Origin of the sequence: Methylophilus sp. Q8 (assembly GCF_000800115.1) — a bacterium.
Lineage (GTDB): Bacteria > Pseudomonadota > Gammaproteobacteria > Burkholderiales > Methylophilaceae > Methylophilus.
Genome location: NZ_JUHE01000001.1, coordinates 1,320,633 through 1,551,318, shown reverse-complemented (window position 1 = coordinate 1,551,318; position 230,686 = coordinate 1,320,633). Strand labels below are relative to the sequence as shown.

Genomic DNA, 230,686 nt, shown 5'->3' with positions numbered 1-230,686 from the left:
CCCTTGCTGTGACGGTGAGTCACAATGGAGTAAATCATAATAGCCAGCACTGCCACAAAGATGACGGCAGTAATCAGCATAAATTTGTTGTGTACGTGTAAGGTATCCAAAGCCATCGGCGTGACCGGCTCTGGAAAATTCCAGGTGAAGTCAGCACGTGCACTTAAAGACAAGAACAATGCAAACGCACCAACCCCGAGTTTCTTCATCCCTTGCATCTAATCGCTCCAAAATCCAGTTATTTAGTTTTCAGAAGTACCCGCTTGAGATGAGACGCCACTTGTTCGCGTTGCGCGTTGTCCATGGTATCTCGACCAAACTCAACCTCTTGATGATGGGACCCAATCCACAGTGACGTTTTACCGTTCTCACCTTCCCTGAGCGTTATCCGGGTCCAATAGGATTGAAAGCGAACGTGTTTTATTTCTCCCAACACACTTTGCTCGATTTCAACCTGATCCTGAACGAAAGTAATTTTTTCGTAATCACTGCTGTGACGCAATACCACCACAAACGCCAGAACCACCAACACTAATTCCAAGCCAGCAAACGGCAACACCATCCAGGCACCTACATGCAAAAAAGCTAAAGCAATCAGCCCCGAAAACACCACCAGACTCAATAACAACTTGCATACACTTTCTGTAGAAGCGGATGCATTCGGCCTTGTGATGCATTGTGTTTCGCAAATAGATAACATGCTTGCCAACCCAAATTTAGCCTGTAGCAACTAAATTACGTTTAGTTACAAATTTGTTACATGTTGTAAATTAGCACAAGACCAACTTAGTGACAAGACAAAAAATCGGGATTACCCCTGTCATCAATGTAAATTTATGACGAGTTGGGGTTAAAGCGACGCGGTCAAAAAAGCGCACAAAATACTGGGCCAGACTAGTCCAGCTGGCATTCTGAATGGTGCCGGAGCAACAAAGAATCGATGAGGATGAGTAGCGAAAAAATGTTGTTGCGTATCACCCAAGCAGCTACTTTTTTGGGGGAGACTTTGCACGCCACCACCAGTCAAACATGTTTGAATCAAAAAAACATGACGACTGCATGCAAAAGTTTTTTGTGGTAGATTCTTAATCGTATCCCGACGTCATCGCGCGATCTTGCCGACACCAGATTAGCGACAGATAAGGCGCAGCAAGCCATTGGGACCGTTTTTTGTGTGAATGAATTAGCAATGCAAGTAGTTGTGGCAAGCCATCATCAATCGCTTTTCAGCTTTAAAGATCGGTCATGCAATCTGCAAGCACCGATTGATGGCAGCCATCATTTTTAAAGGGGCTAAACACATGAACATTAACCATATACCCGCCACAAAAGTCCGTGCTGACGACGGTATTTCCATCCGCCAAGTTGGTACCAACATCATTCTAGACTGGCTGCATGCAGGCGTAACCGACATCCACCTCGGTGGCCGCGCCAGTCTTTTTTACGGTATCATTTTTGCCGCCATCGGCGTGATCATACATACCGTTTTTGCTGACAATTACTGGCTACTGGCCGGGGTATCGACCGGCTTCTTTTTGCTAGGCCCATTCCTGGCCGTCGGGCTATATGACTTAAGCAGACGCATAGAATCCGGCGAACGACCTTCACTTCGCCCGACCCTCACCGCCTGGCTACCCAACCTGCTCAATATCACCCTGTTCACAGGGCTACTGATTTTTGTTTTTCTCAGCTGGGTGCGTCTTTCAATGAGTATATTCGCCCATTACTTTCATGATGCACTGCCCACTTTTGCGGATGTAGTTATCAACGTATTCACCTTCAAGCAACCCACCTTCCTGTTCGTTTACTTTTCTGCCGGTGCCGTGTTTGCCGCTTTTATTTTCAGCATCAGCGTCATCGCCATGCCCCTCATGCTAGACCGCAATGCCAGCGCCTGGACCGCAGCCATCACCAGCCTGCGCACCTGCGCACATAATCCGGTGCCCATGATACTGTGGGCTTTTTGTATCGTGGTGCTCGTGGGTTTTGGCCTGGCGACCAACTTTCTAGGCTTGATTCTCACCATGCCGGTGGTCGGACATGCCAGTTGGCACGTCTATCGTGACCTCATCGCTATTAAAAATTAATGCAGGCCTGGTAACAGGCAATCCCAAAGCAACCGCAGAGCCTTATTAAAAAAGCCTAGATGAAAATCTAGGCCTTTAAAATCCTTACCATTTTGAGCCTTTCCCACATTACCGGAGAGCTCTACAATTTCTTAAACCACCCCATCTAATTTATTGCGCAATCGCCTTAGCTTTCAAACGCGCCTGAGCCCTTGCGCATTTCTTAATCAAATCGATAGCTGCCGTGGCTTGCTCCCCTTCGGTTAACTCTCTTTTGATCACATCCGTCAGTAACAGATTTTTTAAGAAATCATCTTCAATCTTTGAAGTAGGGCTTAGCTTTTTGAGTTCCTTCTTGATGGTTAATAGCACAGCCTCTGTAGTCAGCAATGCGCCGATTGAATATTTGCTAGTCGCTTGTTGCTGTTGATAAAAGGCCGTCATGCTGGACTGAGTGAAACCTTCTCGGCTCAAGTTACCAAAGCACTCAATTAGCTGTGTATTTTTTGCGGTGGTTTGAAGTAGGTCGACTTCAAATATCAGTGACTTATCAATTGGCTTATCAAAGTGAATTTTGTAAAACTGCCAGGCGGCACCATTGGTTAATACTACCCATTCAATGCCATGATTTGCTCCGTAATCGATAGCTTGTTTAACATGGTTTTCTTTTAGATCGATGTTAATTGCTTTGACCTCAACCAAGAATCTGACGTCGTCGCCGACTTTAACAGCCAAATCAACATAGGTACCACGTATTGCGAACTCTGTTGTGATCTCAATGTATTTTTTATAACCAAGCAGCTCTGCAAGCATGTCCGCAAGAATCACGACTGTATCCGATTCGCTTATGTCTCGATTTTTGGCATCGGCCAGGATAGTTTGGTACCGCTTCAGGTTTAACGTCAAACGCTCAACGACTTTCTTTGGTAGTGCCATACATCTCCCCTTATCACAAACGATTATTAAAAGTTAGTCCTTATCTTTCACAGTGAATGCTTGAAGCGAATAGTAATAAAACCCGCAACGAGAGCAGGCTTATAACGAAATGATTTTAATGGCAGTGATATCCGCCGGTTTTTCTGTCGTGGTGGCAGCCGTTTTTATCGGTACCGCCAGAGTGAGCATAACAATTTACAGAAGAAAAAAGAATTACCGTAACGAGTACAAGATACTTCATTCACCACCCCTTTCAAGCACAATTAAAATATAGTTCTAATTAGAGAAATTGCTTGTTCAAGTAGCTTACTTTGCGAATGGAAGTTTATCAATAACGTTGCAGGGGGTCGAGTCTCTCCTTTCGCACCATTATCTAATATGCCTGATTTTGATTCAGGTACACGCACTTATTGGCACCATAGACTGGCTTGAACAACAGCTGCGGTCTTCACTATTTAGTTGAACTGGGCAACCCTAATTGAACGGGCACAAGAAATACTGATTTACAGGGTAGATTATCTATCAATGCTGGTTTGAACTGCCATGAACGAACGGCTGATATTACGAAATCATTAAACTTCTCATTCGACGAATTGATTATAAATGTATCAATTGGCGCACCACTTTCGTCAATCAGAATTGCAACATCTACTTCAGCCGGGAGATAGACCCTCAACTCGCTTGGATACTTGATTGTCTTCCCCTTAGTGAACTTTGGATGAGTCCATTGTTTTTTGGCATCCCCAATTGTGGGCAGATTAGGTGAATTTGGAAAAATAGCTTGAGAAACCTCAAAATAGTCTTGAAGCTCTTCTACAGTCGGTATTTCTATCAATCTATTTTGATACCACTCCTTGTATTCATTTGCAATTTCTCTAACTTTCTCAATATCTTGCCCAGCATTAGCAATATTAGTTGCGAAGAAAGTAATTATCCAAACAAGTAAGCATAATGATTTAATCATGGTATTGAGTGATGAAAATTATAGAAACATACGTGTTTAATCAGCTCGAAAGTCGCGAATAGACTCTAAAAACATTCTATCAACCATTAACCAACCTAGTCGATTCCAGTTCTCACAGCACTCTACATTGATGCTATCGTGGGGTATAGATAAAACTCCAACCAACGCTGGTGGCGCTCCGATTTACTTTGATTGTGTAAAAGATGTCATTTCATTAGCCACAGCCTCAAAAGTGTTTTGCGCTACTAGTCTGGCTTGAATTTTGGTTTCTTTTATACGGCGACTAAGATCGGCGTTACTAACCACCTGCACACGCGCATCATCACGCCTTTGCCTGGTTTTAGATAATGTTATTTCTGGATAGGTGGCAAGGAGATCGCCTTCTCTTTACCTTAAATTCGGCACTTAATCCGCCACCATTGCCCACCATTTAGGTGCATACAAGCCGCGCTCATCATAGAGCTTATATGGTTTATCGACCGATTTTCGACGGCTTGGGACTATTGCGGGCACAAAAAAGCCCGTAAGTCATTGATTTACGGGCTAAATTGGACTGCTGTGTACTATTACATGGTGCCGGGAGCCGGAATCGAACCGGCACGCCTTGCGGCGCTGGATTTTGAGTCCAGTGCGTCTACCAGTTCCGCCATCCCGGCATGGGATATAATGTTGGACATCTCAAAGACAGCTATTATAACCATAATTTTGATTTATGAAAACTCTAGATTTCGATTTTTATCTTCCCGCACACTTAATTGCGCAACATCCTCTACCCAACCGTTCAGAAAGTCGCCTGCTAGAAGTCAATGCCATACAACAGACTATCCAGGACAGTTATTTCCGCCAGATTGCCGACCATTTTGAGGCGGGCGATGTGCTCGTTCTCAATGACACAAAAGTCATCAAAGCCAGACTGTTTGGGCAAAAAGCCACTGGCGGCCAGATTGAGGTGATGATAGACCGTGTGTTGTCTGAGCAAGAGGCTTATGCGCAAATCAAGTCCTCACGCTCGCCCAAAGCGGGCAGTTTACTGCATTTGTCGGGCGATTATCAGGCAGAGGTATTAGGCAGGCAGGCCGATATGTTTCATATCCGCCTGCTGGGCAATGAGTCCTGGTATGACTTTCTGGAGCAATATGGCCAGTTGCCGTTGCCGCCTTACATTGAGCACAAGGCGGATGCCGCAGATGATACGCGTTACCAAACCGTGTTTGCCAGGCATGCGGGGGCGGTGGCTGCACCGACGGCTGGCCTGCATTTTGATGAGGCCTTATTACAGGCGCTAATCAACAAAGGCGTGCATGTGCGCTACGTGACGCTACATGTGGGCGCGGGTACTTTCCAGCCAGTGAAAGTGGACAATATTGCCGAGCATCATATGCATAGCGAGGTTTACCATTTGCCTGAGGAAACGATTAGCACGATTCTCAACGCGCGCGCCAGTGGCAAGCGCGTCACAGCGGTAGGCACAACCTCGCTGCGCACACTGGAGAGTGCGGCGCATGTGGGTAAGCTATTTGCGCATCATGGTGACACCAACATTTTCATTACGCCTGGTTTTGAGTTCAAGCTGGTGGATAGGCTGATTACCAACTTTCACCTGCCGAAAAGCACTTTGATGATGCTGGTCTCCGCATTTGGTGGCTATGATTTGATGCGCAAGGCTTATGCACATGCGATTGACCAGTCTTACCGTTTTTTCAGTTATGGCGATGCCATGCTGATTACGCGTGTACAGTCAGCAAAATCTTAAACTTGCACGTTAAAATAGAGTCTATTCATCACCCATAAAAACAGGATCACGGCGTTATGCAACCCATCACCACCACCTTGAGCAGCCTGGCACTATTTTGCCTAACACTCACCGCCCATGCTGAGATTTTGCCCGAGGCAGAAGTCGGCGTAAAAATCCCCCTGGTTAAAAAACCGACTACACGCCCGATGGCCGTGGCTTATTTGCCCAGCAATCAACACTACTACATTGCCGATGGTGGATTGGCGCCGATGGGCAGCGAATTTGAAGCGCCGATCTCAAAATCTGAGGTGCACGCTTTTACGGCGGATGGCAACTATGTCAACTCGGCCAAACCTGGCTATGACAATCGCTCGCTCTATTACAACCCGAATTCTGGCAAGCTGGAAACCATTACCTATAATATTTCCAGCGCGGTAGGCTTTTCACCTAACACGGGCATTTACAGCCTGGATGTGGGTGATAAAGGCGAGCTGTTAGGGACTTCGGGCGACGTCGCCCAGTTCAACCCGGCCTTTGGCGATGCAGGCACCATGCCCAGCTACGACTCAGTGAGCAAACACTATTATGCCAAACAGGATAGAGGCAACCTGGTATTTGTCGTCGATGCCAAACAACGCGAAAAACTGCAGGAAATCAAACTCGACTTTGCCAAAGCACAAGTGGCGCACGACGATGTCAGCGACCACTATATTGCCTTTACAGGCGTCGCTGGCAATGAGTTGGCGTTACTGGATGTCGACCACAAAGCCGTATTGATTTTTGACTTGAATGGTCAGTTTGTCGGTAAAAGTGCGCTGCCTGCCACCATGAAGCTACGTTCACAAAATCACTTCAACGGCCTGGGCTATACCAACGGCATGATGTTTATCTACCACGAGCCAGAAGGTGAGTTTGGTACCTACTATGGCTTTAAAATCGTCAAATAAATTTGAACGCCAATAATAAAAAACCGCGCCTAGGCGCGGTTTTTTATTATCTGTTTGATTCGGTTATTGACTGGCAACATTCAGCTTGGGTGTATCTAAAGCAGGCGCATAATGCCAGTGATTACGCCAGGCACCCACCACCAGGTTCGGGTAATCAGGCTTGCCCAGGCTACCGTTATAACGACCAAGCGCGCGGTAATAATCACCACGTTCAATGTCCAGATAATGGCGCAAAATAGTACAGCCGTAACGCAGGTTTAAACGCATATCAAACAGATTGTGTTCGTTGACTCCAATCGACTTCACCCAGAATGGCATCACCTGCATATATCCGCGAGCACCCACGCTGGAGACCGCATATTTTTTAAAGCCGCTTTCGACGTGAATCAGGCCCAATACCAATTGCGGATCCAGCCCTGCACGTGTGGCTTCGTAGTGCACAGACTTAAGGAAATCTTCACGGTATTGCGCATCAGGCATACGCTTGGCCAGGCGGGCAGACATATCCTGCAACCATTGCTGGGCTGACAGTTCGTTATCAAATAACAATCTTGGCGCAGCGAGGTCGCTGACAGACTTTTGCATCAGCGCCTTAACGCTATTGGCAAGCGGCTCCTCTTTCTGGTTGCCCGCAAAAGACGGCGCAGACCATGCACACAGGCCGGCCAGCAACAAGGCAAACAAAAAGAAGAATGCTTTTTTCATTGCGTCTATTGTAATCAAATTCATCCCGCCACAGGCGCTAAACAGAGGGATGAAATCCCTCTAATTACTGACCAAGTTTGTCACGCAAAAAGGTCACACAATCAGTCACTTGCAAGTTCTGTGCCTCAGCGTCAGTACGGCCCTTATATTCGACTTTACCTTCAGCCAAACCACGGTCACCAATCACCACGCGGTGCGGAATGCCCATGAGGTCACTTTCGGCGAACATGACGCCTGGGCGCTCACCACGGTCATCCAGCAGCACATCCACACCCGCTTGTTGCAACTGGGCGTAGAGGTCATATGCGGCTTGCTTGACTGCGTCACTCTTGTCGAGGCCAATCGGGCAAATGACCACGGCAAACGGCGCCATACTCAGCGGGAAAATAATGCCTTTGTCATCGTTGCCCTGCTCAATCGCTGCACCGACGATACGTGACACACCGATGCCATAACAGCCCATTTCCATCACTTGCGTCTGACCATTTTCGTCCAGGTAAGTCGCCTGCATGGCTTCGGAATATTTGGTACGCAACTGGAAAATATGGCCAACTTCGATGCCGCGACACAAATCCAAAGTACCTTTGCCATCCGGGCTGGCATCGCCGGTCACCACGTTGCGGATATCCGCAACGATGGCTGGCTCTGGCAAATCGCGGCCAAAATTCACACCCGCCAGGTGAAACTTAGGTTTATTGGCGCCACAAACGAAATCACTCATGAGTGCCACGGTTCTATCGGCCACTACGCGCACATTGGCATTAACGCCAACCGGGCCAATGAAGCCAGGTGGGCAACTCAAGTTGGCACGGATTTCTTCTTCAGTCGCCAGGCGGAAATCGTTCACGCCATCAATCTTGCCAAATTTCACTTCATTCAGCTGATGGTCGCCACGCAACAGGGCCAGCGTAAACACATCACCCACCATCAGCGCAACAGATTTAACGGTTTTGCTCACTGGCACATCCAGCAATTTGGCGACGTCTTCGCAGCTCGTTTGCTTGGGCGTATCAACCTCGCGCATGCTTTCGCTGGCGGCCGCACGGCTACCGGTAGCAACCGCCTCGGCCAACTCGACGTTGGCGGCGTAGTCAGACTGCTCGCAATACGCCAGCGCATCTTCACCGCTGTCTGCCAGCACGTGAAACTCTTGTGAACCATCACCACCAATGGCGCCAGAGTCGGCCTTCACGGCACGGAACTTTAAGCCCAGGCGCGTAAATACATTGCTGTAAGCCGTGTGCATGCTGTTGTAGGTATTCACCAGACAGTCTGCACTGGTATGGAAGGAGTAGGCATCTTTCATCAAAAACTCGCGCGCGCGCATCACACCAAAACGTGGGCGGATCTCGTCACGGAACTTGGTCTGGATCTGGTAGAAATTCAAAGGCAACTGCTTGTAGCTGCTGATTTCCTTACGCGCGATGTCAGTAATCACTTCCTCATGCGTCGGGCCAAAGCAGAAATCACGCTCATGACGATCCTGGATTTTCAGCATTTGTGGGCCAAACACCGCCCAGCGGCCGGTTTCCTCCCACAACTCTTTTGGCTGCACCGCTGGCATCAGCAACTCCAGCGCGCCAGCCTTGTTCATCTCATCACGCACGATGTTTTCTACCTTGCGCAGTACACGCAAACCCAGCGGCATCCAGCTATACAAACCGCTGCCCAGCTTTTTGATCAGCCCGGCACGCACCATGAGTTTGTGGCTGATCAGCTCGGCGTCGGAAGGGGCTTCTTTTTGGGTAGCAATGAAAAATTGTGAGGCGCGCATAAGAGTAAATTAAATTGAAATCTAAAGGCAGGATTTTAGCCTTAAACCATGGCTTAGTCAGTAACAAACCGTAAGCTACACCCGATATTCACAAGCAATCAAGCGCAGCTTAACCGTGCCCAGACTCAATAATTTACATTTATGCAAAACTAATATACATTCATGACTGATCACTTGCAGGCGTATACGCAATCCCTGTTGTGATCTGCAACATGCCTCAGAAGTCCTTGGATGTATTATTCAAACAATAGAAAGGCTTTGCTATGTTGTCACGTCCTCATCGCATGCATGCAATACTCGCTACCGCCACTTGCCTGGTTTCCTTATCCCTGAGTCCACACGCCAATGCAGCGCTGGTCGGCTATACATCTGATGGTGCCGACTTGTTTTATAGCAGCATTAGCGATGTTACATGGACAAAAGATGCCAATTTGCTTTCCACCATGATCACCAGTAATGGTTATAGCACAGTAGTGGATGCCATCATCGCCGCCAATACCGGGGTCAGTTTCGGCAGCACCCCCTACACCCTTTCAAGCACAGATTTCAGCAATGTCGGCGAAACCTCATGGTGGGGTGCGCAGGCTTTTGTACATTATCTGAATACCATCAGTTATGCCGGCAGTGATGCATGGCGACTACCGACGGTGACCGATATCGGTAATGATGGCTGCAACTGGAGCGAGGGCGGCACCGACTGCGGCTACAGATCTGCTACCAACGGCACTGCCGCTGGTGATGAATTTGCAGAGCTTTATTATAAAGAGCTCGGACTCGAGCCCTACGGCGGCCCTCGTAGCTCAAACTATGGCATAAGCGCCCCATTCAGCCAGGTGCAATCGTTTTACTGGACGGGTACTGAAGTAGTCAATTCCGTGGATGGCGCGTTTGAGTTTTTCGCTACTTATGGCTACCAGGAGGTGTATACCAAAGAACCTACCTTCTGGTTTGCCTGGGCGGTGACACCAGGCTCCATCATCCCGGTGGATGTGCCTAGCACAGTGCCTGAACCTTATAGTGCAGCTTTGTTACTGGCAGGCATCAGCTTGTTGCTGGCGCGGCCACGTCAATTCGGACTCACGCTTACTCGCCGTTAACTGGCTCAGCTTTATCATTACGCTCAAGGATGGGGCTGTCTTGAGGGATGTAGCCGGCTTTCCAGGTGGCCATTGGTACAATGGTCGCCGGATAGCCGTTATCGTAAAACCAGCTGTCTACGGCGTACTCCGCCTGACTGCTGTCTTCTTTAATCACAGCAGCGCTATGCGGCCAGCCGGTCAAAAAGAACTTGCGTGTACGTGTATCTAAAATCTGGTGAAATTGCATCAGGCCAGCCTGCTGCATCAACCGCATATAGGTAGTGCTATTGATGGCTTCGTCGTTGCAATCCTGCTGATGCAGGTAGTCGCTGTTATTGAACGTGCCGGCACGATCAGCGGCAGTGCCTGTCTTGGTGCCGACAATATCCTCCAGCACACCAATGGCTTGCGCGATGGCTGCGCGCTCAACTTCGGCTGTTTGCGGGGATGGGGTAAATAGCCTGGTGACGTTGTCCCATTCAGCTGGCGTCAGGCTAAGTACATCAGAACGTGTGCATCCTCCACCCTGGCAGACTTCAAAAGACCCTAGCGAGGGAGTGCTATGGTAAATACGGTTGATATCGTTAAGGTCTGCGTAAGCCGGTAGAGTAAAACTAAAGAATAAGCACGCGATTAGGTAACTCATTACGCGGAACAGCTTCTGGCGGAAAATGTGTTGCCAGCTGCTCGCCAATCGCTTGTATGCCATACACCACGCCTGCTTCAAACTGCCCACTTCTGAACATCCCTTCCATGTGCTGGCAAATGTGCTGCCAACCAGCCTCTCCTACATGCCGGTGTATGCCGCGGTCGGCCACAATTTCAACATCATGGTCAGCCAGCAGCAGGTAAATCAACACGCCATTGTTATGCTCGGTATCCCAAATATTGAAATGGCCGAATAAATTGATCGCACGTTGCCTTGGCGCCAATCTCCGCAGGATAGCATAGGTGGGTAAACCAGACTCGATCACCACCCGGATTTCACCCGCATGATGATGCTCGCTTTGTGCAATGGCCAATTCAATCTGCTTGAGTGAATGCTGCGGAAACAAGGCTTTAACATGCCTAGGATGACTCCAGGCATGTTTGAACCAGCGTTTGAACGGGTGTACAGGTTTCATACGACTCTCAATATTGATTACCAGTCACCGGAGGCACCACCGCCACCAAAGCCACCGCCGCCGCCACTGAAAATGTCCGGGCCACGGCTACCACCGGAGTAACCGCCAAAGCCACCAGGATACGCGCCATAGGATCCGCCACCACGCCCGCCCATGGCCAGCGTGAACACAAATGCTGCCAAACCGATCAGCCCCATAATCAAGGCTGTCGCGCCTAACCAACCCGCCAAGCCACCCAGCAAACCGCCGGTCACCAGGCTACCAGGAAAATCACCCAGCATGCCCTTGAAGATGGCGCCGCCGATAATCGCAGCAAACATCAGGATAGGCAGCATACTCATCCAGTCATCCGCATGTGCCTGGCGCGTTTGCTTGGTGGGCGCAGGTAACTGCTCGCCTTGAATCAGCTTGATCAAGGTATCCGTCGCCAGATTCAAGCCCTGGTAAAACTGGCCTTGTTTGAACGCAGGTGCAATTTGCTCGCTGATGATACGCTTGGCAATCGCATCTGGAATCGCGCCTTCGAGGCCATAACCAACCTCAATACGCATTTTCCTATCGTTTTTGGCGACGATAATAATCACGCCGTCATCCTGCTTTTCGCGGCCCACTTTCCAGGCATCGGCCAGGCGGATACCAAACTGCGAAATTTCTTCTGGCTGCGTGCTAGGCAATAACAGCACAGCCACTTGGGAACCAGACTGCTGTGAGAACTGGCTAAGCTTCTGACTCAGGGCGGCTTGCTCCTCAGCGGACAAGGTCTGTGTCAAATCCGTCACTGCGCTTTGCAGTGGCGGAATATCGACCAGACCATCGGCTGCCTGGCTGCTTGCGATACCAAACAGCACGCAGCAGACAAGCAGGAGGGATTTCCAGCAAGCGGTCATGTTAGCGATTACTTACCATCACCAAAGTCAATTTTAGGCGCCGTTGAAATCGCTTTTTCATTTTCAACCGTAAATGATGGCTTAGGCTGATAACCAAACATCATGGCGGTCAAATTATTAGGGAAACTACGTACAGACACGTTGTACTGCTTCACAGACTCAATATAACGGTTACGTGCGACTGTTACACGGTTCTCAGTGCCTTCAAGCTGGGCCTGCAAATCGCGGAAACTGGCATCCGCTTTCAGGTTAGGATAGTTTTCAGACACCACCATCAGACGCGACAAGGCACTGGTCAGCTGGCCTTGTGCCGCCTGGAATTTGGCAAACGCATCCGGGTCATTCAGCAACTCAGGCGTGACCTGCATACTACCCACTTTGGCACGTGCCTCGGTCACTTCAGTCAGCACTTTTTCTTCATGGCTGGCATAGCCTTTCACGGTGGACACCAGGTTAGGCACCAAATCTGCACGGCGCTGATACTGGTTCAATACCTCAGACCAGTTGGCCTTGGTTTCTTCATCCAGACTTTGAAACTGGTTATAACCACAGCCAGACAGGCTCAGGGTAGCTACCAGCAATAGCATATTTAATAATCGACGCATGTCAGACTCCAGTCAAAAAACATAAATTCATCATAAAACCACATCTACTTTATAGATGCGGGCTAAAAAACATTTCTTCAAGCAGCCACGGCTGCATGCCTGGCCAGCAACAAACACATATCCTGCCAGACTTCACGCTTTAACAAGGGATTTTCCAGCATGGCCTGTGGGTGATGAGTAATCACCACCAGCATGTCGCCATAAGTCAATATCTGACCACGAACAGCCGCTATTTCCGCATGATTTGTCGCTAAAAACTGATTTGCCTGCTCCAGACCAAACAATACACAAAAGCGGCTGTTCACTTGTGTCAACTGTAACGGCTGTTGGTAAAGCGATACCTCCTCAAGCGGCAGTTGCAAGGCACGCCAAATGTTTTGCAACAACTGCTGACTCGGCGCATCACTGGCGTGCGGGCAATAAAGCAGCCACGGCGTTTGCACCAACGGCTCAGCGGCCGCTTCCGGCAAATTGGGCTCGCTCAATTCAGGCGATGCATCCAGTGGCGCTTGAAGCCTCTCCGCGAGGGATGCTTCAATATTCAGCCCTTCTGTTTCATCTTCTACAACAGGCGCAGAGACTGGCGCGGCGGTGGCTTCTATAGCAGCTTCCAGCGTGACAACGGGTTCTGCAATAGTCACTGGCGACAAGTTTGCAGGCGCAGGCGAGCGTGCTCGCCAAACGGGCAGCAACTCCAATTCCCGCAACATGTCTTCACGGCTTAAACTCACCAGGCACTCCTGTTCATAATGCCAACCCCATTAATACAGCATCTTCGCGGCCAGTTTTGGTGGGATAGTAATTGCGGCGCACGCCCATCTCACAAAATCCCATAGATTCATACAAGGCAATCGCCTTGGTATTGCTGACGCGCACCTCAAGAAACATATTAGCCGCTTGATGACGCTGCGAAACATCGACCATATGCGCCAACAAAGTACGTCCAAGGCCCTGGCCCTGAAATGGCTTTGCAATGCTGAGATTGAGCAAATGCGCCTCGTCCAGCACCATCATCACCAAAGCATAGCCAACAATATCCTCGGCAATCTCCATCACCCAGGCACTATACCCGGCATTGAGTGAATCGTTGAAGTTTCCCAATGTCCATGGATGACTATAAATCGTCGGCTCAATCCGGCTAATCGCAGCCAGGTCGTCATAAGACATCGGGCGGAACGTGACGTGCTGTTGTGGCAAGGCGCTCATATCAGTTACAGCGTTTGCCCTTGCGCACGCTCAGCGGCCGTCAAGGCGACACGGTTACGTATATACAATGGTGCGGCTTCATGCGCAGCCTGGGTATGGCCCGCTGCAAACAATGGCTGTGCCAACGTCAGCATCGCGCTAGCTTTAGGCATCAATTCCGGACGCACACTCACCAGTTGGCCGCTATATTTTTCTGACAACACTTGCTCAAACACACGCCAGCCAGACCCTGCGCCCAGCCAGTCAGTACCTTCAACAGCAGGCACATCTTGCGGCTTGCATACCATAGGCGGCAAAACCTCTTGCCAGCCATCGGCTTGTCGCACAAATGCCGCATGATAAACCTCACCCATGCGCGCATCCAGGCATACCAGCACCTTTTCAGCCTGCGCCTCTTGCCAGGCAGTTTCTGCCACCGCCAGCACTGAGCTGATGCCGACCACTGGCAGGTGGGCACCAAATGCCAGTCCCTGCGTCACACCGACAGCCACACGCACGCCAGTAAAAGCACCAGGGCCAGTGCCATAGACAATGCCATCTAAAGCATTCAGCTGGATATTTGCCTGCGTCAACAAACGCTGAATTTCAGGCAGGATACGTTGCGATGCCGCAGGGCCGGTGACTTCATCAAACGTGCATAAGCCAGCCTCCGTTTGCAAGGCCAGTGACAGTGTTTCGGTGGAGGATTCGAGTGAGAGTAAATTCATCATAGCGGCAACCAAGGCGTTATTTTGCCACAAGCAAGGCCGCTCAGGCAGCGATTACTGCAGATAGTACTCCCTTGAGCTAAGGTTAAACCGCATGTTAAAATAAACAATAATCAATCTCATTATCAAGTTGATTACTAATTATAATTTTTACGAAGAGGACAACACATGTATCGTCATTTATTTACCAGCCTGGCGTTGATCGCCACCATGAGTTTTGCCGGGCAGGCAGCAGCGTTAACTACCCCATACACCGAAACCTTCACAGACGGTCTTTCCGGCTGGACGACCGGCAGCAACCCTAACCAGATCGTTGCCAGCGGTGGCGCGGATGGTGGTGCCTATCTCAGCACAACCGCCAGCCCGACGGCCAGCGCCTTTGGCTCGGTAGCCGTGTTATTCCGTTGCGAGAGCGCAGCTTGTAGCGATGGCGCCTTCCAAGGTGACTGGCGTGACGACCTGGTATTTAGCTGGTACTTCCGCCACGATGCCGATATCGCCCTGCAAGCCTATGCCCGTATTGCCGCCCCGTCCAACAACCCTGGCGCCAGCGCGATTGTTTCCACCTGGGTAGAGCCTAACACCTGGACGCGCATCGACCTGGTCATTGACCCATCCAACCCGGCATTCACCAGCTTCTCAGGCCAATCATTTGATGCGGTATTTGATGAGGTAGGTCGCGTTCAGCTTGGCATCAGCCTGCCAGCAGGCTTCAGTGGCAGCAACCTGCGTTTTGACCTGGACGGCGTGAGCATTTCTACGGTACCAGAACCGGAAACCTACGCGCTGATGGGCGCTGGTTTATTGTTGATGGGGGCTGCTAGCCGTCGCCAGCGCAAACAATAACTAGTGTGATCTGAAAAGGCGTTGCCTCCAGCGAATATGCTGAGGGGTGACGCTTTTTTTGTTGTTTGATGTGTGTATAAGGTTATTCTTTAGTCCAGCATTGCTGGGGACCTTCTGAAGTTTCTTTTCGCCTTGCTGGCGAGTTACTTTTTTTGCTTGCCCCAAAAAAGTAACAAAAAAGAGGGCACCCAGCCATCACGGCCTTCGGCTCCCTTGCGTTGCTCAACAAAATAAGCGGTCACGAAACTCGCCCTAGCAGCTTGTACACTGCACAAGCTGCCGCGGAGCTCAAACAGTCGCTCCCTTCTTCCTTATTTTGTCTCCGCTACTCAGCGTGATGGAATGGGATTGATCTCGCCAAACTCACATTGTAGAAATCTGAACGGTTCAAAAAACAGATTGGTTTGTTAAGAGCACTAATAGTTGCGCTCGCCTGGTGTTCGGGGTCCCCATCTGCCGCGCCGAGCAACGCAGGGTTGGCGGGAGTTGTCGGCAAGCAACTGTTTGAGCTCCAAAGGAGCGAGTTTTTGATTGCCGCCCGACAAGCCGAGTAGCACAGGAAATAAGCGGAAGTTGGGGTGTCTTGTTCTTTGCCTTCTTTCTTATGGACAAGCATAAGAAAGAATGGTCGCCGAGAGGCGAAATAGATCGATCATAGAATAGTCTTCGCTTTGGGCAAGCAAAGAAAAGTAACTCGCCGAAAAGGCGAAACAAAACACTAACCAAAACACAAACCTAAGAATGACCTTCTTAGCCCATCCACACCACGCTAGTAACTATGCCTATCCTCAGGAAAGCTCCCCGCCTTCACCGCCTCAACATAATCCACCACCGCCTGCTGCACACTCCCCGCCTGCTGCAGGAAGTTCTGTGCGAACCTTGGCGCTTTGTAGTCTTGTGGGGCTTTATCTGCCGGACCAGTATATATTCCCAATAAATCCTGCAATACCAGCACCTGGCCACTACAGCCAGCGCCTGCGCCTATGCCTATCGTTGGCACACCAATGTGCTGTGTGATATGCGCAGCCACCGCCGCAGGCACCATCTCGAATAGCACCATATCCACCCCGGCCCGCACCATGGCCTGGGCATCGGCCAGCATAATTTGCGCGCTTTCTTCAGTCTTGCCCTGAATTTTATAGCCACCCAGCTTTTCGACTGACTGCGGCGTAAAGCCCAGATGCGCACATACTGGCACGCCATTTTCGACCAGGTAACGTGCGGTCTCAACCATGTTGCCACCGCCTTCGATCTTGACGATATGCGCACCTGCCGCGACTAATGTCAGCGCATTAGTGAGTGCTGTGGTTTTATCATGCTCATAACTGCCTGCCGGCATGTCACTCATGATCACAGTGGCTGGCGCGCCTTTAGCCACCAGGCGGGTGTGGTAAATCATGTCCTGCATGGTGACGTCCAGCGTATTGGCAGCGCCTTGTACAACCATGCCCAGGGAGTCCCCCACCAGCAAGACATCCACACCAGCCAATGCCAGCAATTTGGCAAAGGTGGCGTCATAGCAAGTGAGCATGGCAATTTTTTCGCCCGCACCAGCTTTTGTGAGAAGGGTATTCAGCATCTGTTTCCGCCATCAATCTGCCAACACGGGCCGATAATGGTGGCCCATACCGCCAGGTTGAATTAAAAATTGGGGTTAAAGTATTCGCGGCTGCTCTTAATCTGGCCAATACGCTCGATCAGCAAGTTAAATGCTTCCGGGTCTTTAATAATATTGAGCTTTTCGTTATTCACAATCAGCAAAGGTGAGGCATCGTAGCCGTGAAAAAATTCACTATAAGCCTCGGCCAGGCGGGCAATATACTCACGCGGCATATCTTGCTCGTAGCTGATATTGCGCTCCTCGATGCGATCCATTAAGGCGTCCACCGGAGTTTGCAGATACACCACCAGATCTGGCTTGGGCGCTTTGAGTTGCAGGTGCTGGTAAATCTGGTGATACAGAGAATACTCTTCATCATCCAGGTTCAGGCGTGCAAACAGCGGGTCTTTTTCGAGAAAGAAATCAGACACCGTGGGCTGGCCAAACATATCGCGCTGTGCCATATCTTCAATCTGGCGCGAACGCTGAAACAGGAAGAATAACTGCGTTGGCAAAGCATAACGCTGTGCATCCTGATAAAAGCGGGTCAAAAACGGATTAGCCTCAGCCTTTTCAGACAGTAGCTCGACTGAAAACTGATCGGCCAGCATCCGGGCCAATGTGGTTTTGCCACTGCCTATCGGACCTTCAATAACGACATAAGGAAAGCGGGTAAACATGGTGATTGCTCGTTCAGCGGATTCAATTCGGATTCAGTTTGCGCACGTCATCGTGCTTGTGTTTTGCTGTCCATTCTACAACAGTCTTTCCTTGTGGCAGCATAAAGTCGGGCACAATTTCAGCCAGCGGCAAAATGACAAAGCCACGCTCATGCATGCGCGGATGCGGTAATTTCAACAGCTCGGTATCTAGCTGTATGCCCTCATAATCCAGCAAGTCGAGGTCCAAAATGCGAGGCGCATTGGGAAACGGGCGCTCACGGCCAAACGTCTGCTCAATATCCAGCAATAACTGCATCAACTGCGGCGCTGGCATCTCGGTCGCCACCTGCACCACCGCATTGATAAAGTCAGGCTGGTTATCGTAGCCCACCGGTGCCGTCGCATACAGGCTGGAGGCTTGCATCAAGGTCAATCCTGGCGTACTGGCCAACACCGTAATCGCTTTGCTGACCTGTGTTTCTGGCTGCTGCAAATTACTGCCCAGCGCAATCAACGCAATGGCCATTAAGCCAAGTCTCCGCCCACAGGCTTTTTCTTGCGTGGTTTGCGGCGGCGTTTTTTAGGGCCGCTTTCCGGTAATAACATCTCGGTACGTTCATCGGTACCAGCATCGGCAAAGCGCGTCCACCAGTCGCCCAGCTCCTGTGGTAATTCACCGGAAGCACAGCGTAATAGCAAGAAGTCATACCCCGCGCGGTATTTGGGGTTGGTCAACAAGGCATAAGGGCGCTTGCCAGAGCGCTGCTCAAAGCGCGGCTGCATCACCCAGATTTCTTTCATGGTCGCAGTATAACGATTGTGAATCGCCATTTTCTCGGCCTGCTTGTCGATCACTTCATTCATCGCCTCATGCAAGGCAGGAATCATATGCTCGCCACGCTTCTGGTTCTCTTGCCAGGCTTGCAGCACCTCGTGCCACAGCAAGGTAGCGAACAAAAAGCTAGGGTTAGAGGACTTGCCAGACAAAATGCGCTCATCGGTATTTTTAAGCGCCAGCATGACAAATTTTTCGCCAAGTGGCTGCTCGAGCACTACATCCAGCAAAGGCAACAAACCGTGGTGCAACTGCTGCGCACGTAAAGCGTTAATGCTCTCGATGGCGTGACCGGACAAGAACAGTTTTAACATCTCGTCAAATAAGCGGCTGGGTGGCACATCCTCCAGCAGATCAGCCAATTTGCGTATTGGTGCTTCTGTAGAACGTTCCAGCTTCAAGCCCAGCTTGGCCGACAAGCGCACCGCGCGCAACATGCGCACCGGGTCTTCCTGATAACGCGTGACAGGATCGCCAATCATGCGCAAGGTTTTGGCGCGCACATCAGCCACACCATGATGAAAATCCAGCACTTCCTGACGCTTGGGGTCGTAATACAAGGCATTGGCGGTGAAGTCACGGCGCACCGAATCTTCCTCAATACTGCCAAACACGTTGTCACGGATGATGCGGCCGCTATCGTTGGTTTCAGCGTCACCATCGCTTAAGTGATGACCACGGAAAGTAGAGACTTCTATCGTCTCATGCCCCCATAACACATGTACCAGCCGGAAACGACGACCGATAATGCGCGAGCGTCGAAACACCTTATGCACCTGCTCAGGCGTGGCATTGGTTGCCACGTCAAAGTCTTTAGGCGGGTGATTAAGCAGCAAATCGCGCACGGCACCACCGACGATATAGGCCTGGAAACCGGCCTTCTGCAGTTGGTCGCAGGTCTTCAGTGCGGCCTGGCTAATATGCTTCTGGTTGATCTTATGCTTGCCTACCTGGATGACTTGCGCCGCAGGCAGTTGAGTGTGGGTATTCGCGCTGGCACGACGACGGAATACTTTTTGCAGTAATTGTTTAATCATTCGTTTTTTTGCATTTCAAGCGCCGGCCAGGGCCACGCTATAGTTTATGTTGGTTATTCCACAATACGTCCGGCACACCTGCCTGCCGGTTAAGCGTGCGACAGAGGACAAACAGTAAATCAGACAATCGGTTCAGGTATTGCAAGGCCACAGCGGTGACCGGCGATTGCGCATGCAGTGCATGCAACACGCGCTCGGCACGCCGACAAACCGTACGTGCCAAATGACACACGGCGGCTGCACGGCTGCCACCCGGCAAAATAAATTCTTTTAACGGACTAAGCGCTTCGTTCCAGGCATCCAGCGTCAGTTCTAAAAACGTGACCCGACCCGCCTGTATAAAGTGATGCCCAGGCATACACAACTCACCACCCAGGTCGAACAAATCATGCTGAATCGCCAGCAAGCTGTCACGCACATCGTCCGCCAGGTCTTCTACCAGCAACATACCGAGCACGGCATTCAGCTCATCGACATCGCCCATGGCCTCCACGCGCAAGTCAGATTTTGCCACGCGCGAGCCATCGCCCAGCCCGGTTGTGCCGCTATCGCCAGTACGCGTGTAAATCTTGCTCAGCCGGTTGGCCATGCCTGACACCTGTCTAAAATCCGATATAATCCCCCCATTATAAATCATACCGTGCCATTTCGATGTGCCCAGCGATTGCAGTCAATGCCCCCATTGGGGTGATGGATTCCGGGGTCGGCGGCCTCAGCGTGCTAAAACACCTCACCCGCCAACTGCCACACGAGCATTTCATCTACTTTGCTGACAGCGCCCACGCGCCTTACGGCAACAAAACCGCCGCAGAAATTCAGCAACGCTGCACAATCGTCGCCGATATATTAATTGCCAAAGGCGCCAAAGCCCTAGTTGTCGCCTGCAACACCGCCACCGCAGCCGCCATTGGTAGCATGCGCCAACATTACACACTACCCATTATCGGCATGGAACCCGCCGTCAAACCTGCGGCGGCTGCCAGCAACAACGGCATCATCGGCGTACTCGCCACCACCGGCACTCTGCAAAGCGCACAATTTGCAGCCCTGCTCGAACATTACGGCCAAAACGTGCAAGTCATCACACAAGCCTGCGTTGGCCTGGTGGAATGCATAGAACAAGGCCAACTCGACACCCCACAGACGCTCGCACTACTGCAACAATACTGCAAACCACTCATGGCCGCAGGAGCGGATACCATTGTGTTGGGCTGCACGCACTACCCGTTTGTGCGTAAATATATTCAAGAGACCGTCGGGCCTGATGTCACCTTGATTGATACCGGCGCTGCCGTGGCGAAGCGTTTGCAACAGGTGTTAGAGCAAAGACAAATGCTTAATGCAGCAACGGAAGCTGGCGATTATGTGTTTTTAACGAGCGGGACGGAGGAAACTCAGCGAGTGATGCAGCAATTATGGGCGATCACCGCCTAGACTGCAGCGCTGAACCGATATGCGTTAGAAAGTAACTCTTTAGAGCGCTTAGCTTTGGCGGAGTGATTTGGCGATGCCTTTCGCCTTGTCGGCGAGTCACTTTCTGATGCTTGCCCCTCAGAAAGTAACCAAAGAAGAGGGCACCCAGCCATCACGGCCTACGGCTCCCTTGCGTTGCTCAACAAAATAAGACGGTCACGAAACTCAACCTTGCAGCTCACACAAAACGTGAGCTGCTGCGGGATTCGAACAGTCGCTCCCTCTACTCTTATTTTGTCTCCGCTACTCAGCGTGATGAATGGGATTTGTCTCGCCAAACTCACATTGGCGAAGTTTGGACGGTTCAAAAACCAAATTCGTTTATTAAAACTACCAACCATTGCGCTCACCTGGTGTTCGGGGACCCCATCTGCCGCGCCGAGCAACGCAGGGTTGGCGGGGGTAGTCGGCAAGCAACTGTTTGAGCTCCGTAGGAGCGAGTTTTTGATTGCCGCCCGACAAGCCGAGTAGCACAGGATACAAGCGGAAGCTGGGGTGCATTTCTTTTGGTTACTTGTTCTTTGTGCAAGCAAAGAAAAGTAACTCGCCTAAAGGCGAAACAAAACACTCATCAAAGCACAAACCTTAAGAGTGACCTTTTACAAAACATCCAATAAAGCCAGAACGCTGTTCCGCGCGACAATCAATCCAATAAGCACAGGCTATTCAACCATCCAAAGAATATTTTTCAAACTCGCCCAATTCACGTGCAAAACCCACAAACAAAAAACCCACGCAATGCGTGGGTTTTTCTACTTAATGGTGATGCACCTGCGTCCCCGGCTTCAACTTATATTTAGCCCCGCAATACGGACAAGACACTTGCCCCGTTTTCGCCACATCCAAAAACACCCTTGGATGTGCATCCCACAAAGGCGTATCTTTGGTTGGGCAATGCAATGGCAAGTCTTTGCCGTCTACTTCAAACTCTTTGACATCAGACATTCAAACTCTCCAGCAAACAGGCGCGTAATTGATTAAACCAATGTCAACCAATGTGCGTACTTGGCATTTTTGCCTTTCACCACATCGAAATACAGGCTTTGCAGTTTTTCGGTGATCGGGCCACGAGTGCCTTCGCCAATCGCACGGTTATCCAGTTCACGGATAGGTGTGACTTCAGCAGCGGTGCCGGTAAAGAAGGCTTCGTCAGCACTGTAAACTTCGTCACGCGTAATGCGTTTTTCGATCACTTCCAGGCCCAACTCTACTTTTGCCAGGTGGATGATGGTGTCGCGGGTGATGCCTTCCAGCGCGGAGGTCAGGTCTGGTGTATACAGCTTGCCGTTACGGATGATGAAAATGTTTTCACCGGAACCTTCAGCGACGAAACCGTCTACGTCCAGCAACAAGGCTTCCTGGTAACCGTCTTGTGCGGCTTCCTGGTGAGCCAGGATGCTGTTCATGTAGTTGCCGTTGGCCTTGGCCTTACACATGGTGATGTTGACGTGATGACGTGCAAATGAAGACGTCTTCACGCGGATACCTTTGGTGATGGCTTCTTCACCCATGTATGCACCCCAACTCCAGGCGCCGACGATGACGTGCGTGGACAGGGTTTTGGCGGAGATACCCATCGCTTCTGCACCGTAGAACGCCATTGGGCGCAGGTAGGCAGATTCAAGCTTGTTTTCACGCACAGCGGCTTTTTGCGCTTCAGAGATAGTCTCTTTATCAAACGGCATTTTCATGCCCAGGATATGCGCGCTGCGGAACAAGCGGTCGGTATGCTCTTTCAGGCGAAAAATAGCGGTGCCTTTGTCAGTTTTGTAGGCGCGCACGCCTTCAAACACGCCCATGCCATAGTGCAAAGTGTGGGTTAACACGTGGGTAGTGGCATCACGCCAGTTGACCATTTTGCCGTCGTACCAGATAACGCCGTCACGGTCTGCCATCGAACTCGGTATTGCCATTTAAACTCGCCCTTAATCCGTCAGTCATCAAAAACCAGTATTGTAAACTAATCTGCGCCCTTTTCGCCTATGCTAGAATCCATTTCAATGATGATTTACAAGGATTTTTTGCATGCAACTGCGTTTTAAGTGGGTTTACCTGGCCTTCGTACTGCTGGCCACACTATTGACCGCTTGCCAGCAAGGCGGTTCTGCCAGTTTTATCGGCACCGATTTGACCGGCACCCAGTTTGGCAAGCCGCTGTCACTGACCGACCATACCGGCAAGTTGCGCAGCATGAATGACTTTAAAGGCAAGGTGGTAGTGCTATTCTTTGGTTACACGCATTGTCCGGATGTATGCCCGACCACCATGTCTGACCTGAAAAAAACCATGCAATTACTGGGAGAAAAGTCCAACGACGTGCAGGTGCTGTTTGTCACAGTCGACCCGGCACGTGACACACAGGAAGTGCTGGCGCAGTTTGTGCCGGGCTTTGACCCGCGATTTATCGGCTTGCGCGGCACAGAAGCCGAAGTCGCCGCCAACCTGAGTGAATACAAAGTGTATGCCGCCAAAGTCAGCGAGCCGGGCAAATCCGGCTACACCATGGACCACAGCGCAGGCCTGTATGTCTTTGATAAAACCGGCGCACCGCGTATCTACCTCGGTTATGGCGAAAAACCGGAAAATATTGCCCATGATTTACAGTTGTTGCTGTAAGCCTTGAATGCTGTCAGGAACCCCTCCCTCCAACCACATCAAGAACGATTTTCATTTAGATTTTTATTTAAAATACCATTTAAAATCAAATAGTTACGTTAATATTTTTAATTGCATCATTTCTGTTTTCCTGTATGATGGCTGCATCAAAAATGCACACAGGAGCCGACAATGAAAGGCGATAAAAAAATTATAGACATTTTGAATGACCTGCTGGCGGGCGAATTATCCGCCACCGACCAATACCTCATTCACGGTGAAATGTATGCTGACATGGGCCTGAGCGTGATCTCGGAGCGCATTCTGCATGAGTCCTTACATGAACGTGAGCATGCTCGCGCACTAATCCAACGCATTCTGTTCCTCGAAGGCAAACCCAACCTGGCCAAGCGCGATGCGCTCAACATTGGCAAAGACGTGAAGTCCATGCTGGAGTCTGACCTGGCGCTGGAATATACCGTGGTCAAACACCTGAAAAAAGCCATTGAGGCTTGTGAGCAAGCACAGGACTTCGTCAGCCGCGAAATGCTGCTGGTGCAGCTGGATGACACCGAAATGGATCATGCTTACTGGCTCGAAAAACAACTGAGCCTGATCAAACTGGTCGGCATGGAAAACTACTGCCAAAGCCAAATGAATAACAGCCCGGCGGCAGGATAAGGAGTTCGCATGAAAGGCGATAAACAAATCATCGTCACCTTAAACAAGGTGCTTAAAAATCAACTGACCTCAATTAACCAGTACTTTTTACATGCGCGCATGTTTAAAAAATGGGGTTTGGAAAAACTCAACGATTACCAATACAAGCAATCCATCCGCGTGATGAAAGAAGCCGATGAAGTGATTGAGCGCATTTTGTTTCTGGATGGTCTGCCCAACTTGCAAAACCTGGGCAAGTTGCTGATTGGCGAAGACGTGGTGGAGTGCCTGCAAGGCGACCTCAGCTTCGAAAAAGAAGTGCAACACCCGCAACTGGTAGAAGCCATTGCTGAAGCAGAAAAACTGCAAGACTACGTGACGCGCGATTTGCTGACCGAGTTGCTGGAAGCCTGCGAAGAAGCCGTCGACTGGCTGGAAACCCAGCAACGCCTGATCACAGACGTGACCTTGCCAAATTACCTGCAATCGCAGATTGAGTCCGACTAACCCCCGGCCTGCATATAAGCTGTTGAATTAAGCCGCGAAAGCGGCTTTTTTCTTGGCTGTCAGGAACCAATTTAACCTTGACAAACTCTCAATAAATGATAATAATTATCATTAGTAATCCTAGAGAGGCAATATGTACGTTTGCGTGTGTAATGCAGTCACTGAGCGTCAAGTTCACCAGGCGGTGAGAAATGGTGCAAAAACCGTGAAGCATTTGAAAGAACAATTAGGCGTTGGAGCGGAATGCGGCAAATGTGCCAGCTGCGCGAAGGCCTGCCTGAAAGAAGCGCACGCAGAACAGCATCCTGGCCTGGTTAAAAAACTGATTCAGTTAACACCCGTACAATTGGGCGCTGCCTGATTCATCCAGTTTCAAAAAAAGGGGCTTCGGCCCCTTTTTATTTCACCAAACATGCTTTGCTGCTAGCCGCATTGCCTACTACAATCTGCGCTTGTCCATCATTCCCTCATAGGCATGGCAAACCCCTCAAACACCAAATTAGACTGGCGCACATTAGTTCTACTATTGCTACCGCCGCTGTTCTGGGCCGGTAACTTTATCGCCGGGCGCGCTGTCAGCGCCGATGTCCCGCCAGTGGCGTTATCACTGATCCGCTGGGGGCTTGCCACACTCTGCCTGCTACCGTTTGCACTCAAGCCTTTTTTACGTGATCGCACCCACTACCTGGCTTATCGCTGGCACGTGCTGGGCACAGCTGTTACTGGCGTTGCCACCTTTAACTTGCTGGTATATTGGGGCTTGCACACGACCAGCGCCACCAATGGCATTATCCTTAATTCATTTATTCCATTCCTGGTGGCAATTTTTGGCTTTCTGCTTTATCGGCAACATTTGCCGGGCAATCAATTATTCGGGCTACTGGTTTCACTCGCTGGTGTACTCACCGTCGTGTCTCACGGCGATTTGCAGGTACTACTCACACTGGCCTTTGCACCCGGCGACATAATTATCTTTTTAGCCATGATTTGCTGGGCACTATTCACTGTGTGGCTGAAACAGATTCCTGCCACGATAGACCGCAGCGGACTGATGCTCTGCCAGGTGCTCATCGCTTTAGCATTGCTGCTACCGCTCTATGTTTGGGAAAGCCAAACCACCACTGCCCATATCGAGCACGCGCAGACCATATGGACGCTGCTATATATCGGCATTTTCCCGTCAGTGATTGCCTTTCTAGCCTATGCAAAAGCGGTCAGTCTGGTGGGCTCGGTGCGTGCCAGTGTCTTTATTCATGCCATGCCGATTTTTGGCTCGCTGCTTTCCAGCCTGCTGTTAAAAGAGCCTTTTCATGGCTATCAACTGCTGGGCATGCTGACCATCTTTTGCGGTATCTGGCTAGCAAACAGGCAGGCAAACACATCCCCCACCAAACTTTAAACATTGAAAAAGGTCTGTTTTTATAGACCAGCTTTGACAGCCTATTTACCCATGAGGAGAAATGAAATGTCGATCACGCTTAATCCGGCTCTCGACCTGGTTTTGGAAAGAGAAGTCGATGTATCCCCAGCGGAAATCTGGCAGGCGTGGACAACGCCTGAGCACCTTAAAACCTGGTTCTGTCCACGCCCCTGGAAAACAGTAGACTGCGAAATCGACCTGCGGCCAGGCGGAGTCTTCCGCACCACGATGCAATCTCCGGAAGGGCAGAGTTTCCCTAACAGAGGCTGCTATCTGGAGGTCATCCCCAACCAGAAACTGACTTGGACTAATGCCCTTGAAGCCGACTTCAGGCCGGTAAAAATTCCCGAGCAAACGCCTGGACATGAGTGTGCTGAACTGATGATGACGGCCAGCATTGTATTGACGCCTACAGCTCGCGGGACGTTATATACAGCGTACGCCTTGCATGCAGATGCCACGTCTAAACAACGTCACGAAGCCATGGGATTTCAGGAGGGTTGGGGAATCGTACTCGACCAGCTAGTGGCCGAAATCAAAAAAGCCAGGTAAACGGCAATACACTCAGGCCATACGATGCAATATTGGCGACAGCGCTTTTAAATCCTTCTCGGCCTGCACATAGCGTGGGAACAGGCTGGCCTGTACGGCATAAAACCTGGCCGAATGGTTCATTTCTTTCAAATGTGCCATTTCGTGGCAAACGACATATTGAATGACATGGGGCGGCGCTTGAATCAAGCGCCAGTTCAAGCGGATTTGCTTGCGGCTATTGCAACTGCCCCAGCGCGACTTGGCATTGGAAAGACCAACGGCGCTGACTTTCTCGCCCATTTGCGCGGCGATAAGTTCCACCCTACGCGTAAAATCCGGTAGCGCTTGTTGCGCGTACCATTGCAATACTTTGCGCGCAACAAGCGCTGGCTGGTCGATCTGCGGCGACCTGACCAGCAATTGATTGCCTTGCAGTGTCACCGCTTTATTGGTGGCATGATGTTGTAGCGTCAACACGATATCCTGGCCCATAAATAACAGCGGTTCGCCATCCTGCCATTGCATGGGCGCGACCTGATTGGCTTCACGCAAGGCCAGCTTTTGCTGTATCCAGCCGGATTTTTCTAATAGGACTTGCTGCAGCTGCGTGGCTGAAATACGTTTTGGGGCGTGTACCACCAGGCCATTGGCGGTAATTTTAAGGCCGATGGTTCTGCGTGCGCGCAGGTCGAGCAGGTATTGGATGCTTTGCCCATTAGGCAATTGCAAGCGTTGCTCAATCACAGGTTCAGCATCTCGGCTTCAATCCAGTCTTCAACCTGTTTATTGACCGCATCTGGCTTGAGGCCTTTGGTATCAATCGGCTGGCCGATGACCACCTGGATCACACCTGGATATTTAAGGATGGAATTTTTGCGCCAGAAGCGCCCGGCATTATGTGCGACCGGCACTACGGTGGTTTCGCTATGCGATGCCAGCCAGGCGCCACCGATATGATATTTACCACGATGGCCAGGTGCTGTACGCGTACCTTCCGGGAAAATCACCACACTTAACCCTTGCCGCAAACGGTCTTTGCCATTGTTGACCAGTTTTTTCAATGCCTCGCGGCCAGCACTGCGGTCAATGGGGATCGCATCCAGTGCCCAGAATGCCCAGCCCAGAAAAGGGATCATCAGCAACTCTTTTTTCATCACCCAGATTTGCGGCGGAAAAATACACTGCAAGCCTATGGTCTCCCAGGCGGACTGATGTTTAGCCAGAATGATATGCGCGCTGGCAGGAATATGCTCATGCCCGGTGACGGCATAACGCAAATTGCACGTCACCTTGAGCCACCACAACACGCTATACGCCCAGCCACTGACCCAACGTGAGCGCGTCACTGCCGGTAGCGGCATCAGCAAAATCGCCAGTAATGAAAATGGAATCGTCAGTGCAAACAACCCCACATAAAACAGCAAGGCGCGCACATACAACACGGCTTTTTGCATTATTTGTCACCTGCAATAATGTCTTGAACAGCAGCCGCCAGATCGGCAACAACGATGGTACTCTCGGGGACGTCAGCCAGGTTATAGGTTTCTTCGCCCTTACCCGTGCGCACCAGGTAGGGCTGGCAACCGGCTTTGGCAAACGCCTGCAAGTCTCGCAACGCATCGCCCACGCCAGGCACCCTGGTCAGCTCGACATTAAAACGGCGGCTGATCTCCTCCAGCATACCGGTATTGGGCTTGCGGCAATCGCAATGATCGTCGGCGGCATGCGGGCAGTAAAACACGGCATCAATGCGGCCGCCCACTTGCGCCAGCGCTTTATGCATTTTGTCGTGAATGGCATTCAGCGTGGCCATATCGAAATAGCCACGCGCAATGCCGGATTGATTGGTCGCCACGGCTACGCGATAACCATGCTGATTGAGCCGCGCAATCGCTTCCAGGCTGCCAGAAATCGGAATCCACTCGTTGGGATTCTTGATAAAGGTCGCGCTGTCGCGGTTAATCACGCCGTCACGGTCAAGAATGACTAATTTCATGCATAAACTCCTGACGGCAAGAGGTTAACTGGCCAACTTGGACAAGTCAGCGACACGATTCATGGCCTGATGCAAGGTCGCTAGCAAGCCCAGACGATTGGCTTTTAATGCCGGATCATCTGCATTCACCATCACGGCATCAAAGAACGTATCAACGGGGGCCTTCAACACCGCCAGCGCTTGTAAAGAACCCGTGTAATCGCCAGTTTCAAACAGCTGATCCGCTTTAGGCTTGGTCGCTGCCAGCGCCTGATGCAAGGCTTGCTCAGCTGGCTCTTGCAACAATTCAGCCTTCACTTCGGCTTTCACGTCGCCTTCTACCTTCTTCAGGATATTAGACACACGCTTGTTGGCAGCCGCCAGCGCAGGCGCTTCGGCCAGGTTGGCAAACGCCTGTACTGCACTCAAACGACGAGGCACTTCAGCCAACTGATTCGGGGACAATGACAATACCGCATCGACTTCTTGCGCACTCGCGCCCTGGTCACGCAGGTTCACCGCCAAGCGGTCAAAACAGAAGGCTTTGATAGCTTCAGCCACTTCTTGGCTACCATTAAACACACTCAGGGTTTGTGCAATCAACTGGTCAAAGGCCAATGGCAAATCGGTTTCCATCAGCATGCGCAAAATCCCCAGTGCCTGCCTACGCAAGGCAAACGGATCCTTATCACCCGTCGGTTTTTCACCGATGCTGAACAGGCCAACCAGCGTTTCCAGTTTATCGGCCAAAGCCACGACCACACCGACCTGGCTACGCGGCAATTCGTCACCGGCAAAGCGTGGACGGTAATGGTCTTCAATCGCATAGGCCACATCATCGGCCAGGCCTTCATGCTGGGCGTAGTAACGGCCCATAATGCCCTGCAACTCGGGGAACTCACCGACCATATCGGTCAGCAAGTCAATCTTGGACAAGCGTGCGGCTTGCGCCACTTTGGCGACAAAACCGTCACCACCAATCTGCTGGGCAATGGCAGAAGCAATCGCCACCACGCGCTCATTACGCTCACCTTGTGAACCGAGCTTGTTGTGATAAACCACCTTACCCAGGCCTGGCAAACGGCTTTCCAGCGTCTTTTTACGGTCCTGGTCGAAGAAGAACTTGGCATCCGCCAGGCGCGGACGTACCACACGCTCATTACCGCCGATGACCTTGCTGGCATCGGCTGGATTGATGTTAGAGACGATTAAAAATTTATTCGTCAGTTTGCCACTCGCATCCAGCAACGGAAAGTATTTCTGGTTGGCCTTCATGGTCAGGATCAGGCACTCTTGCGGCACTGCCAGGAACTCTTCTTCAAACTGGCCCAGCAACACATTAGGACGTTCCACCAGCGCAGTGACTTCATCCAATAAGGCATCGTCCTCGATCGGCTTCAGGCCCTGTTTGTCAGCCGCAGCTTGTAGCTGCTTTACAATTTCGGCACGACGCGCATCAAAACTGGCAATCACCGCCCCTTCGTCCGCCAATTGCTGGGCATAGGTATCGGCAGAGGTGAGCGTGACCACAGGCTGCTTCGCCTCGAAGCGATGCCCTTGTGTAGTGTTGCCCGCAGATAATCCTAATACCGAGATCGCCACGACTTCGTTGCCATGCAAGGCTACCAGGCCATGTGCCGGACGCACAAAATTCACGCTCTGCCAGCCATCATTGATTTGATAGGTCATGACTTTAGGAATAGGCAATTTTGCCAACGCCTCATCAATGGCCTTTTGCAAACCCTCGGACAATGTTGCCCCAGCTTGCGTAGCATCCAGGAACAGGATATCGGCCTTGCCGTCGTGCTCTTTGCGCAGCTTGGCAACTGCGCTTTCATCCTCACCCAATGCCTGCAATTTCTTCAGCAAAGCAGGCGTCGCGTTGCCATTGGCATCCAGGCCCACGGTGGCGGGCATCAGTTTTTGCGCGACTTGCTTGTCTGCTGCTTTGGCAGACACATGGGTGATATGCGCCGCTAAACGACGCGGGGAGGCAAACGTTGTGACCGTACCATCCACCAGCAAACCAGAGGCCGTTAAGCTTTCAGCCAGCACGCCACTGAAAGATTCGCCCAGTTTTTTCAATACTTTTGGTGGCAGCTCTTCTACAAATAATTCAACTAACAGGTTGCGGGTACTCATGCGGCGGCTTTCTTGTTTTGTTCTGCTTGTTCGCTCTTAATCTTGGCGATGACTTCATCAGCCCAGGCTTTAGGCGCCATCGGGAAGCCCAGTCGGGCGCGGCTATCGAGGTAACTGGCGGCCACAGCGCGGGCCAGGTTACGGATACGGCCAATATAAGCCGCACGTTCGGTAACGGAAATGGCTCCACGCGCATCCAGCAGGTTAAAGGTATGCGCCGCTTTCAATACTTGCTCGTAAGCAGGCAAAGCGAGCTTTACTTCCATCAGGTGCTTGGCCTGTTTTTCATAAGCATTAAACGCGGTGAACAGAAAGTCAGCATCCGAGTGCTCAAAGTTATACGTCGACTGCTCAACCTCATTTTGGTGGAACACATCCCCATACTTCACACCAGGCGAGTATTCGAGGTCATAAACGTTTTCTACGCCTTGCAAATACATGGCCAAGCGCTCCAGGCCATAAGTGATCTCACCGGTAATCGGCTTACAGTTAATGCCGCCTACTTGCTGGAAGTAGGTAAACTGCGTCACTTCCATACCATTGAGCCAGACTTCCCAGCCCAGGCCCCAGGCGCCCAACGTCGGGTTTTCCCAGTCATCTTCGACAAAGCGGATATCGTTTTCCTGCAGGTTAAAACCGAGTGCTTCCAGTGAACCCAGATAGAGTTCGAGGATATTGGCCGGCGCAGGTTTCAACACCACCTGGTATTGGTAGTAATGTTGCAGGCGGTTCGGGTTCTCACCATAACGGCCATCTTTCGGGCGGCGGCTGGGCTGCACATAGGCAGCTTTCCAGGGCTCAGGCCCCAGTGCGCGTAAAAAAGTTGCCGTGTGGCTGGTGCCTGCGCCGACTTCCATATCGTAAGGTTGCAACAAAGTGCAGCCTTGTTTGTCCCAGTATTCCTGAAGCTTTAAAATAATTTGTTGAAAGGTCAGCACCATCGCGCCTGATCCGGTTGATTGTAAAACGAATATTTTACCTGATTCAGACAGGGTTAAGAAATCGCATTGCAGCGCCGTTGAAAGAGTTGGATGGTTTTTTTACGGTTTTTTGCGATTGTGGCATCACGCAAAGTTTGATAGATTAGACACATGAAATCCTACCGCACATGGGTATTGTTGCTGACGTTATGGTTTGCCTTACTGCAAACCATTGCGCCGCTGTTGCACGCCCATGCCGCAGGCGACACCGCTGCTGATGATGGGCCGCATATGCATATGGTAGATATTCCGGCCCTGCATGCCGAAGCTCAGGATGCCAAGCATCCGTTTCACTGGCATATGCATTCCAGCAAATCGCATGGCCAGATCATAGGCCTGGGCCAGGCGATCAGTGAAAGCAACACACTATTATCACTCATTGATGCCTACGCCAGCCTCTGGCTAGCGGCCCTGCTGCCTGCCCTGTTTTTGCTATCGTTATGCCTGCTGGTACCACGTCACCAATACCAGCGACAGCAAGTCGACTGGTCACGACTTCAATCCCCGCTTACCCGCCACAGCCCTCGCGGCCCACCTCACGCCTGAACTTAAGTCTGCTGCAGCGGTTGGCATCTGCCATCCGTTTGCCTGTTTTGTTCAGGAGAATCTATGTTTCATTTATATCAGGGAGTGCTTCACTCCCGGTTAATCGCATGCTGCGTATGGCTGATGATGGGCTATGCAACACCTGCCATAGCCGAAAGTATGGCCAATCTGGCCAGCGATCACGAGGATACCGTTTCAGCCAACCCGCGTTTAAGCCTGCATGAAGTATTGCAGCAGGTAGTCGCTATCCACCCGCAACAGTCTTTGCTGGCCGCCCACCAGCAAATGGTGCAGGCACGCCGAACCATGGCCAATAGCTGGTTGCCACAAGCCCCTTCTGTCGGCTTTTCACATCAAAACGATGCCCTCATGAGCAATCGTGACGAGCGTGAGTGGCAGGCGCAAATGCAGATCCCTATCTGGTTACCCGGCCAGCGCCAGGCGCGCAGCCAGGTCGCCAGCCTGGCTGACGACAGCCTGTCACAAGACCGCGCTGGCTTGCAGCAACTGGCCGCAGATCTGTTACGCAATGCTGTGTGGGATATCGCTTTGCGCCGCAATGACGTGAGCCTGGTGGAAAACCGCCGCGAGACCATGCGCAGCATTGCCGAAGACGTGCAAAAACGCTTTAAGGCCGGTGAAGTAGCCAGGCTGGACGTGATGCAGGCCGAACAGGAAACCTTGCAAGCCGAACGCCAGCGCGTAACCGCGCATGCCGAACTCATGCATGCGCAGTTCCGCTATCAGCAACTCACCGGGCTGAGTGAAATGCCTGCCAAACTGGAAGAACCGTTGTCTACGCGTGAAGACTATGCCGACTCGCCTTACTGGCAAGCCGCACAAGCCAGGCTCAAGCTGGCTGAAAGCCAGCGTGACTTAACAGCGATTGAACAACGGCAAAACCCGCAACTCACGCTCAGCACACGTACCATCCAGGGCGGCTTTGATTATGCCTATAACTCGAGCATGGGCGTGGCCATTAATATTCCGCTGCAAAGTGAAGTGCAGCGCGCACCACTGTTAGCCAATGCGGAGCAAAACATAGGCGACGCGCGCACCCAGCTGGAGACCTTGCGCCGCCAGCTAGAAAACAACCTGCACGAAGCCGAGCATAACCTGCATGTCAGCCGTCAGGAACTCACCCTGATTCAACAGCAACAAGCCATCGCCAGCGAAAATGCAGCCCTGGCACGCAAAGCCTATCGTTTAGGCGAACTCGATCTCAACCAATTATTACGCCTGCAATTACTGGCCTTTGAAGCTGACCGCAGCTTGAGCAGCCAGCAGCTACAAGTGCAATCGAATATTGCCAAATACAACCAGGCCGTAGGAGTCCTGCCATGAAAAGAATTCTGTTTTTAATTAGCGCGCTTTGCCTGTCGTTGAACACATCGGCAGCCACCCTGTTACTGCTCTCACCGGCACAACTGAAACAAATGCAAGTGCAGTGGGGACATTTGCAAGCGCAGCAAGAAGGTTTATCCGCCAATTACCCGGCAGAAGTGGTGTTGCCACCAACGCAAACCCGCGTGGTCACAGCGCCACAGGGTGGTCTGATCACCAAACTTACCGTCAGCGTAGGCGATACTGTCAAACAAGGACAGGTCATCGGCCAGCTGAGCAGTCCGGATTTAGTGGCCTTGCAAAGCAACTATTTGCAGAGCGACACCCAGGCCAGGTTGCACGAACAAGCCCTCAAACGCGATCAGGAATTGTTCAAGGATGGCATCATCGCCCAGCGCCGTATGCAGGAAACGCAAAGCGCCTATGAAACCAGCCAGGCATTGATGCATGAGCGCCAGCAAACCTTGAAACTGGCAGGCATGAGCGAGGCGCAGATCAAGCAACTGGCGCAAAAACGTAGCATGCAGAACGGTATGGCCATCGTCGCGCCGATCAGCGGGCAGATTATGGAACAGCAGCAGCAAGTCGGCGCGCGCGTAGACATGGCAATGCCGATCTTCACCATCAGCAACCCGAAACCTTTGTGGCTGATGATACAAGTGCCAATTGTGCAAGCGCAGCAACTGAGCCCCGGTGCCACGGTACGTTTACCCAAGCAAAACCTGACCGCGAAAGTCGACACTGTATTAAGGCAATTGAATAAAAATAACCAGACCACACAAGTACGAGCCTCTATCAGCCAGGGGGTAGAACAACTATCTGTTGGGCAAATAGTTGATGTTGCGTTGGTTGCACAAGCGACACAAGGCAGTTTTGCCGTGCCCAGAAGTGCTGTCGCCAGACAAGGTGAACGGGCGGTGGTTTTTGTGCAGCAAAGCAAAGGCATTGCGGTCACACCGGTCAAGGTTTTGCTAGAGCAGGATCAGCAATTAACGGTACAAGCGGATTTGCGCGGCAATGAAACCATCGCCGTACAAGGCGTGGCGGCACTCAAAGGCCATTGGCTGGGCATGGGTGGAGAATAAGCATGTTACATTGGCTAATTGAAACTTCACTCAAACAACGCGTGCTTATCTGCGTTTTCGCGATTGGTTTGTTGTTTGCTGGCTGGACCGCCTATCAAACTATCCCGATTGACGCTTTTCCAGACGTCTCGTCGACCCAGGTAAAAATCATCATCAAATCTCCGGGCATGACGCCGGAAGAAGTCGAGACGAGGATTACCGCACCGATTGAAGTCGAGATGCTGGGTATCCCCAAACAGACCAGTTTGCGCGCAGTGGCCAAATATGCGCTGACCGATATCACGATCGACTTTGAAGATGGCACCGACATCTACTGGGCACGGCAGCAAGTCACCGAGCGGCTGAATAACGCCTGGGCAAACCTGCCAGCCGAGATTTCCGGCGGCATCGCGCCCATGACCACGCCACTGGGCGAGATGTTCATGTTCACCATTGAATCAGACAAGCTCAGCTTGCAGGAAAAACGCTCCCTGCTGGACTGGGTCATCCGCCCGCGCCTGCGTACTGTGCCCGGTGTCGCCGATGTGAATGCGCTGGGTGGCTTGGTCCGTAGTTTTGAAATCGTGCCCGACAATGCCAAATTGCAGGCGCGTGGCATCGCGCTCAGTGAGTTGCAACAGGCCATTAGTGATAATAACCGCAACGACGGGGCAGGACGCCTTAAAGATGGTGAAGAATCCCTGCTGGTGCGCGCTGAAGGTGCTTTCAAGACCCTGGAGGATGTGCGCAATACCGTATTGCATGGCCGCCTGGGCAGCCCGGTACGCATTGCTGATGTCGCTGAAGTGCGCATCGGTGAGTTAACGCGTTATGGTGCGGTCAGCCGCAATGGCAAAGGTGAGGCGGTGGAAGGCCTGGTATTAGGCTTGCGTGGCGCCAACGCCCGGCAAGTGGTGGAAGGTGTGCGCGCCAAGCTGGCGGAAATGGCACCTGCCCTGCCCCAAGGTGTCAAAATCGAAGTATTTTACGACCGCGGCAACCTCGTCGAGCAGGCCGTGCACACCGTCAATAAAGCGCTGATGGAAGCAGTCGTGCTGGTGCTGGTATTACTGGTATTATTCCTGGGCAACCTGCGTGCCGCGCTCACCGTGGCCTGCGTGCTACCCTTATCCATGCTGGCGACGTTTTGGCTGATGCAGCGATACGGCCTATCGGCCAACCTGATGTCATTAGGCGGCCTGGCGATTGCCATCGGTATGCTGGTCGACTCGGCCGTAGTGGTGGTGGAAAATATCGTCGAGCATTTGGCTCACGCGCCAGCCACAAAAGAGCATAGCAAACTCGACATCATTCTCGCCGCCATGCGTGAAGTCAGCATCCCGGTCAGTGCAGGTATCGTGATTATCATCACCGTATTTGTCCCTCTGCTCACCTTGCAAGGGCTGGAAGGCAAACTGTTCGCGCCGGTTGCGCTGAGCATTATGTTTGCGCTGGGCTCATCGCTGCTGCTGTCACTGACCATCATCCCGGTACTGGCATCGTTCCTGATACAGGATCATGCCGCTGAAGACCCGTGGCTGATCCGCCATCTCAATCGCTGGTACGCCCGTACCCTGGCCACGGCCATGCAGCATAAACGCCCCGTACTCATAGTGGCAGTTATCCTGCTGGCATTGACGGTGGTGGTATATCCGCTCATCGGCAAAACCTTTATGCCCACCATGGACGAAGGTGACGTCATTATCGGCACAGAGAAACTGCCATCCATTGCGTTATCACAAAGCGTCGCCACCGACAGCCACTTACAGCAAACCCTGTTGCAACAAGTACCGGAAATCCAGGGCGTATACTCTCGGGCGGGCTCAGATGAGCTCGGACTGGACCCGATGGGTATCAACCAGAGCGATAACTTCCTGGTGCTCAAACCCCGCGATCAATGGCAGGTGCCTGACAAAGCAACATTGATTGAGAAGCTACGTCAGGTTATGCACGGCATCCCCGGCCTGGATTACAACTTCACGCAACCAATCGAAATGCGCGTCAATGAAATGATCCTCGGCGTGCGTGGCGACCTGGCGCTGAAGATCTTTGGCACCGACCTCAAAACACTGGACCAGAAAGCACAGGAGATCATCAAAGTGCTGGAATCTGTGCCCGGTAACCAGGATGTCTATACGCCACAGAACAGTGGTGTGCAATACCTGCAAATCAAGATAGACCGTGTGGCAGCAGGTAGATTGGGACTGAGCGTCGCCGACATCAACGCCCTGCTACAAAGCCAGCTCGAAGGCAAACTGCTGGGCATCGTGCTCGAAGGCAACCGCCGCACGCCGATACTGCTGCGTGGTAGCCAGGTGGTACGTGAATCCGCTTCAGACTTCAGCCAACTCATGCTCACGCTGCCACAAGGCGGCACCGTGCCACTTTCCAGCGTCGCAACAGTCGTGCGTGAAGAAGGTCCGGTCAAAATCGACCGTGAACGCGGCAACCGCATGGTCGTCGTCACCGCCAACGTCAAAGACCGCGACCTGGTGAGCTTTGTCGAAGAAGCCAAACAGAAAGTCACACAACAGGTCAAACTCCCCGAAGGCTACTGGCTGGTATGGGGCGGCCAGTTCGAGAACCAGCAACGGGCTGCGGCGCGCCTCAGCATCGTTATCCCGATCGCGATTGTGCTGATTGCCCTGCTGCTATTCATGACCTTTGGCTCATTCCCCAAAGCGCTGCTGGTACTCGCGAATATCCCGTTCGCCATGATAGGTGGTGTGTTTGCCTTGTGGTTATCGGGTGAATACCTCTCAGTGCCCGCCTCCGTTGGCTTTATTGCTTTGCTAGGCATTGCTGTGCTCAATGGTGTAGTGATGGTCAGCCATTTTCAGCAATTAGCCGAACAAGGCATGGATACCAGCAAGATTGCCTATGAAGGCGCCAAACGCCGATTGCGGCCAGTGCTGATGACCGCCAGCATTACCGCGTTTGGCCTGATTCCGCTATTGTTTGCCACGGGGCCGGGGGCGGAGATTCAACGGCCATTGGCGATTGTGGTGATTGGGGGATTGATTACAGCAACGTTCTTGACGTTGTTTGTATTGCCGATTTTGTATCAACACTTTTTTGGTAAAGAGAGTGGATTAAATGAGAAAGTAATTCTTTGGAGCTTTAGAATGGAGCGTTAAACAAACACCTTTTTCGCCTGTTGGCGAGTCACTTTCTGGTGCTTGTCCCCCAGAAAGTAACCAAAGAGGACGACACCCAGCCATCACGGCCTAAAGGCTCCCTTGCGTTGCTCAACAAAATAAGCCGGTCACGAAACTCAACCTGGCAGCTCACACAAAACGTGAGCCGCTGCGGGATTCGGACAGTCGCTCCCTCTACTCTTATTTTGTCTCCGCTACTCAGCGTGATGAATGGGATTTATCTCGCCAAACTCACAGCGTAACAATTTGAACGGTTGGATAGTCCAACCATCGTGGCGCTCACTGGTTTTCGGGTCCCCATCTGCCGCGCCGAGCAACGCAGGGTTGGCGGGGGTAGTCGGCAAGCAACTGTTTGAGCTCCGTAGGAGCGAGTTTTTGATTGCCGCCCGACAAGCCGAGTAGCACAGGATACAAGCGGAAGCTGGGGTGCATTTCTTTTGGTTACTTGTTCTTTGTGCAAGCAAAGAAAAGTAACTCGCCAATAAGGCGAAAAGAAACCTTCCCTACACGCACAAACCTAACAATTACCGTCTAAATCCAATCCACAACAAGCCACCCACACTCAACACCAGAAACGCCCAGTTGCCCCAAAAAACATAAGGCGTCTGCCCCCTATAGCTCTGCGCTTCACCGGTCAAAATTACTGCCTGATCATGTGCGGCATGCTGCAGTACCTTGCCATTTTTATCGATAATCGCCGTCGCCCCGGTATTGGTACTACGCAATACCATACGCCCGGTTTCCAGCGCACGCACCTGGCTAAATTGCATATGCTGGTCCGCCGCAAACGACTGTCCGTACCAGGCATCGTTGCTGATATTCACCAGCAACTCGGCTTGCGGCAGTTGCTGGGCAATCTCTTCACCAAACACGTCTTCGTAGCAAATATTGACGCCAACTTTTTGCCCGGCAATCAGCAATGGCTGCTTTGAAGTGCCGCGTGATAAATCACTCAGTGGCATATGCAACCAGTCACGGTAAATCCAGCCGAAGACGCTTTTGAGCGGAATAAATTCACCGAAGGGCACCAGGTGGCTTTTGGAATAGGCTTGCGTTGGTGACGTACCGAGGCTGATCGCGCTATTAAAATACTCGCCTTGCCTGGACTCGACCACGCCCACCAGCAAATCGCCTTGCTGGTCGAGCGCATGTTGTTTAAGTGCATCCAGATACACTGGCGCCAACTGTTCGAGCAACACCGGTAAAGCGGTTTCCGGCAAGACAATCAATTGCGCTTTGGCTTGCTGCACCATGTCGAAATATTGGCGCAAGGTCTGCTCAGCATGCTCGGGCGACCATTTGATAGTTTGGCTGATATTGCCTTGCAATAAAGCGACGCTGACTGGCTGACCCACAGCTTGGGTCCACGGCACCTGCGTGAGTGCGCTGCCACCGATGAGCAACGCGGCGAGGATAACCGCTGAGCGTAGACGTTGCTGAGTGGTGGCCAAGGCAAGTACACATGCGGCCAACAGCATCACCAATGCTGAGAGGCCATAGACACCCAGCACAGGTAGAAAACCTGCCAATGGACTGTCTGGTGCCTGACTATAGCCCAGCGTTAACCAGGGGAAACCGGTAAAAATCCAGCTGCGCACCCAGTCTGACAAGGCCCACAATAGCGGCGCAGCCCATAACAAATGGCCTAAGCGCTTGGCCAGATAGCCTGCAACTGCCGGGAACAAGGCCATAAACGCACACAGGCACAAGGTGCAGAATCCGGCAAACCACCAGGGCATGCCACCAAAGGTATGCAGGCTGATATAAATCCAGTAGATACCAAGCCCATATAGACCGAGACCAAAGGCCAGACCCAGTTTAAATACTTGTGCAGGTGTTGCGGCTTGCTGCCATAAACCCAGCAAAACGGCCAGGGTTAACCAGGGTAGCCAGAACAGTCCATAAGGTGCAAAACCAAGCACCGTGAGTGCACCGATCAAAAGTGCCAGCGCGGCACGTTGCCACAACGGGGCATGGCTTGCCCAGGCTTGAACAGAGCTCAATGCAAGCCTTTCACCGGCTGGATATCCGCCATGGACAGCCAGGCGGAGAAATCAGCCGACTGCATGACTTGCCATTCAATCATTCTGGCGATGGCAATCGGGTCATGCGGATCAATGACTTGCGTGGGACGCGCCGGATGACACATGAGCACGGGTGGCAGGTCTTTTTCAGAGATGAGCAGTTGTTTGAGCTGCCTGGCCCAATATAGCCAACGTGCCTGATAGGCCGCCGCATCGCCCTGAAAATCGTAGACGCCCAGCAATACAGGCGAAACGCGGAACCCGGCGGCCTTGGCAAGCTGTTTTAATTTTTCTGCGCCTAGCCAATGGATCATTCGAGCCTTGAGGCCACTACCTACCGGGGGGCTTGATATGCGCAACCATGGTCGTTTGGCTGGAGCCAAGTGGCCGTATCGATGTTGCAAAATGGTGATTAGTGCCTCGCGGATGACAGGCAGCTGATGCACGTGTAAATGGCCGTCAATATAATCTGGTGGCGTATGCAACGCATCTTCAAAAGCATCCAGCTGTTGCTTGATATTCGCCATCACCTTTTGTGTGCTGAGCAATCCAGTCAAGCTAAGCAACACCAGCACAGGGTGAGAGGCACGCATGGTGCGTGAAAACTGGGTGAAATCGAGGTGCAAGCCTAGATCAGCTTTGGTACGCAATTGCGGGGTGAGCTGCCGGGCACTGTCAGGCCAGCGTGGACTCAACGTCATGCAAGAAGTGGCTGTCAATATACCGCGCTCAATCAGCGTCAAAATGGCAGCATCAATCGCAGCCGATTGTGCATAGTCATCGGCACAAATAATCACCTTAGCCATGTAACACCTTAATCATGCTGAAAAGCCCAGAAGCGGCTCAGCAGCCAAGTACTGACTGCGATCAACACCATGACCACGCCAAGCGCAAACCAGAATGGCAACGGCGTGTAAGTCAGAGCCAGCCACAACAAGGCCTGGTTGCCAAAAAAACCGAGCAAAGCCACTGCCAGAAACTTGAAAAATGCGGCAAGATGACTTGCCTGTGTGCCACGAAACGACCAGCGGCGATGCCCGATATAACTCACAGGGAAGGCGCATAAAAAACCTAGCCAGTTGGCCTCGGCAGGCTGCCAGCCCCAGGCGTGCGTCAACAATGCCACGATGTAATGCACGCCTGCAGCCAACGCACCCACACTGACAAACCCTAATACCGAGGCACGCATCTTAACCTCAGGGCTGGTGACCGGACGCAGTCGGTGCAACGACTTCAGCCACAATGTAAGGCGGACGACCTTTGACTTCGTCATAGACACGGGCAAGGTATTCGCCCAGCACGCCAATAAATAACAACTGCACCCCGGCGAAAAACATCATGCTGGCCACCACGGTCGGCCAGCCAGGCACAGACTCATGGAAAAATAAGGCATCCACCACCACCACTGCACCATAGGCAAATGCCAGCAAGGCCAATGTGGCACCGGTTAAGCTAGCCAAGCGTAACGGCAAGACCGAGAAACTGGTGATGCCTGTCCAGGCCAACGCAATCAATTTGAGTTTTGAATAAGCACTCTCCCCGTGCAAGCGCGGCAAGGGTGTGTAAGGAATACCGATAGACTTATAACCCACCCAGGCGTAAATCCCTTTCATAAAGCGGTTACGCTCGGGCAAGGCACATAAGGCATCGACCACTTTACGGTTCATCAAGCGGAAATCCCCGGCATCACGCGGAATTTCTACATGAGTACTGGCGCTCATCATGCGGTAAAACAGGCGCGAACCCCATAGTTTGAAGGAGGATTCCTGCTCACGGTCCTGGCGCACGGCATACACCATATCGTAGCCTTCACGCCATTTTTCCAGCATGGTCAACATCAGTTCAGAAGCATGCTGGCCATCGGCATCCATGCAAATCACCACATCGCCTTTGGCATAGCTCAAGCCAGCGCTAATCGCGTTTTCTTTGCCAAAGTTACGCGAAAACCTGACCAGGGTCACATGGCAATCATCGACCAGCGATTGCACAACCTGTGCGGTTTGGTCACGGCTGCCATCATCGACCACCACCATATCCCAATGCGGTGACATCTGCTGTAGCACGCCGCGGATATTTTGCAGCGTATGTGCAATGTTTTTTTCTTCATTGTAAGCAGGCACCATCACCGTGATATGCGGTTGGGCGGTGAGGCGGTGAGAGTCAACTGTGGTCATGGCAATCAGATTAGCAGGTTCGATACGGTTATTGTAGCGGATTGCTACTAGTTTTTGGCCGGCGTGGCCAGGCGATCAGCGCCTTGTAAGTGGCGACGGTCTTTAATCACCGCCAGCCACATGCCCTGCCGCTGTACGCCGCCAATCAGCTTGCCCTTCATGACTTCGTGGCAATGCATATTGGTCGTGGATAAAAAGAAATCTGCTTCATCCCAACGACGGGTCACACTAAAGCGGCCATCGAGATAGGGTTCAATTTGTGGTGTATCGACACAGGCCGCCACCCAGTAAGGTTTGGTGCGCGCAGGCAAATGCATCTCGGTGAGCTGATCAGTCGCCACACGTAAGGCGCTGGACCAGTAATCGCCTTCCCACTTAAATTGCGCCTGGGTTTGATCACCAGCCAGGCGGTTGAGTCTGGCGTATTGGTATGGATGCAATTGCACAATATCGACCAAGGTCACCAGCATCAGGCCGCCAATCACGCCAGCCCAAATGGCCTGATAGGCGACTCTTGCGTGCAGATGACTGTGCGCCAATGCCTGCCATACGGCCACAATCGCCCAGGCGGAGAAGATCGCTAACAAAGGCAATAAAAAGGTAAAGTGGCGTACGCCGTTATACAAAGCAGGCCGGTCATCCATCACAAAGACGAGTGGGAACAAGATACCCACCAACAGGGTATACATGACCATACGCGTGCGCTGGTCAGCCAGCCGCAAGGCCTGGCGGCCAGCGAACCACAGCAAAGGCAGGCTAAAAATACCTAACAAAGCCGCCTCAGGTAATTTAACCGCCAGATACTGAAACAGATAACTGCGCGGCACTTCGCTGATGTTGTAGACCACGCCATTGGCAATGGTCTGCATATTAAAGTCAAAATGTGAGAAGGACTTGGCGGCTTCCAGCAAATTGTCCGGCTCAATCACACTCCACGGCCAGCACATGGCCATGAATACAAATGCCAGCACGGCGGCCGGCAGCAAAACAACCACCATGCGCAGCAAGCGTGACCATATCGGCGTGCGTTCATATTTGTGGTCGAGCAACACACGCACAAGCACAAGCAACACCAGATAGATCACGGCAAAAGCGCCGCCAACCCGCAAGCCTAATGCGCCGCCGACTGCGAACCCAAGCAAGACAATGGCTTTGCCACTGACATTTTCCATATCGCGCACCACCAGTGCTGTGGCATAGAGCGCCCACAACATGCAGGTGGCAAACGGTACATCTTTGGTATGGGTAAACATGGTGCCAGACCACGATACGGTGAGGAACAGCAGAGTCATGGCCAGCAACGCCAGGCGCTCGCCACCCAGCAAATGTGCGAATCTGGACACGCCGTAAAAACCCAGCAAACCAAACAAGGCCGAGAGCAAGTGACGTATATCCCAGATCATGATCGGAATATACGGGTCCAGCGCAGCGGCAATAATGTCAAACAAGCCGCCGTACAGGTAGAGATTTCGGTAGTGAAAAGCGTCCTGGTCTTTAAAACCGGACTGATACCAGTCGAGCAGCATCTGGCCGTAAGTATGCTGTACATACTCGTCGTTACTGATGCCGTGCTGGCGGAAAGTGAGGGCTACCCAAATAATTAATGCCAGCCAAAAGAAACGTATCAAGCAACGATACGTAGCAGCTGAGCAAGCTTGGGTAAAAAGGTGTTTCATGGGCTATTTAATCGTGAAAAATCAACACGCGCAAGCGTATCACGACACCCTGCCTGAGGATAGAGCGCGACCCCTGTCACGCTCAAATAAATCTTGGCCAGGCGAAAGCGGCTTAATTGCCAGGATCAGTATGCACGGAGAAGCGATAGCCGGAACCACGCACGGTCTGGATCATTTCCTCATGCTTGGAAGCTACCAGCGCATTGCGCAGGCGGCGAATATGCACATCGACCGTACGGTCTTCGACAAACACGCGGTCACCCCATACCTTATCCAACAGCTGTGTGCGGCTATGCACGCGCTCAGGATTGGTCATAAAGAAGTGCAGCAATTTAAACTCGGTCGGGCCCAGCGGGATATGCACATTATGGCCAGTCACGCGGTGTGTGGTCGGGTCCAGGTGCAAACCGGCGATTTCAATCGGATCATCAGTCATTTGCGGTGCGCGTCTGCGCAACACGGCTTTGATACGCGCATTCAACTCACGCGGGCTGAATGGCTTGGTCACATAATCATCTGCGCCTACTTCCAGGCCGCGTACTTTATCAAACTCGTCGCCACGTGCAGTCAGCATGATAATCGGTACTTCTTTAGTCAGGCTGTCAGATTTCAGGCGGCGGGCAAACTCAATGCCACTCATGCCAGGCAACATCCAGTCCAGCAAAATCAGGTCTGGCATGGTTTCACGTAACAACATTTGTGCATGTTCGACGCTGGTGGCACGGATAGCGTGATGCCCCGCCTGTTTGATATTTAACGCCAGCAATTCCTGAATCGCCGGTTCGTCTTCTACCACCAAAATATTCGCTGCTGCCATGACGCTCCCTTTAAGCAATATGAGATCAAAGTATTGATTGAATGCTCGCCAGTTTATGAATGAATTATGACATTTTAATGACAACATCACATAAATTTAATTTTGCTGTTATTGCCTTTTAGGCCAAATTGTAACAAGATGTAACGGCAGAAAATAAAGGGGTTTTTAATCTTGCTTAATCTTTCCAAAGAACACATCACCGCTGGCAGCCATTTCAATCGCTGGCTGGTACCACCGGCAGCACTGGCAGTACATCTCTCTATCGGCATGGCTTATGGCTTTAGCGTATTCTGGAAACCGCTGGGCAATGCGCTCACTGGGCCAGATGGCAAACCAGTGGCCGCCTGCGCCGCAGGGGCAAGCACCTTTGCCGATAAACTGGCAGGCACCGCCAAAGCGCTGACCGCTACTGACTGCAACTGGACCCAGTTTGACCTGGGCTGGATGTATACCTTGTTTTTCGTCCTGCTGGGCTGCTCTGCGGCCGTCTGGGGTGGCTGGCTAGAGCGTGCAGGTCCGCGCAAGGCAGGCCTAGTTGCCATGCTTTGCTGGTGTGGCGGCTTGCTGATCTCTGCCCTCGGTGTTTATCAACACCAGCTATGGATGATGTGGCTGGGCAGCGGTGTCATTGGTGGCATCGGCCTCGGGCTGGGCTATATTTCCCCCGTCTCCACCCTGATCAAATGGTTTCCTGATCGCCGCGGCATGGCCACAGGCCTGGCGATCATGGGCTTTGGCGGCGGCGCCATGATAGGCTCACCACTGGCAACTAAACTCATGAGCATATTCGCGACGCCCACCGCCCCCGGTGTGTGGCAAACCTTCGTCGTACTGGCCGTGATTTACGCCGTCTTTATGACTTGTGGCTCACTGGGCTATCGCGTACCGGCCGCCAACTGGAAGCCTGCTGGCTGGACACCGCCAGACACTCAACACAACCGCCTGGTTGCCACCCGTCATGTGCACCTGAAAAATGCGCACAAAACGCCGCAATTCTGGTTGCTGTGGCTGATTCTGTGTATGAATGTGTCTGCTGCCATCGGCATTATAGGTGCCGCAGCGCCCATGTTGCAGGAAACGTTTGGCGGGGTACTGATCGGCCAGCCTGCACTTGGGTTTGCCGACATCAAGGCAGATGAAGCGCTGACCGCTGCAGCCGCAGCGGTAGGCGCAGGTTTTGTCGGGCTGATTTCACTGTTTAACATTTTCGGCCGTATCGGCTGGGCCACCTCGTCAGACAAACTGGGGCGCCAAACGACCTATTTCATCTTTTTTGTACTCGGCATCATGATGTATGTCTGCGGCACTTATGCGGCCAATCATCACCAACTGGCCTTGTTCCTGCTGGTGTTCTGCATCATTGCCTCCATGTATGGCGGCGGCTTTGCTACCATTCCGGCCTACCTGGCTGACTTGTTCGGTACGCAGTTTGTAGGCGCTATCCACGGCCGCCTGCTTACTGCCTGGTCAACCGCAGGCATTCTGGGCCCGGTCATCGTCAACTACCTGCATGACGTGCGACTGGAGGCCAACGTCCCCTATGCCGATATTTATGCGCCGATATTTATGACGTTAGCGGCCTTACTCGGCGTCGGCTTTGTGGCCAACTTGCTGGTCAGACCGGTGGCTGACAAATACTTCATGTCAGACAGCGAATTGGCAGCAGAGCAAAGTGGTGGCAAAAACACCACCCAGCAGGCGGTGAACATCAAGCAGGATGACCAGAAAACACCTGCCATTCTGGTCAAACTGGCGTGGCTTGCTGTCCTGATTCCCATCAGTTATGGCATCTGGATGACGGTACAAAAAGCCTGGTCACTATTCGCATAATCCGTAACGTAGCCGTTTGGGTTAAAATAGCGGTTTATGTTTTAACCCACGGACGCACAAGTGAACAAAATTGCTCAAAACCTGGACGGTAACGGTAAAAAAATCGGTATCGTCCTCTCCCGTTTTAATGAAAACATTGGCGCAGGCTTGTTGCAAGCCTGCGAACAGGAACTGCTCAAACTGGGCGTCAACGCTGAAGACATCACCCTCGCCACCGTACCAGGTGCGCTGGAAACCCCGCTGGTGCTATTGCACATGGCCATGACTGAAAAGTACGATGCCTTGATCGCGCTGGGTGCCATTATCCGCGGTGAGACCTACCACTTTGAAGTAGTTTCCAATGAGTCTGCACGTGGCATTTCAGAAGTACAACGCGATACAGGCGTGCCAGTTGCCAATGCAATTCTCACCACAGAAAACGATGAGCAAGCTGAAGTACGCGTAGCGGTAAAAGGCGCAGAAGCCGCCCAAGCTGCCATTGAAATGGCGAACTTAGTGAGCGCACTATGAGTGAAGATAAAGCAGCGGTGAGCCAGGAAAAAGCTGCGCCAGCCAAAAGCAAAGGCAGCAAAAACCGCCGCAAATCACGCGAGCTGGCACTGAAAGCGCTCTACCGCAACCGCATGAATGCCGGTGATGTGAAGCAACTGCGCCTGGACAGCCTGGATGACCCGGATTACTTCAAGGCCGACGAGACGTACTTCAAGCAATTGCTCACTGGCGTGCTCGATCACACGACCGACATTGATGCCATGATCAGCCAGTTTATTGACCGCCAGCTGGAAGAACTGAGCCCGATCGAACATGCCATTTTGCGCATCTCCGGCTATGAGCTGATGTTTGATGTCAGCATTCCTTACCGCGTTGCGATCAATGAAGGTGTTGAGCTGGCTAAAGCTTATGGCGGTATTGATGGTCATAAATACATCAATGGCGTACTGGATAAAATTGCTGCGCAGGTCAGACCGCACGAATTTAAGCGCTAGACGCCTAACCGTAGTGACCAGACATAAAAAAGCCCTGCATACAGGGCTTTTTTATTGCGCAGCGTATGAGCACGGGCTGTTATTCAGAATAGACGTGGTAGCCATTGCGCCCGGCGCCTTTGGCTTCATACATGGCGATATCGGCCTGTTTCATCCACTCAGTCACCGTCACCTGCGTACCTGCAGCACACACAGCCACCCCAATACTGACGCCAATATGAATACTGCGTTCATTCACTTGCACTGGCAGTACAAAGCTATTCAGGATTTTTTGCGCCACATGCTCAGCATCATCACGCTGCGTGAGTTCTGGCAGCAACATCACGAACTCGTCCCCGCCCAGCCTGGACACCGTATCACCTTGCCGCAAACTGCCCTGCAGTCGCGTGGAGACCTCTTTTAAAATCACATCGCCTACATCATGGCCAAGCGTATCGTTAATCTGCTTGAAATGGTCAATATCCAGGAACAGTAATGCCGCAGCCTGCTTCGCATGCGGCAAGCGCGCATGCACCTGATGCAACCTGCTGAGCAACATCCGGCGATTGGGCAAGCCGGTCAGCGCATCAAAATAGGCCTCTTGTGTGACTTCATCATACTGATGCTTACGTGCCGTAATATCTTCGATCTGGGCAATAAAATATTGCGGCGCATCCTCATCATCGCGAAAAATAGACACCGACAATTGCACCCACACCACGGCTTGATCGAGGCGGATATAACGTTTCTCCATCTGATAGGCGTTTATTTTGCCATCTAGCAGTTGCTGCACATATTCCAGATCCTTAGCCAGATCATCAGCATGGGTGATTTCCTGGAATGTCGTCGCCACGAGGGCCTCGTTGGTATAGCCTACAATGTTGCACAATGCCTGGTTCACCTTGGTAAAGCGCCCCTCCAGTGACACGATGGCCATACCAATCGGCGCAAACTCCATAATCTCGCGAAAACTTTTTTCACTGGCACGCAGGGCAGACTCTGTCTTCTTACGGCTGCTGATATCATCAAATACCACCACAGCACCACTGACTTTACCGTCACGGATGATCGGCACCGAGGTTACATCCATATAAATGGGCTGGCCGCCACATCGCCAGAACACTTCATCTGAGGTCTTGATCGCTTGCCCACTGCGCATCACCTGGCACAGTACGCAATCCTGCTCAGCATGGGGCGACTCATCCGCCTTCTTATAATGTAACAGGGCATGTGCACTCTTACCCAACAACGCGCCCTGCTCCCAGCCCAGCAAACGCCGCGCCTCCGGATTGGTAAACGTGATCAGGCCATGCATATCTGTGACGTAAATGCCCTCCCCCAGGGTATCTGTAATCTCTTGGAACCTGACAGCACTTTCCTTGAGTGCCAGCGTTTTTTCATTCACTTGCGCCAGCACCCTGGCCGTGAAACCGGTGCCGATCAGCAGGATAGACCCCACCAGCCCGATACAAAAAATCCCGACTGCCAGCATGCTCCAGCTTTGCCAGCCCCGATGTTGGGCATAATAGCGATGAGACGGTGAAATATTGAGCCGATAATGCTTGGTGCCAAACTTGAAGTCACGGCTAAATACCACATCAGACTGCGCATCCGTCACAGCGGCATATACAACGGCCTGACTTTCCATCTCCACCAGTTGCACATTCAACAATGATGCTGTCCGCGCAAATAAGGCGCCAAAAAAGTCCTTATTCACCAGCACCGTTTGCACCACTCCATCGTAGCGATATCCATGCACGGGATACATCAACAGCAAGCCAGTTTCATGCCCCGAATACAGGTATAACTGGATAGGGGCAGTCACCACCGCAGTATTTTGCTTGAAGGCCTGCAAAATGGTCATTTTGCGATTATCGAGTGCAGCCAAATCAAAGCCGACCACCCGCTGCGTCTGCGCTGTGGTTGGTTCAATATAAGTCAGTGGAAAATAATAAGGCCGTATTTTTGCCGTGAGCCATTGCTCAGCCGGGCCTGGCTCACGGATATCAAAACCGGGGGACTCTGCCTGCATCCGGGCCACAAAGCTGGCACGTTCGGCCTGACGAATCTTGGGCACCCATTCAATGGCATAAATCATCGGGTATTTATCCAGCGTCACTTTGACAAAGCTACGGAAATCCGCCTGACTAATGTCTGACTGCTGATAGGTAAACAAGGCGCTGATTTGTGCCAGCACAGCCTCTTGCGATTCCAGCCGCACACGTAATTGCTCGGATAATTGGCTGGCCATGCCATCAAATTCGGTCAACGACTCCTTACGCTCCCATTTGCTGGCCGTGACAAAGGCTAATACCAGTAAAGCAAACAATATGAGCATAGGCACTGCCACGGTTTGCAAGCGCCTTCTCCACAATGGCCGCGGCTGGCCGAGGAAGACCAGCGTGAATGGCAGCATCACAATCAGGCCAAGGAAGTCTCCTACCCACCATGATACCCAGCTTGCCAATACACTGTGCTGGTCGAGTAACCCCAGCATAAACAGCCCCGTCACAGATAAGCTGGCGCTCACCAGGCAGATTAACGGCGCATACAACAAAAAACGCACGACATCACTGGGAGCATCCAGCGTGGTGGGATAAGTAATGATCCGGCGCAGCCATGTCCCGCCACACCAGGCCTGTACGGATGAAGCCACGGCAATCAACATTGCCACCGCTAGTCCGAGCTGACTCCAGTGATGGCTGGCCGTATAGCCGACCCATAAATTCAGTAGTAATGATCCGCAAAAAATGGCGGGTAAGGCACGCTGCCCGATCAGATAAGTCACCGCAATGGCGATACCGGCGGGCGGGAAAATAGCGGAGGCATAACCAGGAGGCACTGCCAGCATCAAGCCCAGCTTGCCGGTGATGATATAAATCAACACCAAGGCCAAGCTAAAAAGAATGCCTTTGCTGTGAGTAGAGGGTCGTGGAAACATCAATAACAATATTCAAACACGGTGCGTGCAAATGTGTCGCTGAATAAAAACATACGTGTATTCAGTCAGCAGCTTAACACTGCGGCGTACTCAAGCATGACAGAAATTAAGTAACAAAACGCCGCTTATTTGCCCCATACAGCTGTTTGCAAAAAAAGATCAGGCCAACAACGATAGGGTGTGGAGCTGTAAACCATGCGCGTCCCAGCGGGCACACACGGCATCATCATGCCAGTCACCCAATACGATACGCTCACAGACATGGCCATCAATCTGCACAGGGTGACGCCCCGGCCTATGTGTATGGCCATGCAACAAGATATCCGGGTAATCATACTGGCGCAGCAAAGCCAGCACAGCCGCTGCATTCACATCCATAATATCCATGGGTTGCGTGGTTTGGGCGTGCATCGCCTTGTTTTGTGTACTTTGCTGACGCGCCTGTTCGGCAAAGGCCAGTCGGGCGGCGAGCGGCTGTGACAGAAAAGCCTGCTGCCATTGCGGCGTGCGTACCTGACTACGGAACTGTTGATAAGCCACATCATCACTACACAAGGCATCACCATGGCTCAAAAGAATGCGTGTTTCGCCTAATGTCAGCAAGGTTGGATCAGACAACAATTGCAAGCCACTGGCTTGCGCAAAACCTTGGCCAATTAAGAAATCACGGTTGCCATGCATAAAGTATAACCTCACGCCCTGATCCGAGAGCGCGCGTAACGCTTGCACAATCGGTACAAACTCCGCGCCATGCTGCGGGTCAGCGAGAATATCATCGCCCACCCACACTTCAACAAAATCACCGAGGATATACAGCGCTTCAGCCGTCGTAACTTCCGTCCGCAGCCAATGCAAAAAAGCCTGCGTTACCGCAGGCCTTTGCGCACATAAGTGCAGATCAGAAATGATCCATGTGGTCATGCCTTAGGCAACCACAACGGCTTTTTCAATGATCACTGGTTCCACTGGCACATCCTGGTGGCCAGCGCGATTGGTCGTTGGTACGGCTTTGATCTTGTCGATCACGTCCATGCCTTCAACCACTTTACCGAAGACACAGTAACCCCAACCCTGGCTGGTCGGTGCAGTAAAGTTGAGGAAGTCGTTATCTTTCACGTTGATAAAGAATTGTGCAGACGCTGAGTCCGGCACCATGGTACGTGCCATGGCCAAGGTATATTTGTCGTTAGACAAGCCATTGTCAGCCTCGTTTTTGATGGTTGCGTCTGTCGCTTTTTGCTTCATGTTGGTGTCAAAACCGCCACCCTGGATCATGAAGTCGTTAATCACGCGATGAAAAATCACGCCATCATAAAACCCTTTTTCAACGTAGCTCAAAAAGTTAGCCACGGTAATCGGGGCTTTTTCTGCGTTGAGTTCAATCGTAATATCGCCAAAATTGGTAGTCAGTTTGACCAAAATATTCTCCGTTTATTGAGGATGATGATAGTTATTTGCTAACCGTTACTTGCTAGTCACTATCGTTGCACGTTTAATGATGACCGACCGAATCGGCACATCTGAAAAGCCACGTTGGTTGCCAGTAGGCAAATTGCTGATTTTAAACACCACGTCCATGCCAGACACCACTTTACCAAACACACAGTAACCGATTCTGTCTGGTTCTGGACTGCTGTAATCCAGAAACTGGTTGTCAGCGACATTGACAAAAAATTGCGCAGTGGCTGAGTTAGGATCTTGCGTACGCGCCATGGCGATGGTGCCGGTCTGATTGACCAGGCCATTACCCGCCTCATTGATAACCGGTGCGCGGGTTGGTTTTTCTGTCAGCTCGCGATCAAAGCCGCCGCCCTGAATCATGAAACGGCCAATCACACGGTGAAAAATGGTATTGGTATAAAAACCGTCTTTCACATATTGCAAAAAGTTTTCCACCGTTTTAGGCGCTTTGTCCGCATACACCTCAACCGCAAAATTACCCTGATTGGTTTCAAACAGTACTTGCGTTGCCGCATTCGCCACACCCACTGCGGCTAACAAGCAACACCCTAATACCCAAGACAACACACGCATCACGCTGATCCTTCGTACAAAATTTTCCATTCACCATTCTCCTGCACCCAGTATTGTCGTTTTTTCATGACATTACGTAATGCAGCGCTCACATATTCCTGCTCAAAGTCTACGACCACCATGTTGCGCTTGGAGTTCGGATAAGTGAACATGCTCACCTCAGACAGATTGACGCTCACCTTGGGCTTGGCCGCCTGAATCTGGCGCTTGTAACTCGTCCATCTGGACAAATCACCTTCAGAATAGAAGAAGTCGCTGGTGTAATGAGACAGGTAAGCATCGGTATTTTGCGAAGCCCAGTCTTTACGCCACTGTTCGATCGCAGATTTAAGATCTGCTTTGTGACGGTCCTGATGACGCACAGAATCTGGATTCACCCACTGAAAATTGACACCAATCACGACTGGCGTATTGCCCGCCTGTAACACTTCCTGCAGGGCTTTCATGTCAGGGTTGGACAACACCACACAACCATCACTGGCGCGTGGCGGACGGCTGTAAGTATCCCTGGGCGTGCCATGTATCCAGATACCGGAACCAGTCTTGCGCTCGTAACTGTCAATCTCATTCGGATAATTGAGCGGATACGCTGCATCGCCATACAAGTCCGGCAAGGGGCGATTGAGTTTACGCGAGGCAAAATAAACGCCTATTGGCGTCCGCTTGTCACCCTGGTCTTTTTTGCCGATACCGTTTTTACCGATAGTGACATAATAATCAGCGACATAGCGCAACACATCGCCCTGCCCCTTTTCATAGACATACAGACGTGAGCGCGCGGTATCGACAAACAGGATGTGGCTTTGCTTTTCTGACAACTCCACCAGCATATTGGGCTGGGTCAAGCCACGGTTACGGTCAAAATAATTGCGGATACGGATTTCAGCTTCTTCTTTGAAATCCTGAATGCGGGTGACATCTGCCGTATTAGCATCACCAAAATTATTTAAAATCCTGGCTTTGGCAGAAAGCAAATCGCCATGAATCAGATGGGCAAGGGCAAAGTTGGGAGAGATCGTCAGCAACTGGTCAACATAATCCAGCGCCTGTTGCAAACGGCCTTCTTTAATCGATTGCAGAGTTTGCACCAACATGCGTTCAACCGCATTGGTGTTTTTATTTTGGACGAACAAACGCGCAGTTAACGCTTCATGGTTAACCGCGGTTGCATTCCAAGGCAATAACGCAGCACTGACAAACGCAATATAGCAGTACTTTCTTAAACTCCTCATACCGATATTATACATTTGTTTAATTAAAATCTTGCGCGCCTAACCAGCCAAATTCGCCCCTTATTTAGCGATTTTAAAGGCGTGCCGTCGAACAGCGCACGCTTTAATTTAGCTTAGAACAACTTTAGAACTTACCGACGCGCTCTTGCTGAATTAACCAGCGACCGCCTTCTTTCACCAGATTCAGCGTTTTGTTCGAGTTTGCATCCAGGCCAGTGGCTTTATAGGCCTGACGGAAGGTCACCTTGGCTGCACTGTCACTCTCGACTTTGACTGCCAGATTACTCAGCTTGACTGAAATCTTGCTTGGGCGGCTGACGCGATCACGACGGGTAGACTCCCACTGCTTGCGTGATTCGCCTGCTGGTGTTTTAAAGTCTTTGGCGTAGCTATCCAGATACTTGTCTACATTTTGTGCTGCCCACGCATCCGCCCAGGCATTCACAGCATCCAGCACGATACGCTCCTGATGGTCAGTTGCCGGTTTCGCTTCTACCGGCTTGGATTCAACCACTGTTGGTTTTTTGGTCTCAGCGACGACAGGTGGTGTGACCGTTGACGGCGGCGATGGCTGCGCTGCAGAAGGCGGATTCACTACCGCAGTATTGACTGGCGGCGGGGTCACCGCAGGCGTAGTGGCTGCTGGCGCAGGCGGTACAGCCGTTGCAGTACGCGCCACAGTACGCTTGCCACCAAACAAATCAGTAATCATGGCCAGCTTGCTTTGCGCACGACTATTGGAGGTGTCTAGCTTCAACGCCTTGTCGTAAGCTTCTGAGGCCAGGCGCGCATAAATATCACCCAGATTCTCATGCGCAGTGGCGTAGCTAGGATGCGTTTTGATCGCAGATTCCAGCGCTTTTCTGGCTTTATCATACTGACCTTGATCCGCATACAGCACGGCCAGATTGTTATAAGGCTCAGGCAAGTTAGGGTATTTTTCAGTGAGTTCGGTAAATGACTTGATCGCCTCATCGCGCTTACCCAGCTCTACCAGAATCACGCCGCGCATAAACATGGCTTCAGCGTTTTTAGGGTTGGCAGACAGATAATTATTCACACGCTCCAAAGCGGCCGCCTGGTTGCCCTGCTCGGACAACTGGTTGATCTCACGTAGTTCCACATTGGTTTGGCCCGCAAAAGTAGAATGAGACAAGGCGACCTGGCTTAAAAGGACAGCCAACACCAGCAAAGATTTTTTTAATGTTGCGTTCATGAGTTTATTACCTGAGCAATCGTTGATTTTTAGCAGTATGTTATACTTGGATTGTACAAGAGACAGTGCGTATTTAGGTGATTATTACACGATGATTCAGCACCAATTTGTGTCCTGCGTGGTTTACCTGACAACAAACAATCAAGCAATGGCAACCCTCGCCGACGCAAAAACAAAAAGCACCACACGTGTTAACATAAATTAAACACTACAATATTTCTGCTAATTTTATCACGCATTAATCCTTTTTACATTTCGTTAGCATGTTAAAACTACACAACACCCTTTCCCGCAGCAAGCAAGTCTTCCAGCCCATCACAGAAAAAACCGTCAGCATGTACGTCTGCGGCATGACCGTATATGACTTTTGCCATCTGGGCCACGCACGCGTCATGGTGGTGTTTGACATGGTGGCACGCTGGTTTCGCACCAGCGGCTATAAAGTGACTTACGTACGCAATATCACCGATATTGACGACAAAATCATCAAACGTGCCAATGAAAACAACGAAAGCATCCAAAGCCTGACGCAGCGTTTTATTACCGCAATGGATGAAGACTCGGCCAAACTCGGCATTATCCGCCCCGACATTGAGCCACGCGCCACCGAGCACGTGCAAGGCATGCTGGACATGATTAGCCAGCTCATAGAAAAAGGCTTTGCCTACCAGGCCAGCAATGGCGATGTGTTTTACAAAGTGCGTAGTTTCAACGACTACGGCAAACTGTCCGGCAAATCACTGGAGGACCTGCGCGCAGGCGAACGCGTCGATGTCGACACCTTCAAGCAAGATCCGCTGGACTTCGTATTATGGAAATCGGTGAAGCCGGGCGAACCTTACTGGGAATCGCCCTGGGGGAATGGCCGCCCGGGCTGGCATATTGAATGCTCAGTCATGAGCGCGGCACACCTTGGTGCGCACTTTGACATCCATGGCGGCGGCCAGGACTTGCAGTTCCCGCACCACGAAAACGAAATCGCCCAATCCGAAGCCACCCATGGCTGCACCATGGCCAACTACTGGATGCACAACGGCTTTATCCGCGTTGATGACGAAAAAATGTCCAAATCCCTGGGCAACTTCTTCACCATCCGTGAAGTGCTGGAAAAATATGACCCGGAAGTCGTGCGCTTCTTCATTCTGCGCGCACATTACCGCAGCCCGCTCAACTACTCCGACAAACACCTGGACGACGCCAAAGCCTCTTTGACGCGCCTGTATACCGCATTGCGTGGCATAGACGCTGCTGACAGCGCCATCAACTGGGATCAGCCACAGGCCGCCAAATTCAAGGCCGCCATGGACGACGACTTCAATACCCCAGAAGCCATCGCCGTCTTATTTGAACTCGCCAACGATTTAAACAAAGACAAATCCGCCGCTACTGCCGCATTATTGAAACAATTGGCTGCGATTATCGGCCTGTTGCAACGTGACCCGGAAAGTTTTATGCAAGGCGAAAGCGACGGCACGCTCGACGTCGAAAGCCTGATCGCAGCGCGCATTGCTGCCAAAACAGCCAAAAATTACGCTGAAGCTGACCGTATCCGCAAAGAGCTGGCCGATGCAGGCATCGTATTGGAAGACTCTGCGCAAGGTACTACTTGGCGCCGTGCATAATTGAAAGGCCTCAATATGCGCTTTCCAAAACACATAGCGTTATTGCTCATCGCACTGACAACCACAATCAATGCTGAAGAAATAAGTTATCAGCATTCGATTGCGATGGACATTCCGGCGTTTTTAGAAAAAGTCGATACGTTACATGTCATGACGCATACAAGTAAATTCAGCATTTTTCCTGTATCGCGCCACAACGCGGCATATATTACGACACCCCAGGTCCCAGGCGCGGACCCCATCTCATCATTGGTTGGGGCGCTGATTGCAACCAGCATCATCAACAGTCAAAACTCAAAAGAAAATGACGCAACAGCCAGGTTTACTGCAGAGCTCAGCGCAATACTGCAAACAATAGACATTAGTCAGGAGTTTAGTTTAGCGTTAAAACGCACGTTATCGGAACGACTTACACTTGCGCAATTCGAGTTTGAAAGTGTAGAGTCTAGAAATACACTCAATCAGGCAGGATTACTTGTCAGAATCAAACAAAACTACATCCTAACCTTCGAAAACCGCATCTACTTTGATAGCAAGCTTCAATCGCTTTGCTTTGAAACCAGCCCCCGCTTATGGATGAAAGATAAAGTCAATCCGTTCTATTTATCCGAGATCAAATACATCTCTCATCAGGTCATCAGCCAGGACAAAAGCCTGTTAAAAACAAGTTGGACGCAAAACGATGGTGAGCGCCTGAAGCAATCCATCAGAGATGGCGTACAAGCATCTGTTGACATGTTCACCCAAGACTTTCTGGACAAGACTTGGAAAACCGGGCCGGAATCCATTGCCAGAGAAGTTTCTTTTATTGACACGCATTCCGGTAAAACAACCAAAAACAATTTATTTCCGTTGGTGGAAACATCCGACCGGATTGCTGGCCGGATGTTTGCACACGATGCTGCTCAACTCATTTCAATCCCTAAATCACAAATCATTAGTCAAGCAGCGCCTTAATTACTTCAAATTACCGCCAAAAAAGGCGTTACCAAGACTATCAATCCCTCGATCCACATTGGTACTCACAGCGGTAGTGACATTCTGAAAGCCGGGCGCTTGATCCCAAGGCTCAGAAATAGGCATGTTGCTCACATCATCCACGTACCACTTGAGTTCGTTTGTATTTAAATCAACTAAAGAACCCTTGTACTTGAAATCAGCCATTGGGGCACCGGTAGGCATAAATCCATAATAGTTTCTAATCGTACCAACCCGTTCGACGGCCAACAGCAACACATAATCAACATCATTCGATTTCAAGCTACGGAAGTCGTACTCCGCATATTGAACAGTCTCAGACTTACCGGAAAACTTCTGCATCTTTTGTAAATCGATCGTCTGATCAATCTTTTTAACCTGAAATCCTCTAGCCTGCAATTGCGCCACAAATTCGCTATCCATTGCTTGCACCTTGGATGTATCAAGCTTTTCCAGATGCGTCACCAGCGACTTTGCGTTACCACGATTAATAGCTATATCCAGCAAACCCATATTACCCGTCATAAATGCATCCGGTTTTGGTACTGTTGTTTTCGCCAGTCCAATCACCGGTTTACGGTTCTCCCAGAAATGATTATCCAAAGCAACGGGCTTTTGTACTGTCGCACACCCGACAAGCCCAAGCATCAATACTATCGAAACTACTCTTCTCATTTTTCTTCCATTTTTATTAAGATTAATCGACCGTCAAAACTTGCTTACCTGTTAAGTTTTAACAATTAAAGGTTACCACAGCACTAGCAGTAATTTAAAACCGTGCTACCTACATGTGTGCTTATCACCCCAACTGAAAACGTTTTCCGTCACAATTCTCTTGTAAAATATCAAGCTGCTTAAAAACTAAATCCATGTGAGAAATCGAATGCCCGTCAAACTGTCTGCCCCTGCTGCCGAAACGTTATTGCCCGTCAAAGGCGTACAACTGGGTTTTGCCCAGGCGCATATTCGCAAACCCAACCGCAAAGATGTGCTGGTCATCACCGTGCCTGAGGGCAGCAGTGTCTCTGGCGTGTTTACGCTTAACCGCTTTTGTGCGGCGCCCGTGACGGTCTGCAAACAGCATTTGCAGCATAACAAACGCATCCGCGCGCTGTTGGTGAATACCGGCTGTGCCAACGCAGGCACTGGCCAGCAAGGCCTGGACGATGCCCGCGCCAGCTGTATCGGCGTCGCACAAGCACTCAACATCAGCCCAGAACAGGTATTACCCTTCTCCACCGGCGTCATCCTGGAAACCCTGCCAATGGAAAGACTGCTGGCAGGCATCGCCCCGGCTGTCGACAACTTGCAAGAAAACAACTGGTTAAATGCTGCGGAAGCAATTATGACCACCGACATTGTGGCCAAAGGTACCTCACGTCAATTAATCATTGACGGCAAACCAGTCACAATTACCGGCATCAGCAAAGGTTCCGGCATGATCCACCCCAATATGGCCACCATGCTGGGGTATATCGCCACCGATGCCGCCATTAGCCAGGTCGCACTCGACAGCATCATCCAGCACGCTGTGAATAAATCATTTAACTGCATCACGGTCGATGGCGACACCAGCACCAACGACAGCCTGATCCTGATGGCCACCGGCCAGGCAGGCAACGCAGTCATCAGCGAGCAAAGCGCTGATTTTGTAGCCTTGCGTGATGCGCTGACCGAAGTCGCAACAGAACTGGCACAAGCCATTGTGCGCGACGGTGAAGGCGCCACCAAGTTTATGACTATCCAGGTTGAAGCGGGTAAAAATGAAGAAGAGTGCCGCAAAGTCGCTTACGCCATCGCCCACTCGCCGCTGATTAAAACCGCCTTTTTCGCCTCAGATCCAAATCTGGGCCGCATCTTGGCCGCAATTGGCTACGCGGGCATTGATGACCTGGACGTGAACACCATGCAGCTATATCTGGGTGATGTATTGGTCGCCGAAAAAGGCGGTCGTGCAGCGAGCTATGCTGAAGAACAAGGCGCAGCCGTGATGAAGGAAAGTGATATTCTGGTACGCGTGGTGTTGAATCGCGGCGATGCTGATGCCACGGTGTGGACCTGCGACTTTTCTTATGATTATGTGAAGATTAATGCGGATTACAGATCGTAATACGCAGGGATGAACATGTTTTGAGTTCATCAAATGTACGAAGAAGCCACCTTAACGCTTAGCCAGTTTTGGTGGCTTTTTTATTTCGCCTTGATGGCGAGTTACTTTTTTTGCTTGCCCCAAAAAAGTAACCAAAAAGAGGGCACCCAGCCATCACGGCCTTCGGCTTCCTTGCGTTGCTCGACAAAACAAGCGGTCACGAAACTCGCCCTAGCAGCTTGCACACGACGCAAGCTGCCGCGGAGCTCAAACAGTCGCTCCCTTCTCTCTTGTTTTGTCTCCGCTACTCAGCGTGATGGGATGGGATTTATCTCGCCAAACTCACATTGTAGAAATCTGAACGGTTCAAAAAAAACAGATTGGTTTGTTAAGGGCAATAATGGTGGGGCTCATTAGGTGTTCGGAGTCCCCATCTGCCGCGCCGAGCAACGCAGGATTGACGGGAGTTCTCGGCCATCGGCTGTTTGAGCTCCGCAACAAGCCACGTCTTGTGTGGCTTGTCAGGGCGAGTTTCGATGGACGCCCGGCAAACCGAGTAGCGCAAGGAACAAGCGGCAGCTGGGGTGCACTTTCTTTTGGTTACTTGTTCTTTGTGCAAGCAAAGAAAAGTAACTCGCCGAGAAGGCGAAAAGCAGCCTTACCAATAAACGTAGAAAGAATGACCTTATTATCAATCATCCCCAACAACCCTACCCCGCCCTTGCTTCACCACTCCACGTTGCATCTTCCCCGCTACCCGCCGTTTCTTCGATGCCAGCGTCGGCCGTGTCGCATAGCGCACCGCATGCACGTGGCTAGCCGCACGTACAACCTCATGCAACCGTGCAATTGCATCCCGTTTATTGGCCTCTTGCGTACGGTATTGCTGCGCTTTGATCACCAGCACACCTTCCGCCGTGATGCGTTGGTCTTTGCTATGCAACAACCGTGCTTTAATCACTTCACTCAGGCTAGAGCTGTGAATATCAAAGCGCAGATGGATGGCTGAAGAGACTTTATTGACGTTTTGACCACCCGCCCCTTGTGCACGTATGGCGCTGAGTGTGTACTCGTGGGCGGCGATCGTGATCATGCTTGCAGGGCGTTGTTGATGTAAGTAAAAAAGTCATCCACTTCTTGCTGCACGCGGGTGCGCCTGAAGGGTGGCAGGCTTTGCCAGATACGGCGCCCATAAGGTTTATCGACCAGGCGCGGATCGCAAATCATCAGCACACCGAAATCCTGCTCATCGCGAATCAGGCGCCCGGCACCTTGCTTGAGTGTGATCACGGCATAAGGCAATTGATAGTCCATAAAAGCATTTTTGCCTTCGGCGTTCATTTTTTCGATACGCGCCGAGAGTACCGGGTCATCCGGTGGTGCAAACGGCAATTTGTCGATGATGACGCATGACAGCGCTTCACCGCGCACATCGACGCCTTCCCAGAAGCTTTGCGAGCCGACCAGCACGGCGTTGCCGTGGGCGCGGAATCTATCCAGCAATTCGGTGCGGTTACTCTCGCCTTGCATAAGCAGCGGATAGTCCATGCCTTGCTCTTCAAATGCCTGTTTAAGCAGCGCATGCACTTCGCGCATGGCTTTGAGCGAGGTGCACAACACAAAGGCACGACCGCGGCTGGCTTGCAATACTGGCAAACTCATGGCCGCGACTGCCGCCGTGTACGCGCTGCTGTTGGGCTCAGGCATGCCGGAGGGCACGTAGAGCAAGGCCTGCTGGCCATAATCAAACGGGCTTTGCCAATGTTTGGTCTGTGCCGCCAGCAAGCCCATCTGGCCTTGGTAGTGGGTAAAGTCACTTTTCACCGCCAGCGTCGCGGAAGTAAAAATCCAGGCGCGCGGCTGCGCATTGAGTTGCTTGCCAAAACCATCGGCCACACTGAGTGGCGTCGCGTGTAATTGCACACTTTGGCTGAATACTTCGACCCAGCGTACCAGATTGGCATGATTACCTTTTAACCAGGCCTCAAGCAAGGCCAACAGCGCCTCGCCACGTTGCCAGCATTTTTCGAGCAAAGGATCTCGCCCTGCTTGTGTTTCGAGCACTGCGGTCAGGGTGCTCAACGTTTCCAGCAACCGTTGGTAAGCATCATCAAAGTTCTTTAATGATTGCGCTTTCTGCACCGGCATGCGCGCACCTTCAAACTGGAATACCAACCTGAAATCACGGCAGGCCTTCTCCAGTGGCGGCACAGCCTCACTCAGCGGCACGCAGTCTTTGGCCAGCGTCAGGTAAGCCATCTGGCTATCACGCGCCAGGTCCATCAATTGTGAGGTGGAAATATCTTCACCAAAAAACAGGCCGGCGACTTCCGGCAATTGGTGCGCTTCGTCAAACACCACGGTATTGGCGCTAGGCAATAACTCGGCGACGCCTTCATCACGCAACATGACATCGGCAAAAAACAGGTGGTGATTGACCACCACCACATCGGCGGCGAGAGCTTGCTTGCGCGCCTCCATCACAAAACATTGTTTGTAAAACTGGCAATCCTGACCCACGCAGTTATCACGTGTCGAGGTGACTTGTTGCCACACCGTGGCTTGCTCGGGCACTTCAACCAGTTCGGCTTTATCGCCACTTGTACTGTGCTCGGCAAAGCTTTGCAAGATGGGAATGTATTGCGCATCTTCGCGCGATTGGAAACGACCTTCCTGGCTGGCGCGTTGCAAGTGATAATGGCAGATATAGTTGGCGCGGCCTTTAAGCATGGCCACCGTCACTGGCACTTTAAGTGCTTCGCGCACCGCGGGCAGGTCGCGTTGATACAGTTGGTCTTGAAGGGTTTTGGTGCCGGTAGAAATAATCACCTTACCACCAGACAATAAGGCAGGTACCAAGTAAGCATACGTTTTACCGGTACCTGTTCCCGCTTCGGCCACTAATTGCTGTTGTTGTTCAATGGCTTCAGCAATCGCTTGTGCCATTTCCTGCTGTTGCGGACGGCTGCGGAAATCAGGCATGGCTTGCGCCAAACACCCATTCTCTAAAAACGCGGAACTGACCTGTTGCTGTAAAGACATACGCTAATTATCCCACGAGCCAGAATAAATCAGACAAGCATTTTTCAAGAAATACATCGATTAAAAGCAGCCACAACAGCAGCAAAAAGGCTAAAAAACTTGCGCATGCTGTTAAAGTATGGCAAGGTTTAGGCCGTAGTCACTTCTGTGTCACCAAAAATCCTCTTATCCAAGCCTTTGATTGTGATGAATAAATCATTTATTCGGCTGGCTGCTTTACTGGTCAGCATGCTGTTATGCCAATGCAAAAGTGTCGCCGCGCCCGGCGATGATAAGCGCTGGCAAAACGCTTACAGCTACTCGCAAGAGCAAGTGATGGAAAGCCAGTCCGGCATTGCGGGTTCCTGGTCAGAAAAAGTGGAAGAAATCATGATTCGCGCCCTGAGCCTGACTGGCGTTGACTATAAATATGGCGGCCGCAGCCCGGAAACCGGCTTTGATTGCAGTGGCTTCGTGCAATATGTATTTAAACACGCTGCCCAGATTTCCCTGCCGCCCTCGGCACGCACCATTAGCGAAATGGGCAATACCGTCAAACGCGAAGAATTACAGCCCGGCGACCTGGTATTTTTCAACACATTGAAATCGGCGTTTTCGCATGTCGGCATCTACGTCGGCAACAATCAGTTTATTCACGCCCCGAGAGCGGGCGCCAAAGTGCGTATCGAAAACATGGACGAACGCTACTGGAGCACACGCTATAACGGCGCCAAGCGCATGGAAGTAGAAGCGTCAAAATAACGCTTCTCTGCACAGCACGCGTTTACTCACTACCTTTACTCGCCAGTACCTTTCACTGGCGTATCACTATGCCCCAGCGAGCGCGCCGGATCGATGAGGTCGCGGATTAATTGCTTCAGTTCTTTGGCCTCGGGAAAACGTCCGGCTTCTTTGCGGGAAAAAATCACGGCGCCATCACAGCGCACTTCAAGAACACCGCCGGTCCCCGGCACCAGGCTCACGGACTTTAAATCCGTATCAAACGTCGTCAACAACTCCTGCGCCAGCCAGGCGGCGCGCAACAACCAACGGCACTGTGTACAAAACTCAATTTCTACGATAGGCTTTTGCATATTTCACCCTAAACATTTATTTGCGTGAAGAGTATAGTCAATTTTATTGAAATAGCGGAAAATGAACTTAACAGCGTTCTGTCCACTCTCTGCAAACAGGCTGTCATCAACAGATGCAACTTGACTCTTATTAAAGTAATATTCTTCGCTTAATTGATCACACAAGGCATGGTATGCGTTCCAAATTAGAAAAATTCAGCTTGCTGGGTGCAGGCGTGTTTGTAGGTATCCTGGTGAGTATCAACATTTCCGCCTGGGCAGACAGAACCTCCGTGTCGCAACTGCCTATCGATGAGTTGCGTGTATTTGCCGAAGTGTTCGCTAAAGTTAAATCTGACTACGTTGAACCGGTAGAAGACAAGAAACTGATCAACGAGGCATTGTCCGGCATGTTGCAAGGCCTGGACCCGCACTCTACGTTTATGGATGCCGATGCTTACAAAGAACTGCAGGCAGGCACACAAGGTGAGTTTGGCGGCCTGGGCATTGAAGTTGCCATGGAAGACGGCCTGGTCAAAGTAGTGACACCGATTGAAGATAGCCCTGCCTACAAAGCAGGCCTGAAGTCTGGTGACCTGATCATGAAACTGGATGACACCCAGGTGCGTGGCCTGACACTTAACGATGCAGTGAAACGCATGCGCGGCACACCGGATACCAAAATCGTGTTGACGGTGATTCGCAAAGGCGAAGACAAACCACTCACTTTCACCTTGACCCGCGCCATTATCAAATCACAAAGCGTGAAAAACAAATGGATTGAACAAGGCTATGGCTATGTCCGCATCACACAGTTTCAGGAACGCACCGGTGAAGACCTGGCCAAAGCGCTGAAAAGCTTGCAGACTGAAAACAAAACGCCACTGAAAGGCTTGGTACTCGACCTGCGTAACAATCCTGGTGGCTTGCTGGATGCAGCCGTTGGTGTATCGGCCGCATTTTTACCTAAAGATGACCTGGTGGTGTACACAGAAGGCCGTGTAGTCGATTCCAAAATGCGCCTGAATGCAACGCCGATGGATTATGCGCGTCGCGGCAAATCAGATTACCTGAAAGACTTGCCTGAAGAGTTCAAGTCTGTACCTATCGTGGTGCTGATTAACGCCGGTTCGGCTTCTGCGTCTGAAATTGTGGCCGGTGCCTTGCAAGACCATAAGCGCGCCACCATCATGGGTATCCAGAGCTTTGGTAAGGGTTCAGTACAAACCATTCTGCCGATGAATAACGGCAGCGCCATCAAACTGACGACAGCACGTTACTTTACCCCTAACGGCCGTTCGATTCAGGCCAAAGGTATTGTGCCGGATATCACGGTAGATGACGGTTCTGATCCAAGCCTGAGCTTGCATGAAGCCGACCTGAAACGCCACCTGTCTAACCCGACCGATGCCAAAGGCAATGTGGACAGCAAAGCAGCGGATGAAGCAAAATCTCGTGCAGCCGCTGAAAAGCTGAAAGAAGAGAAGCATGCTGAAACACGCGGCCCGATTGAACCAGCCAGCAAAGATGACTTCCAGTTCACGCAAGCCATGAACTTGTTAAAAGGCTTGCCAGTTCAGAAGTCGCAAGAACCTGCTAAAGTAAGCACAGCCAAACCATGATGCCTGTTCTGCTTACCAGCCAACAAGTTTGGTAAGCAGAAGCCACTCTAAGGAAGCGTACATGTTGACTTTACCACCATTGAGCCTACCTCCACTAAGCTTGGATAAAGCCATCAATGTGCTGGATATGAGCCTGCGCACGGTGTTTAGCCCGGCCATTGCCAGTCGACCTTATCCGGCAGCCGACATCGGCGCTGACTCGACACTCACGGAGAGTGAACGCAAACATGCGGCAGCACTGATGCGCATCAATCATGTCGGTGAAGTCTGTGCGCAAGCACTGTATAGCGGCCAGGCACTGGTGTCGCGTGACCCAGCCAATGTGGAAGCCTTGAAACAAGCCTCACGGGATGAAGTCGACCATTTGGCCTGGTGTGAACAGCGCATGCAGGAATTGGGTGGCCGCAAGAGCCTGTTGAATCCTCTGTGGTTTGGCGCCAGCTTTGGCCTGGGAATTACGGCAGGCCTGCTGGGCGACAAATGGAACCTGGGCTTTTTGGCAGAAACTGAACATCAGGTCTCAACACATTTGCAGAGCCATTTGCAGGAACTGCCCGCACAAGACCATGCTTCGCGCGCCATTGTCGCTCAGATGAAAGAAGACGAAGAGCACCACGCGCAAACAGCCGAACAATTGGGCGGTGCCGCCTTACCTGCCCCGGTCAAACTGGCGATGCGCTTGGCCTCAAAAGTGATGACCCGCACGGCGTATCACTTGTAAGATTTGTAGTAACCTAGAGTCAACCATGCAAAAATTTAGTGACAACCTCCTCACACTGGACAATGCCGATCACGTGAAACGCATTGAACTGTATGATGAAAACAACCAGCCAGTTGGTGTGCTTGAAAACAAGCCAGGCACCCAGGGCTCCATCAAAGTCTATCATCACCTGTTCAAGGTGTTTGGTGAGATCAATACCGATGCGGCGGTAGAAGGCCTGGCGCTTTACGCCGAGCACACCGAGGATGCCGAAGACCACCCGGGAAAACACCCGAATATTGATCGCCTGCTCAATGTACTGGATAAAGAGCAAACGCTTTCAATCAAGCTTGTGACCGAATAAGCCCGCACAAGCAGCCATAAAAAAGCCTCCAATGATTGGAGGCTTTTTTACTATCTGGCAAGGTCAATGTACCCGCGCACCAGACATCATGCACTTTGCAAATGGCGTGTAATAGGCGGGTGGTAAATAAACTCCAGCAAATGCCCCACACTGTCCAGGCAATAAAATCCGCGCGAACCATCGCGATGACTTTTTGGCGCCTCGGTAATCCGCACCCCATGGGCGACCATATGCGCATACCAGTCATCCACGGCCTGCGCATCTGTCAGCACAAAGCCGATATGATCCAGTCGCTGCAATGGGTCTGCTTTGTAATCTACGCGATGCAAGGCAAACACATCGCCATGATTGCTTAAATAAATATTGTCCGGATCAGGCTGCCACTCAATGTGCATACCGACAATCCGCGTATAAAAATCAATCGCAGACTCAAGCTCTTTGATAAACAAGGCCACATGGCGAATGCCTACCATGCCTTTAGGAATGCTCATGCGACTCCGTTACTCAAAACTTGGCGCTTTGATTTCATAACCGTGCGTAATCTCACACGCCTTTTGCAGCATGATGCTGGCAGAGCAATACTTCTCGGCAGATAGTTTCACTGCACGCTCCACCTGTGACTCATTCAAGCCTTCACCGGTCACCACAAAATGCACGTGAATTTTGGTGAACACCTTAGGCACCGTGTCGGCACGCTCCGCCTGAATTTCTGCTACGCAGTCGACAATCGGCTGACGGGACTTTTTCAATATAGTCACCACATCAAACGACGTACACGCGCCCATGCCGATCAGCAGCATTTCCATTGGGCGCATGCCAATATTGCGGCCGCCATTTTCAGGCGCGCCGTCTAATACCACGGCATGACCCGTTTCGGATTCACCGACAAAACTGACACCATCTATCCATTTCACTTGGACTTGCATTTAGACTCTCATTTCACAAGTATAAAAACGTACCCGACAACGGGAAAAATTTTCAGTTTCTAAGCCAGACTAGGCGCAAGTTCAAAAAAAGATCGCGCGGCATACATCACGTATGTAAGCGAGATTTGTTGAACTTGCAACAACGTATGGCGACGAAACTGGAGATTTTTTATTTCACGCCCAGCAGTTCAACATCAAATACTAGGGCCGAATTTGGTGGAATCACGCCACCTGCGCCACGTGCGCCATAGCCCATGTCCGAAGGAATAATCAGCGTACGCTTGCCGCCGACTTTCATGCCTTGCACACCGACATCCCAACCCTCGATGACCTGGCTGGCACCTAAAAAGAAATTGAATGGCGAATTACGGTCCAGGCTGCTGTCGAACTTTTGGCCTTTGTGGTCTTCTTTGCTGGCGTCATACAGCCAGCCGGTGTAATGCACGGTGACGTTAAAACCGACTTCAGCTTCGCGACCAGAACCGACCACCGTATCAATTTTTTGTAATTCAGTCACATTGGCAGACATTTGTGCAGATTCCTTCGTATTTGACGAGTTAGATTGCGCTTGGCAACCTGTCATGGCCAGCAGCAATACGCTGAGACCGATTAGTTTGATTGCAGATTTCACTTGTTTACTCCCAGAAAACGACCATTATTTTACGCGTTTTTAACCACAAATTATCAGACACAGGCTAACGGCCTTCAATCAATTGTTTAAGCAAGGCATCTTGTACCGCGCGTACTGCAGAAGCACGTGCGTGATTGGCAATCACCACCAGCACATAACGCTTACCCGCCATATCCTGCACATACCCCGCAATGCTGCTCACCCCTTCCAGCGAGCCGGTTTTGAGGTAAGCCATGCCTTTGCTACTCCCCTCTGCCAAGCGTTTTTTGGTGGTACCATCCAGACCCAGTATGGGCATAGATGCCATAAGTACCGGCATCACCGGGCGCTGGTAGGCTGTGACGAGTAAATGTGCCAAATGTTCCGCACTGATACGCTCATTGCGCGACAAGCCAGAACCATTTTCCAGCACCAGCTCGGGAAACGTCAAACCACTCTGGCGCAAAACCTGTTTCAGTGCCAGTGCCGCACCCGCCTCATCTGCCGGGGTAAATCCGGCCTCCAGCGCGATCGTCAACAGCAGTTGGCGCGCCATCACATTGTTGCTCCACTTATTGATATCGCGCACCACGCTATCCAGCGGTGGCGATGACCATGTGGTCACCAGCGTGGCGACGTCGGTGACCGGTGCCAGTAACACCTGCCCATTAAACTGCCCACCCAGCTGCGCCCACAATTTTTTAAAACTGAAAAACACGTATTGCGTGTCATTGAGTACACTGAGTTCCAGATAGCGCTCATCACACTGCTCGGGCAAAGTGCCGCTAAAGGCCACCGTGACGCCATCAGCCTGCGGCGTCACGCTATAGCGCAAATCGCCACGCCAATCATTGCACGCGCCTTTACGGATTTGCATGGTGTTGATTACACGGATTTGCGGTAACTCGAATTCTTGCGAGATTTGTACCACTGGCTTATTGGCCTGACTAGAGACCGCAAAACGGAAACTGGTATTGCGGCCATTCAGTAATAAGGCGCTCGGATTAGCGTTATAGGCACGCCATGGCTCATCATCGAGCACGGGCCGCTGGCTGACTTCAGGCGCATATACCGACAAATCCAGGATGAGATTGCCTTTGATCTGGCGGATGCCTTGCTGTTGCACCTGCTGCAATAAACGCCAGAACTCTGCGATATTCAGCGCCGGATCGCCAGCACCCTTGATGATTAAATCGCCATCCAAGACCCCCTGAGTCAGCGTACCAGTGCGATAAACGTCAGTTTTCCAACGGTAGGCAGGTGTCAGTGCTTCCAGCGCCGCATAGGTGGTCACCAATTTCATCACACTGGCCGGGTTCATGGCTTTGGTCGCATTGTGGCTAATCAGCGGCGCAGTACCATCCAGCGGTTGCACCACAATGGCCACGCTATCGGCGGGTAATTGTGCTTTGCTTAATGCCTCCTGCAAGTTGATTGGTAAGGCGGCCTGGGCCAAAGCCACCCAACAACTGCACACAACCAGTAACCAGCGCATTTACATGCTCTCCTCAACGGCAGCACGTGTCGTTTGTATCAGGTGGTGGATATCTTGTGCTGTCATGCAGTAAGGCGGCATCCAGTACACGGTGTTACCAATCGGCCGTAATAGCAAGCCATGTTTGAGCGCCGCGGCATAGCAGTCGCGCGCAAACTGTGGATTTTTTGTAGTGACTTCAAACGCCGTGATCATGCCACGCTGGCGCACATGATGCATGCTAAAACCATAGCCTTCAACGCCAGCCAGCAATGCCTGCGCTGTCACACGGTTATGCGCCAGCACATCAGATGCCTCAAATAATTGCAATGTCGCCAGTGCAGCACTGCACGCCAGCGGGTTACCCGTATAGCTATGGCTATGCAAAAAACCTTTTACCGTCTGGTCGTGATAAAAGGCCTGATAGACTTTATCAGTCGTCAGCACTACCGACAACGGCAAATAACCGCCGGTAATGCCTTTTGAGAGACAAATAAAATCCGCAATATCACTCACGCGCTCACCCGCTTGCTCACATGCAAACAAGGTGCCGGTGCGGCCAAAACCGACGGCGATTTCGTCGGCGATGATATGCACCTGGTAACAGCTGCAAATTTCACGCGCCCGCTGCAAATAGACCGGGTGATACATTGCCATGCCCGCAGCACCTTGTACCAGCGGCTCAATAATAAACGCGGCTAATTCGGCATGATGCTCAGCAACATAGGCTTCCAGCGCTTCAGCACAACGTAAAGCGTAAGCCTCGTCTGACTCGCTTGCTTCAGCCAAACGACTATCCGGACTCGGCATTTGCGCCGATTGCAGAATCAATGGCGCATAGGTATCTTTAAAAATCGCTACATCAGTGACACTAAGCGCTCCCAAGGTCTCGCCGTGGTAACTGTTTTGCAGGCTGATAAATTTGGTTTTTTGCGGCTGCCCGATATTGCGCCAGTAATGAAAACTCATCTTCAGTGCAATTTCGGTAGCACTGGCGCCGTCTGAGCCATAAAACGCGTGGCCCAAGCCGGTTAACGCGGCAAGTTTTTCTGACAACTCAACGACGGGCGCATGTGTAAACCCGGCCAGCATCACGTGCTCCAACTGATCAAGCTGCGCTTTGATCGCATCTTTAATCACCGGCTGATTATGCCCAAACAGATTCACCCACCAGCTACTCACCGCATCCAGATAAGCTTTGCCTTCGCTATCGAACAGCCATGCACTTTCGCCGCGGGCGATAGGCACCAGCGGGTAACGTTCGTGGTGTTTCATTTGCGTGCAAGGATGCCAGACGGCTTGCAGGGAGCGAGACAGAAGAAGTTGATTTGATAAAGGCTGGCTATTATTTTTCAAGAGCTTTGAGTTCCATGACTTGAGCGGCAGTAGGTAACACCATGTGCATGCGACTAATGATAATCATTTTCCCGCTGGTGTTTGATCGCAAGAATGAGTACTTTATGTTCCAGCCTGTCGTAATGGTAGCTGGCCACATATCCAGTCCTTCCGTGAGAAATCACTAGCTCTCTCAATGCAAGTCCGACTAAACGGCCGGCCAACGGGTGGTCTGCAAGCATTGCTATCGCACTTTTGATAATTTCAAATACGTCCAAGGCCGCTTCTGGATCTTTTTCAAACAGAAAAAGACTTAATCTGAGAAGGTCACTTTGTGACTCTAACGAGTATTCAAGTGCGGCTTTAGCAACCATTATTTCTTATCTCTTACCGGGATAAGCGCTGGCAGTGGTTCACCCTTGAGCTTTGCATAGATGTAAGCATGCACATCCTCTGCAGCGTAAGAAATACCAGTTTCTTTGTAATGTTTGAGCGAAGCTTCTGCACGCGCCAAAAATGCTTGATCTTCTTCGATGCGCTGAGCCTCCGTCGCGATCGCATCCACCATGAATGCATGCGCACTTTTGCCACTCGCTTCTGCAAGTTTCGCCACGCGCTCTTTAAGTTCTTCCGAAAGCTTTAAACTGGTTGTAGCCATTGCAGGGCCTTTCATATACAAAAGTGTTACCAAGGTAACACCTCAACCTTCACCTGTCAAACGCCGCTTTGTGATATAGTTCGCATCTTATTGATTTATATGCATAATCCATGCAAAAAACCCGCAAACATCTCGAACTGCTCGCCCCGGCCAAAAATGCCGATTACGGTATTGAAGCCATTAATCACGGCGCCGATGCGGTCTATATCGGCGGCCCGGCCTTTGGTGCGCGCGCCAAGGCGCCGAATACGGTGCAGGACATTGCGCGCCTGGTGCAGCATGCGCATAAATTCCATGCCGAAGTGTTTGTCGCACTGAATACCATCTTTCACGATAACGAGCTTGAAGGCGTGCGCCAGTTGGTGCACCAATTGTACGATAGCGGCGTCGACGCCCTGATCGTGCAGGATATGGGCTTGCTGGAACTGGATTTACCACCTATCCAACTACATGCCAGTACCCAAACCGATATCCGCACCGTTGAAAAAGCACAGTTTTTAGATCAGGTAGGTTTTAGCCAGATTGTGCTGGCGCGTGAGCTGGATATTGCCACGGTGAGAAAAATCGCAGACGCGACCACTGCCAATCTTGAATACTTTATCCACGGTGCACTTTGCGTCGCATTTAGTGGCCAGTGCTTTATCAGCCACGCGCATACCGGCCGCAGTGCAAACCGTGGTGAATGCTCGCAGGAATGCCGTTTGCCTTATACGCTGGAAGACCAGAAAGGCCGCATCATCGGCAAAGACAAACATTATTTGTCGATGAAAGATAACGACCAGAGTGCCAATCTGCGCGCCCTGATCGCAGCGGGCTTAAGCAGCTTCAAGATTGAAGGACGCTACAAAGACCTGCCTTATGTCAAAAATGCCACTGCGCATTACCGCCAGTTGCTGGACGAAATTCTGGAAGAGATGCCGCAATATGCTAAATCTTCCGCCGGTCACGCTACTTACACCTTCACGCCGCAGCCGGAAAAAACCTTTAACCGTAGTGCCACCGATTATTTTGCCAATGGCCGCCAGGCGGATATTGGTGCGTTTGATACTCCAAAATTCTCGGGAGAAACATTGGGTACAGTACGCAAAGTCGGTAAAGATTTTATCGATGTTGCCACCGATATTGCATTGCACAATGGCGACGGCGTCTGCTTTTTTGATGTGCATAAAGAGCTGGTCGGCTTGCGTGTGAACACAGTGCAGGCGCTGGACAAATACACGTACCGCCTGTTTCCAAACGAAATGCCAGCGGATATCCGCAACAATACACAACTGTATCGCAACCGCGACCATGCGTTTATGCGCCTGCTGGAAAAAGACTCAGCCACACGCAAAATCGCACTGGATGCCGTGTTTTATGAAACCAAAGATGGCTTTGCACTCACACTGAATGACGAACAAGGCTTTAGCGCCACGGCTCAATACGATGCCGAGAAACAGCTTGCTAACGACACGCAAAAAGCCGAAGCCTCGCTCAGGGAGAATCTAGCCAAACTAGGCAATACCGACTTTGTTGCCAGAGAAATCAGCCTGGAGCTCACTCAATTCTGGTTCTTGCCTGCCTCTGTGGTCAATCAATTACGCCGCGATGCTGTTGAACAACTGCTGGAAATAAGAACCATGGGCTATGAGCGCCCGCCACTACGCGCTGCAGCCGAACCATCAGCCATTTACCCGCAAGATAGCCTGAGCTACCTGGCCAACGTCTACAACCAGAAAGCACGCGACTTTTATCACAAGCACGGTGTCAAACTGATCGCCAGCGCTTATGAAGCCAATGAAGAACTGGACGAAGTGCCGGTCATGATCACCAAACACTGTTTGCGCTTTAGCCATGGCTTGTGCCCTAAAGAGGCTAAAGGCGTGATTGGCGTACAAGGCACTGTCACGGCGGAGCCAATGACGCTTATCAGCGGCAACGATCGCTATACGCTCAAATTTGACTGCAAACCATGCGAAATGCATGTGATGGGCAAAGTGCGCAAACATATCCTGCAGATTGCACCACCACAGCCGATTACCTTCTTCGAAAAACGCCCAGCCTAAATGCATCGCCTTGGTCATTTGCCAAGGCTATTGTTTTCAGGCAAGCTTTGAGCACCTTAACATTCTTACCGGCCATGACTGAATACGCCTACCTGCTCAAAGTCGCAATTGCCCTCATCGCCATTGTCAATCCGATTGGCAGCCTGCCGATCTTTATCAGCGCCACCAGCGGCTGGAGCAAGGCTGAACGGGCGCGCACCGCACGCACGGTAGCGATCACCGTCATGATTGTATTAGGTGTCTCCGCTTTTATTGGTGACCTGATTCTGGATTTCTTCGGCATCACCATTCCCTCGTTTCAAGTCGGCGGCGGCATCTTACTCCTGCTGATTTCGATCTCGATGATGCATGGCAAACAAAGCGGCACACGCCAAACCGCCGAAGAAGCACAAGACTTGAGCGAGCGTGAGGTAATTGCAATTGTGCCGCTCAGCATCCCGCTACTGGCCGGGCCAGGGGCTATTTCCAGCATGATTCTTACCGCGCAACAGCATCCCGGCTTTTGGGGGCACATCAGCCTGATGCTACCGATTGCCCTCATTGCACTATTTATCTGGGGATTACTGCAGCTCGCCGATGGTATTACACACTACCTCGGCACCATAGGTATCAATATTGTTACGCGCTTGATGGGGCTGATTCTGGCGGCAATGTCGGTGGAATTTATCGCGCATGGCTTGACCGGGTTGTTTCCGCAACTTGCCGGAGCCGCATAGAAAATCAGTCATACACAGCGAAATTAACCCTCCCCCAATCAATCACTTAGCGGTAAAATAGCGCTTTTAACGAAACCTGCGTATTTTGAATTCCACCGTTTCAACTCCATCGAAATCCTCCCAGCAATGGAAGCCTAACGTCACCGTGGCTGCCATCATTGAACAAGACGGCAAGTTTTTGCTGGTTGAAGAAACCACCGACCGTGGTAACCGCTTTAACCAACCTGCCGGGCACCTGGAAGAAAATGAGACGATTATCGCTGCGGCGATCCGTGAAACGCTGGAAGAAACCGCTTACGACTTCACGCCTGAAGCATTGGTGGGCATTTATCACTGGCAGCATCCGCTCAACGGTATTACCTATTTGCGCTTTGCCTTTACTGGCAAGCTGGGCGCGCATTACCCAGCGCAGGCATTGGACGATGGCATACTCCGCACGGTGTGGAAATCTGAAGCCGAGATCGCCGCCGAAGGCGAGCTGATGCGTAGTCCGCAAGTGTTATTGTGTGTGCAGGATTACCTGGCAGGTAAACGTTATTCTTTAGACATTTTGAAGCATTTGGGCCAAGCATTATGAGTAAGCCACATGTCATCGTCGGATTGTCCGGCGGCGTAGATTCCTCCGTCACGGCCTTGTTGTTGAAACAACAAGGCTACCAGGTCACCGGTTTGTTTATGAAAAACTGGGAAGACGATGATACTGACGAATACTGTTCTTCACGCCAGGATTTGATTGATGCCGTGTCTGCGGCTGACAAGATCGGTATCGACATCGAAACCGTGAATTTTAGTGCCGAGTATAAAGAGCGAGTATTCGCTAACTTTTTACAGGAATACCAGGCTGGCCGCACGCCTAACCCGGATATTCTGTGTAATGCCGAAATCAAATTCAAGGCATTTCTGGATCATGCCATGGGTATGGGGGCAGATTTGATCGCCACCGGCCACTATGCGCAAGTACGTGAAAACCCGATTCAACCTGGCAACTTTCAACTGCTCAAAGCCGATGACGGCAGTAAAGACCAAAGTTACTTTTTGTCGCGCCTGAATCAGGCACAGCTTTCAAAAACATTGTTCCCGCTGGGCAAACACCTTAAACGTGAAGTACGCGAAATTGCCCGTGAACATGGCCTGGCCAATGCAGAAAAAAAGGATTCCACCGGTATTTGCTTTATTGGCGAACGTCCGTTCCAGGAGTTTTTGCAACGCTATTTACCACGCCATCCTGGCATCATGCGCACGCCTGAAGGCAAAGTGGTTGGTGAACACGAAGGCTTGATGTATTACACCATCGGCCAGCGCCAGGGCCTTAAAATTGGCGGTAGCCGCGAGAGCAATGGCGAGCCATGGTTTGTTGCCGCCAAGCATATGGCGGATAACGAATTGATTGTCGTACAAGGTCATGATCACCCATTGCTACAAAGCGATGGCTTGAAAGCAGGCCAATTACACTGGATCAGCGGTGAAGAGCCTCAAACTAACTGGGTATATGCGGCCAAAACTCGTTATCGCCAACCTGATGCGCCTTGTGAAGTGGATGCGGTGAATGCTGAAGAAGCCACCATTCGCTTTGGCCAGCACCAGTGGGCAATCACCCCAGGCCAGAGCGTGGTAGTGTACGAAAGCAATGTCTGCCTGGGCGGCGGCATTATTACCGGTGCCATTTAACCCATTCGCAAGGCATGGTTATTGCTTCTGCTTGCATAATATAATCAAAATGAACGCCAAGTGACGAGGAATGACACCTAATGGCCTACGTATTAAAAAATAAAGAAGGTGCAATTATTGCGGCAAGCCCAGATACGCAAGTGGCCGCGGACTGGGTTGCAATTGATAATGCAGATACCGAATATCTGTGTTTTCTGGATGATGAGCTAAAAAAACATCACACCTTCCGTGAAAGTGATATCCAGCTGGCACGCGTGCTGGAAGACTTAATCAGCATATTGATTGACCGCAGCCTGATCAGCTTTACTGACTTCCCTAGCCCTGCGCAAAAACGCCTGAATGAACGGCAAACCCTGCGTCATAAAAACAACCTGCAATTGCTGGCTGACGACGACATACCACCGCTGTAATCCCTATGCGCGTACAGGAATTGTCTGATTAAGCAGAGAATCCCTGCAACAATACTGTACGCCCCGCCCTTCTGCCTGATATCTATACATGTAGCGCTTTGTTTACAAGCGCAGACAGCTTCACCATCTATAAAAGTGTCCACTCACTTATACCCTGCCTCAGCAATCGACAAAGCTTTTAATTCAGCATGATTGCTCACCCATGTCGCATAACCTCAATGCCTACTGCCACCCACAGTTGAAATTGACAATCATTCTCATTATCAATTAGCATATAGATTCCCAAAGGATTTATAAAATAATGAGGAGAGGTTCACATGACACGCATTCACGGCGTACTGATTTCACTGGCATGCATATTTGCCGCGAAAAGAAGCAGGGGGCAGCGATGAGCCCCTGGTTGAAACGTATACGAAACACATCGCTACTGACATGCCTGCTCTCAGGCACCGCGTGGGGTGGTTACTATCCTATGTACGCGAGTTGGCCACAGCCTAATGGCATAGGCTCAGACATCACGCTGACCTACAGCTTCAGCAATCTGTTCGACGGCGGCGTAATCAGCACCAATGGCCAATCGCTTTCAGTAGACATCATGCGCAGCGCATTTGAACAGGCGTTTGCTGACTATGCTGCAGTCTTGCCCATTCACTTTATTGAAGTTGCTGACGCCGGCGGCCCATTGCCGGAAACCGGGCAATACGACCCCACAGGCTTGGCAGATATCCGTATCGGTGTCGTCCCTTACATCAGCGATGCAAATGCCTACGCTTATTTTCCACAAAATACAGCGGTCAATGGACTGGCTGGCGATGTCGTCTTTAATGGCCAGCGTTTTGGCCTGGGCTGGACGCAAACAATTTTCTATTCAGTTGCCCAACATGAACTTGGGCACTCTTTAGGCATGGGCCATTATATCAATGCAGATGAGTCGCCTGACGACACAATAGCAAATGCTGCATATACGGGCCCCATTTTCCCATTAGATAGCATGATGATCACGGCACTCCAAAATGTATATGGCGCAGGGCTTGGTTCAGTCACACCACTGTCAGCGGTGCCTGAACCGAACACCTTGGCATTACTGATGGCCGGACTGTCACTGTTAATACTTGGCCGACGAGAAAGAAAGCCCACATGAAATCATTACACAAAGTACTCACGGCAGCAGGCTTGCTGCTCGCCCTGCCCGCACATGCCTTGACCATAGAGTTTGACTATACTTATGACACCAGAGGCTTTTTTACCGACCTGACGACAGGCACGCCGATGACTGAACGCAGGGCCTTACTAGAGCAAGCTGCGTCATTCTATAGTGGCTTTACAGACGCCCTGACCGCCATTACACCACAAGCCGGCGATAGCTGGTCGGTGCAAATCACGCATCCAAGCTTAGGCGGCCCATTGATCACACTGAGCAATATCGATATTGCTGCGGACACCTTGCGTATTTATGTCGGCGGCTCAAACTCTGCGCCCGGCGTTCTGGGCTTTGCCAACACAGGATTCAATCTGACAGCCAGTGGTTCTGATACCTTTATTGATGCAGTCACCACGCGTGGACAAGAAAATACAATTGGATCAACGGCAACAGATTATGGAGTTTGGGGCGGAATGATCTGGTTCAATGCTGCCAATGACTGGTATTTTGGCAGCGATACCAGCGGCCTGACCGCTGGCCACCCAGACTTCCTGACCACAGCAACACATGAACTTGGGCACATTCTGGGTTACGGCGAAGCAGACTCCTGGCTGGCACAAATTGATAGCGGCTACTTCACCGGAGCCGCCTCCGTGGCTGCTTACGGCAGCGCCGTGCCACTTGATCAATATGGCAGTCATTGGGCCAATGGCACCATGAGCTCCTATCAGGGCGTGGCACAGGAAACATTGATGGATCCAAGCACAACGCCAGGCACCCGTGAACTACCAACCCTATTAGATTATGCCGCCTTCAAAGATATTGGCTGGCAGGTCAATGTAACCACTGTGCCTGAACCTGATACTTACGCCCTGCTACTGACAGGGTTGGCTTTGATCGGTTTATCAGCGCGTCGCCGGGCAGTTTAAGTTCGCCATCCGTAAAAAAGCCCCAGAATTTTTCTGGGGCTTTTTCTTACCAGCTCATTTGCAAGATTAATACATGAGTTCAGCAAAGAACTTCACATTACGACCGGGGCCAAGAATACCAGAGCCTCCCATGGCATTGTCAAATCGATATTGATTGTTAGTCAAATTCTCACCAATCAGCCGCAAAGTCACATTCGGCGATGCTCGCCAGTTAACACCCGCATTCCATAATACATAACCGTTCTGTATACCATAGGTATAAGGGGACGAAGCGCTGCCGTCCCCTGACAAAATCACATCACGATCTGATATCTTACGGAAAGTCAGATTGGCATCAATACTGCTCGTAATTTCTTTACCGATATTGATATTCAATGCATTGCCAGGCACGGTATACAAAGGCACAGCCGTTAATCCATTGTTCAACTCACCCGAGATCTTTGAGTAAGATCCTCGCATAAACCACCCTTGGTATTGCAGGAAGCTCTCAAACTCTATGCCATTACGCCGCTCCCAGCCATCCTGCGTATATTTTCCTTGCGCGGTATCATAGCGCATTGAAGTAAATAAATTCGCAGTATAGATATGGTAAAAGTTAAGTTTGCTACTCAGAAAAACATTCGTCCCCCATAGCCTTGGGTTCTGATAACTGATACCTGCCTCAGTGGATTCGGAATTCTGCAAATTATATAAATCACCACAGATTGTTGACGGTGTTTGTGGAAACAGGCATCTGCTGCCAAAACCACCAGCAGTAAAATACTCATCTAACAAAGGCGGCCTGAAACCTTGCGCATAATTACTATAAATCGTCAATTTTTCAGGGCTATTACGGCGGAACAGGTCATAAGCGAGACCCAGACTAAAAGTCTCCGCAGTAAACTCTATTTTGTCTGACTGGCCAAATTGAGCCAGCCTCTTTTTCGTGAGTGCGCCAGTGACCTCCACCTCATAATCATCTCGCCGGTAACCGGGTTTAATATTGAGCTGCCCCCATTGTATATTTGGCTGCAGATAAAACGCCTTATAGGACCGATTACCTGATGGCGCAGTGAGGTTTTGCCCTCCGGGATAACTATTCACCTGGACAGATGAATTACTGTTCTCATAGAACCTTGACACTTCGCGCTCGCGACTATTGTATTGCCAGCCAGCCAGAAGGCTCAGCTCCACATTCTCAGTTTTGGCAATGATAGCGGTATTACTCAAGTCTATCGTTCTGGTTTTGTAATTGTAGTAATCATTCAGGTCACCCGGACAAATTGTTTTATTACTGGGATTAGGTGTAAAAATGATGCCATTACAGAAACTATTGCTGGGGTTAATGTTGGACCAGCCAGGTTTCAGAAGATCGTGTAAGTTTGTATAGCCCCCGGCAAACACTGCCTTCAGATTAAGCAAGGGATTGTCCGGCGTGTAATTTAAAGTTTCGGTCCAACTGAAATCATCAGTCGCGCGACGCACATATCCAAAAAACCCTGGTTGGCCGCCAGTGGCATCGTAAGGCTGCATACCAGTGTCAGTAAATTTCACCAGAGAGGTAATCATTTCCAGATCATCTGTAGGAAAGATTGAAACTTTAAGCAACTGCGAGATGGACTCAATGGCAGAATTGTCGAGCTTAGTTTTGTCTGCCAGGGTGATATTATTGGATTGACGGTTAGAGTAATTGTAAAGAATATCTATACGCTCATGAGGGCGTGCATAAAGCATGTATGAGCGCGAATATTCATCATTATTATTGCCATAGCCGAATTTGGCTTTAGCACCAACGGTTTGCCCCGGCCGCAAAAAGTCGGCAGCATTTTTTGTCTGCGCAATAATGGTGCCGCCCAGGGCACCAGAGCCACTGGAAATTTGAGGCCCACGTTGCACTTCAATACTTCTAAGCAGCTCTGGCTCAATAAAAGTCCCTCCCATTCGGTACTTCTCAAAAGCCTTCGGTGCGCCATCTACTTTAACCACAACATCTTCGTTATCCGCAAAGCCACGTATACTGAAAGTCATGCCGCTGGCACGTGGTCCGCCAGAGGTAGAAACGCCAGGCACGGATCGCACTGCCTCAAAAATATTACTGAACTGTGAGCGTTGTAATTGTTCCGAGGTAATTGTTGTGATGGATTGCGTTGAGTTAATCCCAGAATCCTCTTTTACTCTGACGTCTTTGACGGACACTTCAGGTAAGGTATCAACATCGTCCAACTCCGCTTTTTTATTCTGTTTAGGCGTGACTGCCTGTTGTTCGAGATTTTCTGAAGAGTTCTCAACTTTGTCAGACTCTTTATCTTTCACAGCATCTTCTGCTGCTAGCACCTGATGCTGCAGCGAAAATACCAACACTAAACAGACCAGACCGCATTGGCAAACAGCGTAAGTGTTTTTTATTATCAATCGCCAGTAATCGTTGAGACGTGTCATCATAAAGCGTTCACTACTTCATTCATAAGCGGTATATAAAAACAAAGGGGCTTTATCAGCCCCTTTGTTGTCATCGCACTAAGCTAAATTAGGCTTTTTTTGCAGAGCGGCGCGCAGCAAATGCCATCAGGCCCAAGCCCAACGCCATCATGCTGAATGCTTCTGGTTCTGGAACAGGTGTCACAGTTGGCACAGAAACAGTAGCCAATGCCAACTGATCCAAGCTCATGCTTGAGCTAGAAGCGTTGAATTTAAAGGTATACAAGGACGAAGCTGTGACATTGCTCCATTTCCAGTAGTACTCACCTTCATCCACAGTACCGAATGAACTGTTAGTGGTACCTAAAAGCTGAGTCACTGCCGTCGCAGAAGTACCGTTTAATGTTGCAGTCAATGAAGGCATCACACCAAATGCAGCCACACGCAGGTAAACATCAAAAACACCACTAGTGGCGCCAGTTAACGTTGCTGTGAAGGCAGTTGGAGATGAGAAGCTGTAAATATTCTGGCTGCCGGTAATAAAGCTTGTACCAGACGTTTCGGTCAGCGTGGCAGTGGCGCCAGTCAATGCAACGTCAGGTGTATTGTCTTGCTTGACGAAAGGATCTACATAAGAAAATACATTCCACTCTGCATATTGCGCAGTAGTGGCGCTACCCCAAGGGGTTGCTGAATCCCATTTTTCCGTCGTCGCAAAAGCAGAACTGCTGAATGCCATACCCAAAGCGATAATTAACGCTGAAACTTTCATAATTTAATTCTCCTCAACGAGCGCTTGTTCCCCTTCCTCTCGAAGGCCATCGCGCTACCTCTAAAATTAAGTCTCACGGACCCACACCGTTGAGTATTTCAATCTCCATGCTGATATTCGCATGGTTGTAAAACTGAAATGGAGAGAATAAATTCTGCTTATTTTTCTACGATGGCGTCAAAGTCGACCACAAAGCGGTACTGCTTGCCGCAATCGATAATCACTTCTTTTTGCCCACGTTTTAACAAGCGAATATCCACCTTGATGCTGCCAAAACCATCATGAGCAATCAGCTCATCCAGTAATTCGAGCAATCTTTTTTTAACCGGCGCATTGACAGCTTGCATAGAATTTATTCATCATTGTCTTGTTTATTTTTAAATGATAACAATTATCATTTAGTTTATCAATAATAAATTGCCAAAGTACACGCGTAAAGAATAGTTAATGGTAAAAATGGGAATTTCAGAGAAAAACAAAACCGGAACAATGGCTTAGGCGAATAGCGTCTCACCCTGTGACTATCGTCAGGAACAAGACCGTGAATGAGAGGAAAAACGAAGCAGAATACCCGCATTGATAGCAGGCACTCTGTCATGAAGCCAGGTTAGGGCTGTGGCATGGTTTGTTTGAAGCTAGGGCGTTTCACCAGCACGCCATAATGCTTGGCCAGGTTGGGAAACTTCTCTTGCCAGTATTTACCTTCCCACTGGACACTCTTAAAACGCAAATCCAGGTAACCCAGGGCGGTGCCCAGCGCAATATCGGCCAAGCTGAAGGTTTCGTTGACACACCACTTCTTTTTGAGCAAATCTTCATCCAGCGCGGTCAAACCAGCGGTCACCTTGGCAAACTGCTTTTCAATCCAGCCAGCAGACTGTTGTGCCTCTGGTTTGCGTTGTTCCAGCATCACAGCGACCGCCGCATCACAGATGCCATCCGCCAATGCTTCCCAGCGGCGTACTTTAATTTTGGCTGAATGATCTTGTGGAATCAGGTGCGCCACCGGCGTACGGTGATCCAGGTATTCAACAATGACGCGCGAGTCATACAAGGCATCGCCATCATCCAGCACCAGCACTGGCACTTTACCTAAGGGGTTATGCTGGCTCACCGGGCAATCCGGCGCCGATAACACCACCTCGGTTAAGGTCAAATCGACATGTTTTTCGATGGCCACAATACGCACTTTGCGCGCGTAAGGACTGTTTACCGTATATAAAAGCTGCATAGTGTGATGTGAGCCAGAAGATTGATACTTTTAACCGAAAAAAATACCCCATCACGAAAAGCTTATGCTTAAAAAACGCTGGTCTTATCGCATGTCTTGGGGCGCTTTTATTATAATAGCTTTTAGCATGGGCTTAGAATGTCACATGCATATTTTTTAACCTTGCTGGCAACCAGATGACCACATTCCCGCTTTACCAACACTTACCCGATTATCTCGACCAGACCATCATCGCTGAACAGGTACAAGCGACCCTGGCAGAAGACATCGGTAACGGCGACCTGACAGCCGCCCTGATCCCGGCTGGCACACAAGCCTCAGCGACCATCATTAGCCGCGAAGACGCCGTCATTTGTGGCTGTGCCTGGCTCGCACAGTGCTTTGATCAGTTGGACCCGGCAATACAACTGACCTGGCTGGTAAAGGATGGTGAGCGTGTGCAAGCCAATCAGCCGCTGGTCAATATTCAGGGGGATGCGCGCGCCATGCTGAGTGCAGAACGGCCAGCCCTTAATTTCCTGCAAACCTTATCGGCCGTGGCAACACATACCCGTCGCTATGTAGATGCCATTGCTGGTTTACCGGCACAGATTCTCGATACGCGAAAAACGCTGCCCGGCTTACGCCTGGCGCAAAAGTACGCCGTGCTCACCGGCGGTGGCGCCAACCAGCGACTGGCCTTGTACGATGGTATTTTAATCAAGGAAAACCATATCGCTGCCGCGGGCTCAATCACCGCCGTGTTACAAGCCGCGTTTGCATTACGGCAGACTGAGAATATCCAGATTGAGGTGGAAAACCTGGATGAACTGCAACAAGCGCTGGCTGCTGGTGCCACCAGCATTTTGCTGGATAACTTTACGCTGGAAGCGCTGCGTCAAGCCGTCGCAATGAACCAGAAACGCGCTTTGCTCGAGGCCTCGGGCAATGTGGATTTGACGACGGTGCGGGCGATTGCAGAAACAGGCGTGGACAGAATTTCGATTGGTGCGTTGACTAAAAATATACAGGCAGTGGACTTAAGTATGCGGATTCAGATGAAGCTATAGATCAGTTTAAAAGTAATTCTTTGAGCAAACGGCACAGGCCGTGATGCTTCAAGCAGAAACTCTTTCGCCTCTCGGCGAGTCACTTTCTGATGCTTGCCCCTCAGAAAGTAACCAAAGAGGAGGGCACCCAGCCATCACGGCCTTGCGGCTCCCTTGCGTTGCTCAACAAAATAAGACGGTCACGAAACTCGCCCTAGCAGCTTGCACACTGCGCAAGCTGCCGCGGTGCTCAAACAGTCGCTCCCTCTACTCTTATTTTGTCTCCGCTACTCAGCGTGATGGAATGGGATTTATCTCACCAAACTCACATCGCATAAATGCGGACGATTCAAAAACCAGATTCTTTTGTTAAACCTTCTAAACGATGGCGCTCATTTGGTGTTCGGGGTCCCCATCTGCCGCGCCGAGCAACGCAGGGTTGACGGGAGTTTTCGGCAAGCAACTGTTTGAGCTCCGTAGGAGCGAGTTTTTGATTGCCGCCCGGCAAACCGAGTAGCGCAAGGAAAAAGCGGAAGCTGGGGTGTCTTGTTCTTTGCCTTCTTTCTTATGGACAAGCATAAGAAAGAATGGTCGCCGAAAAGGCGAAATAGATAGTTCATCAAACAACCTTTGCTTTGGGCAAGCAAAGAAAAGTAACTCGCCAACAAGGCGAAAAGAGTCCTCACATAATCTGAAAAAAGAATACTTTTTCTCTGCATGATCACTTACCCCAAAGTGACCATTCCTGCCACTTTTCCATGGCATGATTTTTGCACCATAGGCTGGTACTCCTGCCCAAACATGACATGAATAGCCCAGCCCCATTTAATCTACCCAAAACCTTGGAAAGCCTGCGTCTGGGTGATTTGCTGCGCATGCTGGTTTCGGATGGCTGTATCGACAAGGCATGGGCAGAGAAACTGCATCAGGACCGCAAGCGGGACAGCTCCAAGATCCACCCGATTGTAATTGTGGCTGAACAAAAATGGCCAGACCAGCAGCAGCCGTCACAATTACTGACGGTGGAGAGCCTAAGCCGCTATGTGGCGGATAAGGCCGAAGTCCCTTACTACCATATTGACCCGCTGAAACTCGATTTCAGTGCCGCCGCGCAGATTGTGTCGCAAGCCTATGCCGAGCGTTTGCGCATCATGCCCATCACGGTCAAGGATGGCATCGCGACCATTGCCACCGCTGACCCGTTTCACCAGGAGTGGCTACACGACCTGGAGCGCCTGCTCAAATTGCGCATACAGGTGGTGATGGTGAATCCGCTGGACTTGCAGCGCTATTTGCCCGAGATATACCAACTCTCTGCCGCGATTCAATCTGCCAACGCGGCCAAGGCCGGGCAAATTGTCGGCGTACAAAACTTTGAACAATTGATCGAGCTGGGCAAGGACCGCCAGCTGGATGCCAATGAGCAACATGTAGTGAATATCGTCGACTGGTTGTTTAAATATGCGTTTGAGCAACGTGCCAGTGATATCCACCTCGAACCGCGCCGCAATATGGGCTTGATGCGCTTTCGTATTGATGGCGTATTGCATCAGGTGTACCAGTTGCCCAGCAATATCATGAACGCGATTACCAGCCGTATTAAACTGCTGGGCCGCATGGACATGGTGGAAAAACGCCGCCCGCAGGATGGGCGCGTCAAAACGGTCAGTGGGGATGGCAAGGAAATCGAATTACGTTTATCGACCATGCCCACTGCGTTTGGCGAGAAGCTGGTGATGCGGATTTTCAAACCGGATATTCTGGTACAAGACTTCCAGCTACTTGGCTTTTCTAAACGCCAGAGTGAACAATGGGCGCAATGGACGCGTCAACCGAATGGCATCATTCTGGTCACCGGGCCGACGGGTTCTGGTAAAACCACCACGCTCTACACCACGCTGAAACAACTGGCGACCGATGAAGTGAATGTGTGTACGGTGGAAGACCCGATTGAGATGATTGAACCTGCTTTCAACCAAATGCAGGTGACGCAAAATATTGGGTTGGGCTTTGCCGAAGGCATACGCACCCTGATGCGGCAGGACCCAGACATTATTATGGTGGGCGAGATTCGCGACCAGGAAACCGCGGATATGGCGATTCAGGCTGCACTGACTGGCCACCTGGTGTTATCCACCCTGCACACTAACGATGCCCCTTCTGCCGTGACCCGTTTACTGGACCTGGGCGTGCCGGCCTACCTGATTCACTCCAGCTTGCTTGGCATCATGGCACAACGCCTGGTGCGCTCGCTATGCCCGCATTGCAAAACCGAAACTGAGATTTCAGACGATGAATGGGCCAGCGTCACGCGCCCGTTTAAAGCCAAAAAACCGGCAAAAGTCATGAAGGCAGTGGGGTGTCAGGAGTGCCGGAAAACCGGCTACCGTGGCCGCACCGGCATTTATGAAATGTTGACCCTTACACCGGCCTTGCGCAAACTGATTACCCCGGAAACGGACTTGTTGCAGTTGCGGCAAGCAGCCACCCAGGCAGGCCTGCAACCATTGATGTTAAATGGGGCAGAAAAAGTGGCAGCGGGCCTGACCACGGTTGAAGAAGTGCTTAAAGTCGCCCCACCGATTGAAATGGACTAGCAGTCCTATCCCAAACAATCCACTACTATTGATAACGCAGGGCTTCAATCGGATTTAAGCGGGCCGCTTTTCTGGCCGGATAAAAGCCGAAAAACACACCAATACTGGCGGCGACGCTAAACGCAATCAATACTGATGCGCTTGAGATAATCACCTCGGCCTGCGTGAACACACTCACCAGCACCGCGCCCGTCACACCAATGACGATGCCGATCAGGCAACCAACGATGGAGATCATGATGGCCTCCAGCAAAAACTGCATCAGAATATCTGTTTCCCTCGCCCCAATAGCCATGCGGATACCAATTTCACGCGTACGCTCAGTCACGGACACCAACATAATATTCATAATGCCGATGCCACCGACCAGTAAAGATACTGAAGCAATCGCCCCTAACAGCAAAGACATGGTGCGCGCAGTTTCGGCCGCCGAATTAGCAATCGCCGTCAGGTTACGTACCGAGAAATCGCTGTCGGCACCTTCGCGAATATTGTGACGCTGGTTGAGCAAACCATTCAGCGCCTCTTCTACCATACTCATGACATTATCAGACTCGGCCTGCACCATGATCTGCCGCACCGTGCCGGGCAACTGGTTACCAAATAATTTTCGCTGCGCCGTCGTCAGCGGCACAATAATAGTGTCATCCTGGTCACGCCCGTCCAGCGTTTGACCTTTGCTATCAAGTACGCCAAGCACAACAAATGGGCGCTGGTTAATACGGATTGTTTTGCCGATGGGGTCAACATCCTCTTCTTCGCCAAACAGGTTTTGCACCACGGTTTTACCCAGTAAGGCAACGCGTGTGGCAGAGCGGGTGTCCGAAGCTGAAAACGGATAGCCAGCCGACAATCCCCAGCCACGGATGTCCATATACTCTGCCGTGGTGCCAATAATATCGGTATTCCAGTTATTGCTGGCATAGACGACTTGCCCTTTGCCCATGGTCACTGGCGCGACGCCGACCACGCCATACAGCTCACCAATCGCATTCGCATCGCGCACATTGAGCGAAGGCGCATTGCCGGTTGCGGTGCGGGCCCCGCCCATTCTTGGTGGGCCGGAAAGTACCACGAACAAATGGCTGCCCATGGCGCTGATAGAACGTTTGACCGAGGCCTCAGCCCCTTGCCCGATCGCCATCATCAGCACCACCGCACCCACACCGATCACCATCCCCAGCATGGTCAGAAACGTGCGTAAGCGATTAGCGCCCATGGCATGCCAGGCTTCCCCCAGCATGGCGCTAAACATACTCACTCCCGGCGACACTTGATGCACTACCGGTATCTTGTACTATCTTGCCATCCAGAAACCGCACCTGCCGCTTGGCATGTTCGGCAATATCGGTTTCGTGTGTGACCAGCACAATGGTGATACCTTCCTGGTTGAGGCTGTCAAAAATGGCCATGATTTCTTCACTGGTGGTACTGTCCAAGTTACCAGTGGGCTCATCAGCCAGAATCAAGCGTGGCTGATTCACCAAAGCACGGGCAATAGCGACCCGTTGCTGCTGCCCGCCAGAAATCTGGTTGGGATGGGAATGCATATGTTTGCTCAGCCCCACTTTTTCCAGCAATACCCTGGCACGTGCATGACGCTCTTCTTTACTCACACCGGCGTAAACCAGCGGCAAGGCCACGTTATCCAGCAAACTGGCGCGTGCCAGCAGGTTAAAGCCCTGAAACACAAAACCTATCGTTTGATTACGCACCTTTGGCACCTGATCCGCAGCCATGGTCGCCACCGCGTAGCCATCCAGCACATAGCTGCCTGCCGTAGGCATATCGAGACAACCCAGAATATTCATAAAGGTCGATTTTCCAGAGCCGGAAGGGCCCATGATGGCGACATAATCCCCAGCCAACACCTGCAAGTTGACGTCCTTTAATACCGGAAAATCCCCTGCCGCCGTTTGATAGGCTTTGTAGAGATGATGTACCTCAATCACAGACTTTTGCATGCGTTTAGAACATTCTCGGCCCACGCGGGCCATTATTATTCCCCTGCCCTTTATTGGCAGCGTTGTCACTTTGCAACTCGCTGACAATCACCTTATCACCCGCAGCCAGGCCCTCACCAGACACCGCGGTTGAGCGACCATCGGTAATGCCGGTATGCACGCGTATCATCACTGCTTGGCCAGCCCTCAATACATAAATTTTGCCCATGGCCCCACCCATTGCTGCGCTAGTAGATGGGCCTTGCCCTTCGCCTTTAGCGCCATGTTTGCGCCAGCCACGCTTGCCTTCACCGCCACCCGCCTCTGGTACTGACCGATCGGGCTGCGCAGAGGCACTCAGTTTGGGTTTATAGCGCAAGGCGGCATTTGGTACCAGCAAAGCATGCCGGGCTTTATCCACGATAATATTCACGTAGGCAGTCATGCCAGGCAGCAAGGTTAGATCCTGGTTATCAACCGACACCACCACGTTATAGGTCACCACATTCGAGGTATTGGTTGAATTCAAACGCAGTTGTTTCACCACGCCTTCAAAGCTGCGGTCAGGGAAAGCATCGACATTAAAATTCACTTTCTGCCCTTCTTTAATCTTACCGATATCCGCCTCGGCAAAACTGGTGTCAATCTGCATATTGGCCAAGTCTTGTGCAATTTGGATCAAGGTCGGCGTCTGGAAACTGGCAGCGACCGTTTGCCCTACATCGACCACCCGGTTGACAACAACACCAGATACCGGCGAGCGGATAATACTGAAATTGAGGTTGGTCACATCGCGTGCCAGCAAGCCGCGGGCAGTTTCCAGTTGTGCCCTGGCTGACTTCAATACCTGCACGGCGGTATCCAGCTCCTGCTTGGACACATACTCCTGCGCATATAACTGGCGCATACGTTTTTCATTGGCAATCGCCAGTTCCACCGCAGCCTCATTATTCCTGACGCTGCCTTTAGATTGCGCAATCTGCGCATTGAATAAAGTACTATCCAGCTCTAGCAGCACCTGGTCTTTTTTAACCACATCATTAAAATCAACATACATTTTTCTCACAATACCTGAGACCTGAGTACCAACGCTGATCAGGCTAACCGGGTTGAGCGTACCATTCGCCGATACCGTTTGCTCAACATGCCCTTGTGTCACTTCATCCAGGCGGTATAAATCTTCCGGCTTCGGTTGGTGGGTCTGCTTGTAATACCAATAGGCTACCGCGGCTATCGCGATTAACAGCAATACCACCAGTATGTTTTTGATGCGTTTCATAAATACGTGTCCGTTTTAGTGAGAGGTCGCGTGAGCGCCTGGCAGTGACTGAATCATGGCATGGTCAAGCTCGCCAATGGCTTGTGCCAGGGTGGCACGTGCGATATTGGCATTCAGTCCAGCCTGGATGTTTTGCTGACGTGCCAACGCCAGTGCGCTTTGCGCATTGAGTGTATCAATGATATTGCCGACACCGGCCTTATACCGCCCTAGCGCCACCCGATACGATTGCTCGGCACTTTCCAGCAGGGTTTTACTGGCTGTCATCGCTTGCAATGCGGTGCGCAAGTTTTGATAGGCACTCCACACATCCAGCGAAATCTGCAAACGTAAACGGTCACGCTGGGCAAGCCGCAGGTCAGCCGTCGCTTCGGCCGCGCGTATGCGGTAGGTGGGCGCGTAGCCGGCAAACAGTGGAATAGAAACGGTGACGCCCAATGTGGTTGCGCTATTGGCTGCATACTGTGAGCCATCTTGCAGATTATTGGAAACACCCATGCTGATGGTCGGTTTGCTGGCCGCTTGACTGGCAGCAATGCTGGCCTCGGCCGCGCGTACCTGTGCTTCACTGGCCATCAAATCCGGGCGGCGCTGCCCGGCCTGCTCAATCAATGCGCTGACATCGTCAAGAATGCTGGGCGGTGCGTCATTCATACTAGCGGCTAACTTCACTGGCCGGTTGGCAGGCGATCCCATCAGGTTCACCAATGCACCATAAGCGACGCGGAGTGTGCCTTCTATGGTAATGCGTTGCAACGTGAGCTGGGCATAGGCAGTTTGCGCCTGCAATTTATCGGCGGGCGTCGCCACACCAGCCTGGTAACGCGCATTGGCCGCTTTAAAACTTTCCTCTGCTGCACGCTCTGCCTGTTGGGCAGCTGTCAGTGCCGCAATATTGGCCTGTACCTGGTAGTAGGCAATAATGGTATTCAGCAACACGCTTTGTACCGTACTGCTCTGGGTAGCACTGGCAGCTAGCAGTAACTGGCGCGCATTCTCTACATTGGCTTTACGGTTGCCGAAGTCATACAAAAGATAGCTCGCCACCACACTGTTAGCGATATTCAGGTTGGGATTACCGCGCGTTGCAGATTCAGGGCTGAGCACGCCCATATTGCTGGAGACGGTATTGGTCACACTGGGTAAATAGGCCGATTTAGCCACACCCAATTGCGCTGCCTGCACACGGGCGCTGGCCCATACTTCGCTGGTCTGCGGGTTATGGCACAAACTGATGTCGACCACATCGGCCAGCGTCAGTGGCTGCTGCAGATCTACAGGGCTACAGTCAGCGGCATTGCCGCGATACTCACCCGGGATTTTTGGCAGCGTGTGTACTTGTGTGTCCAGCGGATCACCATCATCGTACCAAAGCGACTCCTGCGCATACACCATGCCCGGCAGCAACATTAAACATAAATATTTGCGCATGCGATCACTCGAAATCAACAAGACAGCGCCACAGAGTAAGATTCATAAATCATCACGGATATCAGCAGATGTGCCATCTTAAATGAAGCCGCTGCGCGACTAAAGAGAGCGATACATTTTGATACTTTTATACAAAGTAAAAACAGGCAGGATTTGGGGGGAGTATACGGAGATCATGCCAGCTGGCATCCGCATTCAGCGAGATTTGCGTTTAAGTGGCGCCGAACGCCCATGTATCATTTGTGATAACAAATGCTGGCCAGACAGCCGTGACACCACAACCACTGCCAGCACATGTATCACAATCAGACCAAGCAAACCCAGACTAAGCACAGCATGCAGATCTACCGGCCAGTCTTCGCCCCATAAGGCATCTGTACGGCTGAGCCAGCCAGTCAGGGCGAGCGCGGCAATCAGTAACCAGATCAGGTAGACTGACCATTGCCCCAAGGGATTGTGCCCTTGATGAGGGCTAAGATGTCCTTGCCGCATCTCGGCGATATGCGTGCGTATAGCACGCCAGCGCGGCAGATAAAAACGCGCGCTGCTGAGCCTGGTGCAACAGCCTAGCGCGATACGCACAGCCACAATGCCCAGCACCGTATAGCCGACTGAACGATGTATCCAGTCGGTTTCATACCAGGCATAGCTCATCAACCACAAAGCAATCACGCCAGCGGCCACCAGCCAGTGACTAAGCCGCAGCCACCAGGGCCACAAGATATCCGCGCGTGCTTGCATGAAAATATTAGTCTTTGAGGCCAATCGCTTTCACAATCGCCAGCGTTTTCATATCAAAATAAATCTCGACCTTTTTACCCTCTTTGCTACGGCCATAAATTTCATAACAGTTACCATCAATCTTGAATTTCTTAATGGTATAACCCTCGGCTTCCATCGCCTCTTTCAGCGTATCTTCAGAAGCCCACTCTTCTTTAGGGTAGGATTTGCAGTCTGCCGCGGCAAACGCGCTCGTGGCTGAGATAGAGAGTGTTGCAGCCAATACTATGCGGATGAATAATGTATTCACGTTACTTCCTTTCAATCATTAAAACAGGGCTACTTTGTGTAGCGCTTTTAAATTGGCAACCCCGGTCAATGCCATGGTCATTTCCAGTTCATCACGTAGTGTGCGGATGACTTTAGCGACACCCAGCGCCCCTTCTGCTGCCAACCCCCAGACATAAGGCCGCCCGATACAGACTGCATCTGCACCCAATGCCAGCGCTTTAAATACATCTTGCCCACTACGTATACCGCTATCGACAATCAGTTTGCATTGTCCGCCGACAGCATCCGCAATCGCAGGCAATACGTCCACCACGGTGGGCGTCGTATCCAGTACGCGCCCACCGTGGTTGGAAATAACTAGCCCCTCACAGCCAAGGCCTGCGGCCTGTATGGCGTCTTCGACATGCATCAGGCCCTTAAGTAAGAACGGCACGGGGCATTGCTCACGCAACCAGGCGACATCCTCCCAATCAGGGGCTTGCGACATCCAGCCATCAAACACCTGGCTTTGCCCAGGCCCAATCGCCTTAGGCGTCAAGGGTTGGCTCAAATTAACAGCAGCAATACCTTCGGGCAAATCCATCACCGCCTGCTTGACTGGCGCATCTACAGTAAACACCACGACGCTATATCCGGCAGCCAGGGCTTTTTGCAGCAAGGCCAATGTGCGCGGACGGCCACCCTGCCAATACAACTGAAACCATAATGGTTGCTGTGCCTGCGTAATAATCTCTTCAAGTGGCTGGCTAGCCAGGCTGCTCACCAGCATTTGCCCCTGCTGGGCATTACACGCCACCGCAGTGCCTACTTCGCCGTCAGCATGAAACAACTTTTGATAGGCCACCGGCGCCAGCATAATCGGGTGCTCCCAACGCTCACCAAACAGCTCGCAACGGGTATTAGGATGGTTTAAAGTCGCCAGCGGTCGCGGGTAAAGCTTGATCGACTGCCAGCCTTGCACATTCGCCAGGCTCTGCTGCCCGCTGCCTGCATCAGATTGTAAATAATGCCAGATATCAGCAGGCAATCCAGATTGCGCTTGTTGCGCGTAGTGTTGCAATAAGGGAAGTGCTTGCATGCGTGTTTATAAAGCCCACTGCCGTAAAAGATTGTGATAAATCCCAGTGAGCTGAACCACTTCAGCCGTTTCACCATGCTGCTGACGCAGCCTGACCAACGCCATATCCATATCAAACAACATGCGCCGGTGTGCGGCGTCACGCACCATGCTCTGGATAAACATAAAACTGGCCAAGCGCTCGCCACGCGTGACAGGCGTCACCGCGTGCACTGAGCTGGAAGGGTAAATCACAATAGACCCGGCCTTGAGCTTGATGCGCTGATCGCCAAACACATCCTGCACCACCAGTTCGCCGCCATCGTACTCATCCGGATCATTAAAAAACAAGGTGGCAGAGACATCTGCCCGCACGCGCGCACTGCCATCCGGCATGCTACGCATCGCACTATCCACATGAAAGCCATAGTGATTGTTTTGCCCCGCATAACGGTTCACAAACGGTGGCAGAATTTTGTCCGGCAAGGCCGCCGAAAAAAATAAAGGATCGCGATGCAATGCCTGCAACACGATCCCTCGAATGTTTGCCAGCAACGGATCCTGTTCGGCCAGTTGCTGGTTATTTTTGACCTGTGCTGCCTGCGCCCCGGCGGTATTGCGACCATCTATCCATTGCGCCTGTTTAAGCAGGCCTCGGATGGTAGTCAGTTCTTCTTTCAGCAATACATCCGGTAACGTCAGCAGCAAATCAACTCCTAGAATTTATACTCGGTTGTCAGGATTGCCTGACGGCGGTTACCTGGTACAGAGAAAGGCCCGTTATCGTAAATATCGCCATAATACACTTTGTTAAATACGTTTTTAACATTCAAGCGAACAGCCCACTTTTTCTCTTCGTAGGCAACCATCGCGTCCCAACGAGTATAGCCTGGCGCCACATTTGGACTAAATTTTCCGTTTACGAAATTCGTTCCTGCTCCGCCGCTTGGATTATAGCCGTAACGCTCACCTTTCGACTCAAAACCACCGCCAACTTTCCAATTACCTGCAAACGCATAAGTAGTCCACAGGTTGGCTGTCATCGGCGGCGTATTTCGAGCACGCTGACCTTTATATCCTGCAAAAGCCGGAGTAATCACACCTGTCGTTGCATTGACGTTCTCTGCCACTTCAAGAATTTTTGCATCCATAAAAGCCAGGCCCGCAAAAATATCCCAGTTCTCGGTCACTTTACCAGTCAACTCAAGCTCCAAACCGTCTGTACGTCTTCTCTTCGTCAGAATAGTTGACGTTGACTGCAAATCAGTGTTGCGCTCCCAGTCTTTTACTGTGTGGTACAAAGCAGTTCTAAATGCCAGATCACCATCTAAGAACAGCCATTTAGCACCTAACTCTGTTGTTCTACTACGCTCAGGTGGCTGAGGGGTAACAGTCAGTTGATACAAGTCCGCCGTAGGGCTGAACGAGTCACTCCAGCTCAAATAGTAGTGTACATCAGGTGTTTGATGCCAAGAAATACCACTACGATAGCTGTTCTCACCATAGCTCAATTTTGGTGAAGTAGCGCTACTGTAATCAGCGCGCATTTCATCCCGACGAATACCAAACAAGAAATTCCAATCAGGGATGAACTCGATCGAGTCTTGGGCATAAACAGCATAGTTATCTGCATTGAACTTGGTCGGATTGCCAGTCACATTACTTTGGGTATATAACGGATTAGCGGTAGTACCAATATTAGCCAGGTTCTGACGATATTGATCCTCTTTTAAATACTCAACGCCAGCAAGCAACTGATGCTCCATGCCAGACAATTTAAATTTTGTACTGAAATCAGATTGCAAATTCAGTGTATCGTAATCCAATTTGGCTGCTTGGTTACCACCCAAGAATAAGGTTCCATCGGTTGGCACCGCATTTGCTGCTGTTCCTTGCGGAGTTTTGGCCCAATAGGCACGCTTATAGCTGCCGCTTCTCAATTGCGTACGCAACTGGGTATCATCAGTAAATTTGTGCGTAAAAATACCTGTGGTGATATGAACATCACTGTCATCAAAGTTTTTTGATCCACCATAGAAAGTTTTGTCATCTTGCACGCCTGTTGCTACGGTTCGATCTACTGGTCGTTTATTTACAAAACCAATACCAAAATCTGGCACATCACGAGTTCTTGTGGTGACATGATTTAAGAAAAATTCGTTTTCAGTCCCAATCCCTGCACCGAAGCTGATGGCAATACCCGAGCGGTCAAACTCAGGATGATCCCCAGTTGCCGGGTTTGTTCGATAAGTCTCATCATGACGATCCATCACATTGACACGAATCGCCGCTGTTTCTGTTAACTTTTTATTAAAGTCGCCAGTAAACTGATGATAGTCATATTGCCCTACACTACCTGTAATTGTATTTTTGTCATTTAACTCAGCCATTTTGGTAACTTGATTGATCACGCCACCCGCCTGGCCGCGACCAAACAACATCGCTGCAGAACCACGTAATACGTCAACTTGCTCGAGGTTAAACGTCTCACGGTAATACTGAGCAGTATCACGCATGTTATCCAAATAGATATCACCAAAGGTATAAAAACCACGCAAATTAAAGTTATCGCCGCCTCGGCCACCTTCAGCCGCATTAAAGCTTAAACCCGACACATTACGTAATGCTTCGCGCAACGACCCGACTTGCTGATCATGCATCAACTCTTTAGTTACGGTAGTGACCGCTTGAGGAATATCATGCGGATCCTGATAAGTTTTACCTACGCGGGTTTTTGTCGCTTGATAGCCTTTGTTTGGCGTATCTTGCACACGTTGTGACTTAACCTTCACTTCGGTCATCGTTTGCGCAGCATCTGCCTTTTTTTCTTCGTCAGCCGCCATTGCAACTGCTGGTAGCGCCATCATCAGCGCTAATGTCATGGTTTTTTTGTTAAAGCCGGATGGCATAATCTTTCCCTAATTCACTCTTGTGTTATTTGGATTGCTGGCTACTGGAAACAACCGTCGTTGGCTTGCAAATTGGTTAATCGCTAATGATAACAATTCTCATTTTTGAAATCAATCAAAAGTAGCTTGCTAGTATATTGATATAAATGACAAAACCTGCAAATAAGCAGGTTTTTTTGCCAGCAGTCAACGAACCAGCCGCTTTAGCTTTTGCGGCGAAATGGAAGACTCACGGACAATCACCTGGGATACTTTCCTGGCTTTACGCTTTTTCCACCAGAGATAAACACCTGTCACAGAAAGCATTGCAACCACCAGCCCCATGACTGAAATAAGGATGCGGCCTGGCAAGCCGAGAATCCGGCCAGAATGCAGCGGAAACTGTGCTTGCACGATCACATCGCCAACACCACCCTGCCAAGGAATACGCTTGCCAACATAGTGTGCATCCAGCCCATCGTAATACAACCGCTTATGCCCAGCGCCTGCCACGCCATGATCGGCATCAGGGTGATAAAAATCCACATTAAATAATTGGTAAGCCGCGCTATATGAAATACGCCCAGCAGGCTCTTGCCAACCTTGCGCACGCGCGTCATTGATTGCTAGATCCAGCACCTTTTCATAATCCACCTTCGGCGGCAATTGTTGCGGCCCGGGTAAACGTGGACGCATATCCGAAGGCGTAGGTGTCAGCGTGAAAGCAGACTGCATGACGGGCATAAATACTTCTCGCCGCAAATTCAGCGCAAACGCCGAAAATGCCAGAATAATCAGCAACAGCCATGTCCATAAGCCAAATGCGCGATGCATATCAAAATAACGTTTATGCGTACTGCTGTTCCAGCGCATTTTCCAGGCTGGCCACCAGCGCTGCAAAAATGTTGCTTGATGGCTATGTCGCTGTGCTTTATTCAGCTTGGTTTTAGGCTTATTGGCAGACTTGGGCAAGGTCAGGTAAAAACCTACAAAACTATCCATCAGCCAAATGATCGCAACGCCACCTAACAACCAGATGCCCCAGCGGTCTATGCCCCACATTTCGGGCAGGTGCAGGCTGTAATGCAATTTATACAGAAAAGAGACCGCATTGGTGCGATCCACAGGCCATACTGCGCCCCATTCACGCTTGCCCAACTCTTCACCAGTCACGGGGTCGATAAACACCTGGTTAAACGTGACTGGCGCAAGGCCATTGGGAGGGTTCGGTAGCGGCCGCACACCAATCGCCAGCGTATGCCCCGGTTCCACCGCCAGCGGAATAGAACTGACCTGCACTTGTGGATAGCGCTCGGCCACCTGTTTTGCAAGTGCTAGTGTCGATTGATGCAACCCTTGTGACTCACTATGCATCCATGCGGGGTTCAGCCACTCGTCTAACTCGTGATCCCAGGAAATCACTGCGCCAGTCAGGCCGGCAAGCAATAAGAATAGGGCGCTTGCCAGGCCTAGCCAGCGATGCAACAACAAGAAATAAGCGCGCATACCATTAAAAATCATTGATCGAATTGTAGAGATACATCTATAGTTTTTTAAATGCATGAGGGTAAATCCGCCAATACCGACCCTCGACAACAATTAAAAACCAAGCACTTGAAAAAGTGCCTGGGTACAAAAATCACTTGAGTATTAAAATACGCTTGTCACCAACAATCATGCTTCCTAAGGCTCGCCACAGCTCAAACACCCACATCCGCCTGGAGGCTGACGTTAAAGCTAATATGTCCATGTAAGTGTCGCTAATGCACTCATCGGCGCAGCGTAATATGCCTGACCCGAATAGGCATATCTCAAGCTTGTTAAATACTTCTCATTGGTCACGTTATACAAGTTGAGTGCAGTATGCCAATGCTCGTCAATCTTATAATTCGCCGACAAATTGAGTGTGGCGTAGCTATCCTGTTTATAGCGGAATGTGCCGACAGGGTCGCCATTGCCATCAGAGAGGTCGATATCGACATGTGTATCACTCTGCCAATAGACGTTTGCGCCTAACTTCAGATTCTGAATAGATGGGACTTTATATACCGCAGCCACATGGGCCTGATTGCGAGGTGTAAATGGATTCACATTCTGATTATTGGCACCTTTGAGACTCATCAAACGTGTATAGCCAGCATTCACACTAAGCGAGTCAGACAACTCACCGGAGGCATCAAACTCAAAGCCTTTGCTAGTCGCCTGTATGCCTTTATAGGTGGTCACTCCCCCAAGCATACCAGCCGGTTGTGGCTGATTCTCCTGTTCTGTTTTAAACAATGCAAAAGTACTGTTGAGACGACCATTGAACCACTCACTCTTCACACCCGCCTCATAGTTCTTGCCTTCTAACGGCGCCAAAACCCCTCCGTTAACACTACGTTCAACCTGAGGTTTGTAAATACCGGCATAGCTGGCATAAACCGAGTGGTCATCATTCAGGTCATACACTGCCCCAGCATAAGGAGTAACTTTATTATTCGCCTTTGAGGCCTGTGGATCACCGAAACTGACACCTTCCAGGTTATAGCTGACCAAACTGGCGCCTGCAGTGACCTTTAATGCATCTGTCGGATTAAACTTGGCAGCCGCATATGAGTTAATGGTACGCATCGTAAAGTCCGCCGACTTGTTTTCAGCATCAAAGGTAGGTAGCGGAAAATCACCCGCATTTTCAAAGCTACTTAGCGACGTTCCAATCGGGCCAAACCTTGAGAAATCTCTCACAGCAGCCTTACTCCAGGTGGTGCCAAACACCATTTCATGCTTGCGACCTGCGAGGTCGAATGGGCCATTGGCATAAAAATCAGCTACATTATCCTCGGTCCGGGTGCGATACATTCCCGGGTAGCTTTTCAAGCCAAGCCCTGTCGCACGATCTTCGTTACCATAGATATAATGCAACCTGGAATCGGAATCGATTTGCCTGTGCGTTAATTGTCCTTTAGCTTTCCAGCCATTGGAGAAATTATGCGTTAGCTCAGCAAAAGTAATATTGGTATCAACATCCCAGTAACTCCAGCTTGGCGCAGTTGAGTCTGAGCGCTTGTAATGGCGCTTGCTGCCATCCACATACAGCAAAGGCAAGCTACCCCAGTTATTACCGCTGGAGTTATTTTGATGATAAGTGTGACCAACAGCCATACTAGTGTTATCTGACAAATCAGCCTCAATCACACCATAAATAACGTTTCTCTCGTTGCTGTATCTATCCAGGTATGAATTTTTTTCTTGATGCGCCATCACCAAACGCGCTCGCACACTGCCATCAGCATTGAGTGCTCCTGAAACATCGGCATCCAAGCGCCTGTTATCCCATGTGCCTAGTGAAGCATCCACCTTGGCTTTAAACTCTGTTGTCGGGCGTTTGCGAATAAAGTTAATCGTGGCAGACGGATTACCCATGGCCGTTAATAAACCATTCGCCCCGCGCAACACTTCAATACGGTCATACAAGGCCACATCGAGATCGCCGTATTGTGTGCCATAGGTGATCGGGATACTCAATCCATCCACTTGAAAATTAGTGATATTGAAGCCACGTGCCGTGTATTCGCTACGGTCGGTCTCAAACTGTTCAACGCGCACACCCGTCGCCAATGACAATGCATCATTGACGGTCAGTACACGAAAATCATCCATCAACTCTCGCGTAATCACCGAGATAGATTGAGGTGTATCCCGAATGCTTGTATTCAAGCGGGTCGCGCTTGAAGTGGAGTTAACCGTATATGATTTCGTTTTTTCTGAAGACTGATTTTTTTCGGCTTTGGAAGTCACTTTTACTTCAGGTAGAGACTCTACCTCTTCTTTGCGCCCAGATTCTTCTGCAAAACTTAAGTAAGGAATAGCAAGCAGAAGCGCTGCTACCAGGCTGCGGTGACGGAATGAATAGACTGTTTGCGGATGACGCACGAGATTCCCCTGTATTGAACTGCTGGCTACAGGAGTGAGGACTCGTTGGCTTGCACTAAAGCATTAAATGATAACAATTCTCATTAATTTAATCAAGCCAACGTCATTATTTATCGCACAATTTGCAACGATGCAGCAGCTACCTGCTTCAAACTGGGCGCCACAATCACCTCACCAGTCTCGGTCACGGCGCTGGCCAATCTGACCTCATACAAGGCCTCAAGCAATGGCAGAGTGACATGCGGCGTTTGATAGTCGCCCACCATGGCGCCATGTTTGATAAAGATCAGGCGCTCAAACCCTTGCAAGGCTTGGTTAATATCATGCAGGATGGCCAAAATGGCGTGACCGCGTTTGGAGGCGAAGGTATAAATCGCTTCCATCAAGCTAAACTGTAAACCCGGGTCCAATGCGGCCAACGGCTCATCCACCAGCAACAAGCCCTGTTCAACGTCCCACAACTGGGCAAACACCCTGGCCATTTGCACGCGCGCTTTTTCACCGCCGGATAAGGTATCAAAGCGGCGGCCAAGCAGATGTACCGCAGAAGCCTGTTCGGCCGCCTGCTGCACAATGCTGCTTAACTGCGGGTCATAAGTGCGTGCCACACGACCGAGGCCAATAACCAAATCAACCGGCAAGCCAAAGGCGACCTCATGCGACTGCGGCAAAATGGCCCGGCGACGGCTGAGCTCTGCCAGTGACCAGTCATGCAGGGACCGTTGTTCAAACTGTGCCTGCCCGCTGGCAGGCGTTAATTCACGCGCCAGCAGCTTGAGCAAGGTAGACTTACCCGCGCCACTGGGGCCTAAAATGGCAACTTGCTCTCCCGGCTGAATAGACAGGGTGAACGGGCCAAATTGACGTTTACCAAGCGCGACGGTGACCTGGTTAAATGACAGCAACGCGGTTGCAGACGTGTGCAAATGTGACATGCCTAACTCCCTCTACGCATTCTGGCCAACAGGATGAGGAAAAAAGGCGCGCCTAGCAATGCGGTAAAAATACCGACCGGGATTTCAGCCGGAATGGCCACGGTTCTGGCAGCAGTATCCGCCAGCAGCAGCAAAATGGCGCCGACCAACATGGCCAGTGGTGCCAGGCGGCGCTGATCTGGCCCAACCAGCAAACGCACTATGTGCGGCGCGACCAGGCCGATAAAACCAATCATGCCGCACCAGGCCACCGCGAATCCACACAAGACGGCCACCAGCATAATGACACGCACCCGTAACGCGCGCACATTAACGCCCACATGCGCGGCTGCGGCCTCACCCAGTGCCAATGCATTCATCGTATGCGTCAAGCGACGCAATGCCCAGAAAGCCAATATAAGCGCAAGCAGCAATGCCGTGGTTAATGCCCAGTTTGCACCAGCCAATGAGCCCAGTGTCCAGAAAGTCAAACTGCGCAATTGCTCGTCTGTGGCCAGATAGGTGCATAAGCCGATCACTGCCGCCGCCAGGGCGTTCAGTGCAATGCCGGTCAATAACAATCCGGCGATCGAATCTGCTGTTAGCCAGCGTGCCACGCTATCTAAAATAAAGCAGACGGCGACTGCGCCAGCAAAAGCCGTTGCCGGTAGCAACCAGTAACGCAAGGCAACCGGGACTTCAATGCCACTGCCCGCCAATAGCACAATGGTCAGTGCGGCAGCACAGGCGGCGCCGCTCGTCACGCCCAGCAAGCCCGGATCAGCCAGCGGATTACGAAACAAGCCTTGCGTGAGCGCGCCAGATAATGCCAAGGCCGCGCCTATCATCACGGCAAACAAGATGCGTGGTAGCCGTAAATGCCACAAGACATAAGCCCCGCCTGACAGCGGCTCATCGTCGCCTTGCAATATCGCCAACCAATCACTCCAGGTGATGGTGACTGCGCCCATGGTAGCAGCCGCCCATACGCCCAAGATCAATAGCAGCATGAGCAACCATGCCGGCCGGTGTGTGAGCTGTTGAGAGAAAAACAAACGTGATTTGACCATGCGGGATGGCGATGCAATTGAAAGTGTCATAGTGATTGGTCATGCCTGTTACAGGCACAACCTTCCTTGTGGAGAGCTAGCCTTGCATGGCTTTGGTGAGCACTTGATCCAATGCCGAAACGGCTTGCGGCAAGCGTGGGCCAAAGCCCAACATAAACATGGCTTCGAGTGCGACCACGCGACGTTTTTGACCGGCGGTTGTCTGAGCCAGACCGGGTAACTTCAAGACCCCATCCACGCCGCCGACCACACTCATGCCCTGCTCTGTCAGCAAGATGATATCCGGCTGGGCGGCAATGACCGCCTCTGGTGTCAATGGCTTAAAACCCTCGAAGCCTTCGATGGCATTACGCGCACCGACATAGGCAATCATGGCATCCGCACTGCTGCCTTTACCACCCACCATTACCTGCCCTGGGCTATGCGATAAGATAAACAACACGCGAGGAGCTGGTGTTTTGCGCGCGATGATAGGCGCACGTGCGCGCTGCCAATCCTGTTTTAACTGGTTTTCGAGCTGGCTGGCTTGCGCACCACGGTCAATCAATGCACCTACGCGCTGGATGCGTTCAACCACACCCTCGAATCTATCATTGGCAGACAACACGGTCACCGGCACGCCTGCCGTGCCAATCTGCCTTAACACGGTTGGTGGCCCGGCATCTTCACTGGCCAATACCAGCGTCGGACTCAAAGCCAAAATGCCTTCGCTGGATAATGCCCTGGCATAGCCCACACTAGGCAGCTTGGTCGCCGCCTGCGGATACAGCGAGGTCGTATCGACCCCTACCAGCTCTTTTTCGGCACCCAAGGCATAAATGATTTCAGTCAGCCCGCCACCCACACTGACAATGCGACGGGCGACTTTTTTGCCAGGCTCATTCGCGAATGCAAGCTGCGGCAAAGAAACTGCCGCCGCCACAGCGCCCAATTGGGCTAAAAAACGACGGCGAGGCAGCGGTTTGACAGTTTGTTCTAAGTCATCAAGAGTCAACATACAGATTAAGCCTTTGGTAAACGATCGATCAGTGCTGCCCAGGCGCCAGCCTCGGGCTTGCCAGCCACACGATCAGCAGCAAACAATGCAATTAAGGCGCCAGACTGGTCCAATAAAGTAAGCGCTGAGAACATGCCTTGCACACTAGACTGAACCACCACCCATGCAGACGCAATATGATCTTCGCGCAAATGCAAGTTGAAGCCAGGATCCAGTACATTCAGCCATGGCCCCATGACGACAACTTTATCTACGGCACCTTGATGCGCTTGCGTGACACCAGCATTACCCACCAGGATACATACTGAAACAGCCTCAGTCGCCGCATTTTCCAGCAATGTTCTGGCTGCATTGACGGGCACAGCTAGTACCGACTCAGCGCGCATTTGCTGCAAATAAGGCAGCGCGCCGCCCTGGCTTTGCGCCAGCAGCGTATGCAGGTCACGGGCATCATTCACCGCATCCCAGGCGGCCAGGAATGCAGGGAAATCTGCCTCCACTCCTGCGACTGGCAGTGACTGCACAGTGATTCCAGGCTGCTGATTCGCATCGGCATAGTGATCAACGAGCGCCAGATAAGCAGACAAATCGCTATGCGGCCGTAAAAACACTTTATGCACCGCAGTCCCTGTCGCATCATAAAACTGCAGGCTACGTTGCACGCCTTTTTCACCAGATTCCTCTACCACAAACCCATGCTGCCACTGCGCAAAATGGCAATGCAAATCAATATGCACGCCACGCACACTGGCGCCAGTCACCGCAGCGTAGCGGCCTTCTTTCTCATGCACACAGGAGGCATTCCGTGTGAGCGCCATCACCTCGCCCAAAGATTCCAGAGCCGTCAGCACCTCAGCCCAACGCGGTTGTAACCGTGTTGCCCGCATCAAAGTGGTAGCTTCCGCACCAATATGTGCGGCAATCAGCTCCCCTTCAGAAATATGCAAGTTTTCCGCAATCTCACGATGACGCGCGAGACCAGCCTTCCGTGCCAGTGCAAACTGTTCGCGAATAGCGGCTAAAGGGTCATTCGTTAACGGCAAATTCATGATCAGGCCAATTGATCCATCTTTTGCTGTGTGGCCTTGTCCGGAGACGCGTGGCCCTGATCATTGCGGTGCGTGACTTGCGTCAAGTCCTGGCCATTCAAATGATAGGCTTTGGCAAACCCGGACACATAGCTGCCATGCGCAGGCGTTAATTCAATCAGGTGAAAGTCAGTCAGCTTGCTGATCACATCCATAAACTTGCCAAATTTGTCAAAGAACAAGCCCATGACAAGGTCGAATTTGGCATCATCCCTGGCCACTTCTTGAGCAGCGCATTGAAATACCAGACGTTTTCTAGCGAACAAATGCGCCGCTTCTTTTTCTGCTTCAATAAACATCATGGAGCAACGGCCGGTGTCGCGCAGGTTGGCACAATGCGTCGCCAATTCACTCACGTAGACATAGAATTTATGCTCATGCGCCACATAGGCAGCATAACTGGCCTCTGGCAAACCTTGTGCGTTGGTAGTGGCCAGCTGGATTGATTGAAACTGGCCCTGAAATGCCGCGGCTTCCGCGCCTATGGCTTGCAACTTTTCGGTATCGCTCATCTACTTCTTCTCCTTAGATTCATGAAACAAGGCATTGTTTATTTTTGCTTGCACAATGCTTGCTGAAAATACGCTTCTTCAAAATGCGCTGATTTGGGCTATGGTCGCCATCTCATCCATGAATGAGTGACATATCAATTAATGATATTCTATATGATAATCATTCTTATTCACAACAAAGAATTAATGAATCATGCATGCAGCGCAAACGAGGGTAAGAAAAAAAGAAAAGATGCTCACTATCAGCGCTAGCGACCTGATGTGAAATATGAAGCACTAGCAGGCGGGCGCCTGATCATTAAAACGAATGCAGAATGGCCACCCGGAAGCGAGCACAGGTCGCTCACCAAGAGGTGGTTAGCGACGTGAAAACAGCGGGTATATCCAGTAGAAAAACACCGCAACCAGCACAGGAATCGCGATAGCAGCATTGGCCAGGTATTCGCGCGCATCATCGACGACCAGGGCGAAGATCAAGCCAGCCATTGAGACCACAGCGATCAGCAACGGCCAGAAAAAGATTTGCGAAAGTTGTTTATTCGGCATAAATAGATGTGTCACCATTATTCACCTCACTTGTAGGTTAAGCGTATTTGAAATGCCTAACCCACAGCAGTCCTGCGTTTAATAGGCCTCACTTAGCGTAATTCTCGAACGGATATCCGGCACATATTGATGCCGCTTTTTCCACCACAGCATCAAACCGGTCCACAACACAATAATCGTGATCACATCCAGCACGGCCCATAACCATTTCAAGGTCATGCCGCCGTAATCGCCAAAATGCAGCGGCTGCGACACCAGCAAGGCCACCAGGTACCACGGCAAGTCGCGACTATCGGTCAAGGTTGCCGTACGCGCATCCACCAGCACAGGCTTAAACAAACGCTTGGTAATAGGGGAATCGCCACGCATGAAAATACCGTAATGATGCGGGCTGGCATAGGCCGTACCGGGGAAGGCAATAAAGCCCAATTGCATGTCTGGTTCAGTTTGTTGTGCCACTTGTACAGACGCCTGCAATGAGGCAAAGCGATCAGGTGGCGGCAAGTTTTTATAAGGCGCGATCATTTGCGACATCTGGTCAAACTGCCAGTACTTAATCAGCAAGTCTGACCAGGCATTAATCACGCCGGTGGCAGCGACCACCAAGGCCCAACTGAGAATGACTATCCCGAGGAAATTATGTACATCCAGCCGCTTGAGCTTTTTGCCACGCTGGCGGCGAATCTCACCAAATGCCAGCTTGCGCATAAATGGCGCATACAGCACGACGCCAGAGATAATCGCCACCAATAGCAAAAAGCCCATCAAACCTAGAAACAGCATGCCGGGCAGGCCAGCGAACAAGTCGACATGCAACTTGAACATGACGTACATAAAGCCCTCTTCCACTGGCGGTTCGCCAAGCACTTGCGCGGTACGTGCATCCAGCACCACCTGCTTGAAACCACTTTCGGCTGTCGCAGTTTTGGCCATGCTGATGACCCATTGCAGCGGCTCATCCTCTTCACGGTACATATACAAAGGCACCATGCCTGGCTGCTTGGTCTTGGCCGCCGCGAGCAAGGCATCCATACTGGCCAGCGGCCCCTGATGCGCAATCTGTGGCGTTTCGATATGATTGCCCAGCCAGTCACCAATCTCGTGGTGGAAGATCAGTGGCAGGCCGGTCAGGCACAGCAATAACATAAACACCGTGCAGACCAGGCTGGACCATTTATGCACCCACGCCCAGGTACGGATAGAGGACTGCGTCGACATAGAAATACTCAGTTTGCTGGCTTATGGTTGCGGCTGGCTAACAAAACCCACTTTTTTCATGCCAGCCGTTTGCGCCTTTGCCAGCACCTCAGCCAACACTTGATAGCGTGTGTTTTTATCAGCGCGAATCTGCAATTCCGGCTGTTGTTGCTTGGCCGCTTCATCTGTCATACGTGCAGATAAATCAGCCACTGACACTTCGCTGTCATTCCAGAAAATTTTACCATCCACATCGACTGCCAGGTCAATCACTTCTGGTTTTTCTTCCAGCGGTTGCGAGGTCGCTTGCGGCAAATCAATCTTGACCGCATGCGTCAGCAATGGCGCAGTAATAATAAAGATCACCAACAGCACCAGCATCACATCCACCAACGGCGTGGTATTGATTTCACTCATGGGTTGAGTGTGTTCACCGGCGCTAAATGGATTTTGCCCCATCATACATTGCCACCTTTGTTCGCTACTTTGGCATGCAGTTCAGTCACATTTGCTGGTTTGCCGCCTGCCTTAATCACCAATGGCGCGCCGGTCGTCAGCAAAGTATGCAAGTCTTGCGCAAAACTCTCCAGCTCGGCCATGATGCCGCGATTAGCCTTGATAAACGCGTTATAAGCCAGCACAGCAGGAATCGCCACCGCCAGACCAATCGCCGTCATGATCAACGCTTCACCCACCGGACCGGCCACTTTATCAATGGTGGCAACGCCAGATTGACCGATCGCTGTTAAAGCGTGGTAAATGCCCCACACCGTACCAAACAAACCGACAAACGGTGCCACGCTGCCAACCGAAGCCAACACTGACAGGCCACTCTCTAATGCCGCTTGTTCTTGCGACAGAGTGCGACGCAATTGGCGCGCAATAAATTCATCCTGGCTACAAGCCGCGCCTAATGACTGGCTGGCATATTGCTGGTGATGCTGGGTAGATTCGGCTGCCGTCACTGCCAGGCGAAACGCCGGCGATTGCAACTGTGGCTCTTGCAAGGCTTCTTGCAAGGTTGCCTTACGCCAGAATTGACGCACATAAGCAGACACATCGCGCTTGCGCTTGAATACTTGCCAGGTTTTAACCAGAATAAAATACCAGCTCAGCACCGACATCGTCAGTAAAATCAGTGCCACTAAAACCGACACCACACCGCCTTCGGTGATAAAAGCCAAACCACTTGTTGATTGCATCAAAATTCCCTTTCACTTGAAACTTAACTTAATTCTTGAAACTTACTTACTCTTGAAACTTGCCTATTCTTGCGTCAGCGAGAATGACAGCGGTACATTGACATAAGCACTCAATGCTTTGCCACCCTTACGCGCTGGCTCAAAACGCCATTGCTTAACTGCGGTAACTGCCGCCTTGTCCAAGCGCTCAAAACCACTGCTACTAATCACGTCGACCGACTCCGGGCGACCCTCCACAGAGACCAGCACCTTCATCAGCACTTTGCCTTCTTCACCTGCACGCTGGGAGAGTCTAGGATATTCGGGTCTAGGGTTATTCAGGTAAGCGACGCCAAATTTGGGCGGCTCTTCTTTTTCTTCCACCACCTCTCGCTTGGGAGGCGGAGAGACGACTGGCGCAGGCTTGCTAGGCGCGGCTGCCACAGGCACCTCCAGCGGCGGTGCAGAAGGCTGTGTGCTGGCCTCAAAACGGGGCTGGTCTGGCGTTGTTTCCACAATGCGTTCCACCACGGGTGCCGGTCGTTCTATCGGCTTCACCGGCGTTTCTTTAGGTTTAACCACAGGCTTCACAACAGGCTGCTGCTTGATGATAGGCACCACTTCCGGCGCAGGCGCTTCTTCTTTCTTGGCCGGCAATGTAATCAGGGAAACCGTCATTGGCTCCGGCTTTGGCTCAATAACAATCGGCTCCTGATATAACAGCAGCGAGGCAATAACTGCGGCATGCAGGGCAACCACCAGCAGCATGCCCAAGCCATGCCAGTCCTGGCGCTTATCGCGTTGTAGCCAATCTTCGGTGGCCAGCACAGACCAGCGGAAAATTCCGGCCAACTCACCCAGTTGCCGACGATGCAGGCTAAACTCAGGCAGTTGAGACGCTGACGCGCGCGCGGGCTTCAATGACAGCCCCTGCAAAGACTCACGTTGCATCATTCGCATACTCCTCCGGCAAAACCACAAAAGGCAACGCTAGGTTGCCAGTATTACATACACATTTCACGCAAAAACCTCTACTAATCTTGTTGCACCTGTGCTGGCGCTAGCGCATGACACTTGGTCAACAGCAATTTATTCTGCTTGGTACGGGTCAACTGATAAGTTTCGCCACCATGCATAATGGCCAATACTCCGGCATCGCCCAACAATTGACTTGCCTCAATGGTCGGCATGCGACGCAAAGAAACACTCGCCGCATTTTGCGCTTTACCCAATGATGATTGCAAGCGATTGGTCATGCATTAACACCCAGTCTAAAAAAAGGCCGACTTATATGCAAAAGCATTGCGGCATAGGATTTCAAGGAACACCCTTACCAGGGATAGGTTGGCGCATAACATCACGCCGAATTTGAGCAATGACATGTTGGGGTTAGGAGCACTGCTCAAATGCTTTACCGGCCAAACCTGATCAGGGCCTGACCAGCGAAAAATTAAACGCGGTTTGAGTAATACTCAACCACTTGTTGCACATCCACCGGGAACGGCACATCTTCAATAGATGGCAAATGCCCGATTTTTGCGGTTGCAGATGCTGCTTCTACTGACAACCACTCAGGAATCGTCAGGCTTGGGGTTGCCAATGCATCGACCACCATCGGGATCTTGCGGCTTTTCTCTTTCACAGCCACCACATCACCGACTTGCAAACGAATAGACGCAATGTTGGCTGATTTACCGTTGAGCAACACATGACCATGGTTCACCAGTTGGCGTGCGGCAATCCCTGTCGGCGCAAAACCAGCCCTGAACACGACGTTATCCAAACGACGTTCCAGCAAAGACATCAACTTTTCACCCGTTGGCTCGCTGCCTTTACGGGCTTCGAGGATCAAACGGCGCATTTGCTTTTCGCTCAAGCCATAGTTAAAACGAATCTTCTGCTTTTCCACCAACTTGACTGCAAAGTCAGAACGGCGGCGGCGAGATGCCTGCTGGCCATGCTGACCTGGTGGATTAGGACGATTTTCAATCGACTTACGTGACAATCCGGGCAGTTCAACGCCCAATGCGCGCATAATCTTCAGTCTGGGTCCTGTGGTTCTTGCCATGAATCTATAGCCTTTCTTGATTTATCTTTATTACTATTCTTTAAATTTGCCGTCAGCAGCCTGCTATTGCAGCGTGGCCGACTGCTCTACAAAATCAGTCACTGCCTGCTGTAGCGCAAATTCCTGATGCGCCTGCAGCAACGCTTGCCAATCCTGCAACAATTGCTTGGCCGCAGATTGAATCAAACCGCTTTCCGCATACTCAGGTGCTGTCAGCGTCTGCGCTAAACTGCAACCCAGCAACGCCAGATCCTCAGAAGGATTCACGGCATAACGTGTGGCGACACAACTCAGCGAGACCAACACAGCACTGGCCGTTGGCAAATCCGGATCAAACAAATGACTGGCTGGCGCTGCGTAATTCACTTGCATTGCAATGACTTTCATTTAATCGTTTATGCAAATGATAATGTTTCTCATTTATGATGTCAACTATTGTTTGCAATCCACAGCTCAGCCAATCCGACAATTAGGCATACACCCAACATTTCGGCGATATCACCCTCCTCGATTGATCGACAATCTTGACCAAATTAGTAAAGCAAGCTAATGTATAGGGTTCAACATTTATTAGCCGAAAAATCAAGGTTTTATGGACGCTTCAGCCCACTCCGCGACAGACACCCACGCCAAATCCATGACAGGTGCGGACATCGTTGTCTCCTGCCTGAATGAAGAGAAAGTCAAATTCGTATTTGGCTATCCAGGTGGCGCGGTCTTGCACATTTACGACGCACTCTATAAACAGAATGGTTTCAAACACATTCTGGTGCGCCACGAACAGGCGGCCGTTCATGCGGCAGATGCCTATTCACGTGCAACCGGCGACGTCGGCGTCGCACTGGTCACCAGCGGCCCGGGGGCGACCAATGCCGTCACCGGCATTGCCACGGCGTATATGGATTCAATCCCACTGGTAGTCATCAGTGGTCAGGTACCCGTGCCTGCTATCGGCATGGATGCTTTTCAGGAAGTAGACATGGTGGGTGCAACACGCCCCTGTGTAAAACACAACTTTCTGGTGAAGCACGTAAAAGATATTGCGCCAACGATTAAAAAAGCGTTTTACATTGCCAAAACCGGCCGTCCAGGTCCGGTCGTGGTGGATATTCCTAAAGATATCACTGCGCACGTGGCTGACTTTATCTACCCAAAAACGGTAGAAATGCGTTCCTACAACCCGATTTTAAAAGGTCACAGCGGCCAGATCAAAAAAGCGGTCAAATTGCTGCTGGGTGCCAAACGGCCGATGATTTACACCGGCGGCGGCCTGGTATTGGGTAACGGTGCGGCTGAGCTGGTCAAGCTGGCCAGAGCGCTCAACTTCCCGGTCACCAACACCTTAATGGGTTTGGGCGGCTATCCGGCGACAGACAGGCAGTTTGTGGGCATGCTGGGCATGCACGGCACTTATGAAGCCAATATGTCCATGCAGCACTGTGACGTGTTGCTGGCTGTTGGCGCGCGCTTTGATGACCGTGTCATCGGCAACCCGAAACACTTCTCCAGCCAGAAGCGCACCATCATTCATATTGACGTTGACCCATCCAGCATTTCCAAGCGCGTGAAGGTTGACGTGCCTATCGTCGGTGATGTGCAGTCTGTCCTGTCCGACATGAATGAAATCCTGGCCCAGGAAGAAAACCAGACCACGGATACCGCTGACTGGTGGACACAGATTAACGAATGGCGCGGCGTGCAATCGCTGGATTACGCCTATTCAGATACCGTGATCAAACCACAATACGTGGTGCAAAAACTATGGGAAGTGACCAAAGGCGAAGCCTATGTGACTTCTGACGTCGGCCAGCACCAGATGTGGGCAGCGCAATACTATAAATTTGACAAACCACGTCGCTGGATCAACTCCGGCGGCCTGGGCACCATGGGCGTGGGCTTACCATACGCCATGGGCTGTCAGTTTGCCGATAAAAACGCACAGGTGGCCTGTATCACCGGTGAAGGCAGTATCCAGATGAATATCCAGGAACTGTCGACCTGTGCCCAATACGGCCTGCCGATCAAGGTGATTCTGCTCAACAACCGCTACTTGGGCATGGTGCGTCAGTGGCAAGAGTTCTTCTACGAGAACCGCTACTCCGAGTCCTACATGGACAGCCTGCCGGACTTCGTCAAACTGGCTGAATCTTATGGCCACGTTGGCATGCAAATCACCAATCCGGCTGACGTAGAAGGTGCGCTCAAAGAAGCGTTTGATAAAAAAGACAAGTTTGTATTTATGAACTTTTTAACCGACCAAACCGAAAACGTCTTCCCTATGGTTGAAAACGGCAAGGGCTTATCCGAAATGGTGTTAAGCCCACGCACGGCCAGCCGCCTGAAAGGGGAAGAATAATGCGTCATATCATTTCACTGCTGATGGAAAACGAAGCAGGCGCCCTGTCACGCGTGGCAGGCCTGTTTTCCGCACGCGGTTACAACATTGAATCACTCACGGTGGCGGTCACTGAAGACCCCACCCTGTCACGCATGACCATTGTGACGACAGGCTCTGATGATGTGATTGAACAAATTATCAAGCAACTCAACAAGTTGATTGACGTGGTCAAAGTGCTGGACCTCAACGATGGCAAGCACATTGAGCGCGAACTGATGCTGGTCAAGGTCAAAGCCACCGGCGTCCATAAAGACGAAATGAAGCGCATGTGCGACATTTTCCGCGGCCGTATTATCGATGTGGCCGACAATAGTTACACCATTGAGCTTACCGGCTCTTGCAGCAAACTGGATGCGTTTATTGAAGCCATCGACCGCAGTGCGATTCTGGAAACCGTGCGTACCGGCGCGTCCGGCATTGGTCGCGGCGACCGCATCCTCAAAGTTTAATCGACAGTATTTCTACACAATTACCTAAGCATTTGTATTGAAAGGCAAAAGCAGACATGAACGTTTATTACGACAAAGACGCCGACTTAAGCATCATTAAAGGCAAAAAAGTGACTATCGTGGGCTACGGCTCCCAAGGCCACGCGCACGCAGCTAACCTGCGCGACAGCGGCGTCAACGTCACCATCGGTTTGCGTAAAGGCGGCGGCTCATGGGCTAAAGCTGAAGGCGCTGGCCACACAACACTCGAAATCGCTGCAGCAGTTAAAGAAGCTGATGTTGTGATGGTATTGCTGCCAGACGAAACCATGGCAGAAATTTTCCACGCCGAAATCGCACCTAACTTGAAAAAAGGTGCAGCATTGGCATTCGCCCACGGCTTTAACATTCACTACAACCAAATCGTGCCACGCGCCGATCTGGACGTGATCATGATCGCCCCTAAAGGCCCAGGCCACACTGTACGCTCCGAATACCTCAAAGGCGGCGGCGTTCCTTCACTGATCGCGGTTTACCAAAACACTTCTGGCAAAGCCAAAGACATCGCTTTGTCATACGCGGCAGCTAACGGCGGCACCAAAGGTGGCGTGATCGAGACTGACTTCCGCGAAGAAACAGAAACTGACTTGTTCGGCGAACAAGCTGTACTGTGTGGTGGTGCGGTTGAACTGGTTAAAGCCGGTTTCGAAACATTGGTTGAAGCTGGTTATGCGCCAGAAATGGCCTACTTCGAGTGCTTGCACGAGTTGAAACTGATTGTTGACCTGATGTACGAAGGCGGCATCGCCAACATGAACTACTCCATCTCCAACAACGCGGAGTATGGTGAGTACGTGACTGGCCCACAAGTGATCAACAGCCAGTCTAAAGATGCAATGCGTCAATGCCTGGCCAACATCCAGAACGGCAACTACGCTAAACAGTTCATCCTGGAAGGCCGCACTAACTATCCAGAAATGACTGCACGCCGTCGTTTGAACGCTGCTCACCCAATCGAGCAAGTCGGTAACAAACTGCGCGCCATGATGCCTTGGATCGCTAAAAACAAACTGGTTGATCAATCCAAAAACTAATTTTGGAATTTAACCAAGCCGAAAACTGTTTAATTTAACAGTCATAGGCAAAAAGCACAGGCCGATATATCGCCTGTGCTTTTTTATTTGTAGAATCACGAATAAATACAAGATAAAAAACCAGCTCTTGCAACAAACAAGAACTGCTCAATAAGGGATAGAAGTGAAACTCGCCATTCTGCTGCAATACATCGCCCCCAAACAATTACTCACCGCTGCCGCCGGCAAACTGGCGCACTGGCAAGCAGGTGGCCTGACCACGGCCTTTATCGGCTGGTTTGTGCGCAAATACCATGTCAATATGGAAGAAGCGCTCAATGGTGATATTGCCAGCTACCCCTCATTTAACCTGTTCTTTACCCGCCCACTGAAACCAGGTGTCCGCCCGTTGGCAGACAATGCTTTTGTGTGCCCGGTAGATGGCGCGATCAGCCAGTTTGGCAAAGTTGAACAAGGCCAGATATTCCAGGCCAAAGGTCACCATTACACGGCACAGGCTTTAGTCGGCGGCGATGCAAATTTAGCGGCCAACTTTGCCAACGGCAGTTTTGCCTGCCTGTATTTAAGCCCGAAAGACTATCACCGCATCCATATGCCTTGCGATGGCAAACTACTGAGCATGACTTACGTGCCTGGCGATTTATTCTCGGTGAATCCACTGACTGCGGCCAATGTACCTGGCCTGTTTGCGCGTAATGAGCGCGTGGTGTGTACGTTTGAATCCGCCCAGCATGGCAAGTTTGTATTGGTGCTGGTAGGCGCCACCATTGTCGGCAGCATGGCCACCGTCTGGCACGATACCAAAGACCGCATTATCAACCCGCCACGCCCTGGCAAAGTGGTGCATTGGGATTACAAAGACCGCAATATCACCTTAAAACAAGGCGAAGAAATGGGCCGCTTCCTGCTGGGCTCTACGGTAGTGATGCTGTTTGAAAAAGACGTACTCACCTTTAATGCAAGTTGGCACCCAGGCAAACCGATACGCCTGGGCGAAGCAATGGGCAAATAATTTCCCTTAGAAACATACAAAAAAGCGGAGTTTAAACTCCGCTTTTTTTATTACCCATTAAGACTTTTGCTGACTACCTCAAATACATCACCGGACAGATTAGGCGTGGCCAATACGGCTTCCAGCGCCGCTTTCATTTGAACCTGCAATGCAGGTGTGTAGCGCTTCCACTCGCGCAATGGTGTCACCATGCGCGCGGCAATTTGCGGGTTAATGGTATTCAGCTCGATAATCGCATCACGTAAGAAAGCATAACCTTTGCCGCTAGGGTCATGGAACTTGACCGGGTTATTAATCGCAAACGCGGTATACAGTGAGCGCACGCGATTCGGGTTCTTGATATTGAAATCCGGATGCTTGCGTAACATGGCCAGGTCATCAAAAATCGCCTCGCGATTAGCCAAGGCTTGCAATGAGAACCACTTATCCACCACCAGCGGATAAGCCTCAAATTCCTGGTAGAAATCCGAGAATGCTTCCGCGCGTTGCGGCTGCGTGCTGTCGCTCAGGCAAGCCAATGCGGCGACACGGTCAGTCATATTATCAGCGGCGTCATAGTGCGCCTTGGCGCGTGCAGCGCAGCCAGTGCCGTTGGTCACAGTGAGAATTTCCAGCACGGCACTTTGCAAGGCACGGCGGCCCATGGCTTCAGGCGTTACCGAGAATGTGCCGGGGTTGCTGTTCGCGTCGTATAGCGCCGCTAACGTATCTTTATGGGCACGTTTAATCTGCGTCAGGATGCTGGTGCGCGCGGCATCAATTGCCGCCGGGTCGACCACGGGCAGATACTGCCCAATCACGCCTATCATCGGCAAACTCAACGCACGTGCCAGCAAGGCTTTATCGCCCCGCCCATTTAAACCTTGCTCAATCAAGCGGCCAAAATCAGCGACAAACTGGGCAATATCGGCTTGCGGGTCTGCCATCACGCGTTGAATGGTACGCAAAGCCAATGTTTGGCCCGCCTCCCATTTGTTAAAGCCGTCAGTGTCATGCACTTGCAGCAAGCGCAGGTCATCATCACTTAAATCCGTTTCCAGCTTCACTGGCGCCGAGAAGCCGCGCAAAATGGAAGGCACTGGCTTGGCGGCAATCCCAGCGAAAGTGTATGATTGTTCACGTGCGGTCATTTCCAGCACTTGTGTCGACAGAATCTGCTTACCCGAGGCATCCAGCAAGCCAACCGCAATCGGGATATGCAAAGGCTGTTTATCGCTCTGCCCTGGGGTATCCAGCTGAGATTGTTTAAACGTCAGCGTATAGGTCTTCTGCGCTGCATCGTAATGGCTGCTGGCTTGTAGTGTTGGTGTGCCCGCCTGCTTATACCAGCGGAAAAACTGCGACAAGTCGCGACCAGAGGCATCCGCCATGCATTGCACAAAATCATCGCAAGTCACGGCATGACCATCATAGCGGTCAAAATATAAATCCGTCGCTTTGCGGAACGTCTCCGCGCCCAGCAAAGTATGCTGCATGCGAATCAGCTCAGCGCCTTTTTCATAAATGGTTTTAGTGTAAAAGTTGCTGATTTCAATAAACTGGTCCGGCTGCACCGAGTGCGCCAGCGGGCTGCCATCTTCAGCAAACTGCAAGCGGCGCAAGCCGTTCACATCGTCAATGCGTTGTACCGCACGCGAGTTCATATCCGCGCTGAACTCCTGATCACGGAACACGGTAAAGCCTTCTTTGAGTGACAGTTGGAACCAGTCACGGCAAGTCACACGGTTACCCGTCCAGTTATGGAAATACTCGTGAGCAATCACGCCTTCCACACTCATAAAATCGCTATCGGTCGCGGTTTCCTGATGCGCCAGCACCAGCGCCGTATTGAAAATATTGAGCGAGGTGTTTTCCATCGCCCCCATATTAAAATCGCTCACCGCGACAATATTGAACAGGTCGAGCTGATACTCGCGACCATATACTTTCTCATCCCACTTCATCGATTTTTTCAGTGATTCCATCGCGTGGTCACACTGCTTTTCATCGCCAGCGCGCACATAAATATGCAAATCCACCTTGCGACCAGTCATGGTCGTAAACGTATCCGCCACGCGCTCCAGATCGCCCGCCACCAGCGCAAACAAATAACAAGGTTTAGGGAAAGGGTCATGCCAGACACGGAAATGACGGCCATCAGGCAAACCGCCCTCTTCCTGCAAATTACCGTTAGAGAGCAACACCGGATACGACTTGGCATCTGCCTCAATACGCACGGTAAACACACTCAGCACATCAGGGCGATCTTGATAGTACGTAATCCGCCTGAAGCCTTCCGCCTCGCATTGCGTGCAATAGTTGCCCTGTGATTGATACAAACCTTCCAGCGCCGTATTCGCCGCCGGGTCAATCTCGCTGACGATGGTTAATGTGAATTCATTACCTGGATTCACTATCGTCATTTGACCATCAGCCACGGTGTAACCATCAAATGGCTGACCATTAATCAAAACAGAAACGATTGTTTGGTCATCACCATCCAACACCAGATCATTTGAAACACCCGCCGGGTTTTTCACATACTTCACTTCAGACGTGACAATGGTTTTACCCGGCAACAGGTTAAAACTCAGATTCACCTGCGCAGCGTTATAAGGCGCAGGTGTGTAGTCTTTGAGGTAAATGGTTTTTGGTGCAACAGCGTTTTCGGTTCGCATTTGGATAACCTGAGAATAGGAAATATAAAGGATTATATTTGAGAGTTGGCTCAGGCCAATTGGTTTAATGCAATTGCATGCAAATGTTGCTACGAAATATCATGAATCGGGCAGCAGCTGCCCAGTTTGGCTAGGCAACGCTGCTATTTGGTAATTTCAATCTCATCCACAATGCCATCATTTACAACGAATTCAGACACCGGTTGGCCACTCTTATAAAGCAATGCCGCATTGGCGTCAGTCGCTGGCACAGTGATGCGGGAATTATTGATCATAAAAACGGTAAAGTACTTATTAGCATTCTTGTCGAAATGCTCCCATACCGAAAATACATCTTCCAGATATAGGCCAACAATACTTAAACCATCCAGCGTTAAATCAGTTTTATTCAGATTGTTCATTCCATTCACTTCAGAAACTTGATTTGGTGACAGTAAAGCCGCACCCCTTTTAGCTACGGGAGATATCCTTAGTTCTTGTATGTGACACAGCCTTTAATATGCCTATACCGGTGAGTATCACTGAAGCAATCACGATATACAAATGCGGCACACCCGCTTCAACTAGCGCCCATGCAATCCCGCCAATCAGAATAGCGAACCCGATAAGATACAGAACGAACGATGACATACAGCCTCCTCAATTAATTTAAATTTTTAGTAGTTAAATGATAATTTCTGAGAAAGATAGCGGTATCAGACAGTTGCTGAAAACAGTGTAGGAAAAGTGGAGATTCGTTAAAAATAGAATTGATATGCTTCGCTAGATTAGGGTGCTGGCACTTTGAAAGATAGATGCTTTTTGGTGCAACAGCATTCTCAGTTCACATGAAAAAGACCTTACATTAAAAATTGATAAATACTATAAGTTTGAGAGCTACAATATGAGATTGGGTTTAATTAGAAAGCATCATTTTGATGTGGTAAATCTATAAAACTAACTTATAGAAATAAATATCCACATATCAGCTCTATCAAAATAATTTAACAATAAATTTTATATTGAGGCTCACGTGCATATTGATAAGGCCATAGCGTTAGCGATTGATAATATTCAAAAAGAAGGGTTGACTGACATTTTTCCAGACCCCTTCGAAATAGGCTTATTAAAAAATGAACTTTTCCGACGCTGGTTATCCACGCAAGTAAAATCAAGAATTATCTCGAATACATTAAATGGCTTAAAAATTCACTCTATTAGTCATGTCTTTTTTCCAAAAAAGGACGCATACGACTTTCGGAGGGCAGCACTAATTCAGCCAGTTGATACAATCGCATACTTAGCTCTGGTGTTGATGTATGCTGATATTATTGAAAAACATCGAATAGAGAAGAAACATAAGGTTGTTTTTTCCTATCGATTTAAACCCAATGCAGGTTACCTATTTGACTCAAAGTATAACTACACCTCATTTCAAGCACATGTTACTGAGCGTCAAAAAAGTCGAAGAGTTAAAGTATTGGTCAAATGTGATATATCCAACTTTTATGACCGTTTAAACCTTCATCGCCTTGAGTCAACGTTACTAAGCCTACCAATCGATAATAAGCTAGTTAAGCTTACCAATGAGCTATTACTATTTTGGGCCAACAGAGACTCATACAGCCTACCAATTGGTGGTAATGCAAGTCGAGTATTGGCAGAAGCTGCATTAATTTCAGTAGACGACTATTTACGATCGCTAGATATTCAATTTTGTAGGTTTGTTGATGACTATAGGCTATTCGCTCCTGACGCAAAAACTGCACATTCTTGGCTCAGTGTTCTTGTAGAAAGGCTCTATCTAGAAGGGCTAACTGTAAACCCTGCAAAAACAGTTATTGAAGATGTATCCAAAAAAACCAAATCCACAGCTGTAATTTCCGAAGAAGCTAGACAAGTTGCGAATGAGTTGCGACAAGGCAGAATTATTGTTGGTTACTCAGGAACAATTCCAACAAAATTTAGGGAGCTATCTGAGCGCGAAATCAATGAATTAAAAGATGTTACGACAGAAGAGTTAGAGTCAAAAATCACTTCGAACCAAATTTTACAACCAGATGATGTTAGAAAATTCCTTCGAATAGTTGTAGCAAGTGGAGACTACAGCAAGCTGTCGTTATATCAATCTTTAGTCGAGAAGTTTCCTCAATTTACGCCTCTATTTGTTGATCTGTTAATTAAGAAAGAATCTCTGATTCCACCTGCTCTTAAAGAATCCATCAAGTCTTACTTTTCTGAAACTCTGGTTCACGGTATAAAGTATCCAGAATATATATTAGTGTCTTTGGTTAGACTTCTTGGTTCAAAGGGATTTTCGAATACCAGCGCACTAATGGAGTTCTTCCGAAGCCTTAAAAGAAATTCGGGAGCTTACGTAGGCAGGGCAGTATTAGATGCTTTATCATCGAATATATCAAGAACTGATGTTTTGGAAATCAGACAATATTACCCAAGAGCAGATCTGTGGGAAAAAAGAGCAATAATTAAAATTGTAGACTCTGTCCTATCTGAAGAGGAGAAGCGTCCTTGGCTGAAGAACGTCAAAGTTCACTCATCAGAAGATTATTTTGCTATTGAGTCCTTTGATCCCAAAAAAGATAAGAAGGATAAGAAGTAGGATTATTCAAAATAGATAACCACTTAATGAATCAATTTATTCACTAGGCTTTCTTCACGAATTCCGACTTCAATTTCATAGCACCAAAGCCATCAATTTTGCAGTCGATATCGTGATCGCCATCGACCAGGCGGATGTTTTTCACTTTAGTACCGACCTTGACGACTGATGAAGAACCTTTAACCTTCAGGTCTTTAATCACAGTAATGGTATCGCCATCTTGCAGCACGTTGCCGTTGGCATCGCGCACGACTTTCACTTCGTCTGAATCTGTTGCTGCAACCTTGCTCCATTCATGTGCGCATTCCGGGCAGATGTAGTTATCACCGTCTTCGTAGGTGTATTCGGATTGGCATTGTGGGCAGGCTGGTAATGTAGACATACGGACTTTCTTGGTGCAAACAATAAAACCATATATTTTACAGGGTTATTATTGAATACCCTAGTTCGCTTGTCGCGCAAAGAGATTTCGCAATATCAGATATAAAAAAACCGCCTCATTGGGCGGCATTTAAACCTGATCGTAAATGCTTGAACGGTGACCGACCTTAATCACCAACACCACCAACCTATCGTCGTGAATCTCATAGACAATGCGGTAGAGCCCTTGCCTGACACGGTAGCAATCATGCCCCGTGAGTTTGATGCAGCCATCTGCACGAGGATCTTCTGCCAAGGTATTAATACGGCTGAGTATACGTGCCACATCCGGCTTGGGGATGGCACGCAGGTCTTTGGCAACCGAGGCTTTAAAACTAATACTATATTTTGCCATCTTGCTTTAAAGCATTGAGCATCGCTTCGTAGCTTATCTCTGGCTCGTTCGCGCGCTGATTGATGGCATCCAGATCCTCTTGGTCTTCACGCATTAACAGTCTCACAGCCTCATCTACCAGTTCAGAAAGTGAGCTGTGATTGGTGGCTGCTTTTAAGCGCAAAGCTTGATGAATAGCTGGGTCAAAATATACGGTTGAACGCTTGGACAATTCGGCCATTTGAGTTCTCCTCTGAATGAGTTTTCAGACATTATAGCATCATAACGTTATAACGCCATTTAGGCGTGAACGTAAAAAAACCGCTTCACTAGGAAGCGGTTTTTTATAGCGACTGTTCTAAATTACAGAACAGATTTCACTGTGTTCACAACATTCTCAACTGTGAAGCCGAAGTGTTTGAACAGTGCGCCGCCTGGTGCGGATTCGCCGAAGGTATCGATACCAACAACTGCACCTTCAATACCTACATACTTACGCCAGAAGTCTGGGTGAGCAGCTTCAACAGCCACGCGTTTAACGCCTGGAGTCAATACGCTGTCTTTGTAAGCTTGGTCTTGACGGTCGAATACGTTAGTGGATGGCATGGAAACCACACGCACTTTAGTACCAGCAGCGTTCAATTCAGCAGCCGCTTGAATGGCCAGATCCAACTCGGAACCGTTAGCAATGATGATGACATCAGCTTTACCAGCGACGTCAGAGAATACATAGCCACCTTTACGGATCAGGTCGAAGTCTTTAGCGTCGTGCTTGATGCCTGGCACAGCTTGACGGCTCAATACCAAGCTGGTTGGGCCTTCAGTACGCTCTACTGCAGCAACCCATGCAACGGTTGTTTCTGTAGAGTCAGCTGGGCGCCATACATCCATACGAGGAATCATACGCAGACCAGAAGTGTTTTCTACTGGTTGGTGTGTAGGACCATCTTCACCTTGACCGATAGAGTCATGGGTCAATACGTAAACCACACGTTGATGCATCAACGCAGACATACGCATGCCGTTTTTCATGTAGTCAGAGAACATGTGGAAAGTACCGCCGTATGGCAACAAGCCACCGTGCAATGCCATACCGTTCATGATGGCAGACATACCGAACTCACGTACACCGTAAGAGATGTAGTTGCCTGGCTCTTTACCACTCACGTGTTTGAAGTCTTTAGATGCTGTCAGGTTAGAACCTGTCAAGTCAGCTGAACCGCCCAGGAATTCTGGCAAGATTGGAGCCAAAGCAGTAATTGCTTTTTGTGAAGCTTGACGAGTAGCCAATTTCTCAGCTTTTTCGTTAGTTTCAGCAATGATTGCGTCAGTCAATGCTTTCCAGTTAGCTGGCAATTCACCTGCCATACGGCGTTTGAATTCAGCAGCTTCAGCTGGGAATGCAGCTGCGTAAGCAGCAAATTTAGCGTCCCAAGCAGATTCGCGCTCAGCACCTTTAGCTTTTTGATCCCAGCCAGCGTATACGTCAGCAGGAATAACAAACGGCTCGTGTGGCCAGCCGATTTCAGCACGTGTTGCAGCAACTTCTGCGTCGCCCAGTGCGGAACCGTGGCAGTCGTGTGAACCGGATTTGTTTGGTGAACCTTTACCGATGATGGTTTTACAGCAGATCAGTGATGGTTTGTCAGTCACTGATTTAGCTTCGTCGATTGCTTTTTGAATCGCAGCTTGGTCGTGACCATCTACTGAAACAACGTGCCAGCCGTATGCTTTGAAGCGGCCTACGGTGTCGTCTGTGTACCAGCCTTCGATGTGGCCGTCGATAGAAATACCGTTGTCATCCCAGAAAGCAACCAATTTGCCCAGGCCCCAAGTACCAGCCAGTGCACATGCTTCGTGAGAAACGCCTTCCATCATACAACCGTCGCCCAGGAACACGTATGTGTAGTGGTCAACGATGTTGTGGCCTGGCTTGTTGAATTGGTCAGCCAGCAGTTTTTCTGCCATCGCGAAACCAACGCCGTTAGCAATACCTTGGCCCAATGGACCTGTAGTGGTTTCAATGCCTGGTGCGTAGCCGTACTCAGGGTGGCCAGCACAGCGGGAGTGCAATTGACGGAAAGTCTTGATATCTTCAATACCTAAATCGTAACCGGTCAGGTGCAGCAAGGAGTAGATCAACATAGAGCCATGGCCGTTGGACAATACGAAACGGTCACGGTTAGCCCATTGTGGGTTAGTTGGGTTGTGGCTCAGATTGTGGTTCCACAATACTTCAGCAATTTCAGCCATGCCCATAGGTGCGCCTGGGTGGCCGGAGTTTGCTTTTTGTACAGCGTCCATGCTCAGAGCACGGATGGCGTTGCACAAGTCGACACGAGTTGCCATTGTTTTCTCCCTAGAGTGAAAGTGAGCGGTCTTACACAAAAAGCTGCAAAACCTTGATTGAATTCTTTAAAAAGCCCGGAAAACCTGCCTTTTACGGAAAGGCTAGATTATTCACTAGAACCCGTTTTTCTTCAAGCGTTAATCACCTTTTTCTCATGATGGTTTTGCTATGGCTGACCTATGAAAAAGGTCATTCTAGTGCCTGCAAGGGTAGCTTTCAGGGAGGCTTTCCCCTACCATGACAAAACATTGATAGCAAAGGAAGTAATGATGTCTGACGAACGAATTATCATGCGTGTAGGTGAAGCACTGGTCGCTGGCGGCCCACCCGGCACAGCTGCCGAACCTGAAGTCGCCATTGGCGAAATGAATGGCCCTATGGGCACGGCATTTGCCAACCTGCTGGGTGACCAGGTCAAAGGTCATACCCGTGTGCTGGCGATTATGAATACCGACATTATGGTGCGCCCGGCGACCCTGATGGTGAGCAAGGTGACGGTGAAAGACCCACGTTATACCAATATCTTGATGGGTACGGTGCAAGGCGCGATTGCCAACGGCGTGCTGGATGCGGTGCGTAGCGGCGATATCCCGAAAGAAAAAGCCAATGACCTCGGTATTATCGTGTCAGTCTGGTTAAGCCCGGCAATTCTGGAACAAGAGAAAATCGACCACAAAGCCCTGTTTGATATTCACCGCGAAGCCACTTTCAAAGCGATTCAGAAAGCCTTGCGCAATGAGCCCAGCATCGACTGGCTACTGGAAAACCAGGAGAAAATCGTACATAAGTACTACCAGATGGGCTTAGATGGAAAGATCTAAAAGCACGGCAAAATATAAAAGCCTGCCAAGATTTAAATAATAAAAAAGGATGCCCAGGCATCCTTTTTTATTAAGCTCACTTTAGCGCTTTAACGCAGTGATCACCGCTTCAATCGCTTTGCAATTGCCACGCGCATCATCAAACGTCAGCAAAGGCGCTTTGCCGTAAAGCACGCAGTCACTAAAGTGCTCAATCTCTAAATTAAAGTGGTTGGCTTTAGGCAACACGATAGTTTCTGATTTACCCCCTGCTTCCCAGCTAATCACCGGGTCATCACCTGGGTACGCCCACATATTGTGGCACTTGATCCAGCCTTTATCGCCTATGAGCTCATATTCGGCTTTGCGGCCACGTTCAAAGCTGACGTCAAAGTTGCCAAAACGCGCGCGACCTTGCGCATCAGGCCCAAAATCGAGCACGCCGCTGGCCACCACATCAGCACCATGTTCATTCAGCTTGCCATACGCCACCACATGTTGCGGTTCGGCAGGCACATTATCTTTACCAAAACACCAGCGCAAAGCGTGTATCGCATAAGGCCCAATATCCCACATGGCACCACCACCGTTTGCCATATCACGGTTGATACGGTACATACGCGACGGTGCCATCAGGAACGAAAAACTGGCGCGGCAGGACAATACATCACCGATCAGGCCGGAAGCCACCAGCTCGGCCACTTTGGCATGCTGCGGATGAAAGCGGTACATAAAGCCTTCCATCACCGTCAGGCCTTTGGCTTTGGCCGCAGATTCAATGGTATCGATATCGGCCAGATTGGTGGTCATCGGTTTTTCAATCAGCACATGTTTGCCCGCCTGAATCGCCTTGAGCGCCCATTCGGCATGCTCCTCGTTAGCCATCGGGCAATACACCGCTTCAACATTACTATCCGCCAGCAGGCTATCCATGTCGTCATAGCAAGCGACACCGCCGAGGTTGGGCGCATACTTATCCAGCGTCGCTTTGGCTGCCCCGGCGCGGCGGCTGGCAACCGCCACCAGTTGCGAATTCGCGGCCTCAACAATGGCGGGCAGTAAGCGCTCATTGACCCGCGCAGCCCCGAGAATGCCCCATTTAAGTTGTTTTTGCATGCTTGAACCCTTTCCAGGCGCTGATCGAAGACCGTCATTCTAACGCCAGTTTGTGAATACTGCTGCTTTTGTACATGCCGCTAAGCCGCCTGGCTCAGGCTTTCGGGGCCAAACACTTCGCGATGAATGTGCTGTGGTGGGACACCCAGCGCCAGCAATGCCTGCCATTGTTCGATCATAAACGGCAGCGGGCCACACAGATAATACTCAGCATTGAGTGCGGCATTGAATGGCCACTCAGCCACACGCATACGTCCGGCCTGTACTAGACGCTCTGCCGCAAAGCCCGGCTTGTCTTCAATATACAAGGCCAAATTCAGTGCCGGCAGTTGCTCAGTGCTGGCAATCAGCTCATCCAGATGTGGTACATGCTGTAAGCTGCGGCCAGCATGTAAAAACCAGATATCGCGTGTGGATTGGTCACGCACCATCGTCTTCAACATCGACAACATGGGCGTGATACCAACACCAGCCGAAATCAGCACCAATGGCTGCTTTGCCTTGAGGTCGGGCGTGAATTCACCATAAGGATGGCTGATCAACAATTGCCCGCCCACTGCTGCCTGCTGATGTAGCCAGTTAGACACCGTACCCTGTGGCGTGTGTGTATCGCCTGCTTCACGTTTGACACTGATGCGGTAGCCCGCGTTTTGTTCGGCATCTGACAAGCTGTATTGGCGGATCTGGCGCAAACCATCAGGCAAGGTAACAGCGACGCTGATATATTGCCCGGCCTTGAACGCGGGCAATGCCTGATCTTCGGCCGCTAACTGAATCGACAGAATACCGTCTGCGGTTGGGTTGACCTCAGTGATATGCGCAGCTATCCATTGGTCTGCCGCATAGCCGGTGCTTTGATACAACCTGGCTTCGGCGGCAATAAATTCCCCGGCCAACAACCAGTAAGCCTCATCCCAGGCCGCGATCAGGGGTGGCGTGGCGGCTTCACCCAACACCTCGGCAATCGCCCCCAGCAAATGACGCCCCACAATCGGGTAATGCGCTGGCTTGATGCCTACCGCAGCATGTTTGTGCACTATGCGGTCGATCACTGGCTGCAGCACATGGGCCTGGTCAATATTGGCCGCATAAGCAAATACCGCCGCGGCCAGCGATTGCTGCTGGCTACCATTGGCCTGATTGCCCATATTGAACAAATGCTTCAACTCAGGATGCGCGTTAAACATATTGTGGTAAAACGTGGTGGTAATCGCCAAACCATGCGCTTGCAACACGGGCACACTGGCTTGGATATACGGACGGGCGGCACTGGATAACATAAACACTCCTTTAACTAGCATTTAAAATGAAACATTTAATGTAAAAAAATGGCCTTTTAAAAAAGACCGCTCACGCAAATCACTACAATCTATGCCGCATGGGCTTTGTGCATAAAAATAATTTTGTCCCTGGTATTGTTGTTGACGATATCCAGCAGGCGATGTTGATTCATGTGGGTATAAAAAGATTCCAACCCCGTCTGCAAAGCATCTTTGAGCAGGCAATTGCCATGAAACTGGCACACCGGCTTCTCGCAATTAATCAACTCAGTCGTATTCTCAAGCTCGCGCAAAATATTGCCTATGCGCAAATTGAGTGAGTCTGGATTCAGTTCCAGCCCGCCATTGCGGCCACGTGTCGCCTTGATCCAGCCCAGTTTATTCAGGCGTGTAATCACTTTAATCAGGTGATTGCGCGGTAAATCAAACGTCGTAGCGATCTCGTCTATGGTCACCTGCTGACCAAAGCGTGACTGCGACAAATACATGAGTACGCGCAGGCCAATATCGGTAAATTTGTTGAGTTGCATGCCTGCATTCTAAATATGTTTCATTTACAATGCAACTTTAAATTGCTATGCTGATATGCATTGCCAGTCTCCAAGGAGCATCCATATGCAGCCGCTGATTCAAATTTCCCCACCTAGCCACAAGCGCCCCGCACAAGGATTTGCGCTATGGAACCTCGGATTTCGGCCATTTTTCCTGCTGGCGGCAGGCTTTGCCGCCCTGTCTATGCTAGTCTGGATGGCAAACTATTTTCAGCTGTATGCCCAGCCATTGGCCACCATTTCACCTTCGCAGTGGCATGCCCATGAAATGCTGTATGGCTTTGCTTTTGCCGTGATTGCCGGTTTTTTGCTAACAGCGGTCAAAAACTGGACCGGCATACAGACCCTGCATGGCCGCCCGCTACTAGGTCTCGCCGCGTGCTGGGTCATTGCCCGTAGTGCGATGTTGATTGCCCCAGGCCAGGTGCTTTTGGCAGCAATATTCGATTTACTCTTTAACGCATGGCTCATCGCCGCAGTCGCCCAGCCGATTATCAAGGTCAAGCAATGGCGGCAACTTGGCGTGCTGTCGAAAATCATTTTTCTCACGGCAGGCAATGCTGCTTTTTATAGCCAGGCACTAGGCTGGACCACCAATGGCGCACACGCTGCATTATGGATAGGCCTGCTGCTCAATGTCAGCCTGATTATGGTCATCAGCCGCCGCATCTTGCCAATGTTTATCGAACGCGGCGTCAAAGAAGAAGTCCTGCTGAAAAATTCAACTTGGATAGACCGATTGCTTATGGTGTGCCTGGCAACCTTGCTGATCAATATCTTGACCGTTAATGCCGGAATAGTTAATGCAGTGTTAGGACTCACTATCAGTTTGAGTGCCGGGTTTAGATTATGGCGCTGGCATACGCCAGGTATCTGGCAAGTACCGTTGCTATGGAGTTTTTATTGTGGATTGTGGTTAATCAATCTGGGATTCCTACTTTATGCCGCCAGCTTTTTCGCGCACAGCATTTCCGTCATTCTGGCTATCCACTGCTGGGCCATTGGCGGCATCGGCGTGATTACATTAGCCATGATGGCACGCGTCTCATTAGGTCACACCGGCCGCAATATCCACACGCCACCACGCAGCGTGATCTGCGTATTTGGCCTGGTGATTTTCGCCACCCTGAGCCGGGTGCTCCTGCCCATCGTGCTGCCTGAGTTTTACCGCCTATCCGTGATGCTGGCCGCCGGCGGCTGGATCGCCGCATTTACGCTATTTGCGATCGTCTATTGGCCGATACTTAGTCAACCACGTATTGATGGGACGCCCGGTTAAGACTTATTCTTTCCACTTAATAGAACAACCGATACTTGCGATCTGCTCCTGTGGCCCTTTCCCTGTTTCTGCCACCAGCCTCATGGCATTAAACAGCTCGCGCGTACTTTCAGGCGCGGTTTCCTTGCGGCTTTCATCAAAGCGGCCACGATATTGCAGCTCGAAGTTTTTATTAAAGCCGAAGAAGTCAGGCGTACAGACCGCACCATAAGCTTGCGCCACAGTTTGCCGCTCATCCCACAAATAAGGGAAAGGAAACTGCATCTCGGTGGCAATTTTTTGCATGTTTTCAAAGCTATCTTCAGGATATTCGAAGTCATCGTTACTCGAAATAGCCACGGTATTGATACCCAAGGTTTGCAGCTCGCGTACATCAGCAATCAGCCGCGGCAATATGGCTTTGACATAAGGGCAATGATTGCAGATAAACATCACCAACAAGCCGTTTGAACCCATGCTATCGCTAATGCTGACCGCCTTTTTATCGGTGCTAAACAGATTAAACAGAGGGGCTTTCCAGCCAAAATCACATACGGGTGGGCTAATACTTGCCATCAGAATACTCCTGCCATTAAATTCAAAGCAATATGGTACGTGATTAAGGCGCCGAGGTGAATCTTGTGGGCAGCGCGCCCGCATCGCCATGCGTACCACGCTAGCGCCATAAATAGTGGCATTTTGGTTACAATGCCAGTCATGAGTAATTTACGATTTCATAGCCCGACTGCATTGATTGTCGGCCAGCAAGCCCCACTCAGTGAAAACGCTATGGCACATGCAGTGAGGGTCATGCGGCTGAAAGTGGGCGATACACTTAACCTGTTTTGCGGCGATGGTTTTGACTACCAGTGCGCGCTGACCAGCATAGAGAAAAAGTCCGCACAGGTTGAGGTGTTGAGCAGAAGCGAAGTGAATAACGAATCACCACTCAATATTCGTTTGCTGCAAGGCATTTCCAGCGGCGACCGTATGGATTACACCATCCAGAAAGCAGTAGAGCTCGGTGTGACCGAGATTTACCCGCTCAGCACAGAGCGTTGCGTGACCAAGCTCAGCGGCGACCGTGCCGAGAAACGCACTGAGCACTGGCAAGGCGTAGCCATCGCGGCATGCGAGCAAAGCGGCCGCGCTATTGTGCCGCTGGTGCATGCGCCAGTCACGCTAGCGCAATGGTTAAGCCAGCATGCCACGCCAGATTGCCTAAATTTATTACTCAATCCGGTAGGTGCCAAACGGCTGGCAGTTTTAAACAAACCTGAGCACGCCATTCATTTGCTGATTGGCCCTGAAGGTGGCTTGAGCCCTGCTGAAATTGAACTCGCCACACAACACCACTTCCAATCTATCGTCCTCGGCCCCAGAATTTTACGCACCGAAACCGCCGCACTCACTGCCATCGCCAGCATGCAGTCACTGTGGGGCGATTTTTAATGTGGTTTTATTTGGGAGTTTTTACCACTGTCATCGCAATTATCATCCGCCTGCATCAGAAAACGTCCCTGCATTCAGCCTTGCAGGACCGGGATAAAAGCCTTATCCCGGTTCATGGAAAATACAAATACAACTGGTCCGATGCAACTGATAAAGCGCCAGCGACTGGTCGTCTCGAAATTCCCTGTTCATCCTCATTACAGTTTTCTGCCAGACTTGAAAGAGGCTTTGATAAGTGGGCAAAATTTACAGGATTATCTTATGAATGCCAGACTGGAGAAAAAAGCTTTGATGAGCGCATTTATCTGAGCTGCATTACCCAGGAAGATGCAGACCTGATTGGCCAACAACCAGAACTCTCACAAAAAATCATTCTTGCACTCCAAACAGATGCGAACAATATTTCATTTCATCCTGGCAGCGAATTAATTTGTGATGGGCAGCATCTTTTTTTGAAGCTCTCTTATCCCGCCAAGGATCGGCCTGCTAAAGACAATTTTATTGATGAGAAACTACCCGCTCTACAATCCCTGGCGAACGCATTAAGGCAGCAAAAAGAGTTAGACCCTCACTTCTGGAAAGTGCCTAACCAGCGCAACGCAGCCATTACCTTGGCCCTCAGTTCAGCACTGGCTGTTGTAGGAGGACTGGAATTTATCCGTTTCTTTGGTTTTCACGACAACGAATTACTCCACCCATGGGATTTGGCCCCTTATGCCATAACTACCGCACTCATAGGTGCAATACTCATCATTATTTTTTGCCTGACTTCAATCACGGTTTCTGCCCGCCGACACCTGATACTCGCTGAAATATGTATGTTTGGTTTTCCTGGACTGGCCTTTGCGTGTTACGGCTGGATGTACGATGCCAATATTCGGCTTGACCACGGCCCCTACGAGACCCGTGTACTCCATGTAACAGATAAATATTCCGTGACGCATCGCGTAAAGAATGGCAAATACCATACATATCATTTGGTTGTTAGCCCGAACCAACCACCCTTACCGGATAATCTCAGTATTTCAGGTCAATTTTATAATCACATAGAAAAAAATGATTCAGTAAAGGTCAGCATCAAAAGTGGTTTTTTGCATCAACCATGGCTTAAAAAAATCGAGAAAATGAATCCGCCTGCAATAGAAGGTGACTTTTAATGACTCTTTTAGACTCTTTAATCAGGTAGCATCGCCCCATGTTCCAAGTCATGTTACAAATGGCGCTATTGATCGCTGCCGGGATGCTCTGGCAACGCATGGCGCCTGACCATATGTCAGCGCTTGCACACCGCCGCGCGCTGACCGACCTGGTGTTTTACATATTGCTACCTGCATTGGTGCTGGATATCTTATGGCAGGCACCATTTGATGCCAGCACACTCAGCATTGCGCTCACCGCGCTCAGCCGCCTCACAGTGGCCGCCTTGTGCATGTGGCTGACACTACACCTCTTGCAGCGCGTCATGACTGTTTCACGCGCGCAACAAGGCGCATTGATGCTGGCGGCCACGTTTCCCAACGCGACTTATCTAGGGCTCCCCGTGACCAGCGAAGTACTTGGCGACTGGACGCATGAAATCGTACTTAAATTTGATCTGTTCGCCTGTACGCCGGTATTGCTGACGCTGGGCATGCTGATGGCGCAAACCTATGGCCAATCTGAACACAAATCGCACCCGATCAGGGAGTTAATGCGCGTGCCTCCGCTGTGGGCATTACTGCTGGCGACCGTTTTGAACGTGAGCCATGTGCCGCAACCCGTCATGATCGGCCATGCGCTGCACACGCTGGCTGGCGGCGTGGTGCCGTTGATGCTGATCGCCCTCGGCATGAGCATCCGTTGGGATACCTTTAAACTCAAATTGATTCCCTTATTGCTGCCTGTGTGCGTGATCGGTTTGCTGATTGCACCATTGGCGGCGCAATATACCGCCATCGCCCTGGGTCTGCATGGCGACCAGCTCACAGCCTGCATTCTGCTCGCCGCCATGCCTACCATGGTGTTTGGCATTGTCATTTGCGAACGCTACCGGCTGGACGGCGCCCTGTACGCCGCAGCCGTGTTCATGAGCACCCTGCTCAGCATCGGCAGCCTGTCACTCTGGTTTGCCATCTTGCAGCCATAAATTCAATATTATTTCGCGCATCAACACGTGAAATCTCGCATTTCATGTGAATTTTTATGATGCATGCTGTCATACGTCATATGACGAGTTGTCAGCAGCAGCGACTGTTTTTAAGATGCTACTAACCCGCCACGCTTTCGCTTTGTGTTATTTGGGATTATCAGACGATTATGCCGAAAACCACGACCAACCAATATATTGCGCAGCAGCCTGCGCCACCCGAGACGCTCACCCGCCTGCTCGCTGAAACCGGCGTGACCATTAATGGCAATGCGCCATGGGATATTCAGGTCTATGAAGAAAGTGTTTACCGCGACGTATTGACCAAAGGCACGCTTGGCCTTGGGCAGGCTTTTATCGAAGGCCGCTGGGACTGCAAGCGCCTGGACGAATTCTTTCACCGCGTGATGCGTGCCGACATTGATGAAAAAATGGGCGGCATGGCCAAACTGACCTTGCTGGGCGAAGTGATCCGCCACACGCTGTTTAACTTGCAGGCCCCTCACCGTGCCTACCAGGTGGCGCAACAACATTACGATATTGGCAATGATGTGTTTGAAGCCATGCTGGATAGCAGCATGAGCTACTCCTGTGCCTACTGGCAGCACGCCAACACCCTGGAAGAAGCGCAATTTAACAAGCTGGACATGATCTGCCAAAAACTTGATTTGCAACCCGGCGACCGCGTTCTCGAAATCGGTTGCGGCTGGGGCGGCCTCGCCAAACACATGGCCAAGCACTATGGCGTACAAGTCGTGGGGATCACTGTATCGGTCGAGCAACAAACCGTGGCCAAAGAACGTTGTGCCGGATTACCAGTGGATATCCAATTAAAGGATTACCGCGAACTGCACGGCCAATTCGACAAGATCGTATCCGTGGGCATGTTCGAGCATGTCGGGCAAAAAAATTACGCCATGTATTTTGAAACGGCGCACCGACTGCTTAAGGATAACGGGCTGTTTTTACTGCACACCATAGGCAACCACAGAACTGCCTTGCATACCGATGCCTGGATAGACCGCTATATTTTCCCCAATGGCAAAGTGCCTTCGGCCAGCGAAATCAGCCAGGCCCTTGAGCAAAAATTCCTGATCGAAGACTGGCATAATTTCGGACCCGATTATGACCGTACGCTGATGGCCTGGTGGGACAAATTCAATCGTGCCTGGCCGGAACTGCAGTTTAAATATGATGAAAGTTTTTACCGGATGTGGAAATACTACCTGATGTGTTGCGCAGGCTATTTCCGCGCCCGGCAAGGGCAACTCTGGCAACTGGTATTGAGCAAACGGCAGAGCAACCGTATGTACCGCTCAATGCGCCCGGCGCCAGCAAGTTGATGTTGACGTAGTCTCTCTGTTCTTGACCTCATATGACGGCTGTTGCCGTCATTTTTTTGTGCGTTGAATGCATGCACCAATGCACTCAGATAAAACCTCCACCTCACCTCCACTTTATTTGCAATAAAAACCATTTTTAATTATTATTTTGCATAATCATTATGAATAAACAATAAATGCTCGGATCAAACATCAGAGATTTGCGTAAATCGCAAAATCTAACCTTGCAGCAACTGGCTTCGCGTATGGGCACAGACGCAAGTAATTTGTCACGCATTGAACGTGGCGAAATTGGTATTTCAGAAGTTCTGCTACGCGCAGCGGCACAGGCATTGAACACCACACCCGGCCGCCTGTATGACGCCAACCTGACACCCGTCTCACTGACCAACACGCCACCGGCCATTCTTTCCAGTGCCAATAGCAAAGACTTTGTGCACTGGTTCCGTTCGGCAGCGCCGTATATCCACGCCTTTGGCGGCAGCACGTTTGTGATTGCCTTTGGTGGCGAAGTGGTCAGCGAGCAGCAATTTGTCGCACTCTCACATGACCTTAACCTGTTAGCCAGCCTAGAAGTGAGGCTGGTGCTGGTGCATGGCGCCCGGCCACAAATCGAGCAGCGCCTCAAGCGGGATAACCTGACACCTAAACTGCACAACGGCCTGCGCATTACTGACGATGCGGCCATGGAGGCAGTGAAAGAAGCCAATGGCGCCATCCGCGTCGAAATTGAAGCCTTACTGTCGATGGGCATTGCCAACTCGCCGATGGCGGGCAGTGATATCCGCGTCGCCAGTGGCAACTTTGTTACGGCAAAACCATTAGGCGTGCGCGATGGTGTAGACCTGCAACATACCGGAGAAGTACGCAAGATAGATGCTATTGGCATCCAAAAGCGGCTAGATGACGGCGAATTGGTGCTTTTATCCCCCATGGGCTACTCACCCACCGGTGAAACCTTCAACCTGACACTGGAAGATGTGGCGGTCAGCGCGGCCAGTGCGCTGGATGCCGAAAAACTGATCTTCCTGATGGACTCAGAAGGTGTGCATAACCTGCGCGGCGAACTGTTACGTGAAATGACTTCGGCCAAAGCCAAAAACCTGCTGCGTAATGTGCAGGAGAGCGATGTGCCTATTCATTACTCGGAAGACGTCAATTACTACCTGCCTGCCGCCGTGCGCGCCTGCGAGCATGGCGTGACCAGGACGCACCTGATCTCGCGCCATATCGATGGCGCCATTATTCAGGAGCTGTTTACGCGGCAAGGCATAGGCACCATGATTACCGAACTGCCGCTGGAAACCATGCGCCAGGCCAATATTGATGATGTCGGCGGCATCCTGATGCTGATTGAGCCATTGGAGAACGAAGGTATCCTGGTGCGGCGCGGGCGCGAACGCATCGAGATGGAAATTAATTATTTCTACGTGATGGAACACGATAACCGCGTCATTGGTTGTGCTGCGCTGTATCCGTTTGCCCAGGAAAAAATGGTGGAATTTGCCTGCCTGGCGATAGACCCGACCTATCGTGGCGGTGGCCGTGGTGACAAATTATTTAACTATTGCCAGGAGCAAGCCAGCCAAAAAGGCTTTAAAAGGTTATTTTGCCTGACCACGCGCACTGAACACTGGTTTCTGGAGCGCGGTTTTACCGAGCAAAATGTTGACCAATTACCGCACGAAAAACAAAAACTCTATAATTTTCAAAGAAAATCCAAAGTTTTCATCAAATCGTTATGAGTTTTTAGCTAAAATTCTGCCTGTACCCGATTGACTGCAATCGCCTGATGATTGAATGAAAGTTTGACCTATGCAAACCTCGACCTCCAGCCAAAAAGCGCAAACCCTGTCTGAAGCGCTACCGTATATCAAACGCTTTTTTGATAAAACCATCGTCATTAAATACGGCGGTAATGCCATGACTGACGAACGACTGAAAGAGTGCTTCGCACAAGACGTGGTGCTACTCAAACTGGTCGGCATGAACCCGGTGGTGGTGCATGGCGGCGGCCCGCAAATTAATGAAATGCTGGATAAGCTGGGCAAAAAAGGCGAGTTCATCCAGGGCATGCGCGTGACTGATGAAGAAACCATGGACGTGGTGGAAATGGTACTCGGCGGCCAGGTGAACAAAGAGATCGTGAACCTGATTAACCGCCATGGCGGCAAAGCCGTCGGCCTGACCGGGCAGGATGGTAACTTTATCCATGCACACAAGCTGCTGATGGAAGACCTCAAAGATCCAAGCAAGATGATTGACGTTGGCCAGGTTGGCGAAATTTCTGCCATAGACCCGAGTATTATCAACTTTCTCGATAGTGGCGACTTTATTCCTGTGGTGGCGCCGATTGGGGTCGGCCGTGATGGCGAAACCTATAACATCAACGCCGATGTGGTGGCGGGCAAACTGGCAGAAATTCTCAATGCAGAAAAACTGATTTTGCTGACCAACACACCTGGCGTGCTGGATAAAAATGGTCAATTGCTGACCGGCCTGACGCCCAAACAAATTGACGACCTGGTAGAAGACGGCACCTTAAGTGGCGGCATGCTGCCAAAAATCAGCTCAGCGCTGGATGCTGCGCGCAGTGGCGTTAAATCGGTGCATATTATTGATGGCCGCGTAGAACACGCGTTATTACTGGAAGTGTTGACCGATGAAGGCGTCGGCACATTAATCAAAGCCAAGTAAGCGCCTACTTACGTACTAACAAATCAAGCATTGCAATATATGTCGCGCAGGGTGTGGATTTTCGATCTGGATGACACCCTGCACAATGCCTCTGCGAATATTTTCCCGGTCATGAATCAATCCATGACGCGTTACATCATGCAGACGCTGGATATGGAAGAAGCGGCCGCGCACCAGTTACGCCAGCATTACTGGCGCGTTTATGGCGCCACCCTCAAAGGCCTGATGCGTCATCATGGTGTCAATCCCCATCATTTCCTGTCCGAAACGCACGCCTTTTTGACTGACGACATGGTGCAAACCACCAAGCAATTACGTCAATTGATTCAGCGCTTGCCAGGGCGCAAATGTATTTTCACCAATGCCCCGCGCGCGTATGCCCTGCATGTGCTGGAGGTGCTGGGTATTGCCGATTGTTTTTCATTGGTATTCAGCGTCGAATCCAGCCGTTTCCATGCCAAACCCAGCGTCCGTGGTTTTCGCCTGTTATTGCGGCAACTGCAATGCCGTGCCGCAGACTGCACCCTGTTTGAAGACAGCCTGCCCGCCCTGATGACGGCCAAACGACTCGGCATGCGCACCGTGTGGATCAGCCGTCGATTGCACAAACCAAACTTTGTGCAATATAGGTTGCCGCATGTGTTGGCACTCACTCACAGTGCATTGAAAAAAGCACCCTATGCATTCCCGTGCTGAGCGAATACAGTTAAAATAGCGGTCAAAATAACAACATCAGCATGGGGTTGGGTCCCGAAATCATTATGGCAACCATCAATAAAGAAGTACGCGCAAACCGCAAACAGCAAATTCTGGAAACACTGGCAGGCATGCTGCAAACACCGCGCGGTGAAAAAATCACGACCGCCGCGCTGGCAGCCAAACTGGATGTGTCAGAGGCAGCGTTATATCGCCACTTTGCCAACAAAGCCAAAATGTTTGAAGGCCTGATTGAGTTTATTGAAGGCGCGCTGTTTGGCGTGATGAATAAAATCACCACCGATGAAACCGACGGCCTCAAGCAAGTGCAACTGATGTTGCAAACCATGCTCAAGTTTGCCGAACGCAACCCGGGCATGTCACGCGTGCTGATAGGCGATGCGCTGGTCAATGAAGACGACGCCTTGCAAGCCCGCATCAACCAGTTACTGGACCGCCTCGAAGCCAGCCTGAAGCAGTCACTGCGTATTGCTGAGGCACAAGGCAATAAAATCACCGATGCTGGCATCGCCGCCAACACCATGATCAGTTTTGTACTTGGCCGCTGGCATGCCTTTGCCAAAAGCGGCTTCAAGCGTAAACCCAGCGACAACCTTGAACAGCACGTCACACAACTGATTACCGGCTGTTTGCAATAAACGATAGTAAGAAAGCGTTATAGATGGAAACCACTGTTTTTGGCATGAATGAAGCCCAGCTGACCGAGTTTGGCATGAGCTGGGGCCTTGCCGGCCTCATTCTGTTCATCGTTTTTATTGTCGGCAACCTGGCCTGGAAATCCAAAGCGGGTAAAACCGGGACATTCGCCTTGTTTCTCGCGCTCACATTAGGCATGGTGGGCTTCCTGGCCAAGCTGGTGATTCAGCACTACCTGAATATCCACTAGTCTCACAGCTAAACAGGTCACCGCCAGCCATGCCGTGGCTCACCTGATTAACGCTTTATTACGTGAATGACGCCAATGGACTATTGCGGCGTTTGCCGCAGTCCGCTACTCTAAGCCATACATAGTGATAAATACTTGCGTGATATGGACAACTCCCCTCCCAACGACAGTGACATCTACAAAACGTTACTCGAATCGACCAAGGCCATCCCGTGGAAGATAGACTGGACTAGCAAGCAATTCAGCTACATCGGCCCGCAAATCGAGCCATTGCTGGGCTGGGCACCATCGAGCTGGCAATCAGTTGAAGACTGGGTTAACCGTATTCATGAAGAAGACCGTGAACGTGTGTTTAACTTTTGCGTACAGCAATCGCTGCAAGGCCTGGATCATGAAGCGGATTACCGCGCACTGACGGCCACTGGTGATTTTGTCTGGATACGTGATGTCGTGCATGTCATACGGACGCCTAGCGGTGAGCCCGAAGCGCTCATCGGCTTTATGTTTGATATCAGTGAACGCAAAAAGACCGAAGAACAATTGCTGATCATGCAAAGAAAACTGGAAGAGCTTTCTTACAAAGACGGCTTGACTGGTGTCGCCAATCGCCGCATGTTTGATACGGTGCTGGAACGCGAATGGCTGGAAGCCAGACAACACCAGCAGCCGTTATCACTGATCATGATTGATATCGACTACTTCAAGCAGTTCAATGATTTTTACGGACATCTGCAAGGCGATGAAGTGCTCAAGCAGGTGGCTCAGACACTGGCGCAGGCTGGTGTGCGTGCCAAGGATTTTTTTGCCCGTTTTGGCGGTGAAGAATTCGCGCTGATTCTGCCAGAGACCAATGACGTCTCGGCCAGCAAAATTGCCGAGCGTTGCCGTAACCTGGTGTTCAAAGAGCAAATCCCGCATGCAAAATCAGAAGTCAGCCAGATACTGACGATTAGTGTTGGTGCGGGCAGCATCACCCCCAGCCAAACCGATGACCTCAAAACATTTGTTGAATCTGTAGATGCCCTGATGTATCAAGCCAAACGCAATGGCAGGAATCGGATTGAGGTAAAAAGCATTTGAAGCAGGCCTGATGGCACTAATGCAGCGCGGCCTGAATGGCGTGTATACGCGCCTCGGCCACAGATTGCTTGATATGGGCAGGGGAACTGCATTGTTTGGCGATGGCACCTGCATCTACAGTGAGTGCCGCTTGCAAGGCAATGGTCAGATGCGCGGCATCTTCGAGGGGGCATTCCTCCAACCCCAAGCGCCCGCGGCTATCGCACTCACAAGCGAGCAAAAAATCCTCGAAACGTGGGCGTTGGCGGAAAGCATCGAGCTCTTCGAGAAACTGCAATAAAGTACTGGCTTTCATTTGCCGGGCGGCGTGCAATTTACCATGATATTTGGCCACGACCAGTGCCAGATCCTTGCAATCATTCGGCACCCGCAGGCGGGCAACCACTTCGCGAATGAGGTCCACACTGCGCAACTCATGGCCGATATGGCGCGGCAATACCTCTACAGGTGTTGTGCCCTTGCCCAAATCATGGGTCAGTGCAGCAAACCTGACTGGCAAGCTGTAGCCTTGCTTGGCGGCATAATCAATCACCATCATGACGTGAATGCCGGTATCGATTTCCGGGTGATAGGTAGCCGTTTGCGGCACTCCCCACAAGCGGTCAAGCTCAGGCAAGATAATCTTCAACGCGCCGCAGTCACGCAACATCTCAAACATACGGCTAGGCTGTTTTTCCATCAGACCTTTGGCGATTTCCTGCCACACACGCTCAGGCACTAGCGCGTCAACTTCACCGGCAGCCACCATATCGCGCATCAGGAACAAGGTTTCCGGCGCGACAGTAAACTCGGTAAACCGCGCTAAAAAACGGGCTGCACGCAGGATGCGCACCGGATCTTCACCAAAAGCATCGGTAACGTGTCGAAGGACTTTTTTCTGGATATCCAATTGGCCGCTAAAAGGGTCTATCAGGCTGCCATCTTCGGCTTGTGCGATGGCATTGATCGTAAAATCGCGTCGCGCGAGATCTTCTTCCAACGTCACTTCAGGGTCAGAATAAACACTAAATCCCTTGTAGCCCTTGCCGGTTTTACGCTCGGTACGTGCAAGCGCGTACTCTTGCTGAGTCTTGGGGTGCAGGAACACCGGGAAGTCTTTGCCAACGGCGCGATAGCCTGCAGCCAGCATTTGTTCAGGGGTGGCACCGACGACCACATAATCACGGTCTTTCACCGGCAAGCCAAGCAGACTATCGCGGACCGCGCCGCCTACCTGGTAAATCTGCATGCCTGGTTAGCGCCTGGCGTTAATGACACGACCGGCAGCGGCACGAAACTGGTCATAAGCGCCGCGCGGATTGTTCTTCACCAGGTAACCCGAGATTACCGCAAACATATCCGTAGGCACCACACACAGTTCATTCGCCATCGGTTGCTGGCAAACATTATCCACCTGCATGGATTTCACATTGTCGCGCGATAGGAGTTTGATCGGTAGCAGCTGCATAAAACTGCCCTGCAACAAGGACATATTCAGGCTCAGGCCAATAATAGGACGCTGTACGTTAATCGTCTTCATCACCGCTTCCATGATTTGCTGCAAGGTCATGATGGCCGGGCCACCGAGCTCATAGGTTTTGCCATACGTTGCGGGTTCATCCACAGCATTGACCATGGCAGCGGCGACATCTTCTACCCAGATTGGCTGAAACTTGGCTTGCGGCATGGCGAGCGCCAGCACCGGAATGGCCTGTATCAGTTTGGCGAATAAATTAATAAAGCGGTCGCGGGTCCCAAAAATAACCGATGGCCTGAAAATGGTGACATGCAGTTTTTTACTGAACTCCAATACGGCCTGATCGCCAGCCGCTTTGCTGCGTAAATACTCACTCGGCGCATTCACAGAAGCTTGCAAGGCACTCATATGCAACAAGCGTGGAATGCCTAATTCTTCGCATAATTGCGCGACACGGCGTGGAAACTGGTGATGCATTTTTTCAAAGCCGTTGTCGCTGGTCTGATGCAAAATACCGATCAGGTTAATCACCACATCATTGCCCTGCAATTGCGCCTTCAGCGCGGCCTGGTCGTGGATATCGCTTTCAACCACTTGCACATTGGGCAACAGGATCAGGTGCTTGGCCTGTTCGCGACGACGCGTCAGTACTTTGACTTGATAGCCTGCCTGGTCTAACCTGGCAACTACACTACTGCCTACAAAACCGCTACCACCTAATACAGTCACTGTCTTCATCATGCTTATTCCTGATCCGTCTTGCGATTAGCCCTATTGTACCAAAATCCAGATGCAAGCTACTCCTGCTCCGAAATGCTGATAGTGGTGGTCACGTTTTCAACGTCACCCGTACCGCGGGCAGGGATGGTGCCCAAACGTTTTTTAAGTGTCAGCATGGGCAGGCCCAGCCGCGGGGCGTACATATGCGCATTGGCCAACACTTTTTTCACATAATTGCGTGTTTCACTAAACGGGATGGTTTCTGCGTAAATGGCGCCTTCCAAAGGGGCATTGGCAGCCCAGCGCCTGGCGCGGCTGGGGCCTGCATTATAAGCCGCCGTCGCCATCACTTCCTGGCCGTTAAAGGTATCCAGTGTATAGCGCATATAATAAGTACCCAGATTCACATTGGTATCAATGTCGTGCAGCATGCCATCGTTATAGCTGCTCCAGCCGAGTTTTTTAGCGATCCATTTGGCGGTAGCAGGCATTACCTGCATCAGGCCACCTGCCCCCACCGATGACTTGGCGTAGTGCATAAAACGGCTTTCCTGGCGGATAATGCCATAGACCCAGGCTTCGTCAATGGCGCGGCTGCGCGAAGCTTTTTGCAAATAATCGCGATACGGTGTCGGGTAGCGTAATTCAAAATTATGCGTACGACTGGTTTTGTCAGCCGCCAGCACAGCGAGGTCATACCAGCCCTTTAACAAACCATATTGTGCGGCAACAATGCGCGTAGGGTCATCCAGCGCTTCCAGCAGATACATCCACTCCAGCCGCGCCTCATAGCGGGCCTCTACATCGAACAGGGCCTCCATGCGTTTCACTGCGGGTTGTTTGGCGAACTGGCGAACTTCTTCATCACTGGGCTGGTAAGTCACCATCGGCTCACTGACCACCGGCCCCAAATCTTCCGCCGCCAGCCAGCCATAAAAATGACGCTCCTGTGAGAGCTTGGCCAGTATCTGGTTGGCATCCGCCACCTGACCTTTGGCGATCAAGGCGCGTGCTTTCCAATAACGCCATGTGGATTCCTCAGCCAAGACGGCTGGCATGTCATTGATGACTTTCAGCACCGTGCCCCAGTCTTGCTGGCGCAAGGCAGTGCGTGCATACCACTCCCATTGCTCACTGCTTAACAACGTGGCATTGACTTTGCCAAAGCCTTGCAATGCCTCTGACTCATGCTTGCGCGCGGCTTCGAGTGCCATATAGGCCTGAGCCAGTTGCTTTTCTTCGTTATCGAGCAAACCGCTGTATTTCTGGTAGCTGGTTTTAGCCACGCCAAGATCCGCCTTGGCCTGGCGATGAATCGCATACATGTACAGCGCACGCGCATAGGGCGAGCGCTCTTGAATGCCGCCTTTTTTCAGGGCTTGGGCAGGATTCTGCGCCATGTCATCAATCTGTTTCAGCAATCCTGCATCAGTTTTGCTGCTACGTTTGGCCAACACTTTGGCCAAACCGGTTTTATTGCTAAACAAGGCGTCACGATACAAGGTCAGCAATAGCTTTTCATCCAGCACGCCCACTTGCTGCAAGGCTTCCAGCATGCCCTGGCAGTCTGCGGGCAAGTCCTTGCCCGCCAGCAACAGTTTCTTGCCATCTTCATAGGCATTGGGGTCATCCAGCGCAATGCCTGCCTGTACCTGGTAACACTGGTTACCCACATCATTGATGCTGTAATACATCGGCATTTGCGCACGCATCTCGATAAACTGGTCCCAGAACTGCACGCGGCCCAGCCGTTTGAGCCACAGCTCGCGTACGCGCTGCGACAACAAGGACTCATTGTTTTCCTGTAAAAATGCCTGTACCTGGGTGTAAGACAGCTGGTCCATGGTCAGGATCATTTGCCAGTATTGCAGGTAGGGCAATAAGGGTGAACGACGCTGCCTGAGGGTTTCAGTAGCCTCAGCGAGTTGCGACAGATTGCGGGTTTGATAGGCCTGCTTGGCCTGAAGATAGACATCGCCATCTCCAGCGAAGACTGACTTGGCCAAACCGAGCAAACAGGCGCCAAAAATAAGGAGGGAAGTGAGTCTAGTCTTCATGTGTCAACGATCACGTACACAACGTGATGACAATTAAATTCTGGCCAAGCGACTCAGAAAGAAAAACAGCAACAGTAGCAGCAATAGCACAAAGCCACTGCGCCAGACGGTTTTGAGCCAGCGCCAATAACGTGGCTGGCCAGTTTGCCATCCTAACAGTACCAGCACCAGCGTACTGATCACCAGTACTGTAAATAAAATACGTATCCACCACATATGAATCAGGCAGGCAGCAAAGGGGCCGGACTAAAATAGTCGCGTTGTTTAAGAAAGCCAACCGGCGCCTGTGCATCATTGTCAAAGGTGCAATATTCCCAGGCGCTTTCATCTGCCAGCAAAGCGCGTAACAACTGGTTATTCAGCGCATGGCCAGATTTAAAGGCCGTAAACTGGCCAATAATCGGGTAGCCCAGAATATACAGGTCGCCAATCGCATCTAGCACCTTGTGTTTGGCGAACTCGTCGTCATAGCGCAAGCCACCGCCATTGAGGACTTTATATTCATCCAGCACAATCGCATTATCCAGGCTGCCACCTTTCGCTAAACCATTCGCGCGCAGGTATTCCACCTCGTGCATAAAACCAAACGTGCGGGCACGGCTGATTTCGTCGACGTAACTCTGGCTATCGTAATCAATGGTCACGGTTTTGCCGGAGAACTCGAACACAGGGTGTGCAAAATCAATGGTAAATTCGGCTTTAAAGCCATGGTGCGGCGTAAATTTTGCCCATTTATCGCCATCGGTCACTTCAATCGGCTTGAGGATGCGCACAAATTTCTTCGGCACTTCCAGTTCTTGCAAACCTGCAGTCTGCAGCAAATAGATAAACGGCCCTGAACTGCCATCCATGATGGGCACTTCAGCGGCCGTCAGTTCTATCAGCACGTTATCTACCCCCAAACCGGCGAGGGCAGACATCAAATGCTCCACGGTTGCAACGCGCGCACCTGAAAACTCTAGGGCGGAGCTCAGGCGAGTGTCATTCACTGCCGTCGGGGCGACCCGCATGGCAGGCGTATCGGGCAAATCGACACGCTGGAACACCACTCCGTGATCAGCGGGCGCAGGTTTGAGCGTCAGCGTGACTTTCTCACCGCTGTGCAGCCCAACGCCCGTGGCGCTGATCGATTGTTTAAGCGTGCGTTGCTTTAACATGGTTTTCTCTGTGTTAATGAATCACTATTATTATAAGCCAATCCGTCACCAGCCATTTAATCACATGGCGAGATTGCACCCAGCCTTTGCTGGTCTGGCAATCCAACCCTGACGATTAATCAGCCTGTTTACGCAAAAACGCAGGGATATCATATTCTTCAATCCCGGAGTTTTTCATGGCTTCAACCTGTGCACGACGGCTGTTGCTGGTAAATACCGCTGGCTCATCTTCTTCCACCACAGTGTTGAAGATCGGCTGGTTGGTCGTACCATCACGCAGCGTGGTCATGACTTTGAGCTCAGGTTTGGCCTGACGTTTGCCCAGTGAACCATTCAAACCGGTGGCCACCATGGTCACGCGCAGGTTGTCACCCATGCTTTCGTCCATCACATTACCCACGATCACGGTCGCATCTTCAGCAGTGAACTCTTTGATGGTATTCATCACATCATAGTATTCACGCATTTTGAAGCTGCCACTGGCGCTGATGTTGACCAATACACCACGGGCGTTTGCCAGATTCACGTCTTCCAGCAATGGGCTAGCCACCGCTTGTTCGGCGGCGATACGCGCACGGTTAGGGCCGCTGGCTTCAGCAGAACCCATCATTGCCATGCCCATTTCAGACATCACGGTGCGTACGTCAGCAAAGTCAACGTTAACCATGCCTGGGCAATTGATAATTTCAGCAATGCCAGACACCGCGTTGTGCAACACATCGTTCGCTGCGCGATAGGCTTCCACCACGGTCACGTCTTCACCCAATACATCCATCAGCTTTTCGTTAGGGATAACGATAAGAGAGTCAACATACTGTGAAAGTTCTTCCAGGCCTTCTTGAGCCACTTTGGCACGTTTGCCTTCAAATGCAAAAGGTTTGGTCACCACGGCCACAGTCAGGATACCCATTTCACGGGCCACTTCGGCAATAATTGGTGCCGCACCGGTACCAGTACCGCCACCCATACCTGCAGTAATAAACAACATGTCAGCACCATCAATGGTTTCTGCAATGCTGTCGCGGTCTTCCAAAGCAGCTTCGCGGCCGATTTCCGGCTTGGCGCCAGCGCCCAGACCTTTGGTGATATCAGAACCAATTTGCAGCACGACTTTGGCATGGCTCTTCTTCAGTGCCTGCATGTCGGTGTTGGCGCAAATAAACTCAACGCCAGTCACGCTCTTGGTCATCATGTGCTCAACGGCGTTACCACCGCAACCACCGACACCAATTACCTTGATCACGGCGCCGTCATTCTCTTTGTCAAAAATCTCAATCATACTAACCCTCCATTGCCTATTATTTGAGTGATTGGTTTGCCCCGCACACTCGCCCTAAAACAGTTTAAAAAAACAACAAAACCCTAAAAATTACCGGTAAACCAACTCTTCATCCGCTCCAGCAATCTGCCAACTGAGCCAGATTGCAAATTACCCACCATTTGTTTTTCTACCTGCTGCTTGGCCATCAGCAACAAGCCTATGCCGGTGGCATAACGCGGATTGCCCACCACTTCGGACAATCCTTCCACGCCCCTGGGCACGCCCAGGCGCACCGGGGTATGGAAAATTTCTTCACCCAACTCAACCATGCCGCGCATCTGTGCCGCGCCGCCAGTAATGACGATGCCGGAGGCAATCATGGATTCCATGCCGCTGCGGCGCAGCTCTTGCTGCACAAACTCATAAATCTCTTCCACCCGGTCTTCAATCACCTCGGTCAAGGCCTGGCAAGACAACTGGCGTGGCTCACGGCCGTCCACCGCCGGCACTTCCACCACTTCACGCGGGTCAGCCAACTGGCGCAAGGCACAGCCATGCTTGACCTTGATTTCTTCTGCTGACTGCGTCGGCGTACGCAAGGCCACGGCGATGTCATTAGTGATCTGGTCACCGGCAATCGGGATCACCGCCGTATGACGAATGGCACCATTCTTGAACACAGCCAAATCAGTCGTACCGCCACCAATATCCACCAGGCACACGCCCAGTTCTTTTTCATCATCAGTGAGCACAGACTCACTCGACGCTAACGGTTGCAAAATCAGGTCACTCACTTCGAGCCCGCAGCGCTTGATGCACTTGACGATGTTCTGTGCCGCCGCAATGGCGCCAGTGACGATATGCACACGCACTTCGAGGCGGATGCCGCTCATGCCCAGTGGCTCGCGTACATCTTCCTGGCCGTCGATAATGAATTCCTGGGTCAGGATATGCAGAATCTGCTGGTCAGCAGGCAGGGCAATCGCGCGGGCGGTTTCCACCACGCGGTCGATATCCATCTGCGACACTTCGCTCTCTTTAATCTTCACCATGCCATGTGAATTCAGGCTCTTGATATGGCTGCCAGCAATGCCTGAGTACACGGTATTAATTTTACAATCCGCCATCAGCTCGACTTCTTCAATCGCACGCTGAATCGCCTGCATGGTGGAGTCAATATTCACCACCACGCCTTTTTTCAAGCCACGGGAAGCATGTTGCCCGACACCAATTACCTTCAATGTGCCTTCTGGCAAAATCTCGGCCGCAATCGCAACAATCTTCGAGGTGCCGATATCCAGCCCCACGATTAAATTTTTATCTTCTCTGACTCTACTCATGTCTTTTCCTTGAACTTCTTTCTGGCAGTCTTATTCTCAGGCGCCACTGCGCGGCATGCGCAAGGCAAAGCCGTTGGGGTAACGCAAATCGGCATAACGCCAGTCACTTTCCGCGATACTTGCCTGCTGGCGATACGCCGACACAAACTGTTGTAATCGCTGCTTGGCCGCTTCACGGCCCAGCATCATTTGTCGACCATCCACGGTCTTGATCTCCCAGGCACGGCGTGAAGACAAACTCAACTGCTGAATCTGCAGGGGGGTATCCGTCAGCATCTGGGCAAAACTGGCATAGCCTTGTGCCACTTCTTTGATCGCATCGCCTGGGCCGTAAAAAGTCGGTAATTGTTCATCAGACGCGGCCTGGAACAACTCACCATGACGGTTGACCAGTGCCACGCCGCCCCAGCGGCCCAAGGCCTGATGTTCTTCTATCTGCACGACGATGGTGTCCGGCCACTGGCGACGCACACTCACCTTGCGTGCCCAGGGCAACTTTTCAAATGCGGCGCGTGTGCGCTGCAAATCCAGTGTGTAGAAGTTACCTTTGAGGTACTTGCTGACGATCAACTGAATCTGCTCATGATTGACGTGATCCAGGTTGCCTTCAACCTGTACCTGCTTGACCGGGAAGATAGGCAAATGCAGCACCACAAACAACATGGCGTAAAGCAGCATCACCACTGCCAGTGAAAACAGCAGGTTGGCGATCCAGTTCAGCAATGTTGGTCTATCCCACATCGTCGTAGTCGTCCTCTTTACACTTCACGCAACGTTTGTTGCAAAATACGAATCACCAGTGCCTCAAAGTCCATGCCAGCAGCCTTGGCCGCCATCGGCACCAGGCTGTGATCCGTCATACCCGGGCTGGTATTCACTTCCAGGAAATAGTGCTTACCAGACTCATCCATCAGAAAGTCGACACGGCCCCAGCCACGGCAACCCAGTACGTTAAAAGCCTGCAAGGCTTCGGCCTGGATTTGCTTTTCCTGTTCGGCAGACAGGCCGCTTGGGCAGCGATACTCGGTGTCATCACGCAAGTACTTGGCTTCGTAATCGTAATATTCGTTTTTAGGCACGATGCGCACGATAGGCAGTGCAGTCTCACCCAGGATGCCGACGGTATATTCCCCGCCACCGACAAACTGCTCGGCAATCACCAGCGGGTCTGACTGTTTGGCCAGGTGATAAGCCGCCATTAAATCGCCCGCCTGTTTAACTTTGCTTACACCAATGCTGGAGCCTTCGTTGGCCGGTTTTACAAACAGCGGCAAGCCAAGCGCAGTGACTACATTTTCAGCGTGCGTGCTGTCGTCCATCAGCACATAGTTAGGCGTGGTGACGCCAGCAGCCGTCCACAACAACTTGGTGCGCCATTTATCCATGCCCAGCGCAGAGGCCATGACGCCGCTGCCGGTGTAAGGAATATCCATCAGTTCCAGCGCACCTTGAATCGTGCCGTCTTCACCGTAGCGGCCATGCAAGGCGATAAAGGCGCGGTCAAACGCTTTCAAGGCAGACAGGTCCTGGCTGGCCGGATCAAACGCATGCGCATCCACGCCCTGACGTTGCAATGCCGCCAAGACAGCAGAACCACTTTTGAGCGACACTTCACGCTCGCCAGAACGGCCGCCAAACAGTACCGCGACCTTGCCAAATGACTGTTGACTCACACTCATACTTTTAAAACACCTTCCCCAATCACTTTCACTTCCTGTATTAACGCAATCCCTTGCTGTTCAAGCACCGTGGTTTTAACGTGCTCAATCAAGGTTTCAATGTCAGCCGCTGTCGCCTGACCCAAATTCACAATAAAGTTGGCATGCTTTTCAGACACCTGCGCCCCACCAATGGTGGTGCCTTTGAGCCCTGATGCTTCTATCAACCTGGCAGCAAAATCACCCTCAGGATTCCTGAAGGTTGACCCTGCGCTAGGCATATTCAGTGGCTGGCTCGCCAGGCGTTTTGCCAGCAACTGCTTGATCTGTTCGGCAGACGCTTTACCATCGCCTGCGGGTACCGCAAACCAGCCGCCCAGAAACCACTCATCTGCCGCCGGATGCACCACATGGCGATAACTAGGTTGATATTCCGTACGTGATCGCACTTGCACATCACCACGACGATTAATCGTTTTTACCTGATCTACCCATTGCCAGGTTTCACCACCATAACAACCAGCATTCATCGCCAGCGCGCCGCCTACGGTGCCTGGAATGCCTGCCATAAACTCCGCACCTGCTTTATTGTGACTGGCAGCAAAACGGGCCAATTTAGCGCAAGTCACACCGGCATCGGCGTACACACGCTCACCCTGCATCTCCAGCGCTTGTAGTGCCTGATGCATCACCACCACCGTGCCGCGCACACCGCCATCACGCACCAGCAAGTTGCTACCCAGACCAATAAAAGTCAGTGGTTCGCCGGCTGGCAACTGCTGTAAAAACTGTTGCAAATGTTCTACGCTATCAGCCAGCACCAGGCGGTCTGCCGGTCCACCGACGCGCCAGCTGGTATAGCGGGCCAATGGCTCGTTATTCAGCACTTGCAGGCCAGTCGCTTTTAATCCTGAGGCGCTCATACGCTAGCCAACTCCCTGGTTTTCGCTGCAACGCTACCAATATTGCCAGCGCCCATCACCACCACCACATCACCCGGCTGCACACTTTCCAGAATGGTGGCTGGCAGTTCATCAGTGGTTTCGACGAAACGCGGCTCGACCTTGCCATTGACGCGAATGGCGCGAATCAGGCTACGCGTATCCGCGGCCACAATCGGTGCTTCTCCTGCCGAGTACACCTCTGTCAGCAACAAGGCATCAACGGTGGACAACACTTTAACGAAATCTTCAAAGCAGTCACGCGTACGCGTGTAACGATGCGGCTGGAACGCCAGCACCAGGCGCCGGTCTGGAAAAGCCCCACGCGCCGCCGCAATCACTGCCTGCATCTCAATCGGGTGATGGCCGTAGTCATCCACCAGGGTAAAGTGACCGCCATTGGCCGGGATCTCGCCATAGCGTTCAAAACGACGACCAACGCCACGGAACTCTGCCAAGGCTTTCAAAATGGCGGCATCCGGCACATTTAACTCAGTGGCAATCGCAATCGCGGCCAGCGCGTTCAATACATAATGATGTCCGGGCAAGTTCAGTGTCACTTCGTTACGCACGGTCACGCCATTTTTACGCACTAGCGTGAAATGCATCTTGCCGTTATCGGCCACAATATTCTCGGCGCGAATCGCAGCCTCTTCATGTGTGCCATAAGTGGTGACCGGACGGGTCACGCGCGGCAGGATTTCACGCACATTGGCATCATCAATACATAACACTGCCATGCCCCAGAACGGAATCTGCTGCAAAAATTCAACAAACGCGGTTTTGAGCTTTTCAAAACTGTGTTCATAGGTGTCCATATGGTCCTGATCGATATTGGTCACCACCGCCATGATCGGTGTCAGGTGCAAGAAGGACGCATCAGATTCGTCGGCTTCCACCACGATCCACTCGCCGGTACCCAGGCGTGCATTGGCGCTGGCTGCCTCCAGTTTGCCGCCGATGACAAAGGTCGGGTCCATATCTGCCTCTGCCAAGATGCTGGCAATCAGGCTGGTGGTCGTGGTTTTGCCATGCGTACCGGCGATGGCAATGCCTTGCTTGAAGCGCATGAGTTCTGCCAGCATCACTGCGCGTGGAATCACTGGCACCTTACGCGCACGTGCGGCGATGATTTCCGGGTTTTCTTCGTTAATGGCACTGGAGACCACTACTACGTCGGCATCATTCAGATGCTCGGTCGCGTGCCCCTGAAACACCGTTGCGCCAAAACCTTGCAAACGTTTGGTGGTCGCATTGCTGGCCAGGTCAGAGCCACTGACTTCAAAGTCCAGGTTCAACAACACCTCGGCAATGCCGCTCATGCCTGAGCCGCCGATACCGATAAAATGTATTTTTTTAACTTTATGTTTCATGCTGAACCCGGTGTTCCTTTTTTATTGCCTGTCGCCAGCTGCTGGCAAATTTGTGCAACCTGTTGCGTGGCTTGCGGCCTGGCCAGCGCCCGTGCTTTCTGTGCCATCGCCAGGCAAGCCGGTCTATCCAGCGTTTGCAAAGTCGCCGCTAATTGCGCAACATCCATATCACACTGCTGTATCAGCAAAGCGGCACCCGCCTGCTGCAGATAAGCCGCGTTTGTCGTCTGGTGGTCATCCACCGCAAACGGGAACGGCACCAGGATGCTGGCGGCACCGACATTAGCCAGTTCCGCCACCGTCAATGCCCCAGCGCGGCAAACCACCAAATCCGCCCAAGCATACACTTCAGCCATATCGTGGATAAAGGCACGGCAATCTGCCGCTACACCAGCATCGGCATAAGCCTTTTTCAACGCTTCAAACTGTTTTTCACCAGCCTGGTGAATGATCTGCGGACGCGCATTGACAGGTAATTGCGCAAATGCCTGTGGCAACAAGGTATTCAACGCCACTGCACCCAGGCTGCCGCCTACCACTAACACGCGCAACACGCCATGATGCTCGGCAAAACGTTGTTCCGGTGTGGGCAATGTCGTAATGCCTTCACGTACAGGATTACCTACCATCTCGCCTTTAGTGCCCAAAGCCCCCGGGAAACCAGTCAATACACGGTGAGCGATCTTGGCCAGCACTTTATTGGTCAGCCCTGCAATTGAGTTTTGCTCATGAATCACCAGCGGCACACCAGCCAACCTGGCCATCACACCGCCAGGGAACGCTGCAAAGCCACCCATGCCCAGCACCACATCCGGCTGATGTTGACGGATGGCTTGTCTGGCTTGTGCAAAGGCGCGCACCAGCTTCACGGGCAAAGTCAGCCAGCCCAGCAAGCCTTTGCCACGCACGCCGCGCATGGTCATCATGGCCTTGTCATAAGGCTTGTCGGCAATCAGGCGGTTTTCCATACCGCCTTCAGTGGCCAGCCAGACGATTTTCCAGCCTTGCGCATGCAGCGCGTCGGCCACCGCCATGGCTGGGTAAACATGCCCACCGGTGCCACCGGCCATCACCATCAATGTGTATGAACGGCTCATCAGTTCAAGCCTTTCTGCAAGCGACGGTTCTCGAAATCGATACGCAGCAGCACCGACAGCGCAATGCAATTCGCCAGGATGCCGCTGCCGCCGTAAGACAACAATGGCAAAGTCAGCCCTTTGGTCGGCAGCAGGCCCATGTTCACGCCCATATTGATAAAGCCTTGCACGCCCATCCACACACCAATGCCTTGCGCAAGCAAGGCAGAGTAATAACGTTCGTTAGCCACGGCTTCTTTGGCGATACTGAAGGCGCGGATCACCAGCCAGGCAAACAGCAACACCACTACCAGCACGCCGACATACCCCAGCTCTTCAGCCACCACCGCCAACAGGAAGTCGGTATGCGCTTCTGGCAAGTACAATAATTTTTCTACGCTGCCACCGAGCCCTACACCCCAGAACTCGCCACGACCAAACGCGATCAACGCATGTGACAACTGGTAACCGGTATCAAACGGGTCATCAAACGGATTCAAGAAGCCTTTCATACGCTCCAAACGGTAGGGCTCCATCACCACCAGGCCGATCACAGCCAATGGCAATGCACCCAGCATGGCCAGGAACACCTTGAGGTTGACGCCGCCCAGCCACATGATGGAGAACGCGATGGAGGCGGTGACGGCAAAGGCACCGAAATCCGGCTCCTTCAGCAGCAACACACCAACAAATACCATCACGCCCAGCATGGGCAAGAATCCTTTTTTAAAGCTATGCATGCTGCCGGCTTTGCGTACAGCGTAATCGGAGGCATACATGGCGATAAACAGCTTCATGAGTTCTGAAGGTTGCAGATTCATAACGAGCAAGGAAATCCAGCGACGGCTACCGTTGACCACTTTGCCGATGCCTGGAATCAGCACCATGATCAGCAAGACGATGCCCATAATGAACAGGTAAGGCGACATCTTTTGCCACCAGGCCATAGGCACCTGGAACACAATCACGGCCGCCACCAGGCCGACCACGATATACAAGGCCTGACGCATCAGGAAATAGGTGCTGTTATGGCCAAACATCTTGCTTGAATCTGCGTAAGCAATTGAGGCGGAATACACCATGACCATGCCAAACGCCAGCAATGACAACACCACCCACAACAGCGACACATCGTAGCTGGGGGAGTTATAACGCTCGCGGTTCATCATCAATGGCCCAAGCATGCGGCCTCCATGGCTTTCACAGCTTCAACGAACACTTCGGCTCGATGTTCGTAATTGCGGAACATATCAAAGCTGGCGCAAGCCGGTGATAACAGGACTGCGTCGCCTTCTTCGGCCAGGGTTTTGGCAATATGGACAGCGGCGGTTAAATCAACCGCATCGACGACTGGCAATTGCAGGTTATGCAAGACTTGCTGGATTTTTGGCGCATCGCGACCGATGAGCACCACGGCTCTGGCGTGATGCAAAATCGCTTCACGCAAAGGCGTAAAGTCCTGGCCCTTGCCATCACCACCGGCGATCAATACTACTTTTTGCGGCTTGCCCTGCTTGAGCATGCCACTAATCGCAGCGCAGGTCGCGCCGACATTGGTGCCTTTAGAATCATCATAAAAATCGACATCCTCGATATTCGCCACCCACTCTACGCGGTGCGGCAAGCCTGCAAATGCCTGCACCGTATGCAGGATAGAGACTTTGTCGATGCCGATCGCTTGCGTCAGTGCAATGGCTGCCAGCGCGTTGGCAATATTATGTTTACCGCGAATCTGCAAGCTGTCAGCTTCAATGTAATGACGGTTGCCCGCGCATAACCAGCCCGCGTCGTTGAGGCCGTAATCATTGATCGACGGTGCCGGATTCACACCAAACGACACCTGTGGCAACTGACCGGCCAAGGCTGCACTGGCAGGGTCATCACGATTCACCACAGCAATGCGCGCGTGCTGGTAAATGCGTGCCTTGGCTTGCGCGTAGCCTTCCATGCCGTCATAGCGATCCATATGATCTTCAGACAGGTTGAGGATAGTCGCCGCATCTATTTGCAGCTGATGGATCCCTTCCAGCTGGAAGCTGGATAACTCCAGCACATAAACATCAGGTGCCGTCATCTGCAAGGTATCCAACACTGGCAAACCGATATTGCCGGCAACAATGGTATTCAATCCAGCCTGCTTGCAGATTTCACCCACCAGTGACGTGACGGTCGTTTTACCGTTGGAACCGGTAATCGCGATCACCTTGGCATAAGGGGCACGGAAGCGCGCAAACAACTCAACGTCGCCGACCACATGCTTGCCCTGTGCCATTAGCTGTGCAATGACTGGCTCGTTGAGTGAGACGCCAGGACTAGCCACAATCAAATCCATGCTGGATAACAAGGCATGATTAAAAGGTCCCAGGTGGCACTCCACCTCCGGAAACTCTGCATGCAAACGATCCTGCCCGGCCGGGTGCAGACGTGAGTCGAACATCACTACATCTGCACCCATATGGCGCAGCCAGCGCAAAGCCGAGAAGCCGGTGTCACCCAGTCCCAGTACTGCAATCCGCTGTTGTTCAAACTGTTTTTTCATGTTCACGCCTGACGATGCATTCCGTGTCTTATCGCAATTTCAAGGTGGATAACCCCACCAGCACCAACATCATGGTAATAATCCAGAAACGCACGACGACTTGCGTCTCTTTCCAGCCTTTTTGCTCGTAGTGATGATGCAAAGGCGCCATCAGAAAAATACGCTTGCCGGTACCTGTCATCTTCTTGGTATATTTGAAATACAGCACCTGTGCCGCCACCGAGAAGGTTTCAATCACAAACACACCGCCCATGATGAACAGTACGATCTCCTGGCGCACAATCACCGCCACTACACCTAGTGCAGCACCCAGTGCCAGCGCGCCGACATCGCCCATAAACACTTCTGCCGGATAAGCGTTAAACCACAAAAAGCCCAAGCCGGCACCCGCCATGGCCGCGCAAAATACCATCAATTCACTGGCGCCGGCGACATAAGGAATCCCCAGGTATTTGGAAAACACTGCGTGACCAGCCACATAAGAGAAAATCGCTAGCGCACTGCCGACCATCACGGTTGGCAAGGTCGCCAGGCCATCCAGGCCGTCGGTCAGGTTCACGGCGTTGCTGCTGCCGACAATCACCAGGTAAGTCAGCACGATGAAGCCCACTGCGCCCAAAGGAAACACCAGGTGCTTGAAGAAAGGCACGATCAGCGTCGTTTCTACCGGCGTTGTCGCCGTTGCATACAGGAAACCGGCGACACCAAAACCCACCAGGCTTTGCCAGAAGTATTTTTCTTTGGCAGACAAACCCTTAGGATTTTTGTAGACCACTTTGCGGTAGTCATCGACCCAGCCCACCGCGCCAAAACCCAGCGTGGTAATCAGTACCACCCAGATAAAGCGGTTATGCAAATTACCCCATAGCAAAGTCGACACTGAAATCGCCACCAGAATCAGAGCACCACCCATGGTTGGTGTACCTGCCTTGACCAGGTGTGTTTGTGGACCATCATCACGTACCGCCTGGCCGACCTTGTACTCGGTCAGCTTGCGGATCATGGCCGGGCCAACCAGGAATGAGATCGCCAGCGCCGTCAGCGTCGCCAGGACGGCACGGAAGGTGATGTAATTAAATACATGAAACCCGTGTACATCCGATGCCAGCCATTTCGTCAGTTCTAATAACATATGTTCCCTATTTCCCCACTAATTCAGTGGCTTGCGATTCCACCAACGATTCCACTAGCGCATTCACCACACGCTCCATTTGCATAAAGCGCGAGCCTTTTACCAACACCACATCATCGGCGGTGGTCTCTGCCTGCAAGGCAGAAACCAAGGCTTCTATCGAAGCAAAATGGTGTGCTTGCGCACCGAACGCCTGCACTGCGGCCTGCGTGAATTGACCTAGTGCATACAATTTGCCAATCCCTTGCTGTTTGGCATAACGACCGATCTGCGCATGCATGGCTTCTGCATCTGCCCCCAGCTCGCCCATATCACCCATCACAAACACCGTATTTGAACCGGCATTTTTCAATACATCCAGCGCCGCCTGCATGGAATCCGGGTTGGCGTTATACGTGTCATCGATCACTTTGGCGCCGTTGGCAGCCGTTTTCACTTGCAAACGCCCTTTGACCCCGGCAAAGCCTTGCAACCCTTGAGTAACATCGGCCAGGCTGGCGCCTGCGGCTAAACTAGCAGCGGCAGCGGCCAATGCATTCATGATGTTGTGCACGCCCGGCACTGCCAGTGTTAACGTGATGCTGTTCCCCTGATAATGCAGCTTGAAGCCAGCCTCAGCATCCAGCACTTCACCACGAACATCGGCGGCGGCGTGCAAGCCAAAACTCAGCACACGACGCCCTGCGTTCAAACCACGCCAGTCGTCTGCAAACTCACTGTCCGCATTAATCACGGCAATACCGTCATGGCTCAAGCCTGCAAAAATCTCACCTTTGGCTTTGGCAATGTTTGCACGCGAACCCAATTCGCCAATATGCGCCGTCCCGGCGTTGTTAATCACCGCCACATTCGGGCGTGCCAGGCGGGTCAAGTAATCGATCTCACCTAAATGATTCATACCCATTTCAATCACGGCACAGCGATGATTTGCACGCAAACGCAACAAGGTCAGCGGCATACCGATATCGTTATTAAAATTACCGGCCGTGGCCAATACTTTGTCAGCGCCGCCCACATGCACTTGCATAATGGCGGCAATCATTTCCTTGGTAGTGGTCTTGCCATTACTGCCGGTGACCGCAATCAGCGGTAAGGCCAACTGCTGGCGCCACCAACTGGCTAACTGCCCCAAAGCCAGACGGGTATCTTTGACCAGCACTGTTGGCAAACCACCATCGACAGGCTTGCTCACCAGCGCAGCGACGGCACCTTGCGTCGCCACTTGCGGCAAGAAATCATGACCATCAAACTTTTCACCTGGCAAGGCAACGAACAACTGCCCGGCTTGCACGCGACGGCTATCGGTATCAACAGAGCTCACAGTGACATCCACGCCATGCCCGTTCACCGCCTGTAAGCGGCCTTGCAATACTTCAGCAATGGTTTGCAGTGCGATCATGCCTGTGCCTTCTGATTCAAAGCGTTCTGATTCAATACGTTTTTTTTCAACGCGCTTTGCACCCAAGCGGCATCGCTAAATGGATAGCGTATGCCCTGGATCTCCTGATAATCTTCATGGCCTTTACCGGCAATCAGCACCACATCGCCCTTGCCAGCCTGGCTAATGGCGAGAGCAATGGCTTTGGCCCTGTCGGTTTCCACGGTCACTTCACGCGCCATGCCTTCGGCAATCGCCGCAATAATCGCGTAAGGATTTTCACTGCGTGGATTGTCATTGGTCACCATCACGCTATCCGCCAACGTGTCGGCAATACGGCCCATTTCGCTACGCTTGCCGCTGTCACGGTCACCACCGCAGCCAAACACGCAGCTCAATTTGCCGCGCGCCTGAATACGCAAGGTATGCAATGCTTTTTCCAGGGCATCTGGCGTATGCGCATAGTCAACCACCACCAATGGCAAATCACCGCCACCAAACATCTGCATGCGTCCTGCCACCGGCACCAGGCCAGATACCGCTTGCAGCGCTGCTGGCAAAGCCACGTCCTGCGCTAATAAACAAGTCAGCACAGCCAAGGCGTTGTAGACATTGAACTGCCCCAGGGCATGCAACTGAATATCGCCGCTGCCTTGTGCCGTACGCACCTGAATTTCAAAACCAGTGGCATGCATGGTGACGGCGGTTGCGCACACATCCGCCTCCTGATGCAGGCCATAACTCAATACTTTTTTACCTTGCTTACGCAGGTCTTCAATCAATGCCAGGCCAAATGCATCATCAGCATTCACTACAGCAGCCGACAGGGTTTGCCAGTCAAACAGTTTGCGTTTGGCCGCCTGGTAGGCTTCCATGGTCAGGTGATAATCAAGATGATCACGCGTGATATTGGTGAGCACCGCGACATCAAAGGCTACGCCATTGACACGGCCTTGATCCAGACCGTGAGAAGACACTTCCATGGCCACCGTGCGCACATCATCCAGCACAAAATTCGCCAGCACTTTTTGCAGCTCTACCGGGCCGGGTGTGGTATTTTGCGTCGGCTGCAAATCGTCCAGCGCGCCATTACCCAATGTGCCAATCACAGCAGACTTTTGTTGCAGGAAACGGTAAGCCTGGGCCAGCCAGTGCGTAACCGTTGTTTTGCCGTTGGTGCCGGTCACCCCTATGCACCACATTTGTTCGGACGGGTCTTTATAAAACTGGCTGGCAATATGTCCAACCTGGGACTTGAGATCGGCAATAGCAATATTGTGTACATTCCAGGATGGATTCCAGTCGAAACCCTGACTATCCCAGATCACGGTATTGGCGCCTTTGGCAATCGCATCTTCAATATAGTCGCGGCCATCGCTGTGCTGTCCCGGGTAAGCCAGGAACAAGCCATGCTTTTCCACCTGACGGCTATCTGCGGTGATGCCATGTACCGGCGCTGGAATAATATATTTACTCACATCGCCTCCTTCACTTCAGCCGCATCAGCCGGGGTGGTCGCTGGAATAGCATTGCCATCTTGCGGCACCACCAGCATACGCAGCACATCATTCATGACCGCACTAAACACCGGCGCAGCCACACTGCCGCCGTAATATTCACCATTGCTGGGCTCGTCTATCATCACCGCCATAATCAGGCGCGGATTGGAGGCAGGCACCATGCCAACAAAAGAACCCACATATTTATCATGCTCGTAGCCATGATCACCCAACTTATGCGCGGTGCCGGTTTTGCCAGCGACGCGATAACCCGTCACTTGTGCTTTTAATGCTGTGCCGCCTGGCTGCACGACCAGCTCCAGCATATCCTTAACTGCGTTGGCCACTTTGGCAGAAAACACCGGACGGCCGACCGGCGGCTCAGACAGCTTGGTCAAGGTCACCGGCAACAACTCACCTTCATTGGCAAACACCGTGTATGCACGCGCCAATTGCAACAAGGTCACGCTAATGCCGTGACCATAGGACATCGTCGCCTGCTCAATCGGGCGCCAGGTTTTGTAGTCGCGCACTTTACCGGAGGCCTCACCAGGAAAACCAATCTTGGTGGCAGAGCCAAAGCCCAGTTGTACATAGGTGTTCCACAACTGTTCGCGATTTAAATCGAGCGCCATTTTGGCCGAGCCGACGTTGGAGGATTTCTGGATCACTTGTGACACGGTCAGCACCTGGTTAGGGTGCGCGTCATGAATGGTGGCCGTGCCGATACGCAGGTAGCCTGGCGCAGTCTGGATTTTGGTATCTGGCTGATAAGGGCCAAACTCCATCGCCGCCGCCGCAGTGACCGGCTTCATGGTCGAACCCGGTTCAAAAATATTAACGATGGCGGAGTTGCGCAACTTGCTGGCCACATTGACTGGATTGTTCGGGTTGTAAGTCGGAATATTTACCAACGCCAGCACTTCACCGGTTTTGGCATCCAGCACCACAGCCGCCGCCGCTTTGGCTTTGTGTTTTTCAACCGCCCGTGACAACTCTCTATGCACCACATATTGCACAGTACGATCTATGCTCAGCACCAGGTCCTGGCCATCGTGCGGCAACTTTACCGCGACCAGGTCTTCTACCACATGGCCTTTGCGGTCACGCACAAAGTCACGCTTACCTGCGCTGCCAGACAATACGTGGTTACGGTAAAGCTCCATGCCCTCAACGCCAGTGTCATCCACGCCGGTAAAACCGACGATATGCGCCGTCACTTCTGCCGCCGGGTAGAAGCGTTTGTATTCCTTTTGACTGAATACGCCGGGCACTTTCATCGCCATCACCTGTTTTGCCACATCGGGCGCCACTCTCCGTTTGATATAAACAAATTCTTTTTTCTTTTTTTGCAGCTTTTGTTGCAATTCCTTGGCTGGCATATCCAGCAGCTTGGCCATTTGCTTTAACTGCACCGCCGTCACCTGCACGTCAGTCGGGTTTGCCCATACTGACTCCACCGGCAAACTGATCGCCAATGGCTTGAAATTACGGTCATAAATCTTGCCGCGATGCGGCATCAACACCACTTTGCGTCGCGAAAACGCTTCACCTTTTTTAATCAGGTAGTCTTTATGCAAGGTTTGCAGGTAAAACCCGCGCCCCAGCAGCAAGACAAAACTCAACAGCAGCAACACCAGCAGCGTTCTTCTGCGCCAGGCCGGCAATTTCACCAGCTTGTGTTGACTCTCTTTAAGCAGCATGACCATTCACTCGCAATGATTCCGGTTATGGCGCAGGCGGCACATCAACCATGATCACTTGTGTCTGCTGCATGCTCGGGCTATGCATATGCAAACGCGTGGTCGCAAAATCTTCCAGCCGCGAATGCATGGCCCAGGTGCTTTGCTCGATCTGCAACTGGTCATATTCCGTCATATATTGCTTGGTCAACACTTCTTGCCTGTCCAGCTCAAAATACAATTTGCGCGCCTTGTATTGCGCCGTCACCACGCCCAAAGCCATGGCAATCGTCAACGCAAACAAAATCAAATTGAGCCGGATCATACTTAAATCACTTACTGCACATAGTTATTGAACATGTGTGCGCTCGGCCACGCGCAGCACCGCACTACGCGCACGTACATTCGCCGACACTTCAGCAGCACCTGGCTTGGTCGCACGCCCGACGGACAACATGCGCGGCTGCGGCAACTCACTGGCACGCACTGGCAAACCCGCAGGCAGGTTATCTCTATCCACTTCTGACTGGATAAAGCGCTTGACGATACGATCTTCCAGCGAGTGAAAGCTAATCACCGCCAACCGACCTTGCGGACGCAGCAGCTGCAGGCAATCTGGCAGCACTAGCGAGAGTTCCTCAAGCTCTTGATTGACGAAAATCCGTAGAGCTTGAAATGTGCGCGTTGCAGGGTTCTGGCCCGGCTCATTCTTGGGGATGGCGCCTGCCACGATCTTGGCAAGTTGCCCTGTAGTGGTGATGGCATGCCCATCTTCGCGCTCTTTAACAATCGCCCTTGCAACCTGCTTAGCAAACCGTTCTTCACCATAATCTCTAATCACCTCAGCCAATTGTTTTTCAGACATCGTCGCCAGCCACTCTGCGGCGGTTCTGCCCCGACTTTGATCCATGCGCATATCCAGCGGTCCGTCAAAACGGAAACTGAAACCACGCACACCCTCATCAATTTGCGGCGACGAAATGCCCAGGTCGAGCAATATTCCGTCTACCGCCTGCACATCCCTCTCAGCCAACACTGCCGCCATGGCGGAAAAATGCGCATGCACCATCGTAAAACGCGCATCGGCAATCGTTTGCCCATGCGCCACTGCCGCCAGATCGCGATCCAAGCCGATCAAGCGCCCTTTGCTACCTAATTTGGAAAGAATAAGTCGGCTATGCCCGCCACGCCCGAAGGTACCATCGACATACACGCCATCGGCCTGCACGTTCAGCGCATCCACCGCCTCATGTAACAACACGGTGATATGACTGGCGGCGACTGGTGACACTGACGTTTCCGTCAAGGACGCGGGCGCTGACTTCGCGCCCCGCGTCATAGCGAGAATCCTTCTAGCTCTTGCGGTATCTGCAACTGGTCGGTCGCCATCAGACTCTCCAGCTGCTGATCCCATGCTGCCAGATCCCACAACTCAAAATGACTGCCTTGCCCGACCATCATCACGTCTTTATCGAGTTTGGCAAACTTGCGCAGTACGGCATTCACCAGCAAACGACCGGCGGAATCCAGATGCATCACATCTGCCTGACCGACGATCATGCGCTGAATACCACTGGTTTGAGGATTAAAACTGGACAAACTGGTCAGCTTGGTTTCAATCGGCTCCCAAGCTGTTTTTGGATACAGAATCAGACAACGGTGCGGATGGGCCGTGAGCACAACTTCGCCCTGCCCGCCAGCCGTCAGGGCGTCACGATGCTTGGCCGGCACACTGAGCCGCCCCTTTGCATCCAAACTTAACTGTACCGCCCCGCGAAACATGGAATATTGTCCTTACCAACCTGTTTTGATTAAAAGTGGGATAAATTTCCCACAATTCAACACAAAATCACCCTTTTGCACACTATAGATAAAAAAAAAGTGCTTGGCAAGCACTTTGGGAGAAAAAATCTCTTTTAAAGACAAAGACTTAGAGCATTTTAACAAAGCAATTTAAATCAAGAGATTGGCGCAATTAACACATAAAATTGTTTAATAAAAATAGCTATCTCATTGAAAATATTGAATAATTAAAAAATGTTATTTTTTGCTGATTTTTTTAGCATCAAAAAAAGTCCGGCATGGTCGAATAAAACATACCAACCAGCACCCAACCATCCAATACATATATGTCCAGCAGATTGAAATTTTTAATCATAGGCGCAGGCATTTTACTGGCCATGGAGTGGCGCGCATGGTGGTACACCTTGACGCCGACACCAGACTACAGCCACGGCAAAGTGCTGCTGTACGCCACCGACTGGTGCCCTTACTGCGAAAAGACCAGGGCATTACTGCAACAACGGCAGATTAGCTATCAGGAAGTCAACATTGAAAGGTCTGCCGAAGCGCAGGCTCAATACCAGCGGCTGGCAGGCAAAGGCGTGCCGGTGTTGCTGATTGCAGGGGAAGTGGTGCGAGGGTATAACGAACAGCGCATCAGCGCAGCGCTGGATCAATGGCAAGCGCGCCAGGCGCAGACCATGCTTCAGCCAAACATGATGAAGGAAAAATAAAGCCAACCGGTAAGCCGGGTTCTGTATCCACTTGCGCGGCGACAGTCATTCATCTAGGCGTGCAATTGCTCACACGCTCAAGCTATCTACCCGCTGGCAGCGCGAGCCACGCCTTATTACTTGCGTAAAATGCCAGCCTATTTGATATTGCTGCAGATGGAGGTTACCGCGTTTCACCGTAACTTAATACGCTCGTCTCTGTGGCCCTATTCCTCACCTTATACTGTTACCAGCTTTCAGCGTACGGCCGTTAGCCGTCATCCCGCTCTGTGCAGCCCGGACTTTCCTCCCCCTGTTTGCACAGGCGGCGACTGTCTGGTTGGCTTCATGGCTATTTTACCACGCGGACCACTAGACCTATAATATTGAAAAAACATTCCCCTCTCCATTAATCATGACCACAACAGAAAAGTCCGGCCAGCTAGACCCTTCCTGGCAAACCCACATCGGCGCCGAATTCGACAAGCCTTATATGCAAACACTGAAAACGTTTTTGCAGCAGGAAAAAGTCGCCGGCAAAACCATCTTTCCGCCGGGGCCACTCATCTTCAATGCGTTTAACCATACCCCGTTCGACAAAGTGCGTGTGGTGATTATCGGGCAAGACCCTTACCATGGCCCGGGGCAAGCGCATGGCCTAAGTTTTTCAGTACCGCCAGGCGTCGCTTTGCCGCCTTCGCTGATGAATATTTTCAAGGAGATTCAGGCGGATTTAGGCGTACGCATGAGCGGGAGCGGCGACCTGACTGCCTGGGCAGATCAGGGCGTATTACTATTGAACGCTACACTGACGGTACAACTGGCCAATGCTGGCTCGCACCAGAACCGGGGCTGGGAGCAATTTACCGATGCCGCCATTGCCGCGCTCAACCAGCATAGGGAAGGCTTAGTGTTTGTATTGTGGGGCAGTTATGCCCAAAAGAAAGGGGCCATGATAGACCCCAATAAACATCTGGTTTTAAAATCCGTACACCCTTCACCACTGTCGGCGCACCGGGGATTTTTTGGCAATCACCAGTTTTCCAACATCAACCAGTTCCTAAGCAGCAAAGGGCAGACGCCGATTAACTGGCAACTATAAATCCGGGCAAGCACCGCCAACTAAGGCTTAACAACCAGCGCGTTTTTGACGGATTTCACGCCACTGACACTGGTGGCAATCTTTTCAGCACGCGCCTTCTGCTCGGCGTTATCGACAAACCCACTCAAAATCACCACATTATCTTTGGTTTCGACACTGACTTTAAAGCTGCTAAAGTTTTTCTCTACCAGGTATTTGGACTTAATTTTGGTCGTAATGGCACTGTCAGTCGCCGCCTGTTTATTTTCAGCGCTATCCACCTTGGATTTATAAGCGGCAAACTCGTCCAGATCCAGGCTGCCATTATGGTTTGTATCCGCTTTGGCAAAAGAGCCGGTGTGGAAATCCTTATCCTTGGCAGCCTCTTTCTTAGATAACTTGCCATTACCATCCGCATCTACCGCTTTAAAGGCTTGTGCATACGGCGCTTGCTCACCGCGCATTTCGTCTATCGTCACCGCAAATGCCTGCGCACTGAATATCACACCAGACATCACACCGAATCCTGCAATCAACCACTTGTTGTTCATCGCTTACCCTCCAATGTTTTAAAGTGTTACACCAGCTTCCATGCAATGGTTTGTCCGGCACGCAATGGCACTAGCACATCATCCGCAAACGGAATGCTTTCAGGCACCAGCCAGCTTTCCTTGCGCAATGTGATGGTGTCAGTGTTGCGCGGCAAACCGTAAAAATCTGCCCCATAAAAACTGGCGAAGCCTTCCAGCTTATCCAGCGCACCCGCCTCTTCAAATGCTTCGGCATACAACTCAATCGCCGCATGGGCAGTATACATGCCCGCACAACCGCAACTCGCCTCTTTGGCGGATTTAGGATGCGGCGCACTGTCAGTGCCCAGGAAAAATCTGGATGAGCCTGAAATCGCCGCTTTCACCAAGGCTTCACGATGTGTTTCACGCTTGAGTACTGGCAAGCAGTAATGATGCGGGCGGATACCACCAGTAAACATGGCATTACGATTCATCAGCAAATGGTGCGCGGTAATGGTCGCGGCCAGGTTGGCCGGGCCTGCGGCCACAAATTCAGCCGCGTCTTTGGTGGTGATATGCTCGAACACCACTTTGAGGCCAGGGAAGTCCTTTAACAACGGTTGCAAATGTCGCTCGATAAATACCTTCTCACGGTCAAACACATCCACATCGCCATCGGTCACTTCGCCGTGGATCAGCAAGGGCATGCCCTGCTTTTCCATCTCTGCCAATGCGCCTGCACATTTGGCCAGGCTGGTCACGCCAGAGTCACTATTGGTGGTCGCGCCAGCCGGATACAACTTCACCGCCTGCACCACACCACTCGCGCGGGCCGCCGCAATTTCTTGCGCCGGTGTATTGTCAGTTAAATACAAAGTCATCAGCGGCTCAAATGCAAGCCCGGCAGGCAGCGCCTGTTTGATGCGTTGATAATAAGCCAGCGCCAGGTCGGCTGTCGTCACCGGTGGCCGCAAATTGGGCATAACGATGGCGCGGGCAAATTGTTTCGCCGTGTCTGGCAATACAGACTGCAGGCCAGTGCCGTCCCTCAGGTGCAAATGCCAGTCATCCGGGCGGGTCAGGGTGATTTCAGTGGTCATACTCTGTTACCTTTTAATCTGGGCTTGCCGCTTTAAGCGCAAGCGCTGCTTCATATAATTCGTTTTTCTTCTGGCCTGTAATATCGGTTGCCAGCGCCACCGCCTGCTTGAGTGGCAACTCCTGCAATAGACGCTGCAATATCCTTAATGTCTCTTCATCCAGGCCATCGGGCTTTTCCTGCAGATCAGGATGCACCAGCACCACAAACTCGCCGCGCTGCTGATTGGTATCTGCATTTAACCAGTCTACCGCGTCTGTCAACAGGCAGGTATGGATGGTTTCAAAGGTCTTGGTCAGCTCGCGCGCCAGCGTCAGTTGCCGCGCACCACCTAACACATCATGCAAATCTTGCACGCACTCGACAATGCGGTGTGGCGCCTCGTAAAACACCAGCGTAGACGGAATTGCCTTAAGCAACTGCAAGCGCTTGCGGCGCTGTGAACCACTTGCCGGCAAAAAACCTTCAAAATAAAAACCAGGCTGGGTAATGCCTGCGGCTGACAACGCCGCAATGATCGCACTCACACCGGGGATAGGTACCACCTTCACGCCCGCCTGTCGCACCACTTGCACGACTACTGCACCAGGATCGCTGACTGCTGGCGTACCGGCGTCAGTAATCAGCGCGATGGATTCACCTGCCAGCAAGCGTTTCACCAGGCCTTGCGCCGACTGCTGCTCGTTATGCTCATGCACTGCCAGTAAAGGCTTGCTGATACCGAAATGCCGCAACAAACCGACACTGTGGCGGGTATCTTCGGCCGCGATCGCATCGACCTGCTGTAAGGTGGTGAGTGCGCGCTGGGTGATATCCCCCAGATTGCCGATGGGCGTTGCCACCACATATAATGTACCAATCTCGTTCATGCACGTATTTTATGCCATCGCGCCAGTTTCGCTAAGCACTAAAGCAGGCTGCGTGATGCGACAAAAGCCAAAGCCATCATGAAACTCAACGCTAATAATCAAGGACTGGCCGCAGAGGTGGCGGCTGTGCATTTCTTGCAGCAGCAAGGCCTGGTGCTATTGGCGCAAAACTATAGTTGCCGCTTTGGTGAGATTGATTTGATCATGCGCGATCAACACACCCTGGTTTTTGTTGAAGTGCGCTTACGCAGCCACCAGGCATTTGCCAGTGCGGCCGACAGCATAGACCATCGCAAACAACAAAAACTCATCCGCGCTGCCCAGCATTACTTACAAATAAACGACCTCAACACGCCGTGCCGCTTCGATGCGATCCTGTTTGACAACCCCCAATACCGCGCGCCGAATTGGATTCGTAATGCAATCGACACATAAAAAGCGTAGAATTTTATTTATCCTCTGCTGTCACACCCAACATCTTTAAGTTTTTCTCGTAGATCAAGGAAGTTTCATGACCCAACAAATTTTCACCAGAAAAGTCTCTGCTATTGCATTGTTATTGATCAGCACGCAGTTGAGTGGCTGTTTTCCTGCAGTCGTGGGCGGCGCAGCAGCCGGTGGCGCGATGGCAGCAGATCGTCGTACGTCTGGCATTTATGTCGAAGATGAAAATATCGAATTAAAAACACTGAAGCGCTTGTCGCAATACATGGACAAAGCATCGCATATCAATGTCACCAGCTACAACCGCATTGTGCTGCTGTCTGGCGAGGTACCGAACGACGCCCAGTTCACACAGGCAGAAACGCTGACGCGTGAAATCTCCAATGTGCGCAACATTCACAACGGGTTGACCGTTGCCCCAGCCTCTTCCATTGGTGACCGCAGCAATGACACGTATATCACCACTAAAGTGAAAGCGCGTTTCGTCAGTGAGCGCCTGTTCCCAGCCAATGTGGTGAAAGTGGTCACGGAAGCCAGCGTGGTTTACCTGATGGGCATTGTCTCTGAGAAAGAAGCTACCGACGCGGTAGAAATTGCCAGAACGACAGAAGGCGTGACTAAAGTCGTCAAAGTATTTGAATACACCAATTAATTGTTAACTTCGCTTTAAGGAATCTGCATGGAAAATCAGGAAATTATTATTCAGGGCATTACATTGGCCGGAAAGCCTTTTCGCCCGAGTGACTGGGTGGACCGCATGTGCAGTACCTACGCCACGTTTGGCGACGACAAAAAGTTGCGCTATTCGCCTTACCTGAAGCCAAAACTGGTCAATAACGTGCGCAGCTTGTCGGTAGACATGAAGTTGAAAGACGTCAATCCGGCAGGGTTTGAGCAACTGATTCAGTTTGCCAAAGAGAATCAGCTCAGCGTGATTAACCCGGCAGGGGAAGCAGTGACTATCTAGTTTTAAACGTTATTTAGGCGCTGACGCGGCCTCCTTAAGCAGGTTTTCCAACCATTGCCTGCTTAAGGCGCCGCGTTTTACTTTGTACAGCGAACCATCCGGTGCATAAATATAAGTCGTCGGCAGCACCTCAGGGCTTGATATCGCCACTTTTTGCGCATCCGCGAGCACAATCGGGTAAGAAATCAGCATGTCGTCCGCATATTTTTGCACGCTTTGCACGGACTCATACTTTACAGCCACCCCCAGCACCATCACCCCCTCTTTGGCATGGGCATCATAAAAAGTCACCAACTGCGGCATTTCTTCAAGACATGGCGGGCACCAGGGCGCCCAGTAATTCACTACCAGCCACCGGCCTTTGTACTGCGAAAGCTGATGACTGTGACCTGCCATATCCTGCATGTGCCAGTTAGCCAAGGGCACGGCGGCCAGACTATTCATCATCAGGCATATGCCCAACACAACCTTTAATAGATGAAATAACATGCTGCAGCCCTTGTTTTTAATCAAAACGCTCCCCATACTGAATAGCATAGACGGAAAAAACTTGATTATGCGGGAAAACTGTTGCTATACTAGTTGTTATCTCGTTTGGTAATTTCATCTTTCAGCAAATTACTAATTCAAACAAAATTTAGCCACACTTTCAAAAAAATTCTGTTTAAATCCAGTCTACATTTGATTTAAATTCTTCACCAATCTTAAGAGGCAATAATGAGCGACAACATTACCCATTTAAGCGACGCCAGCTTTGAACAAGAAGTACTGCAATCCACAGTGCCAGTATTGGTTGATTATTGGGCAGAATGGTGCGGCCCTTGTAAAATGATTGCGCCGATTCTGGATGACATCAGCAAAGAATATGCTGGTCGCCTGAAAGTGGCAAAACTGAACATTGATGATAACCAGAATACGCCGCCAAAATACGGCATTCGTGGTATCCCAACCCTGATGTTGTTTAAAAACGGCAATGTGGAAGCGACTAAAGTCGGTGCATTGTCCAAGTCTCAACTCAGCGCGTTTATCGACAGCAACATTTAATCTACTTACCCGGTTTCCAGTCTGCGAAACCGGGTTTTCTTTTCAATCTCTCCGCCGTTTCTCAGTCTAGCGAGTTACTCAATGCACTTATCCGACCTCAAACATCTCCCCGTGACCGAACTGGTCGACATGGCCATTGCCAATGACATTGAAAATGCCAGCCGCATGCGCAAGCAAGATCTTATTTTTGCGATCCTTAAAAACAAGGCCAAAAAAGGCGACAGCATTTTTGGTGATGGCACGCTGGAGGTATTACCAGACGGGTTCGGCTTTTTGCGCTCCCCGGATACTTCATACCTGGCGGGCCCGGACGATATTTACGTATCTCCGTCGCAAATACGCCGCTTTAACCTGCACACAGGTGACAGCATTCAAGGCGAAATTCGTACGCCTAAAGATGGTGAGCGCTATTTTGCCTTGGTGAAAGTGGATAGCGTCAATAATGAAGCGCCGGAAAATACCAAACACAAAATCCTGTTTGAGAACCTGACGCCACTGTTCCCAACCATACCACTGACACTGGAACGCGAAATCCGCGGTGAAGAAAACATTACCAGCCGCGTGATCGATATGATTGCGCCGATTGGTAAAGGTCAACGTGCGCTGCTGGTTGCCAGCCCGAAAAGCGGTAAAACTGTCATGCTGCAAAACATTGCCCATGCGATTACCGCCAACCATCCTGACTGTATCATGATCGTGTTACTGATTGATGAGCGTCCGGAAGAAGTGACAGAAATGACACGCTCTGTACGCGGCGAAGTGGTGGCATCCACCTTTGATGAACCAGCGACCCGCCACGTGCAAGTGGCCGAGATGGTGCTGGAAAAAGCCAAACGCCTGGTAGAACACAAAAAAGACGTGGTGATTCTGCTGGATTCGATTACTCGTCTGGCACGTGCTTACAACACGGTGATTCCTTCTTCTGGCAAAGTATTAACCGGTGGTGTGGATGCTAATGCCCTGCAAAAACCAAAGCGTTTCTTTGGTGCGGCACGTAACGTCGAAGAAGGGGGTTCACTGACCATTATCGCCACTGCGCTGGTAGATACTGGGTCGCGCATGGATGACGTGATTTACGAGGAATTTAAAGGTACCGGCAACATGGAAATCCATCTGGATAGACGCATGGCCGAAAAACGTACTTACCCTGCCATTAACGTCAACAAGTCTGGCACCCGTCGCGAAGAGCTGCTGCTGGACAAAGACGTACTGCAAAAAATCTGGGTATTGCGCAAACTGCTCTACCCGATGGACGACCTCGAGGCGATGGAATTCTTGCTCGACAAAATCAAGGCGACCAAGAGCAATAACGACTTCTTCGACAGTATGCGTAGAGGCTAGCGCCACCTCGGATGCAATTATTTATCGATCTGCTATTGATAAATCAATAAAAATCATAGATAATCGCGCGTTTACTGCAACTGCTTAAAGATTAGAGAGAAAGCATGAAAGCTGATATTCACCCAAATTACCCGGAAATCAACGTCACATGTAGCTGTGGCAACAAATTCCAAACTCGTTCTACGACAGGCAAAGACCTGAACATTGAAGTATGTTCACAGTGCCACCCGTTCTACACTGGCAAACAGAAGATCGTGGATACTGCTGGTCGCGTTGAGAAATTCCGCCAAAAATACGGCATGTAATTTCGGCGAATATGGTCCAGAAAGGCAGCATGGCTGCCTTTTTTGTTTTTATAGCTAGGCATTTCAGGGGTAATATCACACTCTGATCATGCGTTCATCCCGCGACCCACACCCAACCATGCAGTTTTATATTGATCACGATTGGCAAGAAAACATGGCCACCCCACGCGCCAAAGTGGGGGAGCGCGCCAAAACGCATCTGCTGATTTTGCTATGCGCCATCTGGCTGTGTGTGGGTTTGATTGGCCACTCGCCGTGGAAACCGTTTGAATCGCAATCGGCCAGCATTATTCAAAGCCTGATCGATCACCCTTTTCTGTCTGCTAACAGTTGGACACACGGCCACTGGATTGCGCCAGTCTCAGCCGGACACCCCTTACTGGAAACGCCACCATTATTTTACTGGGCAGCCACCGGCTTTGCCCATTTACTCTCACCCTTGCTACCAACGCACGACGCTGCCAGGCTCAGTGTAGGTCTATGGATGCTGCTGACCCTGATCATGACCGGGCTGAGTGGTCGCGAATTATGGAATCTGGGGGTAGGTCGTCAAACCAACTTTATTTTTATCGGCTGCCTGGGATTGGTCGTCAGCGCCCATACCATGATGCCTGCCGTTGCGGCACTCAGCGGCATCACCATGGCTTTTTACGCCCTGGCCCTGGTGATGCGCAAACCGATACGCGCCATGTGGTTACTTTGCACCGGCCTGTTAATCGCCTTTTTGGCAGGTGGCGTGGTGCCTGCTCTCACGATTATGTTATCTGTGCTTGGCCTGTTATTTGTCCCCGCCATTCGCCAGCACAAACCCACTTACCGGGCCATGTTAACAGGCACCTTGCTTGCCATGCCCGGGATCTGGCTATGGTGCTGGTTATGCCAGCAATGGGCGCCTGGCCTGTGGCACGCGTGGTGGCAATCGCAATGGCAATTCCAGCTGCCTGGCAATCATGGCTACTTTTTAAGAACACTGGCCTGGTATGCCTGGCCAGCCCTGCCGTTCGCCATGTGGGGCGTTTGGCGATTCAGGCACTCCGTGCTGACCACTTACCGCTTTCAGCTCGGGCTGATTTTCTTCGGCATTGCCTTTATATTGATCGGCTTCATGAGCGACCGCAGTGAAGTAAGCGCATTACCTCTACTGGTGCCATTGACCGTATTGGCTGCAGGCAGCATCGAAACCCTTAAACGCGGCGCCGCGGGTGCTTTAAACTGGTTTGGCCTGATTTTGTTTGGCATCCTGATTGCCATTGCCTGGCTGGGCTGGTGGGCCATGCTCAACGGCTCGCCAGTGAAGCTCTACCAGCGCCTGAGTTACCTGTCAGGACTGGAAACCATCCATTTCAGCCTGTTATACGGCGCGATTGCCGTTGCGGTGACCTTGATCTGGCTGTCAATTGTGTTGCGTGCCAAGCACTCCAACCGTTCCAGCGCCACCAACTGGGCCATCGGCATGACCTGTGCCTGGACAGTGTTTATGAGCTTATGGCTGCCAATGATAGAAGCTGCACGCACTTACCAGCCACTGTTTGAAGACCTGCGCAAGCACCTGCCTGCGCATTACAATTGCATCCACGCACAAAATATCGGTGCGTCACAAGAAGACTTGCTGCACTATCATTCTGGCATACGCTTGCATGCAGGCACACACCTAAAAGACCACGAGCAAGCCAAGTCTACGCAGTGCGATTTGTATTTGATTGAAGACCAGCCGGGCAAGCGCCATATATTGCCTGGTGAAGAGTGGCGTGTGATCTGGGAAGGCGAACAAACCCGCCAGAACCGGGAATCTTTCAGGCTATTGCAGCGCCACTAAAAGTTCTGGGGATTGCTGGGCCAGCGGTTCAGCAACAGAAAGCCCCCGGCATAAGGCGCATTCTGAAAAGGAATTATGCCTGCACGTGTTGCTGGATCGCGGCAATCACTCGCGGATGCAGCCCCTGCCCTTGATGTTGCTGCACATGCGCAACCAGTGAGTTAATCATCACGGAATTCCAGAATTTCTTCAGGTGGCTGGCAATCTCCAGCTTGGCCTCTTCCACGTCTGGATTCGCTTCAAAAAAGTCGCCAATCTGGTTGGCCATCTTGATTAATTTTTCCACTTCCATAGGCTTACACTCTTTCTAGCGAAACGCACGCGCATCTAATTCTGACAGTGCACCGCTATACACGACGCACTGCCCGGCTTTGGCAAAGCCAACCAGCAAAAAACCATATTCCTGCGCCAAATTGACTGCCAACGCAGTGGGGGCAGACAGCGCGATCAGTACCTGCCCGCCACACATCGCAACTTTTTGCACCATTTCGTAGCTGGCCCGGCTGGTCGTCAACACCCAGTGCTGCGCCCAGAAGGTCGAAAAATCGCAGCCCTGGCGCAACAGGCTGCCAACCAGCTTATCCAGTGCATTATGCCTGCCGACATCTTCACGCACACACACCACCTGCCCACTGGCATCAGCAATCGCACTCGCATGCGTAGCGCCCGTCAGTTGCTGCAAGGGTTGCTGTGATTTCAATCCGGCCAGCGCCGCATCAATGGCCGACAATGACACCGTCACCAATGGCCCAGTCGCCGACATCGGCTGTTTAAACACTTGCTGCAAACTCTCTGCACCACACAAACCACACCCTGTGCGCCCGGTTAAATTACGGCGCTGCGCCTTGAGCAGGGCAAACTGCTCTGTGGCCAATTCAATATGTAACTCTATGCCCTGTAATGGCCCGTTCGCATGAAACAAGGCTTTAGCATCTATGCCATAAATCTGGCTACGATGACTGATAATGCCTTCAGTAAACGAAAAACCATAGGCAAAATCCTCAAGATCAGCCGGGGTCGCCAGCATGACCACATGCGAAATACCGTTATACACCAGCGCAATCGGCACCTCTTCTGCCACCGCATCCGGCAGGGCAGACGACACCCCTTCGCGCCAGCGGGTCACATGCAATGTACTCACCGCCTGTTCAGCCGCAATGGCTTGCCATTCACTACTCGCAGGCAGCGGACAACCTTTTACATCAACTTCAACTGTCATCAAGAAACAACCGTGTGCGGATCCATCCCCGACAATTCAATTTGCGTGTCGCTAAACGAACGGTAATGTTGCTGCCAATCCGACAGCTGATTGACTTTAGACACTTGCACCGCCGTCACCTTGTATTCCGGGCAATTGGTCGCCCAGTCGGAGTTGTCTGTGGTAATCACATTTGCGCCGGATTCAGGATGATGGAACGTGGTATACACCACACCAGGCTGTACGCGCTCGGTAATCTTGGCACGCAACACCGTTTGTCCGGCACGACTGCTGATGCCTACCCAGTCGCCTTCGGCAATACCGCGATCTTCAGCATCGTGCGGATGAATTTCAATCAGATCCTCATGGTGCCAGGCCACGTTTTCTGTGCGGCGTGTTTGCGCGCCCACATTGTATTGCGACAGAATACGGCCAGTGGTCAGAATCAGCGGATATTTCTGGTTCACGCGCTCTGTGGTTGGCACATATTGGGTAATAAAGAACTTGCCCTTACCACGCACAAACTCATCGACGTGCATGGTTGGCGTACCACTAGGCGCTTCGTCATTACATGGCCACTGGATGCTGCCCAGTTCATCAAGTTTTTTGAAGCTGACACCGGTAAAGGTCGGCGTCAAGGCAGCAATCTCGTCCATGATTTCGCTGGCATGCGCATAATGCATGGGGTAACCCAAGGCTTCTGAGAATTTGGCAGTAATTTCCCAATCTTCCATCCCGGCCTCATGCTGACCATGGTCTCTGAGACCATTCTTAGGCGTCATCACTTTACGCACAGGCGAAATACGACGCTCGGCATTGGTAAAAGTGCCGTTCTTCTCAAGGAAAGACGCGCCAGGGAAAAATACGTGAGCAAACTTGGCCGTTTCGTTGAGGAACAAGTCCTGCACAATCACGCACTCCATACTTTCCAGCGCATGGGTCACATGCTGGGTATCCGGATCAGACTGGGCAATATCTTCACCCACGCAATACACGGCTTTAAAGCTGCCTTCTGCAGCTAAATCCAGCATATTGGGGATACGCAAGCCAGGATCTGCACTCAGCGTCACGCCCCAGGCCTGCTCAAATTGCGCACGTGTGGCGTCATCAGACACATGGCGGTAGCCAGGAAATTCATGTGGCATGGAACCCATGTCACAAGAGCCTTGCACATTGTTTTGACCACGCAATGGGTTGACGCCTACGCCTTCGCGGCCAATGTTGGCTGTTGCCATGGCGAGGTTAGCAATACCCATCACGGTGGTAGAGCCCTGGCTATGCTCGGTGACACCCAGGCCGTAGTAGATCGCAGCATTGCCGCCCGTGGCATATAAACGTGCAGCCTCACGCACCTCATTGGCAGGCACACCCAATTCCTTTTCCAAGGCTTCTGGTGAGTTTTCCGGCTTGGCCGCAAAGTCACGCCAGGCAATATACGAATCCCACTCACAACGTGTTTTGACGAAGTCTTCCTGCACTAGACCTTCAGTCACAATCACATGAGAAATGGCAGAAATCATGGCCACATTGGTGCCAGGACGCAGTTTCAAATGGTAATCCGCACGCACATGTGCCGAGTTAGACACCAGGTCAATTTCTCGTGGATCGACCACAATCAGCTTGGCCCCTTCACGCAAGCGGCGTTTCATCAAGGAGCCAAAGACCGGGTGACCGTCGGTTGGGTTCGCTCCCATGACAAAAATCACGTCAGACTGCATAACTGAATCAAAGGTCTGCGTACCGGCAGACTCACCCAGGGTTTGCTTCAAGCCATAACCAGTGGGGCTGTGGCAGACGCGTGCGCAGGTATCTACGTTATTACTACCAAATACGGCCCGGATCAGCTTTTGTGTCACGTAGACTTCTTCGTTGGTACAACGGCTGGAAGTAATCCCCCCGACCGCCTCTTTACCATATTGCTTTTGAATACGCTGGATTTCACTGGCGGCATAATTTATCGCCTCATCCCAGCCGACTTTTTGCCATGCGTCATGAATACTCTTGCGGATCATGGGTGTGGTAATACGGTCAGCGTGCGTCGCGTAGCCCCAGGCAAAGCGGCCTTTGACACAGCTATGCCCGTGGTTGGCACCCCCTTCTTTGGTCGGCGTCATACGCACCACTTGCTCGCCTTTCATTTCGGCGTCAAAGCTGCAACCCACGCCGCAATAAGCGCATGTGGTGGTGATTTTGTGTTCTGGCGTACCGGCGTCAATCACGGTTTTTTCCATCAGCGTCGCGGTAGGGCAAGCTTGGACGCAAGCACCGCAAGACACGCATTCTGACTCCAGAAAGTCTTTGCCGCCGGCAGAGACCTTGCTATCAAAGCCGCGGCCCTGGATGGTCAGTGCGAATGTCCCTTGTGTTTCTTCGCACGCACGCACGCAGCGTGAACAGACAATACATTTAGAAGCATCAAATGTGAAATAGGGATTGGACTCATCCTTGGCCTGACCGAGGTGATTCTCACCATCATAGCCATAACGCACTTCGCGCAAACCTACCGCGCCCGCCATATCTTGCAGCTCGCAATCACCGTTAGCAGTACAGGTCAGGCAATCCAGCGGATGGTCTGAAATATAGAGTTCCATGACACCACGGCGCACATCGGCCAGTTTAGGCGTCTGCGTTTTCACCTTGAGCCCAGGCGCCACAGGCGTGGTACAAGACGCCGGGTAACCGCGGCGGCCTTCGATCTCGACCAGGCATAAACGGCAAGAGCCAAATGGCTCCAATGAGTCAGTCGCGCACAACTTAGGCACGGTCACACCGCCCAGTTGCGCGGCATGCATGATAGAAGTCCCATCAGGCACGGTCACATCTATGCCGTCAATATTCAGCGTCACCATGGTGGTGCCGTCAGACTTGGGCGTGCCGTAATCGGTATCCGCATCGTATTTAAGTGCTTGCGGCTGTGAAGAGGAGTATTTGATGTCATCCATAATGTCATCCTTCGCCGCCCTTAGGCAGCAGCTTCTTTATTGCTTAGACCAAAGTCTTCAGGGAAATGATTCAGGGCGCTCAACACCGGGTAAGGCGTCATGCCCCCCAATGCACACAAGGAACCATTCAGCATGGTGTCGGACAAGTCACGCAGTAACTGCACATTTTGCGGGTGGTTCTTGCCCAGCACAATTTTGTCCATCACCTCTACGCCGCGCGTAGAGCCTATACGGCACGGCGTACATTTGCCGCAACTTTCAATGGCACAAAACTCAAAGGCATAACGTGCCATGTTGGCCATATCGACACTGTCATCAAACGCCACAATACCGCCATGGCCCAGCACGGCCCAAATCTTGGTAAACGCTTCATAATCCAGCGGCGTATCAAACTGGCTCTCCGGCAAATAAGCCCCCAATGGGCCACCTACCTGTACGGCGCGAATAGGCCGACCCGAGGCAGAACCGCCACCATAGTCATACAATAGCTCACGTAAAGTGGCACCAAACGCCAGCTCGACCAGACCGGTTTGTTTTAAATTGCCGGCCAGTTGAATAGGCAAAGTACCACGTGAACGGCCCATGCCGTAATCGGCATAATATTGCGCGCCTTTATCCAGAATAATTGGCACGGTCGCCAGTGAAATCACATTATTAACAATGGTCGGCTTGCCAAACAAGCCTTCAATCGCAGGTAATGGTGGTTTAAATCTGACCAGGCCACGCTTGCCTTCCAGGCTTTCCAACAAGGAGGTTTCTTCGCCGCAGACATAGGCACCCGCGGCACGACGCACTTCGAGATGAAAAGTATGGCCCGAGCCCAGAATATTTTCGCCCAGGTAGCCCGCTAAATTCGCTTTACGGATGGCCTCATTCAGTGTTTTCAGCGCATGCGGATATTCGCTGCGCAAATAGATATAACCTTGGGTAGCCCCCACTGCAATCGCGGCAATGGTCATGCCCTCAATGAGCACAAAAGGATCATCTTCCATGATCATCCGGTCAGAATAGGTGCCCGAGTCGCCTTCGTCAGCGTTACAAACAACATATTTCTGCTCTGCCGGGGCATTGAGTACGGTATTCCACTTGATGCCGGTGGGGAAAGCCGCACCACCACGACCTCGCAAACCAGAGTCGGTGACTGCTTTAACAATATCGGCACCTGACATGGCCAGGGCATTTTTGAGGCCTTTGTAACCATCATGCGCCAGGTAATCTTCCAGCGAAAGCGGATCGGTAATGCCCACGCGGGCGAAGGTTAAACGTTGCTGTTTTTTCAGCCAGGCCAGTTCATCGGTCAACCCTAAATATAAAGGATGCGCTTTGGCTTTGTCAGCGAGTGCATTGGTAAACTCTGCATTAAACAAGCCAGCCACGTCTGAGGGCTGCACCGGACCAAAGGCGACGCGGCCTTGCGCGGTTTCAACTTCCACCAGTGGCTCTAACCAAAACAAGCCACGTGAACCGTTGCGCACTAATGTCATCTCGACACCCCGTGACTGCGCTTCTTGCATGATTTTTTTAGCCGTACGCTCGGCGCCCAGGGAAAGTGCGGTGGAGTCTATGGGCACATATACCTTAACCATGGCACACCTCGCTAATCAATGCGGTGACCTTGTCGGCACTCATGCGACCATACACTTCATCATCCAGCATCACTGCCGGTGAACAGCCACAGTTACCCAGGCAATACACTGGCAACAAAGTGAGATTACCGTCAGCCGTGGTTTGGTGATAATCCACACCTAGTTTCGCTTTTAGCTCGGCTTCCAGCTTGGCAGACCCCATAGACTGACAGGACTCGGCACAACACACTTGCAGCACGTGCTTGCCGATGGGATGGGTACGGAAATGATGATAAAAACTGACGACACCGTGGACTTCGGCCACAGACAGGGCCAGCGCTTTGGCAATTTCCGGATATACGGCTTCCGGCACATAGCCAATATCGTCCTGAATCGCATGCAACAAAGGCATCAGCCCACCCGGCACATGCTGGTGTGCTTGAATATGCGCCTGTATCTGCGCGTGTTGCTCGTGGCTTAATGTGTTATCCAAACCGACCTCACATTTAACTGGTTACAATTTAGTTACATTCTATCACCCTCGAATCATATCCTCTATTTATGCCTTGTGAAAGCCTAAAAAGGGCATAAAATACGAATTACTTTAGACCTTAATATAGTCATGCAAACAACGGCCACCATTCCTACACAATTGATCGACCAGTTTGGTCGGCGGGTGGACTATATCCGCCTGTCGATCACCGATCGTTGTGATTTCCGTTGCCAATACTGCATGGCAGAAGACATGACGTTTCTGCCACGCGATGCTGTGTTATCACTCGAAGAATGTGCACGCCTCGTTAAACTGTTTGTCCGTATGGGCGTGCGTAAAGTTCGCATCACCGGTGGTGAACCGCTGGTACGCAAAAATGCCATGTGGCTGTTTGAGGAAATTGGTCATTTGCCCGGCCTGGATGAGTGTGTACTCACCACCAATGGCAGCCAGCTGGATAAATATGCCACGGCGCTGAAAACCGCTGGCGTCAAACGCATCAATATCTCCATCGATAGCCTGCAGGCAGACCGTTTTAAAACCATCACCCGTGTGGGCGAATTATCAAAAGTGCTCACCGGACTGGACGCAGCCAGGTCTGCAGGCTTTGACAATATCAAAATCAACACCGTGCTGATGCGTGGCATCAACGACGATGAAGCCGAAGCCCTGGTCAACTTTGCGATTGAAAAACAGGTCGATATCAGCTTTATTGAAGAAATGCCACTAGGGGCAGTGGCGCATGATCGCGAACAAAGTTGCGTCAGCAACACCGAGACGCTTTCCCTGCTAAAAAGTAAGTTCTCACTCACGCCGAGCACCCACAGGACAGGCGGCCCTGCACGTTATTGGCAAGTCAATGGCCAACCAACAAAGATTGGCTTTATCTCACCGCATAGCCACAATTTTTGCGAGAGTTGCAACCGCGTGCGCATTACCTGCCAGGGTGAGTTGTTCCTATGCCTGGGCCAAGACCATCAAGTCAATTTGCTGCCGTTACTGCGCGCGCATCCTGACAACGACCAACCTTTGGTTGATGCCATTTTGCATGGTATGCGTATCAAGCCTCAAGGGCACGATTTCGATTTACGGCGGGCAGCCCCTGCGGTCGTGCGCTTTATGTCGCATACGGGTGGTTAATGCAAATTACCGCAGTCATTCTGGCCGGCGGGCGCGGCACGCGCATGGGCGGTGCCGATAAAGGCCTGGTGAATTATCAAGACAAGCCCTTGGTCGCACACGTGCTGGAACGCATACAGCCGCAGGTGGATCATGTCATCATCAATGCCAACCGCCATGTAGAGCAGTACCAGGAATTTGGCGTCCCGGTGGTCACCGATGCCAACAATCAGTTTGATGGCCCACTGGCAGGCATGCAAGCAGGCATGCATCATGCCACGACAGATTGGATACTCAGCGTCCCCTGCGACTCACCACTGTTGCCGCTGGATTTAGTCAGTCGACTGCGTCGCGCCATCAGCGAGGCCTCGGCAATTAATCACACCCACGCCCTGCTGGCCATTGCGCGCAGCGCCAGTGGCACGCACCCAGTGTTTTGCCTGATGCCACGCCAATTGAGCGTCGACCTCGATGCTTTTCTGCAACAAGGCCAGCGCAAAGTGAGTGCCTGGCAAGCCCAGCATCCCCATGTATTCGTGAGCTTTGAAGATGAGCAAGCGTTTACTAACATCAACCACCACCCCTCTTAGCCTTAGCCATCATGACTAACCAAGCCCTTTTGCAACAACTGGCCAGCAATCCTTCCTGCGCAGATGACTATGACCCTAATGCCATGTCTGTGACGCAAGCACGCCAGTATATCCAGCAATTTTTATCGCCCGTGCAAGACAGTGAAACCATTAGCATCAAGCAAGCGCTGGGGCGCACGCTATCAACGTCTGTGACATCTGGCCTCAATGTGCCTGGCCATGACAATTCGGCCATGGACGGCTTTGCGTTCCGCCATGCAGAGGCGACGCAACCACTAAAAATCGTGGGCACCGCATTTGCAGGTAATCCATTTACCGGTGAGTTAGCCGCAGGCGGCTGCGTCAAAATCATGACAGGTGCGGTGATTCCATCTGGCGTGGATACCGTCGTCATGCAAGAGCACACCACCACTGAAAGTGAGATGGTCACAGTGCTCAAAATCCCGGCCCAAGGTGCCAATATTCGCCTGACAGGGGAAGACATCACGATTGGTCAAACCGTGCTGGCGCGCGGCCATCAAATACAACCGGCCGATATGGGGCTACTGGCCTCGCTGGGCATTGCAGAAGTCCAGGTGTACCGCCGCTTGAAAGTGGCTTTTTTCAGCACCGGCGATGAGCTGGTCAGTGTCGGTCAGCCACTACAGGCGGGCCAGATTTACGACAGTAATCGTTATAGCGTATGGGGCATGTTGCAAGCACTAGGGGTAGACGTGCATGACCTGGGCAATGTCGCCGATGACCCAGATGCATTGGAAAAAACATTGCTACAAGCGGCTGCCGAACATGATGTGGTGATTACCAGTGGCGGCGTATCGGTAGGCGAAGCTGACTTTATGAAGCAATTGCTGGCAAAACACGGCCAGGTATTATTCTGGAAAATCAATATGAAACCGGGCCGCCCACTGGCCTACGGCAAAATCGGCCAATCACATTACTTTGGCTTACCCGGCAATCCAGTGTCTACCATGGTGACCTTTTACCAGTTTGTACAAGCAGCCCTCAAAAACCTGATGGGTTCGAACACCTTTAGCCAGCCCTCATTCAAGGTCGAGTGTGTCAGCGCGATTAAAAAAGCGCCCGGCCGTACCGAGTTCCAGCGTGGCATCTTATTTAAAGCAGGCGAAGACTGGAAGGTTAAAACCACCGGTGAGCAAGGCTCGGGGATTTTGAGCAGCATGAGCCAGGCCAATTGCTTTATTGTGCTGGATGACAAAACCAGCACACTGGCAGCAGGCACGCTGGTTGAGGTGCAACCTTTCAGCGGCATTCGCTAAGCCGCCCGACCCACACAAGCTGGCATGAATCATAAAAAATAGCTTATAGTGTCGGGTCGCAGCGGGGGTTAATCATAAGGGTGTTGGCGTGCAAGCCGTGTTAAAAGAGTCTAAACAGTTCAGTCATGTATTAGAGTGGTGCTTGATTGCTTCACTGCTTATCCATGCCGCGATCATGTTTACCATGCCCAAGCCAGACTATGACCTGCCACCGCCCAAAAAGCAGGAAATCCGCATTGAGTTGGTGAAAGAGCAGCCACCTGCACCAGCGCTGCCAGTCGCCGAGCCGGAGCCTACCCCCGTAAAACCTGAACCACCCAAGCCACAATCGGTAAAGAGCGAGCCCAAACCGGTTGAGCACAAGCCGGTGGAACAAAAACCAGTCGCGCCGCAAAAACCATCCCCAACCCCGGAGCCTCCCACAGAGACACCGCGCCAGGTCGTTGAGTCCCCAGCCCCGGCAGTGATTACAGCCAAACCAACTGTTAGCGAAGCAAAGTCTGAGATGGTGGCGCCTCCAGCGCCGCCTGCACCGGCACCTGAGGCGGTCAAAGCCAGTGGGCCGAGCGAAGGCGATATTGAGGCTGCGCGCAATGCGTTTAAAGAGGCTGCGCAACGTGAAATTCAAAAGAACCTGCGCTATCCAAGAATTGCGCTGGAGCGCGGTATTGAAGGGGTGACCAACCTGCACATTACCTTTGACGACCATGGCAACGTGACTAGCATTGAAGTGGTGGAGTCTAGCGGCAACAAGGCCATCGATGAAGCTGCCATTGCCACCATCAAGAAGTCGCAGTTAAAGTCGCTGTTTAACGATTTATTGCGCGGCAGGCTGAAATCAACCAATGTGCCGGTCAGCTTCAAGCTGGCAAGTTAAGCGGCCATGTTTTTCAAACGCACGTCCTTAGGCACCTCAGCCAGAGCCCACGACAAGCCACTCAGGCACTTACTGCTGTTTCATGACCTGTACTTTATTGCACTGATCGTGTTGGCAGTTGCCAGCGGCGGCTACGGTATTTATCTGTGGGACAAAGCCTCCAAGCAATCGCAACGCATTAACTTTGTCATTCAGGAAATCTACCTGGTGCGCGGCGACCTGTATCGTCAAACCAAAGAGTTATTTGATGCATTTTTCTTGCAGGAAGAGAATGCATTACATGAATACAACCAATACACTACCTCCATCCTGGATCACCTGGAGCGCCTGCAAAATGTCGCCATCGATCAGGAAGAGCGCGATGCGCTGATGGACATAGAACTGAAATACCGCAACCTGGTCAATGAAGCACCGGCCTTGTTTTATCGTTATCAGAATAACCCTGATCGCAAAGCGCAAAAGTCCATTTACCAGGATATTGAAACCGGCATTTTCAGACACTATGAAGAGGTTTCCAAGCGTGCCGAAAACTTGCTGTTTGTGAAACAGGGAGAAATCAAGCAACGCCTGGACGAGGCCAGAAGCAACTCGATTGCGGTGCTCTCATTACCACTGCTACTGGCCTGCATCCTGATTGTGTATTCACGCCGGATTCTGAAAAACTCCATCGTCCGGCCAATTAACGACATCATGCAAGCCACCAATGCCATCAGTACCGGCAACCTGAGCCATCAGGTACCGGAGGCCGGTGCAGAGGAACTGGCGGTGCTGTCGAGAGAAATTAATAAAATGGCCGAAGATCTGGCGGCCAGTCGTGACGCACTGGTTAAAAGCGAAAAACAGGCAGCACTTGGCCTGCTGGTGCCCATGCTGGCGCATAACATCCGCAATCCGCTGGCCAGCATACGTGCGACCGCACAAGTCATTGATGACCCCTTGCTGGATAAAGACACGCTGGAGTCGATTCAAGGCATTATCCATACGGTGGACAGGCTGGAGCGCTGGACAGGCAGCCTGCTGTCTTACCTGCACCCGATCAAACCCATGCTCAACCAGTTGCTGCTTTCCTCTATTGTGCAGGGTGCCATCACCACCTTGCAGCCAAAACTCAATGAAAAGCAGATTAGGGTCATTGAAAACAGCACAACGATCAAACGCCTGGTGCTCACAGACGAACATTTACTGGAACAAATGCTGTACAACCTGCTTCTAAATGCTTCAGAGGCTTCACCGCGAGGCACAGAAATACAGTTAACGTGCAGATTGGCTAATAACCTGCTCACCATCACCATTATCGACCAGGGGCCGGGCATGCCATTCAAGCCGGAGCCCCATGCGCTGACGCCGGGCCCGACCACCAAACGTTTTGGCACCGGCCTGGGCATTCCATTTGCGTTCAAGGTATGCGAGGAGCTGGGCGGTGCCATGGCCTTTGACAGCGAGCCTGGCCAAGGCACGCACATTACCATCACGTTACCGCAATAACGGACTAGACCTGCGGCTGACATGAGAATTTTCGTTTTGTGCTTGCTTAATTTTGTATTTTTATCAACAATGTGATTAAGTGATTGTCATGACTACTATGTTGAATTCACCTGTTCCAGAACTCATCTTACCGGCCACTTCTGGCCTCCAATTTAATAGCAAAGACTATTTGGGTAAGTTTCTCGTTCTCTATTTTTACCCCAAAGATGCCACGCCCGGCTGTACTACGCAGGGCATGCAGTTTCGCGATATGCATGAGCAGTTTGCTGCAGCCAATGCCGTGGTCTTTGGCATTTCACGCGACAGCCTGAAATCACACGAAAATTTCAAAGCCAAGTACACGTTTCCGTTTGAGCTGATTTCTGACAGCGAAGAAATCGCCTGTCAGGCATTCAACGTGATTAAAATGAAGAACATGTACGGCAAACAGGTACGAGGCATTGAACGCAGTACATTTCTGGTCAACCCACAAGGCATCATTGTGCGCGAATGGCGTGGTGTCAAAGTGGATGGTCATGCCGCCGAGGTATACGCCAGTATTCAGTCTTCCCACTCATAAAAGTGATTTTCTATGGCCCGTGCTGCACACACCAAGTTGTTTGTTCTTGATACCAACGTTCTGATGCACGACCCGTCGTCGCTATTCAGATTTGAAGAGCACGATGTCTATTTGCCAATGGTGACATTGGAGGAACTAGACAATAACAAGAAGGGACTGACTGAAGTCGCCCGTAACGCCCGTCAGGCCAGCCGTTTTCTGGAAGAAATCATCGGCAGCATAGACACTGACAAACTGGAAGAAGGCTGCCCACTGGGTATTCAGGGTAATCGCCACCTGACCGGCAAGCTGTTCTTCCAGATGGAGCATGTGCCGACTGACCTGCCAGGCCTGGCAGGCAGCAAGGCAGATAACCAGATCATCAGCGTCGCCCTGTCCCTGAAAAAGCAGTTTTCCAAACGCAATGTCATCCTGGTCAGCAAGGATATCAATATCCGCATTAAAGCCCGCGCCATGGGCGTGCCGGCTGAAGATTACTTTAACGATAAAGTACTGGAAGACAGCGACATGCTGTATACCGGCCTGCGCGAATTACCGGAAGACTTCTGGGAAGCCCACAGCAAAGATATGCACTCCTGGCAAGAAGCCGGCCGCATGTTTTATAAAATCAGCGGCCCTATCGTCAAGTCACTGCTAATCAACGAGTTTTTGTTTTATGAGTACCACAAACCGTTCCATGCCATTGTGCGTAAAATTGAAGACAATTCAGCCGTGCTCGAAGTGGTGCATGACCACGCCAACCCTAAACACAGTGTCTGGGGCATTACGGCACGCAATCGTGAACAAAACTTCGCCTTGAACTTGCTGATGGATCCTGACATAGATTTTGTCACGCTGCTAGGCCAGGCCGGTACCGGCAAAACCCTGTTGACCCTGGCGGCGGCACTGACGCAAACATTGGATAAAAAACGCTATTCCGAGATCATCATGACCCGCGTCACCGTGCCGGTGGGGGAAGATATCGGCTTCTTGCCAGGCACCGAAGAAGAGAAAATGGCGCCATGGATGGGCGCCCTGGAAGACAACCTTGATGTATTGAACAAAACAGATGAGGATGTGGGCGAATGGGGGCGTGCTGCCACCCAGGACTTAATCCGCACCCGCATTAAAATCAAATCGTTGAACTTCATGCGCGGCCGTACTTTCCTCAATAAATTTTTAATTATCGACGAGGCGCAAAACCTGACGCCGAAACAAATGAAAACCTTGATTACACGTGCAGGCCCTGGCACTAAAGTCGTGTGCCTAGGCAATATCGCCCAGATCGATACGCCTTATCTGACTGAAGGTAGCTCTGGCCTGACTTACGTGGTCGATCGTTTCAAAAACTGGTCACATAATGGCCATATCACGCTGGTTCGTGGCGAACGCTCACGCCTGGCAGATTTTGCAGCCGAGGTCCTGTAGACGTAGTCTGCTTGAATGTGATGGTTAAAGGCTTTTATACCTTACTGATTGCCCAGTTCTTATCGGCAATCGCTGATAATGCACTCTTGTTTGCAGCGATTGCGCTGCTGGCTCAGCTCAACGCACCGAGCTGGCATGAACCGCTGCTACGAGAGTTCTTTGTCATTTCCTACATCGTGCTGGCACCGTTTGTCGGCCCGTTTGCCGATGCACTCCCTAAGGGCCGCGTAATGTTCTTGAGTAACGGCTTGAAGTTTATCGGCTGTTTAATGGCCCTGGTCGGCGTCCCACCATTGTATGCCTATGCCATGGTCGGCGTCGGCGCAGCGGCCTACTCTCCAGCAAAATACGGCATCCTGACCGAGATGCTACCGTCGAAGTTGCTGATCAAGGCCAACGCCTGGATGGAAGGCACAACCGTGACTGCCATCATCCTCGGCCCGGTTTTAGGCTCTACGCTGTCGATCAACAATCCATACATAGGCATTGCCTGCATCATGCTGCTGTATTTGCTGGCCGCAGGCTTTAACTATTACATCCCTAAAGTACCCATCGACCATAAAGTGGCACAAAAAACATTGCGCTTTTTGCTCAAGGACTTCTGGCATGCGTTTGTGACCCTATGGAAAGACCCGCAAGGCCAGGTATCGCTGGCAGTGACAACACTGTTTTGGGGCGCAGGCGCAACACTGCAATTTGTGGTGTTGCAATGGGCTGATGTCAGGCTCGGATTCTCACAACAGCAAGCCACCTATTTGATTGCAATTCTGGCCGTCGGCATTGCTGTTGGCTCCATCATCGCTTCGCGTTATGTCGAGCTGGAAAATGCCGTTAAAGTCTTGCCTGCCGGCATTTACATGGGTATTTTGGTCATCAGCATGATAGTGATCCACAGCCCTATCCTGGCCGGCATTCTGCTGTTTGTGATTGGCGTGCTCTCTGGTTATTTCCTGGTGCCACTTAACTCGTTGCTACAACATCGCGGGCATCATCTGCTTGGCGCAGGCCATTCAATAGCGGTGCAAAACTTTAACGAGAACATAGGCATTTTGCTATTGCTAGGCGCCTACACCTGGATGGTGGGGGCAAAGCTGGAGATCAACACAATCGTTGCTATTTTCGGCGTGTTTATCATCGTCAGCATGTCGTTGATCACCCTGGTGTATCGCAAACAAATCCGGCAATAAGCAGATTGAGTTTACCCAATAAAAAAGGCGCCTGAAGCGCCTTTTTTATTGCCATGCCATTAGTGCAGTTTTACATGCGGCTCAGTACGTCTTGAAATAATACGCCCGATGGTATGCACAATCACGGCAAAAATACCGTGTAATGCCATCAAATGCATCTTATACAAAGAGCGATACATCACGCGCGCAAACAGGCCCTGAATGTACATACTGCCGCCTGCAACGGTGCCCATCAGGCTGCCAACAGTCGAGTATTTACCCAGGTTCACCAATGAACCGTAATCGGTATAGTGGAATTCAGGCAATTGTGCTTTACCAGCCACGCGCGCCTTGACTGTTTTCACCAGTAAAGAAGACTGTTGGTGCGCCGCCTGAGCACGTGGCGGCACAGTGGTGTCATGGCCTAACCATGGACAAGCTGCGCAGTCACCGAAAGCAAAAATGTTCTCGTCACGCGTGCTTTGCAGATGCTGATTGACCACCAACTGGTTAATCCGGTTGGTTTCCAGGCCATCGATATCTTTCAGGAAATCTGGTGCCTTGATACCAGCTGCCCACACCACAAGTTCTGCCGGAATGGTGCGGCCACTATGCGTAGTAATGCCTTTTTCAGAAACCTCGGTCACGCGCTCACCGGTAAACACATTGACACGCAGCTTACGCAACTCTACGTCTACCGCATAAGATAGCTTTGCCGGCAATGCAGGCAAGATACGGTCGCTGGCTTCGATCAAGGAAATTTTGACGTCACGGTCCGCATCAATTTTGTCCAGGCCGTAAGCGGCCAACTCACGCGTTGTATTATGTAATTCTGCCGCCAACTCAACACCTGTCGCACCCGCGCCAACAATGGCCACTTCCAGTTGGCCAGGCTTTAATGCCTCAGGCTGGGTTTGCGCACGCAATAAAGCGTTATGCAAATAGCGATGGAATTTCTGCGCTTGCGCTTGTGTGTCCAGCGCCATTGAAAACTCGCGCGCGCCCTTAATGCCGAAATCATTGGTCGTGCTACCCACGGCAATAATCAAGGTATCGTATTTGAACGAACGACGCGCAATAATTTCATTACCATCTTCATCATGCACCGGCGCCAGCAACACTTCACGTGTGCTACGGTTGAGGCCATCCATACGGCCCAGACGAAATTTAAAATGATGCCAGTGTGCCTGCGCCAGGTACTCCAACTCATGACGGTCAGGGTCCATGCTGCCCGCTGCAATTTCATGCAGCAATGGTTTCCATACATGGGTTCTGGTGGCATCAATCAGCGTAATTCTGGCCTTTTTCTTCTTGCCCAGAGAGTCACCCAGTTTGGTCGCCAACTCAAGGCCACCTGCACCGCCACCTACAATGATGACATGGTGTAAATCATTTTCGTCTGTCACGCTCTATCCTTCAATAAAAAAGCGCGCCTGCCGTACTGCCAAGCGCGCACAACAACTTAATTATACCGTTATTCGTTACCAGTAATTTTGGCATGACTACGAATAAACGCGATAACTTTCAACACATCATCCGGTTTCAAACCATCATCTGGCGCCATCAAACCAAAACCTTTAGCACCCATACCACCATTGGTACCATGCCAAATCGTTTCAAACATTCCTTTGTTGGTTGCATTTTTGGAATAACGGAAATTTTCACCAATCAAACCAGGACCAACTGCGCCTTCACCATGCCCACCGTGGCAAGCTACACAAGAATACAGGTTAAATCTTTTTTTACCCTCTTTAATCGCTTCTTCGTTGCCGATGTAAGGGTTTTTACCCGTCGCCAAAAACTCTTTTGCTGCTGGTGTATCAAACATTTTCACGTCAATTGCCAGCGGCTGACCATCTTGTGTTGCCACAAACTGAATCGCCTTGATGTCACCACCAGCATCCGCTGCAGCACCAGATTGACCACCGTTATTACAGGCTGCCAGCATTGCGGCGAGCAGTGTAGTTAAAAGCATACTTCTCATGATTACCCCCATCTTTCCTAAGATCCATGTTCTTTGAAATAAAACGGTTTTTAATTGTTTTTTATAATCAAACCGACTGCATTTATTGTGCCACAAAAACAAAAAACGGTCACCTCAGTGACCGTTTTTATTCGTAACGAATTACTCGTTACCTGTCATGCCTACGTTGCTATTGCTACGAATGAAAGCAATCACTTTCAGCACTTCATCTGGTTTGATACCATCATCTGGAGCCATCAAGCCAAAGCCTTTAGCACCCATACCACCGTTAGTACCGTGCCAGATAGTTTCAAACATACCTTTGTTCGTTGCGTTTTTCGCGTAACGGAAGTTTGAACCGATCAAGCCTGGACCTACTGCGCCTTCACCTTTACCACCGTGACAGGCCACGCAAGAGTACAGATTGAAAATCTTTTTGCCTTTTTTAATCGCTTCATCGTTACCGATGTAAGGGTTTTTACCTGTAGCTAAAAACTCTTTTGAAGCGTCTGTATCAAACATTGCTTTATCGATACTGATGGTTGAGCCGTCTTGAGTAGCTGAAAAAGTGATATCAGCCATCGCACCTGTGGCAAATGCCATCAAGGAAATCAACAATGCTGATTTAAATGTGTTGCCTAACATGTTTTCTCCTAATCCTAAACAAAATGAGCGACGTTAACATCAAGACCCAACCAACATTAACGTATGCTCATTTAACGAATCGTTCCAGAAACGGTTGACGAATATTTCCGAAATTAATTACAGAATATTTCACTTAGCCATCTCAAAACAAGGCCACGATTCTACTGCGTTTCTTTTACCTTGTCATTAGCAACTGCCTGTTTTTAAAACTTTTTCACTATGTGTGTTACTTTTTATACACACTGTCGCCTTCAACCACTGGCACCGTTGGAATACCGTAATCTTTCAGGATTGCATCGATCTTATCTTTGTTGCGCTCCAGAGCTTCGTTGATCATCTTGATGCGGTCTTTATCTTTCATGCGCACAGCCACAGAAATATTCCAGTATTCCTTACCTTTAAGGTTCACCTTGTTGTATTCAGGAATCAGGCGTACTTCTAAAGGCACTTTAGAATGCTTGGCAAAATAGCCAGCAATTGGGCCCCACATCACAGCAACATCAATATCACCTTTCACCAGATCATCAATAATGAAGCTGGTTGGCAAATTCAAATCACGCTGCAAGCGATAAGGACGTGCATTGGTCATCAAATCGTAATCGTTCAAAGGAATCGTTGCCGGGCTTTTATCAACAATGCCGATAATGCCTTTTTTCAAATCCGGTGAATCCCAGTTGTTAATGTCATAGTTACTGTCTTTACGCCAAACGAACACATGGCCGGAGCGATAGTAAGGTTTGGATGTTCTCAAACCATCAAAATCAGAAGTCATGCCGATAATCACATCACATCGCATGGCGTTGATCGTATTACGCAAGAAGCCCTGGCGATTATAGGCATATTGAAAGGTCAATTTTTTACCGAGATCATCTGCCAGTACTTTGGCAATCTTGTCTTCGAAGCCTTCCAGCTTGATATTGGAGTAAGGCATATTGTCCGGGTCTGAGCAGACTTTAAATTCGGACTCATCCGCGACACGGCGCACTTCACCTATACGGCCTTCGTCCGGATTTAGAGAGGGGATGTCAATCTCTTCAGCAAACACCACACTTTGTGTGGCAAACATCATCGCAAACGCACCCAGAATATTCCATGTAATTCTCATTTTGACTTCATCCTTTTTTGTGATTGTTTCCTGTCGTTTTTGGAGCCTGGCTTCGCTCAAAAGTTCTACCAATCAACGACAAAGTGAATCATCTTAGCGTGAATGCGTTTTCATTTGTAGCCAAAACACATTTAATTTTATTGCGATACTTTTGAATCATGATATTCATGAAAAAAAACACCCTGCCGAAGCAGGGTGTTAGAGGAGTCAACGTATTACTACGTGTAACTTAAGACAAGCTCAAATTACAGTGAGAAAACGTTCAGTGCACCGCCGCCAGGAGCAGCGTTGTACTTAGTCAACTCTTTGTAACCACCAGCAGCACCCAGTGCGTCTGTGTCGTTGGTCATACCCAAGTTCATCGCAACACCAGCCCAACCGCCGATACCGGACAGTACGCCAACGTATTGTTTACCCTTGTTGCCATATGTGAATGCATTACCAATCACGCCGGAACCAACTTGGAATTTCCACAGTTCTTTACCGTTTTGTGCATCAACAGCTTTGAACCAACGATCCAAAGTACCGTAGAACACGATGTTAGAAGCTGTAGTCAGAGCACCGCCCCATGCAGAGAACTTCTCTTTGTTGTACCAAACTTTTTTGTTGGTCATTGGATCATAAGCGCCGAAGCCACCCATTACGCCGTCTGGACCTGCAAACATGGTCAATGTAGCACCAACCCATGGTTGACCAGCAACGTATTTGGACTCAACTGGCTCGTATGTCATACATACGTGGTTCAATGGTGTGTACACCAAACCAGTTTTTGGAGAGTAAGCAGCAGGCTGTTGGTCTTTAGTACCCAAAGCAGCTGGGCAAACACCCTTAGCGTTGTAGTCTTGGTGAGTAGAAGCAGTTGCCAATTTGTTTGGCACACCTGTTTTCAGGTCAACATCAGTTGCCCAGTTAACGAATGGGTGTACTTTTTCAGCTGCAACCAATGAACCGTTATGAGCGTTCCATGTGTAGATGAAACCGTTACGGTCATGGTGCCATGCGTAAGTTTTGCCACCTTTGTCGAACAGGATTACTTCGTTAATACCATCGTAGTCCCACTCATCGTGTGGAGTCATTTGCATGCCCCATTTAGCCACACCAGTGTCCAAATCACGAGCGAAAATTGTCATAGACCATTTGTTGTCGCCTGGACGTACATCTGGGTTCCATACGGATGGGTTACCAGTACCGTAGTAAACCAGGTTTGTACGTGCATCATATGGCCACCAGCCCCATACGGAACCGCCACCATGTTGCCAGCCGTCTTTAACAGCTTGTGGTTTCAACCAAGTACGTGTACCCAGTTCTTTTTCACCAATTTTCAGGCTGTCGTTAGCCAATTTTTTGAAAGAACCACCTTGTTTGTTACCGCCGTTTACATCTTCGTAAACTGACAGAGCATTGTAGGATGGGTTTTCTTTGTTGAAGTCAGCACCGATCAATACTTCGCTGTCTGGACCTGTAGAGAATGCTTTCCATGCCAGAGAGCCGTCTTTCAGGTTGTATGCAGCGATAAAGCAACGTACGCCGAACTCAGCACCTGAGCAACCGGTCAATACTTTGTCTTTGATTACGTGTGGAGCGTTAGTGTTAGTTGCACCAACTTTTGGATCAGTGTTCTTAACGTCCCATACTTTAGCACCGGTTTTTGCATCTAAAGCAACCAACATACCGTCGTTTTGTTGCAGATAGATTTTGCCGTCGCCGTAGCCCAGACCACGAGAAACGTTGTCACAGCACAGAACTGCTTGAACGCTTGGGTCTTGTTTAGGGAAATAGGACCAAACGATTTTTTGATTGTCGTTCAGATCCAGAGCGTATACGTTGTTTGGGAAAGCTGTGTGAACGTACATCATGTTGCCCACAACCACTGGTGAACCTTCATGACCACGGTTTACACCAGTAGCGAATGTCCAAGCTGCTTTCAGGTTTTTAACGTTACCCTTGTTGATTTGTGCCAAGGCGCTGTAACCGTTGTTGTTGTGTTGACCACGTGGATGTGCCCAGTTGTTGGCATCTTTCAACGCGGCTTCTTGGTCAGCTGCTGCGAAAGCAACCAATGGCAATGCTGCTACCAGACCCAAGGCCAGTTTGATTTTGTTAACTTGCATATTGATCTCCAAAGTTAGAACTAAGGGTTTAATATTAAGTACACGTTAAATTCTGCCACCACTAGGATTGGCAAACCAAATCTCCCGCATACTTTTCACTCCAGAGACAAGGGAAAAACTCCTGAAACACCTTAGAATTTATCACTTGCCGCATGTGAGGATTGCAATATAGAACAATTTGTTTTCAATTGCAACAGTTTGGTTACAAATCGGTTACAAATATTTCGAAATATTTTTTGTTATTTTTAAGCAAGCTTGTCATAAAATAAATTACCATTAAAAATCATACAGTTAAGAAAATAATTTATGAGCGCCCTCTATCTTTATCCTGAATGCCAGCCGTTTACAAATAGCCATATTGCAGTCAGCCCGTTACATTCAATCTATATTGAACAATGCGGCAACCCGCATGGCGTACCCGTTATTTTTCTACATGGCGGCCCCGGCAGTGGCTGCAATCCAGGACAAAGACGCTTTTTTGACCCCGCGCATTACCACATCATTTTGCTTGATCAACGCGGATGTGGTCGCAGCCTGCCAGCTGGGGAGACCATAGACAATACGACGCAAGAGCTGGTGACAGATATAGAGGCGATACGCCAGCACTTGAATATTGATCGCTGGCATGTCTTTGGAGGCTCATGGGGGAGCACGCTGGCATTAGCCTATGCAAACAGCCATCCTGACACAGTGATCAGCCTGACTTTGCGTGGCATTTTTTTGAGCAGGCAGCATGAGATAGCCTGGTTTTTGGGCCAGGTAGCGCTTTTCTTCCCGGAGGCCTGGCAGACACTGCTGGCACCGGTGCCCACCAGCCATCAGGAAAATGTCCTGGATTACTATGCCACACAGGTGTTTGACGCTGACACTACCATCAGTATTCCAGCAGCCATCCGCTGGAACGCATTTGAATCCAGCATTATGAGCCTGATCCCTAAAGCAGACAGTGCAGAGGTCAATGGCGCCGTTGAACTGGCACGGGCGCGGGTACAAATTCATTACATTCAACATTTATGCTTTGTCGATGGCGATCAAATGTTACAAGCAGCCGCGCAGCAACTGCAATCCATCCCGACGACCATTGTGCAAGGTCGTTATGACATGGTGTGCCCACCACAAACTGCCTGGGAATTAAGCAAAGTACTGCCACACGCGACCTTGGTCATGGTGCCGGACGCCGGTCATTCAGCGATGGAGGCTGGTACGTGCCAGGCTTTATTGAATGCGACGGAACAATACAAGCAACTCAGCCCCTAACAATCATCCCCAATGAAAGCGGAGTGCATGCCTGCGTTATGGACGACATTACAAACACAGTGGCACGGCCTGAAGCAGCAATTATCGGCCTATAGCTACTGCACGCCGCTGTTCGTGATAAAAACAACCTGGCAAGGTGTGGCCAAGCACAGGTTAATGGGACTTTCTGCCGCACTCTCCTTTTACGCCCTGTTCGCACTGATTCCGCTGATCGTGCTGATTTTCTTTTTAATCAGCCACCTGGTGTATTCGTCTGATTACGCCATTGTGAAATTGGCCATTCTGACCAGCAATCTGCTGCCAGAATTCAGCCAGCGCATCATGATAGAAGTGTATGAAAATACGCGCACCAAAGCCGCCTGGGGCGCGGTTGGCTTTTTTGTGTTGCTATGGACTATCACACCACTGGCAACACATATGCGCGCCAGCTTTCACCTGATTGCCAGCCGCAATGACGTGCCCTCTTTCTGGCATAAGAAATTACGCGATGTCGTCGCCGTGCTGGGTGTATTGCTGGTGTTCTTCCTGTTTACCGCCGCCGGTTTTGTGCTGGAGTCTATTATTGTTTTCTTAGCCAACCATTTGCCATCCGCATCGATCAATGTGGTCGGCTCACTACTGTCGCTTACTTTAACCACTTTATTGATTGCAGGTTTTTACCACACCTTTTGCCCACTCAATGTGCACTGGCGCCACTTGCTGTTATCCGCCCTGCTCACCGCCACCTTGTGGATGCTGATGCGCCCGGCCTTTGGTTTGTTTTTAAGTGTGAACAAAAACTTTGGCGCCGTGTTCGGCAGCATGAAGGCCATGTTTGTCTCCATCAGCTGGCTTTATCTTAATTTTGCCGTGTTTCTGGTGGGCATAGAGTTAATGGTCACACTGAGGCAAAAAGACGTCTTGCTGCTGAAAGGCCTGTTTGAAGATATCCCCAACCAGCAACACTACTTGCAGGCGCTAATGGGCAAATACGGTAAAACCTATGCGCAAGGCAGTTATGTGCTGAAAGAGGGGGATACCAGCCATCACTACTATATGGTGGTCGATGGCAGCTTGCATTTGACGCAAAAACACACTGACGGCAGCGAGAAGACACTGCGCATCTTGCAGTATGGTGATTTTTTTGGTGACATCGCCCTGTTCTCGGCGCAACCCGTAACGGCCAGCGCCGTGGTCGTCTCGCCAGAAGCATCAGTGATTGAAATTTATGCCGACTGCATGGAGAACCTGTTGCAGGAAGACCCGCATATTGCTGTGCGCCTGCTAAAACAACTCTCCCATCATGCGCAGGTAAAGAACACATTTGTATCATCAAGCGCCGTATAAACAGCCCAGTGCCTGAATAAACAACATAGATCAGCCGCGTTTTGCGCTAAATCAAGTCACACAACCATTGCAGAATTGTAAGATGTGTTACAAAATTGTAACTATCCTTGGAATTTTGCACGATGGCCATCCCACTTTCGCAAGAAATCAATACGCTGATACAACAGTTGAATCACGGACAATTTACTGCCGTCATTCAGCGGGCACGCCCATTGGCGGCGCAGCATCCGCGAGAGTTTGTCTTACACCACCTGCTGGCACTGGCGCTGGATCAGACTCAGCAGTACCCGGAGGCAGCAAGTGCATACGAAACAGCGTTGCAACTCAACCCGAAAGCCGCAGAACTGTGGTTTAACTATGCCATTGTACAAACCCAGCTTGATGCATTAGCCGCCGCCGAACAGGCTTACCGCAAAGCCATTGCGCTGAATCCGCAGTTTTTTGAAGCACATGGCAACCTGGGCACGGTGCTGCAAAAACAGGGCAAACTGGATGAAGCGATGGCCAGCTATCAACAGGGATTGCGCATCCAGCCACAAGATGCGCGCGGCCATTTCAACCTGGGCACGGTATTGCGTGACAAAGGACAACTGCAGTCCGCTGTGCAAAGCTACGAGCGCGCGATCGCACTCTTCCCCAATTACACTGACGCCTATAACAACCTCGGCGAAACCTGGCGCGACCAGGGCGATATGACCAGGGCGGTACAACATTACCAGCAGGCGCTGCAACGCAATCCACAACACCCGGGTGCCAACTACAATATGGGCGAGTTTTTATACTTGGCCAAGCGATTTGAAGAGGCGATTCCGCACTTTCAGGCCTCGCAATTGGATGACTGGCAATCCAGGGTACTTTACTGCTTATACCGTGCCGAGAAGTTCGAAGCCTTCAAGCAGTTACGCGATGACATTATTAAGCAAGGGCCACATACCGCACCGTTTATTGCGACTCTATCCACACATTACAGCCTCAACCACGACCAGGCGGACCCTTACCAGTTTTGTCCGGATGGCTTGTCGTTTGTTTATCACCGCAACCTGCCAGAGCTGGCACCGGGCAGCCCGTTACTAGCAGAATTACTGGCCAATATTGCGCAGGCCGATATCGCCGAGCGTAAGCAAGCGCGCCTGACCAATGGCAAACAGTCTGCCGGCAATTTATTCAAGCGGCCTGAAGCGGCCTTCAGGGCGCTGGGCGAGTTGGTTAAACGTGAGTTCCGCCATTACCAGGCCCAATTCAGCCAGGCTGATTGTGCCTTGATCACCCACTTCCCAGAGTCACTGGAATTCACCAGCTCCTGGTACGTCAACATGCAAAAAGGCGGCCATCTGGATGCCCATATTCATGAAATCGGCTGGCTCAGTGGCGCCGTTTATCTCGCTATGCCAGAAACAGAAGATCCGCAGGAAGGTGCTTTTGAGTATGGCACACATGGCGACCAATACCCGCAATTACATGACAATTTCCCAACGCGTTTTATCAAACCAGCCGTCGGCGATATTGTGTTATTTCCGTCATCGCTGTTCCACAGAACCATCCCCTTCCACGCCGAAGCAGAGCGCATTTGCGTGGCATTTGACTTGAAACCTGCCGCACACCTGCCAACCGCACGCAGCCAGTATTAAGCCAAGCGGCACATCCAACGTTTATCACAGCCACGATGCTGTGGCTGACTTATCAAACTGATACAGAATTTATCAAAATTGCTGATTGTAGATTCCATGGCGCAAGGTATGATACTTGATGAGGAATGGCTATTTAAACCGGCCCAGAAACAGGGCTTGCAACTGATGCAACCATCCGGAAAGATTGCGTTGCAATCCACCTCATCGCGTGTCACCTCAACCAACTCTGATGGAGTCAGCTCAATATGATTTCAGTGCGCCGGACATGCTTATTACTCCCCTTGCTCGGCATGGGTGCCAGCGGTCTGTCCCAGGCGGGGGCTGAACAGGTCCGCGAAACCAAGAGTGAGTTACTGTTTAATCTGGCGCTACTGAGCCAAATGCCCAACCGCCAGCCGCAAGACACTTATGCGATTTGTGCATTTGAAGAAGATATCGGCCATTTGAAGGCCACCGCGCTGGAATCGCAAAAATTACAGAATTTGCAGATATTTTTGGTCACTGTAAAAGCACCAACCGACGTCAAGCGCTGCAATCTGTTATATATTCAAGACTATGGCTCACAAAAGCCGCTAGAATTACAACAAATCATTCAGAAAGAATCCGTATTGACCGTGGTGTATAACGGTAATAAATTTTCTGAGTATGGGCATGTAGAAATCAATGAGCAGGATAAGCATTACCAGTTCGCCTTGCATCTGACCTCGGCAAAACAGGCCGGCATTGTATTTGACACGCGACTGATGAAACTGGCGACCAATATCATTAATTAATTTGAGTATGTTAAGACTATTACCTCACCTCAAAATTGCACACAAACTGCTGCTCACCGAACTGGTGATGACCTTAAGTATGTTGCTGGTGTTTATTGTCTTTGCGTTTGGTAGCCATTACCACAGCCTGCGCTCCCACCTGATTCGCGACATCCTGGTGCAAATGAATGTGGTGGCAAACTCGATCGGCCCCGCCGTCATGTTTGGCGAGGTAAGTTCAGCAGCCAAAACACTAGAGCCACTCACAGACAACCAGAATATCCGCAGTGTCGTCATTCTTAACCAGCAACAAAAACCGCTGCAAAGCCTGCATCCACAGCACCCCCAAAGCCCGGCGGGCTGGCAATGGTTATATCCCTACTTTGGTGACATGGAAGTGACCACGCCAATTGTAGTCAATGAAAAAACCGTGGGCAGCTTGCATGCCACCATCAAACAAGAGCAAATTGTCGATGTATTAATTGGCTTTGCCTGGTCGAATGCCATTGCCGTACTGGCGGCGGCCTTGGTCGGCTGCCTGATTATGTGGCGATTGAACCGCAATATTGTGGACCCGATTCATGCACTGCAAAGCTTTGTCAGCAAGATCACACGCAACCACCATTACGACCAGCGCATCAAGGTAACCAGCGCCGATGAAATTGGCATGCTGAGCCATGATATTAACAATATGCTGGAAAGCATTCGCCAGCGAGACGCCCAGTTACAGGCCGAACTGGAACATCGCAAAGTTATTGAAGAAAAACTGCAGTTTTTAGCCCATTACGATAAAAATACCCAGCTGCTGAATCGCCATGCATTTGAAGAAGCGATCACACGTAAAATCACCGCCACGCCAGATGACCGCAAACATATTTACCTGCTGCTGCTAGATCTGGATCGCTTCAAAATCGTCAATGATGCCTTTGGTCACAATACCGGCGACAAACTGCTGCAACAAGTGGCTCACAGGCTGCGCGGCAACATGTCGCAAGAAGACGCTATTTTCCGCCTGGGCGGTGACGAATTTGCCATATTGCTGGATGCGCCCGGACGCACGCTGATCGAGCAGGTCTGCAAACGCATTATCCAAACCATTTCTGCGCAGTTTATCGTCGACGACCATGAAATTCATATTGGTGTCAGCATCGGAATTGCGCTGTTACGGCCGGGTTTTGACTCGAAAACGGAAGTCATGAAAAATGCGGATGTGGCGCTTTATCAGGCCAAAGATGCCGGACGCAATACCTTCCGCTTTTACAGTGAATCTGATGAAGCCAACACCTCCGAGTTGCGCAACCTGCGTGAAGAGTTGCACTTCGCCCAGCAAAACCAGGAGCTGGAGCTGTATTACCAGCCGATCATCCACACACAACTGCTGAAAACCATTGGTTTTGAAGCACTGCTCAGATGGCGTCACCCGACTAAAGGCCTGCTGACGCCAGACCAGTTTATTCACCTGGCAGAAGGCTCCGGGCTCATCATCAGTATTGGCGCCTGGGTCATTCACCAGTCACTCAAGCAACTGGCGATGTGGCAGGAAATGTTCGACCGTGACTTGTTCATGAACGTGAACATTTCCTCGCGCCAACTGGATGATGACAGCTTATCGGACACCATACGCCATGCGCTGGACTTTTACCACGTGTCACCACGCACGCTCAATCTGGAAATCACAGAGTCTATGGTGATGCGCAATATTGAGTCGGCCAAGCAAGTTCTTTATTCACTCAAACAATTGGGCATAGGCATTGCCATTGACGACTTTGGTATCGGCCATTCGTCCATGAACTACCTCAAGCAATTGCCGGTCGATATCCTCAAAATTGACAAGCAGTTTACGGCGGGCATCCCGCAAGACAAAGTCGATATCGCCATTGTCGACGCCCTGGTCGCCCTGGCGGTCAGCCTTAATTTGAAAGTGGTTGCTGAAGGCGTAGAAAGCGCGATCCAGTTTGAATACCTGCAATACAAACTCTGCCACCATGTGCAGGGCTATTTATTTAGCGCCGCCTTGTCCGCCAGCCAAACCACGGCCTTCATGGCCGAGTTTCCGGAAAGTATTCCGAGCGTTTTTCGTAAAATTGCAGGGTCAGAAGTCTAAAAAATACAGGCATCGACAGTCAAAAATAGTCGGATTTAGCCGTTATATAAAAATAAACAATAAAAAGCCATCAGGGAGATATATGCTACGTTTAAAACCATCTTACTTACTCATCGGCTTGCTATTCTCAGGCTACCAATTATCCAGCCAGGCTGCCGGCTTTGCGCTGTTTGAACAAGGTGCAAGTGGCCTGGGCAACGCCTACGCCGGTGCTTCTGCCGTCGCCGAAGATGCGAGTACTGTCTTCTTCAACCCGGCCGGGATGACTTATCTGGAAGGCCGTCAGATCGTCGGTGCCTTGCATTTAATAAAGACCAATGGCGATTTTGACAATAAGAACAGTACACCCACCGGGCCAGAAGGTGGGAATCTAGGTAGCCTAGCTGCCATCCCCAACCTGTTTTACAAACAAGACATCAACGAACAACTCAAGTTTGGTTTAGGTATCAGCACGCCGTTTGGCCTCAAAACTGAATATGACAAAAACTGGCTCGGGCGTTTCCATGCCCTAAAATCAGAACTCAAAACGGTCAACATTAATCCGTCATTGGCTTGGAAACTAAACGATCAATGGTCATTTGGCTTTGGCGTCTCTGCCATGTGGGCACAAGCCGAACTTACCAGCGCAGTTAATTTAGGCGCAGCAGAATCCTCCATTAACAACAAAGGCAAAGATTGGGGCTTCGGCTATAACTTGGGAGCGATTTATCAAATCACGCCTGATACCCGATTAGGCCTGGCATTTCGCTCCAAAGTCGAGCAACACTTAAAAGGTGATGCACGCTCACCTTTTACTGCATTAAACGGAGTTCCTGGCCGGACCCTGAATACAGATATCACTGCGGATTTAACCTTGCCAGAAACATTGTCTTTCAGCAGTTTTAGCCGCCTGGATGAGCGCTGGGATTTACTGGCGGATGTGACCTGGACGCGCTGGAGCCAATTTAAGACACTCACGATCATGCGTGACAATGGCTCCAATACAGAGGTAGGCTCAACCCAAGAACACTGGAACAACACGCTGCGCTATTCTCTGGGCGTAAACTATCGTTACACAGACACCTTAAAACTGCGCACCGGTGTTGCTTATGATGAAGAGGCCATTGATAATAATCATAGAACCGCACGCATTCCTGGCAATGACCGCATCTGGCTGTCTTTTGGCGCCAGCTGGCAATATAGTCCGCAGACTAAATTTGATGTAGGCTATGCGCATCTTTTTATTAAAGAAGCCAGAATTTACGATGATCAACGGACCGCTGTACCTAGCAGAGGCCTGATTGCTGGCAAATATGATGGCAGCGCTGATATTCTCAGCATGCAATTCACACACCAGTTCTAATCCGCGCCAGGACTGAAAACACCCCTATCCAGCCGTGATTGCTGATGGCATCACGGCTGTCTCGCATGACATCTTACAAGCGCATATTTCACCTTGTAAGTTTCGTGTAAGCCGCTTGTCATTTAAACTTCATCTACCAGATTGAAAATGCCTGTCTTGAAACAACCCGAAACATCGCTTTTTAGGATAGAAGATGACCATAGCGCACTTTTTCAAACTGGCATTACTGCCGCTGGCAATTAGCCAGGCATTCGCAGCCCAGGCAGACCAATCCAGCACGACTTCACAAGAATCCCCTTCTTTGGTGTCACGTTTTATGAACGAGGACAACCCGTTCCGCATCAATTTCGACCTGGGTGATCATCCTTCTTACTTCCAGGTGTACGGTCTGGTCGATATCGGCCTGACCCATATCAATCACTCTTTGCCAGAGAACTATGAGTTAGCGAATAACTTTTATCCTTATTCGGGCGCAAAAAAAACCGACAGAACAACCTCCAGAACCAACTGGGTGAATGGTGGCTGGCAAGGCTCACGTCTGGGCTTTAAAGGCGAAGTCGCCAAGCTGCAAGCATGGGATCATGACTTTAAATTTATCTACCAATTGGAAGCGGGTTTTAATACGCTGGACATGAAACTGCATGATGCGGCACAAACCCTGGCAGATAACTCTGGTACCAATGCCAACTCCAGCGTCAGCGCAAACTCTTCCATGAACGGTGAATTATTTACCCGCCAAGCCTGGGCAGGGATTGATGGCGGCTCATTAGGTAAATTGACCTATGGTACGCAGTACAACCCGTTTTTTGAGATCACAGTGACCTATGATCCTAACGGTAAAGCAGACAGTTTTTCACCATTGGGTGAAAGCGGCACTGTCGGCGGTGGCGGTGGCGTGTCTGAAAACTCACGCATGAAAAACTCTCTCAAATATGCGAACACTTACGAGTTGGAGAGCCATGACAAAATCAACTATGCCGTCATCAACCAGTTCGGTAACTCAGCGGGCACCTCGCACGGCAATGGTTACACCACACAACTGGGCTACGAAAGCAGTGCGTTCGGCGTGCAGTTGGCCTACGATAGATTCTTCGATTCAGTGAAGTCTGGGATTGCCGGAGCTGGCAATCCTTTGGCGAATGACACCATTGCGGTGTCCCTGTATAACACGCAAGCTGTATTGCTCACTGGTAAATGGTTACCAACGAAAGATTTGAAAATCATCGGTGGTGTGGAATGGTATCAATTACAACCGTCATCCTCGCGCTCCATTGATTATCACTCTATCTATGATCAAACCGTTTTTGGCGGCGTGGCAAACTCTGCATTGAAACCAGGCTACAAGCAGGATAACCATGTGTATTACCTGGGTGCCAACTTTGACTTTGCGCAGCGCATGCCTGCACTGGCTGGCCTGACAACGTCCATCGGCTATTACCTGACCAAGGCGGATGCTATTGACGGCCCTACCGTATCCACCAACTCGCAGGGTAAGATCGATACCTGGACGGCGATGCTGGACTATAAACTGAATAAGCGTTTCGATACTTATCTGGCTTATACCACCAACCACTTTTCAGGCGATAAATATCCAAGCGCCTCGAATTATACGAACGTGACCAGCTACGGTGCCGGTTTGCGCATGAAGTTCTAAAGCAAGCGTTGAAATAAAAAAGCTCAAGCATCATGCTTGAGCTTTTTTATACGTGCTACGCGATCAAGCGTGATCTTTGCGTCTGCGCGCCAACATGCCTACCACACCCAAACCCACCAGCAACATGCCGTAAGACTCAGGCTCTGGTACCGGCGTTACCACCAGGCCGGTGATTTCTGTCGGTTTAAACATGCCAGTAACGTTCACCTGGGTATTGGTATTCCAGCTATTGGCAATCACGTTACCGTTGATCGCCGTAAAGCCGCCAGTGATATCCGCCAGTGGCGCCAGTATGGTACCAGTTGCACCAGAACCGGTACTCAATGCCGTGGCTTCATAAAAGTTATAAACCACATTAAAGCCATAGCTGGCAAAGTCCGTACCCGTGCCGCCATTAAAGGTCAAGCCACTGCCGGAAATATTCAGGATAATGGTTTGGCCTGCTGAAAAACCACTAAAAGTTGTATTGTTTCTGGAGTTGAAAAAACTGCCATCAATATCAAAAATCTGCGCACTGCTATTGTTGCTGGCGGTGAGTTGCAAGCCGCTATAGTTGTAAGTCGCTGTTCCAGTATTCACCAGGTTATTCAGGCTGGCAGACAGGTTGAGCAAATAAGTGCGCTCATTGGTGAAATTGATAGGGTCGCTATCAGTATAAGCGCCAGTAAAACCAAAACTGGAAGTGCTGGTAGTACCACCCACATCAATGTTACCGTTCTTCACGCTGCCGTTGTTATAGGTCAGATTATTGCCAACCACCAGCGAATTACCAGCGACCGCTTTGTTGAGCTCATTCACCGCATAGCCAGTCACATTAAAGTTACCGCCCACTGCTACCGCACCTTCAACATCACTATAGCTGCTGGTAAAGTTGTTAAACACGAATACATTAAACTGGCCAGCTACGCCAAAATCCAGCACATCAGCCGAGGCAGCCATGCTTTGCATTGCAAGTGTGGCAATAACCGCACTTTTGAACATCCAATTCATACATCACCCTTTGATAGTCAAATAATCGTCATCATAAATAATGTTTTATGATCGTATAAGTGACTTATAACACTTTTACTTCTCGCACCAGATAGCCCATTCGGGTAACCTAAGCCGTGCGGTAGTCAACGCGGCTACCTGGCAATGGCAGCTTCGCGCGATTGCTGCACCAGCATTTGCTCAAATGCATCCGCTGGCACGGGGGGGGAATAGAAAAAACCTTGTGCGTAATCGCAATGAATATCCATCAGCAAGTCACGTTGTAGCGCTGTCTCTACGCCTTCAGCAATCACTTTCAGGCCGAGCTTATGCGCCATCACAATAATCGCTTCGCACAACACATAGCTTTCATTACCCGCATTGAGGTTGCGTGTGAATGACTGGTCGATTTTGAGATAGTCGATATCGAACTTGCTCAGATAGGAGAGCGAAGAGTAGCCCGTGCCAAAGTCGTCAATCGCCACCTGAATGCCCATGTCTCTAAACTGCAACAGACGCTCTTCGACCACCGGATCCGGATTGAGCAATAAGCCCTCAGTAATTTCCACGACGATACGCTTACCTTCTACGCCCATCGCGCGCAATGCATGCACCCAATCACTTTGCACGTTGAGTTGCTCAACAAATTGCACCGGTGATTTATTAACACTGATGGCAAAGTCATCGCCCATCAAGGGTTGCCATTGCATGGCGTGTTGCGCAGCGCGATGAAAAATCCAGTCACCCATGGCAATAATGTCACCGGTTTCTTCTGCCACCGGGATAAACAAGGCCGGGCTAATCAGGCCACGCTCAGGGTGCTGCCAGCGCATCAGTGCTTCTGCTTTGACGATTTTGCCATTATGCAAACTGACAATCGGCTGGTAGTAATCACGCAATTCGCCATTGTCCAAAGCCATGCGTAAATCACGCGCCAGATTCACGCGTTGCGAGAGTGCCTCACGAATCGCTAATGAGAAGAAACGCAGGCTATTACGGCCGCGGCTTTTTGCGTCGTACATGGCCTGGTCTGCGTGCTGTATTATCTCTTCGGCATGCAATGCGTCTTCAGGATATTGGCTAATGCCGATACTGACCGTGACAAACACGCGCTCACCGCCCAGAATATACGCCTTGGAAATCTCCTGCATCAGCTGATTACCCAAGCCCTGCAGATCGGCATGCAAGCCTTCTGGCACAATAATCGCAAACTCATCGCCGCCCAGCCTGGCCACGGTGGCTGGCAACGATACGCACTGGCGAATACGCTGGCCAACCTCCATCAATAGCTCGTCACCACGCCGATGGCCAAGGCTGTCATTCACCTCTTTAAATCTATCCAGATCCAGCAATAGCAGGCTCAATCGCTGTTGCCTTGTCGCAGCCGCAGCAATCGCCTCTTTGATTTGATGATGAAAATAGTGGCGGTTAGGTAACTGGGTCAGGCTGTCATAATTCGCCTGCCGCCAGATCGCAGCTTCAGCCTGTTTTTTATCAGTAATATCAATGTGTGTGCCGCGCATCATAGCTGGCTCACCCGCAGGCGTACGTGAAATCAAGCGGCCACGATCCACAATCCAGATCCAATGCCCCGCTTTATGCTGCATGCGGATATCGCACTCATAAAATTCGATCTCCCCCTGTAAATGACGCGCTACCAGCGTCATGGAGGTTTGCCAGTCATCGGGGTGCGTTAAGCGTTTCGCTGTTTCAAGATTATGTGGCACCAGCTCTTCCAGGGTATAGCCAAGTATCTCTGCCCAGCGCTCATTAAACTGGAACATCCCCGTTTGTACATCCCACTCCCAGGTTCCGGCACGGGTGGCGTCAATAATGTTGGTGAGGCGCAAGCGCTCAAGCTCCAGCTCTTCGCGCTTGCTTTCTATTTCGGCGGTTTTTCTTTTCACGGCGACCCGCAACATGAAAATCAGCAACAGCAACGTTAAGCCGACCACCAGCAATAATGCTAATGTCAAAATCACCTGCTTGGAGTACACCCCGCGTTGCAGAGAACTGCCTTTCCATTTAGATTCCAGCGCCGTCATTTCAGCCGGACTAATGGCAGCGGCACCACGCTCAAGCAAGCGCAGTGTGCGCACGTCGCCCTTTCTGACGGCGCGGTGAAATTGCCCTTGATACAAGGTAAACGCGCGCAGAATCTGGCTATCTGCATTCATGCGATACAAGTAATAATGCGCCGGATAATCATCCATGCAGACGATTTTGACTTGCCCACTTAACGTGGCCTGGATGATTTCTTCATAATTGTTGTAGAGGCGAAACGATTTCACGCCCGCTTCTTTTAATTTGAAGATGCAGCCATCGCCTTTTTGTACACCGACAGTAAATCCACTCAGCACCTCAGGGGATGCCAGACCGCTCAGACTTTCGTGCGCATAAATGCCCACCGGCAGCGTGGCATAAGCCTTGGTAAAGGTGTACCGTTGTTCGCGTTCGGCGTCGCGAAAAATCATCTCGATCACATCAGCATGCCCACTCAGCAATTGCTGCTGCGCCTGCTCCCAGGCGGTCGATACCAGCGTCACCTTCACGCCGGTTTTCTGCTCCCACAACTTCCAGAAATCAGCCACGATGCCTACCGTGTTACCGTTGGCATCCTTAAACAAATAAGGCGGGTAATTATCATCGCTAATCACAGTAATCGCCTCTGCCCGGGCATCGCGCGCAGGCAGGCTGGCAAACAGCATAGCACTGTAACCCAGCAGGCAAAGCAAGGTCATGACGCGACGATAGAAGTGTCGTGTAAACATGGCTGCAAACTTATTCATGGGTAATCAGATGTAGACCCTGAGATTAGTTAAAAAGGCTGAGTCAAGAAAAGCTTAACAATACTATCGACAGAATAATACAAACATTTACGGCAATTGTCTTTTTGTACAACGTGATGCTGACGATATTTACCACAAAAATCTTTTTGCACTGGCACCAGATTGGTGCTTGCAGGAATACTGATCAATAAAAAAGCGCAGGAAAACGCCTGCGCTTGTATCTACCACAGCCTTTAAATAGCCACTACACGTCTGGCGCACCGGCCTTGATCTTGGCAATCCAGTCTTCTACCTGAATAAATCCGGCGTCTTGCGCTTTTTTGGCATCTTCGTCGGAAATCACATCCTGCACGAACTCCAGGCGCTTCCACTCTGCCAATGGCGTCTGGCACTCCGCCATAGGCACATAACGCGAGCTGCTATCACGGGTATAGCGGTGAATATAGCGCGGACAGTTTTGCCATAGCTCGGACAACGTCACTTTCACCACAAACTCGGCTTCTTGATACATGGCAAGCAAAGCAGGCTCATTAGACACGCTGCTCACGCCTTGCAAGCGAATACGGTGCGGGCGCTCGAACGAAATAAACAGCATGCCAATCTCTGCATTCTCGACCATATTGCCAACAGACAGCTGCATACCGTTGCCATCATAAATCGGGAAAATCAGCGTTTTGTCGTCGATCACGCGCACAAAACCGGTAAACCCACCTTTATATGACACGGTAGGTCGCCCGTTGTGGTCCACCGTGGATAAAAAGAACATATCCAGCGACTCTATAAATCCTTTGGCATCTTCATCAATCTCGGTCTTGCAGGCGATTTCTTCAATGCGGTCTGCCAGCTTTCTGGTGCCTTGCTGGTCCTGCACCTTGCGGTGTGTTTCTCCAAACAAACGACTCATATTTCCCCCTACGGCTTTATTCAATGATTCTATTCATGATGTGTAAACGCTGGCTACCACGCTGCGCTTAATGCCTAGCTGGCTAAACGCGTGACCCAGACGGCACCATTGTAGGACGTCCATGCAATGCTGTCATTAAAACACCCGGATCAGGCGAAAACTCCACAACCGCTGTGTTTTTTCCGGATGATCCAGCGTCGACCAGGCGGTCCCCATCTGCAAAGTATAATACTGGCTGGCATCGTAATGCACCTGCGGTGTAAGCCGATAACGCCAGGTGCCGCCAGTGCTGATTTCCTGATTAAGCTCCAGACCCAGTGTCAGCCGCGGTGAGACATCATAAAACACCGTATTGTTCAGCAAATAGTCTACTTGTGCACTGCGGTTAATATTGTGTACACGCAAGCCCAGCATACTTAACGACGACCACTGGTCTGCCCACTGCCGGGCATGGATGTATGTCGCGTCCGCAGACAAGGCTTTGGTATGCTTATTCACATCGACAAATGCTTGCCAGCCATTGGCTGTGCCTTGCGCATAGTCGACCCCCAGTGTTTGCTGGATCGCCACTTTATAGCGCTCATGGCTGGCATCCTGAAACGGCAGCTCGACCTCAATCGCCAGGTCATCCGCCAGTCCATACTCCAACTCTGGTGCCCAGCTAAAATCACCGTTATAAGGGTTATAGTCACCTAGCGCATTGATCTCCATTTCTCCCTGCCTGACACCCAATGGACGCACCAGGTCATACACCATGGGTTCGGGAATCCTTAACAAGCGGTCACTGTGCGCTGCGTCAGGTTCAATAAACGCAAGCTCGGGCATGATTTCTGAAGCATTAAGCCGTGGGATGATGGCGAGGTGAAGCGACAAAACAACAACGGTATGAGCGCATTTCATTAATACATTTACGTCAATAAAAATACCATACTAACACGCTGGGCGCGTGTAACAAATGCTGGTTTACTTCCAGACGCTGTAAGTATTCCTGCCGCTATGCTTGGCCTGATAAAGTGCCATGTCGGCTTGCTTAAGCAATTGCTTTAAGGTGACATCGGATGCAGGATCATACAAAGTGAGTCCAATACTCAAATGCACGGCGATTTCTCTATCATTAATCAGCATAGGTACATTGAAAATATCCCGTAATTTGGTCGCGACTCTGACCAACCCTTGCTCAGACATTTGGTCTTTGACCACAATCACAAACTCATCACCACCAAGACGACTCACAGTATCCATATCGCGCATATTGGACTTCAACCTGGCCGCCACCGCTTTAATGACCTCATCGCCCACATCATGGCCATACTGGTCGTTAATGGCTTTAAAATGATCCACATCCAGTGCCATGAGGCCGAATCGCTTGTGATCGCGTTTGGCTTCTGAGTGTGCATAGTTCAAACGACTTTCAAGCAAGCGGCGATTCGGCAAACCGGTCAGGCTGTCCATGAGCGCCCCTTCTGACAAATAATAGCGTTCCTGGGCGAAGAAGTAGGCAACACCGCCGACCAACAGGCTTAACAATACACTCAACACCATGCCAAGGCTGCGACTAGGCAGATGATGGCTATTTTTATTCTCGATGGCCCATTCCCACTTGCCATTGGGCACCTCACTTTGCTGAATAAAAATGTTCTTTTGATCAAATAACGCCGCATCGCCATGAAACACGCGCTTCTGCTCTACCGTCCTGATTGCAAATGAAAACTGAGGATTTTGCACCGTCTGAAAAGCCGCCTGCAAAAAGCTATGGGTATCAATCACCGTCGACATAATGCCCCAGTAATGGCCATCGACAAAAATCGGGAAGCGATAAATCATGCCGTTACCACCCTGTATCAAATCCAGCGGGCCATCCAGCACCCCCTCATGAGACTCAATCGCCAGCTTCACTTTGGGCCATTGCGAGGCAACCTCACGATAATCGATACCGATGATCTGCTCATTGCCCTTTTCAGGGTAGACATAAGTCAGTTTGTAATTCACGGCCACTGCCAGGTTCCTGACATGATGGGCGTTGGACCAGAGGTCGGCTAAGATCGCCTGCATCTTGTCCTGCTTCAGCTCATTGCGATAGACCTTGATAAAACTGGACAGGCCATTAGAAATAAATAGCAGGGAATTTAATTCGCGATCCAGCTCGGCACGCAGCAAACTGCCATAAGAGGCTGCCTCCAGATAGGCTTCCCCCTCCGCTTTCTGGCGTTGGTAATCCAGCAGAAAATGCCAAAACAAAAAAGCCAACATTGCCGCAAACGCTGCAATCAGTTGGCTTTTAAATGTTTGGCTAAGTTTTGGGCGCACTGGCTCACTTCACAAAAGGTTCCATGTTGCATTCTACGCCAGGCGTATGCCACTCTTTTTGAGAAAGAACAATAGGTTTACTCTTTAATCATTCAAAATGATTCACGCGATCACTATCTCCTCGAAAAGTGTTATCACACAACTGGTCGTACATTAAAAATCAACGAAACCAATCGCAAACGCCATCATAATCAAGACAGCGATCAATACAGTCAGCGCACGGCCTGGATCCATGCCCCAACTCACGCGGTAGAAACCGGTACGAAAAGCATGGATTAAAGCGAGCGTGAAAATCACTATCAGCAGCGTACCCAGCATGTCGTTCTCCTGCAATCAAACGCTTACTGACAGCACGCAGTCAGCAAAGACATATGAATGGTTGAAGCGAGAAATAGTTAACTCTATTGCAGCTTCATTATGCAGCATGGCATAAAGAAAAACGATGAGATTTATACTGAATATTTTGTAGGAATGCGCCTGCGTGCTTAATGATTAACTACTTGAATCAACGTACGTAGAATTTTTAAAGTGGCACCACTTATCGCTTACCCTCCAGAGAATGTGAGTAACAGCAATGCCAACAGCAATAAACCAAAGCCGCCGCTTGGAAAATAGCCCCAGTTTGCACTATGCGGCCAAGCTGGCAAGGCGCCAATCAGCGCCACAACGAGGATAACAATCAGGACAGTGCTGAACATCATACGCTCCAGTCATTGATTCAAACCGGCCTCAACAGCAGGCCTGAATACCAAGGGTCAGAATACCAAGATTAATAATACCTAGGATAAGCAATACTCAAGATGAGTAAGGCTTCATCATGCCGTCATGGCAATACACTGACCATGACACTGCGGCTGAAATTGCTGTAGGAATGAATAAGGCACGTTTTTTTGCATCCTTGATATAGCTTGTTTTTCCTACAACAAGTACATCTGGCGCTGATAAAGACAATTGCTTTATTTCTGTAGACTCTTTGCACATCATGAAATGGGGTGAATGACATGGATACAGCTGCGTTCAGCTTAAGCGTTCCCTTGTGGGAGATTGTGATTCGAGGATCCATCGTCTATTGGTTCCTGTTTCTTATCTTCAGATCCATCTTGCGCCGGGATATGGGCAGCGTCGGTGTCGGTGATTTCTTATTTGTGGTCATTGTGGCCGATGCCTCTCAAAACGCGATGAGCGGGGATGCTAAATCGATCATGGACGGCCTGGTACTGATCAGCGTATTGGTTTGCTGGAATATCTTGATTGACTGGCTCAGCTACAAAAATAAATGGATCAGGCGCGTGATGGAAGCACCACCATTGGTGCTGGTTCGTAACGGAGTGCTGCAAACACGTGCCATGCGTCGCGAATTTATTACCAAAGACGATATCCTGGCCAAGCTACGTGAAGATGGCATTGAGCATATTTCAGCAGTCAAACAAATGCAATTAGAGTCAGATGGTCAGCTCAGTATTATTCACGACGATAAGTAACAATGACATTCTTCACATTAACGTTTATTCTCGCGTTGTAAAAGTAACGCAGCTTCATGCGTCTCTCACAGCATCAAGATCGATATTCAAATAACACTAACGAAAAAAACTATGCTTATCACTCTTGCACTCTGCGCCCATTCGATCACCTCCAGGTTGCATACGCCTATCCCATAATGCCGATTGGCCAATAGACACGATAGCGATGAAACTGACGTTTGGGAGGAGGCATCAAATGGATCACGTATTAAAGAAAAGCTGGCGTAACAAAAAAATTGTGACTGGCATTACGGTGCTGCTGATTGCGATCACCGCCTCGATTTCCATCTTCTTGTCTTTAATTATTGCCCATAACCAGGCGGTTTCCAAAGAAACGAAACACCTGCGGGAAATTACCTCTGGTGTATTGATGCGCATGAGTACGACACGCCAGCAGTTTGCCAATGTCGTGAATTACTTTTCGTCAGTGGCCGAAAAAGATGCTTGCCTGCCGCAACAGGTACAAAAAATGCAGGAATTCAATGTATCAGGATTCTTTCTGCAAGGCGTTGCACATATCCGCGACAATAAAATCGCCTGTTCCTCCATCTCAGAACTGCTGGATGGCATGGTGCTAGGCAAGCCCTACCGGACCGAGCCGGATGGTACCAAAGTGTGGTCCAACATCAAGATCGCTGACTGGCAAGACCGGCATTTGGTGATTTTCGAGAAATCAGGCTGGGCCATCATGTTTGTGCCCAGTCACGCGATCGAGGCACTAGACAACTCGGAGGTTGCCATCGGCGTATTCAGCATCCAGTCACACCGGCTGTATACCGGCAAGGGCGAGATCGCCACTGCCTGGCTAGAAAGATACCAAGGGAAGCAAGCACTTACTTTTATTGACCAAGAGCGGCAGATGCTGGTGTATATCGCACCCAACCAGCTGAATGTCACGGCAGTGGTCGCCGCCATCCCCCTTAAGGACATCAACGATGATATCGTGACTTTTATTCAAATCCTGATTCCGCTAGCCATCATTGTCGGCTTGTTATTGGGTGGGTTATTTGTCTATATGCAGCGCACCAGGTACTCGACTAAATCCGCTATTTTGCGCGCGTTGGCGAACGATGAGTTTTACCTAGAATATCAGCCTATCATGCATTTGCATCACAACACTTGCGTGGGCGCTGAAGCATTGATTCGATGGCGAACGCCGGATAATACATTTATCAGTCCAGATACGTTTATCCCTGCTGCCGAAGCGGCTGGCGTCATTTGCCAAATCACACAACGCGTATTTGAGCTGGTAGCGAAAGATATGCGCAACGCTTTTAATACCCATCCGGACTTTCATGTCGGCATTAATATCTCCTCGCACGACATCCGGTCAGGCGACTTATTATCGCTGATTCAAACCCTGATCAAATCCAGCGGGGCGACGGGCAATCAAATCCTGATTGAGGTCACTGAACGGGGGTTTCTTGATGACGATGAAGCGCTGACGACAATCAAGGATATCCGGAGTTGCGGCGTACGGGTGGCTATCGATGACTTTGGGACCGGCTACTCAAGCCTGTCTTACCTGACCAAGTTCCAACTCGATTACCTCAAAATTGATAAGACTTTTGTGGACTCTGTAGGTACCGATGCGGTCACCAGCCATGTTGCTTTTCATATTATTGAAATGGCAAAAACGCTACAACTGGATATGGTGGCCGAGGGCGTAGAAACAGCAGCGCAGGCGAAAATTCTGCACGAACGTGGCGTCAAATATGTACAAGGCTGGTTGTTCTCAAAATCACTCAAGCGAAAAGATTTTTACGCCTATTTGGACAAACACCCGCCGACAGCAGAATGAATGTTGTCTATTAAATATATCATTTAACGTAAGTAAGCACCCACACTACAGGTGGTTATTTTTGAGACTGCCTGATCTCAACCAGCGTCTGTGCAAGTTGAGATTTTAAATTTTCGTCGTCCCCAGCCACAGTCAGCCCTTTCTCGGCGACCGTCTCTGCCTGTGCAATGTGCTTCTGTGCCAGCAGCACATTGGCCAAATTATTATAGGCTGCCGCTGAAGCGGGATGCACCTCAATCATATGCTGAAAGGTTACTGCTGCCAGGGGTAAATCATTAGCAGCATAGGCGGCGTTGCCCAAGCCCATCAACAGCACCTGATGATCAGGCCACTCGCTTACGGCTGCTTGATAGGCTTGTTTTCGCGCCGCAACAGAGGCATTTTTCTCGTAAGCTACCAAGGCTTTGGCGACCTCATCTGCGCTAACGCTGGCGGGCAATTTGCCTGGTGGCAATGCCACAAATGCCCAATGCTCGCTACGTGCCCAAGTGCGCTGAAATGCACTTAAGGACATTTCAAAGCGCTCATAAGTACCAGATCGCAACCACAACAATTCCTTATCAAGATCATAGCCAACCACCACGGCATAGTGCCACGAGGGGACCCATGAAAAACCAAGATTCTGCATGACCACCACCACATTGCCAGCGGCGACTTCTTGCATCACCGCATCCAGTTGCGGCGGGATTTTTACCGAAACCGCACCGTGCCGTCGGGCTGCCGCCATCATTTCAATCTGCAAACTGCCTTGGCGGCTGGGCATATATACCTCTGGTGTCAGCTGGTCTGGTGTCACTTGAATATTGGCTGCACTCAACGCAGTTGCCAATGCGGCTGGGCCGCACTGGTATTGTGCCTGCGGGAAAAAAGGCGTGCTCGTCAGTTCAGCGTGACGGGGCAATTGCATATTGTGCGTGGCTTCACGCACCCCGGTCGCAGCACAAGCATTCAACAGGCACAAAAAAGCCAGCAGGCTTACTCGGCGCAGACTGGCTTTGATAAGTGTTAAATGGATGAAAGTTAAATGCATATCCAGATAAGAATGTATTAACGTACTGAACGTGTGAATGGGAATATTTTTGTAAATCCTAAAATATCCGTCAGCAGCAACACGAAAAACACCAGCACAATGGCACCAATGATGCCACCGCCAGCAGGCGCTTTATCAAGCTGAGAAGCCATATTGCTGGCTTCGTCATCAGTCAATGCAGCCACACGTGACTTGGCTTCCACAGGATCGATCCCACGCTTGACCAACTCAGACTGCACTTCATCGCGTGAAAGCATATCCACAATTTTGGCCCTGTCCTGCGCACCCTTGGCCGATATTGTAGACTCGGCGACTTGCTCAGTGCCAATCATGGCGGCCTGTACGGCTTGCATAGATCCTGTAAATAAGAGCGAAGCTGCTAAAAAAGCACTCAAAAAACGTTTAGCCATGATCATGATTTAATTTCCTTTATAGAGAAAATGAATTGGGCACATTACAACCATAAAACTACAACCGGCCCGTGAGTGCAAGAATAAGCAATATCAGTACGACCAAACCAAGGCCACCGCTTGGGTAATAGCCCCAACCAGAGCTATAAGGCCAGGCAGGCAAGGCACCGATTAAAGCCAGAATCAAAATGACCAGCAACAGGGTTCTCAGCATCGTATGTGCTCCTCGAGCAAAAGATTGCCGGCTACGCGGGCAATCAGCGTGTTGGTATTAAATGCGTGAGGCTCCATCATGCAGGCACCCGGCACCCAATACCATGTCACGACGGCTGAATTTACTGTAGGAATAGTCTTATAATCTGAACCTGACAGTGAGTGATTCGGTGAGCGTCTTAAGCAAATTGTTGGTCATAAAAAAGCCCGCTATCCGCGGGCTATGGTGGCAAAAGCACATACGCTGCGCGCAGCTATGACTTGAAAAACTGAATCGGAATCATACGCTTCTGGTCATCTATACAGATACCATCACCAATCACATACACGCTACCCAATAAGCCATCACCTTCTATGTTGGCTTTAAAGTCGCAATTGAGTACCGCTTTCTGATTGGCAACCAGAAAACTCTTGCCCGAGTATGCCCGGCGTACCACGGCATCAACAGCTTGTGCGTCAGCGGCACCCGCTCTTGCTACCGGCGCTGCTGCGCTGGTTGCTGTCCACTTACCGGCCAGCTTGCCATAAGGTGACTCTTCAAACTCAATATCGCCATCATTGCTAATGTCGTTGATCAGAATACTGCCGACATACACCGTGCCATCCGGGCCGATTAATTGCGCCTTATTTTTATAAACACCCAGCTTCACCATATTAACTGAGCACCCTGACAACACCAAAACTACAGCGAACAATACACCTAAATTTTTCATGCACCAGACTCCATACCCAGCATTTCGTGACCCCATGTCACTCATGGCCTTTATGGTACCGCATCCGAAAAAAAACGGCTTGCCAATCAATCACCAAATACTGGCCTCAAATAAAAAAGCCCACCAATAAATTCGATGGGCTTAGGCGTTAAAAACAAACAACGCTTATGATCGGCGGCGGCGAGCAACCAAACCCAACACACCCAAACCAGCCAGCAAGCTTGCACCAGTCATTGGCTCCGGCACCACGGATGACGTATAAGGTGAAAGCCCTGCTGCCACATCCGGCCCAGTACCAACCAATTCAAACGTACCCTTATAAAGGCCATTGGTTGTAAACGCAGTCACGGTTCCACCGATGAAATCCGCCCCTGTGGCACCATAAGCGCCGTTAATCGCTGAATCTGGATCCCATTGAAAGTTAAAAGATTCAAATGAATTGAAGCTCGTAAAGTCAAATCCGAACACTGCACCGCTGCCAAAGAAAGTCGCGGTACCGCCAGCAGGTGCGCCAATCGAACTAGGTGAGCCATCAATGACCAGATGGCTCGCATCGCTAGTCACGGTAGTCGTGAAATCGAATACAAGTTTAGTAATGTCGTAACTGGACCCGTTAAATGCCGCAGTATGAATGTTAAATCCATCACTGCCTGGCTCAACCACAAAAATAGAAGCCGCCGCAAATGCCTGCGAGCATCCGACTGCCATGGACATGGCTACTGCAAGTTTACTCAGTTGTTTCATTTGTTTCTCCACTCAGTTTAATAATAAAAAATAACGCCAAAGAACCCTGCACTTACTCATACCTGATAGATATTACAGGCTTTGATAATAATTGTAAATTTACTTTAAATTATAAACAAATACATTTACATAAATAATAGATAATCTCGCACCATTCACAACTTGCCCCTCTCTGGCCCTCACACGAAAACACAGCAGGCACGCAAAGAGTTTTCTCATTCAACCGTGCAATGCGTTACTATCACTTACAATTTAATTTGCATAAAAGAATGTATTTTCGGGAGAGAGCGGATGCGACTGAATCGCTCAACCACATCCAGTTTCAGCATGATCAAACAATGCTTTTTACTCATCGCAACATGCCTGTCATTGTCACTACCAGCACAAGAAATATTGCCTGGCAGCCTGTATGCCGCAGACAATTTGCAACGGTTGCAACTTTCAGCCCAAGAAGCAGAGTGGATAAAGCAGCATCGGAATATACGCGTTGCCGTGAGAAACGGCTGGATGCCGATTGAGTTTCAGTTGGAGAATCAAAAGCACAAAGGCGTTTCGATTCAATATCTGCAAAAAATTAGCCAGCTCACGGGCTTAAAATTCACCCTCGTCGATTACCACGACAATATCACCAGCAATGAGGTCTCGCTCGTCACCGGTATCCGTGGCAAGCATACGCCTACTGGCTTCAACCTGCTGGCCACGCCTTACCTGGAAACGCCTAATGCCATTTATGTCGCGTCTCACAACAAGCTGTATCAGAGCGAGATTCAACTGGACCAGCTTTCCCACAAAACCGTAGCCGTCTTCAGAAATGGGCCTTTATCTCAAAAGCTCAGGGAGTTGATCCCCGGCGTCAAAATCAAACTGGTCGATATTGCAGATGAAGCCTTTGAATACCTGGACGCTGGCCTGATAGATGCCTATGTCGGCAATGAACTGGTGCTTGACTACCATCTGGACTTCCACAAAATCAAGGCCATCAGAAAAAGTGGCATCACTGCTATCACCAGCACAGTATTTATGGCGGCCAGCGATACCGACCCCATGCTACGCAGTATTTTGAATAAAGCGACCCTGCAGATTGGCACCAATCCGCCGGACATCCTGGAAGTGTGGCGCAGATCACCCGAGAATCCACTCACACCATACCTGGTCTCCGCCCTGTCCTTTTTTGCCGTACTGTTGCTGATTCAACTACTTAAACTGTACCAGGCCAACAAAAAACAAGCCGTGGCGGCACAACACGCCATCTGGTTCCAGGCTAACCATGACTTTCTGACCAAGCTGCCGAACCGGTTTCAACTCAAGCATGAGCTTGACCAGGCACTACAGGTAGCAACACATCACCCCAACAAGCTGGGGGTGATGATTATTGACCTGGACAATTTCAAGGAAATTAATGATACGGCGGGCCATGCCGTGGGCGATGAGGTACTGATTAAAGTAGCGGCGCGTATCCAGTCCATTATCTTGCCGCCCAACCTCACAGCCCGATTTGGTGGGGATGAGTTCTTAATCGTGATTCAACAGGAGGCCAGTGAGGAGAGGCTGCGCCAGCTTTGTACGCAGCTGATGACGGCGATGGCACCGCCATTTACGATTCAGCAAAAATCTTTTGTAGTTTCCATCAGCATTGGTGTCTCGCTGTTTCCAGACAACAGCCTGCAGGCAGAAGAACTGATCATGTTTGCGGACCAGGCGCTTTACCAGGCCAAGCGCACGGGCAAGAACAAATTCATTCTGTTTAACGAAGGCATGCACGATGCTTTTACCAAAAAAACGCATCTCAGCAATGAGTTGCGCTATGCCGTACAGAAAAATCAGCTACATCTGCAATATCAGCCGATTTTCAATTTAACTGATTTACGCTGTGAAAAAGTAGAAGCGCTGTTACGCTGGCAGCATCCTGAATTTGGCACCCTTTCACCAGAAGTCTTTATCAGTATCGCCGAAGAGAACGGCTATATTATTGAGCTTGGCGAATGGGTGTTCCAGCAAACTATCAGGGACTTTGAGCAGATTAAGCAGCGCTTTGGTCCGGTAGAAATCTGCATCAATATTTCACCTTTGCAATTCTCGCAGTCCGCGCCCATTCACCATTTCATCTCCAGCCTGGCCGCCCGCAGTATTTCTGGCGACCACTTTTGCTTTGAAATCACTGAAGGGCTGCTGTTAGAGCCCTCCAGCAACGTGGTTGAAACCCTGAACAGCATGCATGAGCACGGCATCAAACTGGCGATTGACGACTTTGGCACTGGCTATTCTTCGTTGGCCTACCTCAATAAATTCAAAATTGATTATGTCAAAATTGATAAATCGTTTATCAAGAATATTACAGTGAACCTGAATGATCAGGCCTTATGCAAAACCATTATCTTTATGGGTAAACAGCTGAATATCAGGCTGATTGCCGAAGGCGTTGAAACACTGGAGCAGGAACACATACTGAAAGAAATGGGTTGCCAGTACTCACAAGGCTATTACCGCGCGCGGCCATCTGATCTGGAGGATTTATAAGCCCATCAATAAAAAAGACTCGAGGCCTGAACCTGGAGTCTTTGATCAATCACAAGTACGCTGATAACAGACTAGAAGCTCTGCTCGCGGGAAGCGTGCAGCTTATCCAACTCACTATTATTTTCTGCCGCGTGACACTCCAAAATGTCGACATCACCCTTGCTAAACGTGAGCCGCTCAACCGTGTTGATATTGCCAGCAAATTTATTGTCGAGCTCGCCACATTTTTTGGCACGATGGTTCACAAAACTCAAATAATCTTTTTTCCTGGCCTCCAGTTGCGCAGCAGGAATAGAACTATCGTTCATAAATGTGGTGTAAGCACTTCTTAATCTCAGCTCAGAAACACTCCAGATATTAAAAACCAGCATTTTTCTTGAGGTATCCTTTTGCTGCACAGGCTCGACCACTGGCAGTGCCTGGCTGGCATGTATTTCTACCACGGGGGCTTGCATCGGCTCAGGCTCTATTGCTTCAGTTTTTTTAGATTTCTTGCTGCTTGGTTTAGGTGAGGATTTTGCTGGCGCCGCTGGCGTGGCACTCACCTCGTTTTGGGCCGCGCTTGCGCTTGTAATTTCTGGCACATCGGCTTCGGCGGCAGAGGCATTCGTTTCAGGCCCGGCTTCTGACACCACTTGCGTCTGCATGCGCATTTCGTGGCTGGAGTAGGCGGTATTCCCATCCTCCTTGGATAGCAGGCCGAACAGAATCACCACAATCAGACCAATGAGAATGAGATTAACTTTGCCAAAATCGACTGAACCGCGCTCAGCACCTGACGACTTCTCAGAGCGTGTTTCGTCTGCCGCCGACCGAGATACTTGGTCGAGGGATGCATGTGTATTTCCAGAATGAAGCATATCTCTCATAAATACTGTTGTAGGTGTGCTAATACCAATCTTCCGCTCAATGTCGAACAATGCACTAAAAATGCTCAAGATTCAAGAAGTCCAAATATTTTAAGGATACTGGCTTAAACCCTGGTCACACGGGATTTTTCTGACACAAAGGGCATCGACATCGGATTCGCGAAAATACGTGTCACTTTTGCCGCTGGCTGGCCATGCCCCTCGGCAGCCATTGCAGAGGGGTTATGCATATCCTCGCGCAATAAAGCATCCATAAAATGCCCTTTTTCAGCTTTGTGTGCACGCTGACCAGCCCTGTTACTCACCGCATCCACCACCAACACATGGCTGGCAACCATGGGGCCCTCAGCATGCATATCGCTTGGTGGATTGGATCCAATCGAGACCACGGTCATAAACATCCCGATAAACATAATTACCAGCGCGGCGGAAACCGCTCCTGCCGTGATCGCGATCAAAGACATAGCACTGGTCGCACCTGGCACTGGATTGGGTTTTTTCATGATGAACAGCCTCCCGGTTTTTAGATTTTGGTCAAATCAATACAGGTGCCATCATGCCGTACTGCACAGCGTCGCCCTATCCCACTCGCGCTGAATCTGTTGTAGGAATTATCGGACATAGCCCAACCATGAACCGCGAACCATGAACCGCCAGCAATAAACCAGAAGCGCCGCCATCACCACGATCGTTTTATAATGAACATCGTTATGCAATACAGACGTATTTTCACAAGGAAAAACCATGGACTTCAATGTGCTTTCTGCCTTCTATCTGGTACCGCTATTTATCTCGGCAATCGGCGGCTTAATTGAATTCAAAAACTGTGAATTTGATACGCCCAGGCATGCATTGAGCAAAGCATTCTTTTTGGCGTTCAGAAGCATGGTGCCCGTGCTGAATATTTTCTCGGCGATTTTGTACCTGATTACTTGCGGCACCTTTACCTGGAAGAAAACCGGCGCCTGGAAGAAGTCTGTGGCTTCAAAGAAATCATAAAGGAAAAAGAGTCATGTTTAAATATTGGTTGTTTTTGTTCGCGGCGATTCTCAGCGAAGTGACCGCGACCTCATCACTCAAAGCCAGCGCGGGCTTTACCAAAGCGATTCCCTCCGTGATTGTGGTGGTCGGTTATGCTTTGTCCTTCTACTTTTTATCGCTGGTATTAAAAGCCATCCCTATCGGCATTGCTTACGCGGTATGGGCAGGCCTGGGCATCGTGCTGCTGGCCGTGGTGGGCCGCGTATTCTTTGACCAAACGCTGGATACCCCTGCCCTGATCGGCATCGCGCTGATTCTGGCTGGAGTCATCATCATGAATGTGTTCTCAAAAGCAGTGGCGCACTAACGCTCAATCAAGCCCTTTGCCTTGAATATAGGTAGGCAACCCATCGATGCTGGTGTGGTTTTTTGCCTGCCAATAGTCCGCAATCCCGGCCTCACCTTTAGCCGCAGCCCAATCATTAAGCTGCTCGCGCTCCCCCACATAATCCATATAAGGCACTGACATGCCACAAGAGGTTTGTACCAGCTCAATATTCAGTACGAATATTTGCCGTGCGCCGGGCAAGGGATCAAGTTGACTAATCAATGTATCCCACTCAGGGTCATGTTTATGGATGACCGTGGCCTGACCGTATACGCGCAGAATTAATGGATCCCCTGACAACGCCATAAACATGATTGTCATTCTGGCATTCTGCTGCACATGGGCGGCAGTTTCATTGCCGCTCCCTGTTACGTTCAGCCATATCAGCTGATGCGGCGAAAGCACTTTAAGCGTGTGCATGCCTTTGGGAGAAATATTCACCCGTCCTTGATCCACCGCGGTGCCAACAAAAAACACTTTCTGCTCGGCAATAAACTGCGTATGTGCCTCACTTAATGCTTGAAACTGCTTACCCATCGCCACTCCCGAATATCATATGCGTTTATTATATGATCAGCTCGCGACTGTTGCATTCACCAGCCTCACAACGAGCGGCCTCACCAATTGCAAAAAGACAAATGCGCTCGGCATCGCCAGTGCATAGGCTTTGATAACCCTGATGAAATAATGCCCATTCACACCGGTATTGATGGCAACAATCACCATACACATCAACAAGGCCATGACAGCAGACATATAAAAAGCAAATACAACCGGTGTATATTTACGTGGTAGTTTGTAACGCATATTCATGTCCTCCGTTCTATTCAACGCAATAGATTCATCAATTCTGCGGCTAAAAACATACATAAGCCAAAAATAGTATGGTTAAGCAGGCTTTTCAGGCTATTCATGAATGGCTGCGGCATTTTACTAAATGCGATGCCAGCGCCCATGCCTGGCTGCATAATCAACAGTGGGAAAACAACCGTGAGCATTCCAACCGCCAGCGCTGCGCCAATTTCCGGCTCGCGCATCCACTGCTCACCACAAACCAGTAGCAATAGCTCAGCGATCAATATGCCGATGGCATAATGCACGGCCACGCCTATACCCCATTCGTGAGTCAATGCTGGTGATTTGCCAATATTGTCATGCACGAATTTCATCTGTGTGAAATGTCCGAACCAGCGGCCAAGATAGGCAAAATTGAGTGTTTTTAACCCCAATTGTTTCTGCCCCCATAACCAGCCATCAAACAACATAGTCGCTAGCAGGCCGACTAGCACCCCATTGTATAAAATAGTCACTTTCATATCGCTCCCTTTATTGACGAATGCATACCGTGTAACGCACTATACAAGTTCAAGTTAACTTGAGGTCAAGCCTGAAATGAACATTTCTGAAGTCGTGAAAAAGACAGGAATAAAAGCGTCGACGCTCAGGTATTACGAAGAAATAGGATTAATCAAATCCTTGGGCAGAAGAGGCCTGCAAAGATATTTCTCAGCGGATGTAATGGATCAACTGGCCCTGATCTCCCTGGCCAAATGTGCTGATTTCTCCTTGCAAGAAATCAGCACCATGTTTGCCGCAAACCAACAACACCTGGTGGATCGCAATAAGCTATTGGATAAAGCGGCACATATCGACGAGACCATTCAACGACTCACCATCATGAGCAACTGCCTCAAGCATGCCGCTGTGTGTCAAGCGCCCTCACACTTGGAATGCCCATCCTTCAGAAGGCTGATGAAAGCAGCCATCAAAGGCAGGCTGACTGGCAGCGATTAAAGCACACAATATCCATAAACTATCTTGACCAGAGCTAGACCGGACTAGCCGTACAATTTGCAGCAAGCTAACAGGCACAGTCCTACAAAATGCAGCATAATAAGCACACTCGTCATGCGATAAATCGTTGGCATCCGGTCATGTTCAGTGCTGTACCTGCCGATTGCCACATTCAAATAATCAACGCATTAGAACAGGATTGAACGTGGTCAATAAAACAAGAGAAAGTGCCATTAAGACTCTGGAGTTCAATCCGCATGATCTTGCCTGTGAAGAGCTGCGCCACGTTTATCGAGGCAAAAACAGTGGCAAGCTGATTGTATTGTTTAGTGGACTGGTGGCTGCTGCCATGCTGGCCTGGGACATCGGCGGCGTCTATGCAGGCGCATGGTACGCCTGGCTGCTGGTTGCACATGCTTGGCACTGGTGGCTGGGGCGCCTGGACTTTCTCTCGGCCAATGTCAGCATTGAACTGGCACGCATCAACCGTCATGTCATGGCCGCAGGCATGGCCGGGCTGGGCTGGGGTGCGCTCTCTATCGCACTGCCGCTATTGGGTCGCTCAAGCAAAGCCGCTATTCTGATCATTATGCTCATCGCGGTCATCGTGGCACTGCCGCGTCTGGTCGTGTTCCTGCCGATTTTCTTTGCTTTTGCGATTGGCGTCTATGCGCCCCTGCTGCTGGCGACACCGTTTCTGGATTTCGAGACCTTACATATGGTGCTGGTCATCCTGGTGGTAGTGGGTGCAACACTGTGGGCATCGGCAAGCGAAGTACGCAAAATTCTGATTGATGTCTTGCTCAAACAAATATCGTCGGAACAGGCCTCCTGGGAAGATCGCCTGACCGGCATTGGCAACCGCCGAAGTTTTGATGCCAACATGGCAACCACTTGGGCACAGGCCTCCCGCGCCAAAGTACCGCTGTCATTAATGATGGTGGATGTGGATTTCTTCAAGAAATTCAATGACAGCTATGGTCACCAGGCAGGGGATGAATGCCTGAGGCAAGTTGCATCAGCGCTAGATAGTTGCGCGCGCAGAACAGGCGACTCAATCACCCGTTACGGTGGCGAAGAATTTGCGGTGGTGCTGTTTCACACCCCCTTAAACGAAGCACGCAATATCAGCGACAGCATGCTGACGGCCGTTCAGAAGCTCAATATCCGGCACGAACAATCCACGCATGAAATCGTCACCATTTCGATGGGCATTGCAACCATCGTGCCAACGATGGAAAACAGCATGCAACAACTGATAGAAGAAGCGGATAAAGCCCTTTATCGCGCCAAGGAAAATGGGCGCAATCGCGCCGAATGGCAAATATTAAGCCCGACAAAAGAAGTCTAAAGGGCTTGCATGCCCTCGAATGTTACAAAGACTTTTACATCTCTGTCATATTTTGTCATCCCTAGACAAAAATTGTAAACAAGGCCAATGCATTTTCGGCCAAGACATAGTAAATTATTTTCAACAAAAATCACTAAAAATCAAACAGTTATAAAAAAACAATTTAAATAATGCTCATACCAGTTGTAAAGTGGGCACATTAGTTGCTATAAAAATTACATAAATGTTTTTTTGGGTAAAGCAATGAAGCCTGACCCGCTGCAGCAATCATTTCAGTCGCTCTTTAGAAGTTGGTTTTGTCATTTGTAAAATTAATTTGGGTCTATGCCGACAACTTAAAGTCAAAGCAAGCCCAAAAAAATACTCGGGGAATCAAAATGCACAACACGATTAAAGTAGTCATTTCAAAATTTTTGCGCGACGAAGAAGGTGCCAGCGCCATTGAGTACGCACTGCTTGCAGCGATGGTAGCCATTGCCCTGGTCACTTTCGTGAAGCCGATTAACGGCCTCATTTCCGACATTTTTACCCAGATTTCAACAGCACTCACTCCATAATCACTGCGAACATCAGGCAATTGCACACTGAATGCAGCCTATGCCTATCGCAGAAACAATCATCATTGTCTGGTGCCTGGGGATCGGCCTGGCGGATTTGTATGCAAGGCGTATCCCAAACATCTTAACGCTTGGGTTAGGCTTGATCGCCATAGGCTGGTTGCTGATCACCGGGCAAGCCATGCTTGGCGCAAACTGGCAATCTGTCGCGCTTGGTGTCGTCGCCAGCCTGCTACTGACATTGCCAGCTTATGCTGCACGCATGCTGGGCGCCGGTGATGTCAAATGCTTGCTGGTCATTGCTTTACTTGGCCCGTGGCACACGATGCTGCTCACCTTCGTGATTGCAGCCATGCTGGCAAGCGTATTCGGCCTGGTGTACATGCTATTCATTCGATTAAGGACAAACCAAGCAATCCCCAAACGGTGGATGCCTTTTGGGGCCGCCTTAAGCGCGGGACTACTCTGTGTCATAGGAATGGTGAAATGATAAAACCAATCAATAAAATTTTCCGCCTGCCACGATTGGGCACACAAACAGGATCGGTTGCGATTGAGTTTGTGATGCTGTTTCTTATTTTCTTTGCGCTGTTCTACGCCATGGTGAATTACGCCATTGTGATGCTCATGCAATCTGCGTTTGTGCATGCGGTGGAAGAAGGCGCGCGGGCGGCGATTGCAGTGGATCGTCTGGCATATGCCAATAATTCGGCTTATCTCAGCAATGGCGTAGATCCAAGAGTCAGAACGGTGGTTGGCAATTCACTGAACTGGCTGCCTGCCAAGCCAAAAGATAAAGTACTGGGTTCCGCTAACAGCAAAGTGCAATTGTCTATGAATGGCAACCAGCTGACTGTTCGCGTGGTGTATAGCAGTTATGCCAATGACCCCCTGATCCCCATGCTGACCTTACCTGTGATTGGCCAGATCCCCAGGGTACCTGCCGATCTGGCGGGCACAGCAGTGATCGAACTTTAAAAAAGACACCACACGGAGGATGACATCATGAACAGTACATTCCTGCGTATATTAGCGGCATTGATGGTGATCGCCGCCATCGTTACCGGCTATCTCGGTTATCGGATCAGCAACAAAAAACCTGCGGAGTCATTAACCGTTGTCGTGCCCTCGTACTCACACGTGTTGGCCACAAACGATATTGCCGCCGGGCACGTGCTGACTGCTGAAGACCTCAAAGTAGCTACCACGCAGCAACATGACAAGCAGGCCTTCAGTGATCCACAACACCTGATAGGTAAAGCAACCACCAGCACAATCATGAAAGATACACCATTCAAAACCTCCCACTTTCCTGCCAAGAATGTATTTGGCCAGGGACTTGCGCCTGATGAGCGTGCAGTTGCCATCAAGGTCAATGAAGTGATCGGGGTCGGTGGTTTTATCAAGCCGGGGGATCGTGTAGACGTGCTGCTGTATTTGCACAGAGACCAGGAAACCGGGCAAGTGAGTTCCAGCCAAGTGGTGCTGACCAATGTGAAAGTGCTGGCCTATGGTACACAGACGGGAGAGCCTGAACCCATCCCACAGGAAGAAGTCGCTCAAGCAACACCAAACAAGCTGGGGCTGAGCAATAGCCGGATCGACAGCAAAAATAGCCGGGACAGTCGTTCTGCCATTCTGGCGGTACACGCACAAGATACGTCAAAACTGATGCTGGCAGATAGCACGGGCATATTGCGTTTAGCCCTGCGCGGCGAATCACTGCCTGGGACAGATGCATCAGCGACGACAACTAACCAGTTTGTCCGCCTTGGCGAAGTTTCCCAGCCTGCAGGGATAGCGCCCGCCACTCCGGTTAGCACCACAGCGGAGACCACCAAAGTTGCCGTGAAACAGCATACGCCTGCCACAAAACGGCAACGCATTATTGTTCATCGCGGTGAGCAGGTAGACGTTGTCAACGTGAAAAAATAACAATAAGAAAGCCAAGGATACATCATGCAAACAATGAAATATGCCTGGTCAATGCTGCTGAGTTGCCTATGCAGCCTGGCGCTGCTTGCCCAGGCCGAGGAGCCCAATGAGCTGAGCCTGGTTGTCGGGACCCAGCAGGTGTATGTGCATGCCAAAGCGGTCAAACGTGTCGCGGTAGGTAACCCGGACATTGCGAATATCACTATGCTGACATCGCGCAATCTCATGATTACAGGTAAACAGCCGGGCGCGACCGAGATTTCAATCTGGGAGAGCGAACAGGCGGCAGCGCCCGCCAAGCAGATCAAGGTCAGCGTGAGCATTAGCACGGCGATTGAAAAGCAAAGGCTGCAATTTTCCAAATCGATCAAACTATTACCGGCAGGCAGCCAGGTAGCGATTGCTGGCGATGCAGACTCCTTGGAAGAACACGCATTAGCACGCCAGGCGATAGATAAAAAGGCCGAGGCGCCCATGGACGCCACTTCAAGCAACTTTGATAACCAGGTGCAGATTGATATCAAAGTGATAGAAGTCAGCCGCCAGAATATGATGCGCGCCGGATTTTTCCTGGGTAAGAATAGTCGCAACTCCACCATCGCCATCGGCACGCCGGGAAACCTGAGTGGCGTACAAACTGGGGATAACAGCTTTACGCTGAATAGTGCCTCAGGCTTTCTAGCCAATGCCAGCGCATTCAATTTTGTGGCCGGGAATGCAAGCCGGGGCTTGCTCGGCACACTGAGCATTCTCGAGGCCAATGGCTTTGCGTATACGCTGGCAGAACCCAGTTTGACCGCATTCTCTGGTCAAAGTGCAAGCTTCCTGGCGGGTGGCGAGTTTCCGGTCCCCATCCGCGCTGGCGCCGGGGGCGATAGCACCGTCACCATACGCTACAAAGAATACGGGGTGCGCCTCATGCTCACGCCCACGGTGCTGGATGCAAACAGAATATTCCTTAAGGTGTCGCCTGAAGTCAGTGAAATCGACTTCTCCAATGCGGTGCAAAGTGGCGGTGTAGCCGTACCAGGGCTGCGTGTGCGCAGGACGGACACCAGCGTTGCCTTAGGGGATGGCGAAAGTTTTGTGCTTAGCGGGCTGGTTAGCCGCAATACGCTGCAAAACGTGGACAAATTGCCAGGCCTGGGAAATTTACCAATTATCGGTGCCTTTTTCCGATCGACCCGCTTCGAACGTGAAGATAAGGAATTGTTGATGATCGTGACCCCACACCTGGTGCGCCCCATTGCCAAAGATGCAGCCATGCCCGTATTGCCGGGCGGCAACCTGCGTGACTACAACCCCAGTTTCAGTGACTTGTTTTTCCAAAAAGGGCCCCAGCCAGATGCTGGCATCCCTGCCACCGGTTTTTCGAGGTAATCGAGATGAGTGAACGCAACTGCTATATTGCCATCACCCAGACCCAGGAATGCCTGCAATGGTTAAGCCAATCACTCAAGGATGAAGGGGATGTAATTCCCGGCGACTCTCCTGCAACAGAGCGCATAGTACAACTCTCGGATGCGGTGGGGGCTACCACCATCTTTATACAGCTGAATCCCGCCGACTATCGGCAAGAGGCCCAGTTGATTGAAGGCATTATTGCAGCCAAACCATTCTTGCCGGTGATCGTCGTCGCAGATTCTTTTGACCAGAATTTGCTATTAACTGTAATGCGCCTGGGTGCGCGCGACTTTATCAAGACCGATACCCGTGCCAGCGAAGTGGTGGCTGAAGTTAAACGCCTGACCCCTCGCGATGCGGCATTGCATGCACCGCAAGCAGATCATGGCGGCAAAATCACTGCCGTGATCAGTGCGCGACCTGGCAGTGATTCACCGATGCTGGCCCTGCACCTGGCCCTGGCCGTGCAAGAGACGGAACCTACCCTGCTGCTTGACCTCGGCGTCCCGCACGGAGATGCCATGTTATACCTGGGGCTGACCTCGTCCTACAGTTTTATTGATGCCATTCGCAGCCTGCGCAGAATCGACTCCACACTGATCCAGACCGGCTTTGGCCGACATAAAAGTGGCCTCACCGTACTCTCAATGCCGGAAGACCCCTGGGCAGGCGCACAATTCACGGCAGCAGATGTCTGCGTGCTGTTACGGAGTTTGCGTCGACACTTCCCCAGAATCATCGTCAATCTTGGTGGCATGGTCGGCTCGGATTTCCTGCTGCTGTTATTAGGCAATGTCGATCAAGTACTGCTGCTAGTCGAACAAAGTGTGCCTAGCTGCCGGCAAAACATGCAACTGATCAAACATCTGCGAGAAGAAAAAGTCGCGTTGAGTGGCGCAGGTGTCGTGGTAGACCATTACCTGTCAAAAATGCCGCCTGATGCCGAGAGTATTGCCCAGTCTTTTGGCCTGCCGCTGCTGGCCACCCTATCCTCGTCAGGCATGGCACGCCTGGCCACCATGAATTCAGGGGAAAGCATGTTTGAGCTGTCGCCAAATGACCCATACAGCGTCAGTGTACGCAAACTGGCCGACAAACTACTGGACGCCCCTGTCTCTGCCTCAGAGAAAAAGGACGGTCTGCTTCACAAACTGATTTCTGCGATCACGCCTCTGCGTGAAAAGCACTAGAGGGGCAATGATGAACCTGCAGCTACGTGGATTTGATTATGGCCTGAAACAGGCACAAGACTATCAGGAGCTCAAGTTTCAACTCCATCAGCACCTGATTGCAGAAATTGAACGTGACCATATCGGCCTGCTGGACCTCGCCCGCAGTGACATCGCAGACTATGTGCGGGAGAAGGTGATCAGCTATGTCGCCGAGCGGCATCTGCCCATCAGTGGCTACGACCTGGACAACCTGGTCGAAGAAGTCGTCGATGAGCTGGCGGGCTTTGGCCCGCTGGAAAGCCTGATCAAGGATGACCGTATTAACGATATTCTGGTGAACGGCCCTAAAAAGATTTTTGTAGAACGGGATGGACGACTCGAAACCACCTCGTTGCGCTTCATTGATAACGAACATGTATTACGTGTGATTCGCCGCATTCTCGCGCACTTGGGCCGTCGTATTGATGAAGCCAGCCCCATGGTGGATGCCCGCTTGCCGGATGGCAGCCGGGTCAATGCCATTATTCCGCCACTGGCGCTTGATGGCCCTTGCCTGTCTATTCGTAAATTCCGCAAGCAACCCTTGCTGTCCGGTGATTTGCTGCAATACGGCACCTTAGACAACGATATGCTGGCGTTTTTGACCGCCGCTGTTGAGCGTCGCTGCAACCTGATTGTCAGTGGCGGGACCGGCGCCGGTAAAACAACCTTATTGAATGTCTTAAGCCGCTTTATTCCCCACAGCGAGCGTATCGTCACCATTGAAGATGCCGCAGAGCTGCAACTGGAACACGAACACGTGGTCAGGCTGGAAACCCGGCCATCGAATATCGACGACCATGGTGAAATCACTGCACGTGAACTGGTGAAAAACTCTTTACGCATGCGGCCAGACCGCATCGTACTGGGCGAAGTGCGCGGCGAAGAAGTGATGGATGTGCTGCAGGCAATGAATACCGGCCATGACGGATGTATGAGTACCGTGCATGCCAACAGTCCGGAAGACGCCATGTTGCGTTTCGAAATGCTGGCGGGATTAGCCAAATTTCATGGCACAGAAGCCACCTTGCGCAAAATGATCGCCGCCGGGATTGAGCTGGTGGTGCAAATTGCCCGCATGCCCAACGGGCAACGCAAAGTGATCTCGATTACCGAGATTGCAGGGGTACGGGATGGTCATTTCGTGCTGAATGAACTCTATGCTTATGACGCCAACACCGGGTATTTTGCACACCCGATGGTCCGCCCCTGCAATAAAAAGTTACAAGACCTGGCGTTCAGGAAACTGTGATGAATACACTGGCCATCTCGTTCATTGTCGGCGCCATAGGCATGCTGCTACTCGCCGCATGGATGCTCAGGCACAGCAAACAGAAACGTTTGCGCGAACGCATGATGCTGCATTTCAGAGAGGTGCTACCGTATGGCAGTACCGTCTCCGGCGTCGCACCCGGCGACCAGCAAAGTTACTGGCACCTGCTTAAGGTGCGCGCCTCTATCTATGCCGGGTTCGAGCTGCAAAAGAAGCATGTTGTTGGTATCCCGGTCGCCTTCATGTTCACCGGCATGGTGGGGTGGCTCATCTATGGTTTTGTGGGCGCCGTGCTGATCTTCAGTGCCGCGATCTTTGTGTTCGGTTTTCTGCTGCCATACAGCCGCTTGCATCGGCGACGGGCACAAACGGTTGCCCAGATCCCCCTGTTTATTGATCAGGTATTGCGCAGCCTCAGTACCGGCCGCAGCCTGGAAAGCGCCATGCGTTTTGCCGCAAGCGAGGCACTGACACCATTACGTGACGTGGTGGATCGCGTGGTGCGCGCAGCGGACCTGGGCGCAGATATGATCGAAAGCCTGTCAGAGGCAGCCAAGCTACATAATTTGCGTGAACTGAACCTGATTGCGCTGGCCATGCGCATCAGCAATCACCACGGCAGCAGCCCGCGTGACATGCTGGAGAGCGTGGTAAAAATGGTGCGTCAGCAGGAGCTGGCGCGGCGGGAACTGGCCGCCATGACCGGCGAAACCAGAATGTCGGCCTGGGTGCTGGGAGTGACGCCGCTGGTCATCGCTGGCTACATCATGTTAACCAACCCCAACTACCTGAACATGTTACTTGAGGATGCCTCAGGGCAAACCATGATAGTGACCGCCATGGTATTTCAAGGGCTGGGGGCACTCATCCTTTGGCGCATGCTACGGAGTGTTTGACGATGAATCTGGCCTGGTCGATCTCTATTATCCTGATGTTACTGGCGGCGGGGCTATTTCTTTACACGGCCCAAAAAAATAGCCACCCAAGACATATCCAGCGACGTTTTCGCGAAGCCTTGCATCAGGAAGGCATTCATATCTCTGCCCAATTAGGATCACTCGACCTTGAAGAGGCCTT

Annotated in this window: 232 protein-coding genes, 1 tRNA gene and 1 other RNA gene (2 of these 234 only partly in view); 92 read left to right on the top strand and 142 right to left on the bottom strand. The window is 50.9% G+C overall.

Annotated features, from left to right (window positions below; genetic code table 11):
• Positions 1–218, bottom strand: the beginning of a protein-coding gene (gene coxB / locus GQ52_RS07605; protein ID WP_019883304.1) for a cytochrome c oxidase subunit II. Its footprint begins 949 nt before the window's first position; only the first 218 of its 1,167 coding nucleotides appear in the window; its start codon is at positions 216–218; the stop codon falls past the left edge of the window.
• A 20-nt stretch (positions 219–238) separates the two neighbouring features.
• Positions 239–700 carry a DUF2244 domain-containing protein gene (locus tag GQ52_RS07600; RefSeq protein WP_024930702.1) on the bottom strand — a complete coding sequence of 154 codons (462 nt, stop codon included), beginning with the start codon at positions 698–700 and terminating at the stop codon, positions 239–241.
• Between the two features lie 601 nt (positions 701–1,301).
• Between GQ52_RS07600 and GQ52_RS07595 the strand changes: the two genes are divergently transcribed.
• Positions 1,302–2,087, top strand: coding sequence for a DUF2189 domain-containing protein (locus tag GQ52_RS07595; protein WP_047518603.1), 786 nt, complete (start codon positions 1,302–1,304; stop codon positions 2,085–2,087).
• A gap of 150 nt (positions 2,088–2,237) precedes the next feature.
• On the opposite strand, the gene GQ52_RS07590 is transcribed toward GQ52_RS07595, so the two are convergent.
• From GQ52_RS07590 to GQ52_RS07580, 4 genes are all read right to left on the bottom strand, one after another.
• Positions 2,238–3,002 carry a type I restriction enzyme HsdR N-terminal domain-containing protein gene (locus GQ52_RS07590; protein WP_047516426.1) on the bottom strand — a complete coding sequence of 255 codons (765 nt, stop codon included), beginning with the start codon at positions 3,000–3,002 and terminating at the stop codon, positions 2,238–2,240.
• Positions 3,003–3,117: 115 nt separating this feature from the next.
• Positions 3,118–3,243, bottom strand: a complete 126-nt coding sequence (locus GQ52_RS14310) for a YHYH domain-containing protein (RefSeq protein ID WP_152604420.1) — start codon at positions 3,241–3,243, stop codon at positions 3,118–3,120.
• A gap of 210 nt (positions 3,244–3,453) precedes the next feature.
• A complete protein-coding gene (locus GQ52_RS07585) occupies positions 3,454–3,966 on the bottom strand; it encodes an energy transducer TonB (RefSeq protein ID WP_047516423.1) in 513 nt (170 codons plus the stop codon).
• A 571-nt stretch (positions 3,967–4,537) separates the two neighbouring features.
• Positions 4,538–4,622, bottom strand: a tRNA-Leu gene (locus GQ52_RS07580).
• Between the two features lie 56 nt (positions 4,623–4,678).
• On the opposite strand from GQ52_RS07580, the gene queA reads away from it, so the two are divergent.
• Together queA and GQ52_RS07570 are read left to right on the top strand one after the other, a co-directional pair.
• Positions 4,679–5,719 (top strand): tRNA preQ1(34) S-adenosylmethionine ribosyltransferase-isomerase QueA, encoded by a 1,041-nt coding sequence (gene queA, locus GQ52_RS07575; RefSeq protein WP_047516421.1) that lies wholly within the window; start codon positions 4,679–4,681, stop codon positions 5,717–5,719.
• 56 nt (positions 5,720–5,775) lie between these two features.
• Positions 5,776–6,648, top strand: a complete 873-nt coding sequence (locus tag GQ52_RS07570; RefSeq protein ID WP_047516418.1) for a hypothetical protein — start codon at positions 5,776–5,778, stop codon at positions 6,646–6,648.
• 63 nt (positions 6,649–6,711) lie between these two features.
• Here GQ52_RS07570 and GQ52_RS07565 read toward each other — a convergent pair whose 3' ends face one another.
• Positions 6,712–7,353, bottom strand: coding sequence for a lytic transglycosylase domain-containing protein (locus GQ52_RS07565; RefSeq protein WP_047516415.1), 642 nt, complete (start codon positions 7,351–7,353; stop codon positions 6,712–6,714).
• Between the two features lie 64 nt (positions 7,354–7,417).
• Positions 7,418–9,127, bottom strand: a complete 1,710-nt coding sequence (locus GQ52_RS07560) for a proline--tRNA ligase (protein WP_047516413.1) — start codon at positions 9,125–9,127, stop codon at positions 7,418–7,420.
• A gap of 263 nt (positions 9,128–9,390) precedes the next feature.
• On the opposite strand from GQ52_RS07560, the gene GQ52_RS07555 reads away from it, so the two are divergent.
• The gene (locus GQ52_RS07555; protein ID WP_152604419.1) at positions 9,391–10,224 is read left to right on the top strand and encodes a hypothetical protein; all 834 of its coding nucleotides are present in this window, start codon (positions 9,391–9,393) and stop codon (positions 10,222–10,224) included.
• On the opposite strand, the gene GQ52_RS07550 is transcribed toward GQ52_RS07555, so the two are convergent.
• From GQ52_RS07550 to tsaB, 7 genes are all read right to left on the bottom strand, one after another.
• A complete protein-coding gene (locus GQ52_RS07550; RefSeq protein ID WP_235273051.1) occupies positions 10,211–10,852 on the bottom strand; it encodes a hypothetical protein in 642 nt (213 codons plus the stop codon). The genes GQ52_RS07555 and GQ52_RS07550 overlap by 14 nt on opposite strands.
• Complete coding sequence (locus GQ52_RS07545; protein ID WP_047516408.1) at positions 10,821–11,330, bottom strand: TPM domain-containing protein; 510 nt, start codon at positions 11,328–11,330, stop codon at positions 10,821–10,823. Before GQ52_RS07545 ends, GQ52_RS07550 begins: the two co-directional genes overlap by 32 nt.
• A 17-nt stretch (positions 11,331–11,347) precedes the next feature.
• Entirely contained in the window at positions 11,348–12,217 is an 870-nt protein-coding gene (locus tag GQ52_RS07540) for a YgcG family protein (protein ID WP_052179048.1), read from the bottom strand.
• A gap of 8 nt (positions 12,218–12,225) precedes the next feature.
• Positions 12,226–12,822: a LemA family protein gene (locus GQ52_RS07535; protein WP_200884048.1), complete on the bottom strand. Its 597-nt coding sequence runs from the start codon at positions 12,820–12,822 to the stop codon at positions 12,226–12,228.
• Positions 12,823–12,899: 77 nt separating this feature from the next.
• Positions 12,900–13,553 (bottom strand): hypothetical protein, encoded by a 654-nt coding sequence (locus GQ52_RS07530; protein ID WP_235273050.1) that lies wholly within the window; start codon positions 13,551–13,553, stop codon positions 12,900–12,902.
• Positions 13,554–13,566: 13 nt separating this feature from the next.
• Complete coding sequence (gene rimI / locus GQ52_RS07525) at positions 13,567–14,028, bottom strand: ribosomal protein S18-alanine N-acetyltransferase (protein ID WP_024930685.1); 462 nt, start codon at positions 14,026–14,028, stop codon at positions 13,567–13,569.
• Positions 14,029–14,033: 5 nt separating this feature from the next.
• On the bottom strand, positions 14,034–14,735 hold the full coding sequence (tsaB, locus tag GQ52_RS07520) for a tRNA (adenosine(37)-N6)-threonylcarbamoyltransferase complex dimerization subunit type 1 TsaB (RefSeq protein ID WP_047518595.1): 702 nt from the start codon (positions 14,733–14,735) through the stop codon (positions 14,034–14,036).
• Between the two features lie 168 nt (positions 14,736–14,903).
• Here tsaB and GQ52_RS07515 point away from each other — a divergent pair, with 168 nt between their 5' ends.
• Complete coding sequence (locus GQ52_RS07515; protein ID WP_047516396.1) at positions 14,904–15,581, top strand: PEP-CTERM sorting domain-containing protein; 678 nt, start codon at positions 14,904–14,906, stop codon at positions 15,579–15,581.
• A 769-nt stretch (positions 15,582–16,350) separates the two neighbouring features.
• Here the strand turns inward: GQ52_RS07515 and panB are convergent.
• The 5 genes from panB to GQ52_RS07490 all read right to left on the bottom strand — a co-directional run bounded on the left by panB (position 16,351) and on the right by GQ52_RS07490 (position 20,304).
• The gene (gene panB / locus GQ52_RS07510; RefSeq protein ID WP_047516393.1) at positions 16,351–17,160 is read right to left on the bottom strand and encodes a 3-methyl-2-oxobutanoate hydroxymethyltransferase; all 810 of its coding nucleotides are present in this window, start codon (positions 17,158–17,160) and stop codon (positions 16,351–16,353) included.
• Positions 17,161–17,222: 62 nt separating this feature from the next.
• Entirely contained in the window at positions 17,223–17,861 is a 639-nt protein-coding gene (locus tag GQ52_RS07505) for a deoxynucleoside kinase (RefSeq protein ID WP_019883325.1), read from the bottom strand.
• A 22-nt stretch (positions 17,862–17,883) separates the two neighbouring features.
• Entirely contained in the window at positions 17,884–18,369 is a 486-nt protein-coding gene (folK, locus tag GQ52_RS07500; protein WP_047516391.1) for a 2-amino-4-hydroxy-6-hydroxymethyldihydropteridine diphosphokinase, read from the bottom strand.
• The gene (gene pcnB, locus GQ52_RS07495) at positions 18,369–19,715 is read right to left on the bottom strand and encodes a polynucleotide adenylyltransferase PcnB (protein WP_024930679.1); all 1,347 of its coding nucleotides are present in this window, start codon (positions 19,713–19,715) and stop codon (positions 18,369–18,371) included. The genes folK and pcnB overlap by 1 nt, the downstream gene beginning before the upstream one ends.
• A 37-nt stretch (positions 19,716–19,752) precedes the next feature.
• Positions 19,753–20,304, bottom strand: coding sequence for a cob(I)yrinic acid a,c-diamide adenosyltransferase (locus GQ52_RS07490; RefSeq protein WP_024930678.1), 552 nt, complete (start codon positions 20,302–20,304; stop codon positions 19,753–19,755).
• A gap of 62 nt (positions 20,305–20,366) precedes the next feature.
• Here GQ52_RS07490 and murI point away from each other — a divergent pair, with 62 nt between their 5' ends.
• Complete coding sequence (murI, locus tag GQ52_RS07485; RefSeq protein WP_047516388.1) at positions 20,367–21,149, top strand: glutamate racemase; 783 nt, start codon at positions 20,367–20,369, stop codon at positions 21,147–21,149.
• Positions 21,150–21,944: 795 nt separating this feature from the next.
• Here the strand turns inward: murI and GQ52_RS07480 are convergent.
• Positions 21,945–22,133: a zinc-finger domain-containing protein gene (locus GQ52_RS07480; protein ID WP_019883330.1), complete on the bottom strand. Its 189-nt coding sequence runs from the start codon at positions 22,131–22,133 to the stop codon at positions 21,945–21,947.
• A 32-nt stretch (positions 22,134–22,165) separates the two neighbouring features.
• The gene (locus GQ52_RS07475; protein WP_019883331.1) at positions 22,166–23,083 is read right to left on the bottom strand and encodes a branched-chain amino acid transaminase; all 918 of its coding nucleotides are present in this window, start codon (positions 23,081–23,083) and stop codon (positions 22,166–22,168) included.
• Positions 23,084–23,213: 130 nt separating this feature from the next.
• On the opposite strand from GQ52_RS07475, the gene GQ52_RS07470 reads away from it, so the two are divergent.
• The 6 genes from GQ52_RS07470 (at position 23,214) to GQ52_RS07445 (ending at position 26,922) form a co-directional block, all read left to right on the top strand.
• Positions 23,214–23,804, top strand: a complete 591-nt coding sequence (locus tag GQ52_RS07470; protein WP_047516386.1) for an SCO family protein — start codon at positions 23,214–23,216, stop codon at positions 23,802–23,804.
• Positions 23,805–23,975: 171 nt separating this feature from the next.
• Complete coding sequence (bfr, locus tag GQ52_RS07465) at positions 23,976–24,464, top strand: bacterioferritin (RefSeq protein ID WP_047516385.1); 489 nt, start codon at positions 23,976–23,978, stop codon at positions 24,462–24,464.
• Between the two features lie 9 nt (positions 24,465–24,473).
• Positions 24,474–24,950, top strand: coding sequence for a bacterioferritin (gene bfr / locus GQ52_RS07460; protein ID WP_047516383.1), 477 nt, complete (start codon positions 24,474–24,476; stop codon positions 24,948–24,950).
• Between the two features lie 133 nt (positions 24,951–25,083).
• A complete protein-coding gene (locus GQ52_RS07455; RefSeq protein ID WP_019883336.1) occupies positions 25,084–25,311 on the top strand; it encodes a bacterioferritin-associated ferredoxin in 228 nt (75 codons plus the stop codon).
• Between the two features lie 114 nt (positions 25,312–25,425).
• Positions 25,426–26,349 carry a DMT family transporter gene (locus tag GQ52_RS07450; RefSeq protein WP_047516381.1) on the top strand — a complete coding sequence of 308 codons (924 nt, stop codon included), beginning with the start codon at positions 25,426–25,428 and terminating at the stop codon, positions 26,347–26,349.
• A gap of 66 nt (positions 26,350–26,415) precedes the next feature.
• Positions 26,416–26,922 (top strand): SRPBCC family protein, encoded by a 507-nt coding sequence (locus GQ52_RS07445; protein WP_047516379.1) that lies wholly within the window; start codon positions 26,416–26,418, stop codon positions 26,920–26,922.
• A gap of 12 nt (positions 26,923–26,934) precedes the next feature.
• On the opposite strand, the gene GQ52_RS07440 is transcribed toward GQ52_RS07445, so the two are convergent.
• From GQ52_RS07440 to glyQ, 5 genes are read right to left on the bottom strand one after another with little or no spacing between them, the layout of a single operon-like run.
• Positions 26,935–27,648 carry a M48 family metallopeptidase gene (locus GQ52_RS07440; protein WP_047516377.1) on the bottom strand — a complete coding sequence of 238 codons (714 nt, stop codon included), beginning with the start codon at positions 27,646–27,648 and terminating at the stop codon, positions 26,935–26,937.
• Entirely contained in the window at positions 27,645–28,358 is a 714-nt protein-coding gene (locus GQ52_RS07435) for a 1-acyl-sn-glycerol-3-phosphate acyltransferase (protein WP_047516375.1), read from the bottom strand. The genes GQ52_RS07440 and GQ52_RS07435 overlap by 4 nt, the downstream gene beginning before the upstream one ends.
• Entirely contained in the window at positions 28,358–28,900 is a 543-nt protein-coding gene (gene gmhB / locus GQ52_RS07430) for a D-glycero-beta-D-manno-heptose 1,7-bisphosphate 7-phosphatase (protein WP_047516372.1), read from the bottom strand. The genes GQ52_RS07435 and gmhB overlap by 1 nt, the downstream gene beginning before the upstream one ends.
• Before the next feature lie 24 nt (positions 28,901–28,924).
• Positions 28,925–31,021 (bottom strand): glycine--tRNA ligase subunit beta, encoded by a 2,097-nt coding sequence (gene glyS, locus GQ52_RS07425; RefSeq protein ID WP_047516369.1) that lies wholly within the window; start codon positions 31,019–31,021, stop codon positions 28,925–28,927.
• Complete coding sequence (gene glyQ, locus GQ52_RS07420; protein ID WP_047518589.1) at positions 31,018–31,959, bottom strand: glycine--tRNA ligase subunit alpha; 942 nt, start codon at positions 31,957–31,959, stop codon at positions 31,018–31,020. Before glyQ ends, glyS begins: the two co-directional genes overlap by 4 nt.
• A gap of 153 nt (positions 31,960–32,112) precedes the next feature.
• Here glyQ and GQ52_RS07415 point away from each other — a divergent pair, with 153 nt between their 5' ends.
• From GQ52_RS07415 to GQ52_RS07400, 4 genes are all read left to right on the top strand, one after another.
• A complete protein-coding gene (locus GQ52_RS07415; protein ID WP_047516366.1) occupies positions 32,113–32,547 on the top strand; it encodes a hypothetical protein in 435 nt (144 codons plus the stop codon).
• 63 nt (positions 32,548–32,610) lie between these two features.
• Positions 32,611–33,891, top strand: a complete 1,281-nt coding sequence (locus GQ52_RS07410; protein WP_235273048.1) for a TolC family protein — start codon at positions 32,611–32,613, stop codon at positions 33,889–33,891.
• On the top strand, positions 33,888–34,976 hold the full coding sequence (locus GQ52_RS07405; protein ID WP_047516360.1) for an efflux RND transporter periplasmic adaptor subunit: 1,089 nt from the start codon (positions 33,888–33,890) through the stop codon (positions 34,974–34,976). The genes GQ52_RS07410 and GQ52_RS07405 overlap by 4 nt, the downstream gene beginning before the upstream one ends.
• Before the next feature lie 2 nt (positions 34,977–34,978).
• Positions 34,979–38,092 carry an efflux RND transporter permease subunit gene (locus GQ52_RS07400; protein WP_052179044.1) on the top strand — a complete coding sequence of 1,038 codons (3,114 nt, stop codon included), beginning with the start codon at positions 34,979–34,981 and terminating at the stop codon, positions 38,090–38,092.
• Between the two features lie 545 nt (positions 38,093–38,637).
• On the opposite strand, the gene lnt is transcribed toward GQ52_RS07400, so the two are convergent.
• From lnt to phoB, 6 genes are all read right to left on the bottom strand, one after another.
• Positions 38,638–40,116, bottom strand: coding sequence for an apolipoprotein N-acyltransferase (gene lnt, locus GQ52_RS07395; protein ID WP_047516357.1), 1,479 nt, complete (start codon positions 40,114–40,116; stop codon positions 38,638–38,640).
• Entirely contained in the window at positions 40,113–40,943 is an 831-nt protein-coding gene (locus tag GQ52_RS07390) for a ChbG/HpnK family deacetylase (protein WP_047516354.1), read from the bottom strand. The genes lnt and GQ52_RS07390 overlap by 4 nt, the downstream gene beginning before the upstream one ends.
• Before the next feature lie 8 nt (positions 40,944–40,951).
• Positions 40,952–41,326: a GtrA family protein gene (locus GQ52_RS07385; protein ID WP_024930660.1), complete on the bottom strand. Its 375-nt coding sequence runs from the start codon at positions 41,324–41,326 to the stop codon at positions 40,952–40,954.
• A gap of 7 nt (positions 41,327–41,333) precedes the next feature.
• Positions 41,334–42,311, bottom strand: coding sequence for a glycosyltransferase family 2 protein (locus tag GQ52_RS07380; protein ID WP_047516351.1), 978 nt, complete (start codon positions 42,309–42,311; stop codon positions 41,334–41,336).
• Between the two features lie 47 nt (positions 42,312–42,358).
• Positions 42,359–43,987: a hypothetical protein gene (locus GQ52_RS07375; protein ID WP_047516348.1), complete on the bottom strand. Its 1,629-nt coding sequence runs from the start codon at positions 43,985–43,987 to the stop codon at positions 42,359–42,361.
• A 112-nt stretch (positions 43,988–44,099) separates the two neighbouring features.
• Positions 44,100–44,804 (bottom strand): phosphate regulon transcriptional regulator PhoB, encoded by a 705-nt coding sequence (phoB, locus tag GQ52_RS07370; RefSeq protein ID WP_019883356.1) that lies wholly within the window; start codon positions 44,802–44,804, stop codon positions 44,100–44,102.
• A 267-nt stretch (positions 44,805–45,071) separates the two neighbouring features.
• Here phoB and GQ52_RS07360 point away from each other — a divergent pair, with 267 nt between their 5' ends.
• Genes GQ52_RS07360 through nusB form a run of 3 tightly spaced genes read left to right on the top strand, consistent with a single transcriptional unit; the run spans position 45,072 to position 47,620 of the window.
• The gene (locus GQ52_RS07360; RefSeq protein ID WP_047516345.1) at positions 45,072–46,634 is read left to right on the top strand and encodes an OFA family MFS transporter; all 1,563 of its coding nucleotides are present in this window, start codon (positions 45,072–45,074) and stop codon (positions 46,632–46,634) included.
• A 60-nt stretch (positions 46,635–46,694) separates the two neighbouring features.
• A complete protein-coding gene (gene ribH / locus GQ52_RS07355; protein WP_024930656.1) occupies positions 46,695–47,144 on the top strand; it encodes a 6,7-dimethyl-8-ribityllumazine synthase in 450 nt (149 codons plus the stop codon).
• Complete coding sequence (gene nusB / locus GQ52_RS07350) at positions 47,141–47,620, top strand: transcription antitermination factor NusB (protein ID WP_047516342.1); 480 nt, start codon at positions 47,141–47,143, stop codon at positions 47,618–47,620. Before ribH ends, nusB begins: the two co-directional genes overlap by 4 nt.
• 79 nt (positions 47,621–47,699) lie before the next feature.
• Here the strand turns inward: nusB and GQ52_RS07345 are convergent, their stop codons facing one another.
• The 6 genes from GQ52_RS07345 to GQ52_RS07320 form a co-directional block, all read right to left on the bottom strand.
• A complete protein-coding gene (locus tag GQ52_RS07345) occupies positions 47,700–50,486 on the bottom strand; it encodes a diguanylate cyclase domain-containing protein (RefSeq protein ID WP_235273429.1) in 2,787 nt (928 codons plus the stop codon).
• Positions 50,487–50,699: 213 nt separating this feature from the next.
• Complete coding sequence (locus tag GQ52_RS07340; RefSeq protein WP_047516336.1) at positions 50,700–51,461, bottom strand: UDP-2,3-diacylglucosamine diphosphatase; 762 nt, start codon at positions 51,459–51,461, stop codon at positions 50,700–50,702.
• A gap of 3 nt (positions 51,462–51,464) precedes the next feature.
• Positions 51,465–51,959, bottom strand: a complete 495-nt coding sequence (locus GQ52_RS07335; RefSeq protein ID WP_019883364.1) for a peptidylprolyl isomerase — start codon at positions 51,957–51,959, stop codon at positions 51,465–51,467.
• A gap of 45 nt (positions 51,960–52,004) precedes the next feature.
• The gene (locus GQ52_RS07330) at positions 52,005–52,574 is read right to left on the bottom strand and encodes a peptidylprolyl isomerase (RefSeq protein ID WP_024930652.1); all 570 of its coding nucleotides are present in this window, start codon (positions 52,572–52,574) and stop codon (positions 52,005–52,007) included.
• Positions 52,574–53,821: a L,D-transpeptidase family protein gene (locus GQ52_RS07325; protein ID WP_047516333.1), complete on the bottom strand. Its 1,248-nt coding sequence runs from the start codon at positions 53,819–53,821 to the stop codon at positions 52,574–52,576. The genes GQ52_RS07330 and GQ52_RS07325 overlap by 1 nt, the downstream gene beginning before the upstream one ends.
• A 109-nt stretch (positions 53,822–53,930) precedes the next feature.
• The gene (locus tag GQ52_RS07320) at positions 53,931–55,022 is read right to left on the bottom strand and encodes a tetratricopeptide repeat protein (RefSeq protein WP_047516331.1); all 1,092 of its coding nucleotides are present in this window, start codon (positions 55,020–55,022) and stop codon (positions 53,931–53,933) included.
• Between the two features lie 263 nt (positions 55,023–55,285).
• Between GQ52_RS07320 and cysS the strand changes: the two genes are divergently transcribed.
• Complete coding sequence (gene cysS, locus GQ52_RS07315) at positions 55,286–56,644, top strand: cysteine--tRNA ligase (protein ID WP_024930649.1); 1,359 nt, start codon at positions 55,286–55,288, stop codon at positions 56,642–56,644.
• A gap of 15 nt (positions 56,645–56,659) precedes the next feature.
• Complete coding sequence (locus tag GQ52_RS07310; protein WP_148296205.1) at positions 56,660–57,601, top strand: hypothetical protein; 942 nt, start codon at positions 56,660–56,662, stop codon at positions 57,599–57,601.
• On the opposite strand, the gene GQ52_RS07305 is transcribed toward GQ52_RS07310, so the two are convergent.
• The gene (locus GQ52_RS07305) at positions 57,602–58,297 is read right to left on the bottom strand and encodes a hypothetical protein (protein ID WP_052179042.1); all 696 of its coding nucleotides are present in this window, start codon (positions 58,295–58,297) and stop codon (positions 57,602–57,604) included.
• Between the two features lie 208 nt (positions 58,298–58,505).
• On the opposite strand from GQ52_RS07305, the gene argJ reads away from it, so the two are divergent.
• Positions 58,506–59,732, top strand: coding sequence for a bifunctional glutamate N-acetyltransferase/amino-acid acetyltransferase ArgJ (argJ, locus tag GQ52_RS07300; protein ID WP_047516328.1), 1,227 nt, complete (start codon positions 58,506–58,508; stop codon positions 59,730–59,732).
• 670 nt (positions 59,733–60,402) lie between these two features.
• Here the strand turns inward: argJ and arfB are convergent.
• Both arfB and GQ52_RS07290 read right to left on the bottom strand, forming a co-directional pair.
• Positions 60,403–60,804 carry an alternative ribosome rescue aminoacyl-tRNA hydrolase ArfB gene (gene arfB, locus GQ52_RS07295; RefSeq protein ID WP_047516326.1) on the bottom strand — a complete coding sequence of 134 codons (402 nt, stop codon included), beginning with the start codon at positions 60,802–60,804 and terminating at the stop codon, positions 60,403–60,405.
• Positions 60,801–62,753: an ATP-dependent DNA helicase gene (locus tag GQ52_RS07290; protein WP_047516323.1), complete on the bottom strand. Its 1,953-nt coding sequence runs from the start codon at positions 62,751–62,753 to the stop codon at positions 60,801–60,803. The genes arfB and GQ52_RS07290 overlap by 4 nt, the downstream gene beginning before the upstream one ends.
• A 186-nt stretch (positions 62,754–62,939) precedes the next feature.
• On the opposite strand from GQ52_RS07290, the gene GQ52_RS07285 reads away from it, so the two are divergent.
• Positions 62,940–63,494 (top strand): C40 family peptidase, encoded by a 555-nt coding sequence (locus tag GQ52_RS07285; RefSeq protein WP_024930643.1) that lies wholly within the window; start codon positions 62,940–62,942, stop codon positions 63,492–63,494.
• Positions 63,495–63,529: 35 nt separating this feature from the next.
• On the opposite strand, the gene GQ52_RS07280 is transcribed toward GQ52_RS07285, so the two are convergent.
• The gene (locus GQ52_RS07280; protein WP_047516320.1) at positions 63,530–63,826 is read right to left on the bottom strand and encodes a SelT/SelW/SelH family protein; all 297 of its coding nucleotides are present in this window, start codon (positions 63,824–63,826) and stop codon (positions 63,530–63,532) included.
• Positions 63,827–63,999: 173 nt separating this feature from the next.
• On the opposite strand from GQ52_RS07280, the gene GQ52_RS07275 reads away from it, so the two are divergent.
• The 3 genes from GQ52_RS07275 (at position 64,000) to GQ52_RS07265 (ending at position 66,491) form a co-directional block, all read left to right on the top strand.
• Complete coding sequence (locus GQ52_RS07275; protein ID WP_019883378.1) at positions 64,000–65,427, top strand: S41 family peptidase; 1,428 nt, start codon at positions 64,000–64,002, stop codon at positions 65,425–65,427.
• Positions 65,428–65,488: 61 nt separating this feature from the next.
• Positions 65,489–66,148 carry a 2-polyprenyl-3-methyl-6-methoxy-1,4-benzoquinone monooxygenase gene (coq7, locus tag GQ52_RS07270; RefSeq protein WP_047516317.1) on the top strand — a complete coding sequence of 220 codons (660 nt, stop codon included), beginning with the start codon at positions 65,489–65,491 and terminating at the stop codon, positions 66,146–66,148.
• 25 nt (positions 66,149–66,173) lie between these two features.
• Positions 66,174–66,491 carry a DUF2322 family protein gene (locus GQ52_RS07265; protein ID WP_019883382.1) on the top strand — a complete coding sequence of 106 codons (318 nt, stop codon included), beginning with the start codon at positions 66,174–66,176 and terminating at the stop codon, positions 66,489–66,491.
• 86 nt (positions 66,492–66,577) lie between these two features.
• Here GQ52_RS07265 and GQ52_RS07260 read toward each other — a convergent pair whose 3' ends face one another.
• From GQ52_RS07260 to GQ52_RS07230, 7 genes are all read right to left on the bottom strand, one after another.
• Entirely contained in the window at positions 66,578–66,982 is a 405-nt protein-coding gene (locus tag GQ52_RS07260; protein ID WP_047516314.1) for a VOC family protein, read from the bottom strand.
• A gap of 9 nt (positions 66,983–66,991) precedes the next feature.
• Positions 66,992–67,417, bottom strand: coding sequence for an OsmC family protein (locus GQ52_RS07255; protein ID WP_019883384.1), 426 nt, complete (start codon positions 67,415–67,417; stop codon positions 66,992–66,994).
• A 169-nt stretch (positions 67,418–67,586) separates the two neighbouring features.
• On the bottom strand, positions 67,587–68,000 hold the full coding sequence (locus GQ52_RS07250; protein ID WP_200884072.1) for an FKBP-type peptidyl-prolyl cis-trans isomerase: 414 nt from the start codon (positions 67,998–68,000) through the stop codon (positions 67,587–67,589).
• A 112-nt stretch (positions 68,001–68,112) separates the two neighbouring features.
• Positions 68,113–69,522 carry a D-alanyl-D-alanine carboxypeptidase/D-alanyl-D-alanine-endopeptidase gene (gene dacB, locus GQ52_RS07245; protein WP_047516309.1) on the bottom strand — a complete coding sequence of 470 codons (1,410 nt, stop codon included), beginning with the start codon at positions 69,520–69,522 and terminating at the stop codon, positions 68,113–68,115.
• Positions 69,523–70,776, bottom strand: coding sequence for an adenosylmethionine--8-amino-7-oxononanoate transaminase (bioA, locus tag GQ52_RS07240; protein WP_047516306.1), 1,254 nt, complete (start codon positions 70,774–70,776; stop codon positions 69,523–69,525).
• A gap of 134 nt (positions 70,777–70,910) precedes the next feature.
• Positions 70,911–71,210 (bottom strand): type II toxin-antitoxin system RelE/ParE family toxin, encoded by a 300-nt coding sequence (locus GQ52_RS07235; protein WP_047516303.1) that lies wholly within the window; start codon positions 71,208–71,210, stop codon positions 70,911–70,913.
• A complete protein-coding gene (locus GQ52_RS07230; protein ID WP_019883389.1) occupies positions 71,210–71,494 on the bottom strand; it encodes a CopG family ribbon-helix-helix protein in 285 nt (94 codons plus the stop codon). Before GQ52_RS07230 ends, GQ52_RS07235 begins: the two co-directional genes overlap by 1 nt.
• Before the next feature lie 110 nt (positions 71,495–71,604).
• Here GQ52_RS07230 and GQ52_RS07225 point away from each other — a divergent pair, with 110 nt between their 5' ends.
• From GQ52_RS07225 to GQ52_RS07195, 7 genes are all read left to right on the top strand, one after another.
• Complete coding sequence (locus tag GQ52_RS07225) at positions 71,605–73,539, top strand: U32 family peptidase (RefSeq protein WP_047516299.1); 1,935 nt, start codon at positions 71,605–71,607, stop codon at positions 73,537–73,539.
• Between the two features lie 74 nt (positions 73,540–73,613).
• Positions 73,614–74,255: a YchE family NAAT transporter gene (locus GQ52_RS07220; RefSeq protein WP_019883392.1), complete on the top strand. Its 642-nt coding sequence runs from the start codon at positions 73,614–73,616 to the stop codon at positions 74,253–74,255.
• A gap of 145 nt (positions 74,256–74,400) precedes the next feature.
• On the top strand, positions 74,401–74,832 hold the full coding sequence (locus tag GQ52_RS07215) for an NUDIX hydrolase (protein ID WP_019883393.1): 432 nt from the start codon (positions 74,401–74,403) through the stop codon (positions 74,830–74,832).
• On the top strand, positions 74,829–75,923 hold the full coding sequence (mnmA, locus tag GQ52_RS07210; RefSeq protein WP_019883394.1) for a tRNA 2-thiouridine(34) synthase MnmA: 1,095 nt from the start codon (positions 74,829–74,831) through the stop codon (positions 75,921–75,923). Before GQ52_RS07215 ends, mnmA begins: the two co-directional genes overlap by 4 nt.
• A gap of 80 nt (positions 75,924–76,003) precedes the next feature.
• Entirely contained in the window at positions 76,004–76,333 is a 330-nt protein-coding gene (locus GQ52_RS07205) for a hypothetical protein (protein WP_047516295.1), read from the top strand.
• Between the two features lie 472 nt (positions 76,334–76,805).
• On the top strand, positions 76,806–77,474 hold the full coding sequence (locus GQ52_RS07200; RefSeq protein WP_047516292.1) for a PEP-CTERM sorting domain-containing protein: 669 nt from the start codon (positions 76,806–76,808) through the stop codon (positions 77,472–77,474).
• Entirely contained in the window at positions 77,471–78,403 is a 933-nt protein-coding gene (locus GQ52_RS07195) for a PEP-CTERM sorting domain-containing protein (protein WP_047516289.1), read from the top strand. Before GQ52_RS07200 ends, GQ52_RS07195 begins: the two co-directional genes overlap by 4 nt.
• 66 nt (positions 78,404–78,469) lie before the next feature.
• Here GQ52_RS07195 and GQ52_RS07190 read toward each other — a convergent pair whose 3' ends face one another.
• From GQ52_RS07190 to GQ52_RS07175, 4 genes are all read right to left on the bottom strand, one after another.
• On the bottom strand, positions 78,470–80,824 hold the full coding sequence (locus tag GQ52_RS07190) for a TonB-dependent receptor domain-containing protein (protein ID WP_235273044.1): 2,355 nt from the start codon (positions 80,822–80,824) through the stop codon (positions 78,470–78,472).
• A gap of 85 nt (positions 80,825–80,909) precedes the next feature.
• Positions 80,910–81,572, bottom strand: a complete 663-nt coding sequence (locus GQ52_RS07185) for a PEP-CTERM sorting domain-containing protein (protein ID WP_019883399.1) — start codon at positions 81,570–81,572, stop codon at positions 80,910–80,912.
• Between the two features lie 158 nt (positions 81,573–81,730).
• Positions 81,731–81,919, bottom strand: a complete 189-nt coding sequence (locus GQ52_RS07180; protein ID WP_019883400.1) for a hypothetical protein — start codon at positions 81,917–81,919, stop codon at positions 81,731–81,733.
• Positions 81,920–82,179: 260 nt separating this feature from the next.
• On the bottom strand, positions 82,180–82,803 hold the full coding sequence (locus GQ52_RS07175) for a glutathione S-transferase family protein (protein WP_047516283.1): 624 nt from the start codon (positions 82,801–82,803) through the stop codon (positions 82,180–82,182).
• Positions 82,804–82,979: 176 nt separating this feature from the next.
• On the opposite strand from GQ52_RS07175, the gene nadC reads away from it, so the two are divergent.
• A complete protein-coding gene (gene nadC / locus GQ52_RS07170; protein ID WP_047516281.1) occupies positions 82,980–83,852 on the top strand; it encodes a carboxylating nicotinate-nucleotide diphosphorylase in 873 nt (290 codons plus the stop codon).
• A gap of 785 nt (positions 83,853–84,637) precedes the next feature.
• Positions 84,638–86,428 (top strand): GspE/PulE family protein, encoded by a 1,791-nt coding sequence (locus GQ52_RS07160; protein ID WP_052179146.1) that lies wholly within the window; start codon positions 84,638–84,640, stop codon positions 86,426–86,428.
• A 25-nt stretch (positions 86,429–86,453) separates the two neighbouring features.
• Here GQ52_RS07160 and GQ52_RS07155 read toward each other — a convergent pair whose 3' ends face one another.
• The 24 genes from GQ52_RS07155 to GQ52_RS07040 all read right to left on the bottom strand — a co-directional run bounded on the left by GQ52_RS07155 (position 86,454) and on the right by GQ52_RS07040 (position 109,912).
• On the bottom strand, positions 86,454–87,683 hold the full coding sequence (locus tag GQ52_RS07155; RefSeq protein WP_047516273.1) for an ABC transporter permease: 1,230 nt from the start codon (positions 87,681–87,683) through the stop codon (positions 86,454–86,456).
• Complete coding sequence (locus GQ52_RS07150) at positions 87,676–88,392, bottom strand: ABC transporter ATP-binding protein (RefSeq protein WP_047518583.1); 717 nt, start codon at positions 88,390–88,392, stop codon at positions 87,676–87,678. The genes GQ52_RS07155 and GQ52_RS07150 overlap by 8 nt, the downstream gene beginning before the upstream one ends.
• Positions 88,393–88,396: 4 nt before the next feature.
• Complete coding sequence (locus tag GQ52_RS07145; RefSeq protein WP_047516270.1) at positions 88,397–89,650, bottom strand: efflux RND transporter periplasmic adaptor subunit; 1,254 nt, start codon at positions 89,648–89,650, stop codon at positions 88,397–88,399.
• A 15-nt stretch (positions 89,651–89,665) separates the two neighbouring features.
• The gene (locus GQ52_RS07140) at positions 89,666–91,081 is read right to left on the bottom strand and encodes a TolC family protein (protein WP_235273040.1); all 1,416 of its coding nucleotides are present in this window, start codon (positions 91,079–91,081) and stop codon (positions 89,666–89,668) included.
• Between the two features lie 195 nt (positions 91,082–91,276).
• Positions 91,277–91,822 carry a cytochrome b/b6 domain-containing protein gene (locus tag GQ52_RS07135; protein WP_047516265.1) on the bottom strand — a complete coding sequence of 182 codons (546 nt, stop codon included), beginning with the start codon at positions 91,820–91,822 and terminating at the stop codon, positions 91,277–91,279.
• A 7-nt stretch (positions 91,823–91,829) separates the two neighbouring features.
• On the bottom strand, positions 91,830–92,111 hold the full coding sequence (locus GQ52_RS07130; RefSeq protein ID WP_019883411.1) for a PepSY domain-containing protein: 282 nt from the start codon (positions 92,109–92,111) through the stop codon (positions 91,830–91,832).
• A gap of 18 nt (positions 92,112–92,129) precedes the next feature.
• Positions 92,130–93,170 carry an alpha-hydroxy acid oxidase gene (locus GQ52_RS07125; RefSeq protein WP_047516262.1) on the bottom strand — a complete coding sequence of 347 codons (1,041 nt, stop codon included), beginning with the start codon at positions 93,168–93,170 and terminating at the stop codon, positions 92,130–92,132.
• 6 nt (positions 93,171–93,176) lie between these two features.
• The gene (locus GQ52_RS07120) at positions 93,177–93,857 is read right to left on the bottom strand and encodes a Fe2+-dependent dioxygenase (RefSeq protein ID WP_047516259.1); all 681 of its coding nucleotides are present in this window, start codon (positions 93,855–93,857) and stop codon (positions 93,177–93,179) included.
• A gap of 8 nt (positions 93,858–93,865) precedes the next feature.
• On the bottom strand, positions 93,866–96,058 hold the full coding sequence (locus GQ52_RS07115; RefSeq protein WP_081979319.1) for a TonB-dependent siderophore receptor: 2,193 nt from the start codon (positions 96,056–96,058) through the stop codon (positions 93,866–93,868).
• Between the two features lie 186 nt (positions 96,059–96,244).
• Positions 96,245–97,543, bottom strand: a complete 1,299-nt coding sequence (locus GQ52_RS07110) for a PepSY domain-containing protein (protein ID WP_047518579.1) — start codon at positions 97,541–97,543, stop codon at positions 96,245–96,247.
• A gap of 231 nt (positions 97,544–97,774) precedes the next feature.
• A complete protein-coding gene (locus tag GQ52_RS07105) occupies positions 97,775–99,952 on the bottom strand; it encodes a TonB-dependent siderophore receptor (protein ID WP_235273038.1) in 2,178 nt (725 codons plus the stop codon).
• A gap of 110 nt (positions 99,953–100,062) precedes the next feature.
• Positions 100,063–100,887, bottom strand: a complete 825-nt coding sequence (locus tag GQ52_RS07100) for an ATP-binding cassette domain-containing protein (RefSeq protein WP_047516256.1) — start codon at positions 100,885–100,887, stop codon at positions 100,063–100,065.
• 2 nt (positions 100,888–100,889) lie between these two features.
• A complete protein-coding gene (locus GQ52_RS07095; protein ID WP_047516253.1) occupies positions 100,890–101,966 on the bottom strand; it encodes an iron ABC transporter permease in 1,077 nt (358 codons plus the stop codon).
• Positions 101,967–102,012: 46 nt separating this feature from the next.
• Positions 102,013–102,933 carry a hemin ABC transporter substrate-binding protein gene (locus GQ52_RS07090; protein WP_047516250.1) on the bottom strand — a complete coding sequence of 307 codons (921 nt, stop codon included), beginning with the start codon at positions 102,931–102,933 and terminating at the stop codon, positions 102,013–102,015.
• Between the two features lie 5 nt (positions 102,934–102,938).
• Positions 102,939–103,982, bottom strand: coding sequence for a hemin-degrading factor (locus GQ52_RS07085; protein WP_047516247.1), 1,044 nt, complete (start codon positions 103,980–103,982; stop codon positions 102,939–102,941).
• Between the two features lie 2 nt (positions 103,983–103,984).
• Positions 103,985–104,533 (bottom strand): HugZ family protein, encoded by a 549-nt coding sequence (locus tag GQ52_RS07080; RefSeq protein WP_019883427.1) that lies wholly within the window; start codon positions 104,531–104,533, stop codon positions 103,985–103,987.
• A gap of 357 nt (positions 104,534–104,890) precedes the next feature.
• On the bottom strand, positions 104,891–105,097 hold the full coding sequence (locus tag GQ52_RS07075; protein ID WP_019883428.1) for a hypothetical protein: 207 nt from the start codon (positions 105,095–105,097) through the stop codon (positions 104,891–104,893).
• A gap of 60 nt (positions 105,098–105,157) precedes the next feature.
• Entirely contained in the window at positions 105,158–106,297 is a 1,140-nt protein-coding gene (locus tag GQ52_RS07070; protein WP_047516244.1) for a PepSY domain-containing protein, read from the bottom strand.
• Between the two features lie 21 nt (positions 106,298–106,318).
• Positions 106,319–106,735 carry a biopolymer transporter ExbD gene (locus GQ52_RS07065; protein ID WP_019883433.1) on the bottom strand — a complete coding sequence of 139 codons (417 nt, stop codon included), beginning with the start codon at positions 106,733–106,735 and terminating at the stop codon, positions 106,319–106,321.
• Positions 106,735–107,478 (bottom strand): MotA/TolQ/ExbB proton channel family protein, encoded by a 744-nt coding sequence (locus GQ52_RS07060; RefSeq protein WP_019883434.1) that lies wholly within the window; start codon positions 107,476–107,478, stop codon positions 106,735–106,737. The genes GQ52_RS07065 and GQ52_RS07060 overlap by 1 nt, the downstream gene beginning before the upstream one ends.
• 63 nt (positions 107,479–107,541) lie before the next feature.
• On the bottom strand, positions 107,542–108,417 hold the full coding sequence (locus GQ52_RS07055) for an energy transducer TonB (RefSeq protein ID WP_235273036.1): 876 nt from the start codon (positions 108,415–108,417) through the stop codon (positions 107,542–107,544).
• 74 nt (positions 108,418–108,491) lie between these two features.
• Positions 108,492–108,713, bottom strand: coding sequence for a hemin uptake protein HemP (gene hemP, locus GQ52_RS07050; RefSeq protein WP_047516238.1), 222 nt, complete (start codon positions 108,711–108,713; stop codon positions 108,492–108,494).
• Positions 108,714–108,907: 194 nt separating this feature from the next.
• The gene (gene rpsD / locus GQ52_RS07045) at positions 108,908–109,525 is read right to left on the bottom strand and encodes a 30S ribosomal protein S4 (protein WP_047516235.1); all 618 of its coding nucleotides are present in this window, start codon (positions 109,523–109,525) and stop codon (positions 108,908–108,910) included.
• A gap of 63 nt (positions 109,526–109,588) precedes the next feature.
• Positions 109,589–109,912: a hypothetical protein gene (locus tag GQ52_RS07040; RefSeq protein ID WP_019883438.1), complete on the bottom strand. Its 324-nt coding sequence runs from the start codon at positions 109,910–109,912 to the stop codon at positions 109,589–109,591.
• 205 nt (positions 109,913–110,117) lie between these two features.
• Here GQ52_RS07040 and ilvB point away from each other — a divergent pair, with 205 nt between their 5' ends.
• The 4 genes from ilvB to asd all read left to right on the top strand — a co-directional run bounded on the left by ilvB (position 110,118) and on the right by asd (position 114,457).
• Entirely contained in the window at positions 110,118–111,881 is a 1,764-nt protein-coding gene (ilvB, locus tag GQ52_RS07035; RefSeq protein ID WP_024930601.1) for a biosynthetic-type acetolactate synthase large subunit, read from the top strand.
• Positions 111,881–112,372 carry an acetolactate synthase small subunit gene (ilvN, locus tag GQ52_RS07030; protein ID WP_018987330.1) on the top strand — a complete coding sequence of 164 codons (492 nt, stop codon included), beginning with the start codon at positions 111,881–111,883 and terminating at the stop codon, positions 112,370–112,372. Before ilvB ends, ilvN begins: the two co-directional genes overlap by 1 nt.
• A gap of 56 nt (positions 112,373–112,428) precedes the next feature.
• A complete protein-coding gene (gene ilvC, locus GQ52_RS07025) occupies positions 112,429–113,445 on the top strand; it encodes a ketol-acid reductoisomerase (RefSeq protein ID WP_019883440.1) in 1,017 nt (338 codons plus the stop codon).
• Between the two features lie 163 nt (positions 113,446–113,608).
• Positions 113,609–114,457, top strand: coding sequence for an archaetidylserine decarboxylase (asd, locus tag GQ52_RS07020; RefSeq protein WP_047516232.1), 849 nt, complete (start codon positions 113,609–113,611; stop codon positions 114,455–114,457).
• Between the two features lie 50 nt (positions 114,458–114,507).
• On the opposite strand, the gene pepN is transcribed toward asd, so the two are convergent.
• The 3 genes from pepN to GQ52_RS07005 form a co-directional block, all read right to left on the bottom strand.
• Positions 114,508–117,114 carry an aminopeptidase N gene (pepN, locus tag GQ52_RS07015; protein WP_047516229.1) on the bottom strand — a complete coding sequence of 869 codons (2,607 nt, stop codon included), beginning with the start codon at positions 117,112–117,114 and terminating at the stop codon, positions 114,508–114,510.
• Between the two features lie 143 nt (positions 117,115–117,257).
• Entirely contained in the window at positions 117,258–117,515 is a 258-nt protein-coding gene (locus GQ52_RS07010; RefSeq protein WP_047516226.1) for a hypothetical protein, read from the bottom strand.
• A 49-nt stretch (positions 117,516–117,564) separates the two neighbouring features.
• Positions 117,565–117,744, bottom strand: a complete 180-nt coding sequence (locus tag GQ52_RS07005) for a hypothetical protein (RefSeq protein WP_019883446.1) — start codon at positions 117,742–117,744, stop codon at positions 117,565–117,567.
• A gap of 382 nt (positions 117,745–118,126) precedes the next feature.
• Between GQ52_RS07005 and GQ52_RS07000 the strand changes: the two genes are divergently transcribed.
• A complete protein-coding gene (locus tag GQ52_RS07000) occupies positions 118,127–119,713 on the top strand; it encodes an RNA-directed DNA polymerase (protein WP_200884046.1) in 1,587 nt (528 codons plus the stop codon).
• A 43-nt stretch (positions 119,714–119,756) separates the two neighbouring features.
• Here the strand turns inward: GQ52_RS07000 and GQ52_RS06995 are convergent, their stop codons facing one another.
• The 4 genes from GQ52_RS06995 to tkt form a co-directional block, all read right to left on the bottom strand.
• The gene (locus GQ52_RS06995) at positions 119,757–120,095 is read right to left on the bottom strand and encodes a zinc ribbon domain-containing protein YjdM (RefSeq protein WP_047516223.1); all 339 of its coding nucleotides are present in this window, start codon (positions 120,093–120,095) and stop codon (positions 119,757–119,759) included.
• A 129-nt stretch (positions 120,096–120,224) separates the two neighbouring features.
• Positions 120,225–120,488 carry a type II toxin-antitoxin system RelE/ParE family toxin gene (locus GQ52_RS06990; RefSeq protein WP_047516220.1) on the bottom strand — a complete coding sequence of 88 codons (264 nt, stop codon included), beginning with the start codon at positions 120,486–120,488 and terminating at the stop codon, positions 120,225–120,227.
• Positions 120,475–120,708 (bottom strand): hypothetical protein, encoded by a 234-nt coding sequence (locus GQ52_RS06985; RefSeq protein WP_024930593.1) that lies wholly within the window; start codon positions 120,706–120,708, stop codon positions 120,475–120,477. Before GQ52_RS06985 ends, GQ52_RS06990 begins: the two co-directional genes overlap by 14 nt.
• A gap of 122 nt (positions 120,709–120,830) precedes the next feature.
• Positions 120,831–122,816, bottom strand: a complete 1,986-nt coding sequence (tkt, locus tag GQ52_RS06980; protein ID WP_047516217.1) for a transketolase — start codon at positions 122,814–122,816, stop codon at positions 120,831–120,833.
• 270 nt (positions 122,817–123,086) lie between these two features.
• On the opposite strand from tkt, the gene fae reads away from it, so the two are divergent.
• Complete coding sequence (fae, locus tag GQ52_RS06975) at positions 123,087–123,638, top strand: formaldehyde-activating enzyme (RefSeq protein WP_019883452.1); 552 nt, start codon at positions 123,087–123,089, stop codon at positions 123,636–123,638.
• Positions 123,639–123,719: 81 nt separating this feature from the next.
• Here fae and GQ52_RS06970 read toward each other — a convergent pair whose 3' ends face one another.
• The 3 genes from GQ52_RS06970 to GQ52_RS06960 all read right to left on the bottom strand — a co-directional run bounded on the left by GQ52_RS06970 (position 123,720) and on the right by GQ52_RS06960 (position 126,543).
• The gene (locus GQ52_RS06970; protein ID WP_024930590.1) at positions 123,720–124,733 is read right to left on the bottom strand and encodes a Gfo/Idh/MocA family protein; all 1,014 of its coding nucleotides are present in this window, start codon (positions 124,731–124,733) and stop codon (positions 123,720–123,722) included.
• An 80-nt stretch (positions 124,734–124,813) separates the two neighbouring features.
• A complete protein-coding gene (locus tag GQ52_RS06965; protein ID WP_047516213.1) occupies positions 124,814–126,013 on the bottom strand; it encodes a globin domain-containing protein in 1,200 nt (399 codons plus the stop codon).
• 89 nt (positions 126,014–126,102) lie between these two features.
• Complete coding sequence (locus GQ52_RS06960; protein ID WP_047516209.1) at positions 126,103–126,543, bottom strand: Rrf2 family transcriptional regulator; 441 nt, start codon at positions 126,541–126,543, stop codon at positions 126,103–126,105.
• An 85-nt stretch (positions 126,544–126,628) separates the two neighbouring features.
• Here GQ52_RS06960 and GQ52_RS06955 point away from each other — a divergent pair, with 85 nt between their 5' ends.
• On the top strand, positions 126,629–127,843 hold the full coding sequence (locus tag GQ52_RS06955) for an NnrS family protein (protein WP_047516205.1): 1,215 nt from the start codon (positions 126,629–126,631) through the stop codon (positions 127,841–127,843).
• A gap of 3 nt (positions 127,844–127,846) precedes the next feature.
• Here the strand turns inward: GQ52_RS06955 and GQ52_RS06950 are convergent, their stop codons facing one another.
• The gene (locus GQ52_RS06950) at positions 127,847–128,398 is read right to left on the bottom strand and encodes a thioredoxin family protein (RefSeq protein ID WP_047516203.1); all 552 of its coding nucleotides are present in this window, start codon (positions 128,396–128,398) and stop codon (positions 127,847–127,849) included.
• Between the two features lie 141 nt (positions 128,399–128,539).
• Between GQ52_RS06950 and GQ52_RS06945 the strand changes: the two genes are divergently transcribed.
• The 10 genes from GQ52_RS06945 to GQ52_RS06900 all read left to right on the top strand — a co-directional run bounded on the left by GQ52_RS06945 (position 128,540) and on the right by GQ52_RS06900 (position 138,122).
• On the top strand, positions 128,540–129,274 hold the full coding sequence (locus tag GQ52_RS06945; protein WP_047516200.1) for a 16S rRNA (uracil(1498)-N(3))-methyltransferase: 735 nt from the start codon (positions 128,540–128,542) through the stop codon (positions 129,272–129,274).
• A complete protein-coding gene (locus GQ52_RS06940) occupies positions 129,274–130,431 on the top strand; it encodes a hypothetical protein (RefSeq protein ID WP_047516199.1) in 1,158 nt (385 codons plus the stop codon). The genes GQ52_RS06945 and GQ52_RS06940 overlap by 1 nt, the downstream gene beginning before the upstream one ends.
• Positions 130,432–130,469: 38 nt before the next feature.
• Entirely contained in the window at positions 130,470–131,399 is a 930-nt protein-coding gene (locus tag GQ52_RS06935) for an AEC family transporter (protein ID WP_047516196.1), read from the top strand.
• Positions 131,400–131,569: 170 nt separating this feature from the next.
• Positions 131,570–132,742 (top strand): cyclopropane fatty acyl phospholipid synthase, encoded by a 1,173-nt coding sequence (gene cfa, locus GQ52_RS06930; protein WP_047516193.1) that lies wholly within the window; start codon positions 131,570–131,572, stop codon positions 132,740–132,742.
• A gap of 176 nt (positions 132,743–132,918) precedes the next feature.
• On the top strand, positions 132,919–134,487 hold the full coding sequence (gene argA, locus GQ52_RS06925; protein ID WP_019883463.1) for an amino-acid N-acetyltransferase: 1,569 nt from the start codon (positions 132,919–132,921) through the stop codon (positions 134,485–134,487).
• Between the two features lie 70 nt (positions 134,488–134,557).
• Positions 134,558–135,439 carry an acetylglutamate kinase gene (gene argB / locus GQ52_RS06920; protein ID WP_019883464.1) on the top strand — a complete coding sequence of 294 codons (882 nt, stop codon included), beginning with the start codon at positions 134,558–134,560 and terminating at the stop codon, positions 135,437–135,439.
• A gap of 39 nt (positions 135,440–135,478) precedes the next feature.
• Positions 135,479–136,135, top strand: a complete 657-nt coding sequence (locus tag GQ52_RS06915; protein ID WP_047516190.1) for a pyrimidine 5'-nucleotidase — start codon at positions 135,479–135,481, stop codon at positions 136,133–136,135.
• 41 nt (positions 136,136–136,176) lie between these two features.
• Positions 136,177–136,794 (top strand): nucleoid occlusion factor SlmA, encoded by a 618-nt coding sequence (gene slmA / locus GQ52_RS06910; protein ID WP_051502169.1) that lies wholly within the window; start codon positions 136,177–136,179, stop codon positions 136,792–136,794.
• Between the two features lie 23 nt (positions 136,795–136,817).
• Entirely contained in the window at positions 136,818–137,042 is a 225-nt protein-coding gene (locus GQ52_RS06905; protein ID WP_019883468.1) for a DUF2788 domain-containing protein, read from the top strand.
• Positions 137,043–137,186: 144 nt separating this feature from the next.
• Complete coding sequence (locus tag GQ52_RS06900; protein WP_047516187.1) at positions 137,187–138,122, top strand: sensor domain-containing diguanylate cyclase; 936 nt, start codon at positions 137,187–137,189, stop codon at positions 138,120–138,122.
• Between the two features lie 16 nt (positions 138,123–138,138).
• On the opposite strand, the gene GQ52_RS06895 is transcribed toward GQ52_RS06900, so the two are convergent.
• The 21 genes from GQ52_RS06895 to mraZ form a co-directional block, all read right to left on the bottom strand.
• On the bottom strand, positions 138,139–139,350 hold the full coding sequence (locus GQ52_RS06895) for a multifunctional CCA addition/repair protein (protein ID WP_047516182.1): 1,212 nt from the start codon (positions 139,348–139,350) through the stop codon (positions 138,139–138,141).
• Positions 139,351–139,356: 6 nt separating this feature from the next.
• A complete protein-coding gene (locus GQ52_RS06890; protein ID WP_047516179.1) occupies positions 139,357–140,319 on the bottom strand; it encodes a complex I NDUFA9 subunit family protein in 963 nt (320 codons plus the stop codon).
• A 56-nt stretch (positions 140,320–140,375) separates the two neighbouring features.
• Positions 140,376–142,355 (bottom strand): transglycosylase SLT domain-containing protein, encoded by a 1,980-nt coding sequence (locus GQ52_RS06885; RefSeq protein ID WP_235273034.1) that lies wholly within the window; start codon positions 142,353–142,355, stop codon positions 140,376–140,378.
• Positions 142,356–142,388: 33 nt separating this feature from the next.
• Complete coding sequence (locus GQ52_RS06880; RefSeq protein WP_019883473.1) at positions 142,389–142,571, bottom strand: hypothetical protein; 183 nt, start codon at positions 142,569–142,571, stop codon at positions 142,389–142,391.
• 5 nt (positions 142,572–142,576) lie between these two features.
• Positions 142,577–143,512, bottom strand: a complete 936-nt coding sequence (gene lpxC / locus GQ52_RS06875) for a UDP-3-O-acyl-N-acetylglucosamine deacetylase (protein WP_047516173.1) — start codon at positions 143,510–143,512, stop codon at positions 142,577–142,579.
• A 115-nt stretch (positions 143,513–143,627) separates the two neighbouring features.
• Entirely contained in the window at positions 143,628–144,791 is a 1,164-nt protein-coding gene (gene ftsZ, locus GQ52_RS06870) for a cell division protein FtsZ (protein ID WP_019883475.1), read from the bottom strand.
• Between the two features lie 83 nt (positions 144,792–144,874).
• A complete protein-coding gene (gene ftsA / locus GQ52_RS06865; RefSeq protein ID WP_019883476.1) occupies positions 144,875–146,113 on the bottom strand; it encodes a cell division protein FtsA in 1,239 nt (412 codons plus the stop codon).
• A 36-nt stretch (positions 146,114–146,149) separates the two neighbouring features.
• Positions 146,150–146,854, bottom strand: a complete 705-nt coding sequence (locus GQ52_RS06860) for a cell division protein FtsQ/DivIB (protein ID WP_019883477.1) — start codon at positions 146,852–146,854, stop codon at positions 146,150–146,152.
• 17 nt (positions 146,855–146,871) lie between these two features.
• The gene (locus GQ52_RS06855; RefSeq protein ID WP_047516170.1) at positions 146,872–147,792 is read right to left on the bottom strand and encodes a D-alanine--D-alanine ligase; all 921 of its coding nucleotides are present in this window, start codon (positions 147,790–147,792) and stop codon (positions 146,872–146,874) included.
• Positions 147,789–148,694, bottom strand: coding sequence for a UDP-N-acetylmuramate dehydrogenase (murB, locus tag GQ52_RS06850; protein WP_047516167.1), 906 nt, complete (start codon positions 148,692–148,694; stop codon positions 147,789–147,791). Before murB ends, GQ52_RS06855 begins: the two co-directional genes overlap by 4 nt.
• The gene (gene murC / locus GQ52_RS06845; RefSeq protein WP_024930569.1) at positions 148,691–150,085 is read right to left on the bottom strand and encodes a UDP-N-acetylmuramate--L-alanine ligase; all 1,395 of its coding nucleotides are present in this window, start codon (positions 150,083–150,085) and stop codon (positions 148,691–148,693) included. Before murC ends, murB begins: the two co-directional genes overlap by 4 nt.
• Positions 150,082–151,182, bottom strand: coding sequence for an undecaprenyldiphospho-muramoylpentapeptide beta-N-acetylglucosaminyltransferase (murG, locus tag GQ52_RS06840; RefSeq protein WP_047516164.1), 1,101 nt, complete (start codon positions 151,180–151,182; stop codon positions 150,082–150,084). The genes murC and murG overlap by 4 nt, the downstream gene beginning before the upstream one ends.
• A complete protein-coding gene (gene ftsW / locus GQ52_RS06835; RefSeq protein WP_024930567.1) occupies positions 151,182–152,345 on the bottom strand; it encodes a putative lipid II flippase FtsW in 1,164 nt (387 codons plus the stop codon). Before ftsW ends, murG begins: the two co-directional genes overlap by 1 nt.
• Entirely contained in the window at positions 152,330–153,700 is a 1,371-nt protein-coding gene (gene murD, locus GQ52_RS06830; RefSeq protein WP_047516161.1) for a UDP-N-acetylmuramoyl-L-alanine--D-glutamate ligase, read from the bottom strand. Before murD ends, ftsW begins: the two co-directional genes overlap by 16 nt.
• Before the next feature lie 28 nt (positions 153,701–153,728).
• Positions 153,729–154,832: a phospho-N-acetylmuramoyl-pentapeptide-transferase gene (mraY, locus tag GQ52_RS06825; protein WP_019883487.1), complete on the bottom strand. Its 1,104-nt coding sequence runs from the start codon at positions 154,830–154,832 to the stop codon at positions 153,729–153,731.
• Between the two features lie 7 nt (positions 154,833–154,839).
• Positions 154,840–156,231 (bottom strand): UDP-N-acetylmuramoyl-tripeptide--D-alanyl-D-alanine ligase, encoded by a 1,392-nt coding sequence (gene murF, locus GQ52_RS06820; RefSeq protein ID WP_047516158.1) that lies wholly within the window; start codon positions 156,229–156,231, stop codon positions 154,840–154,842.
• On the bottom strand, positions 156,228–157,688 hold the full coding sequence (locus tag GQ52_RS06815) for a UDP-N-acetylmuramoyl-L-alanyl-D-glutamate--2,6-diaminopimelate ligase (protein ID WP_047516155.1): 1,461 nt from the start codon (positions 157,686–157,688) through the stop codon (positions 156,228–156,230). The genes murF and GQ52_RS06815 overlap by 4 nt, the downstream gene beginning before the upstream one ends.
• A complete protein-coding gene (locus GQ52_RS06810) occupies positions 157,685–159,412 on the bottom strand; it encodes a peptidoglycan D,D-transpeptidase FtsI family protein (RefSeq protein WP_369798315.1) in 1,728 nt (575 codons plus the stop codon). Before GQ52_RS06810 ends, GQ52_RS06815 begins: the two co-directional genes overlap by 4 nt.
• Before the next feature lie 25 nt (positions 159,413–159,437).
• Positions 159,438–159,716 carry a cell division protein FtsL gene (gene ftsL / locus GQ52_RS06805; RefSeq protein ID WP_019883491.1) on the bottom strand — a complete coding sequence of 93 codons (279 nt, stop codon included), beginning with the start codon at positions 159,714–159,716 and terminating at the stop codon, positions 159,438–159,440.
• A gap of 24 nt (positions 159,717–159,740) precedes the next feature.
• Positions 159,741–160,730 (bottom strand): 16S rRNA (cytosine(1402)-N(4))-methyltransferase RsmH, encoded by a 990-nt coding sequence (gene rsmH / locus GQ52_RS06800; protein ID WP_047516152.1) that lies wholly within the window; start codon positions 160,728–160,730, stop codon positions 159,741–159,743.
• The gene (mraZ, locus tag GQ52_RS06795; protein ID WP_019883493.1) at positions 160,727–161,173 is read right to left on the bottom strand and encodes a division/cell wall cluster transcriptional repressor MraZ; all 447 of its coding nucleotides are present in this window, start codon (positions 161,171–161,173) and stop codon (positions 160,727–160,729) included. The genes rsmH and mraZ overlap by 4 nt, the downstream gene beginning before the upstream one ends.
• Before the next feature lie 347 nt (positions 161,174–161,520).
• Here mraZ and GQ52_RS06790 point away from each other — a divergent pair, with 347 nt between their 5' ends.
• Positions 161,521–161,907 (top strand): glutaredoxin family protein, encoded by a 387-nt coding sequence (locus GQ52_RS06790; protein WP_235273025.1) that lies wholly within the window; start codon positions 161,521–161,523, stop codon positions 161,905–161,907.
• On the opposite strand, the gene rnpB is transcribed toward GQ52_RS06790, so the two are convergent.
• An RNA gene (gene rnpB / locus GQ52_RS13785) (RNase P RNA component class A) lies at positions 161,902–162,234 on the bottom strand. The two genes, GQ52_RS06790 and rnpB, sit on opposite strands and share 6 nt — an antisense overlap.
• Before the next feature lie 67 nt (positions 162,235–162,301).
• On the opposite strand from rnpB, the gene ung reads away from it, so the two are divergent.
• The gene (gene ung, locus GQ52_RS06785; protein WP_047516147.1) at positions 162,302–162,988 is read left to right on the top strand and encodes a uracil-DNA glycosylase; all 687 of its coding nucleotides are present in this window, start codon (positions 162,302–162,304) and stop codon (positions 162,986–162,988) included.
• Positions 162,989–163,008: 20 nt separating this feature from the next.
• On the opposite strand, the gene GQ52_RS06780 is transcribed toward ung, so the two are convergent.
• Genes GQ52_RS06780 through rsmI form a run of 3 tightly spaced genes read right to left on the bottom strand, consistent with a single transcriptional unit; the run spans position 163,009 to position 165,447 of the window.
• Positions 163,009–163,518: a BON domain-containing protein gene (locus tag GQ52_RS06780; protein ID WP_047516144.1), complete on the bottom strand. Its 510-nt coding sequence runs from the start codon at positions 163,516–163,518 to the stop codon at positions 163,009–163,011.
• Positions 163,519–163,544: 26 nt separating this feature from the next.
• The gene (gene pyrC, locus GQ52_RS06775; RefSeq protein ID WP_047516141.1) at positions 163,545–164,579 is read right to left on the bottom strand and encodes a dihydroorotase; all 1,035 of its coding nucleotides are present in this window, start codon (positions 164,577–164,579) and stop codon (positions 163,545–163,547) included.
• 13 nt (positions 164,580–164,592) lie between these two features.
• Positions 164,593–165,447, bottom strand: a complete 855-nt coding sequence (gene rsmI / locus GQ52_RS06770) for a 16S rRNA (cytidine(1402)-2'-O)-methyltransferase (RefSeq protein ID WP_047516138.1) — start codon at positions 165,445–165,447, stop codon at positions 164,593–164,595.
• Between the two features lie 78 nt (positions 165,448–165,525).
• Between rsmI and GQ52_RS06765 the strand changes: the two genes are divergently transcribed.
• The 3 genes from GQ52_RS06765 to GQ52_RS06755 all read left to right on the top strand — a co-directional run bounded on the left by GQ52_RS06765 (position 165,526) and on the right by GQ52_RS06755 (position 166,858).
• Positions 165,526–165,882, top strand: coding sequence for a YraN family protein (locus tag GQ52_RS06765; protein ID WP_024930553.1), 357 nt, complete (start codon positions 165,526–165,528; stop codon positions 165,880–165,882).
• A 76-nt stretch (positions 165,883–165,958) separates the two neighbouring features.
• Positions 165,959–166,543, top strand: a complete 585-nt coding sequence (locus GQ52_RS06760) for a BON domain-containing protein (protein WP_047516135.1) — start codon at positions 165,959–165,961, stop codon at positions 166,541–166,543.
• A gap of 27 nt (positions 166,544–166,570) precedes the next feature.
• Entirely contained in the window at positions 166,571–166,858 is a 288-nt protein-coding gene (locus tag GQ52_RS06755) for a DUF3579 domain-containing protein (protein ID WP_019883505.1), read from the top strand.
• Between the two features lie 9 nt (positions 166,859–166,867).
• On the opposite strand, the gene GQ52_RS06750 is transcribed toward GQ52_RS06755, so the two are convergent.
• Positions 166,868–167,305, bottom strand: a complete 438-nt coding sequence (locus GQ52_RS06750; RefSeq protein ID WP_235273023.1) for a TlpA disulfide reductase family protein — start codon at positions 167,303–167,305, stop codon at positions 166,868–166,870.
• Between the two features lie 270 nt (positions 167,306–167,575).
• Here GQ52_RS06750 and trxA point away from each other — a divergent pair, with 270 nt between their 5' ends.
• From trxA to GQ52_RS06730, 4 genes are all read left to right on the top strand, one after another.
• Complete coding sequence (trxA, locus tag GQ52_RS06745; protein ID WP_019883507.1) at positions 167,576–167,902, top strand: thioredoxin TrxA; 327 nt, start codon at positions 167,576–167,578, stop codon at positions 167,900–167,902.
• Between the two features lie 81 nt (positions 167,903–167,983).
• Positions 167,984–169,243 (top strand): transcription termination factor Rho, encoded by a 1,260-nt coding sequence (rho, locus tag GQ52_RS06740; RefSeq protein WP_019883508.1) that lies wholly within the window; start codon positions 167,984–167,986, stop codon positions 169,241–169,243.
• 104 nt (positions 169,244–169,347) lie between these two features.
• Entirely contained in the window at positions 169,348–169,548 is a 201-nt protein-coding gene (rpmE, locus tag GQ52_RS06735) for a 50S ribosomal protein L31 (RefSeq protein WP_019883509.1), read from the top strand.
• Positions 169,549–169,636: 88 nt separating this feature from the next.
• A complete protein-coding gene (locus tag GQ52_RS06730) occupies positions 169,637–171,364 on the top strand; it encodes a glycosyltransferase family 39 protein (protein WP_235273022.1) in 1,728 nt (575 codons plus the stop codon).
• A gap of 73 nt (positions 171,365–171,437) precedes the next feature.
• Here GQ52_RS06730 and GQ52_RS06725 read toward each other — a convergent pair whose 3' ends face one another.
• Genes GQ52_RS06725 through GQ52_RS06705 form a run of 5 tightly spaced genes read right to left on the bottom strand, consistent with a single transcriptional unit; the run spans position 171,438 to position 177,562 of the window.
• A complete protein-coding gene (locus GQ52_RS06725; protein WP_047516126.1) occupies positions 171,438–171,656 on the bottom strand; it encodes a formate dehydrogenase subunit delta in 219 nt (72 codons plus the stop codon).
• A gap of 15 nt (positions 171,657–171,671) precedes the next feature.
• Positions 171,672–172,583, bottom strand: coding sequence for a formate dehydrogenase accessory sulfurtransferase FdhD (gene fdhD, locus GQ52_RS06720; RefSeq protein ID WP_047516123.1), 912 nt, complete (start codon positions 172,581–172,583; stop codon positions 171,672–171,674).
• A complete protein-coding gene (gene fdhF, locus GQ52_RS06715) occupies positions 172,583–175,504 on the bottom strand; it encodes a formate dehydrogenase subunit alpha (protein WP_047516116.1) in 2,922 nt (973 codons plus the stop codon). Before fdhF ends, fdhD begins: the two co-directional genes overlap by 1 nt.
• A 20-nt stretch (positions 175,505–175,524) precedes the next feature.
• Positions 175,525–177,090, bottom strand: a complete 1,566-nt coding sequence (locus GQ52_RS06710; protein ID WP_047516113.1) for an NADH-quinone oxidoreductase subunit NuoF — start codon at positions 177,088–177,090, stop codon at positions 175,525–175,527.
• Positions 177,083–177,562 (bottom strand): formate dehydrogenase subunit gamma, encoded by a 480-nt coding sequence (locus GQ52_RS06705; protein WP_047516111.1) that lies wholly within the window; start codon positions 177,560–177,562, stop codon positions 177,083–177,085. The genes GQ52_RS06710 and GQ52_RS06705 overlap by 8 nt, the downstream gene beginning before the upstream one ends.
• A 129-nt stretch (positions 177,563–177,691) precedes the next feature.
• Between GQ52_RS06705 and moaA the strand changes: the two genes are divergently transcribed.
• The 8 genes from moaA to lplT all read left to right on the top strand — a co-directional run bounded on the left by moaA (position 177,692) and on the right by lplT (position 186,063).
• Positions 177,692–178,702: a GTP 3',8-cyclase MoaA gene (moaA, locus tag GQ52_RS06700; protein ID WP_047516109.1), complete on the top strand. Its 1,011-nt coding sequence runs from the start codon at positions 177,692–177,694 to the stop codon at positions 178,700–178,702.
• On the top strand, positions 178,702–179,271 hold the full coding sequence (gene mobA / locus GQ52_RS06695) for a molybdenum cofactor guanylyltransferase MobA (RefSeq protein WP_047516106.1): 570 nt from the start codon (positions 178,702–178,704) through the stop codon (positions 179,269–179,271). Before moaA ends, mobA begins: the two co-directional genes overlap by 1 nt.
• Before the next feature lie 11 nt (positions 179,272–179,282).
• Entirely contained in the window at positions 179,283–180,548 is a 1,266-nt protein-coding gene (gene glp, locus GQ52_RS06690; RefSeq protein WP_047516103.1) for a gephyrin-like molybdotransferase Glp, read from the top strand.
• An 88-nt stretch (positions 180,549–180,636) separates the two neighbouring features.
• Entirely contained in the window at positions 180,637–181,425 is a 789-nt protein-coding gene (locus tag GQ52_RS06685) for an energy transducer TonB (RefSeq protein WP_047516100.1), read from the top strand.
• A gap of 6 nt (positions 181,426–181,431) precedes the next feature.
• The gene (locus GQ52_RS06680) at positions 181,432–182,910 is read left to right on the top strand and encodes a HAMP domain-containing sensor histidine kinase (protein ID WP_047516097.1); all 1,479 of its coding nucleotides are present in this window, start codon (positions 181,432–181,434) and stop codon (positions 182,908–182,910) included.
• Between the two features lie 97 nt (positions 182,911–183,007).
• Entirely contained in the window at positions 183,008–183,469 is a 462-nt protein-coding gene (locus GQ52_RS06675) for a peroxiredoxin (protein ID WP_019883523.1), read from the top strand.
• 12 nt (positions 183,470–183,481) lie between these two features.
• Complete coding sequence (locus GQ52_RS06670) at positions 183,482–184,876, top strand: PhoH family protein (RefSeq protein WP_019883524.1); 1,395 nt, start codon at positions 183,482–183,484, stop codon at positions 184,874–184,876.
• Positions 184,877–184,896: 20 nt separating this feature from the next.
• Positions 184,897–186,063, top strand: coding sequence for a lysophospholipid transporter LplT (lplT, locus tag GQ52_RS06665; protein ID WP_047516096.1), 1,167 nt, complete (start codon positions 184,897–184,899; stop codon positions 186,061–186,063).
• A 59-nt stretch (positions 186,064–186,122) separates the two neighbouring features.
• On the opposite strand, the gene GQ52_RS06660 is transcribed toward lplT, so the two are convergent.
• The 5 genes from GQ52_RS06660 to GQ52_RS06640 form a co-directional block, all read right to left on the bottom strand.
• A complete protein-coding gene (locus GQ52_RS06660; RefSeq protein WP_047516095.1) occupies positions 186,123–187,448 on the bottom strand; it encodes an NAD(P)/FAD-dependent oxidoreductase in 1,326 nt (441 codons plus the stop codon).
• Positions 187,449–187,516: 68 nt separating this feature from the next.
• Entirely contained in the window at positions 187,517–187,990 is a 474-nt protein-coding gene (locus tag GQ52_RS06655) for a c-type cytochrome (RefSeq protein ID WP_019883527.1), read from the bottom strand.
• Between the two features lie 177 nt (positions 187,991–188,167).
• Entirely contained in the window at positions 188,168–188,650 is a 483-nt protein-coding gene (locus GQ52_RS06650) for a cytochrome c (protein ID WP_024930536.1), read from the bottom strand.
• Positions 188,651–188,876: 226 nt separating this feature from the next.
• A complete protein-coding gene (locus GQ52_RS06645) occupies positions 188,877–189,755 on the bottom strand; it encodes a quinoprotein dehydrogenase-associated putative ABC transporter substrate-binding protein (RefSeq protein ID WP_019883531.1) in 879 nt (292 codons plus the stop codon).
• A gap of 245 nt (positions 189,756–190,000) precedes the next feature.
• Complete coding sequence (locus GQ52_RS06640) at positions 190,001–191,866, bottom strand: PQQ-dependent dehydrogenase, methanol/ethanol family (RefSeq protein WP_019883532.1); 1,866 nt, start codon at positions 191,864–191,866, stop codon at positions 190,001–190,003.
• Positions 191,867–192,172: 306 nt separating this feature from the next.
• On the opposite strand from GQ52_RS06640, the gene pip reads away from it, so the two are divergent.
• The 7 genes from pip (at position 192,173) to GQ52_RS06605 (ending at position 201,929) form a co-directional block, all read left to right on the top strand.
• A complete protein-coding gene (pip, locus tag GQ52_RS06635) occupies positions 192,173–193,123 on the top strand; it encodes a prolyl aminopeptidase (protein ID WP_047516092.1) in 951 nt (316 codons plus the stop codon).
• Between the two features lie 27 nt (positions 193,124–193,150).
• Positions 193,151–194,449 (top strand): YhjD/YihY/BrkB family envelope integrity protein, encoded by a 1,299-nt coding sequence (locus GQ52_RS06630; RefSeq protein ID WP_235273021.1) that lies wholly within the window; start codon positions 193,151–193,153, stop codon positions 194,447–194,449.
• A 122-nt stretch (positions 194,450–194,571) separates the two neighbouring features.
• Positions 194,572–196,077, top strand: coding sequence for a tetratricopeptide repeat protein (locus tag GQ52_RS06625; protein ID WP_047516086.1), 1,506 nt, complete (start codon positions 194,572–194,574; stop codon positions 196,075–196,077).
• A gap of 245 nt (positions 196,078–196,322) precedes the next feature.
• Complete coding sequence (locus GQ52_RS06620) at positions 196,323–196,850, top strand: YfiR family protein (RefSeq protein WP_019883538.1); 528 nt, start codon at positions 196,323–196,325, stop codon at positions 196,848–196,850.
• 7 nt (positions 196,851–196,857) lie between these two features.
• Positions 196,858–198,933, top strand: a complete 2,076-nt coding sequence (locus GQ52_RS06615) for an EAL domain-containing protein (RefSeq protein ID WP_047516081.1) — start codon at positions 196,858–196,860, stop codon at positions 198,931–198,933.
• A gap of 82 nt (positions 198,934–199,015) precedes the next feature.
• Positions 199,016–200,275, top strand: a complete 1,260-nt coding sequence (locus tag GQ52_RS06610) for an OmpP1/FadL family transporter (protein WP_047516079.1) — start codon at positions 199,016–199,018, stop codon at positions 200,273–200,275.
• A 193-nt stretch (positions 200,276–200,468) separates the two neighbouring features.
• A complete protein-coding gene (locus GQ52_RS06605) occupies positions 200,469–201,929 on the top strand; it encodes a porin (protein ID WP_047516077.1) in 1,461 nt (486 codons plus the stop codon).
• Between the two features lie 63 nt (positions 201,930–201,992).
• Here GQ52_RS06605 and GQ52_RS06600 read toward each other — a convergent pair whose 3' ends face one another.
• The 7 genes from GQ52_RS06600 to GQ52_RS13920 form a co-directional block, all read right to left on the bottom strand.
• Positions 201,993–202,919 carry a choice-of-anchor A family protein gene (locus GQ52_RS06600; protein ID WP_235273020.1) on the bottom strand — a complete coding sequence of 309 codons (927 nt, stop codon included), beginning with the start codon at positions 202,917–202,919 and terminating at the stop codon, positions 201,993–201,995.
• A 134-nt stretch (positions 202,920–203,053) separates the two neighbouring features.
• Positions 203,054–205,687, bottom strand: a complete 2,634-nt coding sequence (locus GQ52_RS06595) for an EAL domain-containing protein (RefSeq protein ID WP_235273019.1) — start codon at positions 205,685–205,687, stop codon at positions 203,054–203,056.
• A 244-nt stretch (positions 205,688–205,931) separates the two neighbouring features.
• Positions 205,932–206,591 carry a pyridoxamine 5'-phosphate oxidase family protein gene (locus GQ52_RS06590; protein ID WP_047516072.1) on the bottom strand — a complete coding sequence of 220 codons (660 nt, stop codon included), beginning with the start codon at positions 206,589–206,591 and terminating at the stop codon, positions 205,932–205,934.
• A 135-nt stretch (positions 206,592–206,726) separates the two neighbouring features.
• A complete protein-coding gene (locus tag GQ52_RS06585) occupies positions 206,727–207,416 on the bottom strand; it encodes a hypothetical protein (RefSeq protein WP_047516069.1) in 690 nt (229 codons plus the stop codon).
• A gap of 138 nt (positions 207,417–207,554) precedes the next feature.
• Positions 207,555–208,829 carry a diguanylate cyclase domain-containing protein gene (locus GQ52_RS06580; protein WP_235273018.1) on the bottom strand — a complete coding sequence of 425 codons (1,275 nt, stop codon included), beginning with the start codon at positions 208,827–208,829 and terminating at the stop codon, positions 207,555–207,557.
• 222 nt (positions 208,830–209,051) lie between these two features.
• Positions 209,052–209,216 carry a DUF3309 family protein gene (locus tag GQ52_RS13925; protein ID WP_081979318.1) on the bottom strand — a complete coding sequence of 55 codons (165 nt, stop codon included), beginning with the start codon at positions 209,214–209,216 and terminating at the stop codon, positions 209,052–209,054.
• A 227-nt stretch (positions 209,217–209,443) separates the two neighbouring features.
• On the bottom strand, positions 209,444–209,596 hold the full coding sequence (locus tag GQ52_RS13920; RefSeq protein ID WP_081755147.1) for a DUF3309 domain-containing protein: 153 nt from the start codon (positions 209,594–209,596) through the stop codon (positions 209,444–209,446).
• Positions 209,597–209,899: 303 nt separating this feature from the next.
• Here GQ52_RS13920 and GQ52_RS06575 point away from each other — a divergent pair, with 303 nt between their 5' ends.
• A complete protein-coding gene (locus GQ52_RS06575; protein WP_235273017.1) occupies positions 209,900–210,379 on the top strand; it encodes a DUF421 domain-containing protein in 480 nt (159 codons plus the stop codon).
• Between the two features lie 235 nt (positions 210,380–210,614).
• Complete coding sequence (locus tag GQ52_RS06570; protein ID WP_047516064.1) at positions 210,615–212,219, top strand: EAL domain-containing protein; 1,605 nt, start codon at positions 210,615–210,617, stop codon at positions 212,217–212,219.
• A 55-nt stretch (positions 212,220–212,274) separates the two neighbouring features.
• Here the strand turns inward: GQ52_RS06570 and GQ52_RS06565 are convergent, their stop codons facing one another.
• The 5 genes from GQ52_RS06565 to GQ52_RS06550 form a co-directional block, all read right to left on the bottom strand.
• Positions 212,275–213,249, bottom strand: coding sequence for a PA2778 family cysteine peptidase (locus tag GQ52_RS06565; protein WP_047516061.1), 975 nt, complete (start codon positions 213,247–213,249; stop codon positions 212,275–212,277).
• A gap of 17 nt (positions 213,250–213,266) precedes the next feature.
• Positions 213,267–213,659: a PA2779 family protein gene (locus tag GQ52_RS06560; RefSeq protein WP_255360761.1), complete on the bottom strand. Its 393-nt coding sequence runs from the start codon at positions 213,657–213,659 to the stop codon at positions 213,267–213,269.
• A gap of 58 nt (positions 213,660–213,717) precedes the next feature.
• Entirely contained in the window at positions 213,718–213,873 is a 156-nt protein-coding gene (locus tag GQ52_RS13915) for a DUF3309 family protein (RefSeq protein ID WP_081755146.1), read from the bottom strand.
• 253 nt (positions 213,874–214,126) lie between these two features.
• A complete protein-coding gene (locus GQ52_RS06555; protein WP_019883558.1) occupies positions 214,127–214,585 on the bottom strand; it encodes a hypothetical protein in 459 nt (152 codons plus the stop codon).
• Between the two features lie 165 nt (positions 214,586–214,750).
• A complete protein-coding gene (locus tag GQ52_RS06550) occupies positions 214,751–215,329 on the bottom strand; it encodes a PEP-CTERM sorting domain-containing protein (RefSeq protein ID WP_019883561.1) in 579 nt (192 codons plus the stop codon).
• Between the two features lie 291 nt (positions 215,330–215,620).
• On the opposite strand from GQ52_RS06550, the gene GQ52_RS06545 reads away from it, so the two are divergent.
• Positions 215,621–217,846, top strand: coding sequence for an EAL domain-containing protein (locus GQ52_RS06545; RefSeq protein ID WP_047516060.1), 2,226 nt, complete (start codon positions 215,621–215,623; stop codon positions 217,844–217,846).
• A 71-nt stretch (positions 217,847–217,917) separates the two neighbouring features.
• On the opposite strand, the gene GQ52_RS06540 is transcribed toward GQ52_RS06545, so the two are convergent.
• Both GQ52_RS06540 and GQ52_RS06535 read right to left on the bottom strand, forming a co-directional pair.
• Entirely contained in the window at positions 217,918–218,706 is a 789-nt protein-coding gene (locus GQ52_RS06540; protein ID WP_047516054.1) for a hypothetical protein, read from the bottom strand.
• Positions 218,707–218,819: 113 nt separating this feature from the next.
• Positions 218,820–219,218 carry a hypothetical protein gene (locus GQ52_RS06535; protein ID WP_047516051.1) on the bottom strand — a complete coding sequence of 133 codons (399 nt, stop codon included), beginning with the start codon at positions 219,216–219,218 and terminating at the stop codon, positions 218,820–218,822.
• Positions 219,219–219,459: 241 nt separating this feature from the next.
• On the opposite strand from GQ52_RS06535, the gene GQ52_RS06530 reads away from it, so the two are divergent.
• Together GQ52_RS06530 and GQ52_RS06525 are read left to right on the top strand one after the other, a co-directional pair.
• Positions 219,460–219,714 carry a hypothetical protein gene (locus tag GQ52_RS06530; RefSeq protein ID WP_047516048.1) on the top strand — a complete coding sequence of 85 codons (255 nt, stop codon included), beginning with the start codon at positions 219,460–219,462 and terminating at the stop codon, positions 219,712–219,714.
• A gap of 13 nt (positions 219,715–219,727) precedes the next feature.
• On the top strand, positions 219,728–220,063 hold the full coding sequence (locus GQ52_RS06525) for a multidrug efflux SMR transporter (protein ID WP_019883567.1): 336 nt from the start codon (positions 219,728–219,730) through the stop codon (positions 220,061–220,063).
• A gap of 3 nt (positions 220,064–220,066) precedes the next feature.
• On the opposite strand, the gene GQ52_RS06520 is transcribed toward GQ52_RS06525, so the two are convergent.
• From GQ52_RS06520 to GQ52_RS06510, 3 genes are read right to left on the bottom strand one after another with little or no spacing between them, the layout of a single operon-like run.
• The gene (locus tag GQ52_RS06520; protein ID WP_047516041.1) at positions 220,067–220,621 is read right to left on the bottom strand and encodes a pyridoxamine 5'-phosphate oxidase family protein; all 555 of its coding nucleotides are present in this window, start codon (positions 220,619–220,621) and stop codon (positions 220,067–220,069) included.
• Positions 220,622–220,657: 36 nt separating this feature from the next.
• The gene (locus tag GQ52_RS06515) at positions 220,658–220,897 is read right to left on the bottom strand and encodes a DUF2798 domain-containing protein (RefSeq protein ID WP_019883569.1); all 240 of its coding nucleotides are present in this window, start codon (positions 220,895–220,897) and stop codon (positions 220,658–220,660) included.
• Between the two features lie 14 nt (positions 220,898–220,911).
• Positions 220,912–221,400, bottom strand: a complete 489-nt coding sequence (locus GQ52_RS06510; protein ID WP_019883571.1) for a DUF2938 family protein — start codon at positions 221,398–221,400, stop codon at positions 220,912–220,914.
• 76 nt (positions 221,401–221,476) lie between these two features.
• On the opposite strand from GQ52_RS06510, the gene GQ52_RS06505 reads away from it, so the two are divergent.
• From GQ52_RS06505 to GQ52_RS06455, 11 genes are all read left to right on the top strand, one after another.
• A complete protein-coding gene (locus tag GQ52_RS06505) occupies positions 221,477–221,878 on the top strand; it encodes a helix-turn-helix domain-containing protein (RefSeq protein WP_024930514.1) in 402 nt (133 codons plus the stop codon).
• Between the two features lie 205 nt (positions 221,879–222,083).
• A complete protein-coding gene (locus GQ52_RS06500; protein WP_047518566.1) occupies positions 222,084–223,229 on the top strand; it encodes a diguanylate cyclase in 1,146 nt (381 codons plus the stop codon).
• A gap of 377 nt (positions 223,230–223,606) precedes the next feature.
• Positions 223,607–223,786, top strand: coding sequence for a Flp family type IVb pilin (locus tag GQ52_RS06495; protein ID WP_019883574.1), 180 nt, complete (start codon positions 223,607–223,609; stop codon positions 223,784–223,786).
• A gap of 40 nt (positions 223,787–223,826) precedes the next feature.
• Positions 223,827–224,276: a prepilin peptidase gene (locus GQ52_RS06490; protein WP_024930512.1), complete on the top strand. Its 450-nt coding sequence runs from the start codon at positions 223,827–223,829 to the stop codon at positions 224,274–224,276.
• The gene (locus GQ52_RS06485; protein ID WP_024930511.1) at positions 224,273–224,764 is read left to right on the top strand and encodes a TadE/TadG family type IV pilus assembly protein; all 492 of its coding nucleotides are present in this window, start codon (positions 224,273–224,275) and stop codon (positions 224,762–224,764) included. Before GQ52_RS06490 ends, GQ52_RS06485 begins: the two co-directional genes overlap by 4 nt.
• Positions 224,765–224,791: 27 nt before the next feature.
• Positions 224,792–225,721, top strand: coding sequence for a Flp pilus assembly protein CpaB (gene cpaB, locus GQ52_RS06480; protein WP_047516039.1), 930 nt, complete (start codon positions 224,792–224,794; stop codon positions 225,719–225,721).
• Between the two features lie 24 nt (positions 225,722–225,745).
• Positions 225,746–227,101, top strand: a complete 1,356-nt coding sequence (locus GQ52_RS06475) for a type II and III secretion system protein family protein (RefSeq protein WP_235273013.1) — start codon at positions 225,746–225,748, stop codon at positions 227,099–227,101.
• Between the two features lie 5 nt (positions 227,102–227,106).
• The gene (locus tag GQ52_RS06470) at positions 227,107–228,315 is read left to right on the top strand and encodes a lipoprotein (RefSeq protein WP_047516032.1); all 1,209 of its coding nucleotides are present in this window, start codon (positions 227,107–227,109) and stop codon (positions 228,313–228,315) included.
• Positions 228,316–228,322: 7 nt separating this feature from the next.
• Positions 228,323–229,588 carry a CpaF family protein gene (locus GQ52_RS06465; RefSeq protein ID WP_047516029.1) on the top strand — a complete coding sequence of 422 codons (1,266 nt, stop codon included), beginning with the start codon at positions 228,323–228,325 and terminating at the stop codon, positions 229,586–229,588.
• Positions 229,588–230,505 (top strand): type II secretion system F family protein, encoded by a 918-nt coding sequence (locus tag GQ52_RS06460; protein ID WP_047516026.1) that lies wholly within the window; start codon positions 229,588–229,590, stop codon positions 230,503–230,505. The genes GQ52_RS06465 and GQ52_RS06460 overlap by 1 nt, the downstream gene beginning before the upstream one ends.
• Positions 230,506–230,507: 2 nt before the next feature.
• A protein-coding gene (locus tag GQ52_RS06455) for a type II secretion system F family protein (protein WP_047516024.1) crosses the window boundary here: on the top strand, positions 230,508–230,686 show its beginning. Its footprint extends 739 nt past the window's final position; only the first 179 of its 918 coding nucleotides appear in the window; its start codon is at positions 230,508–230,510; the stop codon falls past the right edge of the window.

Coding starts and splice junctions, on each gene's coding strand:
- GQ52_RS07320 (WP_047516331.1), bottom strand. CDS start 55,022: ATGAACGCAACATTAAAAAAATCTTTGCTGGTGTTGGCTGTCCTTTTA.
- GQ52_RS07480 (WP_019883330.1), bottom strand. CDS start 22,133: ATGTCTGATGTCAAAGAGTTTGAAGTAGACGGCAAAGACTTGCCATTG.
- GQ52_RS06460 (WP_047516026.1), top strand. CDS start 229,588: ATGAATACACTGGCCATCTCGTTCATTGTCGGCGCCATAGGCATGCTG.
- GQ52_RS07160 (WP_052179146.1), top strand. CDS start 84,638: ATGAATAGCCCAGCCCCATTTAATCTACCCAAAACCTTGGAAAGCCTG.
- GQ52_RS07255 (WP_019883384.1), bottom strand. CDS start 67,417: ATGCAAGTCCAAGTGAAATGGATAGATGGTGTCAGTTTTGTCGGTGAA.
- GQ52_RS07490 (WP_024930678.1), bottom strand. CDS start 20,304: ATGGCCAACCGGCTGAGCAAGATTTACACGCGTACTGGCGATAGCGGC.
- GQ52_RS06725 (WP_047516126.1), bottom strand. CDS start 171,656: ATGGAAGTGGAAAAATTAATCAAGATGGCCAACCAGATTGGCGACTTT.
- GQ52_RS13925 (WP_081979318.1), bottom strand. CDS start 209,216: ATGCTGGGTACGCTGCTGATAGTGATTTTCACGCTCGCTTTAATCCAT.
- GQ52_RS07230 (WP_019883389.1), bottom strand. CDS start 71,494: ATGGCTACAACCAGTTTAAAGCTTTCGGAAGAACTTAAAGAGCGCGTG.
- GQ52_RS07080 (WP_019883427.1), bottom strand. CDS start 104,533: ATGAGCGATACCGAAAAGTTGCAAGCCATAGGCGCGGAAGCCGCGGCA.
- GQ52_RS06615 (WP_047516081.1), top strand. CDS start 196,858: ATGTTAAGACTATTACCTCACCTCAAAATTGCACACAAACTGCTGCTC.
- GQ52_RS06625 (WP_047516086.1), top strand. CDS start 194,572: ATGGCCATCCCACTTTCGCAAGAAATCAATACGCTGATACAACAGTTG.
- GQ52_RS06585 (WP_047516069.1), bottom strand. CDS start 207,416: ATGCCCGAGCTTGCGTTTATTGAACCTGACGCAGCGCACAGTGACCGC.
- GQ52_RS06710 (WP_047516113.1), bottom strand. CDS start 177,090: ATGGTTAAGGTATATGTGCCCATAGACTCCACCGCACTTTCCCTGGGC.
- GQ52_RS06605 (WP_047516077.1), top strand. CDS start 200,469: ATGACCATAGCGCACTTTTTCAAACTGGCATTACTGCCGCTGGCAATT.
- GQ52_RS07175 (WP_047516283.1), bottom strand. CDS start 82,803: ATGCAGCTTTTATATACGGTAAACAGTCCTTACGCGCGCAAAGTGCGT.
- GQ52_RS06855 (WP_047516170.1), bottom strand. CDS start 147,792: ATGAGTGTGAGTCAACAGTCATTTGGCAAGGTCGCGGTACTGTTTGGC.
- GQ52_RS06790 (WP_235273025.1), top strand. CDS start 161,521: ATGTCCAGCAGATTGAAATTTTTAATCATAGGCGCAGGCATTTTACTG.
- murC (WP_024930569.1), bottom strand. CDS start 150,085: ATGAAACATAAAGTTAAAAAAATACATTTTATCGGTATCGGCGGCTCA.
- ftsZ (WP_019883475.1), bottom strand. CDS start 144,791: ATGATTGAGATTTTTGACAAAGAGAATGACGGCGCCGTGATCAAGGTA.
- GQ52_RS06535 (WP_047516051.1), bottom strand. CDS start 219,218: ATGAAAAAACCCAATCCAGTGCCAGGTGCGACCAGTGCTATGTCTTTG.
- murI (WP_047516388.1), top strand. CDS start 20,367: ATGTGCCCAGCGATTGCAGTCAATGCCCCCATTGGGGTGATGGATTCC.
- GQ52_RS07515 (WP_047516396.1), top strand. CDS start 14,904: ATGTATCGTCATTTATTTACCAGCCTGGCGTTGATCGCCACCATGAGT.
- rsmH (WP_047516152.1), bottom strand. CDS start 160,730: ATGACGCGGGGCGCGAAGTCAGCGCCCGCGTCCTTGACGGAAACGTCA.
- GQ52_RS07095 (WP_047516253.1), bottom strand. CDS start 101,966: ATGACACTTTCAATTGCATCGCCATCCCGCATGGTCAAATCACGTTTG.
- GQ52_RS06515 (WP_019883569.1), bottom strand. CDS start 220,897: ATGAATATGCGTTACAAACTACCACGTAAATATACACCGGTTGTATTT.
- nusB (WP_047516342.1), top strand. CDS start 47,141: ATGAGTGAAGATAAAGCAGCGGTGAGCCAGGAAAAAGCTGCGCCAGCC.
- GQ52_RS06575 (WP_235273017.1), top strand. CDS start 209,900: ATGGATACAGCTGCGTTCAGCTTAAGCGTTCCCTTGTGGGAGATTGTG.
- GQ52_RS06880 (WP_019883473.1), bottom strand. CDS start 142,571: ATGTGGTGGATACGTATTTTATTTACAGTACTGGTGATCAGTACGCTG.
- tkt (WP_047516217.1), bottom strand. CDS start 122,816: ATGGCAACTCGTGTCGACTTGTGCAACGCCATCCGTGCTCTGAGCATG.
- GQ52_RS06540 (WP_047516054.1), bottom strand. CDS start 218,706: ATGCTTCATTCTGGAAATACACATGCATCCCTCGACCAAGTATCTCGG.
- pip (WP_047516092.1), top strand. CDS start 192,173: ATGAGCGCCCTCTATCTTTATCCTGAATGCCAGCCGTTTACAAATAGC.
- GQ52_RS07225 (WP_047516299.1), top strand. CDS start 71,605: ATGCAAAAAACCCGCAAACATCTCGAACTGCTCGCCCCGGCCAAAAAT.
- GQ52_RS06670 (WP_019883524.1), top strand. CDS start 183,482: ATGGCCCGTGCTGCACACACCAAGTTGTTTGTTCTTGATACCAACGTT.
- bfr (WP_047516385.1), top strand. CDS start 23,976: ATGAAAGGCGATAAAAAAATTATAGACATTTTGAATGACCTGCTGGCG.
- ftsL (WP_019883491.1), bottom strand. CDS start 159,716: ATGATCCGGCTCAATTTGATTTTGTTTGCGTTGACGATTGCCATGGCT.
- GQ52_RS06895 (WP_047516182.1), bottom strand. CDS start 139,350: ATGCAGATTTACCAGGTAGGCGGCGCGGTCCGCGATAGTCTGCTTGGC.
- GQ52_RS07200 (WP_047516292.1), top strand. CDS start 76,806: ATGTACGCGAGTTGGCCACAGCCTAATGGCATAGGCTCAGACATCACG.
- GQ52_RS07285 (WP_024930643.1), top strand. CDS start 62,940: ATGAATAAATCATTTATTCGGCTGGCTGCTTTACTGGTCAGCATGCTG.
- rsmI (WP_047516138.1), bottom strand. CDS start 165,447: ATGAACGAGATTGGTACATTATATGTGGTGGCAACGCCCATCGGCAAT.
- GQ52_RS07400 (WP_052179044.1), top strand. CDS start 34,979: ATGTTACATTGGCTAATTGAAACTTCACTCAAACAACGCGTGCTTATC.
- GQ52_RS06885 (WP_235273034.1), bottom strand. CDS start 142,355: ATGAAGACTAGACTCACTTCCCTCCTTATTTTTGGCGCCTGTTTGCTC.
- pepN (WP_047516229.1), bottom strand. CDS start 117,114: ATGCGAACCGAAAACGCTGTTGCACCAAAAACCATTTACCTCAAAGAC.
- GQ52_RS07065 (WP_019883433.1), bottom strand. CDS start 106,735: ATGGGGCAAAATCCATTTAGCGCCGGTGAACACACTCAACCCATGAGT.
- GQ52_RS06990 (WP_047516220.1), bottom strand. CDS start 120,488: ATGGCAAAATATAGTATTAGTTTTAAAGCCTCGGTTGCCAAAGACCTG.
- GQ52_RS06630 (WP_235273021.1), top strand. CDS start 193,151: ATGCCTGCGTTATGGACGACATTACAAACACAGTGGCACGGCCTGAAG.
- GQ52_RS07125 (WP_047516262.1), bottom strand. CDS start 93,170: ATGCAAGCACTTCCCTTATTGCAACACTACGCGCAACAAGCGCAATCT.
- GQ52_RS06960 (WP_047516209.1), bottom strand. CDS start 126,543: ATGCAACTCAACAAATTTACCGATATTGGCCTGCGCGTACTCATGTAT.
- GQ52_RS07235 (WP_047516303.1), bottom strand. CDS start 71,210: ATGGTTGCTAAAGCCGCACTTGAATACTCGTTAGAGTCACAAAGTGAC.
- GQ52_RS06935 (WP_047516196.1), top strand. CDS start 130,470: ATGTTCCAAGTCATGTTACAAATGGCGCTATTGATCGCTGCCGGGATG.
- mraZ (WP_019883493.1), bottom strand. CDS start 161,173: ATGTTTCGCGGGGCGGTACAGTTAAGTTTGGATGCAAAGGGGCGGCTC.
- GQ52_RS06900 (WP_047516187.1), top strand. CDS start 137,187: ATGGACAACTCCCCTCCCAACGACAGTGACATCTACAAAACGTTACTC.
- argA (WP_019883463.1), top strand. CDS start 132,919: ATGCTCGGATCAAACATCAGAGATTTGCGTAAATCGCAAAATCTAACC.
- GQ52_RS07290 (WP_047516323.1), bottom strand. CDS start 62,753: ATGTCTTTACAGCAACAGGTCAGTTCCGCGTTTTTAGAGAATGGGTGT.
- GQ52_RS06590 (WP_047516072.1), bottom strand. CDS start 206,591: ATGAGTCGTTTGTTTGGAGAAACACACCGCAAGGTGCAGGACCAGCAA.
- GQ52_RS06950 (WP_047516203.1), bottom strand. CDS start 128,398: ATGGCAAGTATTAGCCCACCCGTATGTGATTTTGGCTGGAAAGCCCCT.
- phoB (WP_019883356.1), bottom strand. CDS start 44,804: ATGGCAGCAGCGAATATTTTGGTGGTAGAAGACGAACCGGCGATTCAG.
- GQ52_RS07415 (WP_047516366.1), top strand. CDS start 32,113: ATGAAATCCTACCGCACATGGGTATTGTTGCTGACGTTATGGTTTGCC.
- pcnB (WP_024930679.1), bottom strand. CDS start 19,715: ATGATTAAACAATTACTGCAAAAAGTATTCCGTCGTCGTGCCAGCGCG.
- GQ52_RS06565 (WP_047516061.1), bottom strand. CDS start 213,249: ATGCATTTAACTTTCATCCATTTAACACTTATCAAAGCCAGTCTGCGC.
- GQ52_RS06640 (WP_019883532.1), bottom strand. CDS start 191,866: ATGCAAGTTAACAAAATCAAACTGGCCTTGGGTCTGGTAGCAGCATTG.
- GQ52_RS07005 (WP_019883446.1), bottom strand. CDS start 117,744: ATGTCATCGTTCGTTCTGTATCTTATCGGGTTCGCTATTCTGATTGGC.
- GQ52_RS06610 (WP_047516079.1), top strand. CDS start 199,016: ATGCTACGTTTAAAACCATCTTACTTACTCATCGGCTTGCTATTCTCA.
- GQ52_RS06955 (WP_047516205.1), top strand. CDS start 126,629: ATGCAGCCGCTGATTCAAATTTCCCCACCTAGCCACAAGCGCCCCGCA.
- GQ52_RS06810 (WP_369798315.1), bottom strand. CDS start 159,412: ATGCTGCTTAAAGAGAGTCAACACAAGCTGGTGAAATTGCCGGCCTGG.
- GQ52_RS07410 (WP_235273048.1), top strand. CDS start 32,611: ATGTTTCATTTATATCAGGGAGTGCTTCACTCCCGGTTAATCGCATGC.
- slmA (WP_051502169.1), top strand. CDS start 136,177: ATGGGGTTGGGTCCCGAAATCATTATGGCAACCATCAATAAAGAAGTA.
- GQ52_RS07140 (WP_235273040.1), bottom strand. CDS start 91,081: ATGCGCAAATATTTATGTTTAATGTTGCTGCCGGGCATGGTGTATGCG.
- GQ52_RS07055 (WP_235273036.1), bottom strand. CDS start 108,417: ATGCGAATGATGCAACGTGAGTCTTTGCAGGGGCTGTCATTGAAGCCC.
- arfB (WP_047516326.1), bottom strand. CDS start 60,804: ATGATCACGATCGCCGCCCACGAGTACACACTCAGCGCCATACGTGCA.
- argB (WP_019883464.1), top strand. CDS start 134,558: ATGCAAACCTCGACCTCCAGCCAAAAAGCGCAAACCCTGTCTGAAGCG.
- GQ52_RS07450 (WP_047516381.1), top strand. CDS start 25,426: ATGGCAAACCCCTCAAACACCAAATTAGACTGGCGCACATTAGTTCTA.
- bioA (WP_047516306.1), bottom strand. CDS start 70,776: ATGAAACACCACGAACGTTACCCGCTGGTGCCTATCGCCCGCGGCGAA.
- GQ52_RS14310 (WP_152604420.1), bottom strand. CDS start 3,243: ATGAAGTATCTTGTACTCGTTACGGTAATTCTTTTTTCTTCTGTAAAT.
- GQ52_RS07135 (WP_047516265.1), bottom strand. CDS start 91,822: ATGCAAGCACGCGCGGATATCTTGTGGCCCTGGTGGCTGCGGCTTAGT.
- folK (WP_047516391.1), bottom strand. CDS start 18,369: ATGGCCATTGCGTTGATTGCGCTGGGCAGTAATTTGCAGCAGCCAGAA.
- GQ52_RS07155 (WP_047516273.1), bottom strand. CDS start 87,683: ATGTTTAGCGCCATGCTGGGGGAAGCCTGGCATGCCATGGGCGCTAAT.
- hemP (WP_047516238.1), bottom strand. CDS start 108,713: ATGACCAATCGCTTGCAATCATCATTGGGTAAAGCGCAAAATGCGGCG.
- GQ52_RS07555 (WP_152604419.1), top strand. CDS start 9,391: ATGTTGTCACGTCCTCATCGCATGCATGCAATACTCGCTACCGCCACT.
- GQ52_RS06730 (WP_235273022.1), top strand. CDS start 169,637: ATGCGTTCATCCCGCGACCCACACCCAACCATGCAGTTTTATATTGAT.
- GQ52_RS07090 (WP_047516250.1), bottom strand. CDS start 102,933: ATGTTGACTCTTGATGACTTAGAACAAACTGTCAAACCGCTGCCTCGC.
- fdhD (WP_047516123.1), bottom strand. CDS start 172,583: ATGACAGTTGAAGTTGATGTAAAAGGTTGTCCGCTGCCTGCGAGTAGT.
- GQ52_RS07475 (WP_019883331.1), bottom strand. CDS start 23,083: ATGGCAGACCGTGACGGCGTTATCTGGTACGACGGCAAAATGGTCAAC.
- GQ52_RS07010 (WP_047516226.1), bottom strand. CDS start 117,515: ATGAACAATCTGAATAAAACTGATTTAACGCTGGATGGTTTAAGTATT.
- GQ52_RS07455 (WP_019883336.1), top strand. CDS start 25,084: ATGTACGTTTGCGTGTGTAATGCAGTCACTGAGCGTCAAGTTCACCAG.
- GQ52_RS06655 (WP_019883527.1), bottom strand. CDS start 187,990: ATGCTGGCAGCCTGTAATAACGGTGGTCAATCTGGTGCTGCAGCGGAT.
- GQ52_RS06560 (WP_255360761.1), bottom strand. CDS start 213,659: ATGGCTAAACGTTTTTTGAGTGCTTTTTTAGCAGCTTCGCTCTTATTT.
- GQ52_RS07250 (WP_200884072.1), bottom strand. CDS start 68,000: ATGACAGGTTGCCAAGCGCAATCTAACTCGTCAAATACGAAGGAATCT.
- GQ52_RS07435 (WP_047516375.1), bottom strand. CDS start 28,358: ATGCAAAAAGCCGTGTTGTATGTGCGCGCCTTGCTGTTTTATGTGGGG.
- GQ52_RS07565 (WP_047516415.1), bottom strand. CDS start 7,353: ATGAAAAAAGCATTCTTCTTTTTGTTTGCCTTGTTGCTGGCCGGCCTG.
- mobA (WP_047516106.1), top strand. CDS start 178,702: ATGCAAATTACCGCAGTCATTCTGGCCGGCGGGCGCGGCACGCGCATG.
- pyrC (WP_047516141.1), bottom strand. CDS start 164,579: ATGACCACTGAAATCACCCTGACCCGCCCGGATGACTGGCATTTGCAC.
- GQ52_RS06525 (WP_019883567.1), top strand. CDS start 219,728: ATGTTTAAATATTGGTTGTTTTTGTTCGCGGCGATTCTCAGCGAAGTG.
- fdhF (WP_047516116.1), bottom strand. CDS start 175,504: ATGGATGACATCAAATACTCCTCTTCACAGCCGCAAGCACTTAAATAC.
- queA (WP_047516421.1), top strand. CDS start 4,679: ATGAAAACTCTAGATTTCGATTTTTATCTTCCCGCACACTTAATTGCG.
- GQ52_RS07100 (WP_047516256.1), bottom strand. CDS start 100,887: ATGTCACATTTGCACACGTCTGCAACCGCGTTGCTGTCATTTAACCAG.
- GQ52_RS06470 (WP_047516032.1), top strand. CDS start 227,107: ATGAGTGAACGCAACTGCTATATTGCCATCACCCAGACCCAGGAATGC.
- GQ52_RS06970 (WP_024930590.1), bottom strand. CDS start 124,733: ATGCAAAAACAACTTAAATGGGGCATTCTCGGGGCTGCGCGGGTCAAT.
- GQ52_RS06780 (WP_047516144.1), bottom strand. CDS start 163,518: ATGAACAACAAGTGGTTGATTGCAGGATTCGGTGTGATGTCTGGTGTG.
- glp (WP_047516103.1), top strand. CDS start 179,283: ATGACTAACCAAGCCCTTTTGCAACAACTGGCCAGCAATCCTTCCTGC.
- argJ (WP_047516328.1), top strand. CDS start 58,506: ATGCCCGTCAAACTGTCTGCCCCTGCTGCCGAAACGTTATTGCCCGTC.
- GQ52_RS06680 (WP_047516097.1), top strand. CDS start 181,432: ATGTTTTTCAAACGCACGTCCTTAGGCACCTCAGCCAGAGCCCACGAC.
- GQ52_RS07585 (WP_047516423.1), bottom strand. CDS start 3,966: ATGATTAAATCATTATGCTTACTTGTTTGGATAATTACTTTCTTCGCA.
- coq7 (WP_047516317.1), top strand. CDS start 65,489: ATGTTGACTTTACCACCATTGAGCCTACCTCCACTAAGCTTGGATAAA.
- GQ52_RS06645 (WP_019883531.1), bottom strand. CDS start 189,755: ATGAGAATTACATGGAATATTCTGGGTGCGTTTGCGATGATGTTTGCC.
- GQ52_RS13915 (WP_081755146.1), bottom strand. CDS start 213,873: ATGCTGAGAACCCTGTTGCTGGTCATTTTGATTCTGGCTTTAATCGGT.
- GQ52_RS07145 (WP_047516270.1), bottom strand. CDS start 89,650: ATGAAACGCATCAAAAACATACTGGTGGTATTGCTGTTAATCGCGATA.
- GQ52_RS06485 (WP_024930511.1), top strand. CDS start 224,273: ATGATAAAACCAATCAATAAAATTTTCCGCCTGCCACGATTGGGCACA.
- GQ52_RS06505 (WP_024930514.1), top strand. CDS start 221,477: ATGAACATTTCTGAAGTCGTGAAAAAGACAGGAATAAAAGCGTCGACG.
- ftsA (WP_019883476.1), bottom strand. CDS start 146,113: ATGAGTAGAGTCAGAGAAGATAAAAATTTAATCGTGGGGCTGGATATC.
- GQ52_RS07600 (WP_024930702.1), bottom strand. CDS start 700: ATGTTATCTATTTGCGAAACACAATGCATCACAAGGCCGAATGCATCC.
- GQ52_RS07260 (WP_047516314.1), bottom strand. CDS start 66,982: ATGAGCATTCCTAAAGGCATGGTAGGCATTCGCCATGTGGCCTTGTTT.
- GQ52_RS07445 (WP_047516379.1), top strand. CDS start 26,416: ATGTCGATCACGCTTAATCCGGCTCTCGACCTGGTTTTGGAAAGAGAA.
- GQ52_RS07085 (WP_047516247.1), bottom strand. CDS start 103,982: ATGAATTTGCCGTTAACGAATGACCCTTTAGCCGCTATTCGCGAACAG.
- GQ52_RS07275 (WP_019883378.1), top strand. CDS start 64,000: ATGCGTTCCAAATTAGAAAAATTCAGCTTGCTGGGTGCAGGCGTGTTT.
- GQ52_RS06510 (WP_019883571.1), bottom strand. CDS start 221,400: ATGAAAGTGACTATTTTATACAATGGGGTGCTAGTCGGCCTGCTAGCG.
- panB (WP_047516393.1), bottom strand. CDS start 17,160: ATGCTGAATACCCTTCTCACAAAAGCTGGTGCGGGCGAAAAAATTGCC.
- GQ52_RS06860 (WP_019883477.1), bottom strand. CDS start 146,854: ATGTGGGATAGACCAACATTGCTGAACTGGATCGCCAACCTGCTGTTT.
- GQ52_RS07505 (WP_019883325.1), bottom strand. CDS start 17,861: ATGTTTACCCGCTTTCCTTATGTCGTTATTGAAGGTCCGATAGGCAGT.
- ftsW (WP_024930567.1), bottom strand. CDS start 152,345: ATGCTTGGGCCATTGATGATGAACCGCGAGCGTTATAACTCCCCCAGC.
- GQ52_RS06940 (WP_047516199.1), top strand. CDS start 129,274: ATGTGGTTTTATTTGGGAGTTTTTACCACTGTCATCGCAATTATCATC.
- GQ52_RS07470 (WP_047516386.1), top strand. CDS start 23,214: ATGCAACTGCGTTTTAAGTGGGTTTACCTGGCCTTCGTACTGCTGGCC.
- trxA (WP_019883507.1), top strand. CDS start 167,576: ATGAGCGACAACATTACCCATTTAAGCGACGCCAGCTTTGAACAAGAA.
- GQ52_RS06495 (WP_019883574.1), top strand. CDS start 223,607: ATGCACAACACGATTAAAGTAGTCATTTCAAAATTTTTGCGCGACGAA.
- bfr (WP_047516383.1), top strand. CDS start 24,474: ATGAAAGGCGATAAACAAATCATCGTCACCTTAAACAAGGTGCTTAAA.
- gmhB (WP_047516372.1), bottom strand. CDS start 28,900: ATGAAATTAGTCATTCTTGACCGTGACGGCGTGATTAACCGCGACAGC.
- GQ52_RS07590 (WP_047516426.1), bottom strand. CDS start 3,002: ATGGCACTACCAAAGAAAGTCGTTGAGCGTTTGACGTTAAACCTGAAG.
- ilvN (WP_018987330.1), top strand. CDS start 111,881: ATGCGTCATATCATTTCACTGCTGATGGAAAACGAAGCAGGCGCCCTG.
- rho (WP_019883508.1), top strand. CDS start 167,984: ATGCACTTATCCGACCTCAAACATCTCCCCGTGACCGAACTGGTCGAC.
- GQ52_RS07220 (WP_019883392.1), top strand. CDS start 73,614: ATGACTGAATACGCCTACCTGCTCAAAGTCGCAATTGCCCTCATCGCC.
- murF (WP_047516158.1), bottom strand. CDS start 156,231: ATGATCGCACTGCAAACCATTGCTGAAGTATTGCAAGGCCGCTTACAG.
- GQ52_RS06545 (WP_047516060.1), top strand. CDS start 215,621: ATGCGACTGAATCGCTCAACCACATCCAGTTTCAGCATGATCAAACAA.
- GQ52_RS06760 (WP_047516135.1), top strand. CDS start 165,959: ATGACCCAACAAATTTTCACCAGAAAAGTCTCTGCTATTGCATTGTTA.
- GQ52_RS07330 (WP_024930652.1), bottom strand. CDS start 52,574: ATGCGTGTGTTGTCTTGGGTATTAGGGTGTTGCTTGTTAGCCGCAGTG.
- GQ52_RS07190 (WP_235273044.1), bottom strand. CDS start 80,824: ATGATGACACGTCTCAACGATTACTGGCGATTGATAATAAAAAACACT.
- rpsD (WP_047516235.1), bottom strand. CDS start 109,525: ATGGCAAGAACCACAGGACCCAGACTGAAGATTATGCGCGCATTGGGC.
- GQ52_RS06475 (WP_235273013.1), top strand. CDS start 225,746: ATGCAAACAATGAAATATGCCTGGTCAATGCTGCTGAGTTGCCTATGC.
- GQ52_RS06675 (WP_019883523.1), top strand. CDS start 183,008: ATGTTGAATTCACCTGTTCCAGAACTCATCTTACCGGCCACTTCTGGC.
- GQ52_RS07265 (WP_019883382.1), top strand. CDS start 66,174: ATGCAAAAATTTAGTGACAACCTCCTCACACTGGACAATGCCGATCAC.
- GQ52_RS07040 (WP_019883438.1), bottom strand. CDS start 109,912: ATGAAAGTCATTGCAATGCAAGTGAATTACGCAGCGCCAGCCAGTCAT.
- ung (WP_047516147.1), top strand. CDS start 162,302: ATGACCACAACAGAAAAGTCCGGCCAGCTAGACCCTTCCTGGCAAACC.
- GQ52_RS07185 (WP_019883399.1), bottom strand. CDS start 81,572: ATGAAAGTTTCAGCGTTAATTATCGCTTTGGGTATGGCATTCAGCAGT.
- GQ52_RS07385 (WP_024930660.1), bottom strand. CDS start 41,326: ATGCGTGCCTCGGTATTAGGGTTTGTCAGTGTGGGTGCGTTGGCTGCA.
- GQ52_RS07390 (WP_047516354.1), bottom strand. CDS start 40,943: ATGGCTAAGGTGATTATTTGTGCCGATGACTATGCACAATCGGCTGCG.
- GQ52_RS06620 (WP_019883538.1), top strand. CDS start 196,323: ATGATTTCAGTGCGCCGGACATGCTTATTACTCCCCTTGCTCGGCATG.
- lplT (WP_047516096.1), top strand. CDS start 184,897: ATGGTTAAAGGCTTTTATACCTTACTGATTGCCCAGTTCTTATCGGCA.
- GQ52_RS07380 (WP_047516351.1), bottom strand. CDS start 42,311: ATGACCACAGTTGACTCTCACCGCCTCACCGCCCAACCGCATATCACG.
- GQ52_RS06905 (WP_019883468.1), top strand. CDS start 136,818: ATGGAAACCACTGTTTTTGGCATGAATGAAGCCCAGCTGACCGAGTTT.
- GQ52_RS07310 (WP_148296205.1), top strand. CDS start 56,660: ATGCGCTTTCCAAAACACATAGCGTTATTGCTCATCGCACTGACAACC.
- GQ52_RS07110 (WP_047518579.1), bottom strand. CDS start 97,543: ATGCGCGCTTATTTCTTGTTGTTGCATCGCTGGCTAGGCCTGGCAAGC.
- GQ52_RS07375 (WP_047516348.1), bottom strand. CDS start 43,987: ATGAAACACCTTTTTACCCAAGCTTGCTCAGCTGCTACGTATCGTTGC.
- GQ52_RS06465 (WP_047516029.1), top strand. CDS start 228,323: ATGATGAACCTGCAGCTACGTGGATTTGATTATGGCCTGAAACAGGCA.
- tsaB (WP_047518595.1), bottom strand. CDS start 14,735: ATGAATTTACTCTCACTCGAATCCTCCACCGAAACACTGTCACTGGCC.
- GQ52_RS06890 (WP_047516179.1), bottom strand. CDS start 140,319: ATGATGAAGACAGTGACTGTATTAGGTGGTAGCGGTTTTGTAGGCAGT.
- GQ52_RS07115 (WP_081979319.1), bottom strand. CDS start 96,058: ATGCCATCCGGCTTTAACAAAAAAACCATGACATTAGCGCTGATGATG.
- cysS (WP_024930649.1), top strand. CDS start 55,286: ATGTTAAAACTACACAACACCCTTTCCCGCAGCAAGCAAGTCTTCCAG.
- GQ52_RS06555 (WP_019883558.1), bottom strand. CDS start 214,585: ATGAAAAATTTAGGTGTATTGTTCGCTGTAGTTTTGGTGTTGTCAGGG.
- GQ52_RS06550 (WP_019883561.1), bottom strand. CDS start 215,329: ATGAAACAACTGAGTAAACTTGCAGTAGCCATGTCCATGGCAGTCGGA.
- GQ52_RS06765 (WP_024930553.1), top strand. CDS start 165,526: ATGAAACTCAACGCTAATAATCAAGGACTGGCCGCAGAGGTGGCGGCT.
- GQ52_RS07570 (WP_047516418.1), top strand. CDS start 5,776: ATGCAACCCATCACCACCACCTTGAGCAGCCTGGCACTATTTTGCCTA.
- rimI (WP_024930685.1), bottom strand. CDS start 14,028: ATGAGCGCCTTGCCACAACAGCACGTCACGTTCCGCCCGATGTCTTAT.
- GQ52_RS06600 (WP_235273020.1), bottom strand. CDS start 202,919: ATGAATTGGATGTTCAAAAGTGCGGTTATTGCCACACTTGCAATGCAA.
- moaA (WP_047516109.1), top strand. CDS start 177,692: ATGCAAACAACGGCCACCATTCCTACACAATTGATCGACCAGTTTGGT.
- rpmE (WP_019883509.1), top strand. CDS start 169,348: ATGAAAGCTGATATTCACCCAAATTACCCGGAAATCAACGTCACATGT.
- GQ52_RS07360 (WP_047516345.1), top strand. CDS start 45,072: ATGGCTTATGGCTTTAGCGTATTCTGGAAACCGCTGGGCAATGCGCTC.
- GQ52_RS07535 (WP_200884048.1), bottom strand. CDS start 12,822: ATGCGTCGATTATTAAATATGCTATTGCTGGTAGCTACCCTGAGCCTG.
- GQ52_RS06570 (WP_047516064.1), top strand. CDS start 210,615: ATGGATCACGTATTAAAGAAAAGCTGGCGTAACAAAAAAATTGTGACT.
- murD (WP_047516161.1), bottom strand. CDS start 153,700: ATGAAAAAACAGTTTGAACAACAGCGGATTGCAGTACTGGGACTGGGT.
- murG (WP_047516164.1), bottom strand. CDS start 151,182: ATGAGCCGTTCATACACATTGATGGTGATGGCCGGTGGCACCGGTGGG.
- GQ52_RS07195 (WP_047516289.1), top strand. CDS start 77,471: ATGAAATCATTACACAAAGTACTCACGGCAGCAGGCTTGCTGCTCGCC.
- GQ52_RS06750 (WP_235273023.1), bottom strand. CDS start 167,305: ATGATGAATAGTCTGGCCGCCGTGCCCTTGGCTAACTGGCACATGCAG.
- GQ52_RS06530 (WP_047516048.1), top strand. CDS start 219,460: ATGGACTTCAATGTGCTTTCTGCCTTCTATCTGGTACCGCTATTTATC.
- cpaB (WP_047516039.1), top strand. CDS start 224,792: ATGAACAGTACATTCCTGCGTATATTAGCGGCATTGATGGTGATCGCC.
- GQ52_RS07305 (WP_052179042.1), bottom strand. CDS start 58,297: ATGAGAAGAGTAGTTTCGATAGTATTGATGCTTGGGCTTGTCGGGTGT.
- nadC (WP_047516281.1), top strand. CDS start 82,980: ATGACCACATTCCCGCTTTACCAACACTTACCCGATTATCTCGACCAG.
- GQ52_RS13920 (WP_081755147.1), bottom strand. CDS start 209,596: ATGTTCAGCACTGTCCTGATTGTTATCCTCGTTGTGGCGCTGATTGGC.
- GQ52_RS07340 (WP_047516336.1), bottom strand. CDS start 51,461: ATGACCACATGGATCATTTCTGATCTGCACTTATGTGCGCAAAGGCCT.
- cfa (WP_047516193.1), top strand. CDS start 131,570: ATGCCGAAAACCACGACCAACCAATATATTGCGCAGCAGCCTGCGCCA.
- glyS (WP_047516369.1), bottom strand. CDS start 31,021: ATGAGTACCCGCAACCTGTTAGTTGAATTATTTGTAGAAGAGCTGCCA.
- GQ52_RS06965 (WP_047516213.1), bottom strand. CDS start 126,013: ATGTTATCCAGTGCCGCCCGTCCGTATATCCAAGCCAGTGTGCCCGTG.
- GQ52_RS07595 (WP_047518603.1), top strand. CDS start 1,302: ATGAACATTAACCATATACCCGCCACAAAAGTCCGTGCTGACGACGGT.
- lpxC (WP_047516173.1), bottom strand. CDS start 143,512: ATGTTAAAGCAACGCACGCTTAAACAATCGATCAGCGCCACGGGCGTT.
- GQ52_RS07560 (WP_047516413.1), bottom strand. CDS start 9,127: ATGCGCGCCTCACAATTTTTCATTGCTACCCAAAAAGAAGCCCCTTCC.
- ilvB (WP_024930601.1), top strand. CDS start 110,118: ATGGACGCTTCAGCCCACTCCGCGACAGACACCCACGCCAAATCCATG.
- GQ52_RS06915 (WP_047516190.1), top strand. CDS start 135,479: ATGTCGCGCAGGGTGTGGATTTTCGATCTGGATGACACCCTGCACAAT.
- fae (WP_019883452.1), top strand. CDS start 123,087: ATGTCTGACGAACGAATTATCATGCGTGTAGGTGAAGCACTGGTCGCT.
- murB (WP_047516167.1), bottom strand. CDS start 148,694: ATGAGCGCCTCAGGATTAAAAGCGACTGGCCTGCAAGTGCTGAATAAC.
- mraY (WP_019883487.1), bottom strand. CDS start 154,832: ATGTTATTAGAACTGACGAAATGGCTGGCATCGGATGTACACGGGTTT.
- GQ52_RS07280 (WP_047516320.1), bottom strand. CDS start 63,826: ATGCAAAAGCCTATCGTAGAAATTGAGTTTTGTACACAGTGCCGTTGG.
- GQ52_RS07205 (WP_047516295.1), top strand. CDS start 76,004: ATGGCCTACGTATTAAAAAATAAAGAAGGTGCAATTATTGCGGCAAGC.
- GQ52_RS07550 (WP_235273051.1), bottom strand. CDS start 10,852: ATGAGTTACCTAATCGCGTGCTTATTCTTTAGTTTTACTCTACCGGCT.
- GQ52_RS06985 (WP_024930593.1), bottom strand. CDS start 120,708: ATGGCCGAATTGTCCAAGCGTTCAACCGTATATTTTGACCCAGCTATT.
- GQ52_RS06595 (WP_235273019.1), bottom strand. CDS start 205,687: ATGAATAAGTTTGCAGCCATGTTTACACGACACTTCTATCGTCGCGTC.
- GQ52_RS06520 (WP_047516041.1), bottom strand. CDS start 220,621: ATGGGTAAGCAGTTTCAAGCATTAAGTGAGGCACATACGCAGTTTATT.
- GQ52_RS07540 (WP_052179048.1), bottom strand. CDS start 12,217: ATGACCGCTTGCTGGAAATCCCTCCTGCTTGTCTGCTGCGTGCTGTTT.
- GQ52_RS06995 (WP_047516223.1), bottom strand. CDS start 120,095: ATGTCTACATTACCAGCCTGCCCACAATGCCAATCCGAATACACCTAC.
- GQ52_RS06490 (WP_024930512.1), top strand. CDS start 223,827: ATGCCTATCGCAGAAACAATCATCATTGTCTGGTGCCTGGGGATCGGC.
- GQ52_RS07060 (WP_019883434.1), bottom strand. CDS start 107,478: ATGCAATCAACAAGTGGTTTGGCTTTTATCACCGAAGGCGGTGTGGTG.
- GQ52_RS07325 (WP_047516333.1), bottom strand. CDS start 53,821: ATGTATAATATCGGTATGAGGAGTTTAAGAAAGTACTGCTATATTGCG.
- GQ52_RS06945 (WP_047516200.1), top strand. CDS start 128,540: ATGAGTAATTTACGATTTCATAGCCCGACTGCATTGATTGTCGGCCAG.
- GQ52_RS07070 (WP_047516244.1), bottom strand. CDS start 106,297: ATGTCGACGCAGTCCTCTATCCGTACCTGGGCGTGGGTGCATAAATGG.
- dacB (WP_047516309.1), bottom strand. CDS start 69,522: ATGCGCTGGTTACTGGTTGTGTGCAGTTGTTGGGTGGCTTTGGCCCAG.
- ilvC (WP_019883440.1), top strand. CDS start 112,429: ATGAACGTTTATTACGACAAAGACGCCGACTTAAGCATCATTAAAGGC.
- mnmA (WP_019883394.1), top strand. CDS start 74,829: ATGAGTAAGCCACATGTCATCGTCGGATTGTCCGGCGGCGTAGATTCC.
- GQ52_RS06650 (WP_024930536.1), bottom strand. CDS start 188,650: ATGTTAGGCAACACATTTAAATCAGCATTGTTGATTTCCTTGATGGCA.
- GQ52_RS06755 (WP_019883505.1), top strand. CDS start 166,571: ATGGAAAATCAGGAAATTATTATTCAGGGCATTACATTGGCCGGAAAG.
- GQ52_RS07075 (WP_019883428.1), bottom strand. CDS start 105,097: ATGGTGACACATCTATTTATGCCGAATAAACAACTTTCGCAAATCTTT.
- GQ52_RS07180 (WP_019883400.1), bottom strand. CDS start 81,919: ATGCAAGCTGTCAATGCGCCGGTTAAAAAAAGATTGCTCGAATTACTG.
- GQ52_RS07405 (WP_047516360.1), top strand. CDS start 33,888: ATGAAAAGAATTCTGTTTTTAATTAGCGCGCTTTGCCTGTCGTTGAAC.
- GQ52_RS07545 (WP_047516408.1), bottom strand. CDS start 11,330: ATGAAACCTGTACACCCGTTCAAACGCTGGTTCAAACATGCCTGGAGT.
- GQ52_RS07150 (WP_047518583.1), bottom strand. CDS start 88,392: ATGCAAAAGTCTGTGATTGAGGTACATCATCTCTACAAAGCCTATCAA.